The following is a 230,686-nucleotide window of genomic DNA, read 5'->3' on the forward strand; positions in this document are numbered from 1 at the left end:
AAAAAAAAAAAAAAAAAAAAAAAAAAACGACCCTGATTTCTCAAAGTCGTTTTAGCACTCATATAAATAAAAGTTGTAGGATTTACCTAAATCTATCTATAGATTTCACAAGATTTTCGTCCTTTCGGATAAGTCGATTCGCCATATAAATAAGTGCGATCGGAATAATCGGAGCAAAAATCCAAATACCTTTCTCAGAAAAACTTTCTCCAGGTAAGATTAATAGATAGTAAAGTAAAAAACCTAAAATCAAAAAATTCAAAACAATGTTCAACCAACCTAGCTTCAATTGCAACTTTCTATTTTTGAACAATAGAATGGTGACGAACGATAAAAATGCCGAAAAGAAGAACGCTAGCGTGGCTAGTGAATCTCCATTTGCAGGATTCGAAAGCCAATCGACTACCAAATCGTACATCTTAGCTGCATTCAAAGCAAAGATACTGGAAATTATTCCACTAAAAAATAAAAAAACACTTTGTTTGCGTTGTATCATTTAGATTAATATTTCGCCACAAAACTACGGATTTTTTTTTGAGTTTAATCAAATATTCGTAGTATTGCAGTGTAAAACGCTTATACAACCACAAATATCACAAATCATCTTTTTGATTTCCAATCACTTTATACCATTAAAATTCTAATTTTAAATATTACCTGTTGTAGGAATTATGTTTGACTTATCAGAAATTAAGACCAAAAAACTACCTCAATTACAAGAAATTGCAGCACAACTGCAGATAGTTGGGTACAAGAAACTTAGAAAAGGAGAATTGATCGATGCTATCACTGCTTATTTTACCGATCAGCCTGCTGAGCCCGAAGCGACAGAAGAAAATTCTGCAAACACAGCAAACGAGCAAGCGGAGCCAAGACCGAGACGTAAGCGGATGAAAATTCAACATCCATCGGTCGGCGAAGACAACACCACAACGTCAATTGCAGCGACCACTGCCGATGAAACCGTAGAAAGTAGCGACCAGGTTGCCAAAGATTCACCAACCACGCCCAACAATCGAAAGCAGTACAATAAGCCGCAAGAACAGCAAGAAAACAAAAAATCTCAACACCATAACCAACACACTCAACGTCAGAAAAATCAGCAGAAAAACAACGATCAAAACGACAAAAAAAATAAATATCGTGCTGCAAACTATGAGTTTGACGGCATTATAAAAACTGAGGGTGTTTTAGAAATTTTACCCGATAATAATTACGGTTTTTTGCGCTCGTCTGACTTCAACTATTTGTCGTCGCCAGATGATGTCTACGTTTCTCAGTCGCAAATTCGACTTTTTGGTTTGAAAACAGGTGATACCATTTTGGGAGAAGTTCGCCCACCGAAAGAAGGCGAAAAATATTTTCCTCTGATCAAAATTATCGAAATCAACGGTAGAACGCCAGATTTTGTACGAGATCGTATCGCTTTTGAACATTTAACGCCGCTTTTTCCAGACGAAAAATTCAATCTGAGCAACTCGCGTTCGTTATCGAATCGAATTTTAGATTTATTCGCTCCTATCGGAAAAGGACAGCGCGGTATGATTGTCGCACAGCCCAAAACAGGTAAAACCACCCTTTTGAAGGACATTGCAAATGGTATAGCGCAAAACCATCCTGAGGTTTATTTGATCGTCTTGTTGATCGATGAGCGCCCAGAAGAGGTTACCGACATGAAACGCTCTGTAAGGGGCGAGGTGATTGCCTCTACCTTCGACGAAGAAGCTTCTAGACATGTAAAAGTTGCCAATATTGTTTTGGAAAAGGCAAAACGAATGGTAGAATGCGGGCATGATGTGGTAATTCTTTTAGACTCGATTACGCGTCTGGCTCGTGCATACAATACGGTTTCGCCTGCATCTGGTAAAGTGCTATCTGGTGGTGTAGATGCCAACGCATTGCACAAACCAAAACGCTTTTTTGGTGCTGCAAGAAATATCGAAAACGGAGGTTCTTTAACCATTATTGCAACAGCACTGATCGATACGGGGTCTAAAATGGATGAAGTAATCTTCGAAGAGTTTAAAGGAACTGGAAACATGGAGTTGCAATTGGATCGTAAGATTGCCAACAAACGCATCTTCCCAGCGATTGATTTGGTCAATTCGTCTACGCGTAAAGATGATTTGCTATTAGACGAAATGACGCAGCAACGCATGTGGATTTTACGAAATCACCTATCAGACATGAATCCGGTAGAAGCAATGGATTTCTTACACAAACGTATCAAAGACTGTAGAAGTAATGAAGAATTCTTGATTTCGATGAACAAATAATCTCCTAGAAGCACACCTCTTTTCGTAGCTAAAAAACGTCTTCAGAAATTTGTGGCTAAGATATTGATAGTTTTTCTCATTAATGAAAAAACTAAATAATCTATGAAAATGTTAAAAAAGAAAATTCATTTACTAATTATTGGCATTTTAGCCTCTAATTTATCCATCGCTCAGAGTTCTGATATGAAGAATATGCTGAAAATCGGGGTGAACGCTGGAGCTTCTACTGGTCAAAATACAAGTGCGAATACAGGTTTAGATATTTCTTACCAGAACTTAGTAGTGCCAGGCTTTGGTTTGGGAGTCGCTACAGGCTACAATCATTTCTTTGGAAAGGAAAGAGATTTCAACGGTATAAAAATCGACAACAACGATTTTGGTGTCATTCCCGTAGCAGCGCTCATCAGGGTTTACCCTGGAAAATCTGGCTTCTATGGCGGTACCGATATTGGGTATGGATTTGTGGTAGGAAAAGATCAAGTTGCCAACAACCAATACCCAAGCGAATCGCCTTACAATGCCGATATGCCAAACGGTGGACTTTACCTACGTCCAGAGGTGGGTTACCACAACCGCAACTGGAATTTCTTTGCGCATTTTACCAAAGTTTTTGTGGGAGACGACGGAAAGGTTGGTAACGACAAATTCAATGCTGGTACTGTGGGGGCAGGCGTTGCCTACAATATCCCTTTAGGAAAATAATATTCGCGTTGATATTGGAAAAAGAAATCAGTTTTTAACATCTACTCCATTATAATAATCCCCCTGTGAAAGGTGGATTTTTTTTGGCATGAAGTTGCCGTACTCATTTTCATTCTTGTCCCCACAAAAAAAGGTTGAGAAACCTTTCCCAACCTTTGATTCAATCACACAATTGACTCCTCAATTATTTCTTAATCAATTTAGTAGTTTGTACTTTACCGTCTTCTGTTGTTACTTGTACCAAGTACACGCCAGTAGCTAAGTGCGATACATTTACTTGTGATTTTGCAGTATCTAATTTATAATTTGCTACTACTCTACCGCTGACATCCAACACCGAAACAGCTTTCACTTTTCCTTCTGCTGTAATATTCAACACGTCAGAAACTGGATTTGGATAAATTTGTAATCCTTTTTTGGTTACATTTTCAACACCCATGTCGTCTCCTACTTTTACAGCATAATCTTCTGCTTGTCCGTAAGTAGCTCCCATACATGGATCACCTAAGTTTACTGTACCAAACATTTTCTTGATTCGCATACGCGTTACGCCATGTACAGCATCTTGTGGTACAGAAATCGTATAGACTGCTTGTTGCCCATCGGTACCGGTTGAGTTTACAACTTTCAAAAGATTCGAATCGATATACGTTTCGTTTGCATCAAAAACTCCGTTTCCATTCCAGTCGATGAACACAGCGAAGTTGCTGGTATAGTTACCTCCTGTATTTCCTTCTAACTTGATCGTATACTCGTTTCCTGGCATTACAGCTGCTTGTTGATCTAAGAATATCTCATGCGCTGGTGATCCATTTAACGTAGCATCTGTTCTGTTAGCGATTCCGGCAAACTCTACGTATGTAATTGGTTCTATGTTATCACCAAACATACCAGAGAATGTCAATGGTCCACAGTAAGGAGAATATGCACTAGGCGCCGTTGTAAATGTAAATTCTTGACAGTTCTCAGAAGCTACAGATCCTTTTTTAGCAACTACTGTCCACGAATAAGTGGTCAATCCTTGTAAGCCTGTAACCGAAAATGAGGTGCTAGTAGTATCACCTAACAACTCTCCATCTAAATAGAAATCGTATCCGGTAACATCAGCCGACGGCGCTGTCCAAGTGAACATTACTCCTCCTTCATAGTCAACATCTACCGCTCCATTCGCAGGCGAAACCAAGGTCGGACAAGGTGGTGGTGCAGGCGGTGTATTCCCATCTACTACCTTGATGTCGTCTACCAAAAGTATAAACTTATCCGTGGTATTGTTCACAAAAGCAAAGCGGATATTTTTCCCCACATAATCAGCCAAACTCACCGATCTCTCTACCCATGAACTCGACTCAGCAGCGGTAGAATATAAGGTCACGTCGAAATCAGCAACCGTGTTTCCACCATTGGTAGAAAGCATTAATTTATATCCATCTCGATATTGAGGGTCTTGTGCTTTTGAAGTCCACACCAATGTCGGATTCCCCGTTAAGTTAACCTGTGGAGAAATCAACCAGTCATTCGAAGTACCAACCGGACTGTACCAAGAAGTACTCATTGCAGCAAAATTACCCGCAGGACCACCAAAGTTACCATTTGCACCTTGTCTATCGATGCGGTTCCATGCGTTTGTGATGAATGCTACTGCTGTAGCTGGCGTGTTTCCATCGACGTCGATTACTGTCCAAGCTGAAATACCTGGTCCATTGCCATCGAAGTCTTCTTGAAAAAGAACAGTTTGAGCGTTTACTGCCGACAAACCTCCAGCTACGAATAATGATAGTAAAAGTTTTTTCATATAATGTTTATTTAAGATTATTTAGTTAATATCGCGACTATTTTATTGATCACAAAACAATTCTTATTAAATATTATCAGAATAAAACTATTTTAAATAAAATTTTATCATATTTATAAATATAAAAACATACAAAATATATTGATTTACAACAGTTTACATTTTTAATAAACTCATGATTTTTTTATAATATTTTTTTGATTTAAATCATTCTTTCCACCTCATCAAATTGTGAAAGAGGGTAAAAAAATCTGATTTTTGTCGTTTTATCGCCTGTAATTCATTTTAGAAATACGTGACCATCAATCAATAGCTAAAAAAAGCTTTACCCGAGAACGAATAAAGCTTGTGTTTTGTTTGTTTTTATAAAATCAGCGTGGAGAGTTCTTCCCATTCTTGCATCAACTTTTCCAACAGCAATTGTGCTTCATTATAATCATTCAATTCTTGCTCGGTTTGGTTACCTGCTGCGATTTTGTCTTCTATTGCTGTAATTTTATTTTCGACTGTTGTAATTTCTGTTTCTATTTTGGATAGCTTATTTTTCAGACGTTTTTGTTCTTTTGCTTCCTCAAACGACAATTCGGCTTTTGGCTCTTCTTTTTTAGGTTCGGGTTTCGATTCTACTTTTGGTTCATCAAAACCTTTTTCCACTTCGCGGAAATTTCCCGCCTTCACTTCGACCAAATAATCGTCGATACCCGAAAGATATTCTTTAACTTGTCCGTTACGGAAATCGAAAACTTTGGTAGCCAAGCCTTCTAAAAATTCACGGTCGTGCGAAACCAAAATCACAGTTCCGGTATACTTCAGCAAAGCTTTTTTCAACAATTCTTTCGATACAATATCCAAGTGGTTTGTGGGCTCATCCATAATCAACACATTGAACGGACGAAGCAATAACTTGCACAAAGCCAACCGATTACGCTCACCCCCAGACAAAACAGCTACTTTCTTCTCAACAGCTTCACCGCCAAACATAAAGGCTCCTAAATAATCTCGAACGTGTTTTCGTGTTTCTTCGGTTGCAGCATTTTCTGCTTCTTCCAAAACCGTGAGCTTATCGTTGAGGACATGCGCTTGATTTTGTGCAAAATATCCGATTTCTACATTATGCCCGTGTTTTATTTTACCGGTGTAAGGAATCTCGCCAACGATGGCGCGCGAAAGCGTTGTTTTACCCTGTCCGTTCTGCCCAACAAAGGCAACTTTTTCGCCTCGATTGACATAAAACGATACTTGATCAAACACTTGATGATCGCCAAAAGCAACGCCTACATTTTCTAATTCGAAAATAATTTTACCTGGCTGAATGGCATCTACAAACCGAATATTCATTTTGGTAACGTCATCATTCTCGACTTCGATGCGATCTATTTTGTCTAATTTTTTGATGAGCGATTGCGCCATCGAGGCTTTGTTGGCTTTCGCACGGAATTTGGCGATGAGATCCTCGGTGTGTTTGATCATCTGCTCTTGATTCTTCTGAGCTTGTTCGAGTTTTATTTTGCGATCTTCTCTCAGCTCTAAATATTTGCTATAATTTGCCTTGTAATCAGAGATTTTACGATTGGCTATTTCGATGGTTCTATTGGTTACATTGTCCAAAAATTGACGATCGTGCGAAACCAAAACTACCGCTCCAGGATAATCTTTCAAGAAATCTTCGAGCCAAATAATCGAATCGATGTCCAAGTGATTAGTAGGCTCATCGAGCAACATCACATCGTGTTGTTGCAACAACAGTTTTGCCAATTCGATTCGCATTCGCCAACCGCCAGAGAACTCATCGGTCTTGCGATGAAAATCAGATGCTCTGAATCCTAACCCAATCAGAATGCGTTCGATTTCTGCGTCTTTGGTGTATCCGCCCAAAAGACCGTAGCGTTCTGTGAGCGTCGAGATTTCTTCGATCAGTTTTCCATATTCATTCGATTCGTAATCGGTGCGTTCGGCTAATTCTTTATTTACGAAATCGATCCGACTTTGTATCTCGACCAATTGCTCAAAAGCAGAATCGGCTTCTTGCCAAACGGTTCTTCCTTGCACAAAATCGATATCTTGCGACAAATATCCGACCGTCACCTCGCCTTCGTACACTACTTCGCCTTCAGACGGTAGTTGATCCTTGGCTAAAATTTTCAATAAGGTCGATTTTCCTGCTCCATTTTTACCAACCAAGCCTACACGATTGCCTTTGTTGATACGAAAAGAAACGTCTTCGAATAAATAATTTCCTGAGAAAAATACCCCTAAATTCTGAACTAATATCATGCTGCAAAAATAAGGGTTATAAATGAATTATGAATTGTTGAACAAATGATAATATCTTGTAATTGAAGCCAAGGGATCTATTGGCTCGCCAGATTCGATATGGCGATATAATTGTTCGGCCATAGAAGGCGCCAGCATGGTTCCTCGTGTTCCCATGCCATTGATGCAATACATATTTTGATAAATTGGATGAGCACCAACAATTGGTCGACGATCTTTTACAGTTGGGCGTATAGAAGCCTCATGGCTTTTCAGTTCGAACGAAGCGTCGATTACTTTTTGCACACCGTTTAGCAATTCGTCTTTTGCCTCTGGGGTGGTATCGTAATTCAAATTGTCGCGATCGTAGGTCGCGCCTATAAAATACTCGTCGTTGTGCATGGGGAACAGAAACTCTTTTCCTTTCACTACGGCTTTTGGCAGGTCGACTTTGGTTTTCACAGTCAGCACTTCGCCTTTAACACCGATAATGGGCAAATTTTTGAAAAACGGATTGTCTATAATATGATAGCCTTCGCAAAAGATAATTCTTTTGGTTTGGATGGTCTGATAACGAATAGAATATTCCTCGATTTGCAACAGATTGTAATCGAATGTCTGCTGAAGTAGAAGATTATTTTCGGACAGATATTTTTCCAAATCCGGAATCAACTCGCGTAAATTAATTCGTCCGGTATCCAGAACTTCGCCCGATCCATAAGGTTGTTTGATGATTTTATAGTTTTCTAACTGAGTATAATCTGTAGACAGATACGAAATTAAATCTGGATGCGAATGTGACTTTTTGTCCCAAGTATTGAGTTCTTGCTCATCGTTGAAAATTCGATAAACGGGTAAGGTTTCGGTATATTTTTTTTGAAATAATTGTTCGTAAAATCCAAAAAGCGATTTCATTTTACTCAGCTGATTGGGCGCATCCCAAACCAAAGAAAAGCGTTTCAAAACCACCGGATTATAGAGTCCGGCGGCAACTTTAGAAGCACAATGCGACTCGTTATTGATCACCAAAAAAGAATGGTTGTTCGCTAATAAAAATCTAACAAAAGCCGTTGCTGCCACGCCTAAGCCTACCACCAAATAATCTACTTCTTTCAACTTGTTTTCTTTTTGGTCAAAGGTAATATTTTCTACCTCTTTCTGTCTGTTTCATCTTCTAAAAAAAACAAACCGACGCTGTTGAAACCATTGCCTTACCGAGTTTGAGAAAATTGCATTCGTAACATTTCCTTAATATTTTATACAGACAAACTTAAACTTAAATTGATATTTTGTTAAACCCAAGGTTATCACCGAATGTTACTTTTGTGTCGACAAACTTTGAGAATACAACTCTACAATCATGAAACAATTTTACATTTTAGTCGCTTCATTGGCAAGTGCAATGGCTTTTGCCCAAGATGGAGTAATAGCAGGAAAAATCGTAGATGGTGAACGCAATTTTTCTTTACCTGGCGCAACCATTAAAATAGAAAACAGCAACCGATACACCGTTTCGGACCAAAACGGAGGCTACGAATTTCTAAGCCTACCCGAAGGTACTTACAACGTCTATGTAGAATATTTGGGTTATGTCACGGCTTCACAAGAGGTAACAGTGAGTGCAGACCACAGCACTACCGCTAACTTTGAGTTGTTCACTGGGGTCGAAGAATTGAACGAAATTGTGATTGTAGGTGACTATCTTCGCGGACAAGCCAAGGCATTGAACCAACAACGCAACAACGCCAATATTTCCAACATTATTTCAGCCGATCAGGTTGGTCGTTTCCCTGATGCCAACATTGGTGATGCGTTGAAGCGCGTTCCTGGTATCACCATGCAAAACGATCAAGGTGAAGCGCGTAATATCATTGTACGCGGTTTGTCACCCGAGTTGAACTCAGTTACCTTAAATGGCGATCGTATTCCTTCTGCAGAAGGAGATAACCGAAACGTTCAGATGGATTTAATTCCGTCGGATATGATTTCATCCATCGAAGTCAATAAAACCCTTACCTCTGATATGGACGCCGATGCCATTGGTGGATCGGTAAACTTACTTACCCGTGCCGTGCCAAACCGAGAGCGTATATCGGTTACCTTGTCTGGCGGCTATGCGCCAATTCGTGAAAAAGGTTTGTACAACGGAGCTTTTATTTACGGAAATCGTTTTGCTGATAACAAGTTGGGCATCATCGCTTCGGCAACATGGTAATCGCAAAATTTTGGATCTGATAATATTGAAGCGGTTTGGGATAAAGACGATAACAACAAGCCATTCATTAGCCAAATGGACATTCGTAAATACGATGTGCAACGTGTGCGTAGAAGTTTCTCTTTGAGCTCTGATTATGTGTTTAATGAAAACAACCGCATGGATTTCACGGCGATGTACAACTGGCGAGATGACCGCGAAAACCGATACAGAACACGTTACAGAGATATAGAATTGCAAGACGACGGCAGCTATATCGGAGAAATAAGAAGAGAAACCAAAGGCGGAATCGATAATAACCGCAACAAAAATACTCGTTTAGAAGATCAAAGAGTTCTAAACTTCTCGTTGCGAGGAGAACATCTTCTTTCTGCAAGACTGGATATGGATTGGGCGGTGTCTTATTCGAAAGCCAGCGAAGACAGACCAAATGAGCGTTATATGGATTTCAGACAAAAAAAGGTTGTCATGGGGCAAAGCGTAGCTAATGACGACAGTCCGTTCGTATACGCAGTTGCCGGCGAAAACCCTGAAAAGTTTGAGTTGCGAAAAATCACTGAAAACCACAATTATACACAAGAAGAAGAAATTGGTGCAAAAGTAAACTTCCGTTTACCGCTTTCGGTAATTGATGGCGAGAAAGGACGTTTGCGTTTTGGTGCGCGTGTTCGACTTAAAGACAAAAAACGCGACAATATTTTTTATTCGTACAAACCACTTAATGCAATGGAAAGTTTGGCTCAAACGCCAAATGTGTATTGGAGCGGCGAAAACTTTCATCCAGGTTCGCAATATGCACCAGGATATTTTGTAGACCGTGCTTACTTGGGCTCGTTAGATTTAACGAATCCGAATCTATTCAAAGAGACTTTAGAACCAGCAGAATTCTTATCGTCTAACTATAAAGCCAAAGAAAGCATTACCGCTGGTTATCTACGTCAGGATCAAGATTTTAATGATAAAACCTCTATCATTACCGGCGTTCGTTTGGAGCATACCGCAATAGAATATACCGGAAATTATGTAATGGACGAAGAGGATTTATTGGGCGAAATTAAAAACAAAAACAATTATCTTAACGTTCTACCAAGCGTTACGCTGAAACATAAATTTACCGAAAACTTCATTTTACGCGCAGCGGTTACTACAAGTTTGGCTCGTCCGAATTATTACAATTTGGCTCCGTACGTGAATGTAATTCAAGAAGATGCCGAAATTGCAGCTGGTAATCCAAACCTGAAGGCGACCTACGCAACCAATTTCGATGTCATGGTTGAAAATTATTTCAAAAATATCGGGATTGTTTCTGGAGGCGTTTTCTACAAAAATCTTAACAATTTCATTTATACCTATAACAACAACGTCTACACGGCTAATGATTTCAGTGCCGACTTCCCGACGATTGCAAACCCAATACCTGCAGGCGAAAACTGGGATTTTACACAGGCAAGAAACGGCGACAAAGTGTCGGTGTACGGATTTGAGATTGCTTTCCAGCGTCAGTTAGACTTTTTACCTGGTAAATTTTTCAAGAATTTTGGTTTGTATGCCAACTATACTTACACAAAATCTGATGCTAAAGGAATTACCAACGAAGACGGCGAAGCGCGCACTGGTTTAGGATTGCCGCGTACAGCACCGCATATGCTCAACGGATCGTTGGCTTGGGAAAACAAAAAATTCTCGGCACGTTTATCGGCTAACTTCACTTCGGCGTATTTAGACGAGATCGGTGGAAATGAATTTGAAGATAGCTACTACGACAAGCAATTCTTTTTAGACTATAATATGTCGTATAAATTCATGTCTAAATGGCGCGTATTTTTCGAAGCCAACAACCTTACCAATCAGCCGTTACGCTACTATCAAGGCGAAACCAACCGTCTGAAACAATTAGAATATTACAAATCTCGTTTTATATTAGGTATTAAATACGATTTCTAATGAAGTTAAAAAATCTTTTCTCACTATTATTCTTTATTATTATCAATACCATGTATGGTCAGCATCAAACTGGCCATACATTTGGCTCAGCGGTTTCGCAAGACCTACAACCCGAAAAAGATGGCATTTCGTTTTTGGCAATTGGCGATTTTGGTCGGCACGGAGCTTTTACTCAGAAAGAAGTGGCGCGAGATATGGGCGCTGTGGCAAATATTTTAGATCTGGATTTTACGGTTGCTGTTGGTGATAATTTCTACCCTTCAGGAGTTCAAAGTACGCAAGATTATCAGTGGATTTCTTCGTTCGAAAGCATCTATACTCATCATTCGTTGCACAGTCCGTGGTATGTAGCCTTGGGCAATCACGATTACGAAGGCAATATTCAGGCACAGATAGATTATACTAAAGTGTCGAGACGATGGGAAATGCCTGAACCTTATTTTGAAAAACGAATTGAAATTAAGAAAGGTAAATTTCTACAATTATTGATTATCGATACCAATCCTTTTGTATCTAAGTATCAGCAAAAGACTGCCAAATATCTTGGAATCGACCAGCAAGACACCCAAAAACAATTGGCGTGGTTGGAGTCTAAATTAAAAGATAAAAATCCGGAAATTGTTTGGCGAATTGTGGTGGGGCATCATCCTTTGTATTCGGGCGGAAAGCGTAAAACAGAGCAAGAAACCTTAGAAATAAAAGATATTTTCGAGCCTCTATTCGAAAAATATTATGTAGACGCCTATATCTGCGGGCACGAACATGATTTGCAAATCATAAAAAAGAACAAGCGAAAGCTCATGCAGTTTTTATCGGGTGCAGGCAGCGAACTTAGAGAGACGGGCAAAACCGAAGGAACGCTCTTCGCCGAATCGGTTCCTGGATTCATGGCATTTACCCTTACGCAGCATTCATTGAAAGCATACGTTATTCAGTCTGAAAAAGATAGCTTTAAAGTTGTTTACAAAACCGAAATTAAAAAATGAAAAAGATAATAATACTTTCTATCGTAGCTTTGGCAACCGTTTCATGCGGTTCTCAATTGGCTCCTGTTGCCAAAAATGCGCTGAAGCCAACGGTAATTACCGAACCCACTCCTCACGATACAGACGATCCGGCAATTTGGATTAACCGAAAAAATCCTGCGCAATCGCTCATCATCGGAACCGACAAAGAAGAGAAGACGGGCGGACTCTATGCTTATGATTTACAAGGAAAAATTGTGAACAAGGTTTACCCTATGGATCGACCAAACAATGTGGACTTGGCGTATGATTTTGATTTAAACGGTACCAAAATCGATATTGCAGTCGTTACCGAACGCAAACAAAACAGAATCCGCATTTTTTCTCTGCCCGATTTGAAACCAGTGGACAACGGAGGCATCATGGTTTTTGAAGATAGCGAACAAAAAGACCCGATGGGAATTGCCCTGTACACCAACCCAACGAGTGGTAAAATTCACGCCATAGTCGGACGTAAAGAAGGTCCTTCGGGCGAATATTTGCATCAGTACGAATTGTTGGATCGAAACGGATTTGTTGAAGCGAAACTTGTACGGAAATTCGGGGCGTATTCTGGTAAAAAAGAAATCGAAGCCATCATGGTTGATAACGAATTGGGCTATATTTATTATGCCGATGAAACGGCTGGCGTTAGAAAATATTACGCCGACCCAGAAAAAGGAAACGAAGAATTGGCTTTTTTTGGGCAAAACGATTTTAAACGCGACCACGAAGGCATTGCCTTGTATAAAACCAGCGAAACTGCAGGCTATATTTTGATTTCGGATCAGCAAGCCAACAATTTTGTGGTGTACAAACGCGAAGGCGAATCAAACAAGCCACACGAACATCGAATGATTGCAAAAGTTCCGTTTTCTAGCATCGAATGCGATGGCGCCGATGCGGTGAATTTTAACTTTGGCGGTCCCTTTACTCACGGAATTTTTGTTGCCATGAGCAACGGTAAAGTTTTTCATTATTACGATTGGAAAAACATTCAAGCCGAAATTGATAAACAAGCCCATTAATTTTTTCATTTTTATTTAAATATCCTTGCCCTGCTCTCTGAGTAGGGTTTATTTTTTTATGGATGAAATGGTATTTGGTAGTGAAAATGCTGATTAGGAAAAGTTTAATAAAATTAATTAATGACGTTCACTTAAATTAACCTAGGTCTAAAACATAAAAAAACCACTCTAAAAAGAGTGGTTTTTGAAATATGATCATTTTCGAATGTTGTATTGTTACGCGTTGAGGGCTTCTGCTCCAGAAACAATTTCTAAAATTTCGTTTGTAATGGCTGCCTGACGGGCTTTATTATACTCGATAACCAAGTTGCGTTTGAGCTCTTCGGCGTTATCGGTTGCCTTGTGCATGGCGGTCATTCGCGCTCCGTGTTCAGAGGCATTAGCGTCTAAAACAGCTTTGTACAATTGAGTTTTCAACGTCAACGGAATCAAATCGGTTACGATTTCTCCTTTTCCTGGCTCGAAGATGTAATCCAAACTATCGTTCGAATTTTCTTCAACTTCTTCCAACTCTACGGGTAAGAATTGTTCGTCCTGAACTTCTTGTACAGCAGCGTTGATGAATCTGTTGTATACGATACGAATCTGATCGTATTCGCCAGCGACGAAATCATTGGTGATCTCGGTTGCAATCTCGGCAACATCGTTGAAATTGAGGTTGTCCCAAATGGTTGAGGCATTCAATTTGATGTTTCCGTTGCGTTTGAAGGCGTCGAAAGCTTTTTTACCAATGGTAATCAATTCTACCTGTTTGCCATTCAATTCACCCATCAAAAGCGAATTGACTTTTTTGATAATACTAGAATTGTAACCACCACAAAGTCCACGATTCGAATTGATAACGACTAACAAAACTTTGTTTACGTCACGTTTTTCGGTCAAAGCTGATCCAACTTCAGAGTCTAAATTAGAACTGATGTTTTGTACCAACTCGCGCAATTTGTTGGCGTAAGGACGTAATGCTACGATAGAATCTTGTGCTTTTTTCAACTTTGCAGCCGACACCAGCTTCATCGCCGAAGTAATTTGCATGGTAGATCCTACTGAAGTAATCCTGTTACGTATTTCTTTTAAGTTTGCCATAATCTACATTGGATGGACTAAAGGCAGGGAAGTCCAGCTTCCCTACTTTATTTATTAGTTATATTTTCCTGTTGTTTCTGCAATCACGGTATTCAAGGTATCGATGATGGTATCGTCCCATTTTCCGTTGCGTATTGCTGTCAAAGTATCAGTGTACTTAGCGCGCATCAATTCGATAAAATCAACTTGCCAAGTTTTTACTTGATCTACGGGTACGTTTTTCAACAATCCGTTGGTTCCTGCAAAAATTACTGCCACTTGCTCTTCTACAGCGATCGGTGAATTTACGTTTTGTTTCAACAACTCTACGTTGCGTTCACCTTTTCCAATTACGTTTAGCGTTGCCGCATCCAAATCAGAACCAAATTTAGCAAACGCCTCTAACTCACGGTATTGTGCTTGGTCTAATTTTAGCGTACCCGAAACTTTTTTCATTGGTTTGGTTTGAGCAGATCCTCCTACACGAGAAACCGAAATCCCTACGTTGATCGCCGGACGAATACCAGAGTTGAACAAATCTGACTCCAAGAATATTTGGCCGTCTGTAATAGAAATTACGTTGGTTGGAATATAAGCAGAAACGTCACCCGCTTGAGTTTCGATTATTGGTAAAGCAGTTAAAGATCCTCCACCTTTTACGATTCCTTTCATAGATTCTGGTAAATCGTTCATTTGCGATGCGATGGTGTCGTCTTTGATGATTTTTGCCGCACGCTCTAGCAAGCGAGAGTGTAGGTAGAACACGTCTCCTGGATAAGCTTCACGCCCTGGCGGACGACGCAACAAGAGCGATACCTCACGGTAAGCTACTGCTTGTTTGGTAAGATCATCGTACACGATAAGTGCTGGACGACCAGAGTCGCGGAAATACTCACCGATTGCTGCTCCTGCCATAGGTGCATATACTTGCATTGGTGCAGGATCCGAAGCATTAGCCGCAACGATTACGGTGTATTTATCTGCGCCGTGTTCTTGTAAAGTTTTCATGATTCCGGCTACTGTAGAACCTTTTTGTCCTACTGCAACATAGATACAATAAACAGGTTCGCCACGGTCGTAAAATTCTTTCTGATTCAAGATGGCATCCAAAGCCACAGAAGTTTTCCCAGTTTGGCGGTCACCAATGATCAACTCACGTTGTCCTCGACCGATCGGAATCATCGAGTCGATAGAAACGATCCCTGTTTGTAATGGTTCGTTTACGGGCTGACGATAGATTACCCCAGGAGCTTTACGCTCGATTGGCATTTCGTATAATTGACCTTCGATAGGACCTTTCCCATCGATCGGGTTTCCTAACATATCTACAACACGCCCAAGCATTCCTTCTCCTACATTGATAGAGGCAATTCGGTTGGTACGTTTTACTGTATCTCCTTCTTTGATAGCCGTTGATGGCCCGAACAATACAATACCTACGTTATCTTCTTCTAAGTTTTGTACCATTCCTTCCAAACCATTCGAGAATTCTACCAACTCACCATATTGTGCGTTGTCTAATCCGTATACTCGTGCAATACCATCCCCTACACTTAGAACGGTTCCTACTTCTGCCAATTCTACTGTAGAATCGAAGCTAGAAAGTTGTTGTTTTAAAATTGCTGAAATTTCAGCTGGTTTTATTTCTGGCATCTTTGAAATATTTAAAATTTAGGAATGAATTCGTTTTTTGAAAATTCCTTTCTTAAGGTTGCTAATTTGGTTTTAATGCTGGTATCGATTTGTTGATTCCCTACTCGCAATACAAATCCACCAATCAACGACGGATCTATTTTGTTTACAATTTTCACACTTGCATTGGCATCTATAGATTGTTTGGCTTGTGAAATGATTTTGTCTAATGTAGCTTGATCCAAAGCTACCGCAGAGGTTACTTCTGCCGTTACAATTTTGTTGGCAAGATCGTACTGACGTACGTAGGCATCCGCGATCTGACTCAGCAAATTTTCGCGTCCGTGGTTTATTGTTAGGGCAATAAATTTTTGGATTGTAGCTGAAAAAGATTTGAAAACCTCTCTTGCTACAGCTTGTTTGCGTTTTACATCGAAAACAGGAGAAGCTAGAAACGAACGCAAATCAGCACTATCTGTCAAGATTGTTTTGACGTCTTTCATTTCGTTATACACCAACTCCGATTGACCAGCTTCATTGGCAAATTGAGCCAAACCTTTTGCATATCTGTTTGCTGCTCTTAAACCTGCCATTATGAATTAAATTTTACTTGATCGATTACTTGATTTACCAACTCTTCTTGAGCTCCGGTATTGCTTAATTCTTTTGCCATTAATTTTTCTGCAATATCCAAAGACAATTGAGCAACTTGATTTTTGATGTCTGCCATTGCAGCAGCTTTTTCGTTTTGGATTGCTTCGCGAGCATTCGACACCAAGCGATCTGCTTCTTGTTGTGCGGTGTCTTTTGCGGTGTTGATGATGTTTTCTTTCATTTCGCGAGCTTCTTTCAAAATGGCATCGCGTTCGATTTTTGCTTGCTTGATCAATTGTTCATTTTCTGCATTCAGAGAAGCCATTCTTTCTTCTGCTTTTTTGGCTGCGTTCAAAGCGTCTTCAATCGATTTTTCGCGCTCTTTTACAGAAGTCAAAATTGGTTTCCAAGCCAATGATCTCAAGATCACCAACAAAATAACGAATACTACCGAAGTCCAAAATACAAGACCTATCGAAGGAGTGATTAAATCCATGGTATAGTTTAAATTTTTATTTCAATTAAATTTCAATCAATTTCAAAAGAATCAGCTTCTACAACCAACCGTTACAGAAGCATGATTACTTTTTCTCAAATTCTTATCCGTTACCTAATAACGCAACAACGATACCGAATAATCCAGCACCCTCGATAAGAGCTGCTGCGATAATCATTGCTGTTTGAATTTTTGATGCTGCTTCTGGTTGTCTAGCGATTCCTTCCATAGCAGATCCACCGATTTTACCGATTCCTAGACCTACTCCTAAAACTGCTAAACCTGCTCCGATTGCTGCAATACTTCCTGTCATGATAATTATATTTAATATTAATAAATTATTTTAAAATTTTTAATGTGTTTCGTGTTCGTGATCTGCAACTGCTGCTCCAATGAATAAGGCTACCAACATGGTAAAAATAAACGCCTGCAATACAGCCACCAACAATTCTAAGAAATAAATGAACAAAGTCAATGGTAATGCACCTGCCGAAACTGCTTCTGTTTGGAAAATGAAGATCAACGAAATGAGCGATAAAATAATGATGTGACCAGCAGTAATGTTCGCAAACAAACGAATCATCAAGGCAAATGGTTTGGTCAAAACACCAATCAACTCGATTGGCGCCAACAATATTTTTACGGGCACTGGCACGCCTGGCATCCACAACATATGTCCCCAGTAACCTTTGTTTCCAGATAGGTTGATTACCAACAATGCGATCACCGCCAACACCAAGGTAAAGGCGATATTACCGGTAAGATTGGCTGCTCCTGGCAATAATCCCAACAAGTTGTTGATCCATATAAAGAAGAACAAGGTCAACAAATACGGCATGTAACGAGCATATTTTTTCTCGCCAATGTTCGGGATTGCCACTTCGTCACGAATAAAGATGATGATTGGCTCCATAAAACCAGCTATTCCTCTTGGCACATATCCTTCTGTTCCTTTCTTTTTATAATTTGTTGCAACCGCTCCAAATATCAACACCAACAATACGACCGAAATCAACATTGAGGCAACGTTTTTGGTAATCGAAAAGTCCAACGGTTTCTCATTAGCGATGACCATTTCACCTTTTTCGTTGGTACGATATTCTACTGCACCTTGTGCATTGGTTTTATAAATTTTTTCGTGATAATTGAAATAATGCTCCCCATCAACCTCTGCCACATGCTCGTTGTGGTGAAATTTAGACGACATGAAAACCTTCAACCCATTGTCCCACAAAATCACAGGCAACGGAATTGTAAAACTATTTTCACCTTCACCCCAAAAATGCCAATCGTGCGCATCTGCTAAGTGGCTCATGATTACAGGAACCGGATTGTATTTACTTGTACCCGATTTTACGCTGGCTGCTTCATCTGCATTTTTTTGCGCTTCGCTTTGTACCAACGCTGGAAAAGTCGTAACCGTTGGATCAACCGCATCGGCTGCTTTGGCAAAGCCAAACGCAAACAAGAATAACAAAGTGAATAATGTTGAAAATTTCATCTTTTAGTTTTATGATTCTAAATTGCGTGCAAAATTATGATATTCTTAACTACAAACCAAAGCCAACTGCTAAAAATCATTAAAATGTTTAGTCTTTGTCTTTTAAGAGTTTAACGAAACTCAGAACCTCGGCAAACAAAAGTAAGAAATATGCGATAATTAATTGGTATATATTGTCTTTAATTTCTTGATTTACAAACACCCAAGCCAACACCACCGCCATTTTTGCAATCATACCTCCCAAAAAAACCGAACCTACATGCACTGGATATAATTTTTGGATCATGACCGCATTGAAGATGATCACCAAAGTAATGATGCCGATTACGACATAACATTTTACAATCAATTCTTTGGGCGAATCGGGTAAAATAAAACCTGATACGAAATAATGCACCCCAAAAAACACAAGGCTCAGCAACAAAAACCAAAGCAGAATCAGCAATCTATTGTTCATTTTTATCGTCAGATTTAGGCAGTTGTTTAATCATCAAATACAATCCGAAAAAAACACCGATCAACGCCAAACCAGCCGTAAAATATGGCGTATCGGTTTGGTATTTTTTATCTAACCAATGTCCAACATAAGCAAAAATGGCAATCACAATTCCCATTTGCATTCCCATTGCCGAAAATTTTAAATATTGATTAATGCCCTCTGTCTTACGTTTTGGTTTCATAAATTTGTACTTTTGCAAAAAATTTCTTGTGGTAAAGATAGGAAACATAACATTACCCAATTTCCCTTTGTTGTTGGCTCCCATGGAAGATGTAAGCGACCCGCCATTTCGTCGATTGTGCAAAATGAACGGTGCCGACCTTATGTACACCGAATTCATTTCTTCTGAGGGACTCATCCGCGACGCCATCAAAAGTAAAAAAAAATTAGATATTTTCGATGACGAAAGACCCATTGGCATTCAGATTTTTGGCGGAGACGAAGAAGCCATGGCTTTATCGGCAAGAATTGTAGAGACGGTACAACCCGATTTGGTAGACATCAATTTTGGTTGCCCCGTGAAAAAAGTGGTGTGCAAAGGAGCTGGAGCCGGCGTTTTGAAAGACATCGACCTCATGGTACGCCTTACCAAATCGGTGGTCGAAAGCACACACTTACCAGTAACAGTAAAGACCCGTTTGGGCTGGGACCACGACTCGATAAACATAGACGAAGTGGCAGAACGCTTACAAGAAACAGGCATTAAAGCCTTGGCTATTCACGGCAGAACCAGAGCTCAAATGTACAAAGGTCAAGCCGATTGGTCGCCTATTGCGCGTGTAAAAGCTAACCCAAATATCGAAATACCAATTTTTGGAAATGGCGATATAGACTCGCCCCAAAAAGCTATAGAGTACAAAGAAAAATATGGCGTAGACGGCATCATGATTGGGCGAGCTGCCATTGGGCATCCGTGGATTTTCAACAAGATAAAACATTACCGCGAGACGGGAGAATTCTTGCCAGAACCAAGCTTACAAGAACGAGTAGAAGCGGCTAGAAATCATTTGCATTGGGCAATGGAATGGAAAGGTGAGCGCACCGGAATTCTAGAAACCAGAATGCATTATACCAATTATTTCAAAGGAATTCCGAATTTCAAACCGTTCAAAACACGCTTAGTTACCTTAGATTCGGTCGAAGATTTAGAAGCTACCTTCAAAGAAATCGAACAATCTATCGTCTTGAGCAACGATCAATAATCTTCACAAAAACAATATCAAAACAAAAAAAATCCATCTTCTAAACGATGGTTTTTTTTCATTAACAAAACAATTAACTCTTTAATGACAATTGTCTACTATTTGTACATCTTCGGGTTGTAACGTGTCGTATTTCATCAAAACAACATCATTTACATCGGCACGAGAGCGCAGTTTCACCGCATACACATCTTCCCCACTTCGTAGGCGATGGTTGCAGAAGGACGACGGAAAGTTCCGCCTGTTTCTATCACAACTCCTTCGACACATTTCCCTGTTTTGCCAATTGAGTATCTAACTTATTTTTGGCATATTGACTGTATCCAAACGCAGCTGCAGCAAGGACAAAAAAGGCGATATAATAATACTTTTTCATAGGTTTAGTTTTTGATGAATTATTGGATTTTGTATAACCCAAAAGTAGAAAACCTATTTTCTATTTTTCTCCCTGATTGTAGCTATTTTTCTGATTTAGATATTTGATGAATATTTTTCGATTCTACCGAGTTGTCGTATTTTTCGTTTTGAGGGCATACAAGGCAAACGTTCCCAACCAATGACTTCCCATATAATCGTCGTTACTAATATTGTTCAACGAATAGCGAAGATGCTGATCGGCGAGTTGTCTAAAATGAGGTTTTCCTAATTTATCACCAATAATATACAAGGCTGTAGCGCGAGAAAAATTTACTCCGTCCAAATGCACCAATTGTCCATCTGTTCGATCGGAAACGATTCCTGGTTGCAATTGAAAGCGATTGTTGTATAAGTCTGGTAAGAAATTCTTGAACCACTTTTTGTATACCTCATCAGGAGTAATCTTTGACATGATCAACGCTTCTTCTAAACAAGGTGATAAAAAATCGCTTCCGCCAGGCTCATACGCAATAGCACAATTCGTATCTTTTGCATACAAACGATTCGCATGTTCGATGATTAACTTTTTAAACGCTTCATCTTTCACCGAAGTCGCATAATCGATGGCTAAACTCAAGCCAAAAGCAGAGTTATCATGTGTTCCTGTACGAACAGGATAAACCAATTTCGGTAAATATTCTTTGTATTTAGCAACAATCAGCTCCGATAACGGTTCTAAGTTTTTCGCCCATTTTTGCGCATCGGCATCTTGCCAAGTATTTAGTTCCATTTGCAATTGCAGTAACCAAGCCCAACCATAAGTTCGCTCGAAATTCCGATTGTTTTTGTCCTCGAAAAAAGCTTTTTCTATCCGCACATTTTCGGGCGTTATCAGTTCATTGAGTTGATTTCTAACCAAATTTTTCTCATCCAATTCAGGAAAATCTTTCATCAGTTTCACGATCGACCAAAATCCATGCACCGAAGAATGCCAGTCAAAACATCCATAAAATATAGGACGTAATTGTTTCGGCGTTTTTAAATCTGCATCGCTTCCTAAAACATTTCCTAATTTGTTGGGATATTCTATCGTCATGCAATGCGTAGGTAATTCGAAAATCTTTTGTGCTTGTTCTATTTTCAATTCTTGTGCAAAAGCGGTCGAAGAGACTAAAACAGACAAAAATAATAAGCCTTTCATAATTGTTATTTTTACGAAGCTAATAAATTTATAAACAAAAAAACGACCTTATTTAGAAGTCGTTTTTTATGTAATACAAATTATTAAAGGGAAGATCTTTTTATAAATTAAATCTAATACCACCCATTAAATACCCTGATAACGTTTTAAGATTTACATAACCTTGATAATCTGGTGTAGAAATATTTCTTAGTATAGTATTTCTATCCAGTTGTGTGATATCAAAACCTTGTATAAACAAGTCAAAATATTTTAATTTATAATCTATTTCAGTATAAAAATTCCAATTCGAATTCTTTAATTTCTCAATATTTTTGATTATTTGATTATCGTTAGACACACCAAGTTTTATATTTGTTTTATTGTAATTAAATGTAATACCAAAGTCGTTCTTGATATTAAATATTGTTTGTTTATCAATTTCTTTATTATCATTCACAAATACTTGAAATGTATTTTTATAAAATACTTGAAATTTCGATTTAAATCTTGAAGTAAAATTAGTGTTCAAATTAAAGTTTGTAGAGTAAAGATTATTTAAATCATTATTAACCTTCTGAACATTTTCTGCATAATTAAAAACACCATTCATTTTCAAAGCAAGAGGTAGTTTCTTAAATATATAATCATAATTGATAAAAAGTAAAAAACTATTATTATGTTCTGCTTTGAAATAGCGTTTATAAATCAAATTATTTTGAAATATTAATTCTTCAGCTATATTATTTTTATTCTGATCGTAACTTGCATTTATAAACAATGTTCTGCCTTTAGATAGGTTTAATTTTAAATAATTTAATGAAATACTATTCGATTTTTTTATAAACAATTGATCGATTGTAGATTGATCTAACATTGTTAAATAATCTATCCTGCGTTGATTATTATTAAGAAAATCTAACGTAGGAATCCCAGCATCTAAATACGAATATTTCAACGTGAATTTTCCACCTTTATTCAATGTATAAACCAATGATGCCACTGGTGAGATACTAAAATTTTGTTCTAAAGGTTTAGAGAAAGAATTATAATAATTAAAAATAAAACTAGATGAAATTAATAAATTGCTATTGTATTTATAATTAAAGTTACCACCTGTTTCTACATTAACTAATTTATTACTTTCTGTTTCTTTCTGAGAAATAAATGTTGATAAATCAAAATTCTGTAATGAACTATTGGTATATAAATTATATGAAAATTTCTTTTTGTTATTTTTGATTGAATATCCAATTTTATAATGTTCTAATTTAGTCCTAAACCAGTTATTTTGATTATTATCTAATATTCCATAATCCTTTAATTGCGAATTAATTTCTAATGACAATTCTCCTAACAAATCATCACTTATAACATTAAACCAATTAATTTTATTAATACTATTTAGCTGTTTATTGTTCTCTAAATAATTAATCTGATTAATGTTAGAATTTATTTTATTTTGTGTAAATCCAAATTTAGAATCTACAACAGCATAATTTTTAGTATTTATTTTCCAATCTAGATTAAAAACATTTTGAACAAATAATGGTTTCTCTTCAATTTGTTGATTTTCATTCAACTCAAATAACACATAATCTTTATAAGTATCTTGTTTTTTTATGGCAGAATTATAATCAAATAACGTGTAATTTTCAATTAATAGCTTATCATTAATTTTATGATTATAATTGATAGAAGAAAAATAGTTTTTACGTTCATAAAAATTTCGTTGTTCTTTTAAAAAACTTGGTATATCCTTATCTTCAATTTTAGAAACGCCATTACTATTTCTTTTAATGGATTGATTTAATTCAAAATAATCTTCCATTGTCATTGCTACTTCGCCAATCGTATTGTAATGATTAATAAAAGCTATGTTGCCTTTTTTATTAAAATTGAATAAATTTAATCTGTTATTGGTATTCAGATCATTGCCTAAAGCAAAAGAAGCATTGCCAGAAATTGTATTTTGATAATTTTTTTTCAGTTTTATGTTTAGAACTTTCTTCCCACCAGAGCCAAAACTTTTTAAAATATCATTCGGTTGATAGTTAGAAATTAAATCTATTCCTTCAATCATTTCATTCGTGATATTTTTAGTTGCGAGTTGATGTTTATTTCCGAAAAATTCTGATCCATCAATCAAAATATTATCCATTTTCTTCCCTTGATAATAAACTACTCCGTTCTCATCAATCTGTAAACCAGGTAATTTTTCAATCAAATCTCCTAGATTTCTTTCATTCCCTGTTCTTATAGCTTCAAGATTATATTGAATTGTATCTTCTTTTTCTTTACCAAAACTTTTATTATTTACTACAACTTCTTTTAGATTCACCAAATCATCAAACATTATTACTTCTATGTCTTTATCTTTATTTAGAACAATATGTTCTACTTGTTGAGAAAAATTAAGTGCGTTAATTTTAAGTTGATACTCTCCTTGTTCTAAATCAGTAAATAAGAAAAATCCGTTCTCATTAGTTTTCTTAAAACCTTTGAATGTCTCCTCTATAAATAACTGAACCACTGCATTATTGAGTGGTTCGGAGTTATCATTTTGTACATGACCTTTTAAAGTTAATTTTTGAGCAAATAATAATGTGCTAGCAAAAAAAAAGAATTTAAAATAAATTAACTTATTTATCACTTTATTATTCACTCTTAATAATAATTCTATTTGTTTTTACTCCAGATGAATTTTCAAATCTTGAAGATGTATTAGTAGACTGTTGTTTTAATTCATCCATTTTTTTCGTGTATTCTTCTACTGATAACACATTTGTAAAAGTCGGGAGTTGTATTTCTTTTTCACTACCATTTATAGATTTTAGAGAAATATGTTTTTTATCTGTTTCTATTTCAACTATTAATCCAGGTAAACCATTAAATATTTCAGGACCATCCGTAATTGCTATTTCAGTAACATACCATGCCGTGACTAATCCTAAATTCGCATCCTCTAATGTTGCTTTATGTGCTTTATATGATCCTACTGATTTTGTTTCATTCGTGATTTTCCATGAATTTTGTAAATCACTTTTTTGCATAACAGTAAATTTTTCACCTTTAATTTCTGTTGTCTTATAAATTGTAGATGTTTCTAAATTTTTATAAAACACTTCACCTACAAAATTAAAATTCGTGTTTTTTATTATTTTCTTATTTCCATCATTTTTCTCAACATGATTGTTATTTTCATCATCAACAACTGTTTTATAAATAGATTCTTTCCCATTAGTTTCTAAAATACTTAATCTAGGCTTCGAAAGTTGATCTTTAACCATTTGTTGAGCTTGTGGCGGTAATTGAGCTATTTTACTTTCATCTATTTTTAAAGTCTGAACATATTCTATTGTGTATGAATCTTTTTTATTAACATTTTTCAGTTCATTATTCTCCATATTTACTTTATTAACAGAATTAATATTAGATGTAAATTGATTTTTTGAAGCGATATACTTTTCAGTGCATCCGTTCATTAATGTTAAAATAACTAATACTGTATACATTTTCATTTATTTATTAAGGGCCCTTAAATTATTAAAAAATTAAACTACTTTTAGAAACAAACAATACCAGATTCAAAATAGTAGCTGTATTCCCAAGATCCATCACTCCATATTGTTAATGATTCTTCTTCGTACTCATAGTAAAAACAATCATCAATTAAAGAAGTAATTTCTGAATTATTATTCTTTAATTCTACTTCATTCGCCATAGCGTAAGTTCCGAAAAGTGCAAAAGCACCTGCTAATAAAATTTTTCTCATGTTTAGTTATTTAAAATGTTAATTGATAATTAGTGTTGATCAACATCCCAAATAAATAAATAAATAAATAAATAACCAAATTAATTAGTTAAAAATGAGTAACTTTAATTAATATTATCATTAATTCATCGATAAGCTTAGAGTAATTTAATCAACTTTAAAATTTTCAAGTGCTTCTTTCGCTTGTTTACTTTGAGGAAAATGTTTCATATTATATTCAAAATATTTTTGTGCTAAATCAAACTTCTTTTGCTTCAAAAAATAAGTTGCTACTAAATGGATATAGGTTTCTTGGGGTTGAAATGTATAATTTCTTTTCGATGAAAACGCTTTAAATGTATTTTCAATTAGATTTGGTTGATGGGGAACATCTTTAATGTTGATGCGATACCCATCAAACATCCAACGCATAAAATCAATGTTTCCATTCATGGGTACCGATCCGTGTTCTTCATCTGCATATTGACGGTAAGTATAATTTAACGATGGATGATTTGAATCGTTAATCAATGAATGAACCGCTTTTATTCCTCCATAATGCTCTTGCAAATGTCCAAAATTTTGACTCTCACCCACTTGCGTAATCATCAAAAATCGATTCTCGAAAGAATGATTTTCTAAGTTTTGATAAAGATTCAATAATTCTTTGTCATTAAACCAAATACTTGGATCGTGCGCAACATATCCATTGAAAGTTTTGGGGTGATTGTACAAGGTTTTCAACGCAAAATAGCCACCCAAAGAATGTCCAATTAACAAACGAAAATCATTCACACGATAATTTTTCTGCATAAAAGGAAACAATTCAGTTTGAATATAATTGAGGAAATTAACATCATTCATAGGTGTAAAATCTTTTGTTCGATCACCATTTTTATTTGTAATTCCAACAATAATCGATTCGGGCATTTCCGGATAAAAACCAGATTGAAATTTAGAAACTACGCCTGTTAAAAACGTAAAATTCGATTCTCCATCTAACACATAAATCACAGGATAACTTACTTTTTGAAGTTTATTATTAGAATACGATTCGGGAAGATTCACCCAAATTTCTCGTTCAGTATTTAAGATTTTGGAATTTATTTTTTGGATTTTAGCAATAGACAGTTTCTCTTGTGAAAAACCGATTTGAGAGAAAATCAAACAAAATAAAAGTAGGATTTTTTTCATGTATAAAATTTTTCTAAAAATAGTTATTTAGAATTATTCTACACAAATGATTTTGGACAGCAAAAACGACCTCATCATGAAGTCGTTTTTCTATATAATTTGTAATTTTTTAACTAAAAATATTCCATTTGAGCCCCAATTGTATTTTGAAACCGCGGTAAGGTACACCCGGTACCGAAAAATAATTGCGCTTGCCAAACAAAGCGTTGAGATGATCGCCTCGAATATAAAATCGCATATTGCGAACTTTGGCGTTGAGGAATAAATCGACTATAGGATAACCTCCTATTTTTTGAGCCGTTGCTTCATCTTGCAAATAAAATTCATTGATCAACGGGAAAAAACCTTGTGCATCGTAGCTTGTAAAATAATACGCACTCACCCCAGTTTGCAATTCGGCTTTTCCTTCAAAAACTTTTCCTTGCCAATACAGGGTTTCGCGAACTATAAAATCGGGCAAAGGCAAATACGCTTCGTTGTTGGTAACTTTCTGATACTGAATAGTAGAAACCAAATTGAATTGTTGAAATTGCAAATGATTGCGTCCTCGAATCTTGAAATAATTGATATTGTCATCCAGTTGCTGCACAATAAAATTGCGGTCTAAATAAGGTTGATTCCCGATATGATAAACAGCCGCCTCGAGCTGCGTTTTCAACCTATCCAACGACAATATACCATACAATTTTTGGGTATTCACATTATCGAAAGCATCGTTGTAATAATTGAAATTGGCAAGTGCATTTTGATTATAAATCAAATTGAGCGACGGAATATTGGACCGTGCCAAAATACCTGCTGTGAGGGTGTATTCTCTTAGCGGACTCACATCTAAAGCCGCATCGATTTTGTACAAACTTCCATGATGGGTCGATTGTAAAAACTCTAGCTCGCCACGCAGTTTGAGCCGCTCATTCCAATCGAAATGTACATCTCCGACCACGCCAATCAAATTTTCTTCCCAATCGGACGGTACATAAGACTGATAGCCTTCGAAATAAGCAAAATCTTTTCTACCTTCTAACCTTAGATTCTGAAATTTCACGCCTGCATCGAGCGTCAATTTATCTGACCATTGAAAGCCTGCCGTGGTCACATTGCTCATCGATTTCAATTCTTTCTCATTAAAAAATACATTCGACACCAACGGATTCTGATCGTTCAGCAAGAAATTAAAATCTTCTGCGTTACTGTATACTTTATATTTCTGATTTTCGAAGGTGAATCGATTGGCCAATTTTACAGCATAATAGCTTGTGGAATCGGTTGGATTCAATCGCGGTAAAATCCCATAAGAAGCCGCCAAGAAATATCGCCTAGAATCGAATTTTGAAGTCGTATTGTTCAAATTTACCGCGACATTGGCTGCATTGGTAAGATTGCGCTCCTCAGCTTCGATAAAATCATCAATGTCTTGTATGCCAAAATTTTCTTCGTTATCGATATTTTGGGTTGCAAAATGCCCCCAAACATTCAAGCGTTTATCTTTGGTATGATAATTCGAACTCAATACGAATGCATTGTTCGACGCCAAAGATCGTTGATACAAGCCTCGAGATCGCAGCCCTCTGTATTGCACCGCATAATTGAATTGCGAATTGAGGTTGTGGGTAAAAAGCGACGAAAGATAATTCCCTTCGCGAACGCCATTTTCGTACACAAACTGGGTCATGGGCGTTTTGACATCGAAATACCGAATGGCATCGGCATAGAGATAGTTGAAGCGTTTGCCAGTTGGTAAAAGCTCTTGCTGAAAGGGTTTGTCATAGACTTCTAAAGCGCTTAACGTTTGTCCGATGTTTGGAAATTGCATCTTGGCAAACAAATCTTTCCCTATAAAATTTTGATTGTAATACGCATCAATCGTGAGGGTGGTATCTACAATTTCTCGTGCGGTTTTATCGGTCCAAAATTGATAATCAGCCAACGTGCGTTTTACATACACCACCGAATCGTTGCGTGTTTCGCCCTGCAATGGTCGTCTTCGAATGGTATCGGCTTCGACTACCGAATAGGGTGAAGTATCTGACGCTTGGTTTCGGTCGCGTTCTATTTGTGCAAGCAAGGGCGTACACAAAATAGCGATATAGAGAAAAATAATCTTTTTCATACACTGTTGTAAGATGCTACAAATGTAATAGAAAATTTTATGTAAAATAAAAAACCCGCTCGACCGAGCGGGTTGAAAGTATGGTAAAAAAGTGAATTCTTATTTCCACACTGGATGTTGCGTCATGTTAGGATTACGGTTCATTTCACTCAGCGGCATAGGTATTACCCAATATTTACTATCTGCTGGCATTGAGCAAGACAAACAATTGGTTTCTCTTTCGAATCCTAATCCATTTCGTTTTAGGTCTGTGAATCGATGACCTTCACCAATGAATTCGATTTTTTTGTCTGCCAAAATCGCGGTAATTGCATCCCCAGAATATGGATTTGCCCCTCTTTCTGCTGCATGTTCATTCAACAATGCTAAGGCAGCTGCGCTATCACCTTTTTTCGCTAAAGCTTCCATTTTGATGTACTTAGCTTCTGTTGCTCTCAACACTTTCACGTTTACCGTCCAGTTACCATCGCCGGTGTTTCTTGGCCATTTTCTCAACCAAACTCCTTTTGGAGTATCGGTTACAGGTGCTCCACTGGTGTTGAACAATCTTTTTCTTTCGTCACCGCTATTGATTTGGTTGTAGAAAGCTTCTCTAGCCAATAAACTTCTGTGAGATCCAGAGTTTGAATAGAACGTACTGATGTGGGCATTTACTGCCAAATTGTAATTCGCCGTCTGGTTGATCTCGAATAGAGTTTCTGGTTGTTGTTCCAACAAAGCAACATTGGTAGAAGTGAAATAGTCGTACAATTTATCCTTTGTAATAGGAGGTTGTGCCGCCATTACCTCATCTGCCAATGCAATTGCTTTGTCGTAATCCCCAGAGGCACCTCTGGTCAAATAAACTTTAGACAGGATTAATTTTCCTGCTAAAGGAGAAATAAACGTTTTAGCATCGGTGGTTCTGAAGTTAGGGTTCATTTCTACAATCCCTTCGCTAAGGTCTTTGATGATTTGGTCATAAACCTCTGCAACCGTTGCTCTAGAGTATTTGGTGTTGGGATTATAGATTCCTAAATTCAATGGTATACCAAACTCTTGATATTGCCCAGATGTTGGGTTGCTCGAATAAAGTTGAACCAAAGTGAAATATAGGAAACCTCTCAATAGTTTTGCTTCTCCCTTCAAGCTTTTTGTAACATCTGTAGTCGGAAGCGATCCTTCGTTGATTACAATATTGGCTTGATTGATCCCATTATACCCCACATCTAAGAATCCTAGATCCGAGTCACCAGACCAGCTGAGATTCTGATAAGAAACATTGTATCCATCATTGCTGTTGCTGACAAAAATATTGTCTGATACAACATCATTGAAAATCAAGTATTGTGCACCGTAGAGACCAGCCCCTCCTACGCTATTGTAAATACCGTTGGTAACGTATATTAACTTTGTTTCTGACTCTATGTGACCGGTAGAGGTGTCATAGACATCTCCCAATTCATATTTAAGGTCCAAATCGTTTTCATCGCAACTCGTAAAGGTCAACAAAGCTCCGATAAAAAATAGTTTAAATATATTTTTTGCTTTCATGTTTCTTTTTTTTTAAAAATCAATCGTAAATCCTAACGAGATACTTCTCATGATTGGAGATGTATTGTCGTACAATCCTTTTCCTCTCCATCCACCTGCGGCGTTTGAATTCGATTCAGGATCGAAGGTTAATTTATCATCAAATGCATACAACCAAAGGTTGACTCCTTTTACGTAGACTGTGAAATTGTCTATTCCTGTCTGAGTTTTGAATTTATCGCCAAAAGAATAAGCAAGTTTGGCTTCTTTCAAACGTATATGATCACCTTTGAAAATCCATCTAGAAGATGGTCCAGAAGATGCTGTTGGAGTACCATTGTGGCTTATTCCTCCCGCAATTGGTTTCGGATTAGATGCATTCGGGTTGTCTGGCGTCCACACATCATACAACGCATCGGTAATTTGAGTGGTTGTCATATCTGTACCGTCTGACAATTGGTAGTTTTGCCAACGGTTGTGTACATAATAGTCGAACTGCCCTGTAAAGAATACCGAAAGCGTAATATTTTTGAACGTGAAATCGTTTTTGATACTCAATAAGTATTTAGGGAATGCTGATTTCCCCATCCATACGCGTTCTGCTTCTGTTCTTGTGTATACATACTCGTTTTTGTCACCATTTTTCCACCAGCGTGGTGCACCCGTTTGTGGATCTACACCTGCCCACAAAAATGTATAATATTCACCAACTTCTCTACCTTCTGCCAAAGCACGCATGCTATTCGATGTTCCGTCTAATTCGAAAGTACCTTCGGCTTCGAACAATTTTACGAGCTTATTCTTGTTATACGAGAAGTTACCGTAAACATTCCATTTGAATTCTTTATCCAATGGTCTTGCAGTTACCGTTAACTCAATCCCTTTATTCGAAATATCTCCAATATTGGTATATCGAGAGTTCGGTCCTCCTACGGTTTGCGGCAAACCAAAAGCATAAATAGCATCAGCCGTTAATTTATCATAAACATCAACAGAGAAACTTAAGGCGTTGTTCAAGAATGCAAAATCAACTCCAGCATTCCACTGTTTAGAAAGCTCCCACGAAAGATCTGGATCACCCGCATCAGAAATTCCCATAGTTGGCTCAGCTGCATAACTTCCGGTTCCTAAAATAGCGTAAGCATTGTATTGAGCTCCCCAATTATCAGCATACGGAATGTTTCCGATTTCCCCATAACTCAATCTAAAGATGAGATTTGAGAAAGGCGATGATGAAAACTCACGAGCAACATCCCAACTACCACCTACAGACCAAAAGACACCTGCTTTATTATTTAAACCTAATGTAGAGTTGGCGTCGCGTCTCAATTGACCAGATAGGGTATATTTACCGTTGTAAACATAGTTCAATCTAGAGAAATACGAAATCTGCTTCCAGAACAAAAAATCATCCCCACCTCTTAATTTATCTGGGTTAACGAAAGTAAGGTATGGTTTTGGTTCTGATAAATCTGTTCCTCCTGCATAGAGATAATTGTACTTATGCTCTTGGTACTCCATTCCTGCCCAAACTTGTAAATCGTGTACATCGTTGAATTTGTTACGATACGAAACCGAGTTTTGCCAGTTCCAGTCAAACGCAGCGTTCTTTGTCACTTGCACTACCCCGTTATTGCCATATCCGTCACCCACAGATGGATCCCAATATGACTTTTCGTTCAATGCTTGGTATTGCGCCCCGTACAATGTGTAAAAGTAGAAATTCTTCGCAAATTGCCACTCCGCATTCACCGATCCTAAAAACGTTGTAATAGAACCAGTTAAGAAATCTTTTTCTAAAATTCCAAGTGGATTAAATTTATTCTCTGTTCCGGGAGGTATTTGTGTGTTCAAACTTCCATCTGGGTTATACACCGGATATAATGGTAAAATATTCCATCGAGAGTTCCATGGGTTGGCATACGCTCCACCATCGTTTATCGTGCGGCGTTCTACATTCGAAAAGTTGAGGTTCAATCCTACGTTGAACTTTTCATCAATTCTATGTTCGAGAGCAGAGTTTACCGATATACGGTCGAATTTGGTATTCAAGATAAGCGGTAAGTTGTCGTAATAAGATCCCCCTAATCTGAATGACGTATTCTCGCTACCTCCCGTCATCGAGAAGTTGTATGTTTTTACAGACGAAAGGCTTCTGGTAATAACATCTTGCCAATCGGTATCGGTAACTCCATCGTATTGGTATTGATTCACAGTATAAGCGCGAGCATCATCCATCGTGCCATGCAAACCTGTGTTGAAGTTTGCTAATGTTGCCCATTGCATAAATTCTGAAGCGTTCATGAATCGTTGATTATCGTATGCTATTTCTTGAACAGCCATATCAGACGACACATTGAATCTTGTTTTTTGGTTGTAACGACCTTTTTTGGTTGTCACCACAATCACCCCATTCGCACCACGCGCACCGTAGAGCGCTGTTGCAGAAGCATCTTTCAATACCTATACCGATTCTATCGCGTTCGGATCGATTGAAGCCAATGGGTTCCAAGATTCCATCAAACCTGCGTTATCAGTACCTTTACCTACCACAACCCCGTCGATTACGTACAATGGGTTAGGCGTCCCAACCAAAGAACTTACCCCACGAAGCGTGATGATGTTGGTTGACCCTGGATCACCCGAGTTGGTAGAGAACACCAAACCAGCCACACGACCATTCAAAACTTCATCAATAGAAGCGGTCGGCGCCAATTCGAAGTCTTCTTTTTTTACAATATCATACGCTCCAATTTTCTGAGCAGCATCCATTTTAATTCCCCCTACCAAGGTAACCCCTGACAACTCAATTTGGTCAGTTTTTGTTTTGGCAAATTTCACTTCGCCAAGGTTATTTTTGGTTACCTTCAAGCTATAGATTTCACCATTCGAGTCGATGATGGTTAAAGTATCTCCTACTTTTGCATCGATCGAAAAGCTACCATCTAGATCGGTATATGCAGTTGCTCCTGTAGATTCAACTTTTACTTCTGCGTCTTCCAACACAAAGCCAGTAGAATCTTTCAAAACTCCTGTCACCTGAGCCATTGCGAATCCTCCGAAAAGGAATAACGACAATGTTCCTAAAGTTGTAAATTTTCTCCTCATATGTATTATAAATTACTTATTTTCTATATTGCTTCACTTAGCAAAAATGTTTAAAAAAATTGATATTTCAAAATATTTTGTTAAAACTTTAATAAATTAATATAAAAAAAGCCAGAATTGTGACAACTCTGGCTTTTATTTGCAATTATTTTGCTTCGATTAGTGCTGGTATTCCGTTCCGTTTTTTCCGTCTTTCAACTGAATTCCTGCATTGGCTAGGCGGTCTCGAATTTCATCCGACAGGGCAAAATTCTTATCTACTCGCGCTTGATTTCGTATTTCGATTAATAATTTTATTGCCTCGTCTAACTGATTGTTTTGACCATTCGCCTGATCGTTTCGCAACCCTAAAACTTCCGTCACAAAACCTTTGAACTCGTTTTTCAACAAATCGAGGTCGTCCTTACGCAAGCTTCCGTTGTTTTCTTTGATCGAATTGATGATTTTCACCCCGTCGAATAAATGAGCAATGAGGACAGGCGTGTTGAAGTCGTCGTCCATAGCTGCATAGAGCTTCGAAACCCATTCTTCTATCTCGAAAGTAGAAGCCTCTTTCGCTTCTAGTGTTTCTAAGGTTTTCAGGGCGTCCATCAATCGGTGATAGCCTTTTTCTGATGCCAACATGGCTTCGTTCGAGATGTCTAAAACGCTTCTGTAATGCGCTTGTAAAAAGCAGAAACGTACGACGCTTGCCGGAAAAGGTTTTTCAAAAAAATCATTATCGCCCTTCACCAATTGCATGGGCAAAATATAATTTCCGGTCGATTTGCTCATTCGTTGCCCGTTCATGGTCAACATATTGGCATGCATCCAGTATTTCACAGGTTCGTGCTGATGTACTCCTTTGGCTTGAGCAATTTCGCATTCGTGATGCGGAAACTTCAAATCCATTCCGCCCCCATGAATATCGAAATAGTCGCCCAAATATTTGGTGCTCATCACGGTACATTCTAAATGCCACCCTGGAAAACCATCGCCCCAAGGCGAACTCCATCGCATGATGTGCGCGGGTGAAGCGTTTTTCCAAAGTGCAAAATCAACGGGATTTTTCTTTTCGCCTTGTCCGTCGAGGTCACGGGTGTTCGAGATGAGTTCTTCGATATTGCGGTTGCTCAACTCGCCATAATTCAATCCTCTTTCGTTGTACGCCAACACATCGAAGTAGACCGATCCGTTCACTTCATACGCCAATCCCAAATCGATGAGTTTTTGCGTCAGTTCTATTTGTTCAACAATATGCCCCGTAGCTGTAGGCTCGATTGTTGGCGGTAGCAGATTGAAAACATCCAACACTTTATGAAAATCTACGGTATATTTTTGCACAATCTCCATTGGTTCTAATTTTTCCAATTTCGACTGTTTCACAAATCGATCATTTTCAACATTTCCGTCGTCGGTCAAATGCCCTGCATCGGTAATATTGCGCACGTAACGCACTTTATACCCCAAATAATTGAGGTATCGATAAATCATATCAAACGACATGAAGGTGCGCACGTTTCCTAGATGCACATTGCTGTACACGGTTGGTCCACAAACGTACATCCCTACTTTGTCTTGATTGATGGGTTCGAATGTCTCTTTTTGTCCAGATAATGAATTGTAAACTTTTAATTGATTCGATTTGATCATAAAGTATCGTCAATAGCGGTTATACGTTAAATGTTGTTTTCAGGTTGAGGTAGGATAAAAATTCTTTGCGAAGATTTTCGTCTTCTTTGAATGCTCCTCCATACTCTGCTGTTACGGTACTCGATTCGATGTCTTTGATTCCTCTAGAATTTACACATAAGTGTTTAGCATCTACGATACACGCCACATCATCTGTACCCAAAGCCTCTTGCATTGCTTTCACAATTTGCATGGTCAATCGTTCTTGGACTTGTGGTCTTTTGGCATAATACTCCACAATTCTATTCATTTTCGATAATCCGATCACGCGTCCATTCGAGATGTACGCCACATGTGCACGCCCTACAATAGGCAAGAAATGATGCTCGCAGGTAGAATACACCACGATGTCTTTCTCGACCAGCATTTGGTTGTAGTTGTATTTGTTTTCAAAAGTAGACATGCCGGGTTTGTTTTCTGGTAACAATCCGCCAAAAATCTCTTTCACAAACATTTTGGCAACACGTTTTGGGGTTCCTTTCAGGCTGTCATCGGTAAGATCCATGCCAAGGGTTTCCATTATTTTTCTAAAGTCTTCTTCGATCAATTTCACCTTTTCGTCTACCGACAAATCAAAAGCGTCTTCGCGCAATGGGGTTTCCAAATTGGTAAGAAAATGATGATCATCTAATTCGTCTATATGTTTATCACACATCGTCTCTAAAAAATTTTCACAAATTTATTGAAACTAAAAGATATTCGCATCATAAGTTCTATAAATTGGAAAGAAATCACCAAATCGAGCAAATTGCACACAGGACTGAATTAGAAAAAATCCAGTCAGCTCGTCTAAAAAAAACAATTTGAAAAGGATTACAATTATCCCGCACAGAAACCATTTGTTTGTAAAATAATTTATTATTTTCGTTCAAACAAATGGTTTTGCTTTTTTTGGTATGGAGCAAAAATAAATTCAATTTCTCTTCTACCGATCGGCAAACCGCAACTCAAACAAATTTATACAACAGATGAAAGGAAAAATTTTAGGGATTGATCACGTTTCATTGGAAGATTTTCTAAATATCACACACCATTTAGACCGTTTTATTCTTTCAGAAGAAAGTAAAAAACAAATTGAAACTTCGCAACAAAATGTAGCCAAAATTGTCTCTTCTGGGCAAACCGTCTACGGAATCAACACGGGTTTTGGGCCACTTTGCGACACCAAAATTTCGGAAGAAGAAACAAAACAATTGCAACACAACTTGCTCATCAGCCATGCTGTAGGTGTGGGCAAACCCATCAAAAAAGAAATTGCCAAATCGATGCTTTTGGCAAAAGCTCACGCCTTGTCCAAAGGTTACTCTGGTGTTACCTTGGCGGTTGTCGAACGCATCATGTTGATGGTAGAAAAAGATATCATCCCGGTAGTACCCGAAAAAGGTTCTGTAGGAGCTTCGGGTGATTTGGCGCCGCTTTCGCATCTTTTTTTACCGTTGATTGGAGAAGGAAAAGTTTGGGATGGAGATAGAATTGTTCCAACCAAAGAAGCTTTGACCAAACACGGATTAGAAGCCTTGAATCTTTCGGCAAAAGAAGGGTTGGGACTCATCAACGGAACGCAATTTATTTTAGCGCACGCCTTGCACGGATTAGAAAAATTTGATTATTTACTGAACTTGGCCGATGTTGCTGGCGCTTTGTCACTCGAAGCTTACGAAGGCAATACGAGTCCGTTCAACGCGGCATTGCACACCATTAGACCATTCAAAGGCACACAACTCGTTGCCGAACGCATGCGAAAATTATTGGAAGGTTCGGAAATTGCATTTTCAAACAAAGCGTATGGACGCGTACAAGATCCGTATTCGTTACGATGCATCCCGCAGGTCCACGGCGCTTCGCGCAATGCTTTTTTCCATTTGAAAGAATTAGCAGAAATCGAACTGAATTCTGTAACCGACAATCCTATTGTAGTCTCGGACGAAGAAGCGATTTCGGGTGGGAATTTTCATGGGCAACCTTTGGCAATGGCATTGGATTACGCAACAATTGCAGCATCTGAATTAGGAAATATATCAGACCGAAGACAATATTTACTACTCGAAGGGAAATATGGTTTACCAAAATTATTGACCGAAAGTTCTGGGCTCAACTCTGGATTCATGATTCCACAATACACTTCTGCAGCACTTTGTACCGAAAACAAAACCTTGTGTTTTCCGGCATCTGCCGATAGCATTCCGACCTCTTTAGGACAAGAAGATCATGTTTCGATGGGAAGCATTTCTGGACGAAAATTCAATCAAGTATTGGAAAATGTAGAACGAATCTTGGCAATCGAACTGATGTATGCCTGCCAAGGATTGGAATTCAGAAGACCGAAAAAATCGAGCCCAATCCTCGAAGAGGTTTTTGACGCAATACGAACAGTCTGCCCAAAACTCGAAGACGACCGCTTGATCGGGAATGATATCCAAAACATTATCGAACTCATCCAATCCAAAGACTTCAAACAAATTGTAGCCAAAACCGTTTGATAAACATAAACCGAGCTATCGCAACAACTTTCTTTTCGAGTTCTTGCCCGTTGTGCAAACGCTCGCGTTACAGTTGTGGCGATAGCCTTGGCTTTAATATTAATATCGTAAATAATTTAGAACCTCGCTTGTAATTGCAAACTTCCTGTATGTATGGTAGATGAATTCTCGTTTTTGCGCCCATCATACGAAAGATTCAATTGTAAAAATGAGTTGATCTGACGTTGCAACTGCAATTGCCAAACAAAGTTATCGCCCGCACGCAAGCCTTCCATCATTTGGTTTCCGACAACCGATTCTTGATTGCCTTCGAAAAGATTGTTGATGTAACTGAAATTTCCCAAAACGCTCATTTTACTTACCAAATTCCATTGCAATTCGGTTTTCAATTCGTGTTGCTTTAGCATTTCTACGCCCGAGACATTCGACTTGTGTTGATAGATATAAAATAAGCTACTTCGCAAATCCGTCCCATTTTGCAACTCCAAACTAGGCGATAATTTGTATTGATCCAACTTGAAACGCCTCGAAACAAAAGTTTCAGAATCGCTCTGAACGTCACTCTTTTCCAACTCGAGATTGGCAAAAAAATTAGCTATAATGCGGTATTTGAGCTTCAAATTATGAAGAGTCTGATCTCGAAATTCTGATCCAGTATAAATATAGGTTTTGGTCGTTTGTTGATTGAAATTGTAGGTTGCCTGCCAACGGTATTGTGCGTTTTGATTGTAATAAATTATCCCTCGCCAATTGCGTGTATGCCCCAAGGTTTCATCGGTATTGATGAATGGATTGAACAATAAAGCGTCTCCTTGTTTGAGGGAAGAATTGGTCGACAACAAAGAAGTTTGTAGTAACCAACGCTCGACAAAAGCATTGGAGGTGTTGAAAATATCTTTGGGTCTGAAACGTGCCGAAACACTCAATTTGTTTTTATTGGTTTTGATATAATCGAAGGTATTGGTATAAACGCGAACGTAATTTGCCTGATCGATAAATTCGGCCATTTCGAATTCATCGATTTGTTCTATGCCATCGTTGTTGTAATCGGTCCATTTGTAAATTCCCATTCCGTCTGCCACTCTGATGTATTGAAACTCGCGCTGAGCCTCGACGCCACTTCCCAACTCATAATCGACATTCAATTGCAAACCATTTCGCAAAAACGATTTGTACCATTTGAGGTTGCCCGTCATGAAATTTTCGTTTGGCGTTTGCTCGAAACGATAGTTTACATTTCTAAAATGAAAATTGAATGCCAACTGATGATTCGCCTCGTTCAGCAATCGAGAATTGAAAATAACTCCGTTGCTACGCTGCATAGTGTGCCAATTTGCCAATCTTACCGAATCGTCTTTTCTGGTATACAAAATCATTTCCAGATTCATTTTCACAGAATCGATTCTGCCTGCTTTTAGCTGAAATTCGTTCCAACGAAAACTATTATCCAGCAAACCTGTCGTCTTGCTTTTCCATTCGTTTTGCTCACCATAAAACTTGGTTCCAATCCAATATTTAGGCGAAAGTTTCCGAACATAATCGGCGTCATATTGCACAAAATTGGTTTCGTCGCTTACTTTGTCGGTTGCCAGATACGAGAGTTTGGCGATTGCCTTGTCTTGTGCTGTTTCATATTTGCTCGAAAAATCGTGACGCAAACCGCGATATTTGGTTTTATATTCTAAGAATTCCGCTCCATAACTCAAACCTAAATTTTTATTATAAAAAACCTCGAGCCCCGCCGAGAAATAAAGATGATCAACCTTCATAAACTCGCTGTCTACATTGAACGTTCTTTCGAACTCAATGGCGCGTACTCTTTCGGGAGAAACGAAATTTTTCTGCCAATATTCTACCGATGCTTTTGGTGTGATTTGCCATTTTTCGAAATCGAATTTCTTCTCACCGTAAACTCGACCTGCAAAACCTACGTTCTGCTCATCGTCCAAATTAGAAAAAAGATTGAGGTCTTGATTGCTCAAAGCTAAATCGATGCCAACCGTCTGGTTTTCATCAAATTTATATTGCGAATTGAGGGTATAAATCTGAAGTTTGGTAGGCGCAATCAGTCTTTTTATCGGTTCGTAATCCCCTTGCAAGACGCCTGCAACTGGCGCTACATATTCGAACACTTTCCCATTTTGTGTGGTGTTGATTTGTCTGTAATTTCCTTGTCCGACGCCAACATGCAAAAACGAAACCTGATACAATTCTTCTGCAGGATCGTTAGAATATTCGAAAATCAATTCGTTGTTTTGGTAAACTTTTCGATACAAAACTTTGTTCGAATCATAATCAGACCGAATCGCCGAAACGCTGTACATCAGATCTGGATCGTTTCCTGCCTCGCTCAGGATTTGTTTATCTTCGTCGGTGAGTTCACTGCTGAGCGTATTTTTTTTGGCATCGCTTTTCGAATAAAAATGTCCTGCTACACTGAGTTTTTCTGACTCGTGTTCGACGCCTCCGTACAAAAACAACTGCGAATAATTTCGGCTATTGTAGAGGTATTCTACCGCAATTCTAGAATTGGATGTGATGAGTCTATTCGATGTAAAAGTGAGCTCGCCCGTGTTGTAATTGATGACATAATCTTTGTCTTCGCCACGCTCTTGTAAAATTCCATCGATATAAATGCGCTCGGAGCCCGAAATGATGATAACGTACAATTCGTTGTGATTTCCTCTCAACTGATATGGTCCTTGATTGCCGTCTTGTCCGTTAAAACTTTCGCTATAAAATTCCCCACGCGTGATGCTGCCAGAAGCAAAAATTTTGGTTTGAGATTTTTCGCTTGTCAAATTGGTTTCTAATAACAATCCCGTCACTTTTTGTCGAAAATTGTTGAAATAATCTTGCTCTTGTTCCAAGTCGATATGTCCAGCACGAACCCTAGATTGAGGCGTTGCCAATTCGATGTACACTTTATCGAATTCTTGCAAACTTTGGGTATAACCATCCGATTCTATAGGCACGTTGTTATCGGCGATTGCCGCTGTTACCGTAACGTCTTCGGTCAATTTACCCGACAATTGTAGGTCGAGTGATGATTGGGTGGAGGCACTTTGATTATTTCCAAATCGAATTCCGCGAACAAGCGAACCTTTGCTTTCTAAGCCTTCGAACAGCTCATTGGTTTCTTTTTTGAATTTTACGTCTTCGTTACGGTGAAACTCATCTAAGTTTTGGGTTTGGATGATGAGCGAAGGATCTTTTGCAAAAACTTCTTTTTGAACCAATTTAGGATCAACAAAATAGCGAAACGTGAGCGGTTGTTGCCAATAAACCGAATCGATGATGAGCTGTTGTTTCTCGAAATCGATGCGGTAAAACGATGGATTTATGGTTTGATGTTGAGCGTCGAACAGGGAAATTTTTTCGGGCAATATGCCGAACCAATCGAGTTGAACGGTGTCTTTTGCCAAAAAAGTTTGTTCTCTTTGGTTCGAGTTTTTCCACGGTTCTTCTTGTGCTTGCGTTGTTACAAACATCAAAAATAAAATGGCAAAAGCCAACCGATGAAAAAGATAGTGCCCCATTCTGATACAAATAACGTAAAATTTTGAATTTTATGTATCTCGTTTTGCATTTCCCCAACAGCATTAGAATTTTCGGAGTTGAACAAGAGATTCTGGAATAAAAAAAGCCGTCTCGTTTATAAAATCGGGACGGTTTTTTTATGATTAAAAAATTGAGGTCAAAAACCAACGCTATTTAATAATTTAGAAAAAGATGAGTTATTATTCTTGTTTACGCACTCATCTTTTTCAGATTATGAGCTAAAGCATGCAATCCGAACTCTATTTCCACTTTTACAATTCCTTTTAGGGTAAATCTTTTGAAGTTTCGGTTGTGTTTGAGTTGGGCAAATGTAGGTTCGACATCAGCAGTTCTTTGTTTTCGTCTGATTTCGCCTATTTGGGAGGTGAGAAGTTCTCTTGCTTTTTGTTTGTGGTATTCTAATTTATGGTTCCTTTCTACTGTCCTGTTGTTTTTCCCCTTGAAGCACTGGCTTATGAGCGGACAACCATCGGGGTCTGTTTTACTGTAGGAATTTCGTTCTTTAAGTATAGCTTCTTGTTCTTGGTATTTCTTTAAGTTCGGGGCAAAGTTCTTTTGAATGCAACGGGACTTGGCTTTTTTCTTTTGATCGTCAGACTTGTTTTTGAGTATCCGGTTGATTTTATCTGCAGCTTGTTGGATTTTTTCGGGATCAAGTTTGTTGAACTCCGGTGGCGCGTGATCTTGGTCTTCTTCATCAGCAACGCACTGCGCGTATTGCCACATATCCTCTAATTGTTTGATCATTTTCTCCCAGATGGGTTATATTCTTTAATACTATAGGTCATTTCGCTGAAAATTAAGTAGTTAAATATAGTGAATTCTTTATTAATCACCTAATAATCAATCCATTATTTATATAAAAAAACCGCCTCAGTTGTGAGACGGTTTCGTTTTGATTTAAATCTAAATTTATTAAAAATTAAATCGCATCGATAATTCCGTTCAAAGTTGCAGACGGACGCATAGCGGCAGAAGTTTTTTCTGCGCTCGGATGATAATATCCGGCAATATCTTGCGGTTTGTTTTGTGCACCAATCAATTCTTCGTTGATTTTTGCTTCTTGTTCTTGCATTGCTTTTGCAACTGGTGCGAATTTCGCTGCCAATTCTGAATCGGTCGATTGATTGGCTAAGGCTTCTGCCCAATACATCGCCAAATAGAAATGAGATCCCCGATTGTCTATCGTTCCCAATTTTCGTCCAGGCGATTTGTCTGTTGCCAAGAATTTTGCGTTGGCTTCATCCAAAGCATCTGCCAATGTTTGTGCTCTTGGGTTGTTTTGTGATTGTGCCAAATGCTCCAAAGATGCTTGCAATGCCAAGAATTCGCCCAAAGAATCCCAACGCAAGTAGCCTTCTTCGATGAACTGTTCGATGTGTTTTGGTGCAGAACCTCCGGCTCCAGTTTCGAACAACCCTCCGCCGTTCATCAACGGAACGATAGACAACATTTTAGCCGATGTTCCTAATTCTAAAATCGGGAATAAATCGGTCAGATAATCACGTAAAACATTACCAGAAACCGAGATGGTATCTTTTCCTTCGCGAGCACGTTTCAAGGTTTCTTTCATGGCATCTTTCACATCCATTATACGAATATCCAAACCTGTTGTATCGTGGTCTTGTAAATATTTTTCTACTTTTTTGATGATTTGTTGGTCGTGTGCTCTTGCTTTATCTAACCAGAAAATTGCTGGGGTGTCTGATAGACGAGCTCTGTTAACTGCCAATTTTACCCAATCCTGAATTGGTTCGTCTTTGGTTTGACACATTCTGAAAATATCAGAAGTTTCTACTTTTTGTTCCAACAAAACATTTCCATTTGCATCTTCTACTTTGATTGTTCCGTTTGCAGGAGCTTGGAAAGTTTTATCGTGCGAGCCGTATTCTTCAGCTTTTTGAGCCATCAATCCTACGTTGGGTACCGATCCCATTGTGGTTGGATCCAAGGTTCCGTTTGCTTTCATATCGTCTACTACTGCTTCATAAAAACCAGCATAAGAACGATCTGGGATAATGGCGATGGTATCTTCTTCTGCACCATCTTTATCCCACATTTTACCTCCGTTACGGATCAACGCTGCCATAGAGGCATCAACGATTACGTCTGATGGTACATGGAAGTTCGTAATTCCTTTGTCAGAATTTACCATTGCTACTCGTGGTCCATTTGTCCATGCCTCATCGATAGCTGCTTTGATATCGCTCTCTTGTGGATGCCCTTTGATTTTTTCGTACAAATCTGCCAAACCATTGTTCGGATTCACATCCAATTCAGCGAAAACGTCAGCGAATTTTGTAAATACCTCTTTGAAGAATGTTTCGACCACTGCACCAAAAATCACGGGGTCAGATACTTTCATCATCGTGGCTTTCAGGTGAGCCGATAGCAATACATTATTATTTTTAGCATCTTGAATTGCTTCTTCTACAAAGGCTTTCAGTGCGTTTAAATTCATCACCGAAGAATCAATCACTTCTCCTGCTTGCAATGGTGCAGCTGCTTTCAATTCTTTTACCGTTCCGTCTTCACCATAGAATTTGATGGTGTATGTTGTGGCATCATTTACTGTAGTCGATGTTTCTGTACCGTAGAAGTCGCCTTTTTGCATGTGTGCAACTTTGGTTTTACTATCGGCAGACCAAGCTCCCATCTTATGCGGGTTTGCTTTTGCGTAATTTTTTACAGCTTTTGGGGCACGACGGTCTGAGTTTCCTTCGCGTAAAACAGGATTCACGGCAGAACCCAAAACTTTAGAGTAACGTGCTTTTATTTCTTTTTCTTCATCATTTTTTGGCTCAGCAGGATAGTTTGGCACTGCATACCCTTGTGATTGAAGCTCTGCAATGGCTTCGTCTAATTGCGGAACAGAAGCCGAGATGTTTGGTAATTTAATGATGTTCGCCTCTGGTGTTTTTGCCAAAGCGCCTAGCTCTGCCAAAGCATCTCCTATTTTTTGATCTTCTTTTAGAAACTCTGGAAAATTCGCTAATATCCTACCTGCCAAAGAGATATCTCTTGTTTCGACCTCAACATTTGCGGCAGAAGTAAACGCTTTTACAATAGGTAAAAATGAATACGTTGCCAGCATAGGTGCTTCATCTGTAAGCGTGTAAATGATTTTTGATTTAGACATTCTATTTTGATTTTTTATCCTTGAATAATTTTGCTAAAATGCACACAAATATAAAATTTTATCGCTGAAATTGCATGATTTTGAACGGTTTTATGATATTTTTTAGGTGAAATCGAATGCTTTAAAAATTGATGCAACGATCTCCACGCAAATTGTGCACAACCTCATCGTAACTTATAAAAAAACCTCAGTACTAAACTGAGGTTTGACTATTCCATGAAAATTACATTTGAAACAATGGACGATCACTCATAAAATCGTTCACTTTATCGGCAATTTCTTCTAATTTTTCTTCGTTATCGATATTCATCAAAACCTCATCGATGAAATCGGCTACTGTTTGCATATCGGCTTCTTTGAGTCCGCGAGTTGTAACTGCAGCTGTTCCCAAACGAATACCAGAGGTCACAAACGGAGATTTGTCGTCGAAAGGTACCATGTTTTTGTTACACGTAATTTCCGCTTTTACCAAGGCGTTTTCAGCAGCTTTTCCTGTAATTCCTTTGTTGCGAAGATCGATCAACATACAGTGATTATCTGTTCCGCCAGAGATGATTTGGTAGTCTTTCGCCACCAAAGCATTTGCCAAAGCGTTTGCATTTTTCACCACTTGTACTATATAATCCATATACGCATCAGACATTGCTTCTTCAAAAGCCACTGCTTTTGCCGCAATCACGTGTTCTAACGGTCCACCTTGAGTACCTGGAAAAACGGCAGCATTCAAGATTTGAGACATCATTTTCACTTCTCCTTTTGGTGTTGTATGTCCCCAAGGATTTTCGAAATCTTTGCCCATCAAAATTACTCCTCCGCGAGGTCCTCGCAAGGTTTTGTGCGTTGTGGTAGTCACGATATGGCAATGCGGCATGGGGTCATTCAAAATTCCACGAGCAATCAGCCCAGCAGGATGTGAAATATCGGCTAATAAAATTGCTCCGACCTCGTCTGCAGCTTCTCTAAATTTCGCATAATCAATATCACGAGAATATGCCGAAGCACCACAGATAATCAATTTTGGTTTTTCTTCTCTTGCTTTTTGCAACATGGCATCATAATCGATACGACCTGTTGCCTGATCTACCCCATAAAATGAGGTTTGGTAATTGATTCCAGAAAAATTTACAGGTGAACCATGCGTGAGGTGTCCACCATGCGAAAGATCGAATCCTAAGATTTTGTCACCAGGTTGGAGACAAGCTAAAAACACCGCTGCATTGGCTTGCGAACCCGAATGCGGTTGAACATTTGCATACTCGGCGTTGAACAAAGCTTTGATACGATCGATGGCAATCTGCTCTACCTGATCGACTACTTCGCAGCCTCCATAATAACGTTTACCAGGATAACCTTCTGCATATTTATTGGTCAAAACAGAACCCATTGCTTTCATCACATTGTCTGAAACAAAATTTTCAGAAGCAATCAATTCAATTCCATTGAGTTGTCTTTCTTTTTCGTCTTCGATTAAATCGAAAATTACATCGTGAGCCATTTTGTTGTTAGTTTTTATATGGAACCAAAGATAATAAAATCGTAGCGATAAATTATTTTAACTTCGATATTAAATGAAGTCGAAAGTAAAAGATTTTTCTAACTTTAAGAAATGAATTCACCTATACATTGCATTGGTTTGATGTCGGGAACGTCGCTTGACGGACTGGATATTTGTTATGTTCGATTCGATTCTGAGCAAGATTTTGAGATTATTTCTGCCCTAACAATCGAATATCCCGAAAAATGGAAGTATAAACTCAGGTCGGCTTATCATTGGAAATCTGAAGATCTTCTAGCTTTGGATGTAGAATACGGCTATTTTTTGGGCAGAGAAGTTGCCCGATTTATTGCATTACATTCAATCGAAAAGTTGAATTTCGTAGCTTCTCATGGGCATACGATTTTTCATCAACCGAATCGTATTTTTACCTTGCAAATTGGGCATGGTGCAGCAATCCGTTCAAAATTGAATGTTCCTGTTGTTTGCGATTTCAGAACGCAAGATGTGGTGTTGGGCGGACAAGGCGCGCCGCTCGTGCCAATTGGCGATGAATTGCTTTTCGAACGCTATGACGCCTGTCTGAATTTGGGTGGATTCTCGAATATATCGATGAACCGTGGAGGGAAAAGAATTGCGTTTGATATCTGTCCCGTAAATTTGATTCTCAATCACCTTGCCAATCAGTTGGGATATGCGTTTGATTGCGATGGAAAAATTGCATCAAAAGGTGTATTGAACAAGGAATTGTTCGACCGCCTCAACGAGCTTGAATATTACCAACTCGACCAGCCGAAATCTTTAGGATACGAATCTGTTGAGCAACTGTATTTGCCACTGATCGAAAGTTATAAAATCCCGGTAGAAGACCAGCTGCACACCTACACACAACATGTTGTTTATCAAACACATAAAACAACAAAACAATATACCATAGACAATATATTGGTTACAGGTGGAGGTGCCAAAAATACGTTTTTGATGCAATTATTCAGCGAGATTTTTTCTACCAAAATCATCATTCCCGATAATCAACTTATCGATTACAAAGAGGCGTTGATTTTTGCTTTTTTGGGTTGGCGACGTTTGCAAAATAAAACCAACTGCCTAGCGAGTGTAACAGGAGCAAAATTCGACCATTCGAGCGGAATCGTTTATCTTTGACGCTGAAACTTTGTTTGATATTCAAAAGAATTCAAATTGGGCGATGTAATAGGTTTTTTGGATACTTTTTCTGAAGAGTTTAGTATATTTGTTCAACTTAAAAAGCTTCAACCTTGATGACAAACATTTTCTTTTCAGTCGGTTTGAAACTCAAAATTGAGGTTTTTAATAATTTTTTTATCCACTACTCGTCTAGATTACTGAGCTTTATATGAATTCGCTTAATTATACCGAAACCATCGATTGGTTATTTTCTAATTTACCCATGTTTCAGAAAGTTGGGAAATCGGCTTTCAAGAAAGATCTAACGAATATCGAGGCTTTGACCGCCTATTTGGGAAATCCGCACAAAAAATTCAGAACAATTCACGTGGCGGGCACCAACGGTAAAGGCAGTACCTCGCATATGTTGGCATCTGTTTTACAAGAAGCTGGTTACAAAGTTGGGCTCACGACTTCGCCACATCTCAAAGATTTCAGAGAGCGAATTCGGGTAAACGGCGAGCTGTGCAGCAAAGATTTTGTAATCGAATTTGTGGCAAAACACCATCAAAAAATTATAGATCAACACGCCTCATTTTTCGAGATTGCGATTGCCATGGCTTTTGCCTACTTTGCAGAGCAAGAGGTAGACGTAGCGGTGATCGAGACGGGATTGGGCGGACGATTAGATTCTACCAACATCATTTCTCCCGACTTGTCGGTGATTACAAATATTGGATTGGACCATACCCAATTTCTCGGCAATACTTTGAGCGAAATTGCGGGTGAAAAAGCCGGAATTATCAAAGCCAATACGCCGGTGGTGATTGGTGAAGCAACGCCAGAAACTCGGAAGATTTTCGAACAACATGCGGAAGCAAGAAACGCAAAAATCATTTTCGCAGAAGAGCATCAGCAACCAAAATTAGCCTCTGATTTGAAAGGAATTTATCAGCAAAAAAATATTCAAACCGTATTGAATGCCATCAAAGAGTTGAAAAATTTGGTCTATTCGATTGACCAAAATGCGGTGGAAAAAGGATTGAAGAACGTGGTAAAAAACACGAAACTGAGGGGAAGATGGGATATTTTGCAAAAAGAAAACCCGACCATTGTTGCCGACACGGCGCATAATCCGCACGGTTTGAAGCTTATTGCCGAACAGCTAAGCCAAACAAATTACAGCAGATTGCACTTGGTTTTGGGTTTTGTGAATGATAAAGATGTGCTGGAAAGTTTGAGTTTCTTTCCAAAAGAGGCGCTATATTATTTTACCCAACCCGATGTGCCACGAAAATTCGAAATAAACGAGTTGAAAAAAATCATCCCGAAAAACCTCGACGCAAGATATTACAACAGCGTCACCGAGGCTATTGACGCAGCAAAATCTGCCGCGTTTCCAGATGATTTGATCTACATTGGCGGCAGTACCTTTGTTGTAGCAGAAGCTATATAAGTCAGAAAAAAAATTAAATCCGTTGAGTTTTTCAACGGATTTAATTTTTTACTTTGCAGTTTTCGTTTCAGAGACAGACCAAATTTTATATTTCAGTTCATAGTCTTTGGGTAGGTAAACCACGTAAGGCAATTTGCTGTTGTAGGATACCATTAGCGATGGTGCAAAAATAAATTGATCTTTGAGTGGTTGATTTTCTGGGCATCCCATCATGGTCGAAAAGACCTCCCCATTAGTTTTGAATTCGTAATAATGATATCCCCAACCCTCTAAATTCAATTCGTTTAATTCTCCAATCAAACCTTGGCGATTACAATCTACTTTGGTGTTTTTACCTGCGAGAAGTTCTATTTTGTAATCGCTTTCATTTTTCTTTTCTGGCACTGTGATGACCACTCGTTTTTGTCCCGATTTCGCTTCCGGATACATCGAAACATCATGTTGAGTCGATGATTCTAGCTCTGAGTTGGGTTGTGATGAGCCACAAGAAGCCAAAACGAATAACGAGCCCAACAACAAACCGCCGATATTATACTTAATTGTTTTCATTTTCTTGATTTTAGATACTATTGTAATTCAAAAACTGGGCTAAAGTTATTTTTTTGAACAAAAAAAAGGACTTCTTTTGGAAATCCTTTGCTTATCGAATTAAAAAATTATTTCAATTTCTTTTTTACTTCTACCGTTTCATAAGCCTCGATGATATCACCCACTTTGATATCGTTGAAGTTTTTGATATTCAAACCACATTCGTATCCTTTGGTTACTTCTTTTACATCGTCTTTGAAACGTTTCAGAGATGCCAATTCGCCATCGTGAATCACGACACCTTCACGGATAACGCGTATTCTGGAGTTTCTGGTAACTTTACCGTCTAAGACCATACATCCTGCAATTGTTCCGACTTTAGAAACTTTGAAGGTTTCACGAATTTCGATATTACCTGTGATTTGTTCTTTAAGTTCAGGAGAGAGCATTCCTTCCATCGCTTCTTTCACATCGTTGATGGCGTCATAGATGATAGAATAGGTACGAATTTCGATTTCTTCTCGCTCTGCGATATCGCGCGCAGTTCCGTTCGGACGAACGTTAAATCCGAGCACGATTGCATCAGAAGCACTTGCCAACATGATATCTGATTCGGTGATTTGTCCCACACCTTTCAAGATGATGTTAACCTCGATTTCTTCGGTTGATAGTTTTTGCAACGAGTCGGTCAAAGCTTCTACAGATCCGTCAACGTCCCCTTTTAGAATCACATTCAATTGTTGGAATCCTCCTAAAGCGATACGGCGTCCGAGATCTCCTAATGTTACTCGTTTTTGTGTACGGATATTTTGTTCGCGTTGCAATTGCTCACGTCTCGATGCAATTTGTTTCGCTTCGCGTTCGTCTTCGTAAACTTTGAATTTATCACCCGCCGTAGGCGCACCGTCTAATCCGAGTATGGTAACCGGTGTAGATGGACCTGCTTGTTGTACGTTTTTGCCGCGTTCGTCGAGCATTGCACGCACTTTACCGTGGTTGGATCCCGCTAAGAGGTAATCCCCAACTTTCAATGTTCCGTTTTGAACCAAAATAGTGGTAACGTATCCTCTACCTTTGTCTAAAGAAGCTTCTACAACTGTACCATTTGCCAGACGTTTCGGGTTGGCTTTTAGTTCTAAAATCTCGGCTTCCAACAAAACTTTTTCTAGCAAATCATCAACGCCCATCCCTTTTTTGGCTGAGATTTCTTGCGATTGATAAGTTCCTCCCCAATCTTCTACTAGTAAATTCATTTGTGCCAATTGCTCTTTTACTTTCTCTGGGTTGGCTGTTGGCTTATCGACTTTGTTGATGGCAAACACGATGGGTACACCTGCTGCCTGAGCGTGTGAGATGGCTTCTTTGGTTTGTGGCATCACTTGGTCATCGGCTGCAATCACGATGATTACAATATCGGTAACCTGAGCACCACGAGCACGCATCGCCGTAAATGCTTCGTGTCCGGGGGTGTCTAAGAATGTTACGCGTTTACCGTTGGCCAATTTTACATTATAAGCACCAATATGCTGTGTAATTCCACCAGACTCACCTGCAATTACATTGGCATTGCGTATGTAGTCTAACAAAGACGTTTTACCGTGGTCTACGTGTCCCATTACGGTTACGATTGGGGCACGTTCTACCAAATCTTCTGGGTTGTCGATTATTTCTTCTTCGGTTGAAATTTCTTCCTCAGCCGAAGCAAATTTTACATCATATCCGAAATCATCTGCTACCAACAAAATGGTATCTGCCTCTAGGCGTTGGTTCATGGTCACCATGATTCCTAGCGACATACAGGCAGAGATTACTTCTGTTACCGCTACATCCATAAGCGATGCCAATTCGTTTACGGTAACAAATTCTGTCACTTGTAAAGTTTTGTCTTTTGCCATTGCTTCTTCTTCGAGCTCGGCCATTTCACGACGTTCTTTACGTTTATCTCTTCTGTGTTTTGCAGCTTTAGACCCTTTGCTTTTTCCTGTGAGCTTGTCAAGGGTATCCTTGATTTGTTTTTTAACTTCTTCATCGCTCAACTCGACTTGTGGCGCGGTTCTCGAACGAGGATCGAATCTACCTTTGCTATTTTGGTTTCTGTTTTGTCCTCCTTGTTTACGACCTCCTGCACCGGTGTTGCGATTACCACCTTGTTGGTTTGGTCTGTTTTGATTTCCTTGACCTGTGGTATTGTTTGCACCATCTGTTTTTACATCCTCGGGTCTTACCCCTTTGCGAATGCGTTTGCGTTTTTGTCTGTTCTCACCAGGTGCAGTTTTTTTGTCATCTGACCTACGCTTGTCGCGATCGAATTGTGAAAGGTCTATTTTCTGACCAGTAAAATTCGGACCGTCTAATTTGGTATAAACCGTTTCGATTTTTTGACCATCTTCTACACCTTCTTCAGCAACTTCAGCCTTATTTTCGGCTTTCGGTTCTTCAACCTTTTTTGTTTCAGGTTGTGGTGTTTCGATTCTCTTCTCAACTGGTTTTTCTACATTTTCTACTTTCGATTTTTCTTTTTCCGCTTCTTTTTCTTTTGGTTGAGCTGGTCTGACTGGTTTTTCGAACTGTTCTAAGTCGATTGTTTTGATGATTTTCGGTCCAACAACTTCTTCTTTAGGTTCTTCTTTAGCGACTGGTTCTTCTGCTTTTGCTGGTTGTTTTTTTTCTTCTTTTTGAGCAACTGGCTTCAACGTATCGAGGTCTATTTTACCTACCTCTTTCGGACCAGAAAGTTCTACTTTTGTGGTTTCGATTTTTTCTACTCGTTGTTGTTCGGCTTTTTCAGCTGCTTTTTTTTCTGCCGCTTTTTTATCGGCAAGTTTGTTCAATACAACTTCATCGGATGCTGCTTTTTGCTTGGCATCTGAGCGGAATTCATTCACTAAGATATCGTAGGCTGACATTTCAAGTTTTGTATTGGGATTTTTTTCGACATCGACCCCTTTTTCACTTAAAAAATCAACGGCACGATCAATTGAAATGTTTAATTCTCTTAATACTTTACTTAATCTTATTGTTTCCCGCATATTGAAGCTGTCTGTTTTTTTCGTTTGCAAATGTACGAATCTTTATTTAATTGCTTTGTTAATTATATTAATCTTCGAATTCTTCTTTGAGAATTTGGATCACGTGAAGCACCGTTTCTTCTTCGAGGTCTGTACGCTTTACCAAATCGTCTACATCTTGTTCTAAAACGGCTTTTGCAGTGTCTAAACCGATCGATTTGAAGGCGTCGATTACCCATTCGTCGATTTCGTCTGAGAACTCTGCAAGCTCAACATCCTCATCCTGAACGCCTTCTCTGAAAATATCGATTTCCATATCCAACAATTTCGATGCTAATTTTACATTGTGTCCTCCTTTTCCAATCGCTTTCGATACTTCTTCTGGTTTTACATAAACCAAGGCTTTTTGATGCTCTTCGTCTATTTCGATTTTCGAAATTGCAGCCGGACTCAATGCTCGAGCGATGAATAAATTGAGGTTTGTGGTGTAATTGATAACGTCGATATTTTCGTTGCGTAACTCGCGTACTATGGAATGGATTCGAGAGCCTTTCATCCCAACGCATGCGCCAACAGGGTCGATACGATCGTCGTAAGATTCTACGGCTACTTTTGCTTTTTCTCCTGGGATTCGAACTACTTTTTTGATGGTAATCAATCCGTCGAAAATCTCTGGAATTTCTAATTCGAATAGTTTTTCTAAGAATTTTGGTGATGTACGCGACAACATAATCTGAGGTTTGGCTCCTCGCAGTTTCACGTCGTCTACAACGGCACGCACGGTTTCACCTTTTCTGAAGAAATCAGATGGTATTTGATTTTCTTTGGGTAAAATCATTTCGTTTTGCTCGTCATCCATGATGATGACGTGTTTGTTGCGAATGTGGTGCACTTCTCCAGTGACGATTTCGCCTTCTAAATCTTTGAACTTGTCGTAGAGATTCGCATTGTCGTGTTCCATCACTTTTGCGACCAAGGTTTGGCGTAAGGTAAGGATTGCACGACGACCCAAATTCTGAATTGGTATAAGTTCTGACACTTCTTCGCCAATCTCGAAATCTGGTTCTATTTTGCGTGCTTCTGATAGTTCGATTTCGGCACTGTCGTCTTCAGAGAATCCATCTTCTACCACAATTCGGTTGTGCCAAATCTCTAAATCTCCTTTATCTGGGTTGACAATAATATCGAAATTATCATCCGATCCATATTTTTTACGTAAAACAACCTTCAAGGCTTCTTCTATGATTGCCATCAGGGTGATACGGTCTATGTTTTTATCTTCTTTGAAATCTACGAAAGATTCGATTAATGCCAAATTGTCCATTCTAAATATTTTTAAAAAATGACTTTTATTACCGCTTTTTTGACGTCGGTATAATTGATTAATTCTTCATATTCTACTGTAATTTTCCCTTTGCCTATTGGCTTTGGTTCACGGGCTTCCCAAAAGACTTCTACCGCCTCCTCGTCTGCACTCACTATCTCGCCTTCGATCACCTTATCATTGGTCAAGGTAATCTCGATTGTACGGCCGATATTTTTGCGATATTGCCTTGGTGTTGTCAATGGTTTCGACAAACCTGGTGAAGAAACTTCTAATGCAAAATCTTCTGTTTCGCGATCTAGATTGTGTTCTACGTGTCGGCTAATTCGCACAACCTCTTCTATTGGCAAACCTTCGTCGCCATCTACCAAAACAACGATCTTGTTGTCTGCCGATATCGACCAATCGACCAAGAACAAAGCGGGATTCTCTGCTATCGCTTCGTCTATTAATTGTTTTACTCTTGCTACGTCCATATACAACGAAAAAGAGAGCTGTAATAAAGCCCTCCTCTATTAGATTCATTCAATACGTTGCAAATTTACAAAAAAAATAGAAACATCCTATAATGTTGATTTAAAATTATCTGAAAGAATACCAATCCATTACGTCGACGATGAAGATTGCTAGGAATATTAAGGTGAGGATAATATCGTAACCTGTGGTCAATAAGAATCCTACAAACGAGCCTAATGCAGCACTCATCGCCCTTTTGTGATCTTGAGTGTTATGCAACAATTCGCCGACGAAAGCACCCAACAATGGTCCCAACAAAAAGCCAAACGGAGGAAAAAACAAGCCGACAAAAAGTCCTAAAACCGATCCCCAAACACCATATTTAGAGCCGCCCCATTTTTTGGTCATGTAGATCGGCAACAAATAGTCGAGCAGCGCCCCTATGGCTACAAAAATTCCTGCAACGATAATCAATCCCCAGCCATAGCCACAATCGCCAGAATATTTGAAGATAAACAAACCCGCCAATGCGAGTGGTGCGCCAGGCAGAACAGGCAAAACGGTTCCTACCAAACCCAAAACGAGCAATAGACCGCTAATGATATTGATAATCGAGTCGTCCATGTTTTTTTGTATTTTTAATTTATGATTATCCGTGTAACTTTGTCTAGAGAATAATTTCTATTTGATAAACACGAATATATGAAGTATTTGTTGCAAGAAAAATCATTTTATCAAGAATTTAGCGATGCGATGCACTCCCTTGCAACTAAACATCTTGCTTTTGATCTTTCTAAGGGATTTTTCAACGTCTTGGAGATTGCATTATTGACGGTTGTAATCGTGATTATCGGGTATTTGTTGAAATTGATTGTAGTTCCTATTCTCAGAAAACTTAGCATTGCAATAGAATCCAATTTTCTGAATTTTTTGGTAAAGCATCGGGTGATTGAGTATAGTCTTTATATCATTCCGTTGAGCTTGGCTTTCAACCTCAATATCATTTTGTTCAAAGCCAATCGATCGTTTTACCTGCTAAACGAAAAAATCATCAAACTCGGGTTTGTAGTACTTTTGACCCAAATCATCTACCGAATCATCAACACCATCACCGATTTGTATAGAGAAGAAAACAGTTACACCAATGTCGGGATTCGTACTTTTGGGCAATTGACCAAGATGTTCGTTACGTTTTTTGCCATCATTTCTGGGATAATGATTCTCTTTACGGTAGACACCAGCACCATCATTGCTATACTCGGAGCCTTGACGGCAGCCGTGATTTTGATCTTTCGCGATGCGATATTGGGCTTTGCTTCGGGTTTGCAAATTTCATATTCAAAATCGGTAAAAGAAGGCGATTGGGTTTCGATAGAAAAAGGAAAGATAGATGGTATTGTGAGGGAAATCAACATCAATTTGGTAAAAATAGAGCGATTCGACAAATCTGTCGTGACTGTACCAACTTCTGACCTCATCATGTCGCAGGTGACCAATCACGAACCCATGTTGCTTTCTGGGACGAGAAAAATTCAACGTTCCATTGCTTTCAACGTGAATTCTTTTAAATTTTGTTCAGAAGAAATGTTGGATCGCTTCCATCATTATTATTTAATCCAAGACTATATCAGCGAAAAGCGTCAACAACTATTAGCTTACAACAAAAATATTCCAAGCTCGGAAATCGACATCAACGGCAGACAATTGACCAATATTGGTGTTTTTAGGATTTATGTCGAAAATTATTTGCGCGAAAATCAACACATCTCACAGCGAGATCCAATCATCGTGAAGCAACTTCCAGTAACCATGCACGGAATGCCGCTTGAGATCAACTGTTTTGCTTTGGCTACCGATAATTTGGAGTACGAAAGAATAGCGTCCGATATTTTTGATCATTTATTAACCGCTTGTCGAAGCTTCGATTTGGAAGTGATGCAAAACGTCTCGATAAGCCATTTAAAACAAGAATAAACCATGACAAAATTAAGTGTAAACATCAACAAAATAGCAACCATACGCAACGCGCGAGGAGGCAACACTCCAAATTTGGTAGAAGCGGCTATCAAAATCCAGCAATTTGGTGCGCAAGGCATCACCGTGCATCCCAGACCAGATGAGCGACACATTCGCTACCAAGACGTTCTGGATCTGAAGCCTATTGTTTCTACAGAATTCAACATCGAAGGAAAACCCATAGACAGTTTTATGGATTTGGTTTTGAAAGTAAAACCAGAGCAAGTGACTTTGGTACCCGATGCCGAAGATGCAATCACCTCGAATGCGGGCTGGGACACCAGTAAACACCTCGAGTATCTGACCGAGGTCATTGGCACTTTGAAAGCGGCTGGAATTCGCACCTCTATCTTTTTAGATCCCAATCCAGCCTTGGTTGAAAGCGCAGCAAAAACCGGTGCAGATCGTATCGAATTGTACACCGAAGCCTACGCTACCGAATTTTCTAAAGGCAATCGAGACATTGTGCTTCCCTACAAAGAGACAACGCTGTTGGCTATAGAACACGGATTGGAAGTGAATGCAGGACATGATCTTAGTTTGGACAATCTGCAATATTTCATTACAGAAATCCCACAGATTGCAGAAGTTTCGATTGGGCACGCCCTCATTTCAGAAGCCTTGTATCTGGGACTAGAAAACACCATTCAATGTTATTTACGTAAAATAGAATTAGCTCAATTGCAACATGGATAAAATATTGAACAGTAAAATCATCGGCGATCACCCGCAACATCTTATGGTAATTCATGGTCTATTCGGACAGTTGGATAACTGGAATACTCATGGGAAAAAATTTGGTGAATATTTTACCACTCACCTTTTAGACCTTAGAAATCACGGTCGAAGTTTTCATGACGATGAAATGAATTTTCGGGTAATGATTGAAGATCTTCTTCGGTACTTCGAGGTTCACGGCATTTCGAAAGCTCATTTTCTAGGTCACTCGCTTGGTGGTCGATTGGTCATTGATTTGGCCATGACAAAAGGGGAAATAATCGACAAGCTGATTGTTGCCGACATGGCTCCAAAGGCGTATCCTCCGCATCACAATGCGATTTTCAAAGCTCTGAAGTCGGTCGACTTCTCTCGAGTTGAATCGAGACAAGATGTAGAAGAAGTGCTGAAGCAATACATACCAGAAGTGGGCGTTCGGCAATTTCTGTTGAAAAATGTCTACCACACCGATCAAGGCTATGCCTTTCGGTTCAATTTAGAGGCGTTGGATAGAGCCTACCATACGTTGGTTGGCGAAGACTTGAGCGCAGGAGAATTCTACGGTCCAACCTTGTTTTTGGCAGGTGCAAAATCTGATTACCTTTTGCTCGAAGATGAGTTTGAAATAAAGAAACGCTTTCCCAATGCTGAAATTGATCGCGTATCGAATGCTGGGCATTGGTTGCATGCCGAAAATCCAACCGAATTCATGGCGAAATGTTTGGAATTTTTATTGAGAGCGTAGTTTCTCGTTTAATCTCTAAATTTTAATTCATCATGAAAAATATTTTTACACTCCTCCTATCTTTCGCGACTTTTGGTGCATTTGCACAAGAAATCATCTCTTTTGAAGCAAGCGAAGGCTACACATTGGGTACAATTCACAACCAAAATGGCTGGGAAGTTACCGAATCTGCTGACGGACTTATCACCAATCAGATAATTACGAACGAACAAGCAAAAGACGGAATTTATTCTTTCAAAAATGGACATCAGGATGAATACGAACCACAGTGGCTCCCGATTTTCGGAGTTCATAAAGCGTTTGCCCAACCCATGGATTATAAAACTTTCAGCATCTCTTATGATATTTTCGTAACCGAAAAACTAGGCTCTGATTTCGAATTTACCACTTACGGAATCAATCCTGAATCCGAAGAGTTCTCACCAATTATTGGACTTGGAGTGGAAAATCGTGGTTTGCTTTATTATATCAAAAACGAAAATTATCAAGCTCAGTACATCGATGGAATCAATTGGCAAACCAATACATGGAATACGATAAAGATCGAAATTAAAGGTGAGCAAGTTTCGTATTATTTCAATAACGAATTGGTTGCCACGAGCACAATTTTCAGTCAGCTTCCTATTGTAGGAATCAATTTTTTACACAACAATTATGGAGGTAGTGCCTACTATGACAACATCATCATCAATGAAGAAGAGTTGGCAACAAACGACCTGAACGCTACTGCTATCGCCTTATACCCGAATCCGGTCGATGCGCATTTTACCGTAGAATTACCAAAAGGCGAGGATTTGAAATCTGTAGAAATTTTGAATTCAACGGGACAAAAAATCTTAAGCTCCACCAGCAAAACAACTGCTGTAGAATCGTTGGCAAACGGGGTTTATCTCGTGAATATTACCACAAGCAATGGAAAAATTTACACAAAGAAAATCATCAAAAAATAATTCAAACCGAAAGGCTCTGAAATTCAGGGTCTTTTTTTTATTCGATGGTTCGGAAGTGAGTGATTCTGAAGGGTAAATATTGATTCACCAGCAATTCGCTGGTAGAATAGAAATAGAGTTCGACATCGTCCACCATCAAAGCACAAATATAATCTCTACCCTGAAAATGCACTTTGGTCACCGTGCCATAAACCTCACTTGCATCATCTATGACAATTTCTTCTGGATAAATGACAACCGTTCGATGAGCTTCTGACCCAATCAAGGGAAGTTTTGCTGCAGGAACTACCGAAACAAAACCAAACAATTGTGCCACATATTTGTTTTTAGGATGTTGACGAACCCATTTTATTGATCCCATTTGTTCGATTCGACCCTTGTTCAGAACCAAAATTTTATCGGCGGTGTAGAAAGCATCATTCAGATCGTGAGTTGTAAAAATAAGGCTGATGTTGTTTTCTTTACAATAAGTGTAGATGCGCTCTCTAATCTGCAATTTCAGGCTTTGGTCTATACTCGAAAAAGGCTCGTCGAGCAACAAAAGTTCGGGCTGTAGCGCCAATGCTCGGGCGATTGCAACCCGCTGCCTTTGTCCGCCACTCAGGTATTTTGGATGAATGTCTAAGAAGTCTTGCATCTGAACTACTTCTAAGGTTTGCCTTACGATTTTATCTTTAGCCGCCAAATCGAAGTTCGAGATGTAATGCCCTACATTCTCACCAACAGTCACAAAATCCATCAATTCGAAATCCTGTGCAACGTATTTCATCATGCTGTGCCCTGGTATGAGGTTTCTAGATGGTCCTTTGAGTATTTTCTCGTTCCATTTGATTTTTGCCTTCTGATAATCGAAATCCATCAAACCATAAATCAACCGAATCAAAGTAGATTTACCGCTTCCGCTTTCGCCAATGATGCTTAATATCTCGCCTTTTGGTAAGTTGAAACTTATACCAGACAAAGCCTTTTGGTTGTTTTCGGGGTATTGAAACGAAAGTTCAGAAACTGTGAGCACGTAGAAAATTTTGTACAAATTTCTAAATTTTAATTCAAAACATTAAACTTGCAAGTCATTAATTTTAGGAAATTGATGTACATCAATGTTTAATAGAAAAATTAACCCTTATCTTTGCAAAAAATTATTTTAAACATAAAACAATGAAAAAATTATTTTTGAGTTTGGCTATCGTTTCTTTTGTAGCTCTTACTTCTTGTGGAGGAAATACAGAAACTGTACAAGCTACTGATGCTACTGAAACTACAAATGCATCTGAAGGAGCAGAGACTTTTGTTGCAGATTCTACAAGTACCATCAATTGGAAAGGAGGAAAAACTTTCGACGATATCAACAAGCCAGAAGAAGGACACTATGGTGTGGTAAAATTACAAGCTGGTGAAGTTCATGTAGCAAACGGGGTTTTGGAGAGTGGATATTTCGTGGCAGATTTTACAACTTTCGAATCAAAAGATTTGGATGCCGATGCAGAAAGCAAGGCAAAATTGGACGGCCATTTGAAATCTGCCGATTTCTTGGATGTTGAAAAACACCCAACAGCTAAATTCGAAATCACAGGTGTGAAAGCATTGACAGAAGGCGATTACAACACCGAAATCTCTGGAAACTTAGACTTCCGCGGAATACCAAAAAACATCACATTCAAAGCGAATGTTGCAGTTGATGGCGATCATGTAAGCATCAAATCTGAAGAATTTGGAATCAACCGTAAAGACTTCGGTATTACCTTTACAGGTGGTGGTGGCTCTATCATCAAAGACGAGGTATTGTTGCAAGCAGATATTACGGCAACCAAAGCAAACTAAGCCGTTAAACATAACACTTTCGAAGGTCTAAAATTTTTTTAGACCTTTTTTTGTCAAAATGTTAGCCATTTTTTTTGTGTTTTTATTAGAGACTTAATTATATTCGTAGTAGATATACTAAACTATAAAATTTCTAATGAACACAATCAAAGTCTTCCATCCAGAAGAAACTTTTATTTATCACATCGACAAGACCTTGTGCAAGGTTGTTTTCCAAGGAAACAGAACCTGTTTGCTAGTAGAATTGCATAGCAACGACGATCTGGAACATGTTGAGGCCGATTCGTTACAAAACGATTTTCCTCAATTATCATTATTCATCGATGATTTCCCAATCGATGTTTCTTCTACCGAAGATCTCAACGGCAAACAAATCAGTATTCCGTTCGGATTCGAAGAAATCGAAGATGAAGAAGGCGAAGTGCAAGAAGTTTATTACACCTCGCTCAACGCAGCCGAGGAAGAATATGAAATGGTGAAAAATGAATTGAATTTCGAAAAAAATCAGGAAGGAACTCTCCAACTAAAATGGATTGGATATGTGCAAGATTTCACCGAACAAACCGATGACGATCTAAAGTTTGAGGTAAATGCGACCTTCAACGATTTCGAATTCACTGACGATGATTTCGAATAAAAACAATAAACCTCATCATAAAAAAAAGAAGCCGTCTCACAACTGAGGCGGTTTTTTTATATAAATAATGGATTGATTATTAGGTGATTAATATAGAATTCACTATATTTAACTACTTAATTTTCAGCGAAATGAACTATAGAATTAAAGAATATAACCAATCACAAAACTGGTTATTTCCACCTTCGATAGAAGAATTAATTCCGACTAATCATCCAGTAAGAATCGTAAACAACGTAGTTGAGAAGATAGACTTAAAACCTCTTTTAGAAACTTACAGTCGGGAAGGTCATCCTAGTTATCATCCTAAAATGATGCTCAAAGTGATGGTTTACGCTTATATGGACAATATTTATTCCAGTAGAAAGATCGAAAAAGCCCTCAATGAGAACATAAACTTTATGTGGCTTTCTGGTAGAGAAAGCATCGACCATAATACGATAGCCCGATTTCGAAGCAATAAGTTAAAAGCCGTATTCAAAGACATCTTCAAACAAGTGGTATTGCTTTTGGCAGAAGAAAAATTAGTGAGTCTCAAACGAGTTTATACAGACGGCACCAAAATAGAATCGGTAGCTGGAAGATACACCTTTGTCTGGGGAAATTCCATCAAGACCAATCGGGAGAAAATGATCAAACAATTAGAGNATGACCCTCTCAAATAATTGATACTGACCGTAGCCAACTCGCTGTTTGGAAATTTTCGGAACAATTTTTCGTCTGCTTGCAAACCTGCTTCTCTACAAATGCGATGAAATATATCGACTTCTAGAATGTACTGATCAGAAAAACCATGCGTCGCATCATACGCTGTGACGGGCGTTTGCCCAAGATGACCCGCCGCAACAGCAGGCGGAAGGGTGTGCAATTCTATCAACAATAAGCCAAACTTCTTCACATAGGGAGTCCATTTGGTGAGATGATTTTTTAGATTTTCTTCGACATCGTTGTTCGACAATCGTTTGCCTCTAAATGCAAAAGCCGCTGTAGAAGTGCTCACGCGCCCCGATTTGGTTTCTTTTACATCTTCCCAAATGCGATTGTGATCCAAAAACGTTCTGATATTCAACAAATCTTCTAAATTGATGTTGTAATCATGCTTCAGATCGTGAGCCAAATTATCTGGTGCACCAATATCGCCCCAAATCACCTTTGCCCAAATATCATTTTTGATGAGGTTGGTTCTCGTCACCTTCAGCGCCGCATCGTTATAATCTGCTCCTACTAAAAAAAGCGGGTATTCGTCCAAATATTTGCCACGAAGTGTTTGGCGTTCAATCAGCTCGTAAAGATGTTGCAACAAAGCGCCGTTACCGCAGCCCATATCGAGAATTCCTTTGGGTTGCTCTTCTAATGGTCGATTGAATATATCGATAATGAATTCGTCTATCACTTTGAAATAAGTCGCATGCGCCCCACCACTTCCCCAAACATTCATTTCGCGATTGACATGGATTTCGTCGCTACCGCTTTCTATTTCTCGTACTTTAGCAGCTTTGCCGTAGAGCAATTCATTCATTTTAGAAAACATGGGCAGATAGGACACCGTAACGCCATAAGCCGAAGCGCGACGAGCAAAAAACAAGCCTTTTTCGGTAAACGTATAATTCCCACCGTTTTTTTCGAACCAGCCCAATTCGCTCAAAGCTTTTAATATTTTGTCGAAATGTTGTGGATTTTTGTGGTATTCCTCTGCACTGAAAGAGGCTTCCATAAAATATTTATGAAACAAGCCATTCATACCCAAACGAACGATCAGCGGTGCAATAAGCGCTCCTTCTATATGTTTACAAATCTGATGATGGAATTTCTTGTCTGCCACGTCTGCCAACGGATCGATCAAATAGGTTTTGTACTTGTTGTACAGCTCGATCCAAGAGTTACAAAATTCTTCGTTGGTCTCGATACTATTGCAAACCGTATCTTGCGCCAAAAAATTGGCGAGGTCTTGGTAAATTTCGAGTTGCCCAAAAGCACGATCAGAATACTTGGTAATACTCACCGTAACCGTGTTGGAAAAATTGTCTACCCGATGATCCAAAAAATTCTGAGAAGCCAACACCCGCAAAGCAACATTGAGGTAGCCTTCGTTTGCCTGAAAATCGTTTGCCAATTTAGACAGCTCGCATTCTTTAGACGTGACTAGGCGATGTAAAATTCCTTTTTTTGCCAAAGCAGCAATCACAGGCGCAACCACAACGCCGTCTAAGTGGCGAAAAATCTGTTCTCTTAGTTCTTTTTTATCCATGAAATAAATTTATAAAAAAATCCGACTTTCCGTCGGATTTTTCTTTCGATTTGATATTATTTTCGATGTTAATCTATTTTCAAAAAGTTTCCATTGAGGTCGAATTTCAATTCGAGGTCGTTTTGCAACAATTTCACTTCTATTCCTTTACGATCTCGTTGGATAGATTTTACAGCCATTTCTGGAAAGTTGGTGTTCAAATATTTGATGATCGAAGCTGGAGCAAAACCCATTGCGATTGATTTTCCTGCTTTGTTTTCTACCTCTTTCCATTCGCCATTGGAGTCGAACTCAATTTTTGTTCCATCGCTTAGGTATACTTTGTATTCGTCGCCACCAAAGGTATTTTTTTCTTTGGTAATTTGCCCAACTGAGGTTTCTGCAAAGTGTTGATTAATAAACTCTTTACTATTGGTCGGCAAACCATTGGCATCAACCGAGGTTTCATCTGAATCTAAAACTGTATTCGGTGCGTGGTTTACGGTTGTGGTAGCCGTCTCGTTGAGCATTTCTTTTTTGTTGTCGCAGGCATAAAAAACCAAGAATGAAGCAACAACAAGGGTTGTGAATGTTTTTTTCATCTTTAAATATTTTTAATCCTCTATTCGAAGAAAATCTGCTTGAGGATTGAATTTCAAATCTAAACCGTTGGACAGCTCCACATCAAATCCTTTTCGATCTCTTTCTATTTTTACAATTTTTGCTCTAGGAAAAGCTTTTTTTACATGATTTGCAATTTTTTGAGGAATTATCTTGTTCGGAACTGCCTTTTGCTTGGCGTCGATTTCTTCCCAATTTCCGTTGGCATCAAATTCTATTTTTGTACCATTGTTCAAATACACTTTGTATTCTTTCAACCTTCCCATTTTCGATTCTTTGGTTGCGTGTGCAATTTTGTTTTTACCAAAGTTGTTCACGATGAATGTTCTCGCCGATTCGGGTAGCTCGCTCGTGGCTACAGTAGTTTTCTGAGCAAATGCATTTGCTCCTAACATAATTGCGAATCCGAGTATTGCGTTTTTTAGTTTCATTTTCTGTTGATTTAATTTGTTTTATTGATTGAAGTTACAATAAAAATTAGATTTCTTGACAATAATGAAAATTTTATTTGTTTTTTTGGTTTGATAAAGGGTATAAAACTCGACTTATTTCTGAACCAAAATGTAATATTGCCAAGGTTTTAGACTCAATTTTTGATCGGCTTCTAATTTCAATTCGTCTCCCTTCATAAAGTTTTTGAATGTTCCGTTTATCGGCAAGATAACTTCTTTATTTGTTTTGGATAAATTCCCTATAAAATAAGCTTCGGTATTGTTTTTTTGGCGTTTGAAAGCCAAGATTGCTTTGTCATCCGAGGTCTTAATTCGTTCGTATGTTCCTGCATTTTTACCGCCGTTGAAGGCTTCGTTGGTGATTTTCAGTTCTCCTAATTTCTCATATAGGCCGCGCATTTTTGCAGTCGGATTGCGATCGATCGAATCTTTTTCGAAAAGCTTCAATCGGCGATTGAAATCCTCTTCCTGTCCGTTGTAGATCAAAGGTACAGAAGGCAAAGCGTAGGTAAGTGCCGCAAAGATTTCTACGGCATCACCCATTCTTTCGTATTCGGTTCCGACCCGAGAATTTTCGTTGTGGTTAGTGGTGAACAACATTTTATAATCGTCTTGCTCCCATTTGTATTGAATGCTGTCGAGATAAAGATCGATTGCCGATACATTTTTCTTTCCTTTTGCAATATCGTTCATGATGTGATACAATTCCCATCCGTAAGCTGCATCAAAAACTCCGGCTTTCAACAATTCTGGTTCTTCGGTTTGGCCCAGCATAAAAATTTCGCGCATGCTTGTCAACTCCTGCTTCGCTTCTGTCCAAAATTCGGTTGGAATCTTGTCTGCCATAGCGCAATGGAAACCGTCGATTTTGAATTCGTCTAACCAGTATTTCATCTCAGCAATCATGGCTTTTCGCAATGCTGGATTGTCGTAATCCAGGGTCACGACATCCGACTGATTTTTAGGCGAGACAAATTCATCTTTATCATTTTTCTCATAAAATTCTGGGTTGGTTTTCATCCAAATATGATCCCAGGCAGTCTGATTTGCCACCCAATCCATAACAACATAAATCCCATTTTTGTGCGCTTCGGCAATCAAAGCTTTCAGATCGTCTGCTGTCCCAAATTCTGGATTTATCTTGCGATAATCTTTGATTGAATAGTACGACCCTAAATCGTCTTGGCGTTTTTCTTCTCCTATCGGATGAATGGGCATTAACCAAAGTATTTTGACGCCCAATTTTTTGATGTTCGAGATTTCTTTGGTCACAGCGGCAAATGTACCTTCGGGCGAAAACTGGCGAACATTTACTTCGTAAATTATTGCGGTTTCTGCCATATTGGCGGTATAAGGCGCGATAATAGCCTCTTTATTTTTTTGTTTTTGCTCTCCCTTTTCGGTCACTGTTTCTTTGGTACAACTGCTCATTGTCACCCCAAAAATCAGGGCGGTAGCAATGATGATATGCTTTTTGTTCATGGTATTAAAACTGAAAACTTTTCTAAATATTGAGTTTGATGTTGTATTTTTTATAAAACGATTTGATGTGACCAACAGCCTCTTCTGCCGTGTCGACTAAGCGATAGAGCTCGAAATCTTTCTCGCTGATATATCCATCTTCGAACATTCGATCTTTTATCCAATCGATCAGTCCAGACCAATACGATTTTCCGACCAATACAATTGGAAATCGCCCCGACTTCTTGGTTTGCACCAGGGTCAATGCCTCGAACAATTCGTCCAAAGTTCCGAATCCGCCTGGCATCACAATAAAACCTTGCGAATATTTCACGAACATGACTTTGCGCACAAAGAAATAATTGAAATTGATTGCAAATTGATAGTCGATATAGTCGTTGAGTTTTGCCTCGAAAGGTAAACTAATCCCAAGACCAACCGAAGTGCCTTTTCCGCGTTGTGCCCCTTTGTTTGCGGCCTCCATAATGGCTGGTCCCCCGCCTGTAATGACACCGAAACCTGTTTGTGTTAATTGATAGGCAATTTCTTCTGCAATTTTGTAGTATTCGTGATCGGGTTTGATGCGTGCCGATCCAAATATCGAGACACAAGGCCCTATTTTCGACATGCGTTCGTAACCGTCTACAAACTCACCCATGATTTTGAACAAAGCCCACGAATCGTTGATTCTTATCTCGTTCCAATCTTTGGGTAAAAAAGGCTGTATGATTCTGTCTTTTTCCTTTTCTTCTTGATTTGTCATAACTTCATTTAATTAAAAAAACCGCTCCTTTATTGGAACGGTTCAATATACAAATTTTGATTGCTTATCGTTAATCTCTACTCATAAAAATTCTTAAAACATACCAAAACAATAACATCAGCGAGGCAAACAAAGACAATGCTGCTGGCACGTATTGGTCGGTTGCGTATTGATATTTGAGTTGATACGTATTGTATAAGATGGAACCTGCAGCCAATGCACACATCCCGACCGAAAACCAAAGCCCCAAATCGAAGCCAAAAAGCATACCGGCTACAATAAGCCCAATGGCAAGAAAGAAGCCTATCGTAAGCGCGCCTCTAAGAATAGAAAAATCGGTTTTCGTTACAAAAACCACGGTCGATAATCCTGCAAACAAGGCAATGGTCACCAAAGCAGCCTGTTTCAGAACCTCGGGATTGCCAAGGTATAAGACATAGGCAATCATCGGGACAAAAATGAGGGCTTCGGCAACGATGAAGATGAAGTATCCTAAATATTGCTTGCTACGATCCATCGATTCGTTTGCCATTCGTTGTGCAAAACTGGTCACCAACATGAACCCAACCAACAAAGCCAACCAAAGGTAACCTTGCGTAAGGCTGAACATGAATTGCACCAATTTTTCTGACTGCAACATCAACGATTCTACCACAAGAAACGCCAACACCCCACCGGCAACATGCCCGTAGGTATGTTTATAAAAATTTGCTCTTTCTTCTACCGTAGCATTCGACACGGTTTGCATTTTCGAATTTTGATAATATTGTTCGTTCATAGAATTCTATTTTTTCTGTTGTCTAATATATAAAATTTAATCTTATTGTTTCTTTATTATTTTATAATCGATTGATTTCGAGCAGTTTTTTGCCATTCGACCAATCCGTTGATTGCCAATAGCGTAAACACCATATATTGAAAAGACGAAATTGCATAACCTTTGTACAACAACAAGGGAACCATCGCCAAATCACCAGCAATCCAGAAAATCCAGTTGTCTATTTTGCGTTTTGCCATCATCCACATTCCGATCAAAAAAATGCCAGTAAGACTTGCGTCGATATAGTCTACGGTAGAATAATGGTGCTGATATGAATAGGAAGCCGAAAGATCGAATCCGTTCTCGATCAGAGGTCTGTAGTAATAAATCACCAAAATCAAGAGAAACGTAATGGCGAATAAAGCCGCAGATTTCAGGTAATCTAATTTGCTTGCCCAATTGACTTCGACATGGATTTGATCGTCTTCTACATTTCGACTCCATAAAAACCACCCGTAAATGCTCATCACCGTGTAATAGAAATTAATCAAAGTTTCGCCATACAAACCCCAAGTGAAATACAGATAAATGTAAAGAAAAGTAGATACGATACCAGTCGGATAAACCCAAATGTTACGCTTCATGGAGAAGAAAACCGATAGCACACCAAAAAAAGTTGCGGTTGCCTCCATCGCGATCTGAGTGGCAGAATAGGTGGTATAAGGCGCTACTAAGTATTGTAAAAATTCACTCATTTTGTCTTTTCTTTCAAGCGTAGTCCAAAACCCAAGTAAGGTAGAAGTCGCCTATTCGTTTGTAATGGCCATAATATTTTCGGCTCTTTTTTTCGTCGGAGATCCAGCAACTGATGAGGCTCTCTTCTTTCAATTCGAATTCCTCTATTCGGTAATGGTGTAAAAAATTCCACAGATTGCCACCATTTAATTTGTACAAACACTCTTTCAGTCCCCAAATGATGTGCAGATATTCTACCTCATCGTCTTTATATTGGGCAATCCAATCTTGTTCATCATCCCGAATGAATTTTGTTCGAATATTTAGAATTTTGTTCGGCCTCGACTTCTCGAGGTCAATCCCCAAAGGTAAATCGCTCACCCCAACCGCAACCACACCATAAGAATGCGTGATCGACAGCTCGTTGGAGGCAGGTAAATACGGTTTACCGTTTTCGTTATACAAAACATCTAGATCGATATCCAACACCTTCAGACAAGCTCGAAGCCCAAGGTATTCTTTGGCCTGTTTGGACGCGAGGGTCAAATATTTCATGATACGGTAGGGGCTCAACTGCAGAAAATCGAGCAGTTTCTCGTCGCTTTCGCTGGTTTCCCAACAAAGTATTCGGGTATGGTGTCTGAATTTCAGGTCTTTGATGATGGGCATTTGCGTCTTCTTGTGTCAGGAGCAATTTAAGAAAAGTATTTTAAACCATGATTTGGTTTGCCTTAAAATCTGCGTGAACGTAAGAAATTTCTTAACGCTTGCCGTTTTAAAACAATTAGAAAAATAGTCTGTATATTTGCATAAAATTTTACATTAAAAAATATGGCAACAGAAACACAATATATTCCATACAAAGTAAAAGATATTTCTTTGGCAGAATGGGGTAGAAAAGAAATCGCCTTAGCAGAAGCAGAAATGCCAGGCTTAATGGCAATACGTGAAGAATATAAAGCAGCTCAACCATTGAAAGGCGCTCGCATCGCAGGTTGTCTACACATGACCATACAAACCGCAGTTCTGATCGAGACCTTGGTTGCCCTAGGTGCAGAAGTTACTTGGTCTTCTTGTAACATTTTCTCTACTCAGGATCATGCTGCTGCGGCAATTGCTGCAGCTGGTATCCCAGTCTACGCTTGGAAAGGTATGAACGAAGAAGAATTTGACTGGTGTATAGAGCAAACTTTATTCTTTGGCGAAGATCGTAAACCATTGAACATGATTTTGGATGATGGTGGAGACTTAACCAACATGGTGATAGATCGTTATCCAGAATTGGTTGCAGAAATCAAAGGATTGTCTGAAGAAACAACAACTGGTGTACACCGCCTCTACGAAAGAATGGAGAAAGGCACCTTGCCAATGCCTGCCATCAACGTAAACGATTCGGTTACGAAATCTAAATTCGACAACAAATACGGATGTCGCGAATCTGCAGTAGACGCCATAAAACGTGCAACAGATATCATGATTGCTGGTAAACGTGTTGTGGTTTGTGGCTATGGTGATGTTGGTAAAGGCACGGCTGCTTCTTTCCGCGGAGCAGGCGCTATCGTTACCGTTACCGAAATCGACCCAATCTGTGCTTTGCAGGCTTCTATGGAAGGTTATGAAGTGAAAAGATTAGAAACAGTGGTTGAAAATGCAGACATCATCATCACCACTACCGGTAACTTTGGTATTGTACGTGGCGAACACTTCGAGAAGATGAAAGACAAAGCAATTGTTTGCAACATTGGACACTTCGACAACGAAATCGATATGGCTTGGTTGAATACCCATTACGGTTCTACTAAAGAAGAAATCAAACCTCAAGTTGACAAATACAACATCAACGGAAACGATGTTATTATCTTGGCTGAAGGGCGTTTGGTTAACTTAGGATGTGCTACTGGGCACCCTTCTTTCGTAATGTCGAACTCGTTCTCTAACCAAACTTTAGCACAGATCGAATTGTGGACGAATGCCGAGGCTTACGAAAACAAAGTTTATACTTTACCAAAGCATTTAGACGAAAAAGTTGCAGCGTTACATTTAGCAAAATTAGGTGTCGAATTGGAAAAACTTTCAGAAGAGCAGGCTGCATATATCGGCGTGCCAGTCGATGGACCATTCAAACCAGATTATTATCGTTATTAATTTCCTAATGATATTGAAAAACCTCGCCAAAGGCGAGGTTTTTTATTCTTTAGATTGTTGATGGTCTATGGTTTAAAAGGCTACACCTTATTCGAAAATCACCCTAACCATTCGGCTAAATCAAATCACTTTTCAACAAAAACCGAAAGTTTAATGATAAAAAAAGGAACACCTTTTTGGCATTCCTTTTTTATATATGATCATCAAAATTGATTAATGTCCTTGTTGTTTAGCTTGATCTTCGAGCATTTTCTTCAACTCAGCTTCTTGCTCAGGTGTCATTTCAGGCTGATTTGGAGCTTCTTTTACTTCCAACAATTCTACTTCGAATTCCAACGCTTGGTTAGGTCCAATTCCGCCTTGCGGCGCTCCATTTTCGCCATAAGCTAAATTGGCTGGAATGTAGAATGTATAGACAGCGCCTGGCGACATCAATTGCAAACCTTCTTGCCATCCCGGGATTACGGCATCCAACGGGAATTCTACTGGTTCTCCACCATTTTTGTCGGTGGTATCGAAAACTTTTCCGGTTTCTAAAATTTTACCCGTGTATTTTACTTTCACCAAAGAATTGGCGTTTGGTTTTGCTCCTTTTCCTTCTTTTTTCACTACGTAAACCAAGCCACTTGCTGTGGTTTTTGCACCAGAAGCTTTTTTCTTTTCTTCGATCAATTTGGTCGATTTATCTTGATTTTCTTTTTTCAGAACATCTACGTGTTTTTGTGCATATGTCATCAAGAATTCGTTCCCTGCTTCTTTGGTAAGCAATAGCTTTCTTTTTCTTACCACATCCATAAATCCTTGGATAACAATGTCGCGATCAAACTTCCCGTCGAGACTTTGGTTGGCAATCACCGATTCTATGGTCTGCCCTATTTGTTGACCAATGGCATACGATTCGCGCTCTTTTCCTGCGTTTAGATAATCACGAATACCTTTTTCTACCTCGGCGTAGTTTACGCTATCCGACTCTGTCAAACGAGAATCCAACATGGCTGCTTGATCTCCTAAAGATGTACCAAAAGCGTAAGAGGCTTTCTGATCATCGTTTTCCAACTTATCAACTGTTTTACCAGACTTGTTACAAGAGGCTAAAGTAGCGACTACAACAAGGCTTAAAAGTATTTTTTTCATAATTGACTTTAAAAATTTATGCAATTTTACAAATAATTAATCGATTTATGCTAGTTTTTTATCGAAAGTATTCGCTTTACAACTCACTATCAATCAAACAAATTCAATCCGAAATCTTGTATAAGCTTTATCAATGCTGGATTTTTATCGCTCATTTCTTGTGCGATTTGTTTTTTGGATTTGATATGATTTACGCTTGCTAAAGATGGACTTACTTTGGTTTCGATTCGGAAGGCATAATTATTCAAAAAAGCTTTTAGCCCATTTACAATTCGATCTCGAAAAACCTCGAATTCTGCTTCTGCCGAGCCGGAACTCAATTCAATCTCTATCAATTCGTCCGACACTTTCGAAAGTTTAGCCGTTTCGAACACATTATATTCCGGAATTCTTTTTTCTGTTTTCAACTGTTGAAGAAAATCTTTCCAAAACACGGCGATTTTCTTTTCATCGAATGCGTCATTGGGTTTGTTGAGGTCTAATGACTCTTCTGTCGCAATTGATTCTGGTTTCTGATCCAACTCAATATTAAGGCTAAACGCTGCCTTGCGCTGATTTTTCAGCGGTTTGTTGACCCTTGTGGTGGTGTTTTTGGAGAAGTCTTCCGCAGGAGCTGAAACCGCTTGAACTGTACTCGCTGGCGCCTCGTTGTTTGAGGGTTGTACTTTTTGCGGTGTTGATTGATGCTCTTTTGCTTTCTGCTCGTCAATCGATCGGAAAAAAGCAGGTGTGATTATCCTATACTTTTTTTTTTAAATGTTTCGGATGTAGGATCCATCAGCGAAGCAATCTGCATCAATGCAATTTCGACAGAAAGACGAGGATTCTTGGAAGATTTGTACTGAATATCGGTCTGATTGCAGATGTCTATACCGCCAAACAAAAAAGCATGCGAACATTTTTGTGCGTGTTCGAGGTATTGAGCTTTGGTACGCTCGCCAACTTCTAACAATTCTACCGTTGCAGGTGTTTTTGCCATCAGCAAATCGCGAAAATGCGCTCCCAAACCGTTGATAAAAAGATGTGCATCAAATCCTTTATTCAATATTTCATTGAACTGTATGATGGCACTCGGAATGTCATTTGCCAATAAAGCATCGGTCATTCTGAAGAAATAATCATAGTCCAACACATTCAAATTCTCTGCAACTTGTTCCAAAGTCAGATGTCCATTGGTGAAAGTAACCATCCGATCGAAGATTGACAAAGAATCACGAAGTGCGCCATCTGCTTTTTGTGCAATCAAGTGCAAAGCGTCGTCTTCGTAAGTTACGTTTTCTTTATCGGCAACAAATTTCAGATGTGATTTGATGTCTTCTACCCCGATTCTTTTGAAATCATAAATCTGGCAACGCGATAAAATCGTTGGGATGATTTTGTGTTTCTCGGTTGTCGCCAAGATAAAAATTGCATGCGCTGGAGGTTCTTCTAATGTTTTGAGAAATGCGTTGAAGGCTGCAGTAGACAACATGTGCACCTCATCGATAATGTAGACTCTGTATTTCCCAACTTGTGGAACGATTCTTACCTGATCGATAAGGTTGCGAATATCGTCTACCGAGTTGTTGGACGCCGCATCTAACTCGAAGATATTGAACGCAAAATCTTGATCGCCTTCTACCCCATTCTCTTCATTGATTTTACGAGCCAAAATTCTGGCACAAGTGGTTTTCCCTACACCGCGAGGTCCACAAAACAGCAATGCTTGCGGCAATTGATTACTCTCTATTGCGTGTTGCAAGGTAGCCGTAATGGCTTCTTGCCCTACCACATCGGGGAAATCAACGGGTCTATACTTACGAGCAGATACAATGAAATTGTCCATAACCATGCAAATATAATTGTTTTCGTTCGGTAAAAAAACATTCGACGGGAGGTTTTTCTTATCCTAAATTAAAGTATCATTTATACAAACATATTTTCTATTTTTGCAAACAAACCATATATCTAAGTTTCCATACACAATGGCTATAAAGAACACAGAACCAACCATTAAAACATCAAAATCGAAGTTATTCAAAACCATAATTGGCGTGATCTTCTTTTTTGTAGGTCTCATCTTGCTCATGTCGATGATTTCTTATTTGTTCAACAACACTTGGGACCAAAGTCAGATTTACGAGCTCACCGACCGCGAGGTGGTTGCAGATAATATTTTAGGGAAAATTGGCGCTTTATTAGGCGAAACTTTCATTCGAAACGGAATCGGAATTACCGCTTTATTCCTACCTATATTTTTCATGTTATTGGGAACAAAAATCGTCACCACCTGGAAAAAAATCAAACCTTTCCACTTTCTCTACAATGCGTTATTTTTCTTGATTTGGTTGCCTGTTTTCTTAGGTTTTATAGCTCCCAAAACCGATCTATTATCTGGAGCAATGGGATTCGAAATCAATGATTTTAGCCAAAGTCTGATTGGCAAAATCGGAGTCGGAATTGTTTTATTGCTCAGCTTTATCATCTACGCCATTCTCCGTTGGCGATTGACTTACGAGAATATTCAGCAACGCATCGAAGAAAAAAGAGCCTTGAAATTGAAAGAGGAAGAAGAAAGACAAGCCAAGTCGCTCGACGAAAAAGAATCAATGGAAGAAGATCCATTTGTAGAATTCGACACAAAACCTTCCGCACAAACTTTACCATTAAATCCCAATGAACCTTTGCCTGCAAGCCAAGAGAACGCAGAAGATCTGATTTCGCAATTCAATGCTGAGGTTACGGCTCAAAAAAACGAAAAAAAAATCGTGCTTCTCGAACCAGAAACCAACGATTTACCAGCGGTTGAAGAAGTTGAAAAAGGGGAAGAGCAAAAACACACTACAGATGGTTTGGAGCTCAAAATAGAAACCATTAACGAAGAAGAGACTTTAGACGAAATAGCAGAAAGCTTGGTGAAAAATCACGGAGAATACGATCCGCATCTCGATTTGCCAAATTTCGAATTTCCGCCTTTGAGCTTGCTCAACAAGTACGACAACGGCAACCAAACCACCATAGACCAACGAGAGTTGGAAGCCAATAAAAATAGAATCATCGAAACCTTATCGAACTATGGGATTGGCATTTCACAAATAAAAGCAACCATTGGACCTACGGTAACCCTGTACGAAATAGTACCCGAAGCCGGCGTTCGAATTTCGAAAATAAAAAATCTGGAAGACGACATCGCATTGAGTTTGAGCGCTTTAGGAATCAGAATCATCGCGCCAATTCCTGGTAAGGGAACCATTGGTATCGAAGTGCCCAACTCGAACCCTTCTATCGTTTCGATGTATTCGGTGATCGCTTCTCAAAAATTCCAAACGGCCAATATGGAATTGCCGATTGCTTTTGGTAAAACCATTTCGAACGAAACCTTTGTTGCCGATTTGGCCAAAATGCCTCATTTGCTGATGGCAGGAGCTACCGGACAAGGGAAATCGGTAGGTTTGAACGCCATCATTGCCTCTTTGCTCTACAAAAAACATCCGTCTGAATTGAAATTTGTAATGGTGGATCCTAAAAAAGTTGAGCTAACGCTTTACGCCAAAATCGAACGCCATTATTTGGCAAAACTGCCCGATGCCGAAGAAGCCATCATCACCGACAATACCAAAGTTATCAACACCCTGAATTCGCTTTGTATCGAAATGGATGAACGTTACGAATTATTGAAAAATGCCTTTGTACGCAACATCAAAGAATACAACGCCAAATTCAAACAACGAAAACTAAACCCTGAACACGGACACCGCTTTTTGCCTTACATTGTGTTGGTTGTAGACGAGTTTGCCGATCTCATTATGACCGCAGGGAAGGAAGTCGAATTGCCGATTGCTCGCCTTGCACAATTGGCTCGCGCTGTGGGAATACATTTGATCATCGCAACCCAAAGACCGTCTGTGAACGTGATTACGGGAACCATAAAAGCCAATTTCCCGGGTCGAGTTGCCTTTCGAGTGACCTCTAAAATCGACTCTCGAACCATTTTGGATTCTGCAGGAGCAGACCAATTGATCGGAAAAGGAGATATGTTGTTTACCACCGGAAACGATTTGGTGCGCATCCAATGTGCGTTTGTCGATACACCAGAGGTCGACAAAATTACTGAATACATTGGCAACCAAAAAGGTTATCCAGACGCCTTGCACTTGCCAGAATACGTTGGCGAAGAAGGCGGAGCATTGGACATCGATCTGAGCGAACGCGATCAACTCTTCGAAGAGGCAGCCCGTATTATTGTAGCATCTCAACAAGGTTCTGCCTCGTTGTTGCAACGCAAACTGAAGTTGGGCTACAACCGCGCAGGTCGTCTTATCGATCAGCTAGAAGCCGCTGGTGTTGTTGGGCCGTTCGAAGGGAGCAAAGCGCGACAAGTTCTCATCCAAGACGAATTGAGTTTGGAACAGTTGTTGAATAACTTGAATTAACAAAATTGTCAAAAAAAGATGAAGAACAAGTTATTTCTATTGCTGATGATGTTCGCAAGCACAGTTGCTTTCGGACAGAATGCTAAAGGCTTGTTGGAGAAAGTGAAGAACAAATACAACAGTGCCAGTACGTATTACATCAAATTCGATTTCAGTAGCGGAGGTAAAACCCAAACAGGAGAGGTTTTTTCTGCAAAACAGAAATTCAATCTCAATGTAATGGACATCAATCAAATCTACGATGGTAAAAAATTATACACCATCTCGAATGATGAAAAAGAAGTCGTAATCTCGAATGACGACAACATCGACGATGTATTGACTCCGACGAAAATATTGAACACCTATTCTAAAGATTTTAATTATACCCTCGACAAAAAACAAACCATCGGGGGCAAACCCATACAATTTGTAAAACTCACACCAAAATCGAAAGGTTTAGGCATACAGTATGCTCTGCTAGGAATCAATACCAACAACAACGAAATCTATCAATACAAAGAAGTCGGCAACAACAATTCTACGACCACAATTACGGTAAAAGAATACTTAGAAAATTTAATTATTCACAAAAGTTACTTTAACTTTGATGCCAGTAAATATAAGTCGAAAGGCTATATTGTGACACAATTGTAATTGATGATTAAGAAACTTGATTCTTACATATTAAAGACCTTTATTGGTCCCTTTTTCTTCATATTTAGTATTTTATTTTTCATTTTCATTGTCCAATTCGCTTGGCAACAAATGGATAAATATGTAGGAAAAGGCTTGGATTGGCTTACCATTGGTGAGCTAATCTTTTATATGGGTATCAATGTGATACAGTTGGTTTTACCGCTTACCATTTTGCTGGGTTCAATCATGACCTTTGGCGGATTCGGCGAACGCTACGAACTAGCAGCCATGAAAGCGTCTGGCTTGTCGTTGGTACGTATTCTTCGCTCTGTGTTTGTATTGGTCGTGTTTTTATCTGTTGGCTTATACCTTTTTGGCGATTACATGATGCCCTACTCGCAAAGAAAGGCAAGACAAATCATGTACACCATCGTCAAAAGTCGGCCTGCTATGCAAATTTCAGAAGGTATTTTTATCAATACCATACCAGGATACAGCATGAAAGTGAATCGTGTAGAAGGCGAAAACAACGAGAAACTTACCGATATTTTCATCCATCAACAATTGGTAAAAATGATTCGCGACGAGAACGGGCACGAACAGGCCGTAGACCAAGACCCAATGACCATCATTGCTCAAAAAGGATCGCTCAAGACCGATTCTGTGAATCCAAGATTTCTAAAACTCGAACTGTTCGATGGTATAGCTTATACCGAAGAAGTTTTTGGTAAAAATTTTGAGCAACGAAAACGTCAGAACAATGAAACAACCAAGTTTGACACGCTCAATTTCTACATCGACATTTCGTTGTTGGTCGATAAAACTACCGATCAAGACCCAGGAAATCATTACAAAAATTTACAAGCAAAAGACCTCAAACTACTCATCGACTCGGTAAAGCTAGCCAATCAAGAATTTTATACTCGCTCTGCCGAAAACAATTACCTCAACGCCATCTATTACGATCAACAGATGAAAGATTTGTCGGAGCAAAAGAATGCAGACAATCACCCCTCGATTACGTTAGACAAGGTCAATCCAGATCGTAGAGACCTCAACCTCAACAATGCCATTATATCGATAGAGCGAGACATCAACAACAACCATTTCAATATTGAAGAAGACAAAAGTCGAAAAAAATTCATGTCGAGAATTACGCTTCATTATCATAGAAATTGGTCTTATGCTGTCACCTGTATTATTTTCTTTTTTATCGGAGCTCCGCTTGGCGCTATTGTGAAAAAAGGTGGAGTTGGTATGCCCGTTATCATATCTATTATTGTTTTTATCTTATATTTTATCGTTAACTTGACAGCAGAAAATATGGCAAAAAATGGAACAATGCACCCTTTCTTAGCGGGTTGGGCGGCAAATTTTCTATTCTTTCCGTTTTCTATTCTTTTGTTGCTCAAAGCAAACAACGATTCAGGGCTATTCGACCTGAGCAAATACACCGATCCTTTGATAAAATTCTTTGGAAAATTTAACAAAAAAAGACCGACAGAACACAGTCGTTACCAATAACAAAACAACATGCGAAACACAATATTAAATACCATAGACGAAGCATTAGAAGACCTAAGACAAGGAAAAATCATTATCGTAGTCGATGATGAAGACAGAGAAAATGAAGGAGATTTTATAGCAGTAGCCGAAAAGGTGACTCCTGAGATGATTAATTTCATGGCAACACACGGTCGTGGATTAATCTGTGCACCTCTGACACAAAAACGCTGTAAAGAGTTGGATTTGCAACCAATGGTAACTAAAAACACCGTGTTACACCAAACAGCCTTTACAGTTTCTGTAGATTTGATTGGTCATGGCTGCACGACTGGCATTTCAGCTTATGACCGATCTAAAACCATCGAATTTCTTGTAAAAGATGACACCAAACCGGAAGATTTTGGTAGACCAGGACATATTTTTCCTCTAACTGCCAAAGATGGCGGCGTGCTTGTAAGAATGGGACACACAGAAGCAGCAGTAGATTTGGCGCGCTTAGCCGGCTTTAAGCCAGCAGGAATTCTAGTCGAAATATTAAATGAAGACGGGTCGATGGCCAGACTTCCAGAGTTGTTGGAAATTGCTAAACAATTCGATCTGAAAATTATTTCTATTGAAGATTTGATTGCTTACCGACTGAAAAACGAATCTTTGGTAGAAAGAATAGAAGAATTCGGAGCGAAAACTGTTTTTGGTGAATATGATTTGATTGCTTATCGCCAAACCACAAACGATCAAATACACTTTGCCCTGAAAAAAGGCGAATGGAACGAAGACGAGGTGGTACCCGTGCGTGTAAAATCGACCAACAGCTATTACGATTTGTTTGCTGCCTTGCAAAACGGCGAAACCCCATTACTCGAGAAAACCGCAAAAATCATAGAAGAAAGTGGCAAAGGCGTCATTATCTTTATCAACAATGTATTGAATCCGGAACTGATTCATACCAAATTGAATTTGTTTAAAAAATTCTCTGAAGGAAAAGTAGCCTCTGGTGTACTACCAGCAGATGAAAAAGACCACGGAATAGGATCGCAAATTATAAAAGATTTGGGTATAAAAAGGTTGAATCTCATCACGCGTACCCCAGACAAGCCACAAACCACGCAATATGGTTTGGAAATCGTAGATTACACCAAAATAGAATAAAACGAAAGAGGCTGTAAAAATTACACTTTGGTAAGCTCAGTTTCTGTGTCTGGATGAGCTCGTCGGAGTGCATGGATAACGACAAAAGTCAATCCTCGTATCCACGCAGTGCAACGATATGGCGGAACAAAACAGCCTCTTTACATTTCAACTAATACTAAAAAATTTAAACACTTTTTGCGATTATAAATTTAGGGAGGCTGTCATCCTTACGCATTGATCTAGGATAAGAAAAATGTCCTTTATTTTTTTCTTACCACTCCCGATCCATTATTATTGATTATGAGTTTGGGATTTGCTTTGTAGTATACATCACCCGAGCCCACTATATTCACTGCCAATTCATCTTCGACCCAAAGCTCTGTATCTCCAGACCCGGCAACGGTCAACGTGGCTTTGGAGGTCTTCATGCCCAAAGCGTCTACATCACCAGAACCATTGATTGTTGCTGTAAAATTTTGAGTAAATCCAACCAAATCTACATCTCCCGACCCTAGAATGTTTACGTTCACCCGTTCTGAATTCGTATTCATTTTCACGTCGCCAGACCCTAAAATTGTGATGGTCAAACTTGGCACTTCGTTTTTACTCGTCGATTTGAAATCACCCGAACCGTTAATCTCTACACTCTTGATTGTATTGGATTTGAAACGTACTTTTACATTTGATTCTGTTTTGATCGAAATCCCTGGTCTGATGCCTACGATCAATTTCTTGTCTCTTATCTCTGTTGTGATATATGGTAAAATATTACGCTCGGCGATGACTTCAATTTTTTGATCGAAACTTCCAGATAATACTTCGACGTCTACAAAAGACCGAAGATTTACTCCTGTAAAATCTGCCGTGTTACGCTGTTCGGTCTCTATTTTTCCGTTACCTATCACCGTTGTTTTTTGGGCAAACAGCCCGATGAACATCAAAAATGTCATACAAAAAGTTAGTGTTTTTTTCATCTCGTTATTAATTAAATTTTATATTTCCGTAAGTAAAACTTAGCGCAATCGAACCTCCACCAATGCCTTTACTCCCTGCATAAGAATGACTATTACGCGCATGATTCGAGCTTGAAAGTTGAAGTCCGTTCGGGAGCGTTACATCTCCATAATTAGAACTCGAAACGAATGCGAAAGAAGCGTTGTTATCGATGCCAATACTTGCGTTGTAATAGTTGCATTTTAGCACCAGCTCATCAAACCCAGCCAAGAGCTTGTTGAGTTTCATCGTACCGTAATTTCCCGAAAACGACAACAATTTTTTTACACTTCCGAGCACATGATTCGAGTAATTTCCGGTGATTATTACAGAATTTACCTGATTGAGGTTGAGATTTCCGTAGTGCATTTCTAATGCAAGATTCTCTACCCTGTGCATGACAGCGTCAGAATACTTGAACACCATATTGATATTATTAGCGTTTTCTAGATTGAGCGTAGAGTAAGAGGCATTGATCACCGCCTCGTTGATGCTATTGATGCTTGAATTGGTTGAGTATTGCATCAAAATTCGATTGGTTTTATGTTTGAGATTGCCCAACCTGATATTACCATATTTTGCCGAAATAAAGGTCTCGTTGTAAAAGGTGTTTCCAATGATATCTCCAAACAGGTTATAAAGCTGAACTTTGGCATTTTTTGGGATTTTGACCAAATAATGAATTTCTATCGAAATTTTTTTACCTCTTTCGCTCTTCAGTTCTGTGGAGGCACTCACTTCGTTGCTAGAACTATTGAATTTGACATCGATGCTTTGCAATCGACTCGCTGCAACTTTTTGATCTCGAGACGACACCTCGATGGTCACCTCGAATGCAATTTGATGCTTGTTCCAATGTTCTACTTTGATGTTTCCATACTTATTGTTCACGATGAGGTTTGCCTCTTCATTCACGTTGAAAACTCTATTAATTGTTTTGGTCTGAACGTATTCGTATCTCTCCGAAACGCTCGCAAAACTAGCATTAGAACAGATGAAAAGGCTCAAAATCAGCCAGAATTTATAATATATTTTCATGATGGATTTGATTTAATTGCGATTTTAGTTTAAGGTTGTAGATGAGTTTTTCTAGTACGTCGATTCTCGCTTTCAGATTCACGATTACCGATTCTACTACTTTTGGATTTCCGCCACTTTTTTCTAAATCCAACACCAATGTTTCATATTCTTTCTCTAATTTGTCGAGTTCACCCAAGCTTTGCGTTATCATCGCGTTGTTGTCAGCCGTTTTATAACGCTCAATTTCTTGCAATTTAGATTCAAGAATAGACGAAAACACCCCATTTTTATCATCCAATGATTTGGAATACATCGCCAACTCTACCGAATCTGAGGGCGATGTTTCGTTTGTATTCTTTAGCAGATAAATCCCAACGACCAAAAACAACGGCAACAACATAGCGGCATAATGATACCCGCGAAAAACAAATGGCTGACGGAATTGCTGTTTTTGTAAACGTTTTGCAAAACGCTTTTCGTGCCCAACTCTCAACCCAGCTTCATCAAACAACTCAGCTTGATGGGCTTTTAATAATTTATCCAATTGATCTTCCATACTGCATTTCGTTTAAAATTGTTTTCAATTTTGATTTTGCTCTACTCAATAATGTTCTCGAATTTTGATGCGATATTCCCAAAAGAGAAGCCAACTCTTCGTGGCAATATCCTTCGAAATAATACAAATTAATCATGAGTTTATATTGCGCTGGCAACGCTTCGATTCCAGATTTCAACTGTTGTACATCAATTGCTTTGTAATCCATACTTGTTTCTTCGATGATGTGGTCATTTTCTAGCTCTACCTGTAGTTTTTTTTCTTTTCTCAACAGGTCTATGCTTTTACGAATTACAATACGCTTGAGCCATGCCCCAAAAACCACTTCACCCTTGAATTGCTCCAACTTTTGAAAAGCGGTAATAAAGGCTTCTTGCATTGCATCTTCTGCCAAAACTTCGTCTGCAATTATTCTACGGCTCACACCATACATTGCGGCAGCATAATGCTCGTAGAGTTGCTTTTGCGATTTTTGATCGCCTTGTATGCATCGCCGAATTAATTCCTTTTCGATATCGAGAAATTTTGTCTTCAAAAGTCTTGATGTTAATTACCATTAAGACGAAACATTTTTGCAATTGTTACACGCAGAGATAAAAAAAACATTCGATAGGATAAAATTTTATTTTAAGCCTCAAAAATTCTAATTTCGCTTCTATGAAAATCATTAGTTACAACGTAAACGGCATTCGTGCAGCATTGAACAAAGGGCTTGCAGATTGGCTGAAAGCCGCAAATCCAGATGTTTTTTGTGTACAAGAAACCAAGGCAATGCCCGAGCAAGTCGACATCTCCGAGTTGGAGCAGTTAGGGTATACGGCTTATTGGCATTCTGCTACACGCAAGGGTTATAGCGGTGTTGCCATTTTTTCGAAAATAAAACCCAACCATGTGCAAATCGGTACAGGTATCGATTACATCGACTTCGAAGGTCGCGTCATTCGGTTAGATTTCGACCATTGCTCCGTGATCAGTCTTTACCTGCCTAGCGGAACGAATATGGATGTACGGTTGGATTTTAAATTACAGTTTTGTGAAGATTTTTTAAATTATATCAAAGAATTAAAACATTCTAAACCAAATCTCGTTATATGTGGAGATTATAACATCTGTCATGAAGCGATCGACATTCACGATCCCGTACGCAACGCAAAAGTGTCCGGATTCTTGCCCGTAGAACGCGAATGGATGAGCCGTTTTATGGCAGAATGCGACATGATCGATTCCTTTCGGTATTTTGTAAAAGAATCTCATCATTATACTTGGTGGAGTTACCGAGCAAATGCCCGAAACAACAACAAAGGATGGAGGATTGATTACAATATGGTAAGCAAAAGCCTAGAAGAAAAGATGAAGAGAGTCGCCATTTTATCAGAAGCAAAACATTCAGACCACTGTCCTATATTAATAGAATTAGACTTTGAAACAACTTAAATCATGAAAAAAACCTGTTTATGCTTGCTCTCATTAGCCGCCATTAGCTCTTGTGTACCCCTCAAGAAATACAACGATTTGGAAGATCGATATTATCTGCTGTTGCAAGAGAAAAACAACTTCCAAACGCAAATGAACGACTTAGAGAATGCGCTGTTACAGAAAGACAACGAATTGGCGCAACTCAACCAAGAATTACAAAACAAACAAGCAGAACTCGACGAACTGCAAAACGCATTTGAAGCCTTGGCACAAGACTCTTCGAAAGACTTGCAAGACAACATCGACAAAAACAGAGACCTACTCGATCAATTGGCAACAACCCGAAGCGAACTCACCGCCAAAGAAGCCGAGCTGAGTGCAAAAATCAACCAAATCAACGAACTCGAAAATCTATTGGCACAACAAAGAAAAGCAATTGCCTCGCTCAAAAATTCGATAGACGACGCTTTACGCGGATTTGACGGAAAAGGAATCACCGTTTACGAGAAAAACGGACAAATTTATGTTTCGATGGAAAACAAATTGCTCTTCAGCTCAGGGAAATGGGATGTGCGAGAAGAAGCTAAAACCGCTCTGAGCCAATTGGCAAACGTACTGAAAAAACAAAGTGATTTGAACATCTTGATCGAAGGCCATACCGACAGCGTACCTTACAACACCAAACAAGGAGAAGTTCTCGACAACTGGGATCTTTCGGTAATGCGCGCAACCGCTGTGACCAAAACGTTGGAAAACTACAACGTAAGACCAACGCAGATGACAGCTGCCGGGCGTAGCAAATACATCCCAATTGGAGATAACAGCACAGAAAGTGGTAAAGCCAAAAACCGACGTGTAGAAATCATCATCACGCCAAATCTAGAGAAAATCAATAAAATATTGAATCAATTATAAGTATCTTTGAAGCCACAATCTAATGTGGCTTTTTTTATAACATGAAAATCATAGGCGACTCTCACAATTTGGTCATTCGTGAATTTTTGGACATCGATGCGTTCGATATTTTTCAAATGAATTCTGATGCAGAGCTCATGAAAATGGTTCATGAAAAACCCTATCAATCCATAGACGAGGCGTCGTACTTCATAGAACAAATGCTGCATCATTACCAAGAGCACAACTATGGTTTGTACGGTGTTTACGAACTTCGAGGCGGACGATTTGTTGGCTGGTGCGGTTTGCGTGCGACCAAATACGGCGCAATTCTGAACGTGCGAATCAAACGTAAATTTTGGAATAAAGGCTACGCAACCGAAGCGCTGAATATTGTCATCGATTATGCAACGAACCAATTGAAATTGCCCAAAATAGCAGCCAAAGCACAACCCCAAATCCCAGCGACACAGAAAATTTTAGAAAAAACCATTTTGAAACCCAACGAGCACAACCCGTTGATTTTCGAATGCAAATTGGACTGAGCTTATTGCTTTGGTGGATAATTCTTCAACAGCTTTGCAACGCCTTTGTTTATAGCGCTTTCTCGCATTTCTGGTGAAGCGTTCACTGGCATTTGTATCGTAAGAATGCCTTCCCAAACCAATATTTGCCCGTCTTTCATTTGCACAACAAATTCTTGATTCAGTTTTTTTTGATTAATCGGAATTCCTACCGAAACGCCTCCGCCAAATCCATAATTTCCGCCACCCAAACCAACTCCGACCGCAGTGCTTCGATTTTCTGACAGATATTCTTTAGGGGTAATTTCGATCATCAATTGTGCATCATCAGCAAGATTGAGTCCTTTTGCACTCAATTCTCGACCAAGCGTTGCCAACAAACGTTGCTTGTCTAAATCGTTGAGCGTGCTGTTTTCGCTGTTGATTTGATACGTTTTGTAATTCGAGAAATTTACCGCACGGTCGTAATCTACTTGTACATTTTGTGTAGAGCAAGCAAGTAAGCTTAGCCCTACTAAAACCAAAAGACTTATTTTTTTCATTTTAATTGATTTTCGATGTATTTTTTCACAATGTTTCGCAGCGAATCGAAGGCTATTTCATCCAAATTAATGTCGTCTATCTTTACCCATTTTACCGAAGCTATTTCATCCAACTCTAGATCGAATTGCAACGAATTGAGCTGCTTGACTTCGAATGCAAAATCACAGGTTTTGTACTCTATACCTTTGTAGAGGTACGTATTGGGCTGTGACATCAGGTAATGCAAACGTTCGAGGTCGACCTCGAGGTTGAGCTCTTCTTTTAGCTCGCGACTTGCGCCTTCTTCTGCCGTCTCGTTGGGATCAATAAATCCGCCAGGCAAATCGAGCATTCCTTTGTGGGGTTCTCTATTGCGTACCGTAAACAAAATTTGGTCTTGATGTCGCAATATCACTGCTGTTGCCGAGGCTACATTATGAAAATATTCCATTCCGCAAGACCGACAGATGAATTGGTGATTGGCGATAATTTCGATTTGATCGGATCGACAGTTTGGGCAAAAATGGAACTTAGTTTTCATGCTAATTTTTGTTTCGTGGGTGATGATTCAAAATGGCATGTCGCAAATGATCTTGATCGATATGGGTATAAATCTCGGTAGTTACGATGTTTTCATGACCCAGCATCTGTTGTATCGCTCGCAAATCTGCTCCGTTTTTCAATAAATGCGTTGCAAATGAATGGCGAAAAGTGTGCGGACTTATATTTTTTTTGATTCCGGCGATGATGGATAATTCTTTGATGATGGTAAAAATCATGACACGCGTCAATGGTTTCCCCCGTCTATTGAGAAATAGAAAATCTTCAAACCCTTTTTGTATGGGTTGTTGCACCCTCACAAAATCTTTGTACAGCTCGATGTATTTCACAGTATAATCGCTTATGGGCACCAATCGTTCTTTGTTCCCTTTTCCTAAAACTTGAATAAATCCGTCGTCAAAAAACAAATCAGACAGCTTCAAATTCACCAATTCAGACACCCGCAACCCACAACCATACAGCATTTCGATAATGGCTCGGTTACGTTCTCCTTCGGGTTTGGATAAATCGATGACCTCGATCAATTTATCGATTTCATTTTCTGATAATACATCCGGTAATTTCGTGCCAATTTTTGGACTTTCTAATAATTCGGTTGGATTATCTTCTCTAACTTCTTGATATTGAAGAAAATTAAAAAAACTTTTGAGTCCTGATAAAAAACGTGCTTGCGAGCGTACGCTATAGTTTTGGGCTATAAAATGAAGGTATTCTGCCAGAGATTCGTAGCTGTGTTCGGATGGCATAAATGGTGAAAAATCGGCAAGTTTCTGGATATCGCGCAAATAATTCTCGATTGTATTGGGCGACATTCGTTTTTCCAGCTTCAGGTAAACGGCGTATTCAGCCAATAATTCTTCCCATTCATTCATCTTTTCCTGGTTTCGAGTTCAAAAACTTTTTTGATCATATCATCGTGTGGCAACCAAAATTGGTAATAAGCCTGCGTTCCGAACATGAAATTTCCTACCGTAGACTTGATAAAATCATTCACAACTGGGAAATAATCATCTTTCACCAATTCACGTTTCAATCCAAGCATTTCTAAAAATGAAGTCTGAAAAATTGCTCCAGAAAAATATTTATTGAAAGCATTCTGCGATTGCAACATGGGAATTTGCCGCACTTGGTCTGTTTTCTTGAAGATGAAATCTTGAAAATATTTTTCGTCTTGATTGTAAGCCAGCCAATTGGCAACCGATAGGGTATCGAAAGCCACAAATTCGTCTGGCACAATTCCGCCACCGCCATAGACAATCTTACCCGACGGCGCTACGAATTTGAGTTGTTCGTTGAGTTTGATGCTGTCGCGAGAAAACAATTCGCCCGATTTCACCCGTTGTTGAAAATCTTGGTTGTATTCTTTTTTATCTATCGTGTATGGCTTTTGGATCGAGCGCCCACTTGGTGTAAAATATTTGGCAACGGTGAGCCTTACCCGCGACCCGTCGCCCAACTCGATTTCGCGTTGCACCAATCCTTTACCGTAAGAACGCCTCCCGACAATAGTTGCTCGTCCGTAGTCTTGTAATGCCCCTGCAACAATTTCGCTCGAAGAGGCAGAGCTCTCATCGATCAGTACATAAATATTCCCATGTTCGAAAAGCCCTTTGTTGGTCGCATAGATGTATTTTTTCTTTTGATCCTTATCTTGGGTAAAGACAATGAGTTCGTTTTTGGTAAGAAATTCATCGGCTATCTTCTCTGCTTCAGACATTATACCGCCTGGATTTCCTCTGAGATCGAGCACCAATTTTTTCATTCCTTTTTGGAGCAATCGATCTAATGCTTGATGAAAGTAGGTAGAGGAATTTTGGCTAAATCTTGCCAGTTTTACATAGCCCAAATCTGCTGTCAACATATGTTCACCCACAATAGGATTGATCGGAATTACGCGTCGTTCGGCTTCGATTTCTATTTCTTTTCCGTTTCGCAACACTTTCAAATTCACCGTAGTGCCGTTTCTGCCTTTGATCAATCTCGAAATTTTAGCTGCATTTGAGCCCAACACATCTTGATTGGATACGGATAAAATTCGATCTCCAAATTTGAATTTCGCTGCATTTGGGCTGTCTACCATTGCATGGGTAACGACCAAAGTATCGTTCAGCGATTTGTATTCGATGCCAATACCCACAAATTCACCATTGATTTCTTCTTCCGATTTTTCGACCACCACGCGTTCTAAATATTTGCTATGCGGATCGAGCTGGTCAACCATATAACGGATGGCATCGTCAACGAGCTTTTCGCTGTTCACGCCGTCGATATACTGCCCATCGATAAGCGACACGAGTCTTCGTATTTTTTGCTCGTTGCCACTGTATTGTATTCCGATCATTTCGTCGTTGCTGTCGATGGTAAAATCATATTTTTTTCCGATGAGAAATCCGATCAGAAAAATAATCAGTACCACGATCACGATGTTTAATATTTTGAAGAATTTAGTCATTCCATCTCGAGTTGCGAAAGCGGAATCTGATCAATAATTACACCAGCTTTTTGTAGAAAATCTAAGCCTTCTTGATCTTTATAATCTTTGATGTAAACCAAACGGATAATGCCTGCTTGATGAACCAGCTTGCTGCAGTCTTTGCAAGGCGAAAGTGTAAGGTAGAGCGTTGCGCCAACACACGATTGAGTAGAGGCTGCCACTTTGAGGATTGCATTTGCTTCTGCATGGAGCACATGCCATTGGGTTTCACCATTTTCATCTTCACATTTATTGTCGAATCCGCTGGGTGTACCGTTGAATCCGTCGGAAATGATGGCCCGGTCTTTTACGATGATTGCGCCTACTTTTTTGCGTTCGCAGTAGGAGAGTTTGGCCCATTCGAGTGCCATTCGTAGATAGGCTTTATCGTATTTCTTCTGTTTGTTTTGATCCATAGATTAGGCTTCTTGTTTGTTTTTTGTCCACAATGGAGGGATGAAAAACGGGAATGGGTTTCTAAAAAACGCTTTGATGACTTGACCAATCAGCGGAAAAATATTGGTAAACGGAATATTGTTCGATCTCATCGCTAAGAGCAACGACAAGGTAAAACTTACAAAGAAATTGAACCCACCAATGAGGAACACCGATACGAACGCAATGATAAGTGGTGCAATATCGAAATGATATCCCATACCTCCTACTCCAATTGCCAAGTTACCAGCGGCAAACGTAATGTGTCGGATATCGAAAGGGAAACCAGTGAATTCACCGACCAAGAAGGCGCATCCCATCATGAAACCGAATACTATGTTACCAACCACACCTCCCATATTTAGCTGAAACCAATTGGCAATTCTTCTACGGCTACTCATCGAAAATATACTCTTGAGTACAGGGTGATTGTAGATGCGTTCGGGAATGTTATTGAATCGTTGATAGTTGATGGTAAGCCCAGAAATGAGTCCAGAAATAAACAAGAAAACCCCTGCAATAGAAGCGTACCAGAAGATTAACTTGTCCATAATCACAAGTTCTTCCCAAAATTTATATGCTTTAGAATATTTGATGAATTTGATATTCAGTAAATCATTGATGAGGTAAAACAACCCCAATGAAACCACAAAACCTGCAATCACGTTGCCCAAGAATGCAATCAACTGCGAGCGTGAGAGTTGTGCAAATAGCGTTGTAAATGCCTTTACATCTACCTCGTTTCCTTCTTTTGGTTTGATGGCTTGTGAAAGACGTGCGGCAGTCATAGACGGCTGTTTGGTGGCTAAGGTCCAATGCAAAAGATAGATTGCACAGAAACCAATAGCGTAATTCAAACTATAAAAAAAGCCTTGAAACAAGGGCGAAGCATCTTCCACATTGCCAATCGAAACTTTTATGAAACATAAAAAAGACACGATGAAACCACCTCCTAGCGCTGTCGAAAACATTTTTACATATTCTTTGGCTGTCGAAGTAATGTATTTTTCCCCCGTTTTACCATTATGGTAGGTTGCCAAGAATGTGATGAGGTAAATAGTAGAACTCAACTGGTTGCGAACATAGTTGGTAGGCGAATAGAAATCTACCCACGATTTTGAAGCTTGGGCAATGAATTCGATCACACCCGCGGCATTGAGCGTATTGTACATATTGAGCAATCGCTGAAGCCTTGCCAACTGCTGCTGCATGGTGTTGAGCCTTGTGGCAACCCTGAGTGAAATACCCTTGAAATCTTTTTGTAATAAAATATTCTCTAAAAGCGTTCGACAATCGACAATGAGTTTCTTGAGTTCCAGTACGTCATAACTTACCTCGTGCCGGTCTACAATGCGATTGATACGCAAAGAGAGTTTCGAAATCGGATTGTCGAGGTAGTTCACCTCAGTGCTATAACGTAACAAATCGCGCTCAGAAAAACCGCCCGTGATGCGATCGTTGAGAATCGAAATTGCCTGCAACATTTGCGATTGTATAGCGGTGTACATTTCTTTGAGTGCGTCTTCAGAAAAATCTTGATAAAGCGCCTGATAAAACCTCAACCATCGGTCTTTTGGGATAATTTTAATGAAATTGTAATTCTTCTGATCGTAAAAAATTTCGTTTATCAACGAGGTCAATTCGTTGTTGTTTTCGATTTGCGGCAATATCAGGTCGGTGATCCTTTTGGTAAAAACTCCAAAAGATCCATCTGCCAAGGTGATGCCCGAATCTGCCAAATAAGACATGAAGTTGATGTTACCAAAAATGCTTCCAAATATCGTAAGAAATTCTTGGCGAAAAGATTGATCTCTGTTCAGTTTATTGATTAAATCATCGATAAAATCGATTGCATTGGGGTACTTTTTTCGGGCGTACTTCAAAGACTTTATGATGAAACTCTTATCATATACTTGGGATAAAGTTAGTAAACCTTCTAAATTCATGCTAACTTATTTTTAAACAAAAGTATTAAAAAATACGTTGATGATTTTGTTTGTCTTTAGAATTTAAAAAATTTATCGCTGATGTTGGGATTAATTTTTATTTCGGAAAAATATACCACATATTCGCCTCCTTCTTTTGGTTTTCCTACAATTTTCATAGCAAATTGCAGACCATTGATTTTCTTAAAATTAGAATAAATCAACTTTTCGTCTTTGTTATCTTCTGCAATCAAATTGTAAGTTTTCTTGTCGAAATAGAAATAGATAAAATTCTTGTTTTTTTGCAACGAAATCTTGTAGCAGTCTATTCCCTCGACGGTTTCTTCGCCAATGTATTTTAGTTTAAAGCCTTTTTTCTTGTACATCAACAAATCCGAATCGAATGCGTCGGGTTGATAGTTGGGAACGACGACGTTTTTTTTCAGAATATCAGAGTACGTCCAACCGTTTGTTCCGTCGTAGCCTTCGTTCAGAATTTCTTTGTTGTTCATTACAAAAGCAACTCTTTTCAGATAAGGTCTTTTGTGATAAACAATCATCGGCAAGGTATTGTCTACATCCAAGCTCACCTCGCCTTTGAGGATGATACTATTGAGATTATTCCACGCTTTTTCGCCACCAGTGACTTCGATATTTTTGTTTACAATGTCTTCTGCATTTTGTGCAAAAGAACTGATTGCCAACATAAACAGGGTAATAATTGTCAGTTTCAACTTCATACAACTTCGTTTCGAGAGTTGAAAGATAAAAAAATCCATACAAATACTGTATGGATGTGCTAAGATTAACTATTTTTAAGATATTCTTTTTTGGCTAATCTATTTTGATGTGTGCCCAATTATCGCCGCGTATGATGCGATAAATTTGCCCTTGAGAAATGTTGTATTGTTTTGCCAGTGTGGCAACTTTTATTTTTTTGTTGGAGTTTGCTAATTTTTTCTTCAGGCTCCGCACCTGCTTTTCGGTGAGTTTGCTATTGGGGATGTTGTCTTTACGAGATCGACCTTTCATTCTCCTGAATAGGTCTTTGTTGTGTTCTTTCCATTCGGCTTCGTCTGCCCATCTCAGGTTGTCGACTACGTTGTTCAGCTTGTCGTGATCCAAATGCAAGACGTATCTTTTGTTTGTCGGATTGGGAAGAAAGGTTTCGGCAACCATTTTGTGCACATAGCGAGCTGTGCGCTTCCCGTCGTTTTTTGTCATCCAAATAGCCTTGTATCCGTTGTTTATGGCACCTTCTAGTATTTTGTATTTGTCAGATCCCGCGTAGAGTTTCTTTACGAGCCCAGATTTCGAAACTTTGAAACTTCTTTTGTTGGCTAGATCATCTGCTTCATAAGCTTTCCAGACTTCTTTCATCTTTATGGCATTTTTAGGTTTGATATAAAACACATCAACTTTTATACCATAGCATATGTTGATTTACAGATTGTTCGGATTCTGGATAAGCTGTTTTGCTTTCTCCAAATCTTCTGGCACATCGATTCCGATTCCGACAAAATCGGTTTCCAAGACTTTTATACGCATGCCGTGCTCTAGGTAACGCAGCTGTTCGAGCTTTTCTGCCAATTCGTTTTGCAACATAGGGAGTTTGGCAAACTTGAGGATTGCTTGTCTACGAAATGCGTACACCCCAATATGACGATAATAGTTTGGATTGGCGTCTTGGTCTCGCAAATAAGGGATTGGCGATCGAGAGAAATACAAGGCAAAATCGCTCACATCGGTTACAACTTTTACCACATTGGGATTGGCAATTTCTTCTCGATTGGTGATTTTAATTTTTAGGGTCGATAATGAAATTTGCCCTTTGGTATCTTTCAAGAAACTCTCTTTGAGCAACTTCAGCGCTTCGGTATTAATGAAGGGTTCGTCGCCTTGTACGTTTACCACTACGTCGCAAGTTATATTTTCTATGGCTTCGGCGATGCGATCACTTCCGGTTTCGTGTTGGCTTTTGCTCATCAAAACTTGTCCGTTATGCGAAGCTATTTCGTCGAAAATCTCGTGCGAATCGGTCACGACATAGACTTGGTCGAACAAATCTGAGGCGACAACATTGTCGTATGTGGTGCGAATGATGGTTTTGTTGCCCAACATTTTCATGAGTTTTCCTGGGAAACGAGTCGAGGCATATCTTGCCGGGATTACAGCTACGAATTTCATTTGATCGATTTCTTTGCTTACAAAGTTGATAAAAACTTCAAATAAAAAAGAATTAGTTCTTGGTATTCTATGAATTCTTTACCTTTACATAAATTTTTTAGATGAAAAATTTAGACAAAATCATTCTATTAATCTTATCAATTGGTCTGGTCTATTTGCTTATTTTGGATATAAAAGCAGAACGGACGTCGACCAGTCACCAAGAGCAAGTCGAACTAACACCAAATTGATGCAAAACGAGATTAAAAAATCATTAGCTATTCTACTTACTCCAAATGGTTTTTCGTATTGTACAGCCTTGGAGAATGATAAAGGTAGAAAAGTTCAAACTCCGATAAACTTCAGAGTTGAAGAAGCGCATGCGCAGCAAATAGAAAAGGAAATTGAAAATGAATTGAAAACGAATTTGGTCTTTCATCAACCTTACGAACAAATCAATTTGGCTTTTTTGTCACACAAAATGCAATTGGTACCCAATGAATACCTCAAGATTGCCAACGAGCAACTTTTGCAATTGGTTGGCGATGAAGATGATACCATTATACTCGACAGTCCGCTAGCATCGTTAGACGCAAGCATCGTTTACGAAATTCAACCTTTCATCAAAGACACTTTATTGAATATCGATAACCTAAAAGACATCCAACTTTTCCACGCAGGGCAAATTCTTTTAGACCATCTTGAGCCGCAGGCGATGACGAATGAAATTTTCTTGAATTTGAACGATCAAATTTTAGAAATCGTGATGTATCGCGATGCAACGTTGCATTTCTACAATCATTTTCTGATCGAGTCTGTCGAAGATTTCTTGTATTATACTTTGGTAGTCATTCATCAGCTAGAGCTGGATGTAAACGAGGTTTCGGTAAAAACTTTTGGTGAAATCACCAATACATCTGACTATTATATTCGACTAAAAAAACACATAAGAAAACTCGCTCTCGGATTGAAAGATGAGTTTTTGTGCGAACATTTCACTTTATATCATTTATTATAATGCGCATTATATCAGGAGAATTCAGAGGAAAACGAATTCAAGCACCCAATAATCTACCCGTAAGACCTACCACAGATTTTGCTAAAGAAGCCTTGTTCAATATCCTGAATAACGAATGGTATTTTGACGAGATTGAGGTTTTGGATCTTTTTGCCGGAATTGGCAGCATCAGCTTCGAATTTGCCTCTCGTGGCGCGAAACACATTACAGTCGTTGACCTGCATTTGCCTTGTATAAAATTCGTTGATCAAACCGCCAAAAAACTGAAAGCCGATGATCGTATACAAACGATAAAAGCCGACGCACTAAAATTCACCTCGAAACCGGCTCTTCGGGCATATGATATTGTTTTTGCAGATCCGCCTTACGATATGAGTTTGGAGGAGTACAAAACTGTAGTCGATCAGGTTTTGGACAACGGTTGGCTGGCAGAAGAAGGCACGCTTGTTTTGGAGCATCCAACACAATACAAATTCGAAGATCATCTGCGTTTTACGCTACACAAAAAATACGGCAACGTCAATTTTAGTTTTTTCTCTTAAAATTTTTAACAAAACATGATGATTTTCATGTTTATTTTTTTTTATTTAAAATTAGTCTATTTAAATTTGCATCGATTTATTTAGATTCAATAAAAGTAATATGAGAAGGAACAAAATACTCTTAACCACAATTGCACTTATATCGTTGCATAGTGTGTATGGACAAGAAATTAACGATTCTGTCAGAAATCTAGACCAGGTTGAAGTCTTTGGAGACCGAAACCGTAACCAACGCGGCTTGGAAACCATTACTCGTTTTCCGGCTTCACCGCAAAGTCAGGTGCAATCTATTTCTGTAATTTCAGAAAAATTGATCGAGGAACAAGGTGCTTTAACAGTGACCGACATTACGCGTAATGTACCGGGTGTTACTCTATTTTCGTCGTATGGTGGTGTTAGAGAATCGATGTCTATACGTGGTTATAGAGGGGTGCCTGTTTTGAAAAATGGTGTTCGCATGGAGTCTGATTTCAGAACCAGTTCGGCGGTTATCGATATGGCCGGTGTAGAATCTATCCAAGTCATAAGAGGTACTGCTGCCCTGACTCAAGGTATCGGAAACTCGTTGGGTTCTGCAGGTGGGGTAATCAACGTAACCACCAAAACTCCTCGTTTTACCAACGGAGGTTCTATCTCTGCTCGATATGGTAGCTGGAACAACATCCGTACAACATTTGATGCGCAACAAGTGCTTACCAATAGCAACAATTTGGCGGTTCGCCTTACAGGAGCTTATCAGCGAGGCGATAGCTATCGAGATGTGGTGAGCAACAATTCGTTTTACATCAACCCATCGTTGGCATGGAGAATAGACAACAAAACCGAGTTTGTAGCAGAAATGGATTATTACAAAGGTGAACGTACGCCAGACAGAGGTACTGTAAACTTAGCCGATAATTTTACACAAGCTTTGTACGATATGGGTTCTAAATTTACAGGCTTCGATATCGACAACAACGAGGTGAAAAACTTTTCTTATGCTGGTCGTATCACCCGTAAGTTGACCAATAATATTTCGGCTAGAGTTGCTTATTTCTATAACAATTACAACTCAGATCAATTGGGTGCAACATTATCTGCCGTACGCGGAAGCACACAATATAACCTACGCAATCGTGGATTGGGACACTCATTCAAAGACGATAGAAACGCTACGTTACAAATCGATTTGATGGGTACGAAAATGTCGTTCGGAAATGTGAATTGGAGCTGGCAAGTTGGGTACGATTATACTTTCAATCGAGTAGATACTCGTTCGGCTACTGGAATTGCGACCATTGACCAAATCGATGTATTGCAACCGATCAACAATCATATTACTTTAACCCCAGAGCAATCAGAATTATTGAATTGGAATCCAGATAAAACCCGACTTACAAAAGGATATAGTTACGGATTCATGACGCAACATCATATCGATTTTTATGATCTGATAAAATTGGTAGGAGGTGTAAGATATAGCTACTCTATTGATTATCATGACGAAGCGATAGACCCCACTGTAGGGCTGATGATAACTCCAAGCAAAAACATCAGCATCTATTCGTCTTACGCTACCAATACCAGTTTGCGTTCTGCAATGAATCCGATGCGTGACGGATCGGTTGCTGGACCTTCGGTAACCAACCAATTTGAGGTAGGCGTAAAAACGCAGTGGTTAAACGATCGTTTGAGAGCCAATGTGGTTTACTTCAACATGAACAACCAAAACCTAACCTATCAATGGTATGATCAAGGTGTGGCTACTGGACTTTATGAGAAAGCAGGAAATCTGAGAAGAAAAGGTGTTGAGGTAGAAATCGCCGGTCGTCCATTACCAAACGTACAAGTAATGCTCGGATATGCATATTTGGATGCTGGATACGAAAATTCACCACAGTATGTAGACGGTTCTCGACCAATGAATGCGCCGTACAATACGGGTAGTGCTTGGGTACAGTACAGATTCCAAAACAATGCTTTAGAAGGATTAACTGCTGCGTTAGGGTTCTATTATGTTGGAGAACGACCAGTAAACGACCAAAGTTATACGCGTGACGCGCACGGAACTTGGTATGGTGGAAACCGACCATTCTCGATGCCAGATTATTACACCTTGAATGCGCAATTGGGATACTCGATGAAGAAATTCGATTTCAGACTTTTCTTCAACAACATTACCGATCAGATTGGATACAGCTCTTACTATCGAGGTGGATTCATCAACCAGAACGACCCGTTTAATATTGCTGGGCAAGTTGTGTTTAAATTTTAATCCCTCATTTCAATAAATATAGTTTTAAGTTAAAAAAGGAAGTGCGCAAGTGCTTCCTTTTTTGTATGTGAAACTTTTTGTATAACTTTCGAACTTTAAATTTTGATTATGAGACTTTTTATTACCCTATGTTTATTGCTCACGGTTGGCTTTACAGCTGCCCAACAAAACAATTACGAACTCCCCAAAACAATTCCAGACTTTCAGTACCTAGACATTCATCAAAACAAGTTGTATAGCAATGTCGATTTACCACGCAAAGGCAACACCCTGATTGTTTTCTACACTACAGAATGCATCCATTGTCAAATTGCAGTACAGCACATGAGCGAGAATTTCGAGCGATTCAAAAATACTCATGTTGTGATGATTACGACTTACGACAAGGCAGCCATCGAGGCGTTTGTCAACAATTTTGCGCCAGCGATGAAAGACGCCAAAAATGTAACATGGTTGCAAGATACCAACGATGAGTTTTTGTTCACGTTCAATCCAATATCCTATCCGTCTTTTTATTTGTACGATAAAAGTAGAAACTTGCTTACTTACAAAAAAGGTTCTATTGAATTTCGCGATGTATTTGATTATGTAAAATGATAAGTAAATCTGCTATAAAACAAAAAGGTCATCCGAATGGATGACCTTTTTTATGGAAATGAATTCAGGATTATTTTCCTTCTTCCATTTTCTTTTTAAGTTCTGCCAACGAATCGATATCACCCAATGTAGAGGTTTCGATTTTGTTATTGTTCTCAGCAACTTTTTCTGCTTGTTTTGCTTCTTCTTCGCGGAAAGTAGCGGTATGAGAAACCACAACGCGGCGGAATTCTTTGTTGAATTCGATTACTTTGAATGTTGTTTCTTCACCTTTTTTCACACGAGATCCGTCTTCTTTCTCTAATGTACGAGCAGGAGCGAAAGCTTCAACTTCTGCATCTTCAAATTGTACAGTAGCTCCTTTGTCGAAAACATCTACTGCTTTACCAGTGTGTACAGTTCCTACTGCATATTTGTCTTCGAATTTATCCCAAGGGTTTTCTGTCAATTGTTTGTGTCCTAAAGACAAACGACGAGCTTCTACGTCTAATTCTAATACAACCACGTCTAATACATCATCAACCGAACAGAATTCTGATGGATGTTTGATTTTCTTAGTCCATGACAAATCAGAGATATAGATCAATCCGTCGATTCCTTCTTCCAATTCTACGAATACTCCAAAGTTTGTAAAGTTGCGTACTTTTCCTTTGTGTGTAGAACCTACAGGGTATTTCGCAGTGATATCTGTCCAAGGATCTGGCGTTAATTGTTTGATCCCTAAAGACATTTTACGCTCTTCGCGATCCAAAGTCAAAACAACTGCTTCTACTTCATCACCCACTTTTACGAAATCTTGCGCAGAGCGTAAGTGAGTTGACCATGACATTTCAGACACGTGAATCAATCCCTCTACTCCTGGCGCAACTTCGATGAAAGCTCCATAATCAGCCAAAACAACGACTTTACCTTTTACTTTATCTCCAACTTTTAAATCAGCATCCAAAGCATCCCATGGATGTGGCTCTAATTGCTTGATTCCCAATTGGATTCTCGATTTATCTTCGTCGAAATCTAAGATTACTACATTGATTTTCTGACCATCTTCTAAAATTTCTGATGGGTGGTTGATTCTAGACCAAGACAAGTCTGTGATATGGATCAAACCGTCTACACCTCCTAAGTCTACGAATACACCGTAAGAAGTGATGTTTTTCACCTCACCTTCCAAAACTTGACCTTTCTCTAATTGAGCAACGATTTCTTTTTTCTGTTCTTCGATGTCTGCTTCGATCAACGCTTTGTGAGAAACTACTACGTTTTTGAACTCTGGGTTGATTTTAACCACTTTGAATTCCATTGTTTTCCCAACATATTGTTCGTAATCACGAATTGGTTTTACATCGATTTGTGATCCTGGTAAGAAAGCCTCGATTCCGAAAACATCTACAATCATACCTCCTTTTGTACGAGCTTTGATGTAACCATTTACAATTTCTTGCGAATCGTGTGCTTTGTTTACTGCATCCCAAGCATTCAATGTACGTGCTTTGCGGTGAGATAAAATCAATTGACCGTTTTTGTCTTCACGTTGATCAACCATTACCTCTACTGTATCACCTACCTTAAGATCTGGGTTGTAACGGAACTCGTTCAACGAAATTACCCCTTCTGATTTGAAGTTAATGTCAACAATAGCTTCTTTATCAGTCAAGCGAACAACTTGTCCTTTGAAAACTTCTGTCAATGATAAATCTTCCAATGTATCATCGTACATTTCTTCCAACTCAGCTTTCTCTTTACGATCTGCTTCATCCAATCCAGATTCAAACGAATCCCAGTCAAATTCTTCTTGTGATACGTTTGCGTTTACTAAATTGTCTACTTTTGGTGTTTCAACAACTTGTTCTTCAATTGCTTGATCTTTTGTCTCTTTAGACATAATAATTAATAGTTTGTATCTCGATCTGCTATTATTAGGAAAATATGGAGATAATTGATCGAGAGAGGTTTAACATAAAATTTTGCTTCTTCCTTCTACATCCATAAAGCGGATGCAAAGATACGATTTTTTATAAATAAATGAAGAGTTTTAAAATGAAAGTTATTTTTTAAAAGTTAAGAGTTATAAGTTGAAAGGTGAAAATTGATAATTGAAAGCTAATAGCTAACGGCTAGAAGCTCACCGCTTTCACTTTTCTTCAAAAAAAAATCCTCAACTGTTGGTAGTTGAGGATTTGGTTAAAAAGACTGGCGACGACCTACTCTCCCGCAGTTGCAGTACCATCGGCGCTGAAAGGCTTAACTTCTCTGTTCGGAATGGGAAGAGGTGAGCCCTTTCGCTATAGTCACCCTAAGATTGTGCGCTTTTCTAAGCGTATTTTTTTTGACTTCTACTGGTCGATGCTATAGGTTAACGGTTTTTTTCGGTTTTTTTGATTTCGCTAATTTATTTTACTTAGACAAGAAAGATTAACAACGCCTAGCACTTAGCTGTGTTTGTTTGATTTTGATTTTGATTGATTCTTAATCGTTGTTGAAAAAAGTCTATGGGTAATTAGTACTACTCGACTATGACATCGCTGCCTTTACATCTATAGCCTATCAACGTGGTAGTCTTCCACGACCCTTAAAAGAAGTCTTATCTCGCGGCGAGTTTCGCACTTATATGCTTTCAGTGCTTATCTCATCCAAACGTAGCTACTCAGCGGTGCACCTGGCGGCACAACTGATACACCAGAGGTTTGTTCAACACGGTCCTCTCGTACTAGAGTCAACTCCGCTCAAACTTCTAACGATCACAACAGATAGAGACCGAACTGTCTCACGACGTTCTGAACCCAGCTCGCGTGCCACTTTAATGGGCGAACAGCCCAACCCTTGGGACCTTCTCCAGCCCCAGGATGTGACGAGCCGACATCGAGGTGCCGAACCTCCCCGTCGATGTGAGCTCTTGGGGGAGACTAGCCTGTTATCCCCGGAGTACCTTTTATCCTTTGAGCGATGGCCCTTCCATACGGAACCACCGGATCACTATGTCCTGCTTTCGCACCTGATCGACTTGTAGGTCTCACAGTCAAGCACCCTTATGCCATTACACTCTACGCACGGTTACCAAGCGTGCTGAGGGTACCTTTGAAAGCCTCCGTTACGCTTTTGGAGGCGACCACCCCAGTCAAACTACCCACCACGCAATGTCCTTCGTGTGTACGAAGTTAGGCTTCAAGTAAATAAAGGGTGGTATTTCAACAACGACTCCTTAACACCTGGCGATGCTAATTCTTAGTCTCCCACCTATCCTACACATTAGTTACCCGAAGTCAATACGAAGCTATAGTAAAGGTTCACAGGGTCTTTTCGTCCCGTTGCGATTAACCGGCATCTTCACCGATACTACAATTTCACCGAGCTCGTGGTTGAGACAGTGCCCAGATCGTTACACCATTCGTGCAGGTCGGAACTTACCCGACAAGGAATTTCGCTACCTTAGGACCGTTATAGTTACGGCCGCCGTTTACTGGGGCTTCAGTCAATTGCTTCGCAAATGCTAACAACCTTCCTTAACCTTCCAGCACCGGGCAGGTGTCAGACCCTATACGTCATCTTACGATTTGGCAGAGTCCTGTGTTTTTGATAAACAGTCGCCTGGGCCGTTTTACTGAGGCTCCCCTTGCAGGGAGCGACCTTTCTCCCGAAGTTACAGGTCGATTTTGCCTAATTCCTTAACCACGACTCACTCGAGCGCCTGAGGATACTCTCCTCGATCACCTGTGTCGGTTTACGGTACGGGCTGCTTCTCTCGCTATTTCTTGGAACAAATTTCTTAGGATTATCACGCCAGCCGAAGCCTTGGTGTACTATCCCTACTTTACGTAGGTTCAACGTACTATTCCGTCAGTACGCACCTAATACATTCATCCGTCACTTTATTTGAGAGCAGGTACGGGAATATTAACCCGTTTGCCATCCACTTCCCCATGAGGGTACATGTTAGGACCCGACTAACCCTAAGCTGATTAGCATAGCTTAGGAATCCTTGATCTTACGGCGAATCAGTTTCTCACTGATTTTATCGTTACTCATGCCTACATTTTCTTTTCTATAAGCTCCACACATCTTTACAAACATGCTTCGGCGCCGATAGAATGCTCCCCTACCACTTAACTTACGTTAAATCCATAGCTTCGGTAGTATGCTTATGCCCGATTATTATCCATGCCGGACCGCTCGACTAGTGAGCTGTTACGCACTCGTTAAATGAATAGCTGCTTCCAAGCTAACATCCTAGCTGTCTATGCAGTCCAACCGCGTTTATTCAACTTAGCATACATTGGGGGACCTTAGCTGATGGTCTGGGTTCTTTCCCTCTCGGACATGGACCTTAGCACCCATGCCCTCACTGCAGTGAAACATATCTTAGCATTCGGAGTTTGTCAGGAATTGGTAGGCGGTGAAGCCCCCGCATCCAATCAGTAGCTCTACCTCTAAGATACTTAACACTACGCTGCACCTAAATGCATTTCGGGGAGTACGAGCTATTTCCCAGTTTGATTGGCCTTTCACCCCTACCCACAGGTCATCCGAAGACTTTTCAACGTCAACCGGTTCGGTCCTCCACTTTGTGTTACCAAAGCTTCAACCTGCCCATGGGTAGATCACAAGGTTTCGCGTCTAATACTTCTGACTATACGCCCTATTAAGACTCGCTTTCGCTGCGGCTCCGTAGCTGAACTACTTAACCTGGCCAGAAACATTAACTCGTAGGCTCATTATGCAAAAGGCACGCCGTCACCCTTAGGGGCTCCGACCGCTTGTAGGCGTACGGTTTCAGGTTCTATTTCAACTATCTTCTCGATATACTTTTCACCTTTCCTTCACAGTACTTGTTCACTATCGGTCTCTCAGGAGTATTTAGCCTTGGAGGATGGTCCCCCCATTTTCAAACAGGATTTCTCGTGTCCCGCCTTACTCAATTTAACAACTATAACCTTTTCGAATACAGGACTGTCACCTTCTATGGTTAACCTTTCCAGGTTATTCTTCTAAAATTATAACCGCTTTTGGGCTATTCCGCGTTCGCTCGCCACTACTGACGGAATCTCTTTTGATTTCTTTTCCTATGGGTAATGAGATGTTTCAGTTCCCCACGTTCGCCCCATGTTGCCATGGTGACATGCCTTCAACATGCCGGGTTGCCCCATTCGGAAATCTACGGATCAAATCGTATGTGCCAATACCCGTAGCTTATCGCAGCTTATCACGTCCTTCTTCGCCTCTGAGAGCCTAGGCATCCGCCGTACGCCCTTTGTAACTTTTTTTCTCAAGTGGCCTGCTGTTTCTATATATAAATACAGCTAAACCAGTTTGTATAAACACAACTAAGCGTTAGTGTTTGTTAATCTTACTTGTTAAGTATTTTTTATCTTTTGCCTAAGATCTGCTTGCAAAATCTAAGTTTTTTGGCTTAACGCCTTTTCTTCTTACTGCAAGTAATCTTAAATCAATGTTTTCTCGTTTTCTATAGCTTACTATTGTCTATATCGTTTTATAGTAATAGTAATCTTCCAGTATGTCAATGAACTTTTCGATTGGATGAGCTGCTGTGCTTACGATATTTCGCATGCTTGATTCTGCTCACTCATCACTAGTTTTGGTGGAGAATATCGGAGTCGAACCGATGACCTCCTGCGTGCAAGGCAGGCGCTCTAGCCAGCTGAGCTAATTCCCCTCTTTTTTAGTGTTAACCAAGCTGTAGTCTCAGGCAGACTCGAACTGCCGACCTCTACATTATCAGTGTAGCGCTCTAACCAGCTGAGCTATGAGACTCTTTCTAAACTCTAAAAAGAGTGGTCTGTTTTCCTTTTTATTTCGTTTATTTATTTTTTTTAGAAAAAACTAAGCCAAGACAATTTGAGTCATAATAACCTAAACATCGTATTGCTCTAAATATGAGATGTTCCAGCCGCACCTTCCGGTACGGCTACCTTGTTACGACTTAGCCCTAGTTACCAGTTTTACCCTAGGCAGCTCCTTTGACGGTCACCGACTTCAGGTACCCCCAGCTTCCATGGCTTGACGGGCGGTGTGTACAAGGCCCGGGAACGTATTCACCGCATCATGGCTGATATGCGATTACTAGCGATTCCAGCTTCATAGAGTCGAGTTGCAGACTCCAATCCGAACTGAGACCGGTTTTGAAGATTCGCATCCTGTCACCAGGTAGCTGCCCTCTGTACCGGCCATTGTAGCACGTGTGTAGCCCAAGACGTAAGGGCCGTGATGACTTGACGTCGTCCCCACCTTCCTCGCGGCTTACGCCGGCAGTCTCTCTAGAGTCCCCGTCTTTAAACGCTGGCAACTAGAAATAGGGGTTGCGCTCGTTGCAGGACTTAACCTAACACCTCACGGCACGAGCTGACGACAGCCATGCAGCACCTTGCATTCTGTCCGAAGAAATATCCATTTCTGAATACAGCAAAATACATTTAAGCCTTGGTAAGGTTCCTCGCGTATCATCGAATTAAACCACATGCTCCACCGCTTGTGCGGGCCCCCGTCAATTCCTTTGAGTTTCAATCTTGCGATCGTACTCCCCAGGTGGGATACTTATTACTTTCGCTTAACCACTGAATCCGAAAATCCAACAGCAAGTATCCATCGTTTACGGCGTGGACTACCAGGGTATCTAATCCTGTTCGCTCCCCACGCTTTCGTCCATCAGCGTCAATGTTGTATTAGTAACCTGCCTTCGCAATTGGTATTCTGCGTAATATCTATGCATTTCACCGCTACACTACACATTCTAGCTACTTCATACAAATTCTAGCTAAACAGTATCAATGGCAGTTCCTCAGTTGAGCTGAGGGATTTCACCACTGACTTATTTAGCCGCCTACGGACCCTTTAAACCCAATAAATCCGGATAACGCTCGCACCCTCCGTATTACCGCGGCTGCTGGCACGGAGTTAGCCGGTGCTTATTCTTCTGGTACCTTCAGCTACTCAGCTCGTGAGTAGGTTTATCCCCAGAGAAAAGTAGTTTACAACCCATAAGGCAGTCGTCCTACACGCGGGATGGCTGGATCAGGCTTCCACCCATTGTCCAATATTCCTCACTGCTGCCTCCCGTAGGAGTCTGGTCCGTGTCTCAGTACCAGTGTGGGGGATCTCCCTCTCAGGACCCCTAAAGATCATCGCCTTGGTGAGCCGTTACCTCACCAACTAGCTAATCTTACGCATGACTATCCTTATCCGATAAATCTTTCAATATCAATCGATGCCAATCAATATATTATACGGTATTAATCCAAGTTTCCCTGGGCTATCCCGTTGATAAGGGCAAGTTCCATACGCGTTACGCACCCGTACGCCGCTCTCTAAGTAGCAAGCTACTTATACCGCTCGGCTTGCATGTGTTAGGCCTCCCGCTAGCGTTCATCCTGAGCCAGGATCAAACTCTCCATTGTAATAATTATTTCTTTTTACAATGCCTAAATCCTAAAAACTCAAATTGACGGTTCTTGGCTTATTTTGTTTCTTCTAAGTTTATTTTATCTTTCAAATGAACTGCTCTTTTTCTATTCGCAAAACCCTTTTTTCAAAGTTGCGAGCGCAAAGGTAAGAACTTTTTATAAATTGACAAAAGTTTTTTTGATTTTTTTTAATCTTCAGGAAAACAATTCGTCGCGTTAATCATCCGACTTTTCTTCTTCCTTAGCTTTGCTTTCAAAATCCCAACTTCACTCAGGTCGTAACCTGTTTTGGGACTGCAAATATACAACGCAATTTTTCCGAAATACAAATTTTTTAGAAGAAAATTTTGAGGTGTTTTTAATTCACTAATTTACAATAGATTATACTTATATAGTAATAAAAAAACGGATAGCTTTTCTACTATTCACTGTCGTTATCCGAATTATTTTCATAAAAAAACTCGGTACAAGACCGAGTTGACAAACGTTTTAATGCGATTAATATTATTTTACTTTTTCTACAATTGCTTTGAATGCTTCTGGATGATTCATCGCTAGGTCGGCTAAAACTTTACGATTCAATTCGATTCCAGCTTTTTTGGCTGCACCCATAAATTGTGAATAAGACATTCCGTGTAATCTAGCTCCGGCATTGATACGTTGAATCCACAATGCTCTGAAATTTCTTTTCTTTTGACGTCTATCACGGTAAGCGTATTGTAAACCTTTTTCTACTGCGTTTTTAGCAACAGTCCAAACGTTTTTTCTTCTTCCGTAATATCCTTTTGCAAGTTTTAAGATTTTTTTTCTTCTTGCTCTTGACGCTACTGCGTTTACTGATCTTGGCATAATGTTTAATTTTTTTGTAGTAGGCGAACTTGCGTTACTTTTGTAGGCCTAAAAACAGGGTTAAATAATGAATTAATAAACCAGATTTCGTTTTTATATTAAACTAATCTTAATTGCTTTTTAACGCTTTTTTCGTCGGATTTGTGTACCAAACCTGTTTGCGTTAAGTTACGTTTTTGTTTTGTTTCCTTTTTTGTAAGAATGTGGCTTTTGAAAGCGTGTTTTCTTTTGATTTTACCTGTACCGGTTAATTTGAAACGCTTTTTTGCTCCTGATTTTGTTTTTAATTTTGGCATGATTACAAGGTATTATATTAAAACGTTTGTGTATTTTATTTTTGTTTTATTTTTTTGGTGCCATCATCATGATCATCCTTTTCCCTTCTAGTTTTGGGAGTTGCTCTACTTTGCCCACGTCTTCTAATTCTTGGGCAAGTTTTAGCAACAAGATTTCTCCTTGGTCTTTAAAGATAATCGATCTTCCTTTGAAGAACACATAAGCTTTAAGTTTAGAACCTTCTTCTAGAAAAGAGCGTGCATGACGTTTTTTGAATTCGAAATCGTGATCATCGGTTTGTGGACCAAAACGAATTTCTTTTACCACCACTTTTTGTTGTTTCGCTTTGATTTCCTTTTCTTTTTTCTTTTGTTCGTAAAGGAATTTCTTGTATTCTACGATTCGGCAAACTGGTGGCACTGCTTTTTCGCTAATCATTACCAAATCTAAATTTTGCTCTTGAGCCAACTCCAAAGCTTTATCGATAGAATATACTCCAGGTTCTATACCTTCTCCTACAACGCGCACTTCGTCTACATCAATGTTTTCATTGATTTTGTGCTGATCTTCTTTGATAATTCTGGCTGGACCTCTGCCGCCTTTTCTTCTTATTGCGATAGTATTCTAGTTTTTAAAATTAATTCAATTTCATTTCGTTTTTCACGAAGGTAATAAAATCTTCTATTTTCATTTCGCCCAAATCACCTTGCCCATGTCTTCTTACAGAAACTGTTCCGTTTTCTGCTTCTTTTTCACCAACAATCAACATAAATGGGATTTTGTTCACCTCTGCATCGCGAATTTTCTTCCCAGTTTTTTCGTTTCGATTGTCTATCAATCCGTTAATTTCTTCTTCGGCGAGCAAATTTAATACTTTTTCTCCAAATTCTATATATTTTTCGCTAATTGGAAGTATGGTGAATACATCTGGCGTCAACCAAAGCGGTAAATTTCCGGCTGTATTTTCTAACAAAATTGCGATAAAACGCTCCATAGAACCGAATGGCGCTCGGTGAATCATTACTGGGCGGTGTTTTTCGTTATCGGCTCCGGTGTAGGTCAGTTCGAAACGTTCGGGTAAATTGTAATCGACCTGAATTGTTCCTAATTGCCATTGTCTTCCTAGGGCGTCTTTCACCATAAAATCTAATTTCGGTCCATAGAAAGCTGCTTCGCCATATTCGATCACGGTTGGCAATTCTTTTTCTTTGGCTGCTGTGATGATTGCTTGTTCTGCTTTTGCCCAATTTTCATCAGACCCGATATATTTTTCGCTGTTGTCTGGATCACGTAATGACACTTGTGCCGAGAAATTCTCGAAGCCTAAATTCGTAAACACATAGAGTACGAGGTCTATTACTTTTTTGAATTCTTCTAGCAATTGGTCTGGTGTGCAAAAAATGTGGGCATCGTCTTGGGTGAATCCTCGCACGCGAGTAAGCCCGTGCAATTCGCCAGATTGCTCGTATCGGTAAACAGTTCCAAACTCTGCATAGCGTTTTGGTAAGTCGCGGTACGACCATTGCGATGTTTTGTAGATTTCGCAATGATGCGGACAGTTCATCGGTTTCAATAGAAATTCTTCGCCGTCGTTTGGCGTATGAATTGGTTGAAAAGAATCTGCTCCATATTTTGCGTAGTGCCCAGAGGTTACATACAATTCTTTTTGTCCGATGTGTGGTGTTACCACCATTTCGTAGCCTAAGCGTTGTTGTTGTTTGAGTAAGAAGTTTTCTAACTTTCTTCTAAGAGCGGCTCCTTTTGGCAACCACAACGGCAATCCTTGTCCTACTTTTTCTGAGAAAGCGAACAAGCCTAATTCTTTACCCAACTTGCGGTGGTCTCTCTTTTTTGCCTCTTCTAGCAACTCGAGATATTCGGTAAGGTCTTTTTGTTTTGGAAAGGTAATTCCGTAAACGCGTGTCAGCATTTTGTTTTTCTCGTCTCCTCTCCAATAGGCTCCTGCGACATTCATGATTTTAGCTGCTTTAACAAATCCTGTGTTTGGCAAGTGACCTCCGCGGCACAAATCGGTGAAGTTGTCATGAGCGCAGAAGGTGATCTCCCCGTCTTGAAGATTGGAAATCAGTTCTGTTTTGTATTCATTGCTTGCGTATTCTGCCAACGCCTCTTTTTTGGATACGGGATAAAGCTTGAATTCTGACTTTTTCTTTGCGTTTTCTAGCATGGCTTTTTCGATTTTATCAAAATCTTTTTCGCCAAACGATTCGTCACCAAAATCAACATCATAATAGAATCCGTTTTCGATAGCGGGTCCTATGGTCAATTTTGCGTGAGGATAAAATTGTAAAATTGCTTGTGCCAATAAGTGTGCAGAAGAATGCCAAAATGCTTTTTTACCCAAATCGTCATTCCACGTCAATAATTGTACAGTTGAATCTTCGGTAATTGGCGTACTCAACTCTACTTGTTGATTATTGACCAATGCCGATAATACATTACGTGCCAATCCTTCGCTTATGCTCAACGCTATATCGTAAGGAGTTACATTTTTTTCAAACTGTTTGACGCTTCCGTCTGGAAGGGTGATATTGATCATCTTTTTTACGATTTTAAAGATGCAAAATTACATTAATTTTTTTTGATTTAAAAGCTAAGATTTTGCTCGTTTGAAATAGAGCCAAAGCGTGAGAAATCCGAACACTACATTTGGAATCCAAGTGGCTGCGAAAGATGACATATAACCTTGTTCTGAAAAGGTTTTGGATACTTGACTAAAAAATATGTACACAAAAGCGAGCGTTACCCCTACAGCGAGGTTTATTCCGATGCCTCCGCGGCGTTTTTTCGAAGACAAACTCAGAGCCAAAATGGTCAAAATAAAGGTAGAAAAGGGCGAGCTAATTCTCGCGTGCAATTCGTTTTCATACACCACCACATTGGCAGAGCCTTTGCTTTTTTGCGAGTCGATAAAGCGCTGTAATTCAAACGAATTCATGGTTTCTGCAACATAGCCTTCGGGCAACAACTCATCGGGTGTTACCGAAAGTTTCAGTTTTTTTTCTGGAAAATAAAAAATAGAATCTTTTTGAGGATTGATGATGTAACGCTGATGAACGTTTCTCAACAAATAAGCCGAATCTTCATCGCTCCAATCGAACGAAGACGCCAAGATTTGCTCTTTCATTGTAATCGAATCGAATCGTTGGTAAGTGAAGGTGTTTCCTAATTTTTCGGTGCGATCATAACTTTCGACAAAAACATATTCGTTTTTAGAAATTTGTGAAGAAATTATTTGACGTTTATAATAACTCTCTCGATCGCCATTGCTCAACAAATGCACGTATTGATAAGCATTTTTCTTAACATTTGCCCAGGGCAAAACTATATTGTTCACCATCATTGCAGTAAAAGCCAGCAAACTCGCTACGATGATGTAAGGTCTTGTAATTCGAAAAAAGCTGATTCCGCCAGCCTGTATTGCTACAATTTCGGTCTGTGCAGTGAGCCGAGACGTGAAATAGATGACCGAGATAAAAACGGCTACAGGCAAGAAGGTGTTGATGATCCAAATTGCCCAAAAAGGATAAAATTGTATCAAGGCTTCCCAAGCTGAAGAGCCAGTAGAATTGATGCGGTCTAATTTCTGACTCAGGTCGATAATAATCGCAATAGACGACAAGATAAGAACCATGAAAAAAAAAGTTCCTATAAAGTTTCGAGCGATGTATTTATCTATAATTTTCAAACTACAGACGTGTTTTTAGTTGTGGAATCATTTGATTTTTCCACTCGGTAAAATCCCCTGCTAAGATATGTTCTCTTGCAACACGAACCAAATCTAAATAAAAGGCTAAATTGTGCAAAGAAGCAATTTGTTTTCCTAAAAATTCTTGTGCGTTGAACAAGTGACGTACATAGGCTTTGGTATACTCATGATCGACAAAGCTAGTGCCACTTTCATCCAACGGTTCGAAACAATCTTTCCATTTGGCATTTTTCATATTGATCACGCCATTCCATGTAAAGAGCATTCCGTTACGCGCGTTTCGGGTAGGCATCACACAGTCGAACATGTCAACACCCAAAGCTATTCCTTCCAAAATATTCCAAGGCGTTCCTACACCCATCAGGTAGCGTGGTTTATCTTTGGGTAAAATTTCGGTGACGATGTCTGTCATTTCGTACATCACGGGTTCTGGCTCGCCCACCGACAGTCCGCCAATTGCATTGCCGTCGGCTCCGAAATCAGCTATATATCGTGCCGACTCTTGGCGTAAATCTTTGAAATCGTTGCCCTGAACAATCGGAAACAATGTTTGTTGATAACCGTATAATTCAGGGTTTTCATTCAGCCAAGTTCGACAACGCTCCAACCAGCGATGCGTGACCTGCATGGCGCGTTTGGCATCGTGATATTCTGCTGGAATGCCTGTTAACTCGTCGAAAGCCATGATGATATCGGCGCCAATATTTCGCTGAATTTCCATGGATTTCTCAGGTGTAAACATGTGATACGAGCCGTCGATATGAGATTTGAAACGAACTCCATCTTCTGATTTTTTTCTACTAGACGCCAACGAAAAAACTTGAAATCCGCCACTATCGGTTAAGATGGGTTTGTCCCAATTCATGAATCGATGCAAGCCACCAGCTTGATTGAGGATTTCGATTCCAGGACGAAGGTATAAATGATAGGTATTGCCCAAAATAATTTGAGCTTTCACCTCTTCGACCAAGTCGCGTTGTTGTACCGATTTTACGGTACCAACCGTACCAACTGGCATGAAGATAGGGGTCTGGATTTTGCCATGAGCCGTCTCGATTTCCCCAGCTCTCGCTTTAGAATATTGATCGTTTTGTTCTATAGAAAATTTCATAGGGTGCAAAGATAACGCAAGTTTCCTATTTTTGGACGTAAAAAAAGCAGTTCGTTGAGAACTGCTTAATTCTATTCTTAATTAGAATACTTGTATTATTTTGTGAAACGCAAAGCCATTTTACGGTCTGCTGCTCTTTCTTCATCCGAAGCTGTTTCTGGAACTGTAGCGAACTCTTCACCGTAACCTTCGGCAGCAACCACTTGCTGACCAACTCCTAATTTTCCTAACTCAGCTTTCAAGAAATCTGCACGTTTTTGTGACAATTCTTTATTATTCGCATCATCACCTACCTTATCGGTGTACGCTCCGATTTTGATTTTAGCGTCTGGGAATTTTTTCAAGATAGATGCTAAGTTGTTCAATTGTTTTTCAGACCCTGGCTCTAATTGATCCGTTGTACCAAATACGAAGTTTACATTATCGAAATTGAACCAACGATCTTTGAAACTTTCTTCAGTTCCATTTTTGTACTCGTCAGATTTGATAAAATTGACCAATTGATCTTCCAACCCTCCTTTGTATCCAACAAGCGACAATCCGTCTAAATCGTACGTTGCTTCTTCTCTTGCTGTTGGTGTAGTTACTACTCCGGTATTTTCTACATGTGCTGGATCTTCTACTAACGTTTTATCTTCTTTTTTCCCAAGCCAATTATAGAGTAAATAGCCAATCAATAATAAAATAACGAGCGGAATAAACCACTTAAGGAAACCTCCCCCACCTTTCTCGTTTGTAGTTTCTCTACCCTGATAAGGCGCTTCTTCTCTTACTTGATCACGTACTTGATTGTATTTCTCTTTTACATCTTCTGAGGTTTTGTGCACTTGTTTCGTTACGCTTTCTTGCACATTATGTGCTTTTTCAGAAATAGTTTCTGTTGCATTATCGAAAAGATTTCCTAAGCCTCCTAAGCCCAATGCTCCTAAACTTAAACCTGTTGGTAATAAAGCTGCCAATTTTGTACTTGATGATCCAAGCAAATCAGAAAACTGATTAGTATTTAGATTTTGATCGTTGGCATATTTACCGAGCCCACCAAATCCTAATGCTGCTGCTAAGTTGAGTAATTGATTGGATGATGTATCAGATATTCCTGCAAATTCTGCAATCTTTGAAACTATTCCGTTTTGTTTCTCTCCGAAAATACTCGCCAAAAGCGATTGTACAAGTGGTTGGCTTGTCAATTGATGAACATCATTCGACGCAGAAAACTGGCTACCCAGTTGTTTTACTTGATCTAATATATTTGGTGAATCGTGGTGTTTATTTATCAATCCACCCAAAACCAATGGTATAAAAGCAGAGAGTGCTTTAGAAATTCCTGACTCGCTTTCTCCAAAGGTAGTAGCGGCATTGTTTACCAGCTCTGGAGTTATGTATCCTTTTACAAGGTCGAAAATGTTTACTGACATAATTTTTAGAGTTTTTATTAGGTTAAATATTTATAATTATTCAATTAGATAAAGCTAACTAATATTTTCCATATCGGTGTATACCAAATGTTAAAATATTTTTAATATCATCATATATTGTGCCTTTTTGGTCAAGTCAAGTTATTTTTGAAAAAAAATTAGATCTTTTATGTCAAACTCACGCTTGTCAATTGCGACACAAACCCCGTCATATAACAATCCAGAGAACTTACAAGAAACCTTAGAACTAACAACAGAAGAACTTTTTTCGATCCCAAAATTCTTGATAGAAAAAATAAGTGCTTTTGGTTGGAGTTTGGTAACGGCTGTACTCGTCTTGATCATTGGTTTTTGGATAACTTCTTGGATAATGAAACTCATTGAAAAAAGAATGATCAAACGCAATGTCGATTTATCTATACGATCATTTGCCCTGCCCATTATCAATATTGTATTGAAGATCTTGGTCATCATTCCAGTCATCGGGCAATTGGGTTTAAATGTTTCGGGCTTTTTAGCCACTTTGACTGGAGTCGGATTGGCCGTTGGTCTAGCGCTGCAAGGTTCGCTTTCTAATTTTGCCGCTGGCTTGTTGATTATACTTTTCAAACCTTTCAAAATAGGCGACTACATCGTTTCTCAAGGGAACGAAGGAACCGTAGAGTCGATCAGTATGTTGAACACCGTAATCTCGACACCCAAAGGTTTGGTCATCACTTTACCCAATGCAAACCTGTTCAACAATCCTATCACCAATTATTCTATAAAAGAATTTCGCAGACTGGATGTGAATGTTGGCATATCGTATAATGACGATTTCGACAAAGCTCAAAAAGTTTTATTAGAGGTTTTGGATCAAAACGAATTGGTAGACGACAACCACTCTAAAACAGTAGAAATACTCGCATTTGGCGATAGTAGTGTAGATTTGGCTGTGCGCTGCTATGTAAAAAACAGTGATTATTGGACCGCCTATTGGCAACTCTATAAAGCCGTAAAAGTAGCCTTGGACAAAAACGAAATTTCGATTCCGTATCCACATACCCAAATGATCATCAAGAACGAAGACAGTGCGCCTTCGTCATCGCTAAATCCTCAGAGTTGATGAAAAAAATTGTCTTGAGTTTTGGTCTTTTGATTTCGACCGTAACCTATTCACAATCATTTGCTGTAGAAGAAAAACTGCAGACCTATCCGTTCAGCAATCAGCACGTGGGATTTGTGTTGTACGATCCTTCTACAAAGCGCGAATTGGTCAATTATAATGGTACAAAATATTTTTTACCCGCGTCGAACACCAAAATTTTCACGTTGTATAGCGTCCTGAAAAATCTGAACGATTCGATTCCTGGACTGATGTATGCTGAGACGGAAGACGAATTGCACTTTCAGGGAACAGGTGATCCTACATTTTTACATCCGAAATTCGACAATAGACGAGTTTTTAATTTTCTGAAAAACAGTCCGAAAAAATTGGTTTATCACGCCAACAATTTCAACGATACCTCAATAGGTCTGGGTTGGTCTTGGGATGATTTTGACCAAACCTTCTCTTCGGAAAGAAATGCTTTTCCGATTGCAGAAAACATGGTCACGATAGAACGCCAAGGAAATACCTTATCGAGTTTCCCGAAAGTGTTTCAATCATCCATCGTGTCGAAAGAACAAAAATTCAATAGAGATCCTTACCAAAATCAATTTTACATCGCACCAAAAAATGCCACGCTTCGAGTTCCTTACATCACAAATCCAGAACTGACGCGTACGATTTTGGAAGAAATTCTCGGTCGGAATGTTGAGCTTTCGAAAGAAAAAATACCAATGCCAAGTCAACTGCTTTTCAGTACTTTGGTAGAACCCGTTACACGTCTGATGATGGAAGACAGCGACAATTTCTTGGCAGAACAGCTTCTGATAACCGCTTCGGTAAATGAAACTGGGCAAGTTGGAGGAAAACAAGTGATCGAACAAATGACCAATCATCATTTGAAGCGTCTGAGTCAAAAACCTATCTGGAACGATGGTTCGGGCTTGTCGCGGTATAATCTGCTCAGCCCAAAAAGTATGGTAGAACTGCTGGATTTATTGTTGCAAGAATACCCCGAAGAGAAAATTTTCAACCTCCTAGCTATCGGAGGGAGAACTGGTTCGCTAAAAAATTATTACAAAAGCGCTACGCCCTATCTCTTTGCCAAAACGGGCGGCATGTCGAATACGGTAACGCTCAGCGGTTATTTGCGTGCAAAATCTGGAAAGCTCCTGATTTTCAGCCTGATGAACAACAATACCGGAATGGACGGAACCAAAGTGAGACGCGAAAACGAAAAATTCTTGAACTACGTTCGAGATTTATATTAAAGTCTAAAAGCATCCATAAAAAGAAGCCGTCTCGTTTATAAAATCGGGACGGTTTTTTTATGATTAAAAAATTGAGGTCAAAAACCAACTCAATTTAATAATTTAGAAAAAGATGAGTTATTATTCTTGTTTACGCACTCATCTTTTTCAGATTATGAGCTAAAGCATGCAATCCGAACTCTAATTCCACTTTTTCAATTCCTTTTAGGGTAAATCTTTTGAAGTTTCGGTTGTGTTTGAGTTGGGCAAATGTAGGTTCGACATCAGCAGTTCTTTGTTTTCTTCTTATTTCTCCGATATCGGATGTGAGAAGTTCTCTTGCTTTTTGTTTGTGGTATTCTAATTTATGGTTCCTTTCTACTGTCCTGTTGTTTTTCCCCTTGAAGCACTGGCTTCTGAGCGGACATCCATTGCAGTTTTTAGCGCTATAACAACTATAGGTTTGCTTATATCCTGACTTTGTTTGGACTTTTCGCTCACCGCGCTTTTCCATACGTTGTCCCATCGGGCATACATAAAAATCTTGCGCTTCATTATAATAGAGTGAGTCTCGTTCAAAGGGTTTGGGATTTTTTCTTTTTTTTGATTTGCCTTGTTCTTGGTCAAAGGTGTTGAACTTTACAAAGGCTTTGATTGCTTTGTCCTCCAAAAGTTCGTAATTTTCTTCACTTCCGTATCCTGCATCTGCGGTGAGTTCTTCGGGAAGCTCATTGTAGAGTTTTTTATGGTTTTCTAAATGAGGTTTTAAAGTATGAATGTCGTTGGTGTCTTGATGTAAGGTATAGTTGACGATGATTTGGTTTTCGGTGCTGATTTGTGCATTGTAGCCGGGTTTTAATTGTCCGTTCTGCATGTGGTCGTCCTTCATGCGCATAAAGGTCGCATCGGGATCGGTTTTGCTGTAGGAGTTGCGTTCTTGTAGTAACTTTTCTTGTTCTTGGTATTTCTTTAAGTTTGGCGCAAAATTCTTTTGGATGTAACGGGATTTGGCTTTTTTCTTTGGATCGTCAGACTTTTCTTTTAGGATTCGGTTGATTTTATCTGCGGCTTGTTGGACTTTTTCAGGATCAAGTTTTTTGAACTCCGGTGGCTCGGGATCTTGGTCTTCTTCATCAGCAACGCACTGCGCGTATTGCCACATATCCTCTAATTGTTTGATCATTTTCTCCCGATTGGTCTTGATGGAATTTCCCCAGACAAAGGTGTATCTTCCAGCTACCGATTCTATTTTGGTGCCGTCTGTATAAACTCGTTTGAGACTCACTAATTTTTCTTCTGCCAAAAGCAATACCACTTGTTTGAAGATGTCTTTGAATACGGCTTTTAACTTATTGCTTCGAAATCGGGCTATCGTATTATGGTCGATGCTTTCTCTACCAGAAAGCCACATAAAGTTTATGTTCTCATTGAGGGCTTTTTCGATCTTTCTACTGGAATAAATATTGTCCATATAAGCGTAAACCATCACTTTGAGCATCATTTTAGGATGATAACTAGGATGACCTTCCCGACTGTAAGTTTCTAAAAGAGGTTTTAAGTCTATCTTCTCAACTACGTTGTTTACGATTCTTACTGGATGATTAGTCGGAATTAATTCTTCTATCGAAGGTGGAAATAACCAGTTTTGGGATTGGTTATATTCTTTAATTCTATAGTTCATTTCGCTGAAAATTAAGTAGTTAAATATAGTGAATTCTATATTAATCACCTAATAATCAATCCATTATTTATATAAAAAAACCGCCTCAGTTGTGAGACGGCTTCTTATATTATCAAGTGTTTTACTTTCTTAGTCCAAAGGCTCAACAGATACATAAGATCTGTTGTCACGTTTTTTAGTAAAAACAACTTTTCCGTCAACCAAAGCAAACAATGTATGATCTTTTCCAATCCCTACATTATTCCCTGGATGGTGTTTTGTACCTCTTTGACGAACAATAATGTTACCAGCGATTGCTGCTTGTCCACCAAAAATTTTAACACCTAAACGTTTCGATTCTGATTCGCGACCATTCTTCGAACTACCGACTCCTTTCTTGTGTGCCATTTCTAGTTACTTTTTAGGGTTAATAATTATGATTCTGCAGTTTCTTTTTCAGCTTTTTTAGCTGTTTTTTTAGCTGTTTTTTTAGCTGCTTTAGCACCACCTATCGATACAATTTCGATTTTAGTAAATTGTTGACGGTGACCGTTTCTTTTTTGGTAACCTTTTCTTCTTTTCTTTTTGAAGATGATTACTTTGTCTCCTTTTACGTGTTCAACGATTTTAGCAGTAATGCTAACTCCATCTATAACTGGGGCGCCAACTTCGATAGAACCGTTATCGGTCAACAAAACACGATCGAATTTTACTTCGTCTCCTGCCTCGCCTTTCAAACGGTTTACGAACAATTGTTGGTCTTGTTCAACTTTGTATTGAAGCCCTGCTATCTCTACAATTGCGTACATGTTATTAAAAAATTTATTTAAAATTGAGTGCAAATATACATCATTTTTTTATAATCCGAATCATTTGTTGTTAAATAATTCAATTATTAAAAAAATCAGCCCCGCAAACTTATTTAGAAAAAATAAAAATAAGTAAATTTGCCGCAAGCTTTGAATTATGAAAAAATCTTTAACAGATCTTTTAATCGGTCAAAAAGGTAAAATCGCAATCGACGAACATGCCCAAGTGCCGTCTAAATACATCGAACTAGGATTGACGCCTGGAACGGTTGTAGAACTGAAATCGAAAGCGCCTTTTGGTGGACCAATTGGTATAAAACTCAACGAAAACAAAGTGCTTATTGCCATCAGAAGACAAGATGCGAAGACGGTAATGATTGAAAAGATATAGAATGAAAAGAATTGCGCTAGTCGGGAACCCAAACGTGGGTAAAACCTCTATATTCAACCAATTAACCAATCTCAGACACAAAGTAGGAAACTATCCTGGTGTGACGGTTACCAAAAAAGAAGGAATCGTCTCTAAAAACGGAAAACAATACAGCATCACAGACCTTCCTGGGACGTATACCTTGTTTCCTAATTCGATGGATGAAGAAATTGTGTTTGATGTATTATTCGAAAAAAATCAGGAAGAATATCCTGATTTGGTCCTGGTTGTAGGAGAACCTTCAAACCTGAAGCGTGCCATTATTCTATATCAGCAAGTGAGAGAACTGGGTTTGCCCGCATTGTTTGTCGTCAACATGGTCGACGAGTTGCAAGAAAAAGGGGTAAGCCTCGATTTATCGAAACTAGAAGCTTATTTGCAAACCAAGGTTATTGCCACCAATGCGCGCTCAAATGAAGGCTTGGAAGAGTTGATCGATGCGTTTGAATACGAGCCGCAAGCCTATCAATCACAATTTGCTATTCCGCAAGAATTTTTGCCCGTAGTGGCGCAAGTCCAACAGCAATTTTCGGTCGATGAGTCTTATCGAGCTTGGCAGATTTTGGCTCAGAAACAAATTCGAGCATTCGACCAAGAAAGAAACCAACAATTACAAACATTAAAAAAAGAAAACAACGTCATATACAAACGATTACAGGTAAAAGAAATCATTCAACGTAATCAACAATTAGAGAAAGATTTAGTCGATATTGTAGAATATCATCCGAATCATCAACCCAGCACAAGCGAAAAAATAGATAATATATTGATGCATCCTTGGTTGGGTTATCTTTTCTTCTTTGTGGTAATGTTTTTGATGTTTCAAGCCGTGTATGTTTGGGCAACACCTTTTATGGATTGGATAGACGAAGGTTTTGCTTGGCTCACCTCTTACCTCGAAACAATAATGCCAGAAGGCCCTATTGCTGACCTCTTTGTCAATGGCTTTGTAGCAGGTATTGGCGGAATTGTAATTTTTGTACCGCAAATTGCCCTCTTATTTCTCTTGATTACGATCATGGAAGAAACGGGGTATATGAACCGAGTGGTCTATCTATCCGATCGTTTTTTGCGACCATTCGGGCTGAGTGGTAAAAGCGTTGTGCCGTTGGTTTCTGGTATTGCTTGCGCTGTACCAGCGGTAATGTCGGCGCGAACCATAGAAAGCACCAAAGAACGCCTGTTGACGATGTTGGTAACGCCATTTATGACTTGCGTTGCTCGATTGCCCATCTACCTGATCATCATAGAATTGGTAATTCCTGCTAAAAAATTTGGCATTTTCGATTATAGAGGAATCGCGTTGTTTTGCATGTATTTGCTCGGTATTATTGCAGCTCTAGGTAGTTCGTACCTCTTGAACCTGATTATAAAAGCTAAGCACCGCTCTGTTTTTGCAATTGAGTTGCCTAATTACAAAATGCCCGACTGGCGCAATGTCTTTGTCAGTTTGTACGAGAGCGTCTCTGGTTTTGTGTTTGGCGCGGGTAAAATCATTTTGGCAATGGCTGTAATCCTTTGGGTGTTACAAAACACGAGTTTCAGTAAAGATTTCTATCGTGCAGAAGAAATAGTTCAAACTCAAAATCCGCAACTTTCCGATGATGATTTACAGAATGAAATCAACGCTTACAAAGCGACACATTCTATCTTAGGGAACATTGGGCACGCGATAGAACCAGTGGTGAGACCTCTAGGTTACGATTGGAAAATGGGTATTGGTCTCATATCTTCTTTTGCTGCTCGAGAGGTTTTCGTAGGGACAATGGCAATGGTGTATAGCATGGGAGATGATGTGGACACAGAAGATGAAGAACAAAAATCAACTTTGCTACATCGTATGAAAACAGAGATCAATCAGAATACGGGCAAACCTGCTTATAATCTAGCTTCTGGCGTTTCGTTGCTATTGTTCTATGCTTTTGCGATGCAATGCATGAGTACAATTGCCATTGTAAAGAAAGAAACGGGCTCGTGGAAATGGACACTCATCCAAGTGGTATTCATGTCTGGATTAGCCTATTTATTAGCGTTTATTGCTTATCAAACACTTAAATAAATCAAACCATGTCTAATATTTATATACAGTACGGATTTATTGCGATTGTTTTTTGTTTCGCCATTTGGTACCTCATTCGTTTGGTGAAAGACACATTCAAAGGGAAAAGTGGCTGCAGCAAAGGTTGTGGTTGTGATGATGTAAAATCGCAGTTGAACACAAAAGGTAAAGAATAAAAAGAGTTTGTCTCATCACCTACAATATCCACACTGAGCCTTGGACTGTGCAGATCATCATGAGACAACCTCCTTTGTTTTTTAATTAAAAATAGCAACTTCGCTTCCCTTTCGGGTGGTCACACTTTTTCGTTTGCCATTGAGATCAAACGCTACCATATTTTGCTGATCGGGATACACATCGGTAAGCATCGACATTTTTAGACTCAAGCTTTCTATTTTCGTAATATTCTCTGCCTTCATGTAAATGCGCGTCATTTTATCATTGGTCTGAAAACCAAAATACGAGATCCTTACCGGAGAATTATTTATCGTCAAAACAATTCTATTTCCGATGTATTGCTTCAGCTTTGCATCAAAACTAGATTTATTGGCAGTTTTCTCGCCCACTACTTTTTCTAAATCTGCTGTGAGAAATCGAGAAGTTATCGTAAGCACTGCCATATGATTATCGTGTTCAACCTTGGTTGAAGAAGAGTGAAACCCTTGTGCCGAAACAAAAGACGAAGCCATCACCAATAAGATCAAGTATAATTTTGCGATATATTTCATTTTATTAGGTTTGTCATCTATTTCGCCAATCCAAAAGCAATGCCAATCGAGGTTAAGCGCTTACCTTTAACATTCTAGCATTACGCAAACCACAATTGCCAAGGAATGCGAGATAGAACGATAAGCAAGGCTACCACGGCAAAAATGACCACATTGAAGCCAACAATACTCGAGCGTTTCAGTTTTGCATTTGCAATCGTCATAAAGGCAATTCCGGCAATCATCATCATCGGATGTTCTACCGTCAACAAACGGGTTTCTGCATCTTGCATTACCGAAGACATATCGGCAAACAATTTGTAACGCCCTGTGAGAAACAGAGTCAAGAGCCCAAAAACCAATTGTAGATGAAAAACAATCGTAGTAAATAAGCCAATTTTTTTGATGGTGTTGTCGGGTGATTTCTTAGAAATCGCATAGATCAACGAAATAACCACAAAAACTACCGCCATAAGGAGGACCAAATAAGCCCAACCACTATGTAAATGTTTGATAAATCCCATTTCTTAAATTTTAGTTCTTTACAAAAATAGAAAACCTTTTTGGAATTCAAACAATAAAATATCACGATGCAATGCACTCACAGGGTTTCGATGTTGATGAAAAAACAATTAATTTCGCAAAAAATTTTTATAATGGGAAAGGATAAAATCAGAAGGTTTGAAGAAAATAAAACGTTCGAAAATGTAGTGCAACCGACACGAGAAGAAGTTTTGAACAATTTTCCGTTGAAAGGAAATTGGCGAAAAGATTTCTTCAAAAACGATTTGCCAATTGTACTGGAGTTGGGTTGTGGCAAAGGAGAATACACAGTAGCTATGGCTCGACTCGATGCCAATCGAAATTTCATCGGGATAGACATCAAAGGGGCTCGCTTTTGGCGAGGAGCAAAAACTGCCATCGAAGAAAATTTACCAAATGTTGGATTTCTTCGCACCCAAATCGAATTGATTCATCACCTTTTTGACCGAAACGAAGTGGACGAAATTTGGATTACTTTTCCAGACCCCCAGATCAAATATCGCCGAACCAAACACCGATTGACTCATCCAGAATTTCTCAATCGATACGCCCAAATCTTGAAGCCAGAAGGCACGGTAAACTTAAAAACCGACTCAGAATTTTTGCATGGTTACACGCATGGTGTTTTACAGATGCTCGGGTACAAAGTACTCAAATCCTCGCACGATGTCTACCATCCTGATCATGCAGACATCCCAGCGATTGTGACGGATGTACAAACGTTCTATGAATCTAAATTTTTAGAAGAAGGTAAAAAAATTACGTATATTCGTTTCAAATTAACACCTTAAAAATCAGTTAAATGCTTCTGAGAAAAAATTTATTACTCTCTCTTTCACTTTTGGGTAGTGGGCTATTTGCCCAGCACGCGCATCGGCTACCCGAGGGTTCGCCAAAGACGTTTTTCTATGCGACAATGGACGCAGATCATGCAGAAAAACTTAAATTTTTACACCCACAAGATGTGAAGATAGTACAGCGCACGAACAACGAAGCTGCCGTGCATTTGAGCAATCATGCCGCATCAGATTTGCATCAATTTGTATTGTCTCACGGTCCTGGTTTTATCCAACATCCGTCCAAAGAACAGGCGTTAGAATATGTTCAACGCCCTCAGGATCGAAATCTGAGCGTCTTGAATTTCAACATTACCGAAGACGAATGGGTCAATCAGCTCATCAACCAAGTAAAAGAAGAAAACATCGAATCTTTAATCTTGGCTTTCGAGAGCATTCATACACGCCATCATCTTTCTACCACCAACAACGTTGGAATGGACTACATCAAAAACAAATGGCAGGAAATCATCGATGCATCGGGGCGTAATGATTTGAAGGTTGAGTTTTTCACCCACAGAAACACCCCGCAAAAATCGGTGATTTTTACCATAGAAGGGAACGAAGAAGCCAGTGAATTCATCATCATTGGTGGGCATGCCGACAGCATCGTGAGTGCCTCATGGAGTGGCAATTACGAATTGCGTTCGCCTGGTGCGGATGACAATGCGAGCGGAATTGCCACGATTACCGAAGCACTTCGCGTATTGGTTGAAAACGGTTTCAAACCCAAAAAAACAATACAAATCATGGCGTTTGCAGCCGAAGAAGTTGGCTTGGTTGGATCTAACGAAATTGCAACTAAATACAAAAACGAAGGGAAAAATGTAAAAGCTTATGTGCAATTCGACATGACCAACTACAAAGGATCGACCAAAGATGTTTACATTACAACGGATAGCTACAACTCGAACGATCTGAATCTTTTTTTGGTTGAATTGATGGAACATTACAACAGCAAAGCAGATCAAAATGCTTTCACCTATGGTTACACGGTTTGTAATTACGGTTGCTCGGATCATGCTTCTTGGGCCAACAGAGGCTTTCCTTCGGCTTTCCCATTCGAAGCGAGTTTCCACGACAGCAACCCATACATCCATTCGGCAAACGATACTTATGCCCGATCGAATAACAGCAGTAGTCATGCCGCTAAATTTGTGAAACTGGCATTGGAATTTTTGGTAGAAGCAGCAAAACCTTCGGCAGATTTAGGCTTGGATAATGTTATACACCCTACTTCTAAAATCGCTGTGCATCAAAAATCATTGCATTACCAATTAGATAAAAAAATGCTCAACAACCGAGTGAAAATATTGAGTCCGACTGGACAAACCGTTTACCAAGCGAGCGAACTGAAATCTGATGGAAGTCTCGATTTGTCTGCTCTGACGTCTGGGCTATACATTGCTATTTTCGAATCGTCGCATGGCGGAAAGTTTACCTCTAAATTTTTATTGAAATAAAAAAAAGAGGCTTCGGCCTCTTTTTATTTCGTATGTCGTCATTGGATAATGACCCGCTTAATTATTCAAACTTTGTAAATAAGCAATCCAACCTAATGTTTGGTATTCTTTGGCTGCGGTTTTGAAGTCTGGCGCTTTGTACAAACCTCGCCCCACAATCATAAAATCGGTATGATAATTATTGAATACGATTTCTGGTGTGTTGTATTGCTGTCCTTTGCTGTCGCCCAATGCCGAAACATTTACGCCTGGCGTAAACAACAACAACTGGTTGCCCACTTTACGCTGTGCTACACAACCCAAGACGTTGGGTTCGTTTTCCGATACATTTACAGCTTTAGAGAAATAATAATCATCGGTGAGTGCGCCTTTAGAAGACATTTCTACAATCGTTACCACGCCTGTATTCTCGAAAACTTTTAGACTGTCGGCACCGCCAATCGGATGCACCGTAACCAAATCTGCCCAGTCGGAGATTTTGTAAATCGAGCGTTTGAATTGCAGTTCTTGCGTATTCCCAATATCTCCAAATTTTCTATCTTCGAACAACAAAAATTCTTTTTCCTTTGCCAAGGCTTTGAGTTTGATGATCAAATCTTCTGAAAAATCTTGAATAATATCGGAGTGTAGTTTCAATGCTACGATATGATCGCTTACCTCGTTGGCAAATCGCAACACCTCGTCTGCGGTTATCAGATCGGCAGAAGCAATCAAGTTCGATTGTTTTTTCAGAGCCAATTCGACCAATTTTTTCCCGATCGGATGCTGAACTTTCTTTTCTTCTAACGGCAATCGTTTCTCTTCGATGACTTCTGGCGGGTTATTCAAAAATTCTTTTATTTCTTTCACCTTCTCGTCTGTCAAACGATGGAATTTATGCAAAATGTCGATCACTTCGTTGATGGTAAACAAGGTTTTGATATGAAAACCTCGTTCTTTCAATTTTTCAATTCCGCCCTGTTCGCGATCCAACACCACAACCAAATCGTGTACGACCAATCCTTCTCGTTCTACTTGATCGATGGTTTCGAGCAAGCTTTTGCCCGATGTGATTACGTCTTCGACCAATAGGCAGGTTTGTCCGTCTTGGTAAACCCCTTCAACCATTCGTTTGGTTCCGTAGCCTTTGTTTTCTTTTCGTTTGATTATCAACGGAATATTAGAGGTCAAACTCATGGCAGTTGCCATAGGCAAAGCAGCGTAAGGAACACCACAAATCAGATCAAACTCACGATCATCTACCAGTTCTAATAAATTATTTGCTAAAGTTTTGAGCAATTGTGGCGAAGAAGCCAGCGATCTAAGATCGACATAGAAAGGGGATTCTATCCCGCTCTTCAACGTAAATCTTCCAAATTTTATGATTCCTAATTCGTATGCTTTCAATAAGAAATCTTCGCGATGTGTCATTTGAGTAATGTTTGAGCAAAGTTAATAGCTTTTAAACAAAAAATCATTGTATTTGCAGCATAAATTTAGATTTGACCAACTTCGTAAGGTTTAGAAATAATATTTGAATATTTTTGTTACATAATTAGATAAAATGAACACGATAGAAAACGCAACAGCCAATCTACAAACCAAAGGTTTTCTCGACCTAAAAATACCCGAAGGAATAGATTTGATAGAGGAAATTAATCGATTACGAAAAGAAAAAAACGCCGTGATTTTGGCGCATTATTACCAAAAAGGAGCGATACAAGATTTGGCAGATTATTTAGGAGATTCGTTGCAACTCGCCCGAGCAGCAGCCAAAACCGACGCCGATCTCATTGTTTTCTGCGGGGTTCATTTTATGGCTGAAGCCGCTAAAATCCTCAATCCTACCAAAAAAGTCGTGTTGCCCGATACAAAAGCAGGCTGTACTCTTGCCGACTCTTGTAGCGGTGAGGGTTTGAGGGAATTCAGAGCACAACACCCCAACGCCATTGTGGTGAGTTACATCAACTGTGATGCAGGTGTGAAAGCAGAGTCAGACATCATTGTCACTTCGTCCAACGCCGAACACATCATCAATTCGTTGTCCAAAGAACAAGAAATAATTTTTGCTCCCGATCGCAACCTTGGTCGTTATCTGAATCAGGTTTGTAATCGAAACATGATCCTTTGGGACGGCGCTTGCTATGTGCACGAAGCTTTTTCGCTCGAGCGAATAGCACAACAAATGGCAGAACACCCCAACGCGAAATTAATAGCGCATCCAGAATCGCAAGAAGATGTTTTGCGCATGGCTCATTTTATTGGGTCGACTTCTCGGTTGTTGGATTTTGTGGTAGAAGACAGTGCCCAAGAATTTATTGTGGCAACCGAAGAGGGCATCTTGCACGAAATGGAAAAGTTGGCACCGCACAAAAAACTCATTCCAGCATTGGTAAAAGACGAAACTTGCCATTGTAGCGAATGTGCTTTTATGAAGCTCAATACGCTCGAAAAATTATACCTCTGCATGAAATACGAATTACCCGAAATCACAATAGAAGAAGATTTGAGAGTAAAAGCCTTGGCTGCAATAAATAGAATGTTGAACTTATCTGAAAAAATTAAATAATGCAAGATGTTCTGGTAATTGGTTCTGGTATTTCGGGATTGTCGTATGCACTGAAAATAGCTTTGCGACACCCAGAGGTGAACATAAAAATTGTGACCAAAGCCAACGAAGACGAATCCAATACCAAATATGCGCAAGGCGGCGTTGCGGTTGTTACCGATTTTGAGCACGACAGCTTCGAGAAACACATCGCCGATACGCTAAGAGCTGGCGACGGACTCTGCAAGCCAGAAGCAGTAGAGGTTGTCGTAAAAGAAGGCTTAGATCGTTTTCACGAAATGATGAATTGGGGCGTGCGTTTCGACCATACCGAAAATGGTATTTTGTCATTAGGAAGAGAAGGCGGACATACAGAAGACCGCATCGTGCACCACAAAGACATCACGGGAGCAGAGATCGAACGAGCTTTGTTGGTAGAAATTAAAAAACACGCAAACATTCAATTACTCACTCACCATTTTGCAGTTGATCTGATTACCGAACACCACATCGAAGGCAAGGATGAAAACCGAAATACCATTACCTGTTACGGTGCCTATATCTTGGACACCAAAACAAAAAAAGTTGAAAAAGTTGCGGCAAAAATCACCCTGATTGCAACGGGCGGTTGCGGACATGTGTACAAAAACACGACCAACCCCGTAATTGCCACAGGAGACGGTATTGCTTTGGCACATCGGGCGGGAGCAACCGTGTCGCATATGCAATTCATACAATTTCATCCGACCGCTTTTTATAGTAAATTCGATGGGCAATTATTTTTGATTTCAGAAGCTGTACGCGGATTTGGAGCGAAATTGATGAATCGACAAGGCGAAAAATTCATGAAAAACTATGATGATCGCGAAGAATTGGCATCACGCGATATTGTGGCACGTGCCATCGACAACGAAATGAAACGTCTGGGTGATGAATATGTCTACCTCGATTGTCGCCATCTCGACCATGAAAAGTTTTTGAATCATTTTCCTAATATTTACCAAAAATGCAAATCGGAGGGCTTCGATATGTTTCAAGATTTGATTCCGGTGGTTCCGGCTTCGCATTATTTATGTGGCGGAATCGATGTCGATTTAGAAGGTCAGACCCGCATTGCCCATCTCTTTGCCATTGGCGAATGCTCCAACACAGGACTTCACGGTGCCAATCGTTTGGCGTCGAATTCGTTGTTAGAAGCTATGGTTTTTGGACACCGTGCAGCGATGAAAACAGCAGAAATGCTTACCAACAGGGCATTCGATACCCAAAAAATCAGTCAGATTCCCGAATGGAAAGACGAAGGACTACAATGGCAAGACGAAATGGTTTCGTTTCAATATTTCAGAAAACAGCTACAAAACATGATGAGTGATTTGGTGAGTATTGTTCGCAGCAACGACCGTCTGGACCTCGCCCTCAAACAACAACAAGACATCAGCAAAGCGGTAACAGAATTGTACAATATGTCGATTGTAACGCCGCAGTTGTTGGAATTGCGAAACCTGACAGAAATTGCGGGGCTCATCATCACGCAAAGTATAGCTCAGTCGGAAAATCGAGGAACATTTTATAATAAAGACTTAGATTGATGCAGCGAATTCTACTCCTATTATGTATCCTATTTTCGATGTCCGCTGAAGCGCAAGAAAAAAAAAGTGGTCCGATTTTCCCAGGTTGTGAGCAATCAAAAAACTTGAAAGAATCTACCCTTTGTTTCAACCAAGAATTGAACAGAGCGTTGGCGCACGAACTGCAGTATTTTGCAATTGTTGCCGACTATTTAGAAATTGCTAAAGCCAAAGCCAAAACCAATTTTATCGTGAACAAAGACGGCTTGTTTACCGATGTAAGAATCGATGGCGACAACGCAGTGTTTAATGGATTCATATTTTCAACTTTTTATTTGTTGAATTCGAGATTAGACCGCGCCAAACTCAGCATTATACCTGCAAAAAACGAAAAGGGCAAAGCCATCAACACGCCATTTTCTATTCCTGTGAAATTTGATTTGGATGCAGCTCGAGACGAATTTCCTAACTTCAATCGGCGCAATCGGGTGCTGTTTACCTTCTACAACGAACGCGACAAAGAGGATATCGAAATTAGAATCGACACCACTTACACCATCTCGACTTACGCAATTGGAGATCAGCACGAGTTTTTTTTAGGAAATTATAAATCCTTGGTCGATTTGGCAATGTTGGCGCCGTATTCAGAGAGCATTCAACAAAGTTTTCATACGGGAACAACCTTGGTAACCAAAGGCATTTTGAATCAAAAAGTGTACACCATTCGACTGAAAAATTTCTTCAACAACGATCCAGCATCCGATGTGTACATCGAGGTTTATCGGGAAGAAAACAATGAATGGAAAGAATATTACCGCTTCAACTCAAAAGAAGAATTTAATGAATCTGAGTTTGTAAAACTCACTTATCGATAAACATTATGAATACATTTCCGCCCTATATCACCCCAGAAAAATTGGATCATTTCATCGAGCAAGCCTTTGCCGAAGACGTTGGCGATGGCGACCATTCCTCACTGGCAATCGTGCCCAAAGATGCGGTACAAACCGCTGTGCTGAAGGTAAAAGACAACGGAATAATTGCTGGAATAGAATTGGCAAAATACATCTTCGAAAAAGTCGACCCTACCTTCGAATTAGAATTTTTGGTTGAAGATGGACAACAAGTACAATTCGGAAACGAAGCCTTTCGCATTACAGGGAAAGCGCAACGAATTTTGACCTGCGAACGCTTGGTTCTCAATTGCATGCAACGCATGTCGGGAATTGCAACCTACGCCAACGAAATGATGCAATTGGTAAAAGGAACAAAAGCCAAAATTCTCGACACTCGCAAAACAACGCCAAATTTTCGGATGTTCGAGAAATGGGCAGTAAAAATTGGTGGAGCAGAAAACCATCGGTTTGGATTGTTCGATATGGTCATGCTAAAAGACAATCACGTTGATTTTTGTGGGAGCATTACCAAAGCAGTGCAACAGACCAAATCGTATCTTGCTCAAAACCATCTCGATTTGAAGATTGAGGTAGAAACTCGAAACCTGGCAGAAGTTGAAGAAGCCTTAGCTGTAGGAGTAGATATTATCATGCTCGATAATTTTAGCCTCGAAGAAATGGCAAAAGCTGTAAAACTGATAGACCATCGCGTGAAAACCGAGGCCTCTGGCGGTATTACAAAAGAAACTGTGAGAAGCATCGCCGAGACGGGCGTAGACTATATCTCTTCTGGTGCCATTATACACTCGGCACGAAATTTTGATTTAAGTCTAAAGGCAAACGTTATTTATTAAAAATTTTAGGGAAGTTGCACCGAAACATCCTTAAAAATTTAACACTTTTTCTAATTAACTCGGTTGAGTTATCGTCCTAATAACAAGAAATTTTTTGCAATAAAAAAGCGAAAAATGTCATACTTTCAAAATTATTATTTAACAATTAATTAACATTCGGAGTTTAAATAGTTTCGACATTTGCACCGTAAACTTTAAAACTATTTTTAGGATGAGGTTAAACTCAATGAAGCTTTTTATAGTAGGAGCTTTCGCTTTAACAGCACAACTTTCATACGCTCAAGTTGAGCCTACGGATTCAACTCACATCCAACATGATACCATCATGGATGATGAGACCGTAAACTTAACAGAAACTTTGATTATCGGTAAAGGGGTAATCGACTTGCAAGAGAACCGTAAAACGCCAGTGGCTGTTTCTACTATCTCGCGCCAAGAAATCCAAGACAAAGCAGTTGGTAACGTAGAATTCCCAGAAGTAATGGCAAACACGCCTTCTGTTTACGTATCTGACCAATCAGCAGGTTTTGGAGATTCTCATATGTATTTACGTGGATTCACAGAACAAAATACCGCTTTCTTATTAAACGGGCAACCGATTAATGGTATGGAAGATGGTAACATCTATTGGTCGAACTGGTCGGCTATGAACGAGGTAGCAAACGCTATAGAGGTACAACGTGGTTTAGGATCTTCTAAATTAGCAATTTCTTCTGTAGGAGGTACGGTAAACATCGTAACCAAAGCAACAGACAAAAGAGAAGGAGGTTTCGCTCGCTTTGTTGTAGGTAACGATAGCTACTTGGCTGGTACAGTATCTTACAATACAGGTCTCAAAAACAAATGGGGATTCTCTGTTTTATTAAACCATTGGCAAGCACACCGTAAATATGCTTATGGTACTGGCGGACAAGGACAGGCTTATTTTGTATCGGTAGGATACCAACCAAACGAAGATCATAACATTAACTTCATGATTTTTGGTGCACCACAATGGCACGACCAAAATTATTCTACAAAAAGGACTTCTCAGTGGGAAGAAATGGGTGGAGATAAAAAATACAACTCAACCTACGGATACTACAAAGGTGAAGGGAAAAACTTACGTCGTAACTATTACCACAAACCGGTAGCAAACCTTAACTGGGACTGGACAATCAACGATAAAATGAACTTATCGACCGTTGCTTACGCATCTGTTGGGACAGGTGGAGGAACTTCGGGAGTGGGTAGAGCATCTAGCACCACAACAGGAGGATTAAACGGAAGAGGATATATCAATTTCGATCAAATCGAAGCGAATAACTTATTAGACCAAGACGGAATCGGAAACAATGGTGGGGTAGACATCAACGGAAAACCAATCAACAATGCGGCTATTCGTTCTTCTGTCAACAACCACTCTTGGTACGGAGCTGTATCTAACTTTACGTTTGATACCCAAACAGGTATTACCTTAAACATCGGTGGTGATGTACGTTTCTACAAAGGTCAACACCATCAACAAATGATCGACTTATTCGGATTGAAAGGTTGGTCAGAAAAAAATAAAGTAACAGGTGATGCAATTGTGGTTACAGAAACTTTCTCAACTAATCCTTGGAAAGCACTTTTCAAAACTGCTGGTAAAGATCAAAGAACTAACCGCGACTACAACGAAGACATCAATTACCAAGGTGTATTCGGTCAGGCAGAATACGAAATCGGAGGATTCACAGTATTTGCTCAAGGAGCTTTATCAAACCAATCATACCAAAAATTCGATCGTTGGAACTATGGTGGAGTAGAGCACAAATCAGAAAAAGTTAAGAAAACAGGATGGAATATCAAAGGAGGTATGTCATATACTTTCTTAGATAACAACGCATTTTTTGTGAATGCAGGTCGTTATTCTCGTCAACCTTTCTTAGATAATATATTTACTTTCAACACCGTAGATTTACAAGAACCTTCTGTTGACAACGAAGAAATCACAGGTTTCGAAGCAGGATACCGTTACAAAACTCGTAACTTACGTGTAAATGTAAATGCTTACTACACCAAATGGGGAAACCGTTTCTTATTAATGGATTATGGTGAAGAAATCATCAAGGATCCTGCAGGAAACATCTTAGACTCTTACAACTACTCAGAATACGCAAACAACGTAACACAAATCCATAAAGGAATCGAGGTTGATTTTGATGCAAGAATCGAACGTATCTGGACAGTACGTGGATACGTTTCTTATGGTGATTGGCAATACGACGGTTCTACTCCAATGCAACGTAGAAACAACGATGCTGGGACAATCGTAACTCAATATGATGATGTAGATCTTACTGGTATTAAAGTTGGTGATGCTGCGCAATTCACTTTCGGTATGGGTACTAAATTAGACGTAACTCGTTCGTTCTCTGTAGATATGGACTTCAACTACTATGCTAACATTTATTCGCAAGTTGATGCTAAAGAATTGGTAACCAATTTACATAACGGAAAACCATACAAACCAAACAAATTATCTCCATATGCAAAAGTAGATTTAGGAGCATCGTACGAATTGAAATTCGGAACTCAAAAATTACGTTTAAGAGGTAATATCAAAAACTTGTTCAACGACCAATACATTATCCGTGAAAACAGAAATGGATACGGTTATGGACTTGGAAGAACTTGGAACGCTTCAGTAGCATATAGCTTCTAATTTCAGAAACGATATTTTTATCGTATCAAATATTTAAAAGGCGGACTTCGGTTCGCCTTTTTTTGCATTAAATTCGCATCATGAAAACATTTATCAGACCAGACTATTTGCAATCTGGCGACAAAATAGCCATCGTAGCGCCCGCAAAACGCATCTTGCCACACGAGCTAGACGAAGAAATCGAACTGATACAATCTTGGGGGTTAGAAGTTGTTTTGGGTAAAAATCTTTACCACTCGCATTACTTTGGTTACGCCTATGCCGGCACGTTAGAAGATCGCTTAGCCGATTTTCAGCAAGCCTTAGACAACCCTTCGGTAAAAGCCATTTGGTGTGCTCGTGGCGGATATGGCGCCATTCAACTGATAGATGAACTAGATTTCGGAGCGTTTATGCAACACCCAAAATGGATTATTGGCTATTCAGACATTACGGTTTTTCATGCCAAACTTCATCAATTGGGCTACCAATCGATTCATGGCGTGGTGGTGAAAAAGTTGAACCTTCCTTACCATCCCGAGTCGTACCGAAGCGTAAAACAATTACTATTCAACCAATCTTTTACCTACGATATTCCACTTCATCCCCTGAATAAAACCGGACAAGCCGAAGGGATTCTAATTGGAGGAAACCTTTCGATAGTGTACAGTTTGTTGGGATCGCAAACCAGCATCAATCCAAACGATAAAATTTTGTTTTTAGAAGATTGGTACGAAAACTGGTACCATGTAGACCGTATGATGACGAGCTTGAAACGAGCCGAAATTTTACCAAAAATCAACGGATTGATTCTCGGTAGCTTTACCTTTATGGATGTAGAAGAAGAAAACACAGCCCATTATACCAATCCGTTCGATCCCACCACTTATCAAATCATTCATCACCATTTAGCACCCTACAACATTCCAGTATGTTTTCAGTTTCCTGCTGGGCATACGGGACACAATATCGCCATGAAATTCGGTGAAAAAGTAAAACTTAGTATTCAGTCAAATTCTGTAACTTTGCAGTATATATAATACCCTATGAATAACTTAACTGTTATCGATCATCCTCTTATAAAGGCAAAAATTACCCAAATGCGAGATGTAAACACCACCACCAAAATGTTTGGTGAATTGGTTGATGAAATTTCGGGTTTGATGTGTTACGAAATCACACGCGATCTAGAAGTAGAAGAAATCGAAATCGAAACACCCATTACCAAAACCAAAGGATATCGAATCAAAGGAAGCGACTTGGCGATCATTCCGATTCTCAGAGCAGGATTGGGAATGGTAAAAGGAATACATCAACTGATTCCGACCGCAAAAATTGGGCATATTGGGTTGTATCGCGACCACGACACCTTACAGCCAGTCGAATACCTTTGCAAGCTCCCAAACGATCTGGAGCATCGCAATGTGATTTTGGTCGATCCCATGTTGGCAACAGGCGGTTCTGCGGTAAAAGCAATTGAAATCCTTAAAGAACGAGGAGCAAAATCCATCCGATTGGCTTCACTGGTTGGTTGCCCAGAAGGCGTAGCAGCCGTGCACAACACCTACCCCGATGTTCCGATTTATTTAGCCGCAATGGACGAGAAGCTGAACGAAAAAGGCTACATCGTGCCAGGTTTGGGAGATGCAGGAGATCGATTGTTCGGAACGAAATAATGGCACAACACAACGACTTTGGAAAAGAAGCAGAAAATCGGGCGAAAGATTATCTTTTGCAGAAAAAGTATATAATATTAACACAAAATTATCATTTTCAAAAGGCTGAAATTGATATTATTGCACTGCAAAACCATCAACTCATTGTCTGCGAAGTAAAAGCCAGAAGTACTGGCATTTTTACACCTCCAGAAATGACGGTGAATAAAGCGAAAATGAAAAGATTGATGATGGCTGCCGATCAATACCTCTGCGAAAACAATTTGGATGCAGAAGTACGATTCGACATCATTGCCATCACCAAAACCAACAACACGTGGAATATAAAGCATATAGAAGATGCTTTTAATAGTTTAGAAATTTAATTTAAGATATGGAAATCATCACCCAATTGTTCGACTTTGTCATGCACATCGATCAACACCTCAGCTATTTCGCAAACGAATACGGTTTGTGGCTATACGCCATCCTATTTCTAATCATTTTTGTAGAAACAGGCGTGGTGGTAATGCCTTTTTTACCAGGCGATTCGTTGCTATTTGCTGCCGGTATGTTGGCCGCTCAGCCCAACGACCTCAATGTAATCGTGATGATGCTGATCTTACTTGTAGCTGCAGTTCTGGGCGACACTTTGAACTATTCTATTGGGAAGAATATTGGTATGAAAGCGGTAAAAACCAAAATTTTCGGAAAACAATTTGTTCAACCCGAACACCTCGACAAAACGCATCAGTTCTACGAAAAATACGGAACCAAAACCATTGTCATTGCGCGCTTTGTACCTATTGTGCGCACGCTTGCACCTTTTGTCGCTGGTATCGGAAAAATGAAGTACATCACTTTTATCAATTACAACGTTATCGGCGGATTCATCTGGGTATTTGGCATCACGCTGGCCGGTTATTTCTTAGGAAATATTCCACTGGTTCGAGACAATTTTTCTAAAGTTGTATTGGGTATAATCGTTGTTTCTGTACTGCCTATATTTTTCGAAATCTTAAAAGAAAAATTCAGTAAAAAAGCTTAGTCCAATCGACTAAGTTTTTTTGTACCTTTCCTACAATGGAAATCATCGATTACATACTGCATATAGATCAATACCTCGAAACATTCCTCAATCAATACCACGATTGGTTCTATGTCTTTTTGTTTTTGTTGATCTTCATCGAAACGGGTTTGGTTTTCATGCCATTTTTACCCGGCGATTCGTTGCTCTTCGCAGCCGGAATGCTGACGGCGACTTTTCCAGAGCAACTGCATATTGTTGTCATCATTGTTGTGCTATGCGCCGCAGCTATACTCGGCGACTCGCTCAATTACACCATCGGGAAGAGAGTCGGAAGGCAACTTATCCACACCAAACTAATGGGTAAAAGAATCATCCAAGACAAAGCCTTGCAAAAGACCGAAAATTTCTTTTCGAAATATGGTATAAAAACAATTGTGATCGCACGTTTTATTCCGCTTGTGCGAACAGTTGCGCCTTTCGTGGCTGGCATTTCGAAAATGCACTACAAAACCTTTATCCAATACAATATCATCGGGGGTGTTACTTGGATATGCCTCATTACGCTCATCGGTTATTTTTTGGGCAACATTCCATTTGTACGTCAAAATTTCGAAATTGTCGTGCTTTCCATTATCGTGCTTTCGATCGTTCCAGTCGGAGTTGAATTGTGGAAATCTAAAAACTAAAAGCACAGAACTGAATCATTTTATTGAATTATTTTTCGAGGCTGGTTCATAGTTCTTAACTTGCACCGCAAACAGAAACGACTATGATCGAAATAAAGGAAGTCATCAGCAAACAAGACCGTAAAACCTTTGTTTTATTTCCATTCGAATTATACCAAAATAATCCGTATTGGGTTCCGTCGATGATTAAAAATGAAATGGAAACTTTCGACCCGAAAAATGAAATTTTCAAGACGGTTACGGCAAAATTTTACCTGGCTTACAAAGACCAAAAAGTGGTGGGGCGTATAGCGTGCATCATCAATTGGGAAGAAGTAAAACAGTTGCACAAACCAAAAGTTCGGTTCGGTTGGTTCGATTTTATAAATGACCTCGAGGTAGCAAAAAATCTTTTAGAAAAAGCCGAAGAGATGGCAAAAGAACACCAACTCGCTTATGTAGAAGGGCCAATGGGATTTTCGAATATGGACAAAGCAGGCATGCTGACTTACGGTTTTGATCATTATCCGACCATGATCGGATTGTACAACTATGCGTATTATCCTCAGTTGCTCGAAAAATTGGGCTATCGACCCGAAGCCGAATGGTTAGAATACGCTATGAATATCGAAAATATGGATTCGGTACACAATGTGATTCGTATCTCGAAATTGATCGAAAAACGCTACAAAGTGCATTCGATACCATTCAAAGACACCAAAGCGATGATTGCGCGCGCCGATGAAATCTTCGATTTGTTGAACAAGACCTACGCAGATTTGCAGAGTTTTGTGCCTTTTACCGACGAACAAATCGAACATTACAAACGCAAATACCTCAAATTCATTCATCCAGATTTTGTATCCTGCGTAGAAGATGAAAGTGGTAAAATGGTTGCCTTTGCGATTACCATGCCCTCTTTTTCTAAAGCCTATCAGAAAACCAAAGGAAAAATGTTGCCGTTTGGATGGTACTATTTGATGCAAGCGCTCAAGAAAAACGATCATGCCGAGTTTTATTTAATCGGAATAGATCCTGCGTATCAGAACAAAGGAATAAGCGCTCTTATTTTCAGAGATTTGTATAGGAATTATCAAAAACGCGGAATCACCTCTATGGAAACCAATCCACTATTGGTAGAAAACACCAAAGTACAACAATTGTGGAAAGATTTTTCGCCCGAAATACACAAACGTCGTTGCACCTATCGGAAAGATATGCTGTAATCTTCTTCACCTTATTACAGGATAATTATAGGATGGAAATAAAAATAAAAGAAGCCTCAACTAATTGAAGTTGAGGCTTTTCAAGTACGGGCGGAGAGACTCGAACTCTCACACCTTGCGGCACTAGATCCTAAGTCTAGCGTGTCTACCAATTCCACCACGCCCGCAAATCTGATCGTTTTGGACTGCAAATATACATTATTTTTATTGTTGACAAAATTTCATCAATCAAATTTTTTATTCAGTTTATTCATTTAAATTTGCATTAAAGAATGTAAAAAAAATGGAAGTAACAGGTAGGATAAAAAAAATATTTGAAACTCAGAACATTACCGCAAGTTTCAAGAAACGAGAGTTTGTGGTTACAACGCAAGAACAATATCCGCAAGATATTTTGATAGAGATGACGCAAGACAAAACGAGCATGCTAGATCAGTACCAAGAGGGGCAAGAAGTAAGGGTTTCTATTAATTTGCGTGGTAGAGAATGGATCAATCCAGAGGGCGTTTCGCGATATTTCAACACCATACAAGGATGGAGAATAGAAAACTTGGCGAACGCAGCACCAAACCCGGCACAATTTCAGGATATCCCGACGGCTCCGCCTGCAGATTTTTCGCAAGATCAGGACGACGATTTACCATTTTAGCATAAGAATAATTAACTTTACAACGCGTTTTCATCAACGCGTTTTTTTTTGCTATGATTTGGCTACAAAAACATGAATTGTATTTTCCGGATTATGAATTCACTTCAGAAGAAGGGATTTTGGCAATTGGCGGCGACCTATCGCCAGAAAGGCTCATTTTAGCTTATCGTTTGGGCATATTTCCTTGGTTCAACGCCGATGATCCTATTCTTTGGTGGTTTCCTCCAGAACGGTTCGTACTTTTTCCGCATGAATTAAAAGTTTCCAAATCGATGAAAAAAATTTTCAGAGCGCAACAATTTACCTTTACCGAAAACACTGCATTCGAAGAGGTCATCACCAACTGCTCTACCGTTCCAAGAAAAGGGCAAGATGGCACTTGGCTCACACCAGAAATGATTGCGGCGTATATGGAGTTGCATCGCCACGGAATTGCAAAAAGTGTAGAAGTTTGGCAAGATCAGGAGTTGGTCGGCGGTTTTTATGGCATCGATCTCGGGCATATTTTCTGCGGCGAAAGCATGTTTGCTAAAGTAAGTAATGCTTCGAAAGCTGGATTCATCCAATTTGTGGCAAAATATCACCAACAATACCAACTGATCGATTGCCAAGTGTATACTAATCATCTAAAAAGTTTGGGAGCCAAACTCATCGACGCCTATGAATATTTGGCTTACCTCAACGGGTCTAATTCTTGAAGTTGATCGAATATTTCAGGTTCTTGTATTCGTACAAATCTGCATTGAGCGACCCTACGACCAAAGATGCTTTTATCGAAATCGGAATCATATTGGGGTCGTCTGATATCCACATCGTTACACTTTCTGAGGCTTTGAAGACGCGACCTTCTTGCACGTACGGTCGAATCATGATGGTATTGATGTTGCCAAATTTGGTTTTCTTTACTTCTCTGCCCAGCACTTTCACTTTGAAATTGTAAGTTTCGTCGCCTAGAAATATTTTTCGATCGATCATATCCCCATCCTTCAAATCTCTGTGGTTTTCATTTCGCATCGAATAGACCACCGAAATCAGATCATAAACATTGCCATTAAATTTTACAGAAGACGATTTGTTACGTTTCAGATCATCCACAATCGCATATTCGTCGGTATGATTGAAGTAATAAATTTGATGGCGAGTATATCCTCCTTCGCTTATATTTCGAATAAATTTAGATGGTTTGAATGTTCTCTTGTCGATAAACGTTTCGTAAACATCATCTACCTTATAAAACGCGCGTACTGCACCCGAAGAATTTCCCTTTCCTACAATATGAAAGTGATCTTTGCCATCATACTGCGCATCTTTTACATTCAGCGTTGCAAAACCTGCATTCAGTCCGGTGTAATGGATACGGTATTTCAGGTATTCTCCCGACTTGAAGTTTACCTGTGCTGTTGCAAAAAGACTACACATTGTAAGAATGAACCCAAAAATATATTTCATAAAATCGTTGCTTTTTTTTGACAAATATGTCAAATTCTTTGCCAAAATAAAACCCGCTTACAACAAACGGGTTTTGAGGTATAAAAATCTTTTCAGAAAATGCTTATTGTTCTTGTGCATCTTCTGGATCCATCTCTTGAACTACTTCTCGCGAGTGGCTGAGTTCACCAGAGACATCGATCACTTTTTTTATTTGAGGCACATGTTTTTTGATTGTACTTTCGACGCCCGATTTCAGAGTCATTTGGTTTACCGAACAAGCAATACAGGCACCCATAAGTCTTACTTTCACAACATCATCCTCAATCGATACAAGTTCGATATCACCACCATCTGATTTGAGAAAAGGTCTTATTTCTTCCAATGCGTTTTGTACGGTTTGGTATAATTCTGTATTCATAGCTAATTTTTATTTACAGCTGAGCATCCTGCCATAGTGGTAATGCGAACAGCTTCGGTTGGTGGTAAGGTATTGTTACGCTCTATTAAACTTTGAACCGTGTTTCGAGCTATATTTTTATAAATTGCCGCAATTGCAGAATCTTCTTGCATCGCTGCAGGTCTACCAACATCAGCCGCCTCTCTGATCGATTGAATGATCGGAACTTCGCCCAAGAAAGGAACCCCTAAATCATCAGCCAAATGCTTCGCTCCATTTTGACCAAAGATATAATATTTATTGTTTGGTAATTCATCTGGTGTGAAATAAGCCATATTTTCTACAATTCCTAAAACTGGAACATTGATGGCCTCCATTTGAAACATGCCAACACCTTTTCGGGCATCTGCCAAGGCTATCGGCTGAGGCGTACTCACAACTACCGCTCCTGTCAACGGAATTTGTTGCACGATTGACAAGTGAATATCACCAGTACCCGGAGGTAAATCGATCAACAAGAAATCCAATTCGCCCCAATGGGCGTCACGCAGCATCTGATTCAATGCTTTGGCTGCCATTGGTCCACGCCAAACGATGGCTTGGTCGGTATTGGCAAAAAATCCTATCGACAATAGTTTGATTCCGTAATTTCCTACGGGTTTTATTTTCGTTTTACCGTTGACCTCTACAGAAAAAGGTCGCGCATCTTGCACATCGAACATGATGGGCATAGACGGACCATAGATGTCAGCATCTAGCAAACCAACTTTGAATCCCATATTCGCCAAACTGATCGCCAAGTTAGAAGATACGGTAGATTTCCCAACGCCACCTTTACCAGAGGCTATAGCAATGATGTTTTGCACGCCTGGTAGCGGATTGCCTTTTATTTCTTGTTTTGGTTCTACTTCTACCGTAATATTCAACTGGAGTTCGGCGTCGGGTAGGTTTTCTTTGAAAGCGTTTTTCAGTGCAACTTCCAGCCGTTTTCGCTCGTGCATCGTTGGGGTTGGTGAAACAATGTCCAAAATAATTTTGTTCCCCATCACCTGAGCATTTTTCATCCAATTTCGAATTCCCAATTCTTCGAGCACTTGATATATTTGATCTCTTGTGTAAGCCATTTTTTATTTTATAAGTTGCACAAATTTACAAATTAAGCATGGGACGATAAAATCTTGTTCACTGATTTTAATCGTTTTATGTTATATCACAATAAATTTCTTTAATTTGCTATGGAAATCAACAACTATGGAAGAGCAGATTTTTTATTTAGGACAGATCAGAAAACACATCATCGATGAGTTGGAATTGCATTCTCTGCAACAACTCTTGTACATCCCGGTCGGATTCAAAAACAATATTTTTTGGAATGCCGCGCACGTCTTGGCAACTCAACAATTGATCATGTACTATTTGACCGACAATAAGATGTATGTTGATAAAACTTTTATAGAGAAATATAAAAAAGGGACAATCGGCAATACGGAGGTTACCGAGAAAGATGTAGCCGAATTGATTGAGGTGCTCGAGCAAACGCCGAAAGTTCTTTATAAAGATTATCGATCAGAAAAATTGGCCTATTATAAACCATATACAACGAGTTTTGGTGTAAAATTAGAATGCATAGAAGATGCCATCCAATTCAACAATGTGCACGAATCCATGCATTTGGGCTATATCATGGCTATGAAAAAAAATTTACCGTTTTAACGAAATACAAAAGGTCTGAAAAATCAGACCTTTTTTTTGATGAATCATTATTTCTTTTTGAGTTTTACCGTGAAATGACGCAAGATTGGTGCTTCCCATTCGATTTCGTATCCCGATTTTATTTCATCTCGACGATCATAAACATTTTTTAGCGCCGTGGCGATGTAGTCCAAATGATTCTGAGTATAAGTTCTTCTCGGGATTGCCAATCGCAACAATTCTAACTTCGGATAGCGATTTTTTCTCGTTTCGGGGTCTCGATCCGCCAACAAAGTTCCTATTTCTACCCCTCGAACTCCAGCTTCTTTGTACAACTCGATGCCCAAGGTCTGCGCCGGAAAATCTTCGCGCGATAATTGCGGATAAAACTGTAAGGCGTCTACAAACACAGCATGTCCTCCAATAGGATATTGGATAGGAATACCAAAACTTCGCAACTTCTCACCCAAATATTCTACTTGCGAAATTCGAGCGTGCAAATAATCGTATTCGGTAGCCTCGTCCAATCCTTGTGCTAAAGCACCCAAATCTCTACCAGCCAAACCTCCGTAGGTCAAATAACCTTCGTAGATGATTCCAAAATTACCAGCTTCTTGGTAAAGTTTTTCATCGTGCATTGCCAAAAAACCGCCAATATTCACCAAGCCATCTTTCTTAGAAGACATCGTCATCCCGTCTGCATAAGAAAACATTTCTTTTACAATTGCTTTGATGCTCTGGTCTCGAAACTCTTCTTCTCTTTGTTTGATGAAATAAGCATTTTCGGCAAATCTTGCTGCGTCGAAAAAAACTGGAATGCCGTATTGATCTGATAATTTTTTTACCGCTCTAATGTTTTCTATCGACACCGGTTGCCCGCCAGAAGAGTTGCAAGTCACCGTAATCAAGGTCAACGGAATGTTTTCTTTTCCATGTTTTTGGTAAAGATTTTCCAACTTTTTCAAGTCAATATTTCCTTTGAAAGGATGTTCTCTGTCTACTTCGAAAGCTTCATCTATGGTGCAATCTACGGCATGCGCTTTACGAAATTCTATATGTCCTTTGGTCGTGTCGAAATGGGTGTTTCCGGGTATAATGTTGCCTTCTTTTACCATCACCGAAAACAAAACATTCTCGGCTGCCCTACCCTGATGTGTCGGAATCAAATAGGGAAATCCAGTGAGTTTTTCTATGGTATTTTGCAGCTTCTGAAAAGAACGAGACCCGGCATAGCTTTCGTCGCCCAACATCATTTCGGCCCACTGCTTATCAGACATGGCGCCTGTTCCGCTATCGGTCAGCAAGTCGATGATGACTTTATCGCTTTCTAAATTGAAAAGGTTGAAATGTTTTTCTTCGATCCAACGACTGCGTTCTTCGCGTGTAGAGAATTTGATTTCCTCAACCGTTTTGATGCGGTAGGGTTCTATAAATGGTAATTTCATTTTGTTGTGTTTGATGTTTTAAATTTAACTGAATTTTATTCATTTTTAAGTAGTTTCGTAGAAATCTTTTTTATGACTTTTGATTCGCATCAATTTTTGACTTCAGACCACAGCCGAGAACCTTTCGAACATTGTAGCGTTTGTGGCGAAAGCATCGTAGGAAAAACCTATATTGTAGAAAAAGCATACCAACGCAATTATGTAGATCGGGAATTGATTACCGTGTTCGAATTGGTGGTTTGCGACCCTTGTCGTTTGCAAATGAATCAAGATATTTCGAATGAGTCGAAATCCAATATACAGCAATTCATCACCGAAAAAACAACCGTTATCGAAAATCGTTTTGCAGAAACGCAAACATCCCAATCAAAGCAACATGCTCGTTGCATAATCACAGAAAAACCAGTTGAAGATTGCGACGAATTTCAGGTTGTTTTCATTCATCAACCAAATTTTCACTCACAATTTCCGATGTTTATCTCGGATGATGCCATCGAAATGTATCAGGCATTGCTATCGGATCATACCAAAGGTTTTTTCGATGATTTTATGGACAATATCGGCGGCTTGCCTCCTGCGCTGGAAGATTTGTTTAACTCCAAAAAAACTTTGTTGGTGTTGTAAATTCCTTCAGACCAAAATTATAACAAAGGCGCCAACAAGCGACACAAAGAAGCTATCGCTCTCGAAACCACCGAGATAGACTTCCACTGATCATAGGTAATTTGCTTGGTGTGCAATAAATCGGCATCGAATTGCCTTTGAAGTTTTGCGATGGATTTTTCGTCATAAAAAACGGCTGAAATTTCGAAATTGATAAAAAAACTGCGATTGTCCAGGTTCACCGTCCCCACAAAAGCCAGCTTGTCGTCTACAACAATTGTTTTGGCATGCACAAAACCTTTTTGGTACAAATGCACGTTTACGCCACGCTTCATGAGGTTTTTCAGGAAAGAAAGTGACGCCTGTTGCACGATAAAAGAATCGCCTTTTTCGGGTAAAATAAGATTAACTTCCACTCCGCTCGAAACGGCAATCAACAAGGCTAATTTAAATTCTTCGGAAGGAATGAAATATGGCGTGGTGATGCAAACTTTTTCTTTTGCCAGCGTAATGGCCAAAATCATCGATTCCATTGCCGAAGGCACATCGGAACCTGGCGAAGAATACGAAAACCCGATTACAGAGCGCACAAGTTTTGGGCATGCAACCGCTTGTTTGGGAAAATGATAAGCTTTATTTTCAATCGGATACATTTTGCCGTCTGTCATCGACCAACTGAGCCAAAACTGAAACTCTAACATGTCGACCGATTCGCCTCGTACGCACAATGAAGTGTCTCGCCAATAAGTCTTATTATTTTTGTGATACGACTGGGTATTGATGTATTTATCTGAAATGTTGATACCACCTACAAAGGCAATTTCCGAATCTACAATCATTATTTTCCGGTGATTGCGATAATTAGAATTTGCCAAAGAAGAAAATCGAACGGGCAGAAAGGTTTGGTACTGCAACAAACTATCTTTGAAGAGTGTTTTGGCTTTTCTATTGAGTCTTGGTGATCCAAAATCATCTACAATAAGACGAACAATCACGCCCTGCGCTGCTTTTTCCAACAAAATTTCGATTATTTGGCTACCGATAAGGTCGAATTCGAAAATGTAATATTCTAAATGGATATGATGTTTCGCTGCGCGAAGCGTTTCTAAAAATAGCGGGAATTTTTCTTCTCCGTTGATCAAAACTTCTATCTCGCTGTTGATGTACGAAGGCGAAGACTTGCTGTGGTACAGGTACTGAAAAACTTTGCTAAAACTCCCGATGCGTTGGCTTATAAGCTCGAGGTTGTCGCTGTTTACAGAACTTATACTTTGCCAATGATTTCTGATTTGTTTGCGTTGTTGGGCATCTATTCTCGATAATGTTTTTTCTTTATTGAATTTCTGACCGAAAAAGAAATACAAAATCAGTCCTACAACCGGCACAAAGACAATGACCAAAATCCAAGCAATGGTTTTTTCGGGTTTTCTGTTTTCTATGAGAATGGCGAGAATTACAAACACATAGATAAGCGAAATCGGAACCCAATACCACTCCACCAAAAACTGCCAAATCTGATGTAAAATTTCTGAAATCTCTGCCAAAACATCATCTCTTGATGCCCTAATATAAAAAAAACTCATCACAAGGACGAGTTTTGTTTTGTATTCTTGGCAAACTGTTTTGTTTACTCTACCACTAAAATAAAATAGTTTTTCTTTCCTTTTTGCAACAACACATAGTGGTCTGCGATAAGATGAGTAGCATTCAGCACAAAATCTTCTGCCACTTTTTCTTTGTTCACCGAAATAGAATTTGCCGTAAGCTCTCTTCTGGCTTCTGAATTCGATTTTAGGAATCCTGATTTTTCTACCAAAACCTCAACCATTGGTATTCCGTTTTCTAATTCTTCTTTCGCAATTTTAGCTTGTGGCACGCCCTCGAAAACAGAAATAAAAGTCTCTGCGTCTAAACTTTTCAGATCCTCAGAGGTTGATTTGCCAAACAATACCTGCGATGCTTTTTCTGCTTTGTGCAGTTCGTCTATCCCATGAACCAAAATGGTGATTTCTGTTGCCAATTTTCGTTGTAAGGCTCTCAGATGAGGTTCTTGACGATGTCTTTCGATCAAATCTTCGATGCTTTCTTTGTCTAAAAAAGTATAAATCTTAATATATTTTTCGGCATCTACATCTGCCTGATTCAACCAAAATTGGTAAAATTTATACGGAGAAGTACGGTTTTTGTCCAACCAAATATTCTCTCCTCCTTCAGATTTTCCGAATTTGCTCCCGTCTGCTTTGGTGGTTAACGGACAGGTAAAAGCAAAAGCTTCCCCTTGTACAGTTCTGCGAATGAGCTCGGTTCCGGTGGTGATATTTCCCCATTGATCCGAACCTCCCATTTGCAATTTGGCTCCCAATTCTTGATAGAGGTGCAGATAGTCGTAACCTTGAATCAATTGGTATGTAAATTCGGTGAACGACATCCCAACACTCGATTCAGAAGACAACCTCGATTTTACAGAATCTTTTGCCATCATGTAATTTACGGTGATGTGTTTTCCTACCTTACGGGCAAAATCGATGAAAGAAAAGTCCTTCATCCAATCGTAATTGTTAACCAAAATGGCAGAATTTCCATTTCGACCGTCGAAGTCTAAAAATCGTTCTAATTGCGATTTGATTCCTGCAACATAACGCGCCAAAGTTTCTTCGTCCAACAGATTTCGTTCGGCACTTTTGCCTGTCGGATCGCCAATCATACCCGTTGCGCCACCAACCAAGGCTAACGGACGATGCCCATGGCGTTGTAAATGCACTAACAAGAAAATCGGAACCAAACTTCCCACGTGCAGAGAATCTGCTGTAGGATCAAATCCAACATAACCGGTTGTCATTTCTTTGTCGAGTTGCTCACTTGTCCCTGGCATGATGTTGTGGATAAGACCACGCCATGTCAATTCTTCTAACAATGCATTCATAATCTTTAGTCTATTATTGGCTTGCAAAGTTAGACATTATCTTCTAAAACGTTAGCATTCTACCTCAAAAGTGTGTTGTAGCGTTTTGATTATCCTCGTTATTAAATCCGTATTTTTTTGGTTCAAAATAGAAAGCAGCACATGGCGCAATAGCTTTTTTTGTTTCGAAGTTTTGATTATAGAATATTTTTACAGCTTTTAGGACTTAAAATTTTAATTATTTCGCGGTTAGTCCTATTTTCGTACTATGATTTTTGTAACCGGTGGAACAGGTTTGGTTGGTGTGAATTTGTTGTTGCGTCTTACAACACAGTATGCGCATATTCGTGCATTGAAACGAAAAAATTCTAACCTCAATACCGTGAAGGATTTTTTCGAAAAACACGGCGCTGGCGAACGTTACCAACAAATCGATTGGGTCGAAGGTGATCTGCTCGATGTAACTTTTGTTGAGGAGGTTTTACAAGACGTCGAAACCATTTTTCATGCTGCAGCTTTGGTGAGTTTCGACAATCGCCTCGACGACGAAATCATTGCCACAAATGTTACCGCAACCGAAAATCTGGTGAATGCAGCCATCGAGGCAAAGGTAAACGATTTTGTTTTTGTGAGTTCTATCGCAACCTTAGATGATCTCAATCCGCTTACCAAAATGTTGGACGAAAATTCTGCATTCAATCCAAATAAAAAACATTCGACCTATGCTTTATCAAAACTTCGTGCAGAAATGGAGGTTTGGCGTGGATCACAAGAAGGACTGAATGTGATTGTGGTGAACCCCTCTATCATCATTGGCAGTTTGGACGGCAAGCGAGAAAGCGAACGCATTTTCAGGAATCATTTCACTAATCGTTATGCGCCAGCAGGTGGTTCTGGGTTTGTTGATGTACGCGATGTCGTGGCTATTCTTCTCGAATTGCATCAGAAAAAAATTTATAATCAGAAATTCATTTTAAACAGCGAAAATGTGTATTATTTCGATGTGCTGAATCGAATCGCTGAAAAATATCATCAGAAAACCAAAAAAGTTCCAAACTCGCTTTTGTACGGAATTCACAAAATATCACAACTAGGAAAACCTTTTGGATTGCCAAATCTAGATAGAGGAACCTTGAAGGCCATTACAACCTTGACGTCTTATGACAATCATAAAATAAAATCGACCTTGCATTATGATTTTATTCCAATAGACGAGGCGTTGGACTATCATTTTGAACATTATAAACAACTAAAACTATAATTTTGTTCCATGGAAAATCAATTCGTTTCACCACTATCAGACAACCTTATTCTTACTGCCGGAAGCGTACAATCGCAGAGTCCATCGAATATCGCTTTGATCAAATATTGGGGCAAAAGAGACCAACAAATCCCAACCAATAGTTCGATAAGTTTTACGCTCACGAATTCTTATACGGAAACAGAATTGAAGTACGAACCCAAATTTGGGAATGATTTCGATGTAAAAGTTTTTTTGGAAGGAGAATACACCGAAAGTTTTGCGCCAAAAATCTTGAAATTCTTTGAACGAATCGAAGCTTACGTTCCTTTTTTACGCGCTTTCAGCTTCGAAGTACACACGCACAATTCTTTTCCGCACAGCTCTGGCATTGCCTCTTCGGCTTCTGGCATGAGTGCATTGGCAAATTGCCTGATCAAAATCGAAAGAGAATTGGGTGCCCAATATTCTGAAAAAGAAGCACACCGCAAAGCATCGTTTTTGGCTCGATTGGGCTCGGGAAGCGCTTGCCGATCGACTTACAAAGGTTTGGTCGAATGGGGTAAAAATGATTTTATGATTGGCAGTTCTGATTTGTATGCGATACGATTGGACGACAACCAGATTCACGAGGTTTTCAAGACGTTTCGCGACACTATTTTGTTGATTCACGAAGGGCAAAAATCGGTTTCGTCAACCGTAGGACACAATTTGATGAACAATCATCCCTACGCTGAAAAACGATTTGAAGTAGCAAATGACAACCTGAAAAAACTGTTGAGCATCTTAAAGTCTGGCGACCTAAAAGCTTTTGGCGAATTGGTAGAACACGAAGCTTTGACGCTGCACGCCATGATGATGACTTCGCAGCCAGCCTTCATTTTGATGAAACCCAACACCGTTGCCGCCATAGAAAAACTTTGGCAATACCGAAAAGAAACGGGCAAACACCTTTATTTCACCTTAGATGCTGGTGCCAACATTCATTTGTTGTATCCAGAGCAAGATGCAGCTGCTATCGAAGAATTCATCGAAAATGAGCTGAAACAATATTGTGAAAAAGGAAATTATATCAAAGACAAAGTGAGTTTTTAACTCACTTTTTTTGTTTTACAACGCTGTATTGCTTTATTGGTCTTCGTTGAGCAAATTTGTTTATCTTTTCATATACCTGAGCACCAAATAACTCAGCCCAGTCAAAATGCACATTATAATCTGAAAATAATTATAATCTGTTTTCGATTGGATTATTTCGCCCAAAATGTCGAACAAAAAGAAAATCAGAAACAAAGCAAAGAGACCATTTTTTTCTTTCATCAAAACTCTTTTCCAACTGAAAGGCGTATCAGGCTTTTTGAAGTTTTTGAAATTAGAAATAAAGGCTGGTGATTTTTCGGCCCATTGGGTATATTTTTCTCCCAATTTGTTTCACAAAAATTGTTCTTCGGCGTACATAAATCTTTCGTAATAAACCCAGTAGAATAGACAAAACGCAACGATAAACCAAAAATTTCCGGTTAGCATGGCGGGAGCAATCCACATCAAAAAGTTACTGAGATAGAGCGGTTGTCTTACCATCGAATACATTCCGGTGGTATTCTACGTGTCTGCAATTTGTCCTTCTTTTGTATTTCTTCCAGAGGTGTTTTTAGGCGCATGCCTTACCGTTTAAACTCGCACAGCCAGCCCCAAAAGTCCGATGAAAAGAGCCGTCATTTCGTAATAAATTTCGTATGGCGTATTTTCTAAGAAAAATTTTCGGGATAAACCTCCGTCCTCACGTAAAGGATGATCCTGATGGATAAAATGATTAAAGGCAAAAAGCTTCTGTGTTTGAATAGCCAATTTCCCTGTTTTTCTAATTTTTCTTGTAGTGCCATTTTTATAGCTTTATAAAATTATTTTGTTTCGAAGCAACTATTGTGGCAATATTGCAAGAATCAATTATTATTTTTTGATGTAATCGAGAAGAATTTAAAACCTCCTAAAACAAAGAAGCTCAACATCGTTTAAGCTATTTCTTTTATTAAAAAATAGCCTACATTTCTTTTAATTCGACCTTCAAACTTTCTTCCCAATGAGGGATTGCTAAACGGTAAGTGTTTTTTATTTTTGACTTATCTAGCAGGCTATAGGCTGGGCGTTTTGCTGGAGTTGGGTAAGCCGATGTCGGAATCGGATTGATCTGGATCGACGAATTGGTGAATTCTTTTATTTTAGAAGCAAATTCGAACCACGAGCATTTGCCCTCGTTCGAGTAATTGAAAATTCCGTACGTTAGCTCTTTATGACTTAAGATATCCAAGATTGCTTTTGCCAAATCTATTGCATTGGTTGGCGAACCAATCTGATCGTTGATGATGCCAATTTCTGATTTTTCATCAAAAAGGCGCAGCATGGTTTTCACAAAATTATTTCCGAAACGCGAATAAACCCAAGCGGTACGAAGAATGATGGTTTTTGGATTGGAAGCCAATGCAAAGTGTTCGCCCGCAAGTTTGGTTTTGCCGTAAACCCCAATCGGATTGGTTGGGTCTGATTCTAATCTTGGCGTTGCAACGCTTCCATCGAACACATAATCGGTGGAGATGTGCACCAACGGAATGTTGAATTGTTTTGTTTGTTCGCCCAAAATTTTAGTTCCAACTGCATTTACACGATACGCATTGTCTCGGTTTTCTTCTGCCTTGTCTACAGCGGTATAAGCGGCGGTATTGATGACGATGTCTACCGGATTTTCTTGAAAAAACTGTTTCACTAAGGTCTCGTTCGTAATGTCAAGTTCTTGTGAAGTTTTAAAATAAAATTCAAAATCAGGATAATCCGTTGACACCAAATGAATTGATTGCCCCAATTGACCATTTGCACCCGTAACCAAAATTCTTTTCATCGCCAATTGCTTTTGAACGTTTCGAAACTTTGTGCTTCTCGGTCTTTTTCGGATAAAATCATCTGATCGAACGGAATTTGCCAATCGATTGCCAGATCTTCATCTAAAGGATTCACGCCGTTTTCTGACGATTTGTTGTACCAATTATCGCATTTATAAAAAAAAGTTGTCGTCTCTGATAATACCGAAAAGCCATGCAAAAATCCTCTTGGGATAAACAATTGTTTTTTGTTTTCTGCGGATAGTTCTACGGCTATCGATTGCCCAAAAGTGGGTGAATCTGGACGCGCATCGACTGCAATATCGAGCACTTTGCCTTCGATGACGCGTACCAACTTGGCTTGTGCGTATTCACCAGCTTGCAAATGCAAACCTCTGACAACGCCATATTGCGAACGCGATTGGTTGTCTTGCACAAAGTTTGGGGTAAAGCCCAAAATGCTTGATAATTTCTCTTGGTTATACGACTCGAAAAAATAGCCTCGTTGATCTTCGAAAACCTGTGGTTCTAAAATAAAGCATCCTTGGAGTGAAGTTTCTATTCCTTTCATGATATAAAAAAGCCACTAATGACTTAGTGGCTCAAAAATAATTAAATTTTTTTTATTATTTGATTCCTAATTCTGCTTTTACATCGTTGAACATGTCGTATCCTCCCCCAAAGTAGATTACCGCACTTTCTTGTAAAACGTATTTGATGTTTTTCTTTTTAGCAGCTGCAGCAATTGCTTTGTTTGCTTTTTGATAAACTGGCTCGAATAGTGATTTTTCTTTGTCGATCATTTCTTTTTGAGCGGCTTCTCTGTAAGTTTGAATTTTTTGTTGCAAAGTTTGCTCTTGCTCTTGGTATTTTTTATCTGTCAAGATTTTTTGTGCCTCTTCTGGAGACTTGCCTTGCAACTCTTTTTGCGCTTGCTCGTAAAGCGTTCTTAGTTGACCTTCGAATTTCTCGATTTCGGTTTTATGTTTATTTGCTAATGCTTCAAAATCAGAATTGGCTTTCTTGTATTCTGGCATTGCGTCCAATACTTTATTATAATCAACATGCGCTACTTCTTGTGCAAATGTTACGAGTGTTCCGAAAACGAACATTGATAATAAAGCAAAAAATTTCAAATTTTTCATATTCATAATTAATTGTATTAAACTTTAATTGATATTTCGATTATTTTTTAATGGCTTTGTTTGTATTATTTCTATTGTTGATGGTGGTTTTGGTATTGTTTCGATTATTGGTATTATTAGTAGTGTTGTTTGTTGTTTTGGTATCAAATTTTTCGGGTACTAGAATTTTTAAAACCTCTCTACTGATATCGAATCTTGGGTCGGTGTAAACCATGATGAGGTCGCTTCCTTTGTCGAAAACAAAACTATAGTTCAACCTGTCTGCTACTTGTTTGGTTGCGTTGTAAATCTGGTCTTGTATGGGTTTCACCAAACTTTTACGCAAATTTAGCAAATCGCCTTCTGGACCATATCGTTTGTCTTGTAAAACGCGAATATTGTTTGACTCTTCGTCTATTTTAGCTTGTTTAGCTTTCACTTGTTCGTCTGTCAACAAGATTTTCTCTGCCTCGAATTCTGCTTGCATTTTTTGCAGCGTTTCTTTTTTCAATTCCAATTCTTTTTGCCAAGCTTCTGTTTGTCTTTTCAGACTACTTTGGGCATTGGTATAAGCTGGATAGTTGTTCAAAATATATTCGGTATCGACATAACAAAAGCGTTGCGCCGTTACCACATTCGATAGACCTATAAAAAGAAGGACTAAAAAAATCAACTTTTTCATATGTGTCGTGTTATTTCGAAAACTATGCCAAATATCTTTAGAGTTTTGGCGAATTTAATAAATTTAAAATGATTGACCAATAATAAAATGGGTTTGCCAACCAGATGGTTCTGTACTGCCAATTGGCCTGTCGAATCCATAACCGAAATCGAAGCCTAACATACCGAACGCTGGCATGAAAACTCGAACACCTAAACCAGCAGAACGTTTCAGTTCGAATGGTTTGTATTCGCGTGCGTTTGACCAAGTGTTTCCTGCCTCTGCAAAAGTAAGGGCGAAAATCTTAGCAGTCTGACTCATGGTGATCGGATAACGCAACTCGAACATGAATTTGTTGTAAATTGCTCCTCCACCGTTTGGCGTGATATCGCTTCCGGTTTGCCCTCCATAATTCGATGAATCTTCATATCCCCGTAGGGTTACAATTTCCCGACCATCGAATCGTTGTTGCATCAATCCTGTTCCTCCCAAATAGAATCTTTCGAACGGTATGGTGCCAATTTTTTGATTGTAGGCTCCTAAATATCCAAATTCACCTCCAATCTTTGCAACCAATTTACCTGCAAGTTCTTTGTACCAATATGCCTTGGTTTTTATCTTGTAATACTCCAACCACTTGATTTTCTCTTGTGGTTCTATTGTGGTATAATCTTTATTGTTGATCAACGAATAAGGAATGGTAAACGTTCCCGAAACGCTGAATTCTGATCCGCCTTGTGGGAAAACAGGGTCTGGACCAGCAGAGTTTCTAGAGAGTCCGATGGTATAATTCAGGTTGTTCGATATCCCTTCAGAGTATTGTACTCCGCCTATAGAGAACAAATTATAGTTATGATAATCGTATCGCTGATAAGCAACCGAGTGGCTTAGACGGAAATAATCATCGGGCCAAGTGAGCAATTTGCTGATGCCGACATTCGCTCCTAAAATATTGAGTTTAGTGCGTTCACCATTCAGATTTTGCGAACTTGCATCACGGAAATTGTAGCGTGAGTAATAGAACGATGTCGAAAGCGAGGTTGGTCGCTTGCCACCAATCCATGGTTCAACGAAAGAGAAACTATAATTTTGGTATCCATATCCGGCTTGAGCACGTAGCGACAATTGTTGTCCGTCACCCATCGGAACTGGTTTCCAAGCTTCTTTGTTGAACATATTTCCTATCGAGAAATTCCCAAAGGTCAATCCCAAGGTTCCGATGAAAGTTCCTCCACCATAACCACCTTGCAGCTCAACTTGCGATGCCGATTTTGGTGCTACTTTCCAGTTAATGTCTACTGTATTGTTTTCGTAATTGGGCTGAACGTCTGGAGCGATTTGCGTTGGCTCTAAGTAATTGGTCGCTGCCAATTCGTAAACCGTACGTTTGATGTCGGTTTTCGAAAAAAGATTCCCTGGCTGGGTACGCAATTCGCGGTATAATACGTGGTCGTGCGCCTCGGTATTTCCAGAGATTGTAACGCGGTTGATGGTGGCTTGCGTTCCTTCGTGAATTTTAATTTCGAGATCGATGGTGTCGTTCTGAATATTTTTCTCGATCGGAATGACTTGCGCAAACAAGTAACCGCTATCCATGTACAAGGTTTGGATGTCGTCATCTTTTTCTGATCCGGATACTTTTTTACCGATTCCTACCGCATCGTATCGGTCTCCTTCTTTGTAAGAAAACACGCGCGCCAATTGCTCTGATGTATAAACAGAGTTTCCAGCAAACGAAACTTTACCCAGATAATACGGACGTCCCTCGTCTACCTTGACTACAATTTTCACGTTGTTTTCGTCGAGTCTTATAATGCTGTCAGAGACAATTTTGGCATCACGAAAACCTGCCGATTTGTATTTCTCAACTACTTTTTTTAGGTCTTCTTGGTATTTTTCGTCGATGAGTTTCGATGGTTTAAAGAAGTTAATCGAGCGGCGTTTGGTGTCTTTCATTGCCTTGCGCAATTTTCGATCAGATAGTTCTTGGTTTCCTTCGAATTCAATGTTTTTTATTTTTACTCGTGGTCCTCGATCTACTACGACTTCGATATTTTCTTTTTGATTATCGGCAACCGTACGGTTGAATTTGATTACGGGTTCTGGATAACCTTTCCCAAGGTAATAGTCTTGGATATTGTTTCGAGTCTGATTCAACAAATTGTTGGTGATTTTCACACCTGGGTTCAATTTGTTTTTCTTGATGATTTCTTCTTTTTGTGATTTTTTGATTCCCGAAATATTGATTTGTTGTAGCTCTGGCAAGCCCATCAGATTCAACTCCAACACCACCTCGTTCCCTTGTACCGAAGAAATATAGATGTTGATATCCGAGAACATGTTCGAGCGCCAAAGTTTTTTCACGGCGTTGTTGATTTTGGTGCCCGGTATTTCGATTTCGTCGCCCAAAGAGAATCCAGCAAATCTTAAAATTTGATTTTTACTGAATTTGGTATCGCCGGTAAGGTTTACATCTTTTAGAATATAAGTTCTCACGGCGTTCAAATTATTAAAATCTTGACTTTGTGCGGTATAAAAGTCAGGCTGAATGGTATCGTTTACTTGTGCATTCACCAAGCTAAGATACGCACCCAACATCCACATTGTCCAAGTTATTTTCTTCATACTTCTATATAATTCTAGTAGACTAGATTAATTGTTCACTGATTTTTCCGAAACGTCTTTCTCTGCCTTGGTAATTCAACACGGCTTCATATAGGCTTTCTTTGTTGAAATCTGGCCACAAAATTGGGGTAAAATACAATTCGGCATAGGCAATTTGCCAAAGCAAAAAGTTGCTAATTCTGGTTTCGCCACTGGTTCTAATCATCAGATCTACCATTGGCAAATCACTGGTATACAACGAAGAAACAAACAACTCTTCGTTGATCTCTTCTAATTGTATTTCGTTGTTTTTATATTTTGATGCGATTTTTTTGGTCGCTTCTAAAATCTCTTCTTGCGCACCATAATTGAGTGCGAGTGTCAGGGTAGAACCTGTGTTGTGTTGGGTGAGTTCTATCCCTTTGTTCAATTCTTTTTGGGTAGCATTTGGCAATTTGCTGATGTTCCCAATCACATTCAATCGTACGTTGTTCTCGTGCAGCTCTTTTATTTCTCGCTGAATTGTTTGTGACAAAAGCGTCATGAGCAACGAAACTTCTGGTTTCGGACGCTTCCAATTCTCTGTAGAAAAGGCATATAGCGTAAGGTACGGAATTTTCAGATCACGGCAAGCCTCGATAGCAGCTCTTACTGCTCCCAAAGCATTTTTGTGCCCGAAGGTTCTTTCTTTTCCGTTCTTTTTTGCCCAACGACCATTGCCGTCCATAATGATGGCAACATGCTGAGGCACTTTCGTTAAATCTATATGTTCTAAAATCTCACTCATTAATTACAATAACATGGTGGTCGACCAAAAGCATAGGTTAAAGATAGACCTGTAAAAACATACCAATCGGTGTTCGAAATATTACCTATGGTCTTATATTCACCGATTACGCCTCTCAGCGAACCGTCTTCATTGTAAATATTATCGTTAAAAGAGTAGGCACTCAAATCCAATCTATCGGTATTGGTATAGCGAAATCCTACCTCTGCTGCTATCACCCAATTGTATCCTACTTTCAATTTATACCCAGCGCCTACTGGAAAAGAGAAATTGGCTACTGTTTTCTTACGCGTATCTATCCCAACGGGTTCTATTACATTTCCGTTTTCATCAACTATGACTGTTTCTCTATAGTAAACTTCGTTTTCGCGAGAGCTAAAAGCACCAATACCTGCAAATATGAAGGGTGAATGGGCATTGCCTTCGTCGTTGATCGGAAAGAAGTTATATTCAAACAACAGCGAACCTTCTGCAATATTATTTTTGAAAAAGGCTTTGCGCTGTCTTTTGTATAACTGACCCGAGTTCATATCATGATCGTTTACCTGCGCATAGCTCAGTCCCAATCGAAATCCCATGTGCGGATTGAAGTTGAAACGGTACAGAACTCCACCAACAGCGGGCACTCCCAATTTTCCGTTTTTTAGTCTTGACGGTATTGGATTGATATAATTTTCACTTCCGATATCTGATATTAGGTTTGCTCCACCTAAAAAGAGACCGAGCTCGTGCCTTTGTGCGAACAACGACGTTGTACTAAGCAACATAATCAATGCAATAATGTAGTTCTTCATGTCTTATATAATAGAATAGTCGTTGTTTATATTTTGATTTTGAACGAGCAAATATAAACAAAACTGATTTCAAGATAATTGATTTAACAAAAATTAAGAAGAAATATTGCGTTTAATTTCGTTTATCTGATCCCCAAAGCAATTTTTCGCGTAAGGTTTTGTAATAATTCGGATCATTCGTCTCAACAATATAGATATAAAAATCCGCCTTTTTTATGGTGATTTCTACCGAAGTTGGCAAAGCTAAATTGCGCGAATCCAACGACAGAAAATATTCCTCGGCACGGCTTTTTATTTTCAGGTCGATCACATTATGGTCGTCCAATATCAAAGGGCGAACATTCAGGTTGTGAGGAGCAATAGGCGTTACGATAAAGTTTTCGTTCGACGGATGCACAATAGGACCGCCGCAACTCAACGAATAACCCGTAGAACCCGTTGGCGTAGAAACGATGAGTCCGTCTGCCCAAAACGAATTCAGAAACTCGCCGTTTACCCAAGAATCTACGGTAATCATCGAAGTGGTTTCTCTACGAGTAACCGTAATTTCGTTCAGAGCAAAATTGTGTTCCAAATCGATTGGATCATCAGAATGAATGGTCAATAAACTTCTGGGAACCAATTTGTATTCGTCTCGAAAAATATTTTCTAATTGGTCTAAAAAATAATTTTTGTTGATGGTCGCCAAAAATCCCAAACGTCCGGTATTGACCCCAACTATCGGGATACCACTTTGCTGAATGTACGTTATGGCATTGAGGATGGTACCATCGCCGCCAAAAGTGAACATGAATTTTGCCGACTTGTCAAGCGATTCGTAACTATCAAACGTTTCGATCGCCGATAAATCGCGCTCGGTATAGTTGGTTAAAATCGTTCTGAATTGCTCTTCGATGCAATAATCTACCTTTCGACTTTCTAAAAAAGATAAAAAAGGATCTACGATATCGTGCAAAGATGTGCTTGTTTTCTGACCAAATAATGCAACTTTCATCGACTAGAGTTCGTTTTTTTTATAGATTGATGTATTTGAGCAATTGATTGTAACGATCGGTCATCAAGCCGGTTTTTTCATCGTTGTAATATTTCTGAATCACCTGATAACCATACCGTTCCAAGGTTTCGCCAATCGATAAAATGTTTTCTGATCTGACTTTGATCAAAACCTTCGAGCGATCTTCTTCTTGCCCCAAAATAAAAACCCCCAGCAATTTGCTGTTGTGCGACTCCACAATATTGGCAATTGCCGCAACAGACAGGTCTACCGTTGGGATGGTGAGCAACATTTCTGCCCCAGCCTCTTCCATAAACAAGGTGGTCGCAATACGATCCATCACATCACTCTGCAAGATGGTTCCCAAATATTTTTCTTCACTATCGAGCACTGGTACCATATTGGCATGGTGCTGATGCATCATTTTTATCGCGTCCAAAACCGTGTGCGCATTGCTTACGTAAAACTTTTCGGCAAAGTTTTCATAATCCGAAGCATCATCATAACTCATATCCAACAAATCTTCTTCGGCAATGTTTCCAATGAATTTCATTCGGTCGAAAACAGGAATATGGGTTAATTTTTGATCCTGAAGCAACTGCAAAATCTCCAAAGCGCCCTGTTTCTTTTTTGCAGGAATAAAATCAGCATTCAAATATTCGGTCGTGTACATGGGACAAAGGTAATTATTTTAATTGATTGCGCTGTTTTTTCGGCATGCCTTTCACTACACAATCATACGAATGATCGATAAGCGAATAAACAAGCGCAGGTTCTATCGTATCGGCTACACAAATTGTATTCCAATGTTTTTTACTCATGTGATAGCCTGGCGTGACGGCTTCGTACCGCTCTCTAAGCTCGATTGCGTAATCTGGATCGCATTTGAGATTGATTTTGAGCGGAATTGAATGGAGGTTGGAAAGGCAAAATATTTTGCCCAAAATCTTAAATGTTAAAACCTCATCGTCGAAAGGAAAATCTTCTGTAACCCCTGATTTTTGCAAACAATACAAGCGAATTTCTTCTATGTTCATCTTGGACTGAAATTTGATAAGAAATGTAAGTAAAAATTATGTAATTTTGCATTGAATTTCAGAACTATATGAAGAATCCTTTATTTTACGCAAAAATTCTTTTGTTTGGTGAATATGGTATAATCGAAAATTCTAAAGGCCTGACCATTCCTTTCAGTGATTACAACGGCGTTTTGAAATTCGATGCTTCCGAAAATTCTACAGAATCCAATCAACACCTCAAACGTTTTGCCCAACATTTGGATCAACATTTTGCGGCTGAGTTCGATACCAAGAAATTTCTAGAAGACGTAGCACAAGGCATGCACTTCGATTCCAATATTCCGCAAGGTTATGGTGTAGGAAGCTCTGGCGCCTTGGTTGCGGCGATTTATGATAAATATGCGGTTGATAAAATCGACATCGACCAACAATTATCCAAAGAAAACATTGCCAAACTGAAGAAACTTTTTGGGCAAATGGAATCTTTCTTTCATGGCACAAGCTCTGGGATAGACCCGCTGATTTGTTACATGAAAATACCGTTGCTAATTCAATCAAAAGACGACATCTCGACCGTTGGGATGCCCGCAGCGAAAGAAGGCAAAGGAGCAATCTTTTTGATCAACTCTGGAACACCTGGAGAAACAGCCCCGATGGTACAAATCTTCTTCGACAAACTGAAGAACGACGGCTTCAGAAAAACACTCAAAGAAGAGTTTATAAAATACAACAACGCCTGTATAGATGACTTTGTCAAAGGCGAATACAAAACCTTGTTTTACAACCTCAAGAAGCTTTCTTCTTGGGCATTGGAACATCTACAACCCATGATCCCAACAAAGGTAATGGAACTATGGAAAACTGGCATCGAAACCAATTCGTACTATTTGAAACTTTGTGGTTCTGGCGGCGGAGGCTACGTTTTAGGTTTTACAGAAGATTACGAAAAAGCATTGCCTTATCTGAAAAATTTCAACACCGAGATTGTGTACCGATTCTAAAAAATTATGAGAGATGTATTCGTAAAGATAATTGCACTCTTCAATGTCGTGCGAGGGTACAATCTCATCATTTTGGCATTAGCTCAATACCTGGCTTCGTTGTTCATTTTTGCACCCACAACCAATCACATGCAAACCTTGTTGAACCCGAAACTCAACGGGATAATTTTTGCATCTGTACTGAGTGCTGCTGCAGGTTATATCATCAATAATTTTTACGATTTAGAAAAAGACGAAATCAAGCGTCCGTTGCTCGCTTACCTCAACAAAAAAGTATCACAAGGCTTCAAACTTCGGTTCTACCTGTTCCTCAACGCGTTGGCGCTTGTAATTGCAGCCCTTGTTTCTTGGCGAGTGTTGGTATTTTTTGCGCTGTATCAATTTCTGGTATGGGTCTATAGCCACCGTGCCAACCGAGTGGTCTACATCAAAAATCTTTTCTCGGTTCTCATTCGGGTCATTCCTTTTTTTGCGCTATTTCTTTTTTTCGAAAATTATTCTTGGAATGTTTTTTCTCACGCAGGTTTTCTTACAGCGCTACTTTTCATCACCGATTTGGTCAAAGATTTGAGTTCGCAAAAGGCAGATGCAATTTACGGTTATCATACTTTGCCACTGGCATACGGCGAACAACTTACCAAAATTGTCTTCTGCATCGGCATTCTCATCGCGATCGGATTTGCCGCTTACCTCGTGAATACACCCGAAATTGGCTGGATGAAATATTATTTATACAGCACTTCTATCATCCTCATCTTCATCGGATTTATTATTTTCAGAATTTCTTCTATACAAGATTATAAAATCTTACATTTGATTTTCAAGGCGTTGATTGTGATGGGTGTGATAAGTATTATTTTCATCGAAATAAAACCCCTAACTTTGTAACCAATTGTATACAGCCGAACATACAATTTTTTAATACCAAAATTTTAATATGAACGCAAGAGATAACCGATCTTCTAGAAATAATAAAAATTCGAATCCAAAATCGAAAGACAATCGTAAACCATCGACTTCCAACTCGACCTTCGGCAAACCGAAATCGAGCAATTACAAAGGTAAAGATGTGTACAATGTTTACAACAAAAATCGTTTTGCAAAACGCTTGCAAACTCCACCAAAAGACGATGGCACCATAAGATTGAATAAATACATTGCCAATGCAGGGATTTGCTCTCGCCGCGAAGCAGACGAATACATCGCAACAGGTGTGGTAACCGTAAACGGAAATATCGTAACCGAAATGGGATACAAAGTGCAACCTGGCGACGAAGTGAAATTCGACGGGAAAAAGATCACGGCAGAAAAAAATGTCTATTTCATCTTGAACAAACCCAAAGGATACATCACCACCTCGAAAGATGAAAGAAACCGAAATACCGTGATGGATTTGATGGCAGATGCCACAACGGCTCGCATCTTTCCAGTTGGGCGATTAGACAGACAGACCACTGGCGTGCTTTTGTTCACAAACGATGGATTTTTGACCAAAAAACTCACGCATCCGAGTTACGACGTCAAGAAAATATACCACGTAACCCTCGACAGAAAATTGACCAATCAGGATATGGCCGAAATAAAAAAAGGCATCCGCCTGATTCCTGAAGGTGTTGCAATGGTAGACGACATCAGCTTTATCGAAGGTGAACCACACAACCAAGTTGGCTTGGAACTCCATATCGGTTGGAATCGCGTTGTGCGTAGAATTTTCGAAAAATTGGGGTATACAGTAGAAAAACTCGATCGTGTATCATTTGCCGGACTTACCAAATCGAAGTTGAAAAAAGGCGAATTCAGAGCATTGACCCAACAAGAAATCAATTATTTGAAAATGATATAATAATTTTCGAAAAATCTCGTCTTATAAGATGAGATTTTTTATCTCGAAACATGAAGTCATTGTTCGCAATAAAAATTAATACCAAATGAAAAAAATAGCACGTTACTTTATCTTATTGCTTGGTCTTGTCTCTGTTACTGCCTGCATGGAGTATAATATAGAAAATGATTTAGAATCGTCTACTGTCGAAGCTCACTCTATTACGCTTGACGGGGAGAAATACTATATCAAATCAGAATACTCGCCCAATCCACTCAGATTAACAATTACGGAGGGCGAGAAATTGAACAACGCTTGGGTACACCTTACAGGCTACGATAAAGACAGCAAAAAACAGCTTGCCATAGCGGTTTCGATACATTATGATCGAGAAAAAGGAATCACCGGAAATTATATAGCAAAAGAAAACGCTGAGGGCGAAACGATTTTCGAACATGGGGACTATGACTTGTTGAATAGTTTTTACAACCTTCGCGATACTGAAAGTAGCACAGAAGATAAAGGCTCGAAAGGAAAGGGCACTTTTTACATAGAAGATAAGGGCAACAAAGAGTACAACGTGAAATTTGATTTTGAATACAAGAACGGAAAAAGAGCTCAAGGAAATATCACTGGAGAATTTTCAGTAGAATAAAAAGCGACTCTGCCGAGTCGCTTTTTTGTTTATTTTAATCATTAAAATTATCCTAATAAGAATCTTCCGCTCGTTCGCCTCTTACAATTGCCAAAGCCGAAGACGTCCCGATTCGTTTCACGCCCAGCGCAATCATCTGCTTGGCTTCCTCTATATTTCGTACTCCGCCAGAAGCTTTCACAGGCAACTGTCCAGCGTTTTCCAACATCAGTTTTATCACGTGTTCGTTTGCACCGTTGGGTTCGCCATTTGGCGTTTGGTAAAAGCCTGTAGACGACTTCACAAAGACATTCGACACCTCGTCGGCGCCAATTTTTTCTTCTACAATTTTTCGAATCAGTTTTGTAATTCCTACGATTTCTTCATCGGTAAGTGCAGCAGTCTCGATGATCCATTTTACAATTTTTCCCTCTCGTATTGCAATGCGAGTACAGGTCTCTATCTCTTCCGAAACCTTTTCTAAGTTGCCTTTTTTGTAAGCAGTATAGTCTACCACAAAATCCAATTCGTCTGCACCGTCTGCAATTGCTTTCTGGGCTTCGCGCATTTTTTCGTCTAAGGTGTAATCACCTTCTGGAAAACCAATTACCGTTCCCAGTTTTACAAGACTCGATTGCGAATCCAAAATTTCGCGTACCGAGCGCACATAATCTGGACGAATCATCACGGCGTAGAATCCGTTTTCAATTGCCTCTTGCGTCAATTGGTGCACTTTCTCTAAAGTCTCTGAATTAGATATTCCTGCTTGCTCTGGTGTTTTAAGATAAGTTGAATCTAAGTAATCTTTTACACTCATTGTTTACCATATTTTATAAAGAATGATTTTATAAGAAATTACAAAATCTTCAAAACCATCCGCCTTCCTTAATTCCTATTAAAAGCAAATTTAAGGCTAATTATGCTAAAAATAGGAAAATGATCGCTTGGTCCACCCATATATTTTTTACCATCATAGGTTCTGATTGGGTTATTTCGCTCATTATCAGGCAAATTCAACAATGGATTTGGGTTGAATATTTTTGATGTTTGCCATCGAATTGAATGCGATTTCGATACAAAACTTTTCGAAAACAACATTTGATCAAAGATCAGCCATTGTTTTTTATACACCAATGTCCCAGAACTGAATCGCATCATTTTCACAAACGGATTGAAGAGTTCTTTTTTTACGAGCTGACTTTCTACTGCGCGTGTTTGCAAAATATCAATCAGATTCGAATTGGTTGGCGTATCGTTGAAATCACCCATTATCACCAGGTTAGCATCGGCGTCTAGCTCAAAAATTTGGTCTATTTCGCTACGCATTCGTTGCAATAGCAAAGCTCTTTTGTGAAGATTGAGCGCTGCGTCTCGCTTAGACGGAAGATGTAAAACAAAAAAATAAACAATCTCATCGCCCAACTTGGTTTTTACCGTCAAAATATCTCGGGTATAACTTCGCAAACCATTTGCATCTTTGAAAACCAATCGCAAAGGTTTTGAATGCAAAATCTCCACGAACTCTTTTTTATACAAAAAAGCCACGTTAATTTTCCGTTCGTCCAACGAATCGTAAAACACATAATCGTACCGCTGGTTTTTGAGTTTTGGATGGGTGATAAGATCTTCTAAAACCGATTCGTTTTCTATTTCGGCCAAACCAATTACCGCAGGAGATTGATTGGTTTCTTGTCGACCGATATGATACAAAACTGTAGAAATCTGTGTAAGTTTGTGGGCGTAACGCGAATCGTTCCATTTTTGCTTATTTCCTATAATATAGGATGGTTGATCTGTCGAAAAATCGTGCCGTGCATAAAAATTTTCGACATTATAGAAAGCAAAAGTTAGATGATTCAAAATAGAAATTTTATATTAAGCTAAGATTTATCCCACAAGCGTAACCATGCGGTGATCTCGCAACAAAGATAAAGAATATGACAGTACAATACATCTTCGAGCTATTTGGGGTTTTTGTTTTTGCCATTTCTGGTGCTTTAGCTGGAAACGAACGGCAGAAACACGATTGGTTCGGCATTGCATTCTGTGCCTTTGTAACGGCAATTGGTGGCGGTACCTTACGCGATCTTTTTCTGGGTAGCAAACCGCTGGTTTGGTTCGATGATATGAATATCATTTATGCGGTGTTTGCAGGCATTCTCTTTACCGGTGTGTTTTACAAAACATTCGACAAATGGCGTAAAACCCTAGTGCTTTTCGATACGCTTGGTTTGGCATTGTTCACGATTGTGGGCTTGGAAAAAGCGCAAAGTTTTGGTGCAAATAATTTCATTGCGGTGCTCATGGGTATGTTTACGGCTGTGATGGGCGGCGTGCTTCGCGATACGCTCATCAACAAAACTCCACTAATTTTTATGGAAGAAATCTACGCAACGGCTTGTATCGTAGGCGGAATCCTGTATTTGTTGCTCGATGGTTTTGGTTTGGATCGTAACCTCAACTTCATCATCTCGGGCTCTGTCATCATCGCCATTCGATTAATCACCGTGAAATACAACATTTCCTTACCTAAATTTTACAAAGAATGATTATTAAAAAATTCGATTCCTCTATTTGGACTGGCCGTTTGGACGAAGAAGATGGACTAGGCGGACTTCGCTTACATCAAATCATCACAGAATATACCGCAGAGCTTGCGTGTTCGAAAGTTTTGGTCGGATTTGAATCTGATGAAGGTGTAGCGCGAAACAAAGGCCGAGTTGGCGCCAAAAACGCCCCAAATGAAATCAGAAAAGCCTTGGCAAATTTGCCTGTTCATTTTGACCACGAAAAAACAAAAGTTTCGGATTACGGAAACATTGTTTGCGACGATAAAATGCTCGAAATGGCGAGAGAAAAACAAATTGAAATCGTTTCGAAAATCATTGAAAACAATCAACTACCCATTGTTTTGGGAGGTGGTCACGAAACTGCTTTGGGCAACTTTCTTGCCCTCGCAAAACACGCTCCTTCGATTACAATCATCAATATCGATGCGCACTTCGACCTGCGAAAACCCAACCCTATTTCTACCTCTGGAACGCCATTCTACGAAATGCACGACTATTGCAAAAGCAACAACATGCCCTTTCAATATCTCGTGATCGGGTTGCAAGAAAATGGAAATACGCAAGCACTTTTCAATAGAGCAGATGAGTTTGGCACCCAATACATCATGGCCGATGAAATTCACGCCAACCTCAATCAGGTTTTAGATCAACTCAAACAATTTATCGCCCAAAACGACACAATTTATCTAAGTTTGGATATGGATGTTTTCGACGGAGCCTTTGCGCCTGGAGTAAGCGCGCCAAGCATCAACGGCTTGACTCCTTTCCAGGTGAAATACCTCATCAAGCTGTTGTTGAATAGCGGAAAAGTGAAGTTGTTTGATGTGGTAGAACTCAATCCGACCTACGACATCGATCAAAGAACAGCAAAACTTGCCGCTCAAATGGTGAACGAAATCATAAAATATTTATATTAATCAAAATATTGTAACCTTTTGCGAGTTTCATTCGTATACCATAGAACAGTCGAATGAAATAGTTCGATGAAATGTGTTGGTTAAAATAGTATTTATTAATTAACTTTTTATAAGGTCATTGTTCAATGAGACAGCTTAAAATCACCAAACAGGTTACGAATCGCGAAACCGCATCATTAGACAAGTATTTGCAAGAAATTGGTAAAGTAGATTTAATCACAGCAGAAGAAGAGGTTGAATTGGCTCAACGCATCAAGGCTGGTGATCGAGTAGCATTGGAAAAGCTAACCAAAGCAAATTTACGTTTTGTGGTGTCGGTAGCAAAACAATATCAAAACCAAGGATTGAGTTTACCCGATTTGATCAACGAAGGAAACTTAGGTTTGATAAAGGCTGCACAGCGATTTGATGAAACACGAGGATTCAAATTCATCTCCTACGCAGTTTGGTGGATACGTCAATCTATCTTACAAGCTTTGGCTGAACAATCGCGTATAGTACGTTTGCCACTCAACAAAATCGGATCGATCAACAAAATCAATAAAGCTTATGCTTTGTTGGAGCAAGAACACGAACGTGCCCCATCGGCTGAAGAAATTTCAGAAGTTCTAGACATGTCGGAAAGCGACGTAAAAGAATCATTGAAAAACTCGGGTCGCCACGTATCGATGGACGCTCCTTTGGTCGAAGGAGAAGATTCTAACCTTTACGATGTTCTCAACATTGGCGAATCGCCATCTCCAGACACGCTTTTGATGATGGAATCTTTGAGAGTAGAGATCGAACGTGCCTTGCAAACGTTGACACCAAGAGAAGCAGATCTTATTCGATTGTATTTCGGGTTGAATGGTCAACATCCCATGACATTGGAAGAAATTGGTGAAACGTTTGATCTTACCAGAGAACGTGTGCGTCAGATTAAAGAAAAAGCAATCAGAAGATTGAAACACACTTCAAGATCTAAAATCTTGAAAACCTATATCGGGAAATAATTTTTAGATTTATTTAATGACTAAGCAATCCTTTTGGGGTTGCTTTTTTTTTAAATATCCATTTCAATGATGAAAAAATCAAAAATATACAATCGGCTATACCAACAAAAAACAAAGATTTTTCTGCTGACTGTGTGAAATGGCAACAAAGTTTTTTTGATGCTCTTTTTAATCCTAAATTTGCATCACAAACAAAACAAAAAACAATGCCAATTATTGCCCCATCGATCTTAGCAGCAGATTTTGCACATCTTGCCCAAGATATTCAACTCGTAAATAACTCCAAAGCAGAATGGTTTCATTTAGACGTAATGGACGGCGTTTTTGTGCCCAACATTTCGTACGGAATGCCCATTATCGAACGCATCAATCAATTGACCGATAAAACGCTCGATGTTCATCTTATGATTGTGCAACCAGAGCGTTACATCTCGACCTTCAAAGCCATTGGCGCCGATATTCTCACCCTACATTTCGAGGCGAGCACTCACCTACATCGTAGTATACAAGCCATCAAGACCGAAGGGATGCAAGCGGGAGTTGCCCTCAATCCACACACGCCGGTGTCGGTATTAGAAGACGTGATTGCCGATTTGGATTTGGTACTGATTATGAGTGTGAATCCTGGGTTTGGCGGACAGAAATTCATAGAAAACACCTATCGAAAAATTGAAAAATTGGCTGAAATGAAAGCTGTTCACAACCCCAATTTGATTATAGAAATAGACGGCGGCGTGAACATTGACAACGCACCAAAACTTGTTGCTGCTGGCGCTGATGCTTTGGTTGCAGGTAGTGCAGTTTTCAACGCCGACAATCCTGAATTGTACATCGAACAATTGTTTAATAGCTGAAAAATGTTCTAAAAAAATAATCCAATCCTGTTCTACAAAGGGACAGGATTTTTTTGACTTCAAACAAGTTTTTCAATTTATTCAAAACATGGAATCCAACGAAAAACGAGGCAACAAAAGCTTTACCCTCAACGAGATTAAAGATAAAATGGCAAAATACTGTCTTTATCAGGATCGTTGTCATTGGGAGGTTGAACAAAAATTAAACGGCTTCGATTTGATTCCGGAAGCAAAAGAGGAAATCATTACCAAATTGTATCAATACGGTTTTATCAACGAACAACGATTCACAGAGACTTTTGTGCGAGGAAAATTCAATCAAAAAAATTGGGGTCGAAATCGCTTGAAAATTGAGCTCAAGAAAAGACAAATTCCAGAAAAAATGATTCGAGAAGCCTTAGAAACACAGATCGACTCGGAACAATATTTCGCGACCTTACAACAGCTTGCCCATAAAAAGTACAATTTGCTAAAAGCCGAGCGTGATTCATTCAAAAAACAACTCAAAATCAAAAATTTTTTAGCCTACAAAGGCTACGAATACGACTTGATACAAGACGTTCTGAATGATTTGTTTAGAAAATAATGGCCGAAATTGGTAATTCTTGCGCCTCATCAAAATTCATCATGGCATTGATTCGTTTGAACGACCTAAAGCTTTTCAGGTCGTCAAGCCTTATGGTTGCCAATTCGATTTTTCCTTCTTCCAAAAGTGCTTGTCGCATACATCCGGCCAACAGACATTGCTTCGGGCTAAACCATCGTGCTCCATCAAAAAAAATGAGGTTCGTATAGGTGGTATCAGTGAGCACACGGTTTCTCATCAAAATAAGGTCGTGGCAATTATGCTCGTTCAACAAGGTTGCAAAGTATTGGCGTTGAGACGATTTGTAAAAATACGTGAAATCTTGTCGCATTTCTACTGCTTTGAGTGTTTCGATTGGCACAATCTGATACTCATGAATGTGAATATCGATGATGTCTTGGGTGTACAAAACTCTTACTTTATACTTGCCCGTGCGGAATTTTTCTGGAATCTGAATGCAGTTTTGGAGGTCGATAAAGTTGAGCGACCCAAAAATCATTTTTCGGGTAAGATTCATCCGACGATTATGGAAACGCAAATTTCTGAGTATCCCGTCGATGAGGCAAATGGTTTCAATATAAGGGTACATATATTTTTTGAATCATTTCGTTGTATTCGCTATGAGCATCACTTTTGTGCGTAATTCCTCCTCCGCTTTTGTAAAAGCATTGTCCGTCAATTTCTTCGATAAACCTGATCAAAACACCGCTGTCTAAATTTTCACCATCGAAAACGCCAAAAACACCCGTATAATAACCGCGATCATAGCCTTCGTTTTCGAGAATCAGCTCTACTGTTTTCTTTTTTGGTGCACCAGAAATTGATCCAGCAGGTAACAGTGCATCGAAAATGTCTCCAAGTTTTGATGTGTAGTTTGCTGGTAATTTTCCGACAATTTCTGAGCTCACTTGCAACAAATCGTGCTGATTGGTTTTCAACTGATCGATATAACGGTAGCGTTTCACCTCCACATTTTCGGCAACCAAACTCAAATCGTTGCGTATAAGATCTACAATCGTAGCATGCTCAGCAGCTTCTTTTTCGTCGTTCAGCAGTTTTTCTTTGGCGTTGGGAATTGTAGCATCTATCGTGCCTTTCATAGGATATGAAAAGATCTGATTGTCCGAAATTTTCACAAATCGCTCTGGAGAGAAACACACGAAGTTTGGCGTCAATAATTTGAATTTTGCCTTCGCAGTATGGTAGATTTCGACCAACGAATGGGTCGTTTCTATTTTGGTTGGTTGTGTAAAATTTAACAAGTACGAATCGCCGCGAAGAATCGCCTGGTGCAACGATTGAAACTTTTGTAAATACAACTCGAATGCTATGGGAGATTTCTGAAATTCGATGGGTTGATTTTTCGGTTGAGCCTTGCCTTCTATTTCGTAGCAAATGGATTTGGGAAACTGATTCAATTTGAAAATTTCTCCTTCGGTTTTCTCAAAATTAATCATGAAAAAAAAGGGTTCTTTTTGAGCTCCCCACGCATTCATCTGTTCGATTATTCTCTTATATTCCATTATAATATTAGCGCCAAGATATCGTTTTGTTTCGAATATGCCAAAGCTTGGTAAAGCTATAAAAAAAGTTTTAAAAAGTGAAATTCGAGAATCAGACCCAACGAGTTGATGTCGAGTGCGTTTTTCTAATTTGAGTTCTGCGATGCGTTCACTTTTTGTTTAGTACATTTGTCTAATGAATAATTCAAAAAAAAAGTCGAATGATGCACAGCGATTTATTAGAAATTATAAAAAATAGACGATCAATTTACCCTGTCGAATACAATGGAAGCGAAATTACAGCCGAAGAATTGAGCTTGATTTTGGAAGCGGCGAATTGGGCTCCGAGTCACAAAAAGACAGAACCATGGCGATTCAAAGTAGTGAAAGGCGATGCCAAAAATAGATTGAAGGAGTTTATGAAAAGGGTTTACATCCAATCGACCGATCCCGAAAAACTCAGCGAAAGAAAAATACACGACCTTGCTGAGAAGTGCGATCGCTCCGACACGATTTTGTTGATTTCGTTACAAGACACTCAGAAAGTACCCGAATGGGAAGAGCTTGCCGCTACGGCAATGGCGGTGCAAAATATGTGGCTGATGTGCGCAACCATGAATATTGGTTGTTATTGGTCTTCGCCCCTAAACATTATTGCCAATATGGAGGAATACACCCCGATGGAAGACGGCGAGAAGTGTGTGGGAATTTTTTACATGGGAAAAGTCGATCCCAGAGAACGTCTTGCAACCCGAAATCCGATTGAGGAGAAGGTGAAATACTTGTCGTATTAGTATAAAAAAATCCGTCTGCAGAGACGGATTTTATATTTAGATTAGTCTTGATTTGCGCTTATTCAACTGTAACAGATTTTGCTAAGTTGCGCGGTTGATCGACATTTTTACCTAATTTCACGGCAATCCAATAAGACAACAACTGCAACGGAATTGCGGCTAAGATTGGCGAGAATTCTTCTTCTGTCTCTGGAATTACCACATAATCATCTGCCATGCTTACCACTTGTTCGTCGCCTTCGTTCACGATTGCGATAACTTTTGCACTACGCGACTTGATTTCTTGAATGTTGGATACCACTTTTTCGTAATAGCCTTTTTTGGTTGCAATTACAATAACTGGCATATTCTCGTCCAACAAAGCGATTGGCCCGTGCTTCATTTCTGCAGCCGGATAACCCTCGGCGTGGATGTAAGAGATTTCTTTCAATTTAAGTGCACCTTCTAAAGCCGATGGGTAATTGTATCCTCTACCAAGATAGATTGCATTTCGATTATTTTTATATTTCTCTGCAATCGGTTCGATCACACCCTCACAATTCTCCAAAATCTTGGCAACCTTAGATGGTATTTGCTCCAATTCGCGAATCAACAAGTTGAAACGTTCGTTGGATAATTTTCCTTTATGTTTTCCTAATTTTATAGCGATCAAGGCAAGAATGGTAAGCTGAGCGGTGAATGCTTTTGTAGACGCTACACCAATCTCTGGTCCAGCATGCGTATATGCGCCTGCGTCTGTAATGCGTGCAATGGAAGATCCTACCACATTGTTGATACCAAAAATAAAGGCACCGTTTTCTTTTGCCAATTTCAAGGCAGCTAAAGTATCGGCTGTTTCTCCAGATTGCGAAATCGCAATCACCACATCATTCTTTTTGATGATTGGATTGCGGTAACGGAACTCTGAGGCATACTCTACTTCTACTGGAATTCGTGCAAAATCTTCGATCATATATTCGGCTACCAAACCTGCGTGATAAGAAGTTCCGCAAGCTACGATAATGATGCGTTTTGCATTTAAGAATTTTTCTTGATGATCCCAAATTCCTGCCATTTTGATGATGCCTTCCTCTACCAAAAGTCGACCTCTCAAGGTGTCGTGTATAGAGCGTGGCTGCTCGTAAATCTCTTTCAACATGAAGTGTTCATAACCTCCTTTTTCGATTTCTTCGATATTCAACTGCAGTTCTTGGATGTTTGGAGCAACTTCGCTATTGCTTTCTATTTTACGAATATCAACTTGTTGACCCAGTTTGATTGTTGCCATCTCACCATCGTCTAGGTAAACGGCATCTTTGGTAAATTCGATAAACGGAGAAGCGTCAGACGCGATAAAGAATTCGTCTTTACCAATACCTATTGCCAGCGGTGAGCCCAAACGCCCAACAACGATTTCGTTTGCTTCGGTTTTGTCTAGTACTGCAATCGCATAGGCGCCGATAACTTGGTTAAGGGCAAGGCGTACCGCATCTGAAAGGTTCAAATTATTCTCGTCTTGTAAATATTGAATAAAATTTACCAAAACTTCAGTATCGGTATCACTATGAAAAACAAAATCTTTTTCGAGCAACAATTGTTTGATGGTATCGTAGTTCTCAATAATTCCGTTATGTACCAACACAATACGCCCATTGTTGCTCAAGTGTGGGTGTGAGTTCACGTCATTTGGAGCACCATGGGTTGCCCAACGTGTATGCCCTATACCTACGGTTGGCGTTTTATTGATTCCTTCGCTTTTATTTTCTAAATCAGAAACCTTTCCTTTGGTTTTTACCAATTCGAAATTATGATCATCGGCAAGTACAAGACCGGCACTGTCATAGCCGCGGTACTCCAATCTTTTCAATCCGTTGATGATGATTGGGTATGCTTCCCGATACCCAATATATCCGACAATTCCACACATATACGTTTATTTTTGAGTGTAATATATTATTAGTTTAAGTTTCTTTTCTTGATCTGCTGACAAGTTTCCATGGAAAACCAATCGATATGGAGAGCTCACACGGTCGTTGGCATAAGGGTTGGTTTTAGATAAAATTTCAGCGTTTTTATTCAATAAGAAATTCCCCATCGAAATCACCATTTGCTGATCTTCAAAAACCTCATTTCTTTCGAGAATACTTTTGATGTGATCGGTAATATCCAACTCATATCGCCCCTCGTCTTTTTTGAAGTTATAGATTGGATTGAAATGAACATTGCTTGGATAAACATTCACAAATCCATTAGGATTCAATGGGTTATCGGTATAATACCTCGTAAGATCCGAATACAATTTTTCTACATACGACCCTTGTGATTTGTAACGATTCCATGCGAGCAAGTAAGGTGCTTTTTGTTTGAGATCGGCATAAGATTGATCTACGTTGAGCACAACTTTTGCTCCTGTGATGTACCAATTATTGGCTTTGATTTGTGTTTTCAAATTGTTGAGATCGTCTTGGTTGAAAAGCACATTGATCCTAGTTCCATCCATACCGTTGAGGTATAATTTTTCTGATCCTCTTTCTCTGTTCGGATTTTGCACGGCATTCAACAATTCTGCACCGCGAGTGTGGTCGAATTGGTTGATCTGAACGGTATAGCCCGCTGCGGTTTCGGTCCAATAATTATCAAAAGAAAAAGTAAGCGTTTTCTGAACTCTTGGATTCTCGGTATCGGAAGTATTCGAATTGTCTTCGGTATAATACATTCTTAGATCCAATTGATTGGGATTGAACTGAAAGTAAAAACCATTTTCATCTTCTACCGAAAGCTCCAAACCTCGCAACACATTGCGAACGAAGGTGGCATTGTCACTAAGATTTCCGTTGAAACGGTTGTTCAAGATTTTTAGGGTAAAAAAGTCTTTATCCAACGGAATTTTTATAGAAACTTTCTCCTCGTGGATTGGTTTCGAATCGTCTTTCAGACTGATGATATTCTGTTGTACTGTTTTTTTCACCGTTGCAGACCCAAGAATGGTTGGCAATACGTCGATTTGATCACGCGATCGATAATTTCTATTCGAAAAATAAGCCGTATCATACAACAAGACGGTATTTATCTCACGAACATTCAATCGCATTGTGGCTTCTTTGTTTCCATAAATCGAGTCCATTTCGTAGATATTCTTATACCAAATGGTGTCTTTTTTGGTCGTATCACCTTCAGGAGCCGTATAAATCTTGATGGTATCTTGGTCTACGGGCTTGTCTTTGTAATAAACTGGAATGCGTAGAACAACCGAATCGACCACCGGATTATTCCCAAACGAAGGATTGCTCGACGATAAACGTACCTGAGTAAATAGTTTAGCTTTACTTTTGCCAAATACTGGCTCATCAAATACACCCAGCACGGCATTTTTCAATACTTTTTGGTTAGACAAAATGGTATCGGTAGTGGTGTTGTAAGCCACCAAATCCATCTCGAGCTTAGCGCCTGTAGCTCCTGTCCCAACCAATTCATCACCAACCGTCAAGGGTTCGTTTTCGCACGATTGCAACATTATAGAACCCAAGAACAAGGTTGTTGCGATAGTCAAGCCATTCAATAATTTCTTCATGTAATACTGATATTCGTTTAGTTTTCGTTGATTACCTCTTCTCTATAAAATTGGCTGTAAACCTCATTTGTAGTGTTGCCAAGTTGATAATCTAACAACGGTAAATTTTTGTTTTTAATGTAATCTTCTATCGCGGTCGGAATTTTCTCTTCTCCTTTTACCAAGGCATCTGCATATTCTATCGATGCTTGGATCACCCCTAAATGATCGGGCTTCTCGAGGTATTTTTTCACCTCATCTGCAACACGGTCGAAAGCCAATTTGTTGACAAAATCTGGATTCATTTCTCCTTCGAAACCATTGTCATACAACGAAACCACAATTTTGGTATCTTCAAAGAAAGGGTCATCGTGATAATATTTTCGTAAATACAACGGAACCACACCAGCCATCCAACCCATAACGTGCACCACATCGGGTTTCCAGTTCAGTTTTTTCACAGTTTCTAAAATTCCTTTCGCAAAAAATATTGCACGTTCGTCATTGTCTGGTGCAAACTCTCCGTCTTTGGTGGTATAGAGTTCTTTGCGTTTGAAATACTCTTCGTTATCGATAAAATAAACCTGAAGTCTCTCATTGGGAACAGACGCAACTTTGATGATGAGCGGTTGATCGATATCATTAATTATCATGTTCATCCCCGACAATCGAATGACTTCGTGCAATTGATGACGGCGCTCGTTGATCACCCCAAATCTCGGCATGAAAATACGCACATCTGCTCCGTTACTTTGCATCATTTTTGGTAAGCTCAAGGCTTGTGAAGACATTGGATTTTCAGGAAAGTATGGCACCATTTCGGTAGTCACATACAAAATTCTCTTACCTTGCATAATGATTCTCTTTTCCTAATGTATAAAAGTAGGTCACAAAATTACGAAATATTATTGACATTTCTTTTGATATATTTAGCTTTGTCCTGAATTTAGTTTTTTTTTAACAACTGACAATCATGAAAATATTTCGATTCCAAGCAGACCTCAAGCAATTCGTAAATGCCCTTCTCGCCGAGCATAAAACCATAGGTTTTGTGCCTACAATGGGGGCTTTGCACGACGGGCACATGTCATTGGTACAACAGGCAAAAAAGGACAACGATGCGGTCATTGTGAGTGTTTTTATAAATCCAACGCAATTCAACAACGCAGAAGACCTTGCCAAATATCCACGCACCGAAGAGGCCGACCTCGAAATGCTCATCAGAAACGATTGCGACGCTGTTTATATACCTGCTGTAGCTGACCTGTACGAGGCAGACGAACAAGCCAAGAAGTACGATTTTGGTGGAATAGAAAAGGTGATGGAAGGGAAATTCAGACCCGGACATTTCGACGGTGTTGCAACCGTGGTGTCTAAACTGTTGAAAATCACACAGCCGACCAGAGCTTATTTTGGTGAGAAAGATTTTCAGCAAATACGCATTATACAAGAAATGGTGAAACAAGAAAAGCTTGCGGTACAAATTGTTCCAATGCCTATACATAGAGCCGAAACGGGCTTAGCATTGAGCTCTCGCAACGCCAGACTCACGCCAGAATTTTTAGAAGCTGCGCCTTTTATTTACAACACCTTGCAACAAGCCAAAACACTGAAAAACGAGGGTAAATCGGTAGAAGAAGTTAAAAATTTTGTTGTAGAAAGCTTTGCATCCTCATCATTCGATTTAGAATATTTCGAGATCACCGACGAAAAGAAATTGTTACCGCTCACCCAATTCGACGCGATGACTCCTGCAAGGGGGTTTGTCGTTGCCTATGCAGGCGACATACGACTGATCGATAATATCGCATTCTGATTCAAAGCAATGGAACTAAAAAAAGCGTCTAAATGGTCTTGATTTTGAAAGAATACCCTAACTTTGCAACATTATGATGATAGAAGTTTTTCAGTCTAAAATTCACCGAGCAAAGGTGACAGACGCAAAATTGAATTACATAGGAAGCATTACCATCGACGAAGATTTGTTGGCTGCTTCTAATATTTTGGTGGGTCAAAAAGTACAAATCGTGGTGCAAGAAAATGGAGAGCGATTCGAGACTTATGTAATCAAAGGTAAAAAAGGCAGTGGCGAAATCTGTTTGAATGGGCCTGCTGCTAGACGTGTACAGGTTGGCGATACCATCATCATCATCGCATATGCCATGATGGATTACGAAGAAGCGAAAACCTTCGAGCCTACAATTGTTTTTCCGAACGAAAACAATCAGTTGAATTAATTTTTTTATCTAAAAATACATGACAGCCAAACTCAAACAGCTGCTTTTCTTGGTAATTGCTATAGGTTTTGCTGTTTTTTTTATTTATATCACGGCTAAGAAAATAGATTTTCACCATGTACAATCGGTACTGAAACAAACCAATTACTTTTGGATTCTCTTGTCGATGGCAATCAGTATTTTCACCTATTGGATACGCGCCAAACGCTGGAATTTACTTTTAAATCCTATTGGATTATACCCCAAAACGGCAAGTAATTTTTGGTCGATTGCCTTTTCTTATTTTATGAATCTCACAATTCCAAGAAGTGGTGAGGTTGCCCGTGCTACTTCGCTGTACAAAACGGCTCAGGTTCCCATAGACAAAACCTTTGGGACGATTGTGCTAGAACGAGTCATAGATTTGGTTTGCCTGCTGTTGGTAATCGGATTGTGTTTTGTGCTGAATTATGATTTACTTCTTCGATTCTTCAGTTTAGGAAATTTAGAAAAGGGTAGTCAGCCAGCAACTTCATCCAATTTTTCTTATGTTTATTTAGGATTAGGCGTCTTTGTATTGTTGGCAATCCTTAGTGCGTTATTTTGGAAAAAGATTGTAAAAAACAAGGTTTTCAAGAAAGTAAAATTGTTCTTATTAGGAATTGTAGAAGGATTGAATTCAATATTGAAACTGAAGCGTCGTAGCGAATTTGTGGGTTGGTCTGTTCTCTTATGGATTTGTTATTTTCTGATGACCTACGTGGTGTTCTTTGCCTTTCCAGACACCTCGAATCTCGGGCTGAAAGAAGGATTATTTCTTTTGGTGGCAGGTTCTTTTGGAATGATTTTGCCTGTAACTGGCGGTCTCGGTTATCCATACATCATGTCGATTGCCTTTGCTGCAATGTATAGTTTGAACAACGGCCAAGAGGCATTGGGTAGGAAAATAGGCGATTATTTCGGGCTGATTTTATACCTCGCGCAGATCATCTCGATGATTGGTTTTGGTTTGCTCGCGATGATTTATATTGCTCGCCAATCCAAGTCTAGTCGGCCGGCATAGATTCGTTCAAAATCAAGGCTAAAAAGTTTGACGCTTCTTGGTAGAGATTTTCTCTGATTATTTCGTATTGCGAAGATTTCAACTGATTTTTCAGACTTCTTGTATCGATGACATATTCGGTAAATTGGCGAATTTTGTGTTCTGGTATTTTCAGAAATTCTACATAATAATCCACCGTAAGGTAAAGAATCAATGCGTCTATTTGATCGGCATGTCGGAAATAGTTGTATTGTCTTTGCATTTTTTTACGGTAACCCGTCAAGGTGCCTATCAACGCTATCGGATCTAAAATTCCGCCCGAATTGACCATGCTGCTGCTGTACGGATTCACCTTTATATCTCGCAGGCGTGGGTCTAATCCAAGATTTCGATACAGACTGATGATGGCGTCGTCTGTAGGCTTTACATTGTCTTTCAGAACCTTCGATACGCTATGCAGGCGAACTTCGTCTAACTCGATGAGGTTGATGTTGAGATGGACTTCGAAATATCCTCTTTTTATCATCTCGGGCAAAATTTTGATCTGACGCTCTTTGGTCCAGTCGGAAGAAATCTGTACGACATCGTTTGTTTCGACCTTTATAGAAAACAAACCGTTTTGGTTGGATTGCGTTTTGGCATTATTCCGCAAATTTTCTATTTGGATACCGTGCAATTGATCGTAACCCTCGATGGGATCATCGATGATGATTTTACCCGTAATCATTTGTCCGAACGAACTCATCGAAAACAAGAGTAGGAACAAGAGTAAAGTTTTTTGCATAGTGTGTGTTTTCAACAATTATCAAATCTATAAATCGAAACGGCTGAAAATGAGTTTTTAACAAAACTTTATCAGTTTCCTTACATGGTTTAAACAAAAAACTCTGCCGAAGCAGAGTTTCATTATTTGCGTTTGAAAATCTTTTGGATGTTTTTGATGATGTTTTTGTACCATGGCTGCGCCGATTTTACGTAGCCATATCCGTAGCCATAACCATATCCGTAGCCATAACCTTTCTGGAAATCGACATCGTTGATCAAGATTGCCATGTTTTTCAGCTTACGCTCTTCAGACAATTCTTTGATGTACGGAATCATTCGTTTATCTAAATAATTAGACCTTGCAACATAAATCGTCAAATCTGCTTGGTCGGCAATCAACATGGTATCGGTCACCAACGACACCGGAGCGGTATCGACCAAAACATAATCGTAATGTTGTTTACCGTACTCGATGATTTCGTTGAATCGCCCATTCATCAACAATTCTGACGGGTTTGGTGCGATGATTCCAGAATAAATCACATCGAACTGATAAGGATTCGGATGTTGGATAATGATTTCTTCGGGGTTCAACGAGCGATCGATCAAGAACTCTGTGATTCCTTTAGTAAAGCGTGCCTGGTCTACAATTCCCAAATAATCGAGCACTTTTGGCGAACGTATATCTGCCCCGATCAATAGCACTTTTTTGTTGGACATGGTCAACACCTGCGCCATATTGGTCGATACAAAGGATTTCCCTTCGCCACTTACCGTAGAGGTTACGAAAATAACATTGGATCCTTCTTGTTTTTGTGGTAACAAGAAATTGATATTGGTGCGTAGAATACGAAACGCTTCTGCCAAGCTGCTGCGATCGTTTTCTTCGATGATATTTTTATCTGATGTTGGAATCTCTCCGACAATTGGCGCATTGACCATTCCTTCAAAATCTGATTTGTCTTTGACCTTATTATCCAACATAAATTTGATGTATAATACCGCAAACGGTAAAAGCGTACCTAAAATCAGCGCACCTAAATAAACGATGTTGCTCTTGGGTGATACTGGTCGGTTGTTGCCGAAAGCTCGATCTATGATTTTGATGTTGTCTGGCGTTGCCGAAGCTTTGATTTCTGCCTCTTCTCGTTTTTGTAATAAAAACAAATACAAGGCCTCTACAATTTGTTGTTGTCTCGAAATGTCTCGAAATCCTCTCTCTTTTGAAGGTAGTTGTTTGATTTGACCTTTGATCTGACTTTGTTTGGCTTGTACACTACCCAAAGCTGTACGCATGTTGTTGCGGTAGATGTTCAAACTTTGTCTTATCGATTGTCGTAGATCTTTGATACTCTCGTTCAACGGTTGTATAGCAGGGTTGTCTTCAGTCATCGATTTCAACATGTCTTGCTTTTCGAGCATCAACTCGTTGTACTTGTTTATTTGAGACGAAATCCCAGGGTCGTTGATTCCGATGTTAGACGGTAAAAGATCGTTTCGACCTGCTGTCACCGCTCCATTTACATAGTCTGCAATTTGCAATTGGGTAGAATAATCCAAAACTATTTTCTCATTATCTGCCGCAGATTGCAAAAATATGTTGGCTTCCGAACTTACATCGGTGATGTCGTTCGATCTTTTGTACGATTCCAAATCTCGATCGACGTCTGCCAAATCGCCTGTAACCAACGCCAAACGATCGTTGATGAATTTGGTTGTTGTTTTGATGAGCCTATCGGCATCGTTGGTAATGTCTTTGTTGTAAACATCTATAATCGAGTTGACGACGAGCAATGCTCTTGGTTTTAGGTTGTCTATCATTCCAAGATTTACAATCATGGATGATTTGTCCGAGTTTGGCTCAACATTCAATTTGGAACGGTAATAGTTCACCGTGCTCATAATCGGAGAGACGTTGATCACCATCTGCGTTCCGATATTATCATTAAAATCTTTATTGGGTATGACGATGAAATCGCCAATTCTACTCGGAATTTTTTGACCAATTTTGTAGGTACCTTTCTCGGCAATGCTACTTTCTTCTATCGCAAGATTGCTTTGATCTTTTATTTTGATCGAAATGCTCCCCAAATAATCATCGTTGTAGGCCAAAGTGTCATTCAGAAAAGAGATTTTCACCGGAGAATCGGATTCGAGCACTTCTGCTTCTTTGATGCGTCCACTTCTGTAATAACGCTTGTGCAACTGATGGTCTTGTACAACTTTGAGCATGAGACGTCTCGACTTCAAAACATCTATTTGGTCGGACACCACCGCATTACCACCGTCGCCCAACATTGTGGCAGCATCTCCCAAAGCTGCTAATTCTGATGAAACGTTTTTGTGTTCGCTCAACAATATTTTTGCATCTACAGCATACTCTCGCGTGGCATAGCGCAAATACAAGAAGGCTCCTAATAACGCCAAAACTATCGAGAGTATAAACCATTTCCAATAATAGGCATATTGCTCTAAGAGCTTTCTGAAATTGATCGATTCGTCTGCAGTCGTTTGACTTTCAAAATCTAAGTTCTTATTATTTGATGTCATGTTATCTTGATAATACAGAAATTACTGAAATAATTATACCGGCTATCGATACAAATATTGAATAATTCACCACCGACGATTGAATTTTAGATCGATTCGGTTCTACGTACACCACGTCGTTTTGTGCCAAATAGAAAACGGGCGAATCCAACGCCTCTCTTGAGGTAAGGTTTATGCGGTGCGTTTCTTTCACACCATTCTGCTCGCGTATCACCATTACATTTTCTCTCACCCCTTGTATGGTAAGATCTCCCGCCATACTCAAGGCTTCTAAAATCGAAACTCTTTCGTTGGGCAATGTAAATGTTCCTGGCTTTTGTACTTCTCCCATCACACTCACTCTGAAGTTGGTAAAGGTCAAATTCACCCCAGGGTCTTTGATGTAACGCGACAACTCTGCTCGCATTTTGTTGATGGCTTGTGTGCGGGTTAATCCTCCCAATTTGATCTGTCCCAAAACCGGAAAATCGATCATTCCGTTTTCATCCACGGTATAAGTCGATCTAAACACTCCGTCTGAAGAACTGCGCGTCTGATATACACTGCTCTGGTTGAATGGTTCTGTAGCTCTTACATCTGCCGCCGTTACAGAGATAGCCAATATATCATTGGTCTGAATTTTGGGAATGCTTTGCTCGTAGATAGAATTCAACCGTTCTTGTTCATCTCCTTGAAAATATACCAATTGCTCGCGCGATGCACAAGAAAAAATCAGAAATGGAATGCACCACACTAAAAATTTGTTCAATTTATTTGCCATATATCTATTTGTCTAATACTTCGTAAGCCGAATTTTGTGAAATATATTCAGGTACGATTTCTTTTATACGTTTTACCAATTCGATGTTCTCTTGTCCAGAGAATTTATGTTTTGCAAAAATAGTCAAGTCTACAATTTTATCCTCAATAAAATCGTCACATTCCCTCACTTTAGCAATCATTATTTTTTCGTGATGCGTTTTGGCTGTGTTTTCATCATTCGCCAAAAGTTCTTCATAAATTTTTTCACCTGGGCGTAAACCCGTGATTTTTATATCAATATCATCTGGATACCTTAATCCACTGAGGGCAATCATTCTTTTAGCCAAATCGATTATTTTTACAGATTTACCCATATCAAACACAAAAATCTCACCGCCTTTCCCCATGATAGCCGCCTCCAAAACCAACTGGCAAGCCTCGGGTATGGTCATGAAATATCGCGTAATCTCTTCGTGTGTTACCGTCAGGGGACCGCCAGCCTCGATTTGTTTTTTGAATAACGGAATCACCGATCCGTTGGAACCCAACACATTACCAAAACGAGTGGTGATAAAATTGGTTTTTGATTTTTTGTTCAGGCAGCTTACATAGATTTCTGCAATGCGTTTGGTGGCCCCCATCACATTGGTCGGATTCACCGCTTTGTCGGTAGAGACCATAACAAATTTTTCAACCCCGTATTTCACTGCTAAATCCGCCACATTTTTTGTACCTCTGACATTGGTATTGATCGACTCAAAAGGGTATTGCTCCATCAAGGGTACATGCTTATATGCTGCGGCATGAAATACAATATCTGGACGAAAATGGTTGAAAATTTGTTCCATTCGTTTGAGGTCTCGAATGTTGGCAATCACAAAATAGGTTTCTTCACTATTGGTTGATTTGAAGCCTTGTTGAATATCGTATAAGGCAGATTCGGCAATATCAACCAAAACCAATTTTTTGAAATCTTTTTGGGCAATTTGCCTCGCCAACTCACTCCCAATAGAGCCAGCCGCTCCCGTTACCATCACCACTTTGCCTCGAATGTCTTCGTTGATTTTTGGGTTGTTGAGGTTAATTGGTTTTCTGCCGAGCAAATCTTCAATTTTCAAAGATTTTATTTGCCTAGAAGAATATTTCCCGTCTAACCAGTCGGTCGCTGGAGGAATGATTTTGATTTCAACGGGTAATTTTTCCAATCGATTAGTAATCTCAAACAGCTCAGCATTCGAAATGTTTTGTATCGAAATAATGATTTGATCTATTCTGTTTTTCCTTACAAAGGACTCGGTTAAAACACTAGGGCTCAACACCTTCACACCCTGTATCGTTGTGGAGTGCTTTTTTTCGTTATCATCTACAAAAGCAACGACCATATGGCTTTTGAGCGTATCGTTTTGTAAAACACCAAGCGTAATCAACCCAGAATCACCCGCTCCATAGATAATTGATCTTACTTTGCTCGAGGCTTGTAAAACGTAATTCCGATAAAAACTCTTGTACAGTACGCGGCTCACCACCATCATTACCGTGGAGATAAAAACATGAAAAACAACAATTGAGTAGGAAAATCTAAATACGTAAAGCCATGGTATGGCTGAAAAATGGTTGCGTACCAAATATCCTATCAGTAATAAGGTCATGCAGCTCACAATGCTCGAATAAAATATCTTATTGGCATCGTTAAGCGTGGTCTGCCTGATAATTCCTTTATATGGTTTGAACAGGATAAAGGCAATGAAATAGACAAGGAGGATAAGCGGTAAGCGATGCACCATGCGATCGAGATCGAAATCACCCTTGAAACTATTGAAAATAAAGTTGGCAATGATGTAGCTCACACCAACAATAAGAAGGTCTATAAATAATACGACACTTCTCGGAGTTTCGTTTTTTAGCCGCTGTTTTAAAACACTCATACTTAGCAACATGTATTTAATTTATCCTGACAGTACAGGCTACCAATTGCAACAATAATATAAAAATAAACAATTTGGCAATACCATATAACAAATAGCACACCCTATTCGATAGAAATTATTATTTTTTGAATGTTTTTAGAATGATTCTACTTATCCGCTCACGCTCTTCCTCGGTAAGATTAGAGCCAGACGGCAAGCACAATCCGTTTTCAAACAGCTGTTCTGCTACTTTGCCACCATAATAAGGTGCGTTGGCAAACACCGGTTGCATGTGCATAGGCTTCCACAGTGGACGAGACTCGATGTTGTCTTCTAGCAGGGCTAAACGCAAATCTTCTCTAGTAATGCCAGCAATTTTCGGGTCGATGGTAATCGCAGAAAGCCAATGATTTGAGTAGTAATCGGAACTTGGTTCGGTAAAAACCTTCACCCCGTCCACTTCTGCAAACAAATCTTGATAAAATTTGTTCATCTTGCGACGAGCCTCTACACGATCTGCCAGTACCTCCATCTGTCCACGTCCAATACCGGCGGTAATGTTCGACATTCTATAGTTATAACCGATATGCGAGTGTTGGTAATGTGGCGCGTTGTCACGGGCTTGTGTCGCCAAGAAAACCGTTTTGTCTTTATCTTCTTGGGTTGGGCATACCAAAGCTCCGCCACCCGAAGTGGTGATAATTTTATTTCCGTTGAAAGACAGCGCTCCAAATCGACCGAAAGTACCGCATTTTTTGCCTTTATAGGTCGACCCCAAGGCTTCTGCTGCATCTTCTATTACTGGAATATTGTATTGATTGGCAATTGCCAATACCTCCTCTACCTTGAACGGCATACCGTACAGATGGACTGCAATAATGGCTTTTGGCGTTTTGCCTTTTGCGATACGGTCTGTAATCGCTTCTTCCAACGCAACGGGACAAATATTCCAGGTATCGGGTTCAGAGTCTACAAAAACGGGCGTAGCTCCTTGGTAAGCAATAGGATTGGCAGATGCCGAAAACGTCATCGATTGACAAATGACTTCATCGCCATACCCAACTCCGCATTCGATCAGCGCCAAATGAAGTGCGGCAGTGCCGGCTGATAATGCGGCCACCTGAACGTCTGATTGTAAAAATTTTCGGATGTCTTCTTCGAAGCCATTAACATTCGGCCCTAAAGGTGCTACCCAATTGGCATCAAATGCCTCGTGTATGTATTTTAATTCGTTACCGCCCATGTGAGGGGAAGATAACCAGATTTTGTCGGTCATTTTTCTGTGTAATTTTTTTGCAAAGTTAGTTATTATTGATGTGTAATTTCATTAATCTTAATAATTTTTCCTGGATTACCTACTACCGTAGCACCGTCGGGAACATCTTTAATAATAACCGCACCAGCGCCAATCGTACACCATTTTCCTATCTTGATTCCCTGAATTACAGATGCACCGATTCCTATATGTGTACCTTCGCCAACAATTACATTTCCTGCTAAAGCCACATTTGGAGAAATATGAACAAAATCTTGAATGGTACAATCATGGTCAATGGAGGCATTCGTGTTTATAATGCAGTGTTTACCTATTGTTACATCTGCATTTACAGATACTCCCGCCATTCCGACTGTTCCTATTTCTATTTTTGATCGTTTGGAAATATTAGTCGACGGATGAACTAAAACAGGATAAGTTAAATCACTATTTTCTTCGGAGATTTTTTTTCGAATATGGTTATTTCCGATTGCTATCATAAGATTGGATACATCGGTTGGGATTTGATGTACTACTTTATAATTGAATATAGATATTTTAGTTTTATCAGTATCAATGAAAGCTTGTACTTCAAAACCGTTTTCTTCTGCTATTTCAGCAATTACCTTTCCATGACCACTGGCTCCGTAAACATATAAACTCATTCTGTATTCAATTTATCTAATAAATAAATTTTAACCCATTCCGGAATTTCATCTGCATAAACCTCCACATCATTTCCATTTTTTTCAATTAAAACATTTTGCATTTGATTATCTGATGAATTGTCAAAAATATAAGCTCGATCTGCAATTAAAAAAGCCTGTGAAAATAATTCTAAAGATTTATAATAGCGATTTACAATTTTGTTATCTTCTACGTCATGTCCACCTTTAATTTTTCTGATATTAACTCTGTTTATATTAATCGAAGGATCTTTGGTACTAATGAAGTATAAATATGTTTTAAAGCCCTTTTCTTTCGCTTTATTTAGAAAGGCAACTTTTGATTCATGGGACATGACGGTTTCAAATGAAAAAGTTTCTTCACATTCCAAAAGGATATGTCTAAGAAACTCTGCTACAACAGATGCAGTGTAACTGTCAATATCAAAATCGGTTGTTAAAATACCGTCTGAAAGTACAATAGAGTCTAATATTTCAGAAGTGATTCTTTTATCTTCTGCCGAGATTATTGGTTTAAAACTTTCCCAATCAGCCTGAGTTACTGTTATTGGTAAATATTCATTACAATCGATAAAGTTAGTAGTGTTAAACTTTCGTTCTATAATATCTGCATTAATAAACGAACCAATGAAACATTTATTTTGAATTTCATTTATCAAGGTTGACTTACCTGAGCCATTGGGACCAGCAAACATACGAAAGCGTTTCACTTTATTTCTTTAGTTTAATTCTTTTCTGTTGTACTTTAACTGTACTGAAAGTAGCACGACCTAAAACACTTCTACGACCATCTGGAGCGACTTCAACCAATTGACCGTTCTCCACTGTTTTATAAGCTAATTTCAAGGCTTTGTTTTCACGTATCGCTTTTGCTACCGCTTTTTGTTGTAGCTGATCTAAATCTTTTTTTTCAACTTCTTCTAAGGTTTTCATAATAGATCTGTTAATATTATAAAGATACATAATATTCTTCATTTAGTTATTCCCATTAAAAGGTTCGGCGGTTGCCTGACCTTCTTGACTGATGCCTTCACTTTGAAATACTTTTTTGAAGGTGGTAAAAAAAACCTTTAAATCTGTTTTGAAACTCACATGATCTACATACCATACGTCCAATTCGAACTTTTTTTTCCACGAAATGGCATTTCGCCCATTTACTTGCGCCCAACCGGTGATGCCCGGTCTCACCTCGTGCCGTCGCTTTTGTTCTTCATTATACAATGGCAAATATTGTGGCAATAAAGGACGTGGCCCAATCAGGCTCATATCGCCTTTGAGCACATTGATTAGTTGAGGAATTTCATCCAAAGATGTTTTGCGTACAAAAGCGCCTATTGGCGTTAATCGTTCTGCATCGGATAACAAGTTTCCATTCGCATCTTTCTTATCGTTCATGGTTTTGAATTTAATGATCTTGAAAATCTTTTCGTTCAAACCTGGGCGTTCTTGCAAAAAGAAAGGCTTGCCTTGGTTGGCAAAATACAGGGCAATCATCACCACCAAAAAGATAGGACTTAATAGCAACAAACCGAAGAAAGCGGCAAAAAAATCGAATAGGCGTTTGATATAGTTTTTGTACATGGATTTGAAAAACATTTGTGTCAAATTTATTGCTTTTTTCCTTTTATCTTACCCTTTGTGTGTTTTCATTTAATTAATTTTTTCGGATGATGGAATTGACGAAAAGTAGAATATCTGGCATTATCTCATTTCTAATTTCTGATATTCTTTTAATATTTCGTTCCAGATATATTTCCGTTCATAATTCGAAATCATGATTGCCCTGCTTTTTAGTCCCATTTGTTCAGATTGTTTTTGGTTGTGGAGGCACCACTGCATTTTTTCTTCTAGCAATTCGCTGTTTTTTACTGGAACAATCCAGCCGTTATCGCCATCTGCAATGATTTCGTTGCATCCATTAATGTCGGATACAATGCAGTTCAGTTGCATGGCTGCTGCTTGCATCACTACATTGGGAAAGCCTTCTCGATAACTTGGGAATGTCAAAACATCTGCCATCGCAAAATAATCGATCACATTGGTTTTATAGCCAACCGCATGTATATTGGAATGCGTATCGATCAGGTTTTCTGTTTCTGGTTTTAAGGGATCGAGTTCTCTTTCGAAGTTGCCCACGATTACCAGATGCGCATTCGGATTTTTGCTGTGAAGGTTGTTGAACGCTTCTACCAACTCGTTTAACCCTTTATCTTTCACCACTCGCCCAACAAACAAAAAAACGAAATCATCATCCTTAATACCCAAATCTTTTCGCATTTCTCTTTTTGTTTCTTCGGTAACCAACGCCGGGTCGAATTGCGAGGTGTCTATTCCATTCGAGCTGCCTTTGCCTATTACTTTCAGTTTCTGTGGAGAGGTAAATTTTTCTTCTAAAATTATTTTTTGTAAGCCCAACGAGTTCGGATATACCTTTGTTGCGCAGGCATAGGTCAGTTTTTCCATTTGATTGAGCAATTGTCTTTTGGCGCCGGTGGCAACCGTGAGCGGCATGCCGGCAACGGTATGCAATCTGTGCGGAACTCCTGCTATTTTTGCCGCCATCATTCCCAGCAAGCCTGCTTTGGGCGTGTGGGTGTGAACGATTTGTGGTTTTTCTTTACGGAACAATTGTACGAGTTGGACAAGCGCTTTTAGGTCTTTGATGGGTGTTATCGAGCGTGTCATTTCTATTGCAATGGTTTTGATGCCTTCGTTTTTGGCAACATCGTCCAAAGCTTCGCCTGCGCTAGAAACGCCTATCACTTCGAAGCCATTGTTCGACATGAATTTCAATTGTCCTTTCAACAATCCTTTTAGGGAAACCGGCACGGTGGTGATGCGGATGAGTTTAGGGGTCATTTCACTATAATGTTTCTGTTAATAAAAAAATCTGAGATGTACAAATGCTTTATCCAGTTTAATAGCCATAGAAATACGGTTTTATTCGTATTTTTTAGGGTTATAACCACAAAAAGTTTACGGAAATTAGGTTACTTATAGGTATATCCCGAAAATTGTTTTCTAAATCTTTTGATGATTGGTTTTGCATTGTTGGTTGTTTTTATACTCTCTTTTGTGTTGCTACGACAAAAAACCATGAATTTTTCTCATAAATTCTTCTATACCTCTACTGTTCAACTCTTTTTCAAACATCGCTCTATTGGTGGTTGTATCATCTGTCAACGATTTAATAATTGCATTTGACAAGGCATTTGCATCATCGGGTTTGCATTTTTCAACACCTGGAATTTCTTGAATTCCACCTGCACAGAGCGTACTCACCACTTTGTTGTTTTGCGACATCATTTGCAGCAGCACATTAGGAAACCCCTCTCTTCTAGAAGAAACGACACATACTTGCGCGTTTTTGAAATACGGATAAACATTGTTTTGATGCCCTAACAATTTCACCTGATCGACCAAAGATAAATCGGCAATCAACTTTTCTAAAAAAGCCCTTTGTTCGCCTTCGCCTAAGATGAACAACTTCAAATTGGGCGAAAAACTCAAAACATCTTTAAAAGCATGAATGAGCACATCAACTCCTTTTTCGGGGATCAATCTTCCTGCCGTAACAATAAATTTTTCATTAGAACCAATCGGCGTGTTCTGCGAAACATTTCCGGGGTATTTAAATGGGTTTGGAATGACGTGCACCTGAGTACGACCAGAGAGATAATGACAATGCTCTAAAAGAACTCTTTTCATTAAATCTGTCTGACAAATGACCAAGTCAATATTTCTGTATCCCAACTTATAAGCTAATTTATAACCGAATAATTTTTTACCTGTATATCGTCCAAACACAGAGGTTGACTCTCTTACGATTAGTTTTTTGGTTCTAAGAAGTTTTAAAGTTCTTAAAAAACCCAAGCCAGCATTCACCATCAGATGAGAAGAGTATACCTTATCGAAAGCAGCATTACAAATTGCCCTTAAAAATGTAAACGCATTTTTGTTGCAATAAACGACGTTTATTGTTTCGCTTATTGATTGCCAAAAATCATTGGTTTTCGCACCCCAAATAATGATGGTGATGTTATTATTGCCGTGAGTGGCATAATATTCTGCAAATTGAAAAAGTACCTGCTCGGCGCCTCCAAGCTGATCGCTTATAGAAACTATTGCAATTCTATCGCTCATTAGCCTTGTTGATTATCGGGTTTTAAATTTTATGTTTCTCTGTTTATTAGATATATATTGATAGTCTGTTGAACTTTTCCGCTTATTATTGTATAAAGTATTCAAATTATAAAAAATCAACTCAGGTAATAACCCCTTGCCGTCTTCATACGTAAATGACCCTTTGTTACGTGTCCAAAAAGCATTTTCAACCACTATTTGACCTTGAATTGGTTTTAATTGGTCAATATTTTGATAGGCATTATTGAAGCCAGCATATCTAAAGGCTTGAACCGAACCTTCGTCTTTATGATTTTTGATAGAAATTGAAATGCTTTGTGGCTTAATATCTATGAGTTTACGTAAAGAGATAAGGATAGCAAATACATTATTTTTAGTGATTAAGTTATTAATCTCAATATTATCAATAGTATCAAATCGTCCATTAGGCTCAATATCAAGTGCAGCTTGAGGGCTTTTACCTTTGGTATTTTCAATTGTAACATTATTTATTCTTAACCCTTTTGCAGTTGTAACAGATATACCATTTCGTCTTGCGCCAGCAATGTAGCTATCGTTAATCGTGATATTTTTGTTAGTAGTTATTTTATTGGCATTGCTCTTTCCTAAGTATATGCCATCGCCCCAGGCATTATATAATTTTGCATTTCGAATACTCACATTTTCTGACGACCTTATCGCGATACACATCCCCCATTCTCCAGTACGTGTCTTACCTTGAAAACGTTCTTGTCGTTCTGCATAAATTGTAGGATTAATTACTTTAACGTTTCGGACGTTTTCGATATTCAAGACTTCATATGACCTCGTATTTGAAGGGGTTAAAATTAGCGCAGCGTTTTTCTGAAAAATAATTTCTGAGTTACTCTTCAATTTCAACCCTTTGTAATTGACTAAGATGGGAAAGTTTGGCATTAATAATTTATCATTTTCATTAATAGCCTTTTGCAAATATTCTGTATAATCTTTGTCTCCTTTGTTTGAATAATTTGCAGGCAAATACTTAGTTGCATCTACTTGACCAAATACAAATCCATTACTGATAAACAGCAAAACAAACAAAAAACTACATCTTAATAGTTGCATTGTCATAACGTTTATAATTTGAATAATATGCAATACTGAATGTTAAAACAAAAAAGAAATAATAATAATTAAGGACAAAAAAAGTGGAACTATTGGTAGATAGAGACAATAAACAGACTAAAGACATAATGGCAACAGACTGGTTTCTTTTATTTTTTATTTTTAAAATAAACTTCACAAAGCATATCATTAAAACTATGAACAAAAAAGATCCTATATAGCCCAATCTCACTAATAATTCGATAAATCCATCATGGACACCTAAAACAGTGTCTTCGGTTTCACTTTTTATTTTACCACCTTCAAACCCAGCACCGAACCAAACATTTCCTTCATTAAAGTCTTTTAAAGCTCGATCTTTTAAGATATCCCGACCATTATATCCCATATAGAACAAGTGCGAATCGGCACTGTTAGGTGTTATGTTAAATTCAGTAGCGAAATACTTAAAAACTTCTATGGCTTTGTAAGATAGAAAAACACTTAGAAATATATAGCAAATAATCAGGAACGATTTTTTATTTGAAGCCTGTATTCTATTAAAATATAAAAAACCTAATAAGCCTAAACCTAAAGCCAAGGCTGCGCTTCTTGAACCAAAGCTAATAAGTCCATAAATCACAAGAACCGATAATATTAAATAAAACCTTTTATTTCTTTTAATAAATAGAGAGAAGGGCAATATCATTACTAAATTGTGAGCCGTGATATTTGGATTACCCATTAAACCGGCAGATCTTGTTAAATTCCATTCATTAAATGATACTAAAAACAAACCAAATAAAACCAATATAAAGGTAGATAAGCTTGTTAGATGCTTTGCTTTAATAGTAGGTGCAATTGCGTTGGAATATAAACTGTACATTATGTACAAAATCATAATGACAATTGATTGCAAAAACTTCAACAAACTTAGGTTTTTCTGAATGTACATCCCTTGAATTACAGAGTATAAAAATATTATAATCAATAAGATGGAAATGGTATCAAATTTTGCTTTCTTCCAATTTGATAAGAAAAGGAATGTGATATGTAGTACAATTAACGGTACTCTTAAAGCCGGGATCCACTGTAACAGGAAAATAATTCCCATGGATACTATTAAGAAATTAATTAATTTGTTACCTCCTATTTTATTCACTTTTCTAGCGTTTAATTACCTTTTTATTCAACTAATCTACCATAAAAAACTGAGGGTTGAATTTTACTTTATGAAAGTCTAAATCTTTATCCCTGTACCCTTCGCAGTTAACGTATGCCTTCATAGAAAACGCATAACAAATTTCAACACCCATCATTTTCTAAGAAACTCTTTCAATGCTAACTCTTGCACCCAAACTTTGCCTTTTCTAAACTCGTACTTGCCTTCGGCAATCCGTTCGTAATAACCCGCGACACCATCTACCACCAACTGTTCGCAAGTATCAACTCCTATAAAAATAGAACTTTCGATAATAAAATATTGATTTAGTTTTTTGCTATACAATAAATCGGTAGCCAAAAAAGTTGTACCAAAAGCTTCTTTTACTTTGTAGGCTATTTCTAAGGCATCAAAAGGAATCTCCTTTTTTTCTATATTACCTGCTCCTGAGGCTCTAAAGTCACCTTTATTTGGATAGCGATAATAACCGAAAAGTTTATCACCAACCACCATAATCCTTAAATCAAAAGTAGCATCATCGACAAACTCTTGAAAATAGACATAATTTTTTTGTCGTTGATAAGGAAAATAGGTTTTTCTTCCTTTGAAAGAAAACGCTTCGTTTATCAGTTTCAGGGCTTCTTCTTTGTTTGATAATTTATCAACTCCGTAAGAAGATGAACCTGTGGTTAACTTTGATATAATAGGAAACTTACACTTATTCACATAATCAATTGCATCTTTTTTAGAATGAGATACAAATGTTGGAATTTCCTGAAAACCAAAATGTTTATATAAATAATGAGCATTTATCTTATCCTCATACGTCCATACCTCATCAAAACTTGGCAGACACTTTTTCCCCATTAATTTGTCTAAGACATAGATTTTATTGGTTGCAATATCTTGTGTCGAGACATCAGAACTTGTATGCCAAATAACTACATCATAGTTTTTTGCTTGTTCTTGCCAATCGCTCTTGTAGATATCGTAATATTCGTATTGTATGTTGTTGTTTTTGAGGAAGCGCTCGTATTTAGGATAATAAGACCGTTCTTTCACATATCCCTCGTAATCGTCCCCGTCTTTTACTAAACCTACTTTTATATTTTTATCAATCGAATTATCTAGTAATACGACTTCGGCCTTATTGAGCTCTTCATCTAAACGATCGAGTGGAATTAAGTCGTTTGTCGTCTTAATTCTTCTTTTGATGTAATATTTTTTGAGGAACGGTATCGAAAAAACAATATCTTTTATTTGGGTTCTGCTAAGCATTATTTTTATCTTTTTTGAAAATCATTAATTCTTTGATCTTTCACTATACCATTTTCTACAATTAAGGCGTTTTTTAATACCTCTGTAGGATTATCTTCTATTAAAAAGTCTATAGTTTTAGCAACTTCTTTACTCAAGCTTCTAGAGATTGTTTTATAAAAGATAGACGGCGTATGATCTACTGCATAATGCACCACACCGTCAACTTCATAAGTAGGGTTGTCCATTGTGGTTGGAATACAAGTTTCTACCCCTCCATTTCGGTCGCAACTTACATCGATAATCAAAGCGCCTTTTTTCATACGCTTCAAATCTTCCTTATAAATAATGTGATCTGTTCTTTTTGTATCCCAAAGAATACAATTAACAACTACATCGAATTGATCTAATTCTTTCTGGAAAAGTTTTTCGGTTTTCCTATCATATACCGTTACATCTGCTCCCATAAAGGTAAGGATTTTCAATGCGCCTTTTCCGATATTTCCACGTCCAATGACAGCCACTTTGGTATCATATGGAAATAATCCATGTAAAGTATAGGCATGCATAATAGCGGCTTCACCTGCTATTTCATTGTTGCGCCAGAAGGTATGGCGTCCATCTTCAAACATATCTTCCCAGGCATATGCTGTCAACGAATTGTTGATCAGGATATCTGTAATATCTCTATTCTGCACCGCATGTACCCAGCCATAGATAGTTTGGTTTTTTAATTGAGGTAAATATGCGGCATCTCCAATTTTTCCGTCGCAAATGATGTCTTTCGAAAGCACCTCTTCTTGGCTCACCACGTTCACTCCCTCTGCAATGTAATCTTGGTCTGTGTAACCCAATACCTCGCCATAGCCAGTCTCTATAAACAGTTGGTTTTTGTTTTTTATGTTTTTTATGTCTGCTGGTATCAAACATCTTCTTTTCTCGTTATTTTTCTGACTTATCGGAAATCCTACTGTTTTCATTATTTGATATTTTTTATATGTTTTATTATTTCGTCTGTATATTCACCAAAAAAAGGTCTTCCCGCATATTGTGAAAAACGTATTGTTTGACCACCTAAGTTAATTTCAATACACCTCCAGTTTCCACTATTATCTAAACACATATCTAAACTTATCAGACTGGCAAACACTAACTTTTCTGCAATATTAATGGAAGTCTGGATCAAGGAAGGATAATTTTCAATTATTATATTTTCAAACTGTACATTAGAATTGGGATGTTTAAAAAATCTTTGACCCAATTTATTAATTGCGTAACTATTTAAAAAACCATTATTATCTATATTACAAACTAGACCTCCTGCAGTTTCATTATCTAGACTTCCATCTTTACCCATTCGTAATGAAGCGTTCAAAACAACAATTTCATTATTAAAAGGTCTCCTTAATAAACAAACCCTAATCGTATTTATACTTTCTGAGTAAATTTTATTTAATGAATGATGCTGCACTAATTTCTCTTGAACAACAACATTATTAAATTCTTTATTTTTGTCAATGATTTCATTTTTTGAATTTAAAAAATAGACATCTTTTCCTCCATAACTATCTACATTTGGTTTATATACTATTGGAAAATTTATATCTAAAGCTTCTATATAAGCAATAATATCATCAATTTTATTTAACTGACTATCATAATAGTTACCATTTATTTTATGGAAATAACAATTAGGGAAAATCCCCATACCAAACCATTTATTATATATACTCTTGTTTTCTAAAAAAGATATATTACTTAAACTATTCAATTTTGGTTCTAAATACAAGGGAAAAAATTCTTCTGGTATTATTCTCTTATCAAATTTCCCTGAAAAACTTTTACATATTTCAGCTGTTTTTAAATTAGCATTTTTTGAAATTACACTCCAATAATCTTTGTACTCTTTAACTTCTTCTGGTGTTAATTCTATTTTTTTATATTCTCCATTATTCTCAATCGCAGAATGCCTTTTCTTAAAACTTAATTTTACACTTACTATAGTTTTATAGAATAATAGTTTTTTGAAGATTTTTTTTAACTTTTTTTTCATTTTAATGTACGTGAATATTTTTTATAATATACAAAAGCTAAAGTGCCTAATAATATTTGGCTAAACATAATATTTAAAGCTCCTCCTACCATCCCCAAAAAATGAATCATTGGGTAAGCAGATACAAAGCCAATCAAAGAACTAAAAATTGTAATACTCATTACAGTTTTATCGGCACGGTGTACTAATAAAAAATTAGTGGAATATATACTATAAATCCCTATAAATAAAATTCCAATACTTAATATTAATAGAACGGTAAAAGCTAAATCATCATGTATATTTAAAAAATAAAATAAAACGGGATGACTAAGCAAAACCAATGCTATGACTAGCGCAAAACAGAGCATTGAAATTTTAGCAAACTTTTTAAAGTATTTTTTATTTCTATTTAAATATGGAAAAAACACTCTAGATACAATTTGTATGAATACACTTTCTAGCATAATAATCTTTTTTATAGCATCAAATACTCCAATTGTATAAGTGTTTACTACAATTCCCATCAAAAAAATAGATGTATTATTGAATAATGTTGGCACAAATTGGTTGACAAAAACAGGAAAGTTGCTTTTGAACGTTTTAATTATATATTTTTTTTTGAGCCAAATGAATTTCAGTTTATATTTTTTTATCAGCAAATACTGCCCCACCAGCCCAGCGCCAATATATCCTACACTATTGAGCAAAGCATATTTCCAATAATCTTCTGTGGTTCTGACCAATAAAAAAATACACGCTGTAAAAAAAACCTTAATCCCTACATTTAAGAAAGCGATATATTTCATTTTCTCGATACCCTGGAAAAACCATTCAGGAAAAAGCATATAGCCAAAAAGCATCAATGCTGTACAAAAAAACACCGTTTTTTCTTCATAAAATGGCGGATATGCGAGTACAATAATCGCTATGGCAATCCACGAAAAAAGTAGAATAATCGATTTTACGGTAAGAACTTTGCTGTAGATGATGTTCAATTTTTGAGGGCTATCTCTGAAAACCGCTACATCTCTCGTTGCTGTAATTCTAAAACTATAATCGGTAATCGATGAGAAGTATGCAATAAGCGAAGCAGCCAAAACCACCACGCCGTATCTGTCGAACCCTACCGTTTTTATCATATACGGCAAAACCACCAACGGCAAAATAAGGTTGATGACTTGCAAGGCTCCTAAAGAAAAAAAATTCTCTATCAGCGTTTTTGCATCTTTGTTTTTTAGTAGCTGTTTGATTTTATCCTTCACGATAATCCGTTATATCCCTTAAACCATTTTACAAATTCTTTTACCCCTTGGGCTATACTTATGCTGCTTTTATACCCTAAGTGGTTTAGTTTTGTGGTTTCTGCCCAAGTTCTGGGTACATCGCCAGCTTGCATGGACATCATATTCTTTTCGGCCTCTTTGCCTAATTCTTTTTCTAATGTTTCGATGAAATCCATCAGAGACACTGGCGAACCATTCCCAATATTGAAAAGCTGATAGTAAGGATGCTCTACGTCTTTGGTTGGCGGATTTTCTAACGAGATGATAATGCCATTCACAATATCATCGATAAACGTAAAATCTCTACTCATATCGCCATTATTAAAAACTTTGATTGGTCGATTTTCGGTTATCGCAGTAGCAAATAACATGGGCGCCATATCTGGTCGACCATACGGACCATAGACGGTAAAAAAACGTAAGCCAGTCGTAGGCAATTGGTACAAATGACTGTAGGTATGCGCCAACAATTCGTTGGCTTTTTTGGTCGCCGCATATAAACTAACCGGATAATCTACGCGGTCGTCTTCTTCGAAAGGGACTTTGGGATTTTCGCCATACACCGAAGAGCTAGAAGCATAGACCAAATGGTTCACTTTTGCATGACGACAACATTCTAATATATTGACATAGCCAACCAAATTGCTGTCTACATAGGCCATAGGATTCTCTAAACTATAACGCACGCCTGCTTGTGCTGCCAGGTGAATGACGGCATCGAACTGATGTTTTGCGAATAATTTTGGAAGGTTTTCTCGGTCTTCTAAATTCAGGCGAACAAAAGAAAGCTTCTCGGTTCGAGAAGAACGTGTTTCTTTGTTCCAACACTCAGCATCCGACCGATCGAAGCCTAATTCTTTTAATCGAGCAAATTTAAGGTTTACATCGTAATAATCGTTGATATTATCCAAGCCCACTACTTCATAACCCAATTCGATCAGTTTTTTTACGGTAAAAAAACCGATAAAACCGGCAGCTCCTGTAACTAAAACTTTTTGCATCGCTCTTCGTTTTTAATCATTACCAAATAAATCTCTCGTATAGACTTTCTCTTGTACATCGTGTAATTCTTCTGCCATACGGTTCGAAATAATCACATCGCATTCTTGTTTAAAGGCGTTGAGGTCTTTTGTTACTCTTGATCCAAAGAATGTTTCTTCTTGAAGAACGGGTTCGTACACCACCACTTCTATGCCTTTGGCTTTGATGCGTTTCATGACTCCTTGTATTGCCGAAGCCCTAAAATTGTCTGATCCCGACTTCATGATGAGTCTATACACTCCCACTTTTTTTGGATTTTTAGCCAAAATAGAGTCGGCGATAAAATCTTTTCGGGTTCTGTTGGCGTCTACAATTGCCTGAATGATGTTGTTTGGTACTGCGTCGTAATTTGCCAACAATTGTTTGGTGTCTTTGGGTAGGCAATATCCTCCATAACCGAACGATGGATTGTTGTAATGTGAGCCAATTCTCGGATCCAATCCTACGCCTTCTATGATTTGCTTGCTGTCTAAATTATAGGTTTGTGCATAGGTATCGAGCTCGTTGAAATAGGCAACACGCAAAGCCAAATAGGTATTAGAAAACAGTTTGATTGCCTCGGCTTCTGTAGAGTTGGTAAACAGGATTGGAATATCTTGTTTGATAGCGCCTTCTTTCAATAAATTTGCGAATACGGCTGCGCGTTCGTTTTGTTCGCCCACAATAATTCTAGACGGATAAAGATTGTCGTATAAGGCTTTACCCTCTCTAAGAAATTCGGGCGAAAAAATCACATTTTCAATTGCTAGTTCTTTTTTAATCTTCTTGGTAAACCCTACAGGCACCGTCGATTTTATTACAGCAGCCGCTGCAGGATTGTAGGTTTTAATATCCTCCAATACCGCTTCGACACTTTTGGTGTTGAAATAATTGGTTGTGGGATCATAATCTGTTGGTGTTGCTATGATCACAAAATCAGCTCCTACGTAAGCTTCTTTTTTATCCAAAGTCGCTCTGAAATTCAAGGGCTTCGATGTTAAAAACTCGGTAATCTCCTTGTCCTCAATCGGTGATTTTTTTTGATTCAAAAGCGCCACTTTCTCGGGAACTATGTCCAAGGCAACTACCTCGTTGTGCTGCGCCAACAAAATAGCATTTGATAAACCTACATAGCCCGTTCCAACAACCGTTACTTTCATTTTCGCTTTGTTTTTTGGTGAACTGTTTAATCGTTTACTTCTTCACGGCTATTTGCCTTGCTGAGCCTGCCGAAGTTTCAGCCCTTCGACAGGCTCAGGGTGACAAATGGGTTATAAAAACTATTACAATCTATTATCTGCTTCTTCCAATATTCCTTTCACGTCGTAGGTAATGCAACGGTCTTTTTTGTAGGGCAATAGGTCTAAGTTCAAGAATTCTTTGTGAGCAACCGTCAAAACAATCGCATCGAATTTCTTGCCCTCTACTTGCGAGCAGCATTCTGCCAAATCTTGACAGCTCGTTAGGCCGTATTCTTTTTTTACTTCTTCTGGGTTGGCCCAAGGGTCGTAGATCGAGACTTTTACTCCGTAATCGATCAGACCGTGGTATACATCTACGGCACGGGTGTTGCGTATATCTGGGCAATTTTCTTTAAAGGTAATTCCCAACATCAAAACATTGGCTTCGTTGACATGAATTCCTTTTTTTATCATGGTTTTGATGATCTGCGAGGCTACGTATCCGCCCATACTGTCATTCAAACGACGACCTGCTAAAATAATTTCAGGGTGGTAGCCGTGTTCTTGTGCTTTCTGAGCCAAGTAATATGGGTCTACACCAATGCAATGTCCGCCAACCAAGCCCGGTTTGAACGGTAAAAAGTTCCACTTAGTACCCGCAGCTTCCAACACAGCATGCGTGTCGATGTCTAGGATATTGAAAATTTTGGCAAGCTCATTGACGAAGGCAATGTTGATATCGCGTTGCGAATTCTCGATCACTTTGGCTGCTTCGGCAACCTTAATGCTTGGTGCCAAATGAGTACCAGCTGTGATGACCGACTTGTAGAGGTCGTTTACGATTTCGCCCACCTCTGGTGTTGAACCAGAAGTTACTTTCAATATTTTCTCTACCGTATGTTCTTTATCGCCTGGGTTGATACGTTCTGGCGAATAACCTGCAAAGAAATCTTCGTTGAATTTCAGTCCAGAAACTTTTTCCAATACAGGAATACATTCTTCTTCGGTCACCCCTGGATATACTGTCGATTCATAAATCACGATATCGCCTTTTTTGAGGACTTTACCCACGGTCTCCGATGATTTATACAAAGGTGTCAGATCTGGTTTGTTGTGTTTGTCGACTGGCGTCGGAACGGTCACGATATAGATGTTAGCCTCTGCGATATCCGAAAGTTGATGGGTGCAGAACAATCCAGCTGTGGGTTGCGATGTGCGGGGTTCGTCTTCGTTTTTTTTTGTTTCGGTAAATGGATTTTCTTTTACCAAAACCGATTGTAAAATATCGTCCTCGACTTCTAAGGTAGAGTCTGTACCACTGTTTAATTCTGCTATTCGTGCCTGATTGATATCAAAGCCTACTACCGGATATTTGGTTGCAAATAAACGAGCCAAAGGCAATCCTACATATCCTAATCCTATTACTGCAATTTTTTTCATATGATGTGATGATGATTTTTTGTTTTTTTGTTCTTCTGTGTTTTTGTTCTTCTGTGATTTTGTTTTTGTGTTTATGCTTTTGCGAAAATGCGAAAATACGATTAGCGAAAAAACATTTACCTCTCCAAATTCTCCCAATACCAGGCTACGGCTTCTTTTAAGCCTTTGTCTATGGTATGCGTTGGTTGGTAGCCCAATAGGGTTTTAGCTTTTTCTATCGAAGCCAAAGAATGTGGAATATCGCCCTGACGATTGGGACCGTGCTTCACTTCTACGTCTTTGATTTCGGGGTCGAATTCGCTCAAATAATCTTTGAGATAAGCCACCAAGCTGTTCAGTGTTGTGCGATCGCCAACTGCGGTGTTGTAAACCGTGTTTATGGCGTCCGGATTTTCGGTCAGCATCGCCAATTCGTTCATCTGAATTACATTGTCTATATAGGTAAAATCTCGTGAATAATCACCAGTACCATTTATGGTTGGTGACTCATGATTCATCAACTGTTTGACAAACAATGGTATAACAGCAGCATAAGCTCCGTTCGGATCTTGTCTTCGTCCGAAAACATTGAAATATCGCAAACCAATGCACTGAATGCCGTAGGTTTTACTGAAAATATCGGCATACAATTCGTTTACATATTTTGTGATGGCATACGGAGACAAGGGTTTACCGATGATATCTTCTACCTTAGGCAAGTTTTCAGAGTCGCCGTAAGTAGATGAAGATGCCGCATAAACAAAGCGTTTCACTCCAGCGTCACGAGCGGCGGCCAACATATTCAAGAAGCCCGACACGTTGACCTCGTTCGAGGTTTGCGGATCTTTTATCGATCGAGGTACGGAACCCAGCGCTGCTTGATGCAACACATAATCCATGCCTTCTACGGCTTTTTGGCAGGTTTCAAAATTACGAATATCGCCTTCTATTAATTCGTAATTTTCATTCGATAAGAATGGCTCGATGTTGTGTCGATGTCCGGTTGCGAAATTGTCTAAACATCGTACAAAATAACCTTTGTTTAAAAAATATTCGGTAAGGTTAGACCCGATAAAACCGGCTCCTCCGGTGATTAAGATGTGTTTCATTATAGCTTTAAGAATTTGCCTTTGTAACTTTTTGACTTTCTTTTTCAAAAACCACTTTACGCAGAGAGGTGCTCGAGAATCTGTGGTCTCTACAATTGTAATATAATTCTATTCCTTTTTCTTGGCAATAAGCACGCCCAGTGAAATTTTTATCTCTGTACTCTTCTCCCAAAATACGAACGTCTATTTTGAACGATCGAAGAATATCCTCTAAATCTTGCTCGGTAGCATAAGGTACGATTTCGTCTACAAACTTGCAAGCTTTTAGCTGTATATATCTTTCTACCACAGTTTGCGTTGGTTTGTTTTTTTCCGGACGATCTAAAGTTGGATCGGTTTGTAATCCTACAATCAAATAATCGCATTGTGCTTTTGCGTCTTCTAACATTTTTACATGCCCAGCATGCAATAAGTCAAAAGCACTGAAAGTAATTCCTACCTTTTTGTTCTCCATAATTGTAAGTGTTAGGTTAATAGTTTTTGGTTGTTGATTTTATATTTTTTATACTCTAGAATAGTCGTCTTCGATACGAATGATGTCGTCTTCATCAAACGATGAGCCATGTTGAACTTCTACAAATATTAAAGGCTGATTTCCGATATTCTCTATCCGGTGTTTTGCTTCTACAGGTATTTTTATCACATCCCCTACATCGAGAAAATGCTCAATTCCATCTAGTGTTACTTTAGCTTTTCCTTGCACAATAGTCCAAACCTCTGATCGATGGTAATGGTATTGATAAGACAGGCGTGCACCTACTTCAACCTCAACTCGTTTAACTTTATGAGTTTCAGCATCATCCAAGACATAATATTTTCCCCAAGGTCTTTGTCCTATTTCCATTGAATAATTATAATCAGGCGACAAATATACAAAAACTAGGGCTTGATATGTAAACTTAATTTGAAGAATAAAAAAAAGCCTTTTTTCAAAGGCTTTTGTGATGTGGTGCCTCCAGGAATCGAACCAGGGACACAAGGATTTTCAGTCCTTTGCTCTACCAACTGAGCTAAGGCACCAACTCAATTGCGGATGCAAATATAATAATTATTTTTACTGTTCTGCAACTTTTACTTAAATTATTTTTGTTGCCAATCTATCGCGCTTAGGCAATTCTACTCGACCTGGGTACAGCAAAAGCAAAGAGGCTGTTTCATTATACAAAATCTTTTTCGGTTTATTGTCGCAATGGGGACGCGACTCGAAATCGTTCGTATTCTGGAGGCAGCCTCTTTTATAGGGTTGTATTCTGTATCTTAGTGTTCTGCAGGAACGAAACGATCGTAAGCCGCTTGGATAATTTCCAAAGCTTGAGCTTTATCACCGTAACCCTCTACCACACAAGTTTTGTTTTCTAAATCTTTATACGTTTTGAAGAAATGTTCAACTGCCTTCAACGTATGCGGATTCATATCGTGGATGTCTTCTAATTGATTCCAAGTCGGATCGGCTACTGGTACACAAAGAATTTTTTCGTCTTGTCCTTTATCATCCGACATGTTCAATACCCCGATTGGCTTCACCTCGATTATACATCCCGGAATTGTTGGCTCTGTAAGGAAAACCAACACATCCAACGGGTCACCATCCAACCCTAAAGTGTTGGGTACAAATCCATAATCTGCTGGATAGAACATTGGTGAAAATAATACACGATCGAAACGAATAAGACCTGTTTCGTGGTCCATTTCGTACTTGTTACGAGAGCCTCTCGGGATCTCTATAATTGCATCAAAAGTCATTTTTGTTAATTTGATTATCTTTTTTTAAGTCCTTGTTCTGAAAACGATTAGAACGACCATTGCGTTCCAATTGAAACGCCAAATTTACGAACATCTGGCAAATTATTATAATTTCCTCGCCAATTAAAATCAATTCGCAACGGACGAATATTTCCGATCCCAATATTTTCGATTCCAAATCCGTATTCGAAATAGATTTGTTTGTTGGGCGCAAGATAGTCGATTGAAGAGCGATTGATGCGGATATTTTCTTCCGAAATATTCCCTGCAGCCGCTCTGATAAACGCCACTTCTCGCCACTTGAGCTTTTTGATGAGCGGAATTTTGTTCAGGAACCAGCCTTTGAAATGTTGTTCCCAAATCAGCGAGGCATATTCGTCGGTAACAAATTCATAATAATTGAGCTGACTGAAGGTCCCGTTGACCAAGCCGTAACTCTCGTTGCCTGGCAACGGACTGAGGAGCGTGAGTGGAACAGGCTGAAAAGTTTTGCCCGCTTCGAAAATCACATTTGCCATTCCTAAAGAACTGATGAGTATCGGTTGTTGATAACGAAATTGCAGTTTATCGTAAGCAAAATCTGAATCGATTACACCTTTCAGTCCGCGGATATAGCGCAACATGATGGTCGGATTGAGGGTCGAAATCTCGTACCTGTCGATTCCCCATTGTCCCCATTTAGCGGTTGGTTTCCAAATCAGCGAAAGCCCCAAACTAGAGTTGGTAAGCGTGGATTGCTCCACACCATTTTTTATAAAATTGATTTTAAATAGAATCGGATCTGCCGATTTTACTCGCTGATAATTTCCATCCAACCGAACCACAAAATTTTTCCAAGGTTCGATCGAGGTATAAACGTTGGTGATGTTGTTGTTGCTCAGCGTGGTGTTGTCTCCCTGATTCAGAATCGATGAAGACGAAAAACTTCGCGTCATGATTCCGTCTGATGCCGTAAGCTGCGAACCCAATTGCTCCACATCTCGCTTGGTTCCCAAACCCACCTGAAAACGGTTGGTTCGATTGAACATGACGCGCGCTTCTGTACCGTATTTTATTTTTTGATCTTTGAATCCGTAAGCTGTATAGGCTGCAATTCGCCACATATCGTTTTGAGAAAAATAGGTTCTTGCCCCCGCACGTAAACGAAATCCTTCGATGTCATTGTAACCAAAGGTAGAATACAAGTCGCCAATATCTAAGCCCTTGCTCACGTTGTAATAGCCCGATGCAAAGGTTTCTACCGTTTTTACTATTCGCTGGAAACGAGGCACTTTGTTCAACTCGTCTAATGTTTTGTACACGCCTTTTTCTTCTTCCGAAAGCGCTTCTGGACGATTGCTATCCCAAAACGCATCGGATTGAACGTTCACTGCCATTTTCGAGGGGTCGATTCGTTCGCTATAAAATTCATCTTTGTACCGCGTCTTCAAATCATAATCGTAAAACCTCAGTGTTCGGTGCGCAAACAGACCTTTTGCGTCTTCCTTTTTAGAAAGCATCGACATGTCCATCATCGAATAATATTTCAACGGATAATACACCTCATCACTCTCGATCTGGAAAGTCAAATTCAGGTAAATATCTTTGACGAAGTTGACATTGATATTCTTGCTGCTTTCCATCACAATTTCCTTTACCGCATAGTGTTCGGTACTGATGTACATATCGCCTTTGAAAGTGTATTCGCCCTCTCTACGAGGTGAATATTTGATGCGATAAACCCACTCGCCGTCTAAGTCTAAAGTGTCGCGTAGCTCATAATCATAAACCGCAAAGCCGTCTTTTGCCAATGGACTCACGAATTTGATGTCTAAGAAATTCAGTCGAGCTTCGTAAATATTAATGTCTTTGAAGAGGCTTTTGGTGATCTGGGAAACCATTTCATTTTCATCGAAACCCGATGTTTTATTTCCCAATAATTCTTTTCGAAAATATTTTTGGGGCAGATTGGTTCCAGAAACTCGGTAAATAGATTCGTTGAGAAATGCAGGTAAATAGGTCTTGCCATTGATGCTCGAAGTGTCGACACGCTCGAAAATAAACTCAAAATCTTTGAAGATTTTTCGTTTCATAAACGCACTATCGATATTGCTGATGTCGAATTGCAATTTTTCGTACTCTTTATAATCGAACTGCGCCACCTTGTCCAACCCATTGCTTTTATCTTTTTCCCAGACTTTTCGCAAGATGTCGTAGGCTGGATTTTCTTTTTTCTTCAATCGTTTTTTTTGTTTGGTAATTACCGCTCCTTCTAGCTCTATGTTTTCGTCGGCAATCTCATCCGATTCGGATTCTGGTTTCATCAACAAGCTGAAATCGTAATTGATTTTTTTGATGATCGGAAGCGAAACATCTTCGTATCCCAAGCGCATGAAAAGAATTTCGGTTGCTGTTTGGGTAGATTCGATATAGAATTTGCCATCTGTGTTGGTGGTAGTCACCACGTTCAGCTCTGGTAAAACAACGTCTACAAAAGGGATGGGCTTGTTGGTAAGCGAATCGAGCACATAGCCCTGAATTTTTACTTGAGCCGATAAAATCGTGAACAATAGTAAGAAATATAGACAAAAAAGTTTCTTCATGAGTCGAAAAAAACAAAGTCTAGCAAAAGATATGCTAGACTTAAAATTATGATATGGTTGTCGCTTATTTATTTTTTATACATCACCGATTTTACAGCATCTACTACTTCTTTTACCTGCGGATACCACTTCTCGAATAAATTTGGGGCATAAGGCGCCGAAGTATCTTTGGTGTTGATGCGTTTTACAGGAGCGTCTAAATAATCGAAGGCTTTTTGTTGAACCATGTACGTAATTTCTGATGAGACATTGGCAAATGGCCAAGCTTCTTCTAACACTACCAAACGATTGGTTTTCTTTACCGATGCAATAATGGTTTCGTAGTCCAATGGTCTAATGGTTCTGATATCGATGATTTCTACCTCGATGCCTTCTTTTGCAAGTTCGTCTGCTGCCGCATAAGCCTGCTTGATTACCTTACCGTAAGAGACCAACGTGACATCTTTACCTTCGCGTTTGATGTCTGCTTTACCAATCGGAATCAAGTATTCTTCTTCTGGAACTTCCATTTTATCACCATACATCTGCTCAGATTCCATGAAAATGACTGGGTCGTTGTCGCGAATGGCAGTTTTCAACAATCCTTTTGCATCGTACGGATTAGACGGCACCACCACTTTAAGCCCAGGAACGTTGGCATACCAACTGTCAAAGGCTTGTGAGTGGGTTGCTCCCAATTGTCCTGCCGAAGCAGTTGGCCCACGGAAAACAATAGGACAATTCATCTGCCCGCCCGACATTTGATAAATTTTTGCCGCATTGTTGATGATTTGATCGATGGCAACCAATGAAAAATTGAAGGTCATAAACTCTACAATCGGGCGACAACCAGTCAAAGTCGATCCTACACTAATCCCTGCAAAACCAGCCTCTGCGATCGGCGCATCGATTACTCGTTTTGGACCAAATTCATCCAACATACCTTTCGAAGCTTTATAAGCACCGTTGTATTCTGCTACTTCTTCTCCGATTAAAAAAATCGAAGGATCTCGTCTCATTTCTTCGCTCATTGCTTCGGCGATTACTTCTCTAAAAGTTTTTATAGCCATCTGATTTGTTACGTTTTATATTTTTCCAAAAGCAAATGTACGTATTTTTCAAATTTCAACCATTTTTTTAGATTTTAATCCTTGTCTTTTTGTTTATTATGCTACTTTTGTAAATGTCGATGGTGCTCTATTTAGGAGTTAAAAGGGAATATGGTGAAAATCCGTAACTGTCCCCGCAACTGTAAATCTCACTGCGTTTTCTTGCCACAAAGCCACTGTTTATCGTCTAAATGGGAAGGTCGGCGAGAAAGAGATCAAGTCAGGAAACCTGCCATTGTTGCTAATGTTTAATTATTAAAACTTTCGGTGGAAAGGTTTTCGATAACATGAAAAAATCATTCTTATTACTTGTCTTTTGTCCTTTGCTGGCGTATGCGCAACAAGATACCATTGCACTGAAGAGTGTTGACATTAGCGATTATTTTCTAAACGCTAACCAGCATCAACAGGTTATTGAACTGAGCGACTCCACTCAAAAACAGCACGAGGCTTTGTTGAGTGATATTATCCAGTTCAGAACGCCTATTTACCTCAAACAAAACGGCGCCGCAATGGTTTCTTCTCCGTCTTTTAGAGGGACAACTGCTTCGCAAACTGCGGTGCTTTGGAATGGTATCAATGTGAATGCTGCCACAAACGGGCAAGCCGACTTCAACCAATTTTTCAACAATGCCAGTCAGCGCATAGATGTGAAATTGGGCGGTGGTAGTATTGCTCATGGCACGGGAGCAATAGGCGGAAGCGTGCACCTGCAAAATCATTTCGATTTTGGGCAAGGTTGGCAAAACGAACTCTCGTTGCAGGTGGGTAGTTTCGAGACTTATCATGCGCATTATTTTACACAATATAGCAACGACCGATTGGCTGCGCAATTGGGGTATAATCGTTTTCAGACCAAAAACAATTATCGCACACCCAACGAAGCAGGTCGTAATTTGAATGGAGAATACCTTTTGAACCAATTCAATTTGGGCGTTGCGTATAAACTAAATGCCCACAACCAGCTGAAACTCATCAGCGAAACCAACTTTGGCGATCGGCATTTTTCGTTGGTCAGCCCTAATGAAACACCGACCAAATACGAGACTTGGAATCATCGATTCTTAACCGAATGGAGCTTTGCTCAACGCCGTTTCGAATCGAATTTAAGGTTGGCTTACCTCAACGAAACTAGTGATTATTTTACTAGGCTCACCTCTCAAAATCCGTCGAGCCTCAATGTCGAAACTCTTCTTGCTAAATATTGGGCTGCCTATCGCATTACACCCAATATGAAACTGCATTTCTTGACCGATTTTTCGCACAACCGAGGAAATGGCGACAAAATCGATGATAAGAAACGGGACATTTGGTCTGTAGGTTTGATGATGCAGCATCAATTATCGCCTACGTTTCGTTACGAAATAGGCGCGCGTAAAGAGGAAACTTCGGCTTTCGAAAGTCCAATCCTCTATTCGATAGGTTTGGTGAACGAGTGGACAACTTGGTGGAAAATGCGACTACATCATTCCAAAAATTACCGCATTCCAACCTACAACGACCTCTATTGGGAGGCCAGCGGCAATCCGAATCTAAAAGCAGAAAATGCGTATCAGTTCGAGATGGGAAACGAATGGAAATTCAAACAGCTAGAATTGAAATGGAATTTGTACTACAATACAATTTTGGACCTGATACAGTGGGTACCGAGCGGGTCTAGCAGTCTTTGGGTTCCTATAAATCAAGCAAAAGTGAAAACCTACGGAAGCGAATTGATGCTTTTGGCAAGGTATAATAAACTCAGCTTCGATGCGTTATATGCTTATACGCAAACGCACAATGAAAAAACCGATAAAGCGCTGATTTACACACCCGAACATCAGGTAAAAGCGAGTTTACAATTTCATCAGAAGTGGTGGAATGTTTTTGCCCAACTCTTGTACACGGGCAAGGTCTATACCTTGACGGACGAGTCTGAGCAACTAAACGATAATACCGTGGTGAATCTTGGTGGGAGCGTCGAACTATTCAAAGCGTTTGATTTGCAAGTTAAAATCAACAACATTTTCGACCACTACTATCAATCTTTACTGAATCGTTGGATGCCTGGAATAAATTATCAAATAACAATCTTATATAAATTTTAATCATGATGAAAAAATCTCTCTTAGTTATGGCGATCCTAAGTTTAGGATTCATGACTTCTTGTTCAAACGACGATGATGCCCGAATCGACAATGAAGAAATTATTGGCGAATATTCGAAAGGAATTCTAGTATTGAATGAAGGTAATTTTGGTCAATCAAATGCAGAGGTAACCTTTATAGACCCTTCTTTGACATCGGCTACGCAAAACCTTTATCAAAAAGTAAACGGGGCAGTATTTGGCGATACGGCACAAAGCATGTATGAAGACGATGGTTTGCTCTATTTTGTGATCAACAATTCGAACAAAATTGTGGTGGTACAAAAACACGACTTCAAGAAAAAAGCCGAAGTCACCACCAATCTAGAGTCGCCACGCTACTTGGTAGAAAAAGGCAATCATTTGTATGTTACCAATTGGGGCGATAGCAACGATCCAAATGATGATTATGTGGCAGTTTTCGACAAAAAAACTTTGTCTCTAGTTACGAGAATACCCGTAAAAGAAGGTCCAGAAAGAATAATCGAAGCAAACAACAAAATTATTGTAGCGCATAAAGGCGGATGGGGAACTGGAAACAGCGTCAGCTTTATAAACCCTGCGACTCAAAAAGTTACACAAAACATAGAAGTAGGCGAATACCCAGATGGTATCGCTGAGGCAAACGGTACCTTGTATGTGCTTTGTTCTGGCTCTTCTTGGAGTCAACCTAGCACAAGCGGAAAGTTGGTAAAAATAAACCTCAACAGCGAAACCGTGACGGCAACCTTGAATTTCAACGATGGAGAAAACCCTGCGTTCTTAGAAAAATCGAACAATCAATTGTATTACACGCTAGGTTCTTCTGTTTACAACTTTGCACCCAACGCAACGCAACTCCCAAGCACGCCAATATTCAACACCAATGTAACGACCTTGTACGGATTTAACGTAGAAAACGGAATATTCTATGTTACCGATGCCAAAGATTATGTTTCGCGCGGTGAATTGAAAGTTTTTAGACCAAACGGAGAATTGATGAAAAGTCTCGAAACAGGAATTATCCCAAACAGTGTGATGGTTCTCGATTAATCATCAACATCTCATGAATTATTTTTAAAATCCAGTGTTTTAAACACTGGATTTTTTAATTGTTTTGAATAAAAACTTAGCGTTGAAAATAATAATCGAAACAAAAATCAGCGAATACGCCACAATTTGTGCCGTCGAAACCTGTTCTTTATAATAAAATACAGCCAACAAAAAATTGATAATCGGATTGATGTAAATGAGAATACCAACCGTAGACGAATCGATGCCTTTGAGTGCAAAATTGTTCAGAATCATGGGAATCGTGGTAAACAGCAAGACCACCAAAGCTATACTCTTGAAAAATCGGATTTCGGTCGGAAATGGTCCAGAAAACCAAAAGTAAAATGGCAGTAAAATAATCGATACAACCGAGAGTTGAAGCATCAGCAGATTGAAGCTGTCGAAAATACTGAGGCGTTTCTGAACAATAATATACGTAGCAAAACTAAGCGCAACAAATAGACTGAAATATAGCTCTCTGAAATGTCCCAACGACATGATTGCACACGCAAGGGTACTCAACCCAATGGCAAACCATTTGGCACTGGAAATCTTTTCCTTCAAAATCAAAACGCTCAGCAAAGTCGTTACAATAGGGCAAATAAGATACGACAACGAAGCCGTTTGCACACTCACGTGATTCATTACATAGATAAAAACCAACCAATTCGACATCAGCACCAACGAACCGCCTACCAGCCTGTAAATCATTTGTCGTTGAACCTTTACCTCCTGAGCACGAAAAAGCTGCAGGTCTTGTCGCAATCGTTTCTTTCGAAATCCAAACCCAACGAGCAACAACAGCACCGTACTGAAAAACAATCGATAATACAAAATATCCATCGAGGGATAATCGCTAATCGGACGTAAGCCGAACGAAAAAAAACCCCACATGAAATAGGTAAGCAAAGCCGCAAAAAAATAGTTAGATTGTTTCATCTTGGCAAATGTACAATTTGTATGGCAGATCGCACATCGAAGAATTTCAGATAAAAGTCGGATTCGAAGCATCCCCAAAAAAGAAATCTTTACCTTCGCAACAAAGTTGAACTGATGGAAGAATTGTTTTCTGACGAATATTTTATGCGAAAAGCGCTACAAGAAGCGGAAATCGCCTACGAAAAAGACGAAATTCCAGTAGGTGCAATTGTGGTTTGCAACAATAAAATCATCGCCAAATCGCACAATCTCACCGAAACCCTTACCGATGTTACCGCCCATGCCGAGATGCAGGCAATAACTGCTGCCGCAAATTATCTTGGCGGCAAATATCTCAAAGAATGTACATTATACGTCACCCTAGAACCCTGCGTCATGTGCGCTGGAGCCTTGTATTGGAGCCAAATTTCGAGAGTGGTGATTGGTGCGGCAGATGAAAAGAGAGGTTTCAAAAGCAAAATGTTGCAGCTGCATCCAAAAACAGAAATCGTAGAGGGTGTATTGGCAAACGAAGGAAAAAAATTGATGCTCGATTTCTTTCAACAAAAAAGATAAAAAAACCTCAACAAACAATCTTGCTGAGGTTTGGGAGGTTCCTAGCGGATTCGAACCGCTGTGGACGGTTTTGCAGACCGCTACCTAGCCTCTCGGTCAAGGAACCATTTCCGTAATTGGATTGCAAATATAAAAATTAATTTAATATTCTAAAAATTTACCGGTAGCGTTTTTCAAGTATTATGCTCACTTTCTCTACATGCCCACCAATTGGGGGATTGATTTTAGAGAGTTTTATTTTCGCTCGTTCTGCATTGGGCACTTCTACTCCGATGCGGTCTAAGATACGTTTGCACACATGCTCCAGCAATTTCGAGCGGATGCCAACTTCTTCTTTTACAATCGCATTCAATAAAACATAGTCTACAGCATCGATCAGCTCGTCTGATTCACAAGCCTGCGAAAAATCTGCTTCAACCTCCAAATCTATCAAATAATCAGACCCGATTCTCGCCTCTTCTTCCAAACATCCATGATTCGAATATATTTTGATTTTCTCTAGTAAAATAATTCCCATACGTTAAGTTTATTTTTTTGTTTCAAAAATAAAGAAGACTTGACAATCAAAGTTGCTGTCAAGTCTTCAGAAATTCTATGAAAAATTAGTATTTACTTTGCACCGAATCGCTCTGCAACCTTGTCCCAATTGATAACGTTGAAAAAAGCTTCGATATAATCTGGTCTCTTGTTCTGATATTTTAAATAATAGGCATGCTCCCAAACATCTAATCCCAGAATTGGGAAACCTTCGCATCCAACACCTGGCATTAGTGGATTGTCTTGGTTTGCCGTAGAACAAACCTCCAATTTACCATCTGCTTTTTTGCACAACCAAGCCCATCCAGACCCAAAACGAGTTGCAGCTGCTTTAGAAAACTCTTCTTTGAAAGCTTCAAAAGACCCGAAAGATTCGTTGATTGCGGCTTCAACCTCTGCTGTTGGTTTGTTGCTTCCGCCTGGCGTCAAGACATCCCAAAATAGGTTGTGGTTGTAGAAACCTCCTCCGTTGTTGCGAACTGCTGGTTTATCTACACCTTTTACCAAAATTTCTTCGATGGTAAGTCCAGCCAAATCTGTTCCTTCAATCGCTGCGTTTAGATTATTCGTATAAGCCGCATGGTGTTTGTCGTGGTGAATCTCCATTGTTTTTGCATCAATATGAGGCTCTAATGCGTCAAATGCATACGGTAAAGCTTTTAATTCGAATGACATAATGTAATCTTTTTGTTTGTTTTATTTTTTACATTTTAAATTTAGCAAATATATCGCAAATGAATGGCAACGTAGCGTCTATTTTAACAAATATTTAAAAATTATTGTTTAAATTTAGTAACGACTTTTTAATTAACGAATAGCATCCTTATGAAAATCCTTCGGAAAATTATAAAATACATCCTCATCATCTTTTGTTTACTCGTTTTAGTTCTATTTGCAACGGGTAACGATTACATCATTCGAGGTATAAAACTCACTTATCTGAAAGGGCATAAAACGGCTAACATAGACGATTACAAAGATTTTGATAACAATGTTGTGCTCGCAGCTAATCCTCAACCTTGGCACCATCATCCCGACTATAATCGCATTCCGCTCACGAAACAATTGAAAGCAGAATTGGAGACCTACCAAAGCGCAGCATTTGTGGTTATAAAAGATGGCGAACTGCTTTGGGAACATTATTTCAACAATTACCGCGACCAGAGTCTGACCAATTCTTTTTCTATGGCAAAAACCATTACAACCATGATGCTGGGCAAGGCGATAGAACAGGGCTATATCAAGAGTTTGAACCAGAAAATTACCGATTTTTTACCCGAGTTTTCAGACGATCCGTTTGGTAAACACTGTACGGTGGGGGATTTGAGCGCTATGACTTCTGGTTTCGATTGGGAGGAGGATTATTACTTTCCGTTGAATCCGACAGCCAAGGCATATTATGGCGACGATATCGAAAAGCAGATGCTTTCTTACCGTTTTGTGTCTTCGCCAGGCGGACATTTCAAATATCAATCGGGCGATACACAGTTGTTGGCAATTATCATACAACGGGCAACAGGCAAGAGTTTGGCGCAATATTTTAGCGATCATTTTTGGAAACCAATGGGCATGGAGCGAGATGCTTTATGGTCGAAAGATAGCCAAGACGGCATGGAAAAAGCCTATTGTTGTTTCAATTCCAATGCAAAAGATTTTGCCAAATTGGGACAATTGTTGTTGAACGATGGCAAATGGAACAATCAAGCTGTACTCGATTCTGCTTTTGTAAAAAAAATGGTCTCGCCAAACCTTAAAGCTTTCGATGCTGGCGAAGTTCCGATTTATGGTTATTCGGTTTGGACAGATTACCACTATCAACCGCAACTTTATGCCATGTTGGGGCATCTTGGCCAACGTGTAATTGTAGTGCCATCAGAAAAATTAGTCATCGTTCGGCTTGGTCGGCTAAAAGATCGAACTTCTCCCAACAAAGGTGCGCTACCAGACCCAGACATCTATATTTATGTAGACGAAGTGATGAAAATGATTCGACAAATTCCTTAAATCAAATCGTATGAAACCGTTGAGCTTGAATAAAATTTTGTTTTTGGATATCGAGACTGTTCCAGAATTTTCGAGTTGGAATCTGATGGAGGAACGCGCTCAAAAACTTTGGACAGACAAGACCGCATTCCAACGTAAAGATGAAATTTCGCCCGAAGAATTCTATCACGAAAAGGCTGGCATCTATGCCGAATTTGGGAAAATTATTTGCATCTCATGTGGCATTATTCATCAAGACCGCATTAGAATCAAAAGCTTTTATGGTCACAATGAAGAAAAGTTGCTCAACAATTTTGCTCAGCTGCTGCAAGAACGTTATCAACAAGAAGACCAATTGTTGTGTGCGCACAATGGCAAAGAGTTCGACTTCCCTTATATGGCGCGTCGATTGCTTATTCATCAAATTCCTATTCCGAATATTCTACAACTACAGGGCAAAAAACCTTGGGAAATTCAACACTTAGACACGATGGATATGTGGAAATTTGGCGATTACAAACATTATACCTCGCTCGATTTGTTGGCGCATGTTTTAGGCATCGACACGCCCAAAGACGACATCGATGGTTCGCAAGTCGCCAGCGTATATTATACCGAAAAAGATTTGGATCGGATTGTTCGTTATTGCGAAAAAGATGTGGTGACGTTGATCAATATTTTTCTACGAATGCATTATATGCAACCGATTGAAAGAGAATAAAAAAGGAAGCTGTTTAGGCTTCCTCATGATCTTGATCCGTTTCTACTTTTTCTTTGAGTGTGAGTTTGATGATTTCTACCGAGTTGCGGTACATCTGCATTACTTTTCCTTGATAGCTTTCTAAATCGATCTCATCACCTTCTTTTAAATCACGGTCGAAACATACCTCGCTTATCAAGCCAGCCAAGGTGTCATAATGCTCGCTTTCGGCAAAAGGATAGGGCAACAAACGGTTGATATCGCTGATTGTATTGTGGGCATTTACCAGATAAACGCCTTCTGCCAGCCGTTTCACAATCGGATCTTCGTTGTCGTACTCGTCCTGAATTTCACCTACCAATTCTTCTAAAATATCTTCCATCGTAACAATTCCAGTCAGCTCGCCAACCTCGTTGGTCACCACAGCCAATTGAACGTGTTTTTTCTGAAATTGTTTCAAAACATTTTTTATCAAAGCACTTTCTGAAATGAACAAAGGCTCGCGAATCAACCCTTCTATTTCGGTCTGAGTCGGATTCGCCAACAAAGCGCGCATCAAATCTTTGGTATAGAGTATACCTTTGATATTGTCCAAAGTATCTTCATAAACCGGAAATCTAGAATATCCTTCGGTTATCGCGTAGTCGATCGCCTCTTTTATGGTTGTTTTGATTTCGATTGCCGAAACATTTTTGCGTAAGGTCTGAATATTCAATACGCGTCGATCGTCGAATTCAAACACATTTTGTATCAAATTCCGCTCAGACTCTTCAATTGCACCGCCTTCTTGTGATTCGGTAATGATCATTTTCAATTCTTCTTCACTATGAATTTCGCCACCATGAATTGGTTTTATACCCAACAATCGCAATATAGCATTTGCCAAACCATTCATCAACCAAATCACTGGGCGGAAAACAAAATAAAAAACCCTAAGTGGCCATGCAATAGTGAACGTTGTTTTGGTCGGATATTGGATGGCTAACGATTTCGGAGCCAACTCCCCGAACACAATGTGCAAAATGGTAATGATAACGAACGCCAACGGAAACGCAGCCTTTTGAGCGAAACCAGCCCATTCGGGACCAGCCAACCCAATAAGTTCAAACGACTTCACGATTACAGGCGAAAGAGAACTTTCTCCAACCCAACCTAGACCAAGCGACGCCAGGGTTATACCGAGCTGAGTTGCAGCCAAGTAAGCGTCTAGATTGTTGACAATGGTTTTCGCTGTATCGGCAAGATTAGAATTGATATCTTGGTTTACTTCGATTTGCGAAGACCGCACTTTTACAATGGCAAATTCTGCCGCAACAAAAAAACCATTGAGTAAAACCAGAAAAATGGTTAGTAGTAATTTCCATAACGAAATATCATCGGTGACGTTGTGGTCGATATTGACAGCCAACAACGTCATAATCTGGGAGTGTGTGTCCATTCTTTAAATTTAGTACTAACTCGGTTTCAGGTTTTATGAGTTAGGAATTCTAAATTTCGAATTTAAGAAATTTTTGAATTCAATGTAAAGTTAGAAAAATTTTACAATCCTATCATTTTATTTTACTTTTGATGAATAAGTTTTTGTACAACATGACCGACTGGATACTGAAAATTGAGGATTTGAATTTGCATTTTGGTGATCGGCACATTTTAGACGACGTGAGTTTTACCGTTTCCAAAGGCGAAACTTTGGGCGTTGTAGGAGAATCGGGCTCTGGCAAATCGGTCACAGCATTAGCCGTCATGGGATTGTTGAGTCGAAACGCAAGTATCGAACAAAACAGCAAAATATTATTCAACTCTTCTTCGGGTGTCATAGATTTAGCCAAATTGGATCGAGCTGCTTTCGAAAAAATTAGAGGAAACGAAATCGGAATGATTTTTCAAGAACCCATGACATCCTTGAATCCGAGTATTCGATGTGGGCATCAAGTAGAAGAAACCATACTGTTGCACCAAAAACTTTCGAAAACCGAGGCAAAGGCTAAAGTTTTGAGACTTTTCGAAAAAGTAAAACTTCCAGACCCCGAACGAATTTACAAAGCCTATCCGCATGAATTATCGGGTGGTCAGAAGCAACGCGTGATGATTGCCATCGCCATCAGTTGCGAACCAAAATTGCTGATTGCCGATGAGCCTACCACCGCATTGGATGTTACCGTGCAAAAGGCTACGCTCGACCTGCTGAAAGATTTGCAACAAACTGAAGGCATGAGCATGCTATTCATTTCCCATGATTTGGGTGTGATTGCCAACGTGAGTGAAGAAGTTTTGGTCATGTTCAGAGGAAAGGTAGTCGAAAAAGGAAAGGTAAAAACAATTTTTCAGGATCCAGAGCAGCATTATACCAAAGGACTCATCGCTTGTCGTCCACGCTTGAACGAGCGATACAAAAGGTTGCCAACCGTGAAAGATTTTCTTGAGAATGATAACTATCAATCCGAAATTTTCACAACCCAAGAACGCGAAAAATTTCATGAAAAGCTGTACCAACAAGTTCCGCTGGTCGAGGTAAAAAACCTGAAAAAATATTTCTATTCTTCCTCTGTTTTTGGGCCAGAAAAAATAGCGGTAAAAGCCGTAGACAACATCAGTTTCAAGGTTTATCCGGGCGAGACACTGGGGCTGGTGGGCGAATCTGGTAGCGGAAAAACTACGCTTTCGCGCAGTCTGCTCTTGTTAGAAAAACCCAGTAGTGGAGAAATTTTTTTTGAGGGTAAAGACATCAGCAAACTCAACAAACACGAAATCAGAAAGTTGCGAAAAGATATTCAAATCATTTTCCAAGATCCTTATTCGAGTTTAAATCCTCGTCATACCGTTGCTCAAATCTTAATGGAGCCAATGGAAGTTCATGGGATTGGAACAAACAAAGCAGATCGTAGAAAAAGAGCTGCCGAGTTGCTAGAAAAAGTAAGCCTGAATGCGAGTGATTTGTCGAAATATCCGCACGAATTCTCTGGTGGTCAACGCCAGCGCATCGGCATTGCCAGAGCCTTGGCTTTGGAACCAAAGTTTATCATCTGTGACGAGAGTGTATCGGCATTAGACGTTTCTGTTCAGGCACAAGTCCTGAATTTGCTGAACGATTTGAAGGCTGAATTTGGTTTTACGTATATTTTTATTTCACACGATTTGGCTGTGGTCAAATATATGAGCGATCAATTATTGGTCATGCAACATGGCGAACTAAAAGAATTAGCCGATGCAGATGAGGTCTATGCAAACCCCAAAACACAATACACCAAAGATCTAATCGATGCGATACCGAAATTATAATAAAATAAAAAATATGAATTGTATTAAAGATAAAGTGGCTTATATCACTGGTGGATCCAAAGGTATAGGCTATGGAATTGCACACGCTCTTCTAGAAGCAGGTATGAAAGTTGCCATCTCTGGACGCGATCAAGAGGCTATAGAGAAAGCAAAAATTGATTTGGGCAACCAAAATGTTTTAGCCATTACCTCCGATGTTCGAAATTTTGAAGATGAACAGCAAGCCGTAAAATCGATCATCGAAACTTTTGGCAAATTAGATGTGGTCATCGCCAATGCAGGTTTAGGAAAATTTGCACCTGTAGACGAAATGAGTTTAGAGGATTGGAATGTGATGATCGACACAAACCTCACGGGCGTTTTTCATACGCTGAAAGCTGCTGTAGAACAACTGAAACAAAACAAAGGACATTACATCTCGATTTCGAGTCTTGCCGGGACTAATTTCTTTGCAAACGGAGCCGGCTACAACGCTTCTAAATTTGGTGTCGTTGGTTTCACACAAGCTGCCATGCTCGATTTGCGAAATTACGACGTGAAATGCACCACCATCATGCCTGGTTCTGTTACCTCGTTTTTCAACGACCATACCCCAAACGAAGAAGATAGCTGGAAAATACAACCCGAAGATATAGGGCAATTAGTGGTAGACCTTTTGAAAATGAATGCCAATGTGCTTCCGAGTAAAATAGAAGTAAGACCTACAAAAACAAGCTTGTAGAAGTTTGATTACAATGATTGACAAAAAAAGCAACTCATTTTGGTGAGTTGCTTTCTTTTTTGGTAAGCTTATTTTTTTCTGTCTGCTGGCTCCGATTTGAAAGTTGATTCTCTTTCAACCAATACAGGCTTTGTTGTTCTTTTTTGGTTTGTCTGAGCATCCTTTAACGTGAAAGGTTTTGCTTGTGTGTTAACGGCTGCGCTTTCACTAGTAGAATTTTCTTGTTTTTTCAGCCTTTTCGCAGGTTCTTGTTGTGCAAACGTTACAGTAGCAACAGAAAATAATGATAATAAAAGTAATTTTTTCATAATATGTGTTTTTTGACTTCATAAATATAAATATCTTTTTTAAATAAAAAAACAATCTGCAAAAAATATTCATATCAAATCATTGTTTTATTATAAATTTGTATACTTTTTAGCAAAAAATGGAAAAAAATCTGACGATCATTATACCCGTCTACAACGAGCAAGACAATCTCGAGCGAGTAGAGCAAGAGTTGAGCGCTTATGTAGAAATATCTTCTTTTCGGGCCAAAGTTCTCCTCATCAACGACGGATCTTCAGACAACAGTTTGGCTATTATAAAGAAGATTGCCGATCGTAACGATGCTTTTCATTACATCAGTTTCGATAAGAATTATGGGCTTAGCGCCGCCATCAAAGCGGGCTTCGATTGGGCAGATACAGAGTGGGTTGGTTATATCGATGCCGATTTGCAAACCTCACCCGATGATTTCGAAAAATTGATTCCGTATGTGCACGATTACGCGTTGGTTACAGGCGTTCGTGCCGATAGAAAAGATTCTTTTGGTAAAAATTTGTCATCGAAAATTGCCAATAGCATCCGACGTGCTTTTACGCATGATGGTATGGACGATACAGGCTGTCCGCTGAAAATTATTCGGACCGAATATGCCAAAAGAATCCCGATGTTCCAAGGTTTGCATCGTTTTTTACCCGCTATGATTTTGTTACAAGACGGTAAGATTACGCAAGTGCCCGTGCGACATTTTCCGAGAATGGCAGGCAAATCGAAATTCAATTTATGGAATCGTCTTTTGGGCCCACTCTCCGATTGTTTTGTCTATCTTTGGATGAAGAAAAAATACATCAATTACCGCGTAAAAGAAACAAATGTTGAACACTGATTGGTACATTTACCTCATCGGTTTCGTTGCTCAATTGCTTTTTTCTAGTCGATTGATTTTGCAATGGATTGTTTCTGAAAGAAACAAACAGGTACTGACGCCCAAACTTTTTTGGGAATTTAGCTTGGTGGCTTCTATACTTTTGTTTTTATATGGTTATTTGCGCCACGATTTTGCAATTATGCTCGGTCAAACGTTGACTTATTATATCTATATTCGCAACATTCATCTGCAAAAACATTGGAAGAGTGTTCATTTTCTGATTCGTTGGGGCTTGATTTTCTTCCCAGCGGTAATTGTGATTTATGGATTCAATAACGGAATTTTCGATGTGGATAACCTTTTCCGAAACGAAAAAATTCCGTTGTGGCTTTTAACCTTGGGCATCGTCTCGCAAGTGTTGTTTACCTTTCGATTTGTCTACCAATGGATCTATTCAGAATATAAAAACCAATCATCTCTGCCTGCTGGATTTTGGATTTTGAGTTTGGCTGGAAGTTTCTTCATTCTCACCTATGCCGTTATTCGTCGAGATCCTGTTTTATTCATTGGGCATTTTATGGGATTTATCATCTATATGCGAAATTTGTGGTTGATTTGGAAAACTAATAGCGAATGAAAACTGAACTAAAACATCATCTTTTTCTGGCATTCGTTACATTGGGAATGTTGTTGTTGAACTTGGGAATTACGCCTACCAATATCATGGAGGCTAGAAACCTCATCTCGGCAAGAGAAATCATCCAAAATAACGAATGGATTTTCACGACGCTCAACGGGTTACCTCGGTACGAGAAACCACCTCTTCCTACATGGATTACCGCTATTTTCGGGAGGTTTTTTGGTTTCGATAATCTGTATTTCCTTCGGTTGCCTGTTGTTCTCATTACCATGGTGATGGTGTTTTATTTTTATCATCTTGTGAAGCATTTTTCAAACCACTTTCAGGCCTATATCAGCAGTTTGATTCTGATTACTTCGTTTTACATTTTTTTTGCGGGTCGAGACAACAATTGGGATATCTACGCCCATAGTTTTGTTGTGGTCTGCTTGTTCTATACTTTTATTAGTCTGAAAAAGAATTTTTACCCTTATTACCGATACTACCTTGTCTTGTTGGCAATAGTAGCGTTGGCGGCATCGATCATGAGCAAAGGTCCTGTGGCGCTGTATGCGTTGTACTTGCCTTTCTTTGGGGCGTACTTTATTTGTTATGGGAAAAAACCTAAAGGCATTGTGGGTACAGCACTCATTATTACTGTATTGGGAGCTGTTTTAGGGTCTATCTGGATGTATTATGTGAGTACGCATGATCCCAAAATGTTTGGTAATGCAGCTACAACTGAAGTTTCGCGTTGGGGAAGTTACAACATTCGTCCGTTTTATTACTATTGGAGCTTCTTCACCCAATCTGGTATTTGGACACTTGTTGCATTTATTTCGCTGCTCTATCCTTACATGATAAAACGAGTGGAGGATAAAAAAGCCTATAGATTCGCTTGGTTTTGGACAATTTTTTCGTTGCTTTTACTTTCAATTATTCCAGAAAAAAAGACGCGCTATATTCTCCCTACCTTGATTCCGTTGGCATTTTGCAGTAGTTTTTACATCCAATTCTTATGGTCGAATTTCAAAACCTTAAATAAAAAAGATTCGTGGATTGCTAAGATTTGCTTTGGCATTATCGGCGTTGTAGGATGTCTTCTGGTAGCGCTTATTCCCTACACCATTTATAGCAATCAGTTCTCTTTTTGGAGCGTAGCTCTTACCGTGAGCGGATTGTTGTTCGGAATTGCAATTTTCAGGGGATTGAAGCATTTACAATTTTCTAATGCATTCTACGGTTTAATTCTCTTGATGCTTTCGGTTGTTGCCTTTGGGTATCCGCTGATGAGCCCGAATTTCGACAATCCCCATTACACCTCGCGAGAATTCATCCACAACTTAGAACATCGATACCAAATCAAAACTTACGAATCCAATGGTTTTGTACCCGAATTGGTTTTCTTGTATGGAAACTCGATTCCCGTTATCGATCGGAAAGAAAATGTTTCTTTGCCCAAAGAAAAGCGTTTTGGTCTGTTGGTCGAAGCAAACGACACGGTTTATATAGATTCTATTTTTGGCGACTATCGCTACAAAAAGCTCATACAATTAGACCTCAATAAAGCGAATCCTAAAACACCTTTTTACAACAAACGGCTACAACGCGATTACTATTTGGTAGAAAAACCTAACAAATAATTGCTGTACAACATGTCGAGAATCGGACAGAAGCCTTAACTTTGTTCAAAATTTAATACTATGTTGGTAGTTTCTTATATTCAAGAGAATAAAGAAAAAGTAATTGAAGGTTTGAAAAAACGAAACTTCAAAGAACTTGAACTGATTGATGAAATTTTAGAAGTCGATGAATTGCGTCGCAAAACACAATTCGAGTTAGACAATGTAGCCGCAGAGTCCAACAAACTTTCTAAAGAAATTGGTGAACTCTTCAAGTCTGGAAGACAAGACGAAGCAAATGCGCTGAAAGCGAAAACTTCTAGCTTGAAATCATCGAGCGAAGAACTATCCAATTTATTGAATTCGTATAAAATTTCTTTACAAAACCTTTTGTACCAAATACCAAATGTACCCAACGAATTAGTAAAAGCCGGCAAAGACGAAAATGACAACGAAACCGTTTTCGAACAAGGCGATGCAACACCCAAAAAAGGTTATTTGCCGCATTGGGAAGTTGCCAAAAAATACGATCTGATTGATTTTGAATTGGGTGTGAAAATTACTGGAGCAGGTTTCCCGGTATACAAAGGAAAAGGAGCCCGATTGCAACGTGCTTTGATTCAGTATTTTTTAGACAAAAATGCCGAAGCAGGTTATGAAGAAATTGTGCCGCCGTTTGTGGTAAACGAGGCATCTGGTTACGGTACAGGACAATTGCCAGACAAAGAAGGTCAGATGTATTACGTGAACGAAGATAATCTGTATTTGATTCCGACATCAGAGGTTCCGGTAACCAATATTTATCGCGATGTGATTCTGCAAGAAAGCGATTTTCCTATCAAAATGACATCGTATTCGCCGTGTTTTCGTAGAGAGGCCGGCAGTTACGGGAAAGATGTACGCGGGTTGAACCGTTTGCACCAATTCGAAAAAGTAGAAATTGTACGCCTCGAAAAACCAGAAAATTCGATGGCTGCTTTGGACGAGATGATCGAACACGTAAAAGGTTTGTTGCACGAGTTGGAGTTGCCTTATCGCATCTTGAGGTTGTGCGGTGGCGATACAGGATTTGCTTCGTCTATTACCTACGATTTCGAGGTGTTTTCGCAAGCACAAGAAAAATGGTTGGAGGTGAGTTCGGTTTCAAACTTCAATACCTTCCAGGCCAATCGGTTGAAGTTGCGCTACAAATCGGCAAACGGCACACAACTATGCCATACGTTGAATGGTTCAGCGTTGGCGTTGCCGCGTATTTTGGCGTCTATTCTCGAGAACCATCAGCAAGAAGACGGAAGCATCAAAATTCCGGAAGCTTTGGTGCCTTACACCAGATTTACCGAAATTCGATAGTAAATTATTTTATACCTAATAAAAAAATCCGATGCTTGGCATCGGATTTTTTGTGCATTAAATTTTGTATTATTGAACGCTACGCGTCATTTTGGTTAGAAAAATTAAAGATTGATTCCAATTCATTAATTCGCACTTCTGATCAGAATTGTATAAATTGGTAAGTGATCCGAATATCCATCTGCACGGAAGGTGTCGCCACTGTAAGTACGATGAGGTGATCCTTTATATTGTCCAGATTGCGAGATGAGATACGCTTTGTTGTAAATCTCGGTTCTGAAGACTTTATAGGTATCAAAATCGTTTGAATTGGTAACCAAACTTCCCGTCATGATGAATTGGTCGAACAGATTCCAAGCATCACGATAGGTGAGGGTTCCAATCCCTTTTTTGAAATATGGAATCATCGGATTGTAATATCCGTCTGCCTTTACCTTCTTTTTCTCCCCTGCTGGTTTGAAGGTGTCTCGTATGCTCGGACTTACCGGATCGTCGTTGAAATCTCCCATTGCAATTATTTTTGCGTTCGGATTTTTAGCTTTCAACTCGTTCATGATATCGCGCATTACTTTTGCCGATTCTATACGACCTGGCATGGTCACCTTCTCGCCCGCACTACGAGATGGCCAGTGGTTGACGATGAATGTAATTTCTTCGCCATCTAATAATCCCGTTACCGCTAAGATATCTCGAGTATATCTTCTTGCGCCATTTTCGTCGAAAATATAAACAGGATAAGGTCGGGCAAAAGTCGGTACAAATCGATCTTTCTGATACATCAAACCTACATCAACCCCTCGAGCGTCGAATGAATTGAAATGAACCACGCCATAATTATATTTTTTCAGATGTGACGTGTGGGCAATATCGATAATATTTTGGGCATTTTCTATCTCGCACAAACCTACGATGACTGGTGGAGTTTTGGTTACATCAACACCCAATTCAGAAATCACACGTGCAATGTTGTTTATCTTGATTTGGTATCGTTTAGAAGTCCATACTTTTTTTCCTTTCGGTAAAAATTCGTCTTGTAAAATAAGAGGACGAATGATTTTTTTACCTTTCAAATTCTCGTAAGTATACGGTAATTTGTACTCTTCTACCTCATATTTATCTATTTCGGAAACTGGAATAGATATATGATAATCAGGATCATTAAACTCTTTGGTTCCATCGATATAACCAGCAGATTCTATGGTATCGAAGATATTTTCTACATTGTAAAAAGCAACCGTTGCACTTTGGTATTTTTGGGCATTAGCAGTTTGCAAGACAACTCCTATGCAGAAAAGTTGTAATATTAACGTTAATTTATGTATTGACATTTTAGCGAATTAAAAATTTGTTAAATTTGTAAACTATTTATTATAACTCACGTAAAATTAAAAAATAAAATTGTTATTGATGAATAAATTATTATTAAGTATTTCATTCTTCTTGTTATCCTTGATGTCGATTTGGGGACAAACCAAGGTACACGGAGTAGTGAAAAATGTCACAACAGATAGTGAGGTTTACAATCTGAATGTGCGACTGATTGGATTTTCGGATGAGCCTGTCATTAGTGATCGTATTGGTTATTTTCAATTTGTAGAAGTCCCGAACGGTTCTTATACCCTACAAATTTCTGGGCCAAACTATGACCTATACCAGCAAACTGTTACTGTATCGAATGAATTCGATTTAGATTTGGGTAACATTTTTGTTACCTATAATCCTGCAGCAGCAGAGGTAGGTTTGATTACTTTATCGGAAGATGAAGTATCTTCTGACGAATCTTCTCTCGCTTCGAATTCAGGTATATTGCAGTCGTCTCGCGATATTTTTGCCAGTGTTTCGGCTTACGAATTAGGAGCCTACTGGTTCAAACCAAGAGGATACGACAACAAATACAACGATATCCACTTCAACGGAATTCGTATGAACAAAATCGACAATGGTCGTGCAACCTTCAACAACTGGGGAGGTTTGAATGACGTTACTCGTCGCCCACAAGAAATCACCTACGGTATCGAACCATCTGAAACTGCTTTTGGTGATATTGGAGGGGTAACCAACTTCGACACTCGACCATCTACCATGCGAAAAGGTGTTGGCTTAGCGTACTCAATCTCCAATCGTTCTTACCGCCACCGTGTGATGGGAACTTACAACACTGGTTTGATGAAAAACGGTTGGGCGTTCATGGTTTCGGGTTCTCGCCGTTGGGCAGAAGAAGGAGTAATTGAAGGTACATTCTACGATGCTTGGGCTTACTTCTTGGGAATTGAAAAGAAATTCAACGAAAATCATACCTTAAACTTTACTGCGTTCGGAGCGCCAAATCGCCGTGCTGGTGGTTCACCAAATACGCAAGAAATGGTTGATTTGAAAGGAATCTATTATAACTCTTATTGGGGATGGCAAGATGGCGAAAAACGCAACGAACGCGTTCGCAAGACTTTTGAGCCGGTTTTCCAATTGACTCACCATTGGAATTTTGATTTGAAATCAAAATTAACCACCACATTCTCTTACCAATTTGGTAAAGACTCTGGAACTCGTTTGGATTGGTACCGAGCAGGAAACCCTTCGCCTACCTATTACCGCAATTTGCCGAGCTATTATCTCTACGCAAACCAAGGTGCAACGACCAGCGATATGGCTTATATCGACCTCGTAAACAAATGGAGAAATGGGGATGACTATGCGCAAATAAACTGGAATAGCTTGTATCAAGCCAATTACAATATGACAAATTATAACGATGGGAGATCTGTTTACTGGCTGGGAAGAGACGTAACAGCAGACAAGGTATATGCCTTCAATACCAATTTGTCATCACAATTCAATGAAAATATCGATTTCATTATTGCTTTAGCATACCAGAGAACAAAATCTGATTTGTACAAAGAAGTAGCCGACTTGTTGGGAGGTGAATATGTAAAAAACGCCGATGATTACGCATCAAATACCATTGCAAATAGTTACGATATGAACAATCCGACCTATATCGCAAAAAAAGGTGACCGATATGAGTACAACTACGAGATCAATCGTAATTATGCCGATTTATTCTTCCAATCAAAAATCAAGGGAAAATTCTTAGACGTTACCATAGGGGCACATGCTTCTTACACAGACTTCTATCGAGATGGTAAATACAGACATTATTTGTATCAAGATCTTTCGTACGGAAAAAGTGCAACCTATGATTTTTGGAATTTTGGTATTAAATCACAATTCTTATTCAAATTAGATGGTCGAAACTTCATTACATGGAATGGACAATACTCAACAGAAGCGCCTACAGCTGACGAAGTTTTCCCGAATGCTCGTTTGCATGAGGTTACCATCAACGAAATCAACAATGCCGAGATTTTGTCAACTGATTTGAGCTACGTTTACCGCGCACCTCGTCTGAAAGCTCGTGCTACAGCATATTTCACTCAAATATCTAACGAAACCGATAAATCGTTTGGATACATCGACGGAAGACAAGGTACAACAGGTTCTAATACCTATTTTGCTGCAGAAGTGTTGACTGGCGTTGACAAACAACACATCGGGGCAGAATTGGCAGTAGAAGGACAAGTAACCCCAACAATCAAGGTTTTTGGAGTGGCTTCTTTAGGACAATTTACCTATACCAACAATCCTAAATATTATTTGTTTTCAGACGATTTGATCACCACAGAATACAACAACGGATCGTATGTATCGGTAGGTGAAGCATACCAATACTTTGGTGATGTATACCTGAAAAACTACCGCATTGCTGCCGGACCACAAAACGCAGGCACTTTGGGATTAGAATACCGAAGCCCTAAATTTTGGTGGATTGGTGCCTCTGCAAATTACTTAGCAGACAACTACATAGACATTGCAGCCTACAGAAGAACTCCGCATTTTGTTGCAGGATACACTGGTGGCGAAATCACCGAAAGCAGCTTGCGCGAGGCATTACGCCAAACCAAAACATCGGATGAATTTATGTTCAATTTAAATGCTGGTTATTCGAAACGAATAGGAAAATATTACGCCCTGATCAGCGGATCTGTCAACAACCTATTCGACAACAAAGAATACATCACAGGCGGATTTGAACAATTGCGTTTAGGATCTTTTGCCAATGCAACCAACCCAGCCTATAGAACCATGATGGGACCAAAATATTGGTACGGAATAGGAAGATCTTACTTTGTAAACATAATTTTTAGATTTTAATAATACGAAACAAAAACAACATGAATAATTTAAAACATTTTTTAACTACCCTAAGTTTAGCTTGTGGATTAATATTCATCAATTCTTGTGTGAAGGATGATGAGTTTGCTTTGCCACCAACAGAAGGTTGTACCGGTATGGTAACCAACACCACTTTGGGAGAATTGTACGATATGGTAAACGCTTCTACAGCTCAAAACAACATTGTTGAGTTTACAGAAGATAAAATCATCGAAGGTTACGTTATCACATCAGACGAAACAGGAAATTTCTTCAAAACCATTTCTATTCAAGATTCACCAGAAAACCCAACAAAAGGGGTACAAATAGAAATCGACGCGTATAATCTATACACAAAATACCCTAAAAACAGTAAAGTACAAGTTAACTTGAAAGGCTTACATGCCGGAATGGATAGAGGGGTATTGAAAGTTGGATCTCCTTACACTTCTGGTACAGGAAACAACGCCGAAACTCGTGTTGGTCGAATGACCGAAGCATTGGCAGAAAACAATGTAAAAAAGACCTGTGAGGCGGCTACTCCAATCGTTCCAAGAGAGTTCAACAGCTTGAATGAAGCTTTGAAACCAGAAAACATCAACACCTTGGTAACGATTCACAATGTACAATTCCAAAGTCCAGAAACAGACCTTACCTACGGCGATACGTCTAGTGCACAAGCGACACTGAATAGAGTTTTGGTAGACAAAGTAGGAAGAACAGTTGATTTACGAAATAGTGGTTACGCTTCTTGGCGAGCAAATCCACTGCCAACACAATCTGGATCGATCACCGTATTGGTTTCGATCTTCAGAAATTCTTACCAAGTATTCATTAGCGATCCAGAAACAGACGTTAATTTTGATCAACCTCGTTTCGACAGCAACGGAGGCGGAAACAACAATACCGAAGCAAAAGACTTATTGTTCAAAGGTTCAGATTTCGAAAACTGGAGCGATTTCTTGGCTCAGTTGAATAGTTATGGTCTAAGTAATGGATTAGCAGTACAAGGGCAAGGAACTGGTCGAGATGGTTCTAATTCTTTCTATTTGAATGGTCAAACTGGTAGCACAAACCCTTATGTGTTTACAGCCAAAGCTGGTTCTGTTACAGTACCTGCAAACCCAACTAGAATTACACTTTGGGTAAAAGGTAGTGCTGCAAAATCATTATCGTTCAATGTATACACTACTGCTGGTACTATTTACTACAATTTAGGCGAATTGTCGACTAGCAACAATGTTACCCTACAAACTTCGAGTAATAATCAGTACACAGGTGCTGTAAATACCAACGGTCAATGGGTAATGGTTACGCTTAATATTAGCGGAAATACATTAAATACTTCTGGAGACTTATTTGCATTAAAAGCAGGCTCTGGAACGAAATACGACATCCATATCGATAACATCAAAGTAGAATAATTATTTTTGATGCTCACAAAAAAACCTTCAAGCTTCGCTTGAAGGTTTTTTTTTAGTAGGACTTTAAACCAAACTTCCCAACCCTTTTTGAAACTATTTATAGTCCAAAATAACTTACGGTAATCGTAAAAATTCTACCTATTCTGTACTGCTTCCATCCTATTCTTTCAGCACTTTTTGTGTGATGGTTTCCCCATCAGAAAAATAAACTTTCACCAAATAAACGCCTTGCGTAATTCCTTGCAGAGAAACAGCATCATTTTGGTAAAACTTTCTGATGATTTGCCCTTTCATATCGATGACTTCAACCTTTTCTACCACAGCATTCGATTTTATATGCAGTTGTGCTTTGGTAGGGTTTGGGTATAATAGAACGGTTTGTTTATTAGAGGTTTGAATCGAAAGATCTTCGTCTAAATACTGCTTTGCTTTCGCAAAATCGGGAATTCCGTACCCATAATCATTATCCGGATTGGTGTAACGATCTGCCGAACGGAACAAAATCGATTTCAATTGGTCTACCGTAAATTCACTTTTTCCTTGAATCAAACTTGCGATTGCTCCTGCAATAATGGGCGAAGAAAACGACGTTCCACTCGCCGTAGTAAAGTAATCTCCAAAATAATAATTGTACAGCGGAACGTTACCTCCCATAGCCATCAGCTCAGGCTTTATGCGGTTATCTGCAGTAGGTCCGTAAGAAGAAAATCCGGTAACGAAGCCATCGTCAAAGACCGCACCAATTGCCAAAACTCCATTGCTATCTGCAGGAAAATTCATTTTACCCCAAGCGTTAGCGCGTTCGTTGCCCACAGCATTCACCACAATAATTCCTTTTTCTACCGCAACATTTGCTCCTTTGGTAATGTAGGCAGTGTTGCCGTCTAGCTCTGCGTGAGTATAATTGTACCGCGGATCATCGAAATCATAATACCCCAACGACGAATTGATGATAGCTACTCCTAAGCTATCTGCTCGTTCGGCTGCCATTACCCAATACACCATTTCGAGCGGCGTTTCGGCTGGCGCATATTCGGTGCGAAAAAGGTACAAATCTGTATCGTAACCAGTGCCTGTATAGCTTGCTGTTTTGGCTGATATATTGCTCAAAACCATGGTCCCGTGGGTGTGCGTATTGTGGGCGTAAATTTGCTGTGTTTTTTGTACAAAATCGTATGTGTATCGGATGCGATTGTTTTCGCGAATGTATTGGAAAGCGTCCATGACATCTACACCCCAAAAACCTGAATCGAATACCGCCAATTTTACATTTTTACCCGTAAAACCTTGTTCATGCAAGGCTTGCAAATTGAGTTGCTGTATGAAAATATCGGAATCTAATAAACTGTTTAGATCCTCTTTTTCGTAAAATTTTGATGCGATTTTGCTCTTTGGTTGAGCGTTCGGATTACGGACAAAGGTCTGCACTTGCTGAACAAATTCTTGCGATTGCAACCATTCTCTTTGCGACTCGGCAGTAATTTCTACTACTACGCCATTCAACCATTTCGAATATCCAAGAATCTCGAATTTACTTTTAATCTGCTCGCTATACGCCTGATGAATTGGCACATCGCGCAAGTCGATTTCTATTTTTCTATCTGTACGCCTCTGGAGTGCATCTTGTGACAACATCAGCAACGGATTGGCAAAATAACTGGATGCATAGGGCTTGTCTTTAAACTCGATAAACACCAACTCTTGTGCATTCGCAATGCTGCAAAGCCATGCAATAAAAAGTAGAAAGTATAATTTCATAACTGAATTTGATTTTTTTTAACTTGTCGAAAAGTTACTCATTTTCAGTTATAATTCATCGATAAATTATGCTTTTGCTTCGATCTGCTTGCAAGCATTTTTGTCGAAAATTTTCGAAACTTGAAATGGCGTGTAATCTAGCTGTTTGTAGCCTTAGTACAAAAAACTATCCTAACTCGTACGCCAAACAAGGTCGGCAAAGAGGATTGTTGTTTAGGCGTTTACGATTCCGCTTTTCAACAAATATTCAGCAATCTGCACTGCATTGGTCGCTGCTCCTTTGCGCAAATTATCGGCTACAATCCAACAATTGAGCGTGTTGGGTTGCGAAAAATCGCGTCGAATTCGTCCTACAAAAACCTCATCTCTACCTTCTGAATAGAACGCCATAGGATAGGTATTGGTGTCGGGATTGTCTTGTACGATGACACCTTCGGTTTCGCCCAAAATTTTTCTAACTTCTTCGAGAGCAAAATCGTGTTGAAACTCGATATTCACCGACTCGGAATGACCGCCTTGCACCGGAACGCGAACAGCCGTAGCCGTAATCTGCAGTTCGTCTGCTTGCATTATTTTTTTTGGTTCTCGTGTGAGTTTGAGCTCTTCTTTGGTGTAAGCTGTTTCTTCGTCGAAAGAATCACAATGTGGCAAGGCATTTTTGAAAATTTGATATGGATAAACTTTTTCTGCTTTTTCTCCTTTTATCTCGCTTTCCAATTGTTGTACTGCGCCTTTGCCTGTTCCTGTTACCGATTGGTAGGTCGATACCACAACGCGTTTTATACCGTATTTTTTATGTAACGGATGCAGCACCATCACCAATTGTATGGTAGAACAATTTGGATTGGCAATGATTTTATCTTCTTTCCTAATCACATCGGCGTTGATTTCTGGCACCACCAAAGGTTTGTCTTCGTCCATTCGCCAGGCAGATGAATTGTCGATGACAATGGTGCCTTGCTGGGCAAAGGCAGGAGCCCATTCTTTAGAAATTTCACCGCCCGCAGAAAATAGGGCAATCGCTGCCTTGGCTGCAACCGCATCTTGCATAGAAACGATAGCATAGTCTCGATTTTTATAGCGTACCTTCTTCCCTATCGATTTTTCTGATGCTACTGGAATCAGCTCTGTAATGGGAAAATTTCGTTCTTCTAAAACCTGCAACATGATTTGTCCGACCATCCCTGTTGCGCCTACTAATGCTACTTTCATTTGCTCGATAATTTTGCTTACAAAAATATGGATAATCTTCATAAAAAAAGCCGATGAAAATCATCGGCCTTCTAAAGTTTTATATCCTTTATGATTATTTCTTGATGAATTATTGGATTCTAGTAACTCCTTTATCATCTTTTACTCTCAAGAAATATACACCTTGAGACAGATTAGAAACGTTTACTTTACCGTTCAAGTCTACTTTAGCTGGGATTACGCGTCCTGTAACGTCAGCGATTTCAACTTTTGCGATTTTAGAGTCTGCCAAAGATACATTCAATTCTGTAGATGCTGGATTAGGATAAACACCTAATTTATTAGATCCTAACTCTACAAGTCCCATATCTGCAGTCGTACCGTTTACATGGAAAAGCATTGATTGCTCGAAACCTAATTCTGAGATATTTGTAGGGTTGTCGTCCACACACTCTGTACCTGGCCAACCGATGTACGATGGACCTGTTTGTGGAGCTTCGTTGTTACCCAAGAAAAGACCATCAGTATACGAAGATCCGTCAGAAGCTAATAGTACCGAAACCGCAACAGCTAATTTTTTGTTTGCTGGGAAAGAAACTTCGTCAAACAATGGAACATCTTGCCATCCTGGAGCGTCGAATCCCATTGAACCATACGCATCTTCATTCAATCCTGCCAAAATAGACTCTGCATTGTAGTCTCCTTCAATTGCTGCAAATGCAAGTTCAACAGTGTTACTTGCTCCTTGTGGGTTTCCGTATACACCAACGCTTACTGGTGTGAAATCACTTGTAATACCGTATTCTGCAAAATCGAAAAGTCTAGAAAAGTGATTCGTAACTCCATTTGCATTTGAACATGATACCAAACTATTTCTAGTATTAGGATCAGTATATTGAATCAACTGATGCTCTCCTGCTACTCCATTTGCTGGAGCAGTAGCAATCATTTCTTTGTTCGATTTTACTTCCTGAAGTTGAGCCATTTGCCCGAATGCAGCAGAAAATGCTACCGCTGATAAAAGTGTAAAGATTTTTTTCATAATTGTATGATTTTATAATTTTATAATTTTTTTACTAACTGAAAGCTAATGTAAACAAAAAGAAGCCGTCTCACAACTGAGGCGGTTTTTTTATATAAATAATGGATTGATTATTAGGTGATTAATATAGAATTCACTATATTTAACTACTTAATTTTCAGCGAAATGAACTATAGAATTAAAGAATATAACCAATCACAAAACTGGTTATTTCCACCTTCGATAGAAGAATTAATTCCGACTAATCATCCAGTAAGAATCGTAAACAACGTAGTTGAGAAGATAGACTTAAAACCTCTTTTAGAAACTTACAGTCGGGAAGGTCATCCTAGTTATCATCCTAAAATGATGCTCAAAGTGATGGTTTACGCTTATATGGACAATATTTATTCCAGTAGAAAGATCGAAAAAGCCCTCAATGAGAACATAAACTTTATGTGGCTTTCTGGTAGAGAAAGCATCGACCATAATACGATAGCCCGATTTCGAAGCAATAAGTTAAAAGCCGTATTCAAAGACATCTTCAAACAAGTGGTATTGCTTTTGGCAGAAGAAAAATTAGTGAGTCTCAAACGAGTTTATACAGACGGCACCAAAATAGAATCGGTAGCTGGAAGATACACCTTTGTCTGGGGAAATTCCATCAAGACCAATCGG

Annotated in this window: 211 protein-coding genes, 5 tRNA genes, 3 rRNA genes, 2 pseudogenes and 1 riboswitch (1 of these 222 only partly in view); of the genes and pseudogenes, 80 read left to right on the forward strand and 141 right to left on the reverse strand. The window is 39.2% G+C overall.

Translation table 11 applies throughout. The features are described from left to right. Nucleotides 1-82: 82 nt before the first annotated feature. Nucleotides 83-496 carry a DUF4293 domain-containing protein gene (locus tag BN8061_RS02690; protein WP_068596264.1) on the reverse strand — a complete coding sequence of 138 codons (414 nt, stop codon included), beginning with the start codon at nucleotides 494-496 and terminating at the stop codon, nucleotides 83-85. Nucleotides 497-671: 175 nt separating this feature from the next. Between BN8061_RS02690 and rho the strand changes: the two genes are divergently transcribed. Both rho and BN8061_RS02700 read left to right on the forward strand, forming a co-directional pair. Beyond that, complete coding sequence (rho, locus tag BN8061_RS02695) at nucleotides 672-2,276, forward strand: transcription termination factor Rho (RefSeq protein WP_068596266.1); 1,605 nt, start codon at nucleotides 672-674, stop codon at nucleotides 2,274-2,276. Between the two features lie 102 nt (nucleotides 2,277-2,378). Next, nucleotides 2,379-2,978, forward strand: coding sequence for a hypothetical protein (locus tag BN8061_RS02700; RefSeq protein ID WP_068596268.1), 600 nt, complete (start codon nucleotides 2,379-2,381; stop codon nucleotides 2,976-2,978). Nucleotides 2,979-3,162: 184 nt separating this feature from the next. Here BN8061_RS02700 and BN8061_RS02705 read toward each other — a convergent pair whose 3' ends face one another. The 3 genes from BN8061_RS02705 to BN8061_RS02715 form a co-directional block, all read right to left on the reverse strand. Continuing rightward, nucleotides 3,163-4,770, reverse strand: a complete 1,608-nt coding sequence (locus BN8061_RS02705) for a T9SS-dependent choice-of-anchor J family protein (protein ID WP_068596270.1) — start codon at nucleotides 4,768-4,770, stop codon at nucleotides 3,163-3,165. A gap of 363 nt (nucleotides 4,771-5,133) precedes the next feature. After that, nucleotides 5,134-7,044 (reverse strand): ABC-F family ATP-binding cassette domain-containing protein, encoded by a 1,911-nt coding sequence (locus BN8061_RS02710; protein WP_068596272.1) that lies wholly within the window; start codon nucleotides 7,042-7,044, stop codon nucleotides 5,134-5,136. Between the two features lie 27 nt (nucleotides 7,045-7,071). Further along, nucleotides 7,072-8,139 carry an NAD(P)/FAD-dependent oxidoreductase gene (locus BN8061_RS02715; protein WP_068596274.1) on the reverse strand — a complete coding sequence of 356 codons (1,068 nt, stop codon included), beginning with the start codon at nucleotides 8,137-8,139 and terminating at the stop codon, nucleotides 7,072-7,074. A 244-nt stretch (nucleotides 8,140-8,383) separates the two neighbouring features. On the opposite strand from BN8061_RS02715, the pseudogene BN8061_RS02720 reads away from it, so the two are divergent. The 3 genes and pseudogenes from BN8061_RS02720 to BN8061_RS02730 all read left to right on the forward strand — a co-directional run bounded on the left by BN8061_RS02720 (nucleotide 8,384) and on the right by BN8061_RS02730 (nucleotide 13,214). Next, nucleotides 8,384-11,182, forward strand: a pseudogene (locus BN8061_RS02720) (TonB-dependent receptor). Then, nucleotides 11,182-12,168, forward strand: coding sequence for a metallophosphoesterase (locus tag BN8061_RS02725; RefSeq protein ID WP_068596276.1), 987 nt, complete (start codon nucleotides 11,182-11,184; stop codon nucleotides 12,166-12,168). The pseudogene BN8061_RS02720 and the gene BN8061_RS02725 overlap by 1 nt, the downstream one beginning before the upstream one ends. Next, complete coding sequence (locus BN8061_RS02730) at nucleotides 12,165-13,214, forward strand: phytase (protein WP_068596278.1); 1,050 nt, start codon at nucleotides 12,165-12,167, stop codon at nucleotides 13,212-13,214. The genes BN8061_RS02725 and BN8061_RS02730 overlap by 4 nt, the downstream gene beginning before the upstream one ends. Nucleotides 13,215-13,430: 216 nt before the next feature. Here BN8061_RS02730 and atpG read toward each other — a convergent pair whose 3' ends face one another. The 8 genes from atpG to BN8061_RS02770 all read right to left on the reverse strand — a co-directional run bounded on the left by atpG (nucleotide 13,431) and on the right by BN8061_RS02770 (nucleotide 19,179). Beyond that, nucleotides 13,431-14,297, reverse strand: a complete 867-nt coding sequence (gene atpG, locus BN8061_RS02735) for an ATP synthase F1 subunit gamma (RefSeq protein ID WP_068596280.1) — start codon at nucleotides 14,295-14,297, stop codon at nucleotides 13,431-13,433. A gap of 54 nt (nucleotides 14,298-14,351) precedes the next feature. Beyond that, on the reverse strand, nucleotides 14,352-15,929 hold the full coding sequence (gene atpA, locus BN8061_RS02740) for a F0F1 ATP synthase subunit alpha (protein ID WP_068596282.1): 1,578 nt from the start codon (nucleotides 15,927-15,929) through the stop codon (nucleotides 14,352-14,354). 11 nt (nucleotides 15,930-15,940) lie between these two features. Then, the gene (gene atpH, locus BN8061_RS02745; protein WP_068596284.1) at nucleotides 15,941-16,501 is read right to left on the reverse strand and encodes an ATP synthase F1 subunit delta; all 561 of its coding nucleotides are present in this window, start codon (nucleotides 16,499-16,501) and stop codon (nucleotides 15,941-15,943) included. After that, nucleotides 16,501-16,998, reverse strand: a complete 498-nt coding sequence (locus BN8061_RS02750) for a F0F1 ATP synthase subunit B (RefSeq protein WP_068596285.1) — start codon at nucleotides 16,996-16,998, stop codon at nucleotides 16,501-16,503. The genes atpH and BN8061_RS02750 overlap by 1 nt, the downstream gene beginning before the upstream one ends. Nucleotides 16,999-17,101: 103 nt before the next feature. Beyond that, nucleotides 17,102-17,311 (reverse strand): ATP synthase F0 subunit C, encoded by a 210-nt coding sequence (atpE, locus tag BN8061_RS02755; protein WP_013598300.1) that lies wholly within the window; start codon nucleotides 17,309-17,311, stop codon nucleotides 17,102-17,104. Between the two features lie 39 nt (nucleotides 17,312-17,350). After that, nucleotides 17,351-18,499: a F0F1 ATP synthase subunit A gene (atpB, locus tag BN8061_RS02760; RefSeq protein WP_068596287.1), complete on the reverse strand. Its 1,149-nt coding sequence runs from the start codon at nucleotides 18,497-18,499 to the stop codon at nucleotides 17,351-17,353. A gap of 88 nt (nucleotides 18,500-18,587) precedes the next feature. Continuing rightward, complete coding sequence (locus BN8061_RS02765) at nucleotides 18,588-18,956, reverse strand: hypothetical protein (RefSeq protein WP_068596289.1); 369 nt, start codon at nucleotides 18,954-18,956, stop codon at nucleotides 18,588-18,590. After that, the gene (locus BN8061_RS02770; protein WP_068596291.1) at nucleotides 18,946-19,179 is read right to left on the reverse strand and encodes an AtpZ/AtpI family protein; all 234 of its coding nucleotides are present in this window, start codon (nucleotides 19,177-19,179) and stop codon (nucleotides 18,946-18,948) included. The genes BN8061_RS02765 and BN8061_RS02770 overlap by 11 nt, the downstream gene beginning before the upstream one ends. A gap of 28 nt (nucleotides 19,180-19,207) precedes the next feature. Here BN8061_RS02770 and dusB point away from each other — a divergent pair, with 28 nt between their 5' ends. Further along, the gene (gene dusB / locus BN8061_RS02775; RefSeq protein WP_068597870.1) at nucleotides 19,208-20,200 is read left to right on the forward strand and encodes a tRNA dihydrouridine synthase DusB; all 993 of its coding nucleotides are present in this window, start codon (nucleotides 19,208-19,210) and stop codon (nucleotides 20,198-20,200) included. Nucleotides 20,201-20,450: 250 nt separating this feature from the next. Here dusB and BN8061_RS12255 read toward each other — a convergent pair whose 3' ends face one another. The 12 genes from BN8061_RS12255 to folE form a co-directional block, all read right to left on the reverse strand. Then, on the reverse strand, nucleotides 20,451-20,576 hold the full coding sequence (locus tag BN8061_RS12255) for a hypothetical protein (protein WP_262509363.1): 126 nt from the start codon (nucleotides 20,574-20,576) through the stop codon (nucleotides 20,451-20,453). A 123-nt stretch (nucleotides 20,577-20,699) separates the two neighbouring features. Next, a complete protein-coding gene (locus BN8061_RS02780; protein WP_068596292.1) occupies nucleotides 20,700-21,758 on the reverse strand; it encodes a DUF2891 domain-containing protein in 1,059 nt (352 codons plus the stop codon). A 100-nt stretch (nucleotides 21,759-21,858) separates the two neighbouring features. Then, nucleotides 21,859-24,402 carry a carboxypeptidase-like regulatory domain-containing protein gene (locus tag BN8061_RS02785; RefSeq protein ID WP_068596294.1) on the reverse strand — a complete coding sequence of 848 codons (2,544 nt, stop codon included), beginning with the start codon at nucleotides 24,400-24,402 and terminating at the stop codon, nucleotides 21,859-21,861. Continuing rightward, nucleotides 24,395-25,252, reverse strand: coding sequence for a GLPGLI family protein (locus BN8061_RS02790; RefSeq protein WP_162270401.1), 858 nt, complete (start codon nucleotides 25,250-25,252; stop codon nucleotides 24,395-24,397). Before BN8061_RS02790 ends, BN8061_RS02785 begins: the two co-directional genes overlap by 8 nt. 50 nt (nucleotides 25,253-25,302) lie before the next feature. After that, nucleotides 25,303-25,512: a hypothetical protein gene (locus tag BN8061_RS02795; RefSeq protein WP_068596298.1), complete on the reverse strand. Its 210-nt coding sequence runs from the start codon at nucleotides 25,510-25,512 to the stop codon at nucleotides 25,303-25,305. A 147-nt stretch (nucleotides 25,513-25,659) separates the two neighbouring features. Further along, nucleotides 25,660-26,685, reverse strand: a complete 1,026-nt coding sequence (locus BN8061_RS02800; protein ID WP_068596301.1) for an alpha/beta hydrolase — start codon at nucleotides 26,683-26,685, stop codon at nucleotides 25,660-25,662. A gap of 109 nt (nucleotides 26,686-26,794) precedes the next feature. After that, the gene (locus BN8061_RS02805; protein ID WP_068596304.1) at nucleotides 26,795-28,795 is read right to left on the reverse strand and encodes a putative porin; all 2,001 of its coding nucleotides are present in this window, start codon (nucleotides 28,793-28,795) and stop codon (nucleotides 26,795-26,797) included. Nucleotides 28,796-28,894: 99 nt separating this feature from the next. Continuing rightward, nucleotides 28,895-30,328, reverse strand: coding sequence for a RagB/SusD family nutrient uptake outer membrane protein (locus tag BN8061_RS02810; RefSeq protein WP_068596306.1), 1,434 nt, complete (start codon nucleotides 30,326-30,328; stop codon nucleotides 28,895-28,897). Nucleotides 30,329-30,340: 12 nt separating this feature from the next. Next, a complete protein-coding gene (locus tag BN8061_RS02815) occupies nucleotides 30,341-32,767 on the reverse strand; it encodes a SusC/RagA family TonB-linked outer membrane protein (protein ID WP_235802669.1) in 2,427 nt (808 codons plus the stop codon). A 3-nt stretch (nucleotides 32,768-32,770) separates the two neighbouring features. Continuing rightward, a complete protein-coding gene (locus tag BN8061_RS12125; protein ID WP_235802670.1) occupies nucleotides 32,771-33,415 on the reverse strand; it encodes a TonB-dependent receptor plug domain-containing protein in 645 nt (214 codons plus the stop codon). A gap of 159 nt (nucleotides 33,416-33,574) precedes the next feature. Continuing rightward, nucleotides 33,575-35,047, reverse strand: coding sequence for a cysteine--tRNA ligase (gene cysS / locus BN8061_RS02820; RefSeq protein WP_068596308.1), 1,473 nt, complete (start codon nucleotides 35,045-35,047; stop codon nucleotides 33,575-33,577). 19 nt (nucleotides 35,048-35,066) lie between these two features. Beyond that, the gene (folE, locus tag BN8061_RS02825) at nucleotides 35,067-35,741 is read right to left on the reverse strand and encodes a GTP cyclohydrolase I FolE (RefSeq protein WP_068596310.1); all 675 of its coding nucleotides are present in this window, start codon (nucleotides 35,739-35,741) and stop codon (nucleotides 35,067-35,069) included. 313 nt (nucleotides 35,742-36,054) lie between these two features. Between folE and hutH the strand changes: the two genes are divergently transcribed. Continuing rightward, a complete protein-coding gene (gene hutH / locus BN8061_RS02830; RefSeq protein WP_068596312.1) occupies nucleotides 36,055-37,566 on the forward strand; it encodes a histidine ammonia-lyase in 1,512 nt (503 codons plus the stop codon). A gap of 116 nt (nucleotides 37,567-37,682) precedes the next feature. On the opposite strand, the gene BN8061_RS02835 is transcribed toward hutH, so the two are convergent. The 4 genes from BN8061_RS02835 to glyA all read right to left on the reverse strand — a co-directional run bounded on the left by BN8061_RS02835 (nucleotide 37,683) and on the right by glyA (nucleotide 45,761). After that, nucleotides 37,683-41,105 carry a hypothetical protein gene (locus BN8061_RS02835; protein WP_094745833.1) on the reverse strand — a complete coding sequence of 1,141 codons (3,423 nt, stop codon included), beginning with the start codon at nucleotides 41,103-41,105 and terminating at the stop codon, nucleotides 37,683-37,685. A 211-nt stretch (nucleotides 41,106-41,316) separates the two neighbouring features. Next, complete coding sequence (locus BN8061_RS02840) at nucleotides 41,317-41,874, reverse strand: transposase (protein ID WP_068596313.1); 558 nt, start codon at nucleotides 41,872-41,874, stop codon at nucleotides 41,317-41,319. Between the two features lie 175 nt (nucleotides 41,875-42,049). After that, nucleotides 42,050-44,266: an NADP-dependent isocitrate dehydrogenase gene (locus BN8061_RS02845; RefSeq protein WP_068596315.1), complete on the reverse strand. Its 2,217-nt coding sequence runs from the start codon at nucleotides 44,264-44,266 to the stop codon at nucleotides 42,050-42,052. A 223-nt stretch (nucleotides 44,267-44,489) separates the two neighbouring features. After that, the gene (gene glyA, locus BN8061_RS02850; protein ID WP_068596317.1) at nucleotides 44,490-45,761 is read right to left on the reverse strand and encodes a serine hydroxymethyltransferase; all 1,272 of its coding nucleotides are present in this window, start codon (nucleotides 45,759-45,761) and stop codon (nucleotides 44,490-44,492) included. A 111-nt stretch (nucleotides 45,762-45,872) separates the two neighbouring features. Here glyA and BN8061_RS02855 point away from each other — a divergent pair, with 111 nt between their 5' ends. After that, a complete protein-coding gene (locus tag BN8061_RS02855) occupies nucleotides 45,873-46,925 on the forward strand; it encodes an anhydro-N-acetylmuramic acid kinase (protein WP_068596319.1) in 1,053 nt (350 codons plus the stop codon). A 211-nt stretch (nucleotides 46,926-47,136) separates the two neighbouring features. Continuing rightward, nucleotides 47,137-48,363 carry a bifunctional folylpolyglutamate synthase/dihydrofolate synthase gene (locus BN8061_RS02860; RefSeq protein WP_068596321.1) on the forward strand — a complete coding sequence of 409 codons (1,227 nt, stop codon included), beginning with the start codon at nucleotides 47,137-47,139 and terminating at the stop codon, nucleotides 48,361-48,363. Between the two features lie 48 nt (nucleotides 48,364-48,411). Here the strand turns inward: BN8061_RS02860 and eco are convergent, their stop codons facing one another. From eco to BN8061_RS02885, 5 genes are all read right to left on the reverse strand, one after another. Further along, nucleotides 48,412-48,912 (reverse strand): serine protease inhibitor ecotin, encoded by a 501-nt coding sequence (gene eco, locus BN8061_RS02865; RefSeq protein WP_068596323.1) that lies wholly within the window; start codon nucleotides 48,910-48,912, stop codon nucleotides 48,412-48,414. 107 nt (nucleotides 48,913-49,019) lie between these two features. Next, nucleotides 49,020-51,920, reverse strand: coding sequence for a translation initiation factor IF-2 (gene infB, locus BN8061_RS02870; protein ID WP_068596325.1), 2,901 nt, complete (start codon nucleotides 51,918-51,920; stop codon nucleotides 49,020-49,022). A gap of 67 nt (nucleotides 51,921-51,987) precedes the next feature. Next, nucleotides 51,988-53,223 carry a transcription termination factor NusA gene (gene nusA, locus BN8061_RS02875; RefSeq protein ID WP_068596326.1) on the reverse strand — a complete coding sequence of 412 codons (1,236 nt, stop codon included), beginning with the start codon at nucleotides 53,221-53,223 and terminating at the stop codon, nucleotides 51,988-51,990. A gap of 11 nt (nucleotides 53,224-53,234) precedes the next feature. Then, nucleotides 53,235-53,699: a ribosome assembly cofactor RimP gene (gene rimP / locus BN8061_RS02880; RefSeq protein WP_068596327.1), complete on the reverse strand. Its 465-nt coding sequence runs from the start codon at nucleotides 53,697-53,699 to the stop codon at nucleotides 53,235-53,237. Nucleotides 53,700-53,805: 106 nt separating this feature from the next. Further along, entirely contained in the window at nucleotides 53,806-54,303 is a 498-nt protein-coding gene (locus BN8061_RS02885; protein ID WP_068596328.1) for a DUF456 domain-containing protein, read from the reverse strand. A gap of 78 nt (nucleotides 54,304-54,381) precedes the next feature. Between BN8061_RS02885 and BN8061_RS02890 the strand changes: the two genes are divergently transcribed. The 4 genes from BN8061_RS02890 to BN8061_RS02905 are packed head-to-tail and all read left to right on the forward strand — an operon-like array spanning nucleotide 54,382 to nucleotide 58,107. Continuing rightward, a complete protein-coding gene (locus BN8061_RS02890) occupies nucleotides 54,382-55,653 on the forward strand; it encodes a mechanosensitive ion channel family protein (protein ID WP_068596329.1) in 1,272 nt (423 codons plus the stop codon). Between the two features lie 3 nt (nucleotides 55,654-55,656). After that, entirely contained in the window at nucleotides 55,657-56,391 is a 735-nt protein-coding gene (locus tag BN8061_RS02895) for a pyridoxine 5'-phosphate synthase (protein ID WP_068596330.1), read from the forward strand. Beyond that, entirely contained in the window at nucleotides 56,384-57,157 is a 774-nt protein-coding gene (locus BN8061_RS02900; RefSeq protein ID WP_068596332.1) for an alpha/beta fold hydrolase, read from the forward strand. Before BN8061_RS02895 ends, BN8061_RS02900 begins: the two co-directional genes overlap by 8 nt. A 32-nt stretch (nucleotides 57,158-57,189) precedes the next feature. Beyond that, the gene (locus tag BN8061_RS02905) at nucleotides 57,190-58,107 is read left to right on the forward strand and encodes a T9SS type A sorting domain-containing protein (RefSeq protein WP_068596334.1); all 918 of its coding nucleotides are present in this window, start codon (nucleotides 57,190-57,192) and stop codon (nucleotides 58,105-58,107) included. A 37-nt stretch (nucleotides 58,108-58,144) separates the two neighbouring features. Here the strand turns inward: BN8061_RS02905 and BN8061_RS02910 are convergent, their stop codons facing one another. Further along, nucleotides 58,145-59,140, reverse strand: a complete 996-nt coding sequence (locus BN8061_RS02910) for an ABC transporter ATP-binding protein (RefSeq protein WP_235802671.1) — start codon at nucleotides 59,138-59,140, stop codon at nucleotides 58,145-58,147. Between the two features lie 125 nt (nucleotides 59,141-59,265). Here BN8061_RS02910 and BN8061_RS02915 point away from each other — a divergent pair, with 125 nt between their 5' ends. From BN8061_RS02915 to BN8061_RS12260, 3 genes are all read left to right on the forward strand, one after another. Then, a complete protein-coding gene (locus BN8061_RS02915) occupies nucleotides 59,266-59,928 on the forward strand; it encodes a YceI family protein (RefSeq protein ID WP_068596336.1) in 663 nt (220 codons plus the stop codon). A gap of 136 nt (nucleotides 59,929-60,064) precedes the next feature. Then, nucleotides 60,065-60,565, forward strand: a complete 501-nt coding sequence (locus BN8061_RS02920; protein ID WP_068596338.1) for a hypothetical protein — start codon at nucleotides 60,065-60,067, stop codon at nucleotides 60,563-60,565. A 131-nt stretch (nucleotides 60,566-60,696) separates the two neighbouring features. Further along, the gene (locus BN8061_RS12260; protein ID WP_068596340.1) at nucleotides 60,697-61,230 is read left to right on the forward strand and encodes a transposase; all 534 of its coding nucleotides are present in this window, start codon (nucleotides 60,697-60,699) and stop codon (nucleotides 61,228-61,230) included. An 11-nt stretch (nucleotides 61,231-61,241) separates the two neighbouring features. Here BN8061_RS12260 and BN8061_RS02930 read toward each other — a convergent pair. From BN8061_RS02930 to BN8061_RS02965, 8 genes and pseudogenes are all read right to left on the reverse strand, one after another. After that, nucleotides 61,242-62,813: pseudogene (locus BN8061_RS02930) on the reverse strand (class I SAM-dependent methyltransferase); the annotation flags it as partial. Nucleotides 62,814-62,881: 68 nt separating this feature from the next. Then, nucleotides 62,882-63,394 carry a PepSY-like domain-containing protein gene (locus BN8061_RS02935; RefSeq protein ID WP_094745834.1) on the reverse strand — a complete coding sequence of 171 codons (513 nt, stop codon included), beginning with the start codon at nucleotides 63,392-63,394 and terminating at the stop codon, nucleotides 62,882-62,884. Nucleotides 63,395-63,406: 12 nt separating this feature from the next. Then, nucleotides 63,407-63,844, reverse strand: a complete 438-nt coding sequence (locus BN8061_RS02940) for a PepSY-like domain-containing protein (protein WP_068596342.1) — start codon at nucleotides 63,842-63,844, stop codon at nucleotides 63,407-63,409. 114 nt (nucleotides 63,845-63,958) lie between these two features. Then, nucleotides 63,959-65,347, reverse strand: coding sequence for an alpha-amylase family glycosyl hydrolase (locus BN8061_RS02945; protein WP_068596344.1), 1,389 nt, complete (start codon nucleotides 65,345-65,347; stop codon nucleotides 63,959-63,961). Nucleotides 65,348-65,369: 22 nt separating this feature from the next. Beyond that, nucleotides 65,370-66,089, reverse strand: a complete 720-nt coding sequence (locus BN8061_RS02950; protein WP_068596346.1) for an LOG family protein — start codon at nucleotides 66,087-66,089, stop codon at nucleotides 65,370-65,372. Between the two features lie 70 nt (nucleotides 66,090-66,159). Continuing rightward, nucleotides 66,160-66,867 carry a Bax inhibitor-1/YccA family protein gene (locus BN8061_RS02955; protein ID WP_068596348.1) on the reverse strand — a complete coding sequence of 236 codons (708 nt, stop codon included), beginning with the start codon at nucleotides 66,865-66,867 and terminating at the stop codon, nucleotides 66,160-66,162. Between the two features lie 56 nt (nucleotides 66,868-66,923). Further along, nucleotides 66,924-67,604: a nicotinamide riboside transporter PnuC gene (pnuC, locus tag BN8061_RS02960; protein ID WP_068596350.1), complete on the reverse strand. Its 681-nt coding sequence runs from the start codon at nucleotides 67,602-67,604 to the stop codon at nucleotides 66,924-66,926. A gap of 13 nt (nucleotides 67,605-67,617) precedes the next feature. Continuing rightward, nucleotides 67,618-68,253 (reverse strand): 4'-phosphopantetheinyl transferase family protein, encoded by a 636-nt coding sequence (locus BN8061_RS02965; protein WP_068596352.1) that lies wholly within the window; start codon nucleotides 68,251-68,253, stop codon nucleotides 67,618-67,620. A 162-nt stretch (nucleotides 68,254-68,415) separates the two neighbouring features. Between BN8061_RS02965 and ahcY the strand changes: the two genes are divergently transcribed. After that, a complete protein-coding gene (ahcY, locus tag BN8061_RS02970; RefSeq protein WP_068596354.1) occupies nucleotides 68,416-69,729 on the forward strand; it encodes an adenosylhomocysteinase in 1,314 nt (437 codons plus the stop codon). 213 nt (nucleotides 69,730-69,942) lie between these two features. On the opposite strand, the gene BN8061_RS02975 is transcribed toward ahcY, so the two are convergent. From BN8061_RS02975 to dnaX, 3 genes are all read right to left on the reverse strand, one after another. Continuing rightward, the gene (locus BN8061_RS02975; RefSeq protein ID WP_068596356.1) at nucleotides 69,943-70,863 is read right to left on the reverse strand and encodes an FKBP-type peptidyl-prolyl cis-trans isomerase; all 921 of its coding nucleotides are present in this window, start codon (nucleotides 70,861-70,863) and stop codon (nucleotides 69,943-69,945) included. Between the two features lie 89 nt (nucleotides 70,864-70,952). Then, on the reverse strand, nucleotides 70,953-71,384 hold the full coding sequence (locus BN8061_RS02980; RefSeq protein WP_068596358.1) for a hypothetical protein: 432 nt from the start codon (nucleotides 71,382-71,384) through the stop codon (nucleotides 70,953-70,955). Between the two features lie 212 nt (nucleotides 71,385-71,596). Further along, nucleotides 71,597-72,688, reverse strand: a complete 1,092-nt coding sequence (gene dnaX / locus BN8061_RS02985; protein ID WP_068596360.1) for a DNA polymerase III subunit gamma/tau — start codon at nucleotides 72,686-72,688, stop codon at nucleotides 71,597-71,599. A 139-nt stretch (nucleotides 72,689-72,827) separates the two neighbouring features. Here dnaX and BN8061_RS02990 point away from each other — a divergent pair, with 139 nt between their 5' ends. Genes BN8061_RS02990 through ribB form a run of 4 tightly spaced genes read left to right on the forward strand, consistent with a single transcriptional unit; the run spans nucleotide 72,828 to nucleotide 78,548 of the window. After that, complete coding sequence (locus BN8061_RS02990; RefSeq protein WP_068596362.1) at nucleotides 72,828-75,275, forward strand: FtsK/SpoIIIE family DNA translocase; 2,448 nt, start codon at nucleotides 72,828-72,830, stop codon at nucleotides 75,273-75,275. An 18-nt stretch (nucleotides 75,276-75,293) separates the two neighbouring features. After that, nucleotides 75,294-75,911, forward strand: a complete 618-nt coding sequence (locus BN8061_RS02995; RefSeq protein WP_068596364.1) for an outer membrane lipoprotein periplasmic chaperone LolA1 — start codon at nucleotides 75,294-75,296, stop codon at nucleotides 75,909-75,911. A 3-nt stretch (nucleotides 75,912-75,914) separates the two neighbouring features. Then, nucleotides 75,915-77,417: an LptF/LptG family permease gene (locus BN8061_RS03000; RefSeq protein ID WP_068596366.1), complete on the forward strand. Its 1,503-nt coding sequence runs from the start codon at nucleotides 75,915-75,917 to the stop codon at nucleotides 77,415-77,417. 9 nt (nucleotides 77,418-77,426) lie between these two features. After that, entirely contained in the window at nucleotides 77,427-78,548 is a 1,122-nt protein-coding gene (ribB, locus tag BN8061_RS03005; protein ID WP_068596368.1) for a 3,4-dihydroxy-2-butanone-4-phosphate synthase, read from the forward strand. Nucleotides 78,549-78,790: 242 nt separating this feature from the next. Here the strand turns inward: ribB and BN8061_RS03010 are convergent, their stop codons facing one another. The 4 genes from BN8061_RS03010 to BN8061_RS03025 are packed head-to-tail and all read right to left on the reverse strand — an operon-like array spanning nucleotide 78,791 to nucleotide 81,634. Further along, nucleotides 78,791-79,504 (reverse strand): head GIN domain-containing protein, encoded by a 714-nt coding sequence (locus tag BN8061_RS03010; RefSeq protein WP_094745835.1) that lies wholly within the window; start codon nucleotides 79,502-79,504, stop codon nucleotides 78,791-78,793. A gap of 7 nt (nucleotides 79,505-79,511) precedes the next feature. Next, on the reverse strand, nucleotides 79,512-80,561 hold the full coding sequence (locus BN8061_RS03015) for a hypothetical protein (protein ID WP_068596372.1): 1,050 nt from the start codon (nucleotides 80,559-80,561) through the stop codon (nucleotides 79,512-79,514). After that, entirely contained in the window at nucleotides 80,545-81,099 is a 555-nt protein-coding gene (locus tag BN8061_RS03020) for a hypothetical protein (RefSeq protein WP_068596373.1), read from the reverse strand. The genes BN8061_RS03015 and BN8061_RS03020 overlap by 17 nt, the downstream gene beginning before the upstream one ends. After that, nucleotides 81,080-81,634, reverse strand: a complete 555-nt coding sequence (locus tag BN8061_RS03025; RefSeq protein WP_068596376.1) for an RNA polymerase sigma factor — start codon at nucleotides 81,632-81,634, stop codon at nucleotides 81,080-81,082. Before BN8061_RS03025 ends, BN8061_RS03020 begins: the two co-directional genes overlap by 20 nt. Before the next feature lie 122 nt (nucleotides 81,635-81,756). On the opposite strand from BN8061_RS03025, the gene BN8061_RS03030 reads away from it, so the two are divergent. Genes BN8061_RS03030 through BN8061_RS03040 form a run of 3 tightly spaced genes read left to right on the forward strand, consistent with a single transcriptional unit; the run spans nucleotide 81,757 to nucleotide 83,954 of the window. Beyond that, the gene (locus BN8061_RS03030) at nucleotides 81,757-82,533 is read left to right on the forward strand and encodes an exodeoxyribonuclease III (protein WP_068596377.1); all 777 of its coding nucleotides are present in this window, start codon (nucleotides 81,757-81,759) and stop codon (nucleotides 82,531-82,533) included. Nucleotides 82,534-82,536: 3 nt separating this feature from the next. Then, nucleotides 82,537-83,430 (forward strand): OmpA family protein, encoded by an 894-nt coding sequence (locus BN8061_RS03035; protein ID WP_068596380.1) that lies wholly within the window; start codon nucleotides 82,537-82,539, stop codon nucleotides 83,428-83,430. 41 nt (nucleotides 83,431-83,471) lie between these two features. Beyond that, complete coding sequence (locus tag BN8061_RS03040) at nucleotides 83,472-83,954, forward strand: GNAT family N-acetyltransferase (protein WP_068596382.1); 483 nt, start codon at nucleotides 83,472-83,474, stop codon at nucleotides 83,952-83,954. A 2-nt stretch (nucleotides 83,955-83,956) separates the two neighbouring features. Here the strand turns inward: BN8061_RS03040 and BN8061_RS03045 are convergent, their stop codons facing one another. From BN8061_RS03045 to kdsB, 9 genes are all read right to left on the reverse strand, one after another. Next, nucleotides 83,957-84,475, reverse strand: a complete 519-nt coding sequence (locus BN8061_RS03045; RefSeq protein WP_068596384.1) for a DUF4136 domain-containing protein — start codon at nucleotides 84,473-84,475, stop codon at nucleotides 83,957-83,959. Further along, nucleotides 84,472-84,996, reverse strand: coding sequence for an NUDIX hydrolase (locus BN8061_RS03050; protein WP_068596386.1), 525 nt, complete (start codon nucleotides 84,994-84,996; stop codon nucleotides 84,472-84,474). Before BN8061_RS03050 ends, BN8061_RS03045 begins: the two co-directional genes overlap by 4 nt. Nucleotide 84,997: 1 nt before the next feature. Then, nucleotides 84,998-85,888: a site-specific tyrosine recombinase XerD gene (gene xerD / locus BN8061_RS03055; protein WP_068596388.1), complete on the reverse strand. Its 891-nt coding sequence runs from the start codon at nucleotides 85,886-85,888 to the stop codon at nucleotides 84,998-85,000. Beyond that, nucleotides 85,885-87,468, reverse strand: a complete 1,584-nt coding sequence (locus BN8061_RS03060) for a S41 family peptidase (protein WP_068596390.1) — start codon at nucleotides 87,466-87,468, stop codon at nucleotides 85,885-85,887. The genes xerD and BN8061_RS03060 overlap by 4 nt, the downstream gene beginning before the upstream one ends. Then, on the reverse strand, nucleotides 87,465-87,905 hold the full coding sequence (locus BN8061_RS03065) for a deoxycytidylate deaminase (protein WP_068596392.1): 441 nt from the start codon (nucleotides 87,903-87,905) through the stop codon (nucleotides 87,465-87,467). Before BN8061_RS03065 ends, BN8061_RS03060 begins: the two co-directional genes overlap by 4 nt. 3 nt (nucleotides 87,906-87,908) lie before the next feature. Further along, the gene (locus BN8061_RS03070; RefSeq protein ID WP_068596394.1) at nucleotides 87,909-89,870 is read right to left on the reverse strand and encodes a site-specific recombinase Gcr; all 1,962 of its coding nucleotides are present in this window, start codon (nucleotides 89,868-89,870) and stop codon (nucleotides 87,909-87,911) included. Between the two features lie 56 nt (nucleotides 89,871-89,926). Then, nucleotides 89,927-90,589 carry a hypothetical protein gene (locus BN8061_RS03075; RefSeq protein ID WP_068597879.1) on the reverse strand — a complete coding sequence of 221 codons (663 nt, stop codon included), beginning with the start codon at nucleotides 90,587-90,589 and terminating at the stop codon, nucleotides 89,927-89,929. Between the two features lie 94 nt (nucleotides 90,590-90,683). Continuing rightward, nucleotides 90,684-91,229, reverse strand: a complete 546-nt coding sequence (locus BN8061_RS03080) for an HNH endonuclease (RefSeq protein WP_068596396.1) — start codon at nucleotides 91,227-91,229, stop codon at nucleotides 90,684-90,686. Nucleotides 91,230-91,292: 63 nt separating this feature from the next. Then, nucleotides 91,293-92,036: a 3-deoxy-manno-octulosonate cytidylyltransferase gene (gene kdsB, locus BN8061_RS03085; RefSeq protein WP_068596397.1), complete on the reverse strand. Its 744-nt coding sequence runs from the start codon at nucleotides 92,034-92,036 to the stop codon at nucleotides 91,293-91,295. Nucleotides 92,037-92,137: 101 nt separating this feature from the next. Here kdsB and BN8061_RS12265 point away from each other — a divergent pair, with 101 nt between their 5' ends. The 5 genes from BN8061_RS12265 to BN8061_RS03105 all read left to right on the forward strand — a co-directional run bounded on the left by BN8061_RS12265 (nucleotide 92,138) and on the right by BN8061_RS03105 (nucleotide 96,426). Further along, nucleotides 92,138-92,266 (forward strand): hypothetical protein, encoded by a 129-nt coding sequence (locus BN8061_RS12265; protein ID WP_262509364.1) that lies wholly within the window; start codon nucleotides 92,138-92,140, stop codon nucleotides 92,264-92,266. Beyond that, nucleotides 92,266-93,033 carry a DUF3822 family protein gene (locus tag BN8061_RS03090; RefSeq protein WP_068596399.1) on the forward strand — a complete coding sequence of 256 codons (768 nt, stop codon included), beginning with the start codon at nucleotides 92,266-92,268 and terminating at the stop codon, nucleotides 93,031-93,033. Before BN8061_RS12265 ends, BN8061_RS03090 begins: the two co-directional genes overlap by 1 nt. Next, entirely contained in the window at nucleotides 93,033-93,575 is a 543-nt protein-coding gene (gene rsmD, locus BN8061_RS03095; RefSeq protein ID WP_068596402.1) for a 16S rRNA (guanine(966)-N(2))-methyltransferase RsmD, read from the forward strand. Before BN8061_RS03090 ends, rsmD begins: the two co-directional genes overlap by 1 nt. A gap of 100 nt (nucleotides 93,576-93,675) precedes the next feature. After that, a complete protein-coding gene (locus BN8061_RS03100; RefSeq protein WP_068596403.1) occupies nucleotides 93,676-95,829 on the forward strand; it encodes a TonB-dependent siderophore receptor in 2,154 nt (717 codons plus the stop codon). A gap of 108 nt (nucleotides 95,830-95,937) precedes the next feature. Next, nucleotides 95,938-96,426: a TlpA family protein disulfide reductase gene (locus tag BN8061_RS03105; protein WP_068596405.1), complete on the forward strand. Its 489-nt coding sequence runs from the start codon at nucleotides 95,938-95,940 to the stop codon at nucleotides 96,424-96,426. Nucleotides 96,427-96,496: 70 nt separating this feature from the next. On the opposite strand, the gene rpsA is transcribed toward BN8061_RS03105, so the two are convergent. The 13 genes from rpsA to BN8061_RS03170 all read right to left on the reverse strand — a co-directional run bounded on the left by rpsA (nucleotide 96,497) and on the right by BN8061_RS03170 (nucleotide 111,219). Continuing rightward, a complete protein-coding gene (rpsA, locus tag BN8061_RS03110) occupies nucleotides 96,497-98,308 on the reverse strand; it encodes a 30S ribosomal protein S1 (protein WP_068596407.1) in 1,812 nt (603 codons plus the stop codon). Nucleotides 98,309-98,614: 306 nt separating this feature from the next. Beyond that, nucleotides 98,615-98,722 (reverse strand): 5S ribosomal RNA (gene rrf / locus BN8061_RS03115). Nucleotides 98,723-98,903: 181 nt separating this feature from the next. Next, nucleotides 98,904-101,684 (reverse strand): 23S ribosomal RNA (locus BN8061_RS03120). Between the two features lie 333 nt (nucleotides 101,685-102,017). Beyond that, nucleotides 102,018-102,094: transfer RNA gene (locus BN8061_RS03125), tRNA-Ala, on the reverse strand. Nucleotides 102,095-102,118: 24 nt separating this feature from the next. Next, nucleotides 102,119-102,192 (reverse strand) — tRNA-Ile (locus tag BN8061_RS03130). Between the two features lie 120 nt (nucleotides 102,193-102,312). Beyond that, nucleotides 102,313-103,832 (reverse strand): 16S ribosomal RNA (locus tag BN8061_RS03135). The 16S, 23S and 5S rRNA genes sit together here with 2 tRNA genes alongside, the layout of an rRNA operon. A 510-nt stretch (nucleotides 103,833-104,342) precedes the next feature. Next, nucleotides 104,343-104,687 carry a 50S ribosomal protein L20 gene (gene rplT / locus BN8061_RS03140; protein ID WP_068596409.1) on the reverse strand — a complete coding sequence of 115 codons (345 nt, stop codon included), beginning with the start codon at nucleotides 104,685-104,687 and terminating at the stop codon, nucleotides 104,343-104,345. A gap of 98 nt (nucleotides 104,688-104,785) precedes the next feature. Further along, nucleotides 104,786-104,983, reverse strand: a complete 198-nt coding sequence (gene rpmI, locus BN8061_RS03145) for a 50S ribosomal protein L35 (protein ID WP_068596411.1) — start codon at nucleotides 104,981-104,983, stop codon at nucleotides 104,786-104,788. Between the two features lie 46 nt (nucleotides 104,984-105,029). Continuing rightward, nucleotides 105,030-105,539 (reverse strand): translation initiation factor IF-3, encoded by a 510-nt coding sequence (gene infC / locus BN8061_RS03150; RefSeq protein WP_394330295.1) that lies wholly within the window; start codon nucleotides 105,537-105,539, stop codon nucleotides 105,030-105,032. Between the two features lie 61 nt (nucleotides 105,540-105,600). Next, on the reverse strand, nucleotides 105,601-107,523 hold the full coding sequence (gene thrS / locus BN8061_RS03155) for a threonine--tRNA ligase (protein WP_068596417.1): 1,923 nt from the start codon (nucleotides 107,521-107,523) through the stop codon (nucleotides 105,601-105,603). A gap of 54 nt (nucleotides 107,524-107,577) precedes the next feature. Beyond that, complete coding sequence (locus BN8061_RS03160) at nucleotides 107,578-108,672, reverse strand: LptF/LptG family permease (protein WP_068596419.1); 1,095 nt, start codon at nucleotides 108,670-108,672, stop codon at nucleotides 107,578-107,580. A 1-nt stretch (nucleotide 108,673) separates the two neighbouring features. Next, entirely contained in the window at nucleotides 108,674-109,804 is a 1,131-nt protein-coding gene (gene tgt, locus BN8061_RS03165) for a tRNA guanosine(34) transglycosylase Tgt (RefSeq protein WP_068596421.1), read from the reverse strand. Nucleotides 109,805-109,899: 95 nt separating this feature from the next. Continuing rightward, entirely contained in the window at nucleotides 109,900-111,219 is a 1,320-nt protein-coding gene (locus tag BN8061_RS03170) for an OmpA family protein (RefSeq protein ID WP_068596423.1), read from the reverse strand. A 169-nt stretch (nucleotides 111,220-111,388) separates the two neighbouring features. Between BN8061_RS03170 and BN8061_RS03175 the strand changes: the two genes are divergently transcribed. Both BN8061_RS03175 and BN8061_RS03180 read left to right on the forward strand, forming a co-directional pair. Then, nucleotides 111,389-112,324, forward strand: a complete 936-nt coding sequence (locus tag BN8061_RS03175; RefSeq protein ID WP_094745837.1) for a mechanosensitive ion channel family protein — start codon at nucleotides 111,389-111,391, stop codon at nucleotides 112,322-112,324. Continuing rightward, nucleotides 112,324-113,577 carry a D-alanyl-D-alanine carboxypeptidase/D-alanyl-D-alanine-endopeptidase gene (locus BN8061_RS03180; protein WP_068596425.1) on the forward strand — a complete coding sequence of 418 codons (1,254 nt, stop codon included), beginning with the start codon at nucleotides 112,324-112,326 and terminating at the stop codon, nucleotides 113,575-113,577. Before BN8061_RS03175 ends, BN8061_RS03180 begins: the two co-directional genes overlap by 1 nt. A 130-nt stretch (nucleotides 113,578-113,707) precedes the next feature. Here the strand turns inward: BN8061_RS03180 and BN8061_RS03185 are convergent, their stop codons facing one another. The 3 genes from BN8061_RS03185 to rplU form a co-directional block, all read right to left on the reverse strand. Then, on the reverse strand, nucleotides 113,708-115,237 hold the full coding sequence (locus BN8061_RS03185; RefSeq protein ID WP_068596427.1) for an IS1182 family transposase: 1,530 nt from the start codon (nucleotides 115,235-115,237) through the stop codon (nucleotides 113,708-113,710). 129 nt (nucleotides 115,238-115,366) lie between these two features. Continuing rightward, entirely contained in the window at nucleotides 115,367-115,624 is a 258-nt protein-coding gene (gene rpmA, locus BN8061_RS03190; RefSeq protein ID WP_068596430.1) for a 50S ribosomal protein L27, read from the reverse strand. Nucleotides 115,625-115,650: 26 nt separating this feature from the next. Continuing rightward, entirely contained in the window at nucleotides 115,651-116,025 is a 375-nt protein-coding gene (gene rplU, locus BN8061_RS03195) for a 50S ribosomal protein L21 (RefSeq protein ID WP_068596432.1), read from the reverse strand. Nucleotides 116,026-116,182: 157 nt separating this feature from the next. Between rplU and BN8061_RS03200 the strand changes: the two genes are divergently transcribed. The 3 genes from BN8061_RS03200 to BN8061_RS11735 are packed head-to-tail and all read left to right on the forward strand — an operon-like array spanning nucleotide 116,183 to nucleotide 118,690. Then, complete coding sequence (locus BN8061_RS03200; protein WP_068596434.1) at nucleotides 116,183-116,416, forward strand: FeoA family protein; 234 nt, start codon at nucleotides 116,183-116,185, stop codon at nucleotides 116,414-116,416. A gap of 1 nt (nucleotide 116,417) precedes the next feature. Further along, nucleotides 116,418-118,514 carry a ferrous iron transport protein B gene (feoB, locus tag BN8061_RS03205; RefSeq protein WP_068597883.1) on the forward strand — a complete coding sequence of 699 codons (2,097 nt, stop codon included), beginning with the start codon at nucleotides 116,418-116,420 and terminating at the stop codon, nucleotides 118,512-118,514. Nucleotides 118,515-118,522: 8 nt separating this feature from the next. Continuing rightward, on the forward strand, nucleotides 118,523-118,690 hold the full coding sequence (locus BN8061_RS11735) for a FeoB-associated Cys-rich membrane protein (protein WP_094745838.1): 168 nt from the start codon (nucleotides 118,523-118,525) through the stop codon (nucleotides 118,688-118,690). Nucleotides 118,691-118,771: 81 nt separating this feature from the next. Here BN8061_RS11735 and BN8061_RS03210 read toward each other — a convergent pair whose 3' ends face one another. Beyond that, on the reverse strand, nucleotides 118,772-119,242 hold the full coding sequence (locus BN8061_RS03210; RefSeq protein WP_068596436.1) for a DUF6702 family protein: 471 nt from the start codon (nucleotides 119,240-119,242) through the stop codon (nucleotides 118,772-118,774). A gap of 80 nt (nucleotides 119,243-119,322) precedes the next feature. Further along, nucleotides 119,323-119,745, reverse strand: coding sequence for a hypothetical protein (locus BN8061_RS03215; protein ID WP_094745839.1), 423 nt, complete (start codon nucleotides 119,743-119,745; stop codon nucleotides 119,323-119,325). A gap of 132 nt (nucleotides 119,746-119,877) precedes the next feature. Here BN8061_RS03215 and trmB point away from each other — a divergent pair, with 132 nt between their 5' ends. Next, on the forward strand, nucleotides 119,878-120,555 hold the full coding sequence (gene trmB, locus BN8061_RS03220; RefSeq protein WP_068597888.1) for a tRNA (guanosine(46)-N7)-methyltransferase TrmB: 678 nt from the start codon (nucleotides 119,878-119,880) through the stop codon (nucleotides 120,553-120,555). A gap of 11 nt (nucleotides 120,556-120,566) precedes the next feature. After that, nucleotides 120,567-122,063 (forward strand): M20/M25/M40 family metallo-hydrolase, encoded by a 1,497-nt coding sequence (locus tag BN8061_RS03225; protein ID WP_094745840.1) that lies wholly within the window; start codon nucleotides 120,567-120,569, stop codon nucleotides 122,061-122,063. Nucleotides 122,064-122,120: 57 nt separating this feature from the next. On the opposite strand, the gene pyrF is transcribed toward BN8061_RS03225, so the two are convergent. After that, nucleotides 122,121-123,473 carry an orotidine-5'-phosphate decarboxylase gene (pyrF, locus tag BN8061_RS03230; RefSeq protein WP_068596441.1) on the reverse strand — a complete coding sequence of 451 codons (1,353 nt, stop codon included), beginning with the start codon at nucleotides 123,471-123,473 and terminating at the stop codon, nucleotides 122,121-122,123. 133 nt (nucleotides 123,474-123,606) lie between these two features. Between pyrF and nadA the strand changes: the two genes are divergently transcribed. From nadA to BN8061_RS03285, 11 genes are all read left to right on the forward strand, one after another. Next, nucleotides 123,607-124,611, forward strand: coding sequence for a quinolinate synthase NadA (gene nadA / locus BN8061_RS03235; protein WP_068596443.1), 1,005 nt, complete (start codon nucleotides 123,607-123,609; stop codon nucleotides 124,609-124,611). Then, nucleotides 124,611-126,179, forward strand: a complete 1,569-nt coding sequence (gene nadB / locus BN8061_RS03240; protein WP_068596445.1) for an L-aspartate oxidase — start codon at nucleotides 124,611-124,613, stop codon at nucleotides 126,177-126,179. Before nadA ends, nadB begins: the two co-directional genes overlap by 1 nt. A 104-nt stretch (nucleotides 126,180-126,283) precedes the next feature. Further along, complete coding sequence (locus tag BN8061_RS03245; protein WP_154662238.1) at nucleotides 126,284-127,033, forward strand: hypothetical protein; 750 nt, start codon at nucleotides 126,284-126,286, stop codon at nucleotides 127,031-127,033. Between the two features lie 5 nt (nucleotides 127,034-127,038). Then, entirely contained in the window at nucleotides 127,039-127,908 is an 870-nt protein-coding gene (gene nadC / locus BN8061_RS03250; protein ID WP_068596449.1) for a carboxylating nicotinate-nucleotide diphosphorylase, read from the forward strand. Between the two features lie 226 nt (nucleotides 127,909-128,134). Then, nucleotides 128,135-130,594, forward strand: a complete 2,460-nt coding sequence (locus BN8061_RS03255) for a TonB-dependent receptor (protein ID WP_235802673.1) — start codon at nucleotides 128,135-128,137, stop codon at nucleotides 130,592-130,594. 80 nt (nucleotides 130,595-130,674) lie between these two features. Then, the gene (locus BN8061_RS03260; protein ID WP_068596453.1) at nucleotides 130,675-131,613 is read left to right on the forward strand and encodes a S66 peptidase family protein; all 939 of its coding nucleotides are present in this window, start codon (nucleotides 130,675-130,677) and stop codon (nucleotides 131,611-131,613) included. Between the two features lie 6 nt (nucleotides 131,614-131,619). Beyond that, nucleotides 131,620-132,249 carry a uracil phosphoribosyltransferase gene (gene upp, locus BN8061_RS03265; RefSeq protein ID WP_068596455.1) on the forward strand — a complete coding sequence of 210 codons (630 nt, stop codon included), beginning with the start codon at nucleotides 131,620-131,622 and terminating at the stop codon, nucleotides 132,247-132,249. After that, complete coding sequence (locus BN8061_RS03270) at nucleotides 132,249-132,614, forward strand: YraN family protein (protein WP_068596457.1); 366 nt, start codon at nucleotides 132,249-132,251, stop codon at nucleotides 132,612-132,614. Before upp ends, BN8061_RS03270 begins: the two co-directional genes overlap by 1 nt. An 8-nt stretch (nucleotides 132,615-132,622) precedes the next feature. Further along, entirely contained in the window at nucleotides 132,623-133,276 is a 654-nt protein-coding gene (locus tag BN8061_RS03275; protein WP_068596460.1) for a DedA family protein, read from the forward strand. 35 nt (nucleotides 133,277-133,311) lie between these two features. Then, entirely contained in the window at nucleotides 133,312-133,944 is a 633-nt protein-coding gene (locus BN8061_RS03280; protein ID WP_068596462.1) for a VTT domain-containing protein, read from the forward strand. A gap of 83 nt (nucleotides 133,945-134,027) precedes the next feature. Continuing rightward, nucleotides 134,028-135,149: an N-acetyltransferase gene (locus tag BN8061_RS03285; RefSeq protein WP_068596464.1), complete on the forward strand. Its 1,122-nt coding sequence runs from the start codon at nucleotides 134,028-134,030 to the stop codon at nucleotides 135,147-135,149. Nucleotides 135,150-135,234: 85 nt separating this feature from the next. On the opposite strand, the gene BN8061_RS03290 is transcribed toward BN8061_RS03285, so the two are convergent. Beyond that, nucleotides 135,235-135,316 (reverse strand) — tRNA-Leu (locus tag BN8061_RS03290). A 116-nt stretch (nucleotides 135,317-135,432) separates the two neighbouring features. Between BN8061_RS03290 and BN8061_RS03295 the strand changes: the two genes are divergently transcribed. Both BN8061_RS03295 and aat read left to right on the forward strand, forming a co-directional pair. Next, a complete protein-coding gene (locus tag BN8061_RS03295; RefSeq protein ID WP_068596466.1) occupies nucleotides 135,433-135,798 on the forward strand; it encodes a DUF3127 domain-containing protein in 366 nt (121 codons plus the stop codon). A 53-nt stretch (nucleotides 135,799-135,851) separates the two neighbouring features. Beyond that, nucleotides 135,852-136,496 carry a leucyl/phenylalanyl-tRNA--protein transferase gene (aat, locus tag BN8061_RS03300; protein WP_068596467.1) on the forward strand — a complete coding sequence of 215 codons (645 nt, stop codon included), beginning with the start codon at nucleotides 135,852-135,854 and terminating at the stop codon, nucleotides 136,494-136,496. On the opposite strand, the gene BN8061_RS03305 is transcribed toward aat, so the two are convergent. The 3 genes from BN8061_RS03305 to BN8061_RS03315 form a co-directional block, all read right to left on the reverse strand. Beyond that, on the reverse strand, nucleotides 136,486-137,247 hold the full coding sequence (locus BN8061_RS03305) for a DUF3108 domain-containing protein (RefSeq protein ID WP_068596470.1): 762 nt from the start codon (nucleotides 137,245-137,247) through the stop codon (nucleotides 136,486-136,488). The genes aat and BN8061_RS03305 overlap by 11 nt on opposite strands. Before the next feature lie 103 nt (nucleotides 137,248-137,350). After that, a complete protein-coding gene (locus BN8061_RS03310) occupies nucleotides 137,351-137,647 on the reverse strand; it encodes a NifU family protein (RefSeq protein ID WP_068596471.1) in 297 nt (98 codons plus the stop codon). A 2-nt stretch (nucleotides 137,648-137,649) separates the two neighbouring features. After that, nucleotides 137,650-138,750: an Mrp/NBP35 family ATP-binding protein gene (locus tag BN8061_RS03315; protein ID WP_068596474.1), complete on the reverse strand. Its 1,101-nt coding sequence runs from the start codon at nucleotides 138,748-138,750 to the stop codon at nucleotides 137,650-137,652. A 127-nt stretch (nucleotides 138,751-138,877) separates the two neighbouring features. Between BN8061_RS03315 and BN8061_RS03320 the strand changes: the two genes are divergently transcribed. Continuing rightward, nucleotides 138,878-139,339: a DinB family protein gene (locus tag BN8061_RS03320; protein WP_068596475.1), complete on the forward strand. Its 462-nt coding sequence runs from the start codon at nucleotides 138,878-138,880 to the stop codon at nucleotides 139,337-139,339. Between the two features lie 47 nt (nucleotides 139,340-139,386). Here BN8061_RS03320 and BN8061_RS03325 read toward each other — a convergent pair whose 3' ends face one another. Beyond that, on the reverse strand, nucleotides 139,387-140,763 hold the full coding sequence (locus BN8061_RS03325; RefSeq protein ID WP_068596477.1) for a tryptophanase TnaA: 1,377 nt from the start codon (nucleotides 140,761-140,763) through the stop codon (nucleotides 139,387-139,389). Nucleotides 140,764-140,835: 72 nt separating this feature from the next. On the opposite strand from BN8061_RS03325, the gene BN8061_RS03330 reads away from it, so the two are divergent. Continuing rightward, nucleotides 140,836-141,387, forward strand: a complete 552-nt coding sequence (locus BN8061_RS03330; protein ID WP_068596479.1) for a hypothetical protein — start codon at nucleotides 140,836-140,838, stop codon at nucleotides 141,385-141,387. Nucleotides 141,388-141,404: 17 nt separating this feature from the next. Here the strand turns inward: BN8061_RS03330 and cls are convergent, their stop codons facing one another. Further along, the gene (cls, locus tag BN8061_RS03335; protein WP_068596481.1) at nucleotides 141,405-142,949 is read right to left on the reverse strand and encodes a cardiolipin synthase; all 1,545 of its coding nucleotides are present in this window, start codon (nucleotides 142,947-142,949) and stop codon (nucleotides 141,405-141,407) included. Nucleotides 142,950-142,993: 44 nt separating this feature from the next. Further along, nucleotides 142,994-144,289 (reverse strand): tyrosine--tRNA ligase, encoded by a 1,296-nt coding sequence (tyrS, locus tag BN8061_RS03340; protein WP_068596483.1) that lies wholly within the window; start codon nucleotides 144,287-144,289, stop codon nucleotides 142,994-142,996. Between the two features lie 247 nt (nucleotides 144,290-144,536). Here tyrS and BN8061_RS03345 point away from each other — a divergent pair, with 247 nt between their 5' ends. Both BN8061_RS03345 and mvaD read left to right on the forward strand, forming a co-directional pair. Further along, nucleotides 144,537-145,529, forward strand: a complete 993-nt coding sequence (locus tag BN8061_RS03345; protein WP_068596486.1) for an NAD-dependent epimerase/dehydratase family protein — start codon at nucleotides 144,537-144,539, stop codon at nucleotides 145,527-145,529. Nucleotides 145,530-145,538: 9 nt separating this feature from the next. Beyond that, the gene (gene mvaD / locus BN8061_RS03350) at nucleotides 145,539-146,603 is read left to right on the forward strand and encodes a diphosphomevalonate decarboxylase (protein ID WP_068596487.1); all 1,065 of its coding nucleotides are present in this window, start codon (nucleotides 145,539-145,541) and stop codon (nucleotides 146,601-146,603) included. Between the two features lie 60 nt (nucleotides 146,604-146,663). Here the strand turns inward: mvaD and BN8061_RS12135 are convergent, their stop codons facing one another. The 13 genes from BN8061_RS12135 to BN8061_RS03405 all read right to left on the reverse strand — a co-directional run bounded on the left by BN8061_RS12135 (nucleotide 146,664) and on the right by BN8061_RS03405 (nucleotide 156,379). Then, a complete protein-coding gene (locus BN8061_RS12135; protein WP_235802674.1) occupies nucleotides 146,664-146,930 on the reverse strand; it encodes a hypothetical protein in 267 nt (88 codons plus the stop codon). 6 nt (nucleotides 146,931-146,936) lie between these two features. Further along, a complete protein-coding gene (locus BN8061_RS12140) occupies nucleotides 146,937-147,095 on the reverse strand; it encodes a hypothetical protein (protein WP_317038972.1) in 159 nt (52 codons plus the stop codon). Nucleotides 147,096-147,176: 81 nt separating this feature from the next. After that, nucleotides 147,177-147,353, reverse strand: coding sequence for a hypothetical protein (locus BN8061_RS12145; RefSeq protein ID WP_235802675.1), 177 nt, complete (start codon nucleotides 147,351-147,353; stop codon nucleotides 147,177-147,179). A gap of 193 nt (nucleotides 147,354-147,546) precedes the next feature. Then, complete coding sequence (gene rfbD, locus BN8061_RS03360; protein WP_068596489.1) at nucleotides 147,547-148,398, reverse strand: dTDP-4-dehydrorhamnose reductase; 852 nt, start codon at nucleotides 148,396-148,398, stop codon at nucleotides 147,547-147,549. Then, the gene (rfbC, locus tag BN8061_RS03365) at nucleotides 148,395-148,949 is read right to left on the reverse strand and encodes a dTDP-4-dehydrorhamnose 3,5-epimerase (RefSeq protein ID WP_068596492.1); all 555 of its coding nucleotides are present in this window, start codon (nucleotides 148,947-148,949) and stop codon (nucleotides 148,395-148,397) included. The genes rfbD and rfbC overlap by 4 nt, the downstream gene beginning before the upstream one ends. A 55-nt stretch (nucleotides 148,950-149,004) precedes the next feature. Then, nucleotides 149,005-149,523, reverse strand: a complete 519-nt coding sequence (locus BN8061_RS03370; protein WP_235802676.1) for an OmpH/Skp family outer membrane protein — start codon at nucleotides 149,521-149,523, stop codon at nucleotides 149,005-149,007. A gap of 40 nt (nucleotides 149,524-149,563) precedes the next feature. Beyond that, nucleotides 149,564-150,184, reverse strand: a complete 621-nt coding sequence (locus tag BN8061_RS03375; protein WP_068596497.1) for an OmpH/Skp family outer membrane protein — start codon at nucleotides 150,182-150,184, stop codon at nucleotides 149,564-149,566. Between the two features lie 63 nt (nucleotides 150,185-150,247). Further along, nucleotides 150,248-152,788, reverse strand: coding sequence for an outer membrane protein assembly factor BamA (gene bamA, locus BN8061_RS03380; RefSeq protein ID WP_235802677.1), 2,541 nt, complete (start codon nucleotides 152,786-152,788; stop codon nucleotides 150,248-150,250). A gap of 22 nt (nucleotides 152,789-152,810) precedes the next feature. Further along, nucleotides 152,811-153,554: an isoprenyl transferase gene (locus BN8061_RS03385; protein ID WP_068596500.1), complete on the reverse strand. Its 744-nt coding sequence runs from the start codon at nucleotides 153,552-153,554 to the stop codon at nucleotides 152,811-152,813. Then, nucleotides 153,554-154,348: a type IX secretion system protein PorG gene (gene porG / locus BN8061_RS03390; protein WP_094745841.1), complete on the reverse strand. Its 795-nt coding sequence runs from the start codon at nucleotides 154,346-154,348 to the stop codon at nucleotides 153,554-153,556. The genes BN8061_RS03385 and porG overlap by 1 nt, the downstream gene beginning before the upstream one ends. A 112-nt stretch (nucleotides 154,349-154,460) precedes the next feature. Next, entirely contained in the window at nucleotides 154,461-155,342 is an 882-nt protein-coding gene (locus tag BN8061_RS03395) for an NAD kinase (protein WP_068596504.1), read from the reverse strand. Nucleotides 155,343-155,361: 19 nt separating this feature from the next. Continuing rightward, nucleotides 155,362-156,015 (reverse strand): CBS domain-containing protein, encoded by a 654-nt coding sequence (locus tag BN8061_RS03400; protein WP_068596506.1) that lies wholly within the window; start codon nucleotides 156,013-156,015, stop codon nucleotides 155,362-155,364. A gap of 13 nt (nucleotides 156,016-156,028) precedes the next feature. Then, nucleotides 156,029-156,379 (reverse strand): MmcQ/YjbR family DNA-binding protein, encoded by a 351-nt coding sequence (locus tag BN8061_RS03405; protein ID WP_068596508.1) that lies wholly within the window; start codon nucleotides 156,377-156,379, stop codon nucleotides 156,029-156,031. A 68-nt stretch (nucleotides 156,380-156,447) separates the two neighbouring features. On the opposite strand from BN8061_RS03405, the gene BN8061_RS03410 reads away from it, so the two are divergent. The 4 genes from BN8061_RS03410 (at nucleotide 156,448) to BN8061_RS03425 (ending at nucleotide 159,839) form a co-directional block, all read left to right on the forward strand. Next, nucleotides 156,448-157,362, forward strand: a complete 915-nt coding sequence (locus tag BN8061_RS03410) for a mevalonate kinase family protein (protein WP_068596510.1) — start codon at nucleotides 156,448-156,450, stop codon at nucleotides 157,360-157,362. Between the two features lie 6 nt (nucleotides 157,363-157,368). After that, nucleotides 157,369-158,250: a geranylgeranylglycerol-phosphate geranylgeranyltransferase gene (locus BN8061_RS03415; protein WP_068596513.1), complete on the forward strand. Its 882-nt coding sequence runs from the start codon at nucleotides 157,369-157,371 to the stop codon at nucleotides 158,248-158,250. 49 nt (nucleotides 158,251-158,299) lie between these two features. After that, nucleotides 158,300-159,205 (forward strand): pseudouridine synthase, encoded by a 906-nt coding sequence (locus BN8061_RS03420; RefSeq protein ID WP_068596516.1) that lies wholly within the window; start codon nucleotides 158,300-158,302, stop codon nucleotides 159,203-159,205. An 85-nt stretch (nucleotides 159,206-159,290) separates the two neighbouring features. Then, the gene (locus tag BN8061_RS03425) at nucleotides 159,291-159,839 is read left to right on the forward strand and encodes a hypothetical protein (protein ID WP_154662239.1); all 549 of its coding nucleotides are present in this window, start codon (nucleotides 159,291-159,293) and stop codon (nucleotides 159,837-159,839) included. 52 nt (nucleotides 159,840-159,891) lie between these two features. Here BN8061_RS03425 and deoC read toward each other — a convergent pair whose 3' ends face one another. Together deoC and BN8061_RS03435 are read right to left on the reverse strand one after the other, a co-directional pair. Beyond that, on the reverse strand, nucleotides 159,892-160,635 hold the full coding sequence (deoC, locus tag BN8061_RS03430; RefSeq protein ID WP_068596520.1) for a deoxyribose-phosphate aldolase: 744 nt from the start codon (nucleotides 160,633-160,635) through the stop codon (nucleotides 159,892-159,894). 68 nt (nucleotides 160,636-160,703) lie between these two features. Next, nucleotides 160,704-161,678 carry an endonuclease/exonuclease/phosphatase family protein gene (locus BN8061_RS03435; protein WP_068596522.1) on the reverse strand — a complete coding sequence of 325 codons (975 nt, stop codon included), beginning with the start codon at nucleotides 161,676-161,678 and terminating at the stop codon, nucleotides 160,704-160,706. Between the two features lie 77 nt (nucleotides 161,679-161,755). Here BN8061_RS03435 and BN8061_RS03440 point away from each other — a divergent pair, with 77 nt between their 5' ends. The 5 genes from BN8061_RS03440 to BN8061_RS03460 all read left to right on the forward strand — a co-directional run bounded on the left by BN8061_RS03440 (nucleotide 161,756) and on the right by BN8061_RS03460 (nucleotide 165,737). Further along, nucleotides 161,756-162,367 (forward strand): trimeric intracellular cation channel family protein, encoded by a 612-nt coding sequence (locus tag BN8061_RS03440; protein WP_068596524.1) that lies wholly within the window; start codon nucleotides 161,756-161,758, stop codon nucleotides 162,365-162,367. After that, nucleotides 162,364-163,305, forward strand: a complete 942-nt coding sequence (gene hutG, locus BN8061_RS03445) for a formimidoylglutamase (RefSeq protein WP_068596526.1) — start codon at nucleotides 162,364-162,366, stop codon at nucleotides 163,303-163,305. The genes BN8061_RS03440 and hutG overlap by 4 nt, the downstream gene beginning before the upstream one ends. Before the next feature lie 125 nt (nucleotides 163,306-163,430). Then, entirely contained in the window at nucleotides 163,431-164,297 is an 867-nt protein-coding gene (locus BN8061_RS03450) for a sigma-70 family RNA polymerase sigma factor (protein WP_068596528.1), read from the forward strand. 206 nt (nucleotides 164,298-164,503) lie between these two features. Next, nucleotides 164,504-165,151 (forward strand): ribulose-phosphate 3-epimerase, encoded by a 648-nt coding sequence (rpe, locus tag BN8061_RS03455; RefSeq protein ID WP_068597890.1) that lies wholly within the window; start codon nucleotides 164,504-164,506, stop codon nucleotides 165,149-165,151. Between the two features lie 88 nt (nucleotides 165,152-165,239). Beyond that, nucleotides 165,240-165,737: a regulatory protein RecX gene (locus tag BN8061_RS03460; protein ID WP_068596530.1), complete on the forward strand. Its 498-nt coding sequence runs from the start codon at nucleotides 165,240-165,242 to the stop codon at nucleotides 165,735-165,737. Here BN8061_RS03460 and BN8061_RS03465 read toward each other — a convergent pair. Together BN8061_RS03465 and BN8061_RS03470 are read right to left on the reverse strand one after the other, a co-directional pair. After that, a complete protein-coding gene (locus BN8061_RS03465) occupies nucleotides 165,727-166,326 on the reverse strand; it encodes an aminotransferase class IV (protein ID WP_154662240.1) in 600 nt (199 codons plus the stop codon). The genes BN8061_RS03460 and BN8061_RS03465 overlap by 11 nt on opposite strands. Then, nucleotides 166,310-167,260: an aminodeoxychorismate synthase component I gene (locus BN8061_RS03470; protein ID WP_068596533.1), complete on the reverse strand. Its 951-nt coding sequence runs from the start codon at nucleotides 167,258-167,260 to the stop codon at nucleotides 166,310-166,312. Before BN8061_RS03470 ends, BN8061_RS03465 begins: the two co-directional genes overlap by 17 nt. 200 nt (nucleotides 167,261-167,460) lie before the next feature. On the opposite strand from BN8061_RS03470, the gene BN8061_RS03475 reads away from it, so the two are divergent. Continuing rightward, a complete protein-coding gene (locus BN8061_RS03475; protein ID WP_068596535.1) occupies nucleotides 167,461-168,033 on the forward strand; it encodes a nitroreductase family protein in 573 nt (190 codons plus the stop codon). 58 nt (nucleotides 168,034-168,091) lie between these two features. On the opposite strand, the gene glmS is transcribed toward BN8061_RS03475, so the two are convergent. From glmS to BN8061_RS03490, 3 genes are read right to left on the reverse strand one after another with little or no spacing between them, the layout of a single operon-like run. Next, nucleotides 168,092-169,939: a glutamine--fructose-6-phosphate transaminase (isomerizing) gene (glmS, locus tag BN8061_RS03480; protein WP_068596537.1), complete on the reverse strand. Its 1,848-nt coding sequence runs from the start codon at nucleotides 169,937-169,939 to the stop codon at nucleotides 168,092-168,094. A 6-nt stretch (nucleotides 169,940-169,945) separates the two neighbouring features. Beyond that, the gene (locus BN8061_RS03485) at nucleotides 169,946-171,583 is read right to left on the reverse strand and encodes a DUF4270 domain-containing protein (RefSeq protein WP_068596539.1); all 1,638 of its coding nucleotides are present in this window, start codon (nucleotides 171,581-171,583) and stop codon (nucleotides 169,946-169,948) included. A gap of 17 nt (nucleotides 171,584-171,600) precedes the next feature. Next, nucleotides 171,601-172,416: a glycogen/starch synthase gene (locus tag BN8061_RS03490; protein WP_068596541.1), complete on the reverse strand. Its 816-nt coding sequence runs from the start codon at nucleotides 172,414-172,416 to the stop codon at nucleotides 171,601-171,603. A 119-nt stretch (nucleotides 172,417-172,535) separates the two neighbouring features. On the opposite strand from BN8061_RS03490, the gene panC reads away from it, so the two are divergent. From panC to BN8061_RS03505, 3 genes are all read left to right on the forward strand, one after another. After that, nucleotides 172,536-173,378: a pantoate--beta-alanine ligase gene (panC, locus tag BN8061_RS03495; RefSeq protein WP_068596543.1), complete on the forward strand. Its 843-nt coding sequence runs from the start codon at nucleotides 172,536-172,538 to the stop codon at nucleotides 173,376-173,378. 73 nt (nucleotides 173,379-173,451) lie between these two features. Then, nucleotides 173,452-173,799, forward strand: coding sequence for an aspartate 1-decarboxylase (gene panD, locus BN8061_RS03500; RefSeq protein ID WP_068596545.1), 348 nt, complete (start codon nucleotides 173,452-173,454; stop codon nucleotides 173,797-173,799). A gap of 19 nt (nucleotides 173,800-173,818) precedes the next feature. After that, complete coding sequence (locus BN8061_RS03505; protein ID WP_068596547.1) at nucleotides 173,819-174,841, forward strand: lysylphosphatidylglycerol synthase transmembrane domain-containing protein; 1,023 nt, start codon at nucleotides 173,819-173,821, stop codon at nucleotides 174,839-174,841. On the opposite strand, the gene BN8061_RS03510 is transcribed toward BN8061_RS03505, so the two are convergent. From BN8061_RS03510 to BN8061_RS03640, 27 genes are all read right to left on the reverse strand, one after another. Then, nucleotides 174,825-175,604 (reverse strand): hypothetical protein, encoded by a 780-nt coding sequence (locus tag BN8061_RS03510; protein WP_068596549.1) that lies wholly within the window; start codon nucleotides 175,602-175,604, stop codon nucleotides 174,825-174,827. The two genes, BN8061_RS03505 and BN8061_RS03510, sit on opposite strands and share 17 nt — an antisense overlap. 122 nt (nucleotides 175,605-175,726) lie before the next feature. Continuing rightward, nucleotides 175,727-178,135 (reverse strand): GumC family protein, encoded by a 2,409-nt coding sequence (locus BN8061_RS03515; protein WP_068596551.1) that lies wholly within the window; start codon nucleotides 178,133-178,135, stop codon nucleotides 175,727-175,729. A gap of 1 nt (nucleotide 178,136) precedes the next feature. Further along, entirely contained in the window at nucleotides 178,137-178,895 is a 759-nt protein-coding gene (locus tag BN8061_RS03520) for a polysaccharide biosynthesis/export family protein (protein WP_068596553.1), read from the reverse strand. A 4-nt stretch (nucleotides 178,896-178,899) separates the two neighbouring features. Then, a complete protein-coding gene (locus BN8061_RS03525; RefSeq protein WP_068596555.1) occupies nucleotides 178,900-180,801 on the reverse strand; it encodes a polysaccharide biosynthesis protein in 1,902 nt (633 codons plus the stop codon). A gap of 121 nt (nucleotides 180,802-180,922) precedes the next feature. After that, nucleotides 180,923-182,059: a DegT/DnrJ/EryC1/StrS family aminotransferase gene (locus BN8061_RS03530; RefSeq protein WP_068596556.1), complete on the reverse strand. Its 1,137-nt coding sequence runs from the start codon at nucleotides 182,057-182,059 to the stop codon at nucleotides 180,923-180,925. 32 nt (nucleotides 182,060-182,091) lie between these two features. Next, nucleotides 182,092-182,703 carry an acetyltransferase gene (locus tag BN8061_RS03535; RefSeq protein ID WP_068596558.1) on the reverse strand — a complete coding sequence of 204 codons (612 nt, stop codon included), beginning with the start codon at nucleotides 182,701-182,703 and terminating at the stop codon, nucleotides 182,092-182,094. Next, nucleotides 182,700-183,434, reverse strand: a complete 735-nt coding sequence (locus BN8061_RS03540) for an ATPase (protein WP_235802678.1) — start codon at nucleotides 183,432-183,434, stop codon at nucleotides 182,700-182,702. Before BN8061_RS03540 ends, BN8061_RS03535 begins: the two co-directional genes overlap by 4 nt. A gap of 1 nt (nucleotide 183,435) precedes the next feature. After that, nucleotides 183,436-183,657, reverse strand: coding sequence for a hypothetical protein (locus BN8061_RS03545; RefSeq protein WP_068597891.1), 222 nt, complete (start codon nucleotides 183,655-183,657; stop codon nucleotides 183,436-183,438). 42 nt (nucleotides 183,658-183,699) lie between these two features. Beyond that, complete coding sequence (locus BN8061_RS03550; protein ID WP_068597893.1) at nucleotides 183,700-184,305, reverse strand: sugar transferase; 606 nt, start codon at nucleotides 184,303-184,305, stop codon at nucleotides 183,700-183,702. Between the two features lie 120 nt (nucleotides 184,306-184,425). Further along, nucleotides 184,426-185,583, reverse strand: a complete 1,158-nt coding sequence (locus BN8061_RS03555; protein ID WP_068596561.1) for a glycosyltransferase family 4 protein — start codon at nucleotides 185,581-185,583, stop codon at nucleotides 184,426-184,428. A gap of 222 nt (nucleotides 185,584-185,805) precedes the next feature. Further along, nucleotides 185,806-186,867 carry a glycosyltransferase gene (locus BN8061_RS03560; protein ID WP_068596563.1) on the reverse strand — a complete coding sequence of 354 codons (1,062 nt, stop codon included), beginning with the start codon at nucleotides 186,865-186,867 and terminating at the stop codon, nucleotides 185,806-185,808. Between the two features lie 12 nt (nucleotides 186,868-186,879). Then, nucleotides 186,880-187,959 (reverse strand): right-handed parallel beta-helix repeat-containing protein, encoded by a 1,080-nt coding sequence (locus BN8061_RS03565; RefSeq protein WP_154662241.1) that lies wholly within the window; start codon nucleotides 187,957-187,959, stop codon nucleotides 186,880-186,882. Further along, nucleotides 187,934-189,094: an O-antigen ligase family protein gene (locus tag BN8061_RS03570; protein WP_154662242.1), complete on the reverse strand. Its 1,161-nt coding sequence runs from the start codon at nucleotides 189,092-189,094 to the stop codon at nucleotides 187,934-187,936. The genes BN8061_RS03565 and BN8061_RS03570 overlap by 26 nt, the downstream gene beginning before the upstream one ends. Before the next feature lie 153 nt (nucleotides 189,095-189,247). Further along, nucleotides 189,248-190,372 carry an ATP-grasp domain-containing protein gene (locus tag BN8061_RS03575; protein WP_068596570.1) on the reverse strand — a complete coding sequence of 375 codons (1,125 nt, stop codon included), beginning with the start codon at nucleotides 190,370-190,372 and terminating at the stop codon, nucleotides 189,248-189,250. Nucleotides 190,373-190,377: 5 nt separating this feature from the next. Then, nucleotides 190,378-191,331 carry a N(5)-(carboxyethyl)ornithine synthase gene (locus BN8061_RS03580; RefSeq protein WP_068596572.1) on the reverse strand — a complete coding sequence of 318 codons (954 nt, stop codon included), beginning with the start codon at nucleotides 191,329-191,331 and terminating at the stop codon, nucleotides 190,378-190,380. Further along, on the reverse strand, nucleotides 191,331-192,404 hold the full coding sequence (locus BN8061_RS03585) for a sugar-transfer associated ATP-grasp domain-containing protein (protein WP_068596574.1): 1,074 nt from the start codon (nucleotides 192,402-192,404) through the stop codon (nucleotides 191,331-191,333). Before BN8061_RS03585 ends, BN8061_RS03580 begins: the two co-directional genes overlap by 1 nt. Then, nucleotides 192,401-193,648: an oligosaccharide flippase family protein gene (locus BN8061_RS03590; RefSeq protein WP_068596577.1), complete on the reverse strand. Its 1,248-nt coding sequence runs from the start codon at nucleotides 193,646-193,648 to the stop codon at nucleotides 192,401-192,403. The genes BN8061_RS03585 and BN8061_RS03590 overlap by 4 nt, the downstream gene beginning before the upstream one ends. Then, nucleotides 193,645-194,670: an NAD-dependent epimerase gene (locus BN8061_RS03595; RefSeq protein WP_068596579.1), complete on the reverse strand. Its 1,026-nt coding sequence runs from the start codon at nucleotides 194,668-194,670 to the stop codon at nucleotides 193,645-193,647. Before BN8061_RS03595 ends, BN8061_RS03590 begins: the two co-directional genes overlap by 4 nt. A gap of 12 nt (nucleotides 194,671-194,682) precedes the next feature. Next, the gene (locus BN8061_RS03600; RefSeq protein WP_068596581.1) at nucleotides 194,683-195,849 is read right to left on the reverse strand and encodes a nucleotide sugar dehydrogenase; all 1,167 of its coding nucleotides are present in this window, start codon (nucleotides 195,847-195,849) and stop codon (nucleotides 194,683-194,685) included. 123 nt (nucleotides 195,850-195,972) lie between these two features. Further along, a complete protein-coding gene (locus tag BN8061_RS03605; RefSeq protein ID WP_068597895.1) occupies nucleotides 195,973-197,310 on the reverse strand; it encodes a nucleotide sugar dehydrogenase in 1,338 nt (445 codons plus the stop codon). Nucleotides 197,311-197,426: 116 nt separating this feature from the next. Beyond that, entirely contained in the window at nucleotides 197,427-198,398 is a 972-nt protein-coding gene (locus tag BN8061_RS03610; protein WP_068597898.1) for an SDR family oxidoreductase, read from the reverse strand. A gap of 7 nt (nucleotides 198,399-198,405) precedes the next feature. Beyond that, nucleotides 198,406-198,852: an adenylyltransferase/cytidyltransferase family protein gene (locus BN8061_RS03615; RefSeq protein WP_068596583.1), complete on the reverse strand. Its 447-nt coding sequence runs from the start codon at nucleotides 198,850-198,852 to the stop codon at nucleotides 198,406-198,408. A gap of 48 nt (nucleotides 198,853-198,900) precedes the next feature. After that, complete coding sequence (locus BN8061_RS03620; protein ID WP_068596585.1) at nucleotides 198,901-199,242, reverse strand: phosphomannose isomerase type II C-terminal cupin domain; 342 nt, start codon at nucleotides 199,240-199,242, stop codon at nucleotides 198,901-198,903. Between the two features lie 103 nt (nucleotides 199,243-199,345). Further along, nucleotides 199,346-199,418, reverse strand: a tRNA-Phe gene (locus tag BN8061_RS03625). Between the two features lie 237 nt (nucleotides 199,419-199,655). Then, on the reverse strand, nucleotides 199,656-200,141 hold the full coding sequence (locus BN8061_RS03630) for an inorganic diphosphatase (RefSeq protein ID WP_068596587.1): 486 nt from the start codon (nucleotides 200,139-200,141) through the stop codon (nucleotides 199,656-199,658). Nucleotides 200,142-200,188: 47 nt separating this feature from the next. Further along, on the reverse strand, nucleotides 200,189-202,690 hold the full coding sequence (locus tag BN8061_RS03635) for a DUF5686 family protein (protein WP_235802679.1): 2,502 nt from the start codon (nucleotides 202,688-202,690) through the stop codon (nucleotides 200,189-200,191). Nucleotides 202,691-202,791: 101 nt separating this feature from the next. Next, on the reverse strand, nucleotides 202,792-203,772 hold the full coding sequence (locus tag BN8061_RS03640; RefSeq protein WP_068596592.1) for a pyruvate dehydrogenase complex E1 component subunit beta: 981 nt from the start codon (nucleotides 203,770-203,772) through the stop codon (nucleotides 202,792-202,794). A gap of 103 nt (nucleotides 203,773-203,875) precedes the next feature. Then, nucleotides 203,876-204,062: riboswitch (cobalamin riboswitch) on the forward strand. Between the two features lie 36 nt (nucleotides 204,063-204,098). Between BN8061_RS03640 and BN8061_RS03645 the strand changes: the two genes are divergently transcribed. Beyond that, nucleotides 204,099-205,898: a TonB-dependent receptor plug domain-containing protein gene (locus tag BN8061_RS03645; protein WP_068596593.1), complete on the forward strand. Its 1,800-nt coding sequence runs from the start codon at nucleotides 204,099-204,101 to the stop codon at nucleotides 205,896-205,898. A gap of 26 nt (nucleotides 205,899-205,924) precedes the next feature. Beyond that, on the forward strand, nucleotides 205,925-206,968 hold the full coding sequence (locus BN8061_RS03650; protein WP_154662243.1) for a YncE family protein: 1,044 nt from the start codon (nucleotides 205,925-205,927) through the stop codon (nucleotides 206,966-206,968). A 39-nt stretch (nucleotides 206,969-207,007) separates the two neighbouring features. Here BN8061_RS03650 and BN8061_RS03655 read toward each other — a convergent pair whose 3' ends face one another. After that, nucleotides 207,008-207,907, reverse strand: coding sequence for an EamA family transporter (locus BN8061_RS03655; RefSeq protein ID WP_068596595.1), 900 nt, complete (start codon nucleotides 207,905-207,907; stop codon nucleotides 207,008-207,010). Nucleotides 207,908-208,021: 114 nt separating this feature from the next. On the opposite strand from BN8061_RS03655, the gene BN8061_RS03660 reads away from it, so the two are divergent. Then, nucleotides 208,022-208,462, forward strand: coding sequence for a nucleoside deaminase (locus tag BN8061_RS03660; protein WP_094745844.1), 441 nt, complete (start codon nucleotides 208,022-208,024; stop codon nucleotides 208,460-208,462). A gap of 35 nt (nucleotides 208,463-208,497) precedes the next feature. Here BN8061_RS03660 and BN8061_RS03665 read toward each other — a convergent pair. The 3 genes from BN8061_RS03665 to BN8061_RS03675 form a co-directional block, all read right to left on the reverse strand. Next, nucleotides 208,498-208,568, reverse strand: a tRNA-Cys gene (locus BN8061_RS03665). 51 nt (nucleotides 208,569-208,619) lie between these two features. Beyond that, on the reverse strand, nucleotides 208,620-208,979 hold the full coding sequence (folB, locus tag BN8061_RS03670) for a dihydroneopterin aldolase (protein ID WP_068596597.1): 360 nt from the start codon (nucleotides 208,977-208,979) through the stop codon (nucleotides 208,620-208,622). A gap of 92 nt (nucleotides 208,980-209,071) precedes the next feature. Next, nucleotides 209,072-209,674: a superoxide dismutase gene (locus BN8061_RS03675; RefSeq protein ID WP_068596600.1), complete on the reverse strand. Its 603-nt coding sequence runs from the start codon at nucleotides 209,672-209,674 to the stop codon at nucleotides 209,072-209,074. A gap of 150 nt (nucleotides 209,675-209,824) precedes the next feature. Between BN8061_RS03675 and BN8061_RS03680 the strand changes: the two genes are divergently transcribed. Continuing rightward, on the forward strand, nucleotides 209,825-211,003 hold the full coding sequence (locus tag BN8061_RS03680) for a serine hydrolase domain-containing protein (protein ID WP_068596602.1): 1,179 nt from the start codon (nucleotides 209,825-209,827) through the stop codon (nucleotides 211,001-211,003). 10 nt (nucleotides 211,004-211,013) lie between these two features. Next, nucleotides 211,014-211,703 carry a 3'-5' exonuclease gene (locus BN8061_RS03685; RefSeq protein WP_068596604.1) on the forward strand — a complete coding sequence of 230 codons (690 nt, stop codon included), beginning with the start codon at nucleotides 211,014-211,016 and terminating at the stop codon, nucleotides 211,701-211,703. Between the two features lie 13 nt (nucleotides 211,704-211,716). Here the strand turns inward: BN8061_RS03685 and BN8061_RS03690 are convergent, their stop codons facing one another. Continuing rightward, the gene (locus tag BN8061_RS03690) at nucleotides 211,717-213,120 is read right to left on the reverse strand and encodes a hemolysin family protein (protein ID WP_068596607.1); all 1,404 of its coding nucleotides are present in this window, start codon (nucleotides 213,118-213,120) and stop codon (nucleotides 211,717-211,719) included. A gap of 131 nt (nucleotides 213,121-213,251) precedes the next feature. On the opposite strand from BN8061_RS03690, the gene BN8061_RS03695 reads away from it, so the two are divergent. Continuing rightward, entirely contained in the window at nucleotides 213,252-214,961 is a 1,710-nt protein-coding gene (locus BN8061_RS03695) for an ABC transporter ATP-binding protein (protein WP_235802680.1), read from the forward strand. Nucleotides 214,962-214,974: 13 nt separating this feature from the next. After that, nucleotides 214,975-215,682, forward strand: a complete 708-nt coding sequence (locus tag BN8061_RS03700; RefSeq protein ID WP_068596611.1) for an SDR family oxidoreductase — start codon at nucleotides 214,975-214,977, stop codon at nucleotides 215,680-215,682. Nucleotides 215,683-215,750: 68 nt separating this feature from the next. Here BN8061_RS03700 and BN8061_RS03705 read toward each other — a convergent pair whose 3' ends face one another. Beyond that, a complete protein-coding gene (locus BN8061_RS03705) occupies nucleotides 215,751-215,990 on the reverse strand; it encodes a hypothetical protein (RefSeq protein ID WP_068596614.1) in 240 nt (79 codons plus the stop codon). A 119-nt stretch (nucleotides 215,991-216,109) separates the two neighbouring features. Between BN8061_RS03705 and BN8061_RS03710 the strand changes: the two genes are divergently transcribed. From BN8061_RS03710 to serS, 4 genes are read left to right on the forward strand one after another with little or no spacing between them, the layout of a single operon-like run. Next, nucleotides 216,110-216,832 (forward strand): glycosyltransferase family 2 protein, encoded by a 723-nt coding sequence (locus tag BN8061_RS03710; protein WP_068596616.1) that lies wholly within the window; start codon nucleotides 216,110-216,112, stop codon nucleotides 216,830-216,832. Continuing rightward, the gene (locus tag BN8061_RS03715) at nucleotides 216,819-217,451 is read left to right on the forward strand and encodes a lipid-A-disaccharide synthase N-terminal domain-containing protein (RefSeq protein ID WP_068597905.1); all 633 of its coding nucleotides are present in this window, start codon (nucleotides 216,819-216,821) and stop codon (nucleotides 217,449-217,451) included. The genes BN8061_RS03710 and BN8061_RS03715 overlap by 14 nt, the downstream gene beginning before the upstream one ends. Continuing rightward, nucleotides 217,448-219,076, forward strand: a complete 1,629-nt coding sequence (locus tag BN8061_RS03720) for an ArnT family glycosyltransferase (RefSeq protein WP_094745845.1) — start codon at nucleotides 217,448-217,450, stop codon at nucleotides 219,074-219,076. The genes BN8061_RS03715 and BN8061_RS03720 overlap by 4 nt, the downstream gene beginning before the upstream one ends. A 60-nt stretch (nucleotides 219,077-219,136) precedes the next feature. After that, nucleotides 219,137-220,405 (forward strand): serine--tRNA ligase, encoded by a 1,269-nt coding sequence (serS, locus tag BN8061_RS03725; RefSeq protein WP_068596618.1) that lies wholly within the window; start codon nucleotides 219,137-219,139, stop codon nucleotides 220,403-220,405. Between the two features lie 125 nt (nucleotides 220,406-220,530). Here serS and BN8061_RS03730 read toward each other — a convergent pair whose 3' ends face one another. Beyond that, on the reverse strand, nucleotides 220,531-221,733 hold the full coding sequence (locus BN8061_RS03730) for an endonuclease/exonuclease/phosphatase family protein (protein ID WP_068596620.1): 1,203 nt from the start codon (nucleotides 221,731-221,733) through the stop codon (nucleotides 220,531-220,533). Between the two features lie 79 nt (nucleotides 221,734-221,812). Here BN8061_RS03730 and BN8061_RS03735 point away from each other — a divergent pair, with 79 nt between their 5' ends. Both BN8061_RS03735 and BN8061_RS03740 read left to right on the forward strand, forming a co-directional pair. Next, the gene (locus BN8061_RS03735; RefSeq protein ID WP_094745846.1) at nucleotides 221,813-224,614 is read left to right on the forward strand and encodes a TonB-dependent receptor; all 2,802 of its coding nucleotides are present in this window, start codon (nucleotides 221,813-221,815) and stop codon (nucleotides 224,612-224,614) included. Nucleotides 224,615-224,634: 20 nt separating this feature from the next. Further along, nucleotides 224,635-226,038, forward strand: coding sequence for a DUF5689 domain-containing protein (locus BN8061_RS03740; RefSeq protein ID WP_068596622.1), 1,404 nt, complete (start codon nucleotides 224,635-224,637; stop codon nucleotides 226,036-226,038). 159 nt (nucleotides 226,039-226,197) lie between these two features. Here BN8061_RS03740 and BN8061_RS03745 read toward each other — a convergent pair whose 3' ends face one another. From BN8061_RS03745 to BN8061_RS03755, 3 genes are all read right to left on the reverse strand, one after another. Next, entirely contained in the window at nucleotides 226,198-227,796 is a 1,599-nt protein-coding gene (locus BN8061_RS03745) for a S8 family peptidase (RefSeq protein WP_068596624.1), read from the reverse strand. Nucleotides 227,797-228,009: 213 nt separating this feature from the next. Next, nucleotides 228,010-229,008 carry an aspartate-semialdehyde dehydrogenase gene (locus tag BN8061_RS03750; protein WP_068597911.1) on the reverse strand — a complete coding sequence of 333 codons (999 nt, stop codon included), beginning with the start codon at nucleotides 229,006-229,008 and terminating at the stop codon, nucleotides 228,010-228,012. 109 nt (nucleotides 229,009-229,117) lie between these two features. Then, on the reverse strand, nucleotides 229,118-230,029 hold the full coding sequence (locus BN8061_RS03755; protein ID WP_068596627.1) for a T9SS type A sorting domain-containing protein: 912 nt from the start codon (nucleotides 230,027-230,029) through the stop codon (nucleotides 229,118-229,120). Nucleotides 230,030-230,194: 165 nt separating this feature from the next. On the opposite strand from BN8061_RS03755, the gene BN8061_RS03760 reads away from it, so the two are divergent. Next, nucleotides 230,195-230,686 carry the start of an IS1182 family transposase gene (locus BN8061_RS03760; protein ID WP_068596629.1) on the forward strand. 1,038 nt of this gene lie beyond the right edge of the window, so only the first 492 of its 1,530 coding nucleotides appear in the window; the start codon lies at nucleotides 230,195-230,197; its stop codon lies off the right edge, out of view.

This window comes from Vaginella massiliensis, assembly GCF_900089075.1.
In the GTDB taxonomy this organism is placed as follows: Bacteria; Bacteroidota; Bacteroidia; order Flavobacteriales; family Weeksellaceae; genus Weeksella; species Weeksella massiliensis_A.

Excerpts from the sequence above, each read along its gene's own strand:
- BN8061_RS02690 (WP_068596264.1), bottom strand. The coding sequence starts at position 496 with ATGATACAACGCAAACAAAGTGTTTTTTTATTTTTTAGTGGAATAATT.
- rho (WP_068596266.1), top strand. The coding sequence starts at position 672 with ATGTTTGACTTATCAGAAATTAAGACCAAAAAACTACCTCAATTACAA.
- BN8061_RS02700 (WP_068596268.1), top strand. The coding sequence starts at position 2,379 with ATGAAAATGTTAAAAAAGAAAATTCATTTACTAATTATTGGCATTTTA.
- BN8061_RS02705 (WP_068596270.1), bottom strand. The coding sequence starts at position 4,770 with ATGAAAAAACTTTTACTATCATTATTCGTAGCTGGAGGTTTGTCGGCA.
- BN8061_RS02710 (WP_068596272.1), bottom strand. The coding sequence starts at position 7,044 with ATGATATTAGTTCAGAATTTAGGGGTATTTTTCTCAGGAAATTATTTA.
- BN8061_RS02725 (WP_068596276.1), top strand. The coding sequence starts at position 11,182 with ATGAAGTTAAAAAATCTTTTCTCACTATTATTCTTTATTATTATCAAT.
- BN8061_RS02730 (WP_068596278.1), top strand. The coding sequence starts at position 12,165 with ATGAAAAAGATAATAATACTTTCTATCGTAGCTTTGGCAACCGTTTCA.
- atpG (WP_068596280.1), bottom strand. The coding sequence starts at position 14,297 with ATGGCAAACTTAAAAGAAATACGTAACAGGATTACTTCAGTAGGATCT.
- atpA (WP_068596282.1), bottom strand. The coding sequence starts at position 15,929 with ATGCCAGAAATAAAACCAGCTGAAATTTCAGCAATTTTAAAACAACAA.
- atpH (WP_068596284.1), bottom strand. The coding sequence starts at position 16,501 with ATGGCAGGTTTAAGAGCAGCAAACAGATATGCAAAAGGTTTGGCTCAA.
- BN8061_RS02750 (WP_068596285.1), bottom strand. The coding sequence starts at position 16,998 with ATGGATTTAATCACTCCTTCGATAGGTCTTGTATTTTGGACTTCGGTA.
- atpE (WP_013598300.1), bottom strand. The coding sequence starts at position 17,311 with ATGACAGGAAGTATTGCAGCAATCGGAGCAGGTTTAGCAGTTTTAGGA.
- atpB (WP_068596287.1), bottom strand. The coding sequence starts at position 18,499 with ATGAAATTTTCAACATTATTCACTTTGTTATTCTTGTTTGCGTTTGGC.
- BN8061_RS02765 (WP_068596289.1), bottom strand. The coding sequence starts at position 18,956 with ATGAACAATAGATTGCTGATTCTGCTTTGGTTTTTGTTGCTGAGCCTT.
- BN8061_RS02770 (WP_068596291.1), bottom strand. The coding sequence starts at position 19,179 with ATGAAACCAAAACGTAAGACAGAGGGCATTAATCAATATTTAAAATTT.
- BN8061_RS12255 (WP_262509363.1), bottom strand. The coding sequence starts at position 20,576 with ATGAAAAAGTATTATTATATCGCCTTTTTTGTCCTTGCTGCAGCTGCG.
- BN8061_RS02780 (WP_068596292.1), bottom strand. The coding sequence starts at position 21,758 with ATGAAAGGCTTATTATTTTTGTCTGTTTTAGTCTCTTCGACCGCTTTT.
- BN8061_RS02790 (WP_162270401.1), bottom strand. The coding sequence starts at position 25,252 with ATGTATACAGTATTAGTTATTTTAACATTAATGAACGGATGCACTGAA.
- BN8061_RS02795 (WP_068596298.1), bottom strand. The coding sequence starts at position 25,512 with ATGAGAAAAATTTTATTAGCAGGTGCTTTTGCACTTTTCGGAACTTAC.
- BN8061_RS02800 (WP_068596301.1), bottom strand. The coding sequence starts at position 26,685 with ATGAAAAAAATCCTACTTTTATTTTGTTTGATTTTCTCTCAAATCGGT.
- BN8061_RS02805 (WP_068596304.1), bottom strand. The coding sequence starts at position 28,795 with ATGAAAAAGATTATTTTTCTCTATATCGCTATTTTGTGTACGCCCTTG.
- BN8061_RS02810 (WP_068596306.1), bottom strand. The coding sequence starts at position 30,328 with ATGAAAGCAAAAAATATATTTAAACTATTTTTTATCGGAGCTTTGTTG.
- BN8061_RS12125 (WP_235802670.1), bottom strand. The coding sequence starts at position 33,415 with ATGAGGAGAAAATTTACAACTTTAGGAACATTGTCGTTATTCCTTTTC.
- cysS (WP_068596308.1), bottom strand. The coding sequence starts at position 35,047 with ATGATCAAATCGAATCAATTAAAAGTTTACAATTCATTATCTGGACAA.
- folE (WP_068596310.1), bottom strand. The coding sequence starts at position 35,741 with ATGTGTGATAAACATATAGACGAATTAGATGATCATCATTTTCTTACC.
- hutH (WP_068596312.1), top strand. The coding sequence starts at position 36,055 with ATGAAAGGAAAAATTTTAGGGATTGATCACGTTTCATTGGAAGATTTT.
- BN8061_RS02835 (WP_094745833.1), bottom strand. The coding sequence starts at position 41,105 with ATGGGGCACTATCTTTTTCATCGGTTGGCTTTTGCCATTTTATTTTTG.
- BN8061_RS02840 (WP_068596313.1), bottom strand. The coding sequence starts at position 41,874 with ATGATCAAACAATTAGAGGATATGTGGCAATACGCGCAGTGCGTTGCT.
- BN8061_RS02845 (WP_068596315.1), bottom strand. The coding sequence starts at position 44,266 with ATGTCTAAATCAAAAATCATTTACACGCTTACAGATGAAGCACCTATG.
- glyA (WP_068596317.1), bottom strand. The coding sequence starts at position 45,761 with ATGGCTCACGATGTAATTTTCGATTTAATCGAAGACGAAAAAGAAAGA.
- BN8061_RS02855 (WP_068596319.1), top strand. The coding sequence starts at position 45,873 with ATGAATTCACCTATACATTGCATTGGTTTGATGTCGGGAACGTCGCTT.
- BN8061_RS02860 (WP_068596321.1), top strand. The coding sequence starts at position 47,137 with ATGAATTCGCTTAATTATACCGAAACCATCGATTGGTTATTTTCTAAT.
- eco (WP_068596323.1), bottom strand. The coding sequence starts at position 48,912 with ATGAAAACAATTAAGTATAATATCGGCGGTTTGTTGTTGGGCTCGTTA.
- infB (WP_068596325.1), bottom strand. The coding sequence starts at position 51,920 with ATGCGGGAAACAATAAGATTAAGTAAAGTATTAAGAGAATTAAACATT.
- nusA (WP_068596326.1), bottom strand. The coding sequence starts at position 53,223 with ATGGACAATTTGGCATTAATCGAATCTTTCGTAGATTTCAAAGAAGAT.
- rimP (WP_068596327.1), bottom strand. The coding sequence starts at position 53,699 with ATGGACGTAGCAAGAGTAAAACAATTAATAGACGAAGCGATAGCAGAG.
- BN8061_RS02885 (WP_068596328.1), bottom strand. The coding sequence starts at position 54,303 with ATGGACGACTCGATTATCAATATCATTAGCGGTCTATTGCTCGTTTTG.
- BN8061_RS02890 (WP_068596329.1), top strand. The coding sequence starts at position 54,382 with ATGAAGTATTTGTTGCAAGAAAAATCATTTTATCAAGAATTTAGCGAT.
- BN8061_RS02895 (WP_068596330.1), top strand. The coding sequence starts at position 55,657 with ATGACAAAATTAAGTGTAAACATCAACAAAATAGCAACCATACGCAAC.
- BN8061_RS02900 (WP_068596332.1), top strand. The coding sequence starts at position 56,384 with ATGGATAAAATATTGAACAGTAAAATCATCGGCGATCACCCGCAACAT.
- BN8061_RS02905 (WP_068596334.1), top strand. The coding sequence starts at position 57,190 with ATGAAAAATATTTTTACACTCCTCCTATCTTTCGCGACTTTTGGTGCA.
- BN8061_RS02915 (WP_068596336.1), top strand. The coding sequence starts at position 59,266 with ATGAAAAAATTATTTTTGAGTTTGGCTATCGTTTCTTTTGTAGCTCTT.
- BN8061_RS02920 (WP_068596338.1), top strand. The coding sequence starts at position 60,065 with ATGAACACAATCAAAGTCTTCCATCCAGAAGAAACTTTTATTTATCAC.
- BN8061_RS02935 (WP_094745834.1), bottom strand. The coding sequence starts at position 63,394 with ATGAAAAAAACATTCACAACCCTTGTTGTTGCTTCATTCTTGGTTTTT.
- BN8061_RS02940 (WP_068596342.1), bottom strand. The coding sequence starts at position 63,844 with ATGAAACTAAAAAACGCAATACTCGGATTCGCAATTATGTTAGGAGCA.
- BN8061_RS02945 (WP_068596344.1), bottom strand. The coding sequence starts at position 65,347 with ATGAACAAAAAGCATATCATCATTGCTACCGCCCTGATTTTTGGGGTG.
- BN8061_RS02950 (WP_068596346.1), bottom strand. The coding sequence starts at position 66,089 with ATGACAAATCAAGAAGAAAAGGAAAAAGACAGAATCATACAGCCTTTT.
- BN8061_RS02955 (WP_068596348.1), bottom strand. The coding sequence starts at position 66,867 with ATGAACGAACAATATTATCAAAATTCGAAAATGCAAACCGTGTCGAAT.
- pnuC (WP_068596350.1), bottom strand. The coding sequence starts at position 67,604 with ATGAGTGAATTTTTACAATACTTAGTAGCGCCTTATACCACCTATTCT.
- BN8061_RS02965 (WP_068596352.1), bottom strand. The coding sequence starts at position 68,253 with ATGCCCATCATCAAAGACCTGAAATTCAGACACCATACCCGAATACTT.
- ahcY (WP_068596354.1), top strand. The coding sequence starts at position 68,416 with ATGGCAACAGAAACACAATATATTCCATACAAAGTAAAAGATATTTCT.
- BN8061_RS02975 (WP_068596356.1), bottom strand. The coding sequence starts at position 70,863 with ATGAAAAAAATACTTTTAAGCCTTGTTGTAGTCGCTACTTTAGCCTCT.
- dnaX (WP_068596360.1), bottom strand. The coding sequence starts at position 72,688 with ATGGACAATTTCATTGTATCTGCTCGTAAGTATAGACCCGTTGATTTC.
- BN8061_RS02990 (WP_068596362.1), top strand. The coding sequence starts at position 72,828 with ATGGCTATAAAGAACACAGAACCAACCATTAAAACATCAAAATCGAAG.
- BN8061_RS02995 (WP_068596364.1), top strand. The coding sequence starts at position 75,294 with ATGAAGAACAAGTTATTTCTATTGCTGATGATGTTCGCAAGCACAGTT.
- BN8061_RS03000 (WP_068596366.1), top strand. The coding sequence starts at position 75,915 with ATGATTAAGAAACTTGATTCTTACATATTAAAGACCTTTATTGGTCCC.
- ribB (WP_068596368.1), top strand. The coding sequence starts at position 77,427 with ATGCGAAACACAATATTAAATACCATAGACGAAGCATTAGAAGACCTA.
- BN8061_RS03010 (WP_094745835.1), bottom strand. The coding sequence starts at position 79,504 with ATGAAAAAAACACTAACTTTTTGTATGACATTTTTGATGTTCATCGGG.
- BN8061_RS03015 (WP_068596372.1), bottom strand. The coding sequence starts at position 80,561 with ATGAAAATATATTATAAATTCTGGCTGATTTTGAGCCTTTTCATCTGT.
- BN8061_RS03020 (WP_068596373.1), bottom strand. The coding sequence starts at position 81,099 with ATGGAAGATCAATTGGATAAATTATTAAAAGCCCATCAAGCTGAGTTG.
- BN8061_RS03030 (WP_068596377.1), top strand. The coding sequence starts at position 81,757 with ATGAAAATCATTAGTTACAACGTAAACGGCATTCGTGCAGCATTGAAC.
- BN8061_RS03035 (WP_068596380.1), top strand. The coding sequence starts at position 82,537 with ATGAAAAAAACCTGTTTATGCTTGCTCTCATTAGCCGCCATTAGCTCT.
- BN8061_RS03040 (WP_068596382.1), top strand. The coding sequence starts at position 83,472 with ATGAAAATCATAGGCGACTCTCACAATTTGGTCATTCGTGAATTTTTG.
- BN8061_RS03045 (WP_068596384.1), bottom strand. The coding sequence starts at position 84,475 with ATGAAAAAAATAAGTCTTTTGGTTTTAGTAGGGCTAAGCTTACTTGCT.
- BN8061_RS03050 (WP_068596386.1), bottom strand. The coding sequence starts at position 84,996 with ATGAAAACTAAGTTCCATTTTTGCCCAAACTGTCGATCCGATCAAATC.
- xerD (WP_068596388.1), bottom strand. The coding sequence starts at position 85,888 with ATGAATGAATGGGAAGAATTATTGGCTGAATACGCCGTTTACCTGAAG.
- BN8061_RS03060 (WP_068596390.1), bottom strand. The coding sequence starts at position 87,468 with ATGACTAAATTCTTCAAAATATTAAACATCGTGATCGTGGTACTGATT.
- BN8061_RS03065 (WP_068596392.1), bottom strand. The coding sequence starts at position 87,905 with ATGGATCAAAACAAACAGAAGAAATACGATAAAGCCTATCTACGAATG.
- BN8061_RS03070 (WP_068596394.1), bottom strand. The coding sequence starts at position 89,870 with ATGAATTTAGAAGGTTTACTAACTTTATCCCAAGTATATGATAAGAGT.
- BN8061_RS03075 (WP_068597879.1), bottom strand. The coding sequence starts at position 90,589 with ATGAAGTTGAAACTGACAATTATTACCCTGTTTATGTTGGCAATCAGT.
- BN8061_RS03080 (WP_068596396.1), bottom strand. The coding sequence starts at position 91,229 with ATGAAAGAAGTCTGGAAAGCTTATGAAGCAGATGATCTAGCCAACAAA.
- kdsB (WP_068596397.1), bottom strand. The coding sequence starts at position 92,036 with ATGAAATTCGTAGCTGTAATCCCGGCAAGATATGCCTCGACTCGTTTC.
- BN8061_RS12265 (WP_262509364.1), top strand. The coding sequence starts at position 92,138 with ATGAAAAATTTAGACAAAATCATTCTATTAATCTTATCAATTGGTCTG.
- BN8061_RS03090 (WP_068596399.1), top strand. The coding sequence starts at position 92,266 with ATGCAAAACGAGATTAAAAAATCATTAGCTATTCTACTTACTCCAAAT.
- rsmD (WP_068596402.1), top strand. The coding sequence starts at position 93,033 with ATGCGCATTATATCAGGAGAATTCAGAGGAAAACGAATTCAAGCACCC.
- BN8061_RS03100 (WP_068596403.1), top strand. The coding sequence starts at position 93,676 with ATGAGAAGGAACAAAATACTCTTAACCACAATTGCACTTATATCGTTG.
- BN8061_RS03105 (WP_068596405.1), top strand. The coding sequence starts at position 95,938 with ATGAGACTTTTTATTACCCTATGTTTATTGCTCACGGTTGGCTTTACA.
- rpsA (WP_068596407.1), bottom strand. The coding sequence starts at position 98,308 with ATGTCTAAAGAGACAAAAGATCAAGCAATTGAAGAACAAGTTGTTGAA.
- rplT (WP_068596409.1), bottom strand. The coding sequence starts at position 104,687 with ATGCCAAGATCAGTAAACGCAGTAGCGTCAAGAGCAAGAAGAAAAAAA.
- rpmI (WP_068596411.1), bottom strand. The coding sequence starts at position 104,983 with ATGCCAAAATTAAAAACAAAATCAGGAGCAAAAAAGCGTTTCAAATTA.
- thrS (WP_068596417.1), bottom strand. The coding sequence starts at position 107,523 with ATGATCAATATCACCCTTCCAGACGGAAGCGTCAAACAGTTTGAAAAA.
- tgt (WP_068596421.1), bottom strand. The coding sequence starts at position 109,804 with ATGAAATTTTCTATAGAACAAAACGATCAATATTCTAAAGCGAGAGCT.
- BN8061_RS03170 (WP_068596423.1), bottom strand. The coding sequence starts at position 111,219 with ATGTCAGTAAACATTTTCGACCTTGTAAAAGGATACATAACTCCAGAG.
- BN8061_RS03175 (WP_094745837.1), top strand. The coding sequence starts at position 111,389 with ATGTCAAACTCACGCTTGTCAATTGCGACACAAACCCCGTCATATAAC.
- BN8061_RS03180 (WP_068596425.1), top strand. The coding sequence starts at position 112,324 with ATGAAAAAAATTGTCTTGAGTTTTGGTCTTTTGATTTCGACCGTAACC.
- BN8061_RS03185 (WP_068596427.1), bottom strand. The coding sequence starts at position 115,237 with ATGAACTATAGAATTAAAGAATATAACCAATCCCAAAACTGGTTATTT.
- rpmA (WP_068596430.1), bottom strand. The coding sequence starts at position 115,624 with ATGGCACACAAGAAAGGAGTCGGTAGTTCGAAGAATGGTCGCGAATCA.
- rplU (WP_068596432.1), bottom strand. The coding sequence starts at position 116,025 with ATGTACGCAATTGTAGAGATAGCAGGGCTTCAATACAAAGTTGAACAA.
- BN8061_RS03200 (WP_068596434.1), top strand. The coding sequence starts at position 116,183 with ATGAAAAAATCTTTAACAGATCTTTTAATCGGTCAAAAAGGTAAAATC.
- feoB (WP_068597883.1), top strand. The coding sequence starts at position 116,418 with ATGAAAAGAATTGCGCTAGTCGGGAACCCAAACGTGGGTAAAACCTCT.
- BN8061_RS11735 (WP_094745838.1), top strand. The coding sequence starts at position 118,523 with ATGTCTAATATTTATATACAGTACGGATTTATTGCGATTGTTTTTTGT.
- BN8061_RS03210 (WP_068596436.1), bottom strand. The coding sequence starts at position 119,242 with ATGAAATATATCGCAAAATTATACTTGATCTTATTGGTGATGGCTTCG.
- BN8061_RS03215 (WP_094745839.1), bottom strand. The coding sequence starts at position 119,745 with ATGGGATTTATCAAACATTTACATAGTGGTTGGGCTTATTTGGTCCTC.
- trmB (WP_068597888.1), top strand. The coding sequence starts at position 119,878 with ATGGGAAAGGATAAAATCAGAAGGTTTGAAGAAAATAAAACGTTCGAA.
- BN8061_RS03225 (WP_094745840.1), top strand. The coding sequence starts at position 120,567 with ATGCTTCTGAGAAAAAATTTATTACTCTCTCTTTCACTTTTGGGTAGT.
- pyrF (WP_068596441.1), bottom strand. The coding sequence starts at position 123,473 with ATGACACATCGCGAAGATTTCTTATTGAAAGCATACGAATTAGGAATC.
- nadA (WP_068596443.1), top strand. The coding sequence starts at position 123,607 with ATGAACACGATAGAAAACGCAACAGCCAATCTACAAACCAAAGGTTTT.
- nadB (WP_068596445.1), top strand. The coding sequence starts at position 124,611 with ATGCAAGATGTTCTGGTAATTGGTTCTGGTATTTCGGGATTGTCGTAT.
- nadC (WP_068596449.1), top strand. The coding sequence starts at position 127,039 with ATGAATACATTTCCGCCCTATATCACCCCAGAAAAATTGGATCATTTC.
- BN8061_RS03255 (WP_235802673.1), top strand. The coding sequence starts at position 128,135 with ATGAAGCTTTTTATAGTAGGAGCTTTCGCTTTAACAGCACAACTTTCA.
- BN8061_RS03260 (WP_068596453.1), top strand. The coding sequence starts at position 130,675 with ATGAAAACATTTATCAGACCAGACTATTTGCAATCTGGCGACAAAATA.
- upp (WP_068596455.1), top strand. The coding sequence starts at position 131,620 with ATGAATAACTTAACTGTTATCGATCATCCTCTTATAAAGGCAAAAATT.
- BN8061_RS03270 (WP_068596457.1), top strand. The coding sequence starts at position 132,249 with ATGGCACAACACAACGACTTTGGAAAAGAAGCAGAAAATCGGGCGAAA.
- BN8061_RS03275 (WP_068596460.1), top strand. The coding sequence starts at position 132,623 with ATGGAAATCATCACCCAATTGTTCGACTTTGTCATGCACATCGATCAA.
- BN8061_RS03280 (WP_068596462.1), top strand. The coding sequence starts at position 133,312 with ATGGAAATCATCGATTACATACTGCATATAGATCAATACCTCGAAACA.
- BN8061_RS03285 (WP_068596464.1), top strand. The coding sequence starts at position 134,028 with ATGATCGAAATAAAGGAAGTCATCAGCAAACAAGACCGTAAAACCTTT.
- BN8061_RS03295 (WP_068596466.1), top strand. The coding sequence starts at position 135,433 with ATGGAAGTAACAGGTAGGATAAAAAAAATATTTGAAACTCAGAACATT.
- aat (WP_068596467.1), top strand. The coding sequence starts at position 135,852 with ATGATTTGGCTACAAAAACATGAATTGTATTTTCCGGATTATGAATTC.
- BN8061_RS03305 (WP_068596470.1), bottom strand. The coding sequence starts at position 137,247 with ATGAAATATATTTTTGGGTTCATTCTTACAATGTGTAGTCTTTTTGCA.
- BN8061_RS03310 (WP_068596471.1), bottom strand. The coding sequence starts at position 137,647 with ATGAATACAGAATTATACCAAACCGTACAAAACGCATTGGAAGAAATA.
- BN8061_RS03315 (WP_068596474.1), bottom strand. The coding sequence starts at position 138,750 with ATGGCTTACACAAGAGATCAAATATATCAAGTGCTCGAAGAATTGGGA.
- BN8061_RS03320 (WP_068596475.1), top strand. The coding sequence starts at position 138,878 with ATGGAAGAGCAGATTTTTTATTTAGGACAGATCAGAAAACACATCATC.
- BN8061_RS03325 (WP_068596477.1), bottom strand. The coding sequence starts at position 140,763 with ATGAAATTACCATTTATAGAACCCTACCGCATCAAAACGGTTGAGGAA.
- BN8061_RS03330 (WP_068596479.1), top strand. The coding sequence starts at position 140,836 with ATGACTTTTGATTCGCATCAATTTTTGACTTCAGACCACAGCCGAGAA.
- cls (WP_068596481.1), bottom strand. The coding sequence starts at position 142,949 with ATGAGTTTTTTTTATATTAGGGCATCAAGAGATGATGTTTTGGCAGAG.
- tyrS (WP_068596483.1), bottom strand. The coding sequence starts at position 144,289 with ATGAATGCATTGTTAGAAGAATTGACATGGCGTGGTCTTATCCACAAC.
- BN8061_RS03345 (WP_068596486.1), top strand. The coding sequence starts at position 144,537 with ATGATTTTTGTAACCGGTGGAACAGGTTTGGTTGGTGTGAATTTGTTG.
- mvaD (WP_068596487.1), top strand. The coding sequence starts at position 145,539 with ATGGAAAATCAATTCGTTTCACCACTATCAGACAACCTTATTCTTACT.
- BN8061_RS12140 (WP_317038972.1), bottom strand. The coding sequence starts at position 147,095 with ATGTATTCGATGGTAAGACAACCGCTCTATCTCAGTAACTTTTTGATG.
- rfbD (WP_068596489.1), bottom strand. The coding sequence starts at position 148,398 with ATGAAAAGAATTTTGGTTACGGGTGCAAATGGTCAATTGGGGCAATCA.
- rfbC (WP_068596492.1), bottom strand. The coding sequence starts at position 148,949 with ATGAAAGGAATAGAAACTTCACTCCAAGGATGCTTTATTTTAGAACCA.
- BN8061_RS03370 (WP_235802676.1), bottom strand. The coding sequence starts at position 149,523 with ATGAAAAATTTGAAATTTTTTGCTTTATTATCAATGTTCGTTTTCGGA.
- BN8061_RS03375 (WP_068596497.1), bottom strand. The coding sequence starts at position 150,184 with ATGAAAAAGTTGATTTTTTTAGTCCTTCTTTTTATAGGTCTATCGAAT.
- bamA (WP_235802677.1), bottom strand. The coding sequence starts at position 152,788 with ATGAAGAAAATAACTTGGACAATGTGGATGTTGGGTGCGTATCTTAGC.
- BN8061_RS03385 (WP_068596500.1), bottom strand. The coding sequence starts at position 153,554 with ATGAGTGAGATTTTAGAACATATAGATTTAACGAAAGTGCCTCAGCAT.
- porG (WP_094745841.1), bottom strand. The coding sequence starts at position 154,348 with ATGAAGAACTACATTATTGCATTGATTATGTTGCTTAGTACAACGTCG.
- BN8061_RS03395 (WP_068596504.1), bottom strand. The coding sequence starts at position 155,342 with ATGAAAGTTGCATTATTTGGTCAGAAAACAAGCACATCTTTGCACGAT.
- BN8061_RS03400 (WP_068596506.1), bottom strand. The coding sequence starts at position 156,015 with ATGTACACGACCGAATATTTGAATGCTGATTTTATTCCTGCAAAAAAG.
- BN8061_RS03405 (WP_068596508.1), bottom strand. The coding sequence starts at position 156,379 with ATGAACATAGAAGAAATTCGCTTGTATTGTTTGCAAAAATCAGGGGTT.
- BN8061_RS03410 (WP_068596510.1), top strand. The coding sequence starts at position 156,448 with ATGAAGAATCCTTTATTTTACGCAAAAATTCTTTTGTTTGGTGAATAT.
- BN8061_RS03415 (WP_068596513.1), top strand. The coding sequence starts at position 157,369 with ATGAGAGATGTATTCGTAAAGATAATTGCACTCTTCAATGTCGTGCGA.
- BN8061_RS03420 (WP_068596516.1), top strand. The coding sequence starts at position 158,300 with ATGAACGCAAGAGATAACCGATCTTCTAGAAATAATAAAAATTCGAAT.
- BN8061_RS03425 (WP_154662239.1), top strand. The coding sequence starts at position 159,291 with ATGAAAAAAATAGCACGTTACTTTATCTTATTGCTTGGTCTTGTCTCT.
- deoC (WP_068596520.1), bottom strand. The coding sequence starts at position 160,635 with ATGAGTGTAAAAGATTACTTAGATTCAACTTATCTTAAAACACCAGAG.
- BN8061_RS03440 (WP_068596524.1), top strand. The coding sequence starts at position 161,756 with ATGACAGTACAATACATCTTCGAGCTATTTGGGGTTTTTGTTTTTGCC.
- hutG (WP_068596526.1), top strand. The coding sequence starts at position 162,364 with ATGATTATTAAAAAATTCGATTCCTCTATTTGGACTGGCCGTTTGGAC.
- BN8061_RS03450 (WP_068596528.1), top strand. The coding sequence starts at position 163,431 with ATGAGACAGCTTAAAATCACCAAACAGGTTACGAATCGCGAAACCGCA.
- rpe (WP_068597890.1), top strand. The coding sequence starts at position 164,504 with ATGCCAATTATTGCCCCATCGATCTTAGCAGCAGATTTTGCACATCTT.
- BN8061_RS03460 (WP_068596530.1), top strand. The coding sequence starts at position 165,240 with ATGGAATCCAACGAAAAACGAGGCAACAAAAGCTTTACCCTCAACGAG.
- BN8061_RS03465 (WP_154662240.1), bottom strand. The coding sequence starts at position 166,326 with ATGTACCCTTATATTGAAACCATTTGCCTCATCGACGGGATACTCAGA.
- BN8061_RS03470 (WP_068596533.1), bottom strand. The coding sequence starts at position 167,260 with ATGGAATATAAGAGAATAATCGAACAGATGAATGCGTGGGGAGCTCAA.
- BN8061_RS03475 (WP_068596535.1), top strand. The coding sequence starts at position 167,461 with ATGATGCACAGCGATTTATTAGAAATTATAAAAAATAGACGATCAATT.
- glmS (WP_068596537.1), bottom strand. The coding sequence starts at position 169,939 with ATGTGTGGAATTGTCGGATATATTGGGTATCGGGAAGCATACCCAATC.
- BN8061_RS03485 (WP_068596539.1), bottom strand. The coding sequence starts at position 171,583 with ATGAAGAAATTATTGAATGGCTTGACTATCGCAACAACCTTGTTCTTG.
- BN8061_RS03490 (WP_068596541.1), bottom strand. The coding sequence starts at position 172,416 with ATGCAAGGTAAGAGAATTTTGTATGTGACTACCGAAATGGTGCCATAC.
- panC (WP_068596543.1), top strand. The coding sequence starts at position 172,536 with ATGAAAATATTTCGATTCCAAGCAGACCTCAAGCAATTCGTAAATGCC.
- panD (WP_068596545.1), top strand. The coding sequence starts at position 173,452 with ATGATGATAGAAGTTTTTCAGTCTAAAATTCACCGAGCAAAGGTGACA.
- BN8061_RS03505 (WP_068596547.1), top strand. The coding sequence starts at position 173,819 with ATGACAGCCAAACTCAAACAGCTGCTTTTCTTGGTAATTGCTATAGGT.
- BN8061_RS03510 (WP_068596549.1), bottom strand. The coding sequence starts at position 175,604 with ATGCAAAAAACTTTACTCTTGTTCCTACTCTTGTTTTCGATGAGTTCG.
- BN8061_RS03515 (WP_068596551.1), bottom strand. The coding sequence starts at position 178,135 with ATGACATCAAATAATAAGAACTTAGATTTTGAAAGTCAAACGACTGCA.
- BN8061_RS03520 (WP_068596553.1), bottom strand. The coding sequence starts at position 178,895 with ATGGCAAATAAATTGAACAAATTTTTAGTGTGGTGCATTCCATTTCTG.
- BN8061_RS03525 (WP_068596555.1), bottom strand. The coding sequence starts at position 180,801 with ATGAGTGTTTTAAAACAGCGGCTAAAAAACGAAACTCCGAGAAGTGTC.
- BN8061_RS03530 (WP_068596556.1), bottom strand. The coding sequence starts at position 182,059 with ATGACCGACAAAATCTGGTTATCTTCCCCTCACATGGGCGGTAACGAA.
- BN8061_RS03535 (WP_068596558.1), bottom strand. The coding sequence starts at position 182,703 with ATGAGTTTATATGTTTACGGAGCCAGTGGTCATGGAAAGGTAATTGCT.
- BN8061_RS03545 (WP_068597891.1), bottom strand. The coding sequence starts at position 183,657 with ATGAAAACCTTAGAAGAAGTTGAAAAAAAAGATTTAGATCAGCTACAA.
- BN8061_RS03550 (WP_068597893.1), bottom strand. The coding sequence starts at position 184,305 with ATGTACAAAAACTATATCAAACGCCTATTCGATTTTTTTGCCGCTTTC.
- BN8061_RS03555 (WP_068596561.1), bottom strand. The coding sequence starts at position 185,583 with ATGACCCCTAAACTCATCCGCATCACCACCGTGCCGGTTTCCCTAAAA.
- BN8061_RS03560 (WP_068596563.1), bottom strand. The coding sequence starts at position 186,867 with ATGAGCGATAGAATTGCAATAGTTTCTATAAGCGATCAGCTTGGAGGC.
- BN8061_RS03565 (WP_154662241.1), bottom strand. The coding sequence starts at position 187,959 with ATGACAATGCAACTATTAAGATGTAGTTTTTTGTTTGTTTTGCTGTTT.
- BN8061_RS03575 (WP_068596570.1), bottom strand. The coding sequence starts at position 190,372 with ATGCTTAGCAGAACCCAAATAAAAGATATTGTTTTTTCGATACCGTTC.
- BN8061_RS03580 (WP_068596572.1), bottom strand. The coding sequence starts at position 191,331 with ATGAAAACAGTAGGATTTCCGATAAGTCAGAAAAATAACGAGAAAAGA.
- BN8061_RS03585 (WP_068596574.1), bottom strand. The coding sequence starts at position 192,404 with ATGAAAAAAAAGTTAAAAAAAATCTTCAAAAAACTATTATTCTATAAA.
- BN8061_RS03595 (WP_068596579.1), bottom strand. The coding sequence starts at position 194,670 with ATGCAAAAAGTTTTAGTTACAGGAGCTGCCGGTTTTATCGGTTTTTTT.
- BN8061_RS03600 (WP_068596581.1), bottom strand. The coding sequence starts at position 195,849 with ATGAAAGTAACGGTTGTTGGAACGGGCTATGTAGGTTTATCAAATGCT.
- BN8061_RS03605 (WP_068597895.1), bottom strand. The coding sequence starts at position 197,310 with ATGAAAAAAATTGCAGTAATAGGATTAGGATATGTAGGATTGCCTTTG.
- BN8061_RS03610 (WP_068597898.1), bottom strand. The coding sequence starts at position 198,398 with ATGAAACACATCTTAATCACCGGAGGAGCCGGTTTTATCGGGTCTAAC.
- BN8061_RS03615 (WP_068596583.1), bottom strand. The coding sequence starts at position 198,852 with ATGGAGAACAAAAAGGTAGGAATTACTTTCAGTGCTTTTGACTTATTG.
- BN8061_RS03620 (WP_068596585.1), bottom strand. The coding sequence starts at position 199,242 with ATGGAAATAGGACAAAGACCTTGGGGAAAATATTATGTCTTGGATGAT.
- BN8061_RS03630 (WP_068596587.1), bottom strand. The coding sequence starts at position 200,141 with ATGACTTTTGATGCAATTATAGAGATCCCGAGAGGCTCTCGTAACAAG.
- BN8061_RS03640 (WP_068596592.1), bottom strand. The coding sequence starts at position 203,772 with ATGGCTATAAAAACTTTTAGAGAAGTAATCGCCGAAGCAATGAGCGAA.
- BN8061_RS03645 (WP_068596593.1), top strand. The coding sequence starts at position 204,099 with ATGAAAAAATCATTCTTATTACTTGTCTTTTGTCCTTTGCTGGCGTAT.
- BN8061_RS03650 (WP_154662243.1), top strand. The coding sequence starts at position 205,925 with ATGGCGATCCTAAGTTTAGGATTCATGACTTCTTGTTCAAACGACGAT.
- BN8061_RS03655 (WP_068596595.1), bottom strand. The coding sequence starts at position 207,907 with ATGAAACAATCTAACTATTTTTTTGCGGCTTTGCTTACCTATTTCATG.
- BN8061_RS03660 (WP_094745844.1), top strand. The coding sequence starts at position 208,022 with ATGGAAGAATTGTTTTCTGACGAATATTTTATGCGAAAAGCGCTACAA.
- folB (WP_068596597.1), bottom strand. The coding sequence starts at position 208,979 with ATGGGAATTATTTTACTAGAGAAAATCAAAATATATTCGAATCATGGA.
- BN8061_RS03675 (WP_068596600.1), bottom strand. The coding sequence starts at position 209,674 with ATGTCATTCGAATTAAAAGCTTTACCGTATGCATTTGACGCATTAGAG.
- BN8061_RS03680 (WP_068596602.1), top strand. The coding sequence starts at position 209,825 with ATGAAAATCCTTCGGAAAATTATAAAATACATCCTCATCATCTTTTGT.
- BN8061_RS03685 (WP_068596604.1), top strand. The coding sequence starts at position 211,014 with ATGAAACCGTTGAGCTTGAATAAAATTTTGTTTTTGGATATCGAGACT.
- BN8061_RS03690 (WP_068596607.1), bottom strand. The coding sequence starts at position 213,120 with ATGGACACACACTCCCAGATTATGACGTTGTTGGCTGTCAATATCGAC.
- BN8061_RS03695 (WP_235802680.1), top strand. The coding sequence starts at position 213,252 with ATGAATAAGTTTTTGTACAACATGACCGACTGGATACTGAAAATTGAG.
- BN8061_RS03700 (WP_068596611.1), top strand. The coding sequence starts at position 214,975 with ATGAATTGTATTAAAGATAAAGTGGCTTATATCACTGGTGGATCCAAA.
- BN8061_RS03705 (WP_068596614.1), bottom strand. The coding sequence starts at position 215,990 with ATGAAAAAATTACTTTTATTATCATTATTTTCTGTTGCTACTGTAACG.
- BN8061_RS03710 (WP_068596616.1), top strand. The coding sequence starts at position 216,110 with ATGGAAAAAAATCTGACGATCATTATACCCGTCTACAACGAGCAAGAC.
- BN8061_RS03715 (WP_068597905.1), top strand. The coding sequence starts at position 216,819 with ATGTTGAACACTGATTGGTACATTTACCTCATCGGTTTCGTTGCTCAA.
- BN8061_RS03720 (WP_094745845.1), top strand. The coding sequence starts at position 217,448 with ATGAAAACTGAACTAAAACATCATCTTTTTCTGGCATTCGTTACATTG.
- serS (WP_068596618.1), top strand. The coding sequence starts at position 219,137 with ATGTTGGTAGTTTCTTATATTCAAGAGAATAAAGAAAAAGTAATTGAA.
- BN8061_RS03730 (WP_068596620.1), bottom strand. The coding sequence starts at position 221,733 with ATGTCAATACATAAATTAACGTTAATATTACAACTTTTCTGCATAGGA.
- BN8061_RS03735 (WP_094745846.1), top strand. The coding sequence starts at position 221,813 with ATGAATAAATTATTATTAAGTATTTCATTCTTCTTGTTATCCTTGATG.
- BN8061_RS03740 (WP_068596622.1), top strand. The coding sequence starts at position 224,635 with ATGAATAATTTAAAACATTTTTTAACTACCCTAAGTTTAGCTTGTGGA.
- BN8061_RS03745 (WP_068596624.1), bottom strand. The coding sequence starts at position 227,796 with ATGAAATTATACTTTCTACTTTTTATTGCATGGCTTTGCAGCATTGCG.
- BN8061_RS03750 (WP_068597911.1), bottom strand. The coding sequence starts at position 229,008 with ATGAAAGTAGCATTAGTAGGCGCAACAGGGATGGTCGGACAAATCATG.
- BN8061_RS03755 (WP_068596627.1), bottom strand. The coding sequence starts at position 230,029 with ATGAAAAAAATCTTTACACTTTTATCAGCGGTAGCATTTTCTGCTGCA.